General features: G+C 72.9%; 202 protein-coding genes, 1 rRNA gene, 2 pseudogenes and 2 riboswitches (1 of these 207 cut by a window edge). Of the genes and pseudogenes, 109 read left to right on the top strand and 96 right to left on the bottom strand.

Annotation, left to right across the window (positions count from 1 at the left end; translation table 11 throughout):
- The 3 genes in view from ACGFT2_RS01025 to ACGFT2_RS01015 are tightly spaced (at most 13 nt apart) and all read left to right on the top strand, a layout consistent with a single transcriptional unit that may run on beyond the window.
- Positions 1–637, top strand: the 3' portion of a protein-coding gene (locus tag ACGFT2_RS01025; protein WP_393272143.1) for an argininosuccinate lyase. 827 nt of this gene lie to the left of the window's left edge; only the last 637 of its 1,464 coding nucleotides appear in the window; the start codon falls outside the window, past its left edge; it ends in the stop codon at positions 635–637.
- Between the two features lie 13 nt (positions 638–650).
- The gene (locus tag ACGFT2_RS01020) at positions 651–1,568 is read left to right on the top strand and encodes a kinase (protein WP_393272141.1); all 918 of its coding nucleotides are present in this window, start codon (positions 651–653) and stop codon (positions 1,566–1,568) included.
- 2 nt (positions 1,569–1,570) lie between these two features.
- Positions 1,571–3,868, top strand: coding sequence for a pyridoxal-phosphate dependent enzyme (locus tag ACGFT2_RS01015; protein WP_393272140.1), 2,298 nt, complete (start codon positions 1,571–1,573; stop codon positions 3,866–3,868).
- Between the two features lie 308 nt (positions 3,869–4,176).
- Here ACGFT2_RS01015 and ACGFT2_RS01010 read toward each other — a convergent pair whose 3' ends face one another.
- Positions 4,177–5,406 carry an MFS transporter gene (locus ACGFT2_RS01010; protein ID WP_393272138.1) on the bottom strand — a complete coding sequence of 410 codons (1,230 nt, stop codon included), beginning with the start codon at positions 5,404–5,406 and terminating at the stop codon, positions 4,177–4,179.
- Between the two features lie 583 nt (positions 5,407–5,989).
- Positions 5,990–6,637 carry a superoxide dismutase gene (locus tag ACGFT2_RS01005; RefSeq protein WP_393272136.1) on the bottom strand — a complete coding sequence of 216 codons (648 nt, stop codon included), beginning with the start codon at positions 6,635–6,637 and terminating at the stop codon, positions 5,990–5,992.
- A 177-nt stretch (positions 6,638–6,814) separates the two neighbouring features.
- Between ACGFT2_RS01005 and ACGFT2_RS01000 the strand changes: the two are divergent.
- Positions 6,815–7,140: pseudogene (locus tag ACGFT2_RS01000) on the top strand (tRNA (adenosine(37)-N6)-threonylcarbamoyltransferase complex transferase subunit TsaD); the annotation flags it as partial.
- Positions 7,141–7,291: 151 nt separating this feature from the next.
- Here the strand turns inward: ACGFT2_RS01000 and ACGFT2_RS00995 are convergent.
- Positions 7,292–8,578, bottom strand: coding sequence for a M20 family metallopeptidase (locus ACGFT2_RS00995; protein WP_393272134.1), 1,287 nt, complete (start codon positions 8,576–8,578; stop codon positions 7,292–7,294).
- Between the two features lie 230 nt (positions 8,579–8,808).
- On the opposite strand from ACGFT2_RS00995, the gene ACGFT2_RS00990 reads away from it, so the two are divergent.
- The 3 genes from ACGFT2_RS00990 to ACGFT2_RS00980 all read left to right on the top strand — a co-directional run bounded on the left by ACGFT2_RS00990 (position 8,809) and on the right by ACGFT2_RS00980 (position 10,318).
- Entirely contained in the window at positions 8,809–9,222 is a 414-nt protein-coding gene (locus tag ACGFT2_RS00990; protein WP_393272898.1) for a beta-ketoacyl synthase N-terminal-like domain-containing protein, read from the top strand.
- A 188-nt stretch (positions 9,223–9,410) separates the two neighbouring features.
- Positions 9,411–9,959, top strand: a complete 549-nt coding sequence (locus ACGFT2_RS00985; protein WP_393272132.1) for a DUF4232 domain-containing protein — start codon at positions 9,411–9,413, stop codon at positions 9,957–9,959.
- Positions 9,960–10,093: 134 nt separating this feature from the next.
- On the top strand, positions 10,094–10,318 hold the full coding sequence (locus tag ACGFT2_RS00980; protein ID WP_393272131.1) for a MerR family transcriptional regulator: 225 nt from the start codon (positions 10,094–10,096) through the stop codon (positions 10,316–10,318).
- Positions 10,319–10,499: 181 nt separating this feature from the next.
- Here ACGFT2_RS00980 and ACGFT2_RS00975 read toward each other — a convergent pair whose 3' ends face one another.
- A complete protein-coding gene (locus tag ACGFT2_RS00975; RefSeq protein WP_393272129.1) occupies positions 10,500–13,472 on the bottom strand; it encodes an AAA family ATPase in 2,973 nt (990 codons plus the stop codon).
- Between the two features lie 130 nt (positions 13,473–13,602).
- On the bottom strand, positions 13,603–14,262 hold the full coding sequence (locus ACGFT2_RS00970; RefSeq protein WP_393272127.1) for a TetR/AcrR family transcriptional regulator: 660 nt from the start codon (positions 14,260–14,262) through the stop codon (positions 13,603–13,605).
- Positions 14,263–14,325: 63 nt separating this feature from the next.
- Between ACGFT2_RS00970 and ACGFT2_RS00965 the strand changes: the two genes are divergently transcribed.
- A complete protein-coding gene (locus ACGFT2_RS00965) occupies positions 14,326–15,780 on the top strand; it encodes an MFS transporter (protein WP_393272125.1) in 1,455 nt (484 codons plus the stop codon).
- A 529-nt stretch (positions 15,781–16,309) separates the two neighbouring features.
- Here the strand turns inward: ACGFT2_RS00965 and ACGFT2_RS00960 are convergent.
- The 8 genes from ACGFT2_RS00960 to ribA form a co-directional block, all read right to left on the bottom strand.
- Positions 16,310–17,047, bottom strand: coding sequence for a class I SAM-dependent methyltransferase (locus tag ACGFT2_RS00960; protein WP_393272123.1), 738 nt, complete (start codon positions 17,045–17,047; stop codon positions 16,310–16,312).
- The gene (locus ACGFT2_RS00955) at positions 17,044–18,795 is read right to left on the bottom strand and encodes an NAD(P)H-dependent oxidoreductase (protein ID WP_393272121.1); all 1,752 of its coding nucleotides are present in this window, start codon (positions 18,793–18,795) and stop codon (positions 17,044–17,046) included. Before ACGFT2_RS00955 ends, ACGFT2_RS00960 begins: the two co-directional genes overlap by 4 nt.
- The gene (gene ribD / locus ACGFT2_RS00950; RefSeq protein ID WP_393272119.1) at positions 18,792–19,913 is read right to left on the bottom strand and encodes a bifunctional diaminohydroxyphosphoribosylaminopyrimidine deaminase/5-amino-6-(5-phosphoribosylamino)uracil reductase RibD; all 1,122 of its coding nucleotides are present in this window, start codon (positions 19,911–19,913) and stop codon (positions 18,792–18,794) included. The genes ACGFT2_RS00955 and ribD overlap by 4 nt, the downstream gene beginning before the upstream one ends.
- Positions 19,914–20,248: 335 nt before the next feature.
- A complete protein-coding gene (locus tag ACGFT2_RS00945) occupies positions 20,249–21,214 on the bottom strand; it encodes a formylglycine-generating enzyme family protein (RefSeq protein ID WP_393272896.1) in 966 nt (321 codons plus the stop codon).
- A 14-nt stretch (positions 21,215–21,228) separates the two neighbouring features.
- Positions 21,229–21,924 (bottom strand): SGNH/GDSL hydrolase family protein, encoded by a 696-nt coding sequence (locus tag ACGFT2_RS00940; RefSeq protein ID WP_393272894.1) that lies wholly within the window; start codon positions 21,922–21,924, stop codon positions 21,229–21,231.
- A 1,016-nt stretch (positions 21,925–22,940) separates the two neighbouring features.
- Entirely contained in the window at positions 22,941–23,774 is an 834-nt protein-coding gene (locus ACGFT2_RS00935; protein ID WP_393272118.1) for an SAM-dependent methyltransferase, read from the bottom strand.
- Between the two features lie 275 nt (positions 23,775–24,049).
- The gene (locus tag ACGFT2_RS00930) at positions 24,050–25,735 is read right to left on the bottom strand and encodes a WD40 repeat domain-containing protein (RefSeq protein WP_393272117.1); all 1,686 of its coding nucleotides are present in this window, start codon (positions 25,733–25,735) and stop codon (positions 24,050–24,052) included.
- Positions 25,732–26,400 carry a GTP cyclohydrolase II gene (gene ribA / locus ACGFT2_RS00925; protein ID WP_393272116.1) on the bottom strand — a complete coding sequence of 223 codons (669 nt, stop codon included), beginning with the start codon at positions 26,398–26,400 and terminating at the stop codon, positions 25,732–25,734. Before ribA ends, ACGFT2_RS00930 begins: the two co-directional genes overlap by 4 nt.
- A 742-nt stretch (positions 26,401–27,142) precedes the next feature.
- Between ribA and ACGFT2_RS00920 the strand changes: the two genes are divergently transcribed.
- The 8 genes from ACGFT2_RS00920 to ACGFT2_RS00885 all read left to right on the top strand — a co-directional run bounded on the left by ACGFT2_RS00920 (position 27,143) and on the right by ACGFT2_RS00885 (position 38,844).
- Positions 27,143–29,731: a Pls/PosA family non-ribosomal peptide synthetase gene (locus ACGFT2_RS00920; RefSeq protein ID WP_393272115.1), complete on the top strand. Its 2,589-nt coding sequence runs from the start codon at positions 27,143–27,145 to the stop codon at positions 29,729–29,731.
- Positions 29,732–29,744: 13 nt separating this feature from the next.
- Positions 29,745–33,005 carry an amino acid adenylation domain-containing protein gene (locus tag ACGFT2_RS00915; RefSeq protein WP_393272113.1) on the top strand — a complete coding sequence of 1,087 codons (3,261 nt, stop codon included), beginning with the start codon at positions 29,745–29,747 and terminating at the stop codon, positions 33,003–33,005.
- Positions 33,006–33,046: 41 nt separating this feature from the next.
- Entirely contained in the window at positions 33,047–34,045 is a 999-nt protein-coding gene (locus tag ACGFT2_RS00910) for a TauD/TfdA family dioxygenase (protein ID WP_393272111.1), read from the top strand.
- On the top strand, positions 34,042–35,112 hold the full coding sequence (sbnB, locus tag ACGFT2_RS00905; RefSeq protein ID WP_393272109.1) for a 2,3-diaminopropionate biosynthesis protein SbnB: 1,071 nt from the start codon (positions 34,042–34,044) through the stop codon (positions 35,110–35,112). The genes ACGFT2_RS00910 and sbnB overlap by 4 nt, the downstream gene beginning before the upstream one ends.
- A gap of 36 nt (positions 35,113–35,148) precedes the next feature.
- Positions 35,149–36,174, top strand: coding sequence for a 2,3-diaminopropionate biosynthesis protein SbnA (sbnA, locus tag ACGFT2_RS00900; RefSeq protein WP_393272107.1), 1,026 nt, complete (start codon positions 35,149–35,151; stop codon positions 36,172–36,174).
- A gap of 169 nt (positions 36,175–36,343) precedes the next feature.
- Complete coding sequence (locus tag ACGFT2_RS00895) at positions 36,344–36,976, top strand: DedA family protein (RefSeq protein ID WP_393272105.1); 633 nt, start codon at positions 36,344–36,346, stop codon at positions 36,974–36,976.
- Positions 36,977–37,171: 195 nt separating this feature from the next.
- Positions 37,172–37,531 carry a DUF779 domain-containing protein gene (locus ACGFT2_RS00890; protein WP_393272103.1) on the top strand — a complete coding sequence of 120 codons (360 nt, stop codon included), beginning with the start codon at positions 37,172–37,174 and terminating at the stop codon, positions 37,529–37,531.
- A gap of 74 nt (positions 37,532–37,605) precedes the next feature.
- Positions 37,606–38,844, top strand: coding sequence for a phosphodiester glycosidase family protein (locus tag ACGFT2_RS00885; RefSeq protein WP_393272101.1), 1,239 nt, complete (start codon positions 37,606–37,608; stop codon positions 38,842–38,844).
- A gap of 15 nt (positions 38,845–38,859) precedes the next feature.
- Here the strand turns inward: ACGFT2_RS00885 and ACGFT2_RS00880 are convergent, their stop codons facing one another.
- The 9 genes from ACGFT2_RS00880 to ACGFT2_RS00840 form a co-directional block, all read right to left on the bottom strand.
- Complete coding sequence (locus ACGFT2_RS00880) at positions 38,860–39,054, bottom strand: hypothetical protein (protein ID WP_393272099.1); 195 nt, start codon at positions 39,052–39,054, stop codon at positions 38,860–38,862.
- Positions 39,055–39,155: 101 nt separating this feature from the next.
- The gene (locus ACGFT2_RS00875; RefSeq protein ID WP_393272098.1) at positions 39,156–40,025 is read right to left on the bottom strand and encodes a phosphatidylinositol-specific phospholipase C/glycerophosphodiester phosphodiesterase family protein; all 870 of its coding nucleotides are present in this window, start codon (positions 40,023–40,025) and stop codon (positions 39,156–39,158) included.
- 174 nt (positions 40,026–40,199) lie between these two features.
- The gene (locus ACGFT2_RS00870; protein ID WP_393272096.1) at positions 40,200–41,282 is read right to left on the bottom strand and encodes an acyl-CoA dehydrogenase family protein; all 1,083 of its coding nucleotides are present in this window, start codon (positions 41,280–41,282) and stop codon (positions 40,200–40,202) included.
- Complete coding sequence (locus tag ACGFT2_RS00865) at positions 41,279–42,460, bottom strand: acyl-CoA dehydrogenase family protein (protein WP_393272095.1); 1,182 nt, start codon at positions 42,458–42,460, stop codon at positions 41,279–41,281. The genes ACGFT2_RS00870 and ACGFT2_RS00865 overlap by 4 nt, the downstream gene beginning before the upstream one ends.
- Positions 42,457–43,428 carry an NADPH:quinone oxidoreductase family protein gene (locus ACGFT2_RS00860; protein WP_393272093.1) on the bottom strand — a complete coding sequence of 324 codons (972 nt, stop codon included), beginning with the start codon at positions 43,426–43,428 and terminating at the stop codon, positions 42,457–42,459. Before ACGFT2_RS00860 ends, ACGFT2_RS00865 begins: the two co-directional genes overlap by 4 nt.
- A 498-nt stretch (positions 43,429–43,926) precedes the next feature.
- Positions 43,927–44,694 carry an SDR family oxidoreductase gene (locus tag ACGFT2_RS00855; RefSeq protein ID WP_393272091.1) on the bottom strand — a complete coding sequence of 256 codons (768 nt, stop codon included), beginning with the start codon at positions 44,692–44,694 and terminating at the stop codon, positions 43,927–43,929.
- 38 nt (positions 44,695–44,732) lie between these two features.
- Positions 44,733–45,065, bottom strand: a complete 333-nt coding sequence (locus ACGFT2_RS00850) for a hypothetical protein (RefSeq protein ID WP_393272089.1) — start codon at positions 45,063–45,065, stop codon at positions 44,733–44,735.
- 81 nt (positions 45,066–45,146) lie between these two features.
- Complete coding sequence (locus tag ACGFT2_RS00845; protein WP_393272087.1) at positions 45,147–45,557, bottom strand: cupin domain-containing protein; 411 nt, start codon at positions 45,555–45,557, stop codon at positions 45,147–45,149.
- A 31-nt stretch (positions 45,558–45,588) separates the two neighbouring features.
- Positions 45,589–46,605 (bottom strand): zinc-dependent alcohol dehydrogenase family protein, encoded by a 1,017-nt coding sequence (locus ACGFT2_RS00840; protein ID WP_393272086.1) that lies wholly within the window; start codon positions 46,603–46,605, stop codon positions 45,589–45,591.
- 214 nt (positions 46,606–46,819) lie between these two features.
- Here ACGFT2_RS00840 and ACGFT2_RS00835 point away from each other — a divergent pair, with 214 nt between their 5' ends.
- Positions 46,820–47,707 (top strand): helix-turn-helix transcriptional regulator, encoded by an 888-nt coding sequence (locus tag ACGFT2_RS00835; protein WP_393272085.1) that lies wholly within the window; start codon positions 46,820–46,822, stop codon positions 47,705–47,707.
- A 132-nt stretch (positions 47,708–47,839) separates the two neighbouring features.
- Here the strand turns inward: ACGFT2_RS00835 and ACGFT2_RS00830 are convergent, their stop codons facing one another.
- Entirely contained in the window at positions 47,840–48,424 is a 585-nt protein-coding gene (locus ACGFT2_RS00830) for a helix-turn-helix domain-containing protein (protein ID WP_393272083.1), read from the bottom strand.
- A gap of 164 nt (positions 48,425–48,588) precedes the next feature.
- Between ACGFT2_RS00830 and ACGFT2_RS00825 the strand changes: the two genes are divergently transcribed.
- From ACGFT2_RS00825 to ACGFT2_RS00795, 7 genes are all read left to right on the top strand, one after another.
- Positions 48,589–50,127, top strand: coding sequence for an ATP-dependent DNA ligase (locus tag ACGFT2_RS00825; protein ID WP_393272081.1), 1,539 nt, complete (start codon positions 48,589–48,591; stop codon positions 50,125–50,127).
- On the top strand, positions 50,124–50,597 hold the full coding sequence (locus ACGFT2_RS00820; RefSeq protein ID WP_393272079.1) for an NUDIX domain-containing protein: 474 nt from the start codon (positions 50,124–50,126) through the stop codon (positions 50,595–50,597). The genes ACGFT2_RS00825 and ACGFT2_RS00820 overlap by 4 nt, the downstream gene beginning before the upstream one ends.
- A 131-nt stretch (positions 50,598–50,728) precedes the next feature.
- On the top strand, positions 50,729–52,114 hold the full coding sequence (locus ACGFT2_RS00815) for an NADP-dependent succinic semialdehyde dehydrogenase (protein ID WP_393272077.1): 1,386 nt from the start codon (positions 50,729–50,731) through the stop codon (positions 52,112–52,114).
- A gap of 26 nt (positions 52,115–52,140) precedes the next feature.
- Entirely contained in the window at positions 52,141–52,374 is a 234-nt protein-coding gene (locus ACGFT2_RS00810) for a DUF6213 family protein (RefSeq protein ID WP_217783217.1), read from the top strand.
- 581 nt (positions 52,375–52,955) lie between these two features.
- Positions 52,956–54,020, top strand: a complete 1,065-nt coding sequence (locus ACGFT2_RS00805) for a type III polyketide synthase (RefSeq protein ID WP_393272075.1) — start codon at positions 52,956–52,958, stop codon at positions 54,018–54,020.
- The gene (locus tag ACGFT2_RS00800; RefSeq protein WP_393272073.1) at positions 54,017–55,225 is read left to right on the top strand and encodes a cytochrome P450; all 1,209 of its coding nucleotides are present in this window, start codon (positions 54,017–54,019) and stop codon (positions 55,223–55,225) included. Before ACGFT2_RS00805 ends, ACGFT2_RS00800 begins: the two co-directional genes overlap by 4 nt.
- Before the next feature lie 6 nt (positions 55,226–55,231).
- The gene (locus tag ACGFT2_RS00795) at positions 55,232–55,750 is read left to right on the top strand and encodes a cupin domain-containing protein (protein WP_393272071.1); all 519 of its coding nucleotides are present in this window, start codon (positions 55,232–55,234) and stop codon (positions 55,748–55,750) included.
- A gap of 89 nt (positions 55,751–55,839) precedes the next feature.
- Here the strand turns inward: ACGFT2_RS00795 and ACGFT2_RS00790 are convergent, their stop codons facing one another.
- Positions 55,840–57,069: an acyl-CoA dehydrogenase family protein gene (locus ACGFT2_RS00790; protein ID WP_393272069.1), complete on the bottom strand. Its 1,230-nt coding sequence runs from the start codon at positions 57,067–57,069 to the stop codon at positions 55,840–55,842.
- A gap of 170 nt (positions 57,070–57,239) precedes the next feature.
- Between ACGFT2_RS00790 and ACGFT2_RS00785 the strand changes: the two genes are divergently transcribed.
- A complete protein-coding gene (locus ACGFT2_RS00785; RefSeq protein ID WP_393272067.1) occupies positions 57,240–57,884 on the top strand; it encodes a TetR family transcriptional regulator in 645 nt (214 codons plus the stop codon).
- Positions 57,885–57,919: 35 nt separating this feature from the next.
- Here ACGFT2_RS00785 and def read toward each other — a convergent pair whose 3' ends face one another.
- Positions 57,920–58,474, bottom strand: a complete 555-nt coding sequence (gene def, locus ACGFT2_RS00780) for a peptide deformylase (protein ID WP_393272065.1) — start codon at positions 58,472–58,474, stop codon at positions 57,920–57,922.
- Between the two features lie 151 nt (positions 58,475–58,625).
- On the opposite strand from def, the gene ACGFT2_RS00775 reads away from it, so the two are divergent.
- From ACGFT2_RS00775 to rocD, 8 genes are all read left to right on the top strand, one after another.
- A complete protein-coding gene (locus tag ACGFT2_RS00775; protein ID WP_393272062.1) occupies positions 58,626–59,864 on the top strand; it encodes a MurT ligase domain-containing protein in 1,239 nt (412 codons plus the stop codon).
- 21 nt (positions 59,865–59,885) lie between these two features.
- Positions 59,886–60,614, top strand: coding sequence for a type 1 glutamine amidotransferase (locus ACGFT2_RS00770; protein WP_393272060.1), 729 nt, complete (start codon positions 59,886–59,888; stop codon positions 60,612–60,614).
- 199 nt (positions 60,615–60,813) lie between these two features.
- The gene (locus tag ACGFT2_RS00765; RefSeq protein WP_393272058.1) at positions 60,814–61,839 is read left to right on the top strand and encodes a 6-phosphofructokinase; all 1,026 of its coding nucleotides are present in this window, start codon (positions 60,814–60,816) and stop codon (positions 61,837–61,839) included.
- Positions 61,840–62,001: 162 nt separating this feature from the next.
- A complete protein-coding gene (locus ACGFT2_RS00760; protein WP_393272056.1) occupies positions 62,002–62,952 on the top strand; it encodes a cytochrome c oxidase assembly protein in 951 nt (316 codons plus the stop codon).
- Between the two features lie 70 nt (positions 62,953–63,022).
- Positions 63,023–63,190 (top strand): hypothetical protein, encoded by a 168-nt coding sequence (locus ACGFT2_RS00755; RefSeq protein WP_393272054.1) that lies wholly within the window; start codon positions 63,023–63,025, stop codon positions 63,188–63,190.
- A gap of 36 nt (positions 63,191–63,226) precedes the next feature.
- A complete protein-coding gene (locus ACGFT2_RS00750) occupies positions 63,227–63,712 on the top strand; it encodes an Lrp/AsnC family transcriptional regulator (protein ID WP_393272053.1) in 486 nt (161 codons plus the stop codon).
- 153 nt (positions 63,713–63,865) lie between these two features.
- Positions 63,866–64,675, top strand: a complete 810-nt coding sequence (gene ddaH / locus ACGFT2_RS00745; RefSeq protein WP_393272052.1) for a dimethylargininase — start codon at positions 63,866–63,868, stop codon at positions 64,673–64,675.
- Positions 64,675–65,892: an ornithine--oxo-acid transaminase gene (rocD, locus tag ACGFT2_RS00740; protein WP_393272050.1), complete on the top strand. Its 1,218-nt coding sequence runs from the start codon at positions 64,675–64,677 to the stop codon at positions 65,890–65,892. The genes ddaH and rocD overlap by 1 nt, the downstream gene beginning before the upstream one ends.
- Before the next feature lie 51 nt (positions 65,893–65,943).
- Here the strand turns inward: rocD and ACGFT2_RS00735 are convergent, their stop codons facing one another.
- Both ACGFT2_RS00735 and ACGFT2_RS00730 read right to left on the bottom strand, forming a co-directional pair.
- The gene (locus tag ACGFT2_RS00735; protein ID WP_393272048.1) at positions 65,944–66,570 is read right to left on the bottom strand and encodes a DUF305 domain-containing protein; all 627 of its coding nucleotides are present in this window, start codon (positions 66,568–66,570) and stop codon (positions 65,944–65,946) included.
- 101 nt (positions 66,571–66,671) lie between these two features.
- Entirely contained in the window at positions 66,672–67,070 is a 399-nt protein-coding gene (locus ACGFT2_RS00730; protein ID WP_393272046.1) for a DUF6153 family protein, read from the bottom strand.
- A gap of 223 nt (positions 67,071–67,293) precedes the next feature.
- Here ACGFT2_RS00730 and ACGFT2_RS00725 point away from each other — a divergent pair, with 223 nt between their 5' ends.
- Together ACGFT2_RS00725 and ACGFT2_RS00720 are read left to right on the top strand one after the other, a co-directional pair.
- Complete coding sequence (locus tag ACGFT2_RS00725) at positions 67,294–68,007, top strand: lysophospholipid acyltransferase family protein (protein WP_393272045.1); 714 nt, start codon at positions 67,294–67,296, stop codon at positions 68,005–68,007.
- A 61-nt stretch (positions 68,008–68,068) separates the two neighbouring features.
- On the top strand, positions 68,069–69,094 hold the full coding sequence (locus tag ACGFT2_RS00720; RefSeq protein WP_393272043.1) for an NAD-dependent epimerase/dehydratase family protein: 1,026 nt from the start codon (positions 68,069–68,071) through the stop codon (positions 69,092–69,094).
- 169 nt (positions 69,095–69,263) lie between these two features.
- Here the strand turns inward: ACGFT2_RS00720 and ACGFT2_RS00715 are convergent, their stop codons facing one another.
- From ACGFT2_RS00715 to ACGFT2_RS00680, 8 genes are all read right to left on the bottom strand, one after another.
- Positions 69,264–70,859 (bottom strand): alpha/beta hydrolase, encoded by a 1,596-nt coding sequence (locus ACGFT2_RS00715; RefSeq protein ID WP_393272041.1) that lies wholly within the window; start codon positions 70,857–70,859, stop codon positions 69,264–69,266.
- 137 nt (positions 70,860–70,996) lie between these two features.
- Positions 70,997–71,758, bottom strand: a complete 762-nt coding sequence (locus ACGFT2_RS00710) for an urease accessory protein UreD (RefSeq protein WP_393272892.1) — start codon at positions 71,756–71,758, stop codon at positions 70,997–70,999.
- The gene (ureG, locus tag ACGFT2_RS00705) at positions 71,755–72,432 is read right to left on the bottom strand and encodes an urease accessory protein UreG (RefSeq protein WP_393272039.1); all 678 of its coding nucleotides are present in this window, start codon (positions 72,430–72,432) and stop codon (positions 71,755–71,757) included. Before ureG ends, ACGFT2_RS00710 begins: the two co-directional genes overlap by 4 nt.
- An 82-nt stretch (positions 72,433–72,514) precedes the next feature.
- Positions 72,515–73,189, bottom strand: coding sequence for an urease accessory protein UreF (locus tag ACGFT2_RS00700; RefSeq protein WP_393272037.1), 675 nt, complete (start codon positions 73,187–73,189; stop codon positions 72,515–72,517).
- Entirely contained in the window at positions 73,189–74,910 is a 1,722-nt protein-coding gene (locus ACGFT2_RS00695; RefSeq protein ID WP_393272035.1) for an urease subunit alpha, read from the bottom strand. The genes ACGFT2_RS00700 and ACGFT2_RS00695 overlap by 1 nt, the downstream gene beginning before the upstream one ends.
- On the bottom strand, positions 74,903–75,214 hold the full coding sequence (locus ACGFT2_RS00690; RefSeq protein WP_393272034.1) for an urease subunit beta: 312 nt from the start codon (positions 75,212–75,214) through the stop codon (positions 74,903–74,905). Before ACGFT2_RS00690 ends, ACGFT2_RS00695 begins: the two co-directional genes overlap by 8 nt.
- 9 nt (positions 75,215–75,223) lie before the next feature.
- Positions 75,224–75,526 carry an urease subunit gamma gene (locus ACGFT2_RS00685; RefSeq protein WP_393272032.1) on the bottom strand — a complete coding sequence of 101 codons (303 nt, stop codon included), beginning with the start codon at positions 75,524–75,526 and terminating at the stop codon, positions 75,224–75,226.
- 226 nt (positions 75,527–75,752) lie between these two features.
- Entirely contained in the window at positions 75,753–76,031 is a 279-nt protein-coding gene (locus ACGFT2_RS00680; protein ID WP_393272030.1) for a type II toxin-antitoxin system Phd/YefM family antitoxin, read from the bottom strand.
- An 87-nt stretch (positions 76,032–76,118) separates the two neighbouring features.
- Here ACGFT2_RS00680 and ACGFT2_RS00675 point away from each other — a divergent pair, with 87 nt between their 5' ends.
- The 3 genes from ACGFT2_RS00675 (at position 76,119) to ACGFT2_RS00665 (ending at position 78,118) form a co-directional block, all read left to right on the top strand.
- A complete protein-coding gene (locus ACGFT2_RS00675) occupies positions 76,119–76,754 on the top strand; it encodes an ATP-dependent Clp protease proteolytic subunit (RefSeq protein WP_393272028.1) in 636 nt (211 codons plus the stop codon).
- A gap of 7 nt (positions 76,755–76,761) precedes the next feature.
- Positions 76,762–77,070, top strand: a complete 309-nt coding sequence (locus ACGFT2_RS00670) for a hypothetical protein (protein WP_393272027.1) — start codon at positions 76,762–76,764, stop codon at positions 77,068–77,070.
- A gap of 339 nt (positions 77,071–77,409) precedes the next feature.
- A riboswitch (cyclic di-AMP (ydaO/yuaA leader) is annotated at positions 77,410–77,641 on the top strand.
- 3 nt (positions 77,642–77,644) lie between these two features.
- On the top strand, positions 77,645–78,118 hold the full coding sequence (locus tag ACGFT2_RS00665) for a C40 family peptidase (RefSeq protein WP_393272025.1): 474 nt from the start codon (positions 77,645–77,647) through the stop codon (positions 78,116–78,118).
- Positions 78,119–78,290: 172 nt separating this feature from the next.
- Here the strand turns inward: ACGFT2_RS00665 and ACGFT2_RS00660 are convergent, their stop codons facing one another.
- Positions 78,291–78,749, bottom strand: a complete 459-nt coding sequence (locus ACGFT2_RS00660) for an ATP-binding protein (RefSeq protein WP_393272024.1) — start codon at positions 78,747–78,749, stop codon at positions 78,291–78,293.
- 212 nt (positions 78,750–78,961) lie between these two features.
- Between ACGFT2_RS00660 and ACGFT2_RS00655 the strand changes: the two genes are divergently transcribed.
- Positions 78,962–79,822, top strand: a complete 861-nt coding sequence (locus ACGFT2_RS00655) for a helix-turn-helix domain-containing protein (protein ID WP_393272023.1) — start codon at positions 78,962–78,964, stop codon at positions 79,820–79,822.
- 9 nt (positions 79,823–79,831) lie between these two features.
- Positions 79,832–80,056 carry a DUF397 domain-containing protein gene (locus ACGFT2_RS00650; protein WP_393272021.1) on the top strand — a complete coding sequence of 75 codons (225 nt, stop codon included), beginning with the start codon at positions 79,832–79,834 and terminating at the stop codon, positions 80,054–80,056.
- A 102-nt stretch (positions 80,057–80,158) separates the two neighbouring features.
- Here ACGFT2_RS00650 and ACGFT2_RS00645 read toward each other — a convergent pair whose 3' ends face one another.
- On the bottom strand, positions 80,159–81,286 hold the full coding sequence (locus tag ACGFT2_RS00645) for an 8-amino-7-oxononanoate synthase (protein ID WP_393272019.1): 1,128 nt from the start codon (positions 81,284–81,286) through the stop codon (positions 80,159–80,161).
- Between the two features lie 147 nt (positions 81,287–81,433).
- On the opposite strand from ACGFT2_RS00645, the gene bioB reads away from it, so the two are divergent.
- From bioB to ACGFT2_RS00625, 4 genes are all read left to right on the top strand, one after another.
- A complete protein-coding gene (gene bioB / locus ACGFT2_RS00640) occupies positions 81,434–82,759 on the top strand; it encodes a biotin synthase BioB (protein ID WP_393272017.1) in 1,326 nt (441 codons plus the stop codon).
- Complete coding sequence (locus ACGFT2_RS00635) at positions 82,752–84,041, top strand: adenosylmethionine--8-amino-7-oxononanoate transaminase (RefSeq protein ID WP_393272016.1); 1,290 nt, start codon at positions 82,752–82,754, stop codon at positions 84,039–84,041. The genes bioB and ACGFT2_RS00635 overlap by 8 nt, the downstream gene beginning before the upstream one ends.
- Before the next feature lies 1 nt (position 84,042).
- Positions 84,043–84,759, top strand: coding sequence for a dethiobiotin synthase (gene bioD, locus ACGFT2_RS00630; RefSeq protein WP_393272014.1), 717 nt, complete (start codon positions 84,043–84,045; stop codon positions 84,757–84,759).
- Between the two features lie 322 nt (positions 84,760–85,081).
- Positions 85,082–85,774 carry a class I SAM-dependent methyltransferase gene (locus tag ACGFT2_RS00625; protein WP_393272012.1) on the top strand — a complete coding sequence of 231 codons (693 nt, stop codon included), beginning with the start codon at positions 85,082–85,084 and terminating at the stop codon, positions 85,772–85,774.
- Here ACGFT2_RS00625 and ACGFT2_RS00620 read toward each other — a convergent pair whose 3' ends face one another.
- Positions 85,775–86,149 carry a fic family toxin-antitoxin system, toxin component gene (locus ACGFT2_RS00620; RefSeq protein WP_393272010.1) on the bottom strand — a complete coding sequence of 125 codons (375 nt, stop codon included), beginning with the start codon at positions 86,147–86,149 and terminating at the stop codon, positions 85,775–85,777.
- Between the two features lie 4 nt (positions 86,150–86,153).
- Entirely contained in the window at positions 86,154–86,396 is a 243-nt protein-coding gene (locus tag ACGFT2_RS00615) for a toxin-antitoxin system HicB family antitoxin (protein WP_393272009.1), read from the bottom strand.
- Positions 86,397–86,573: 177 nt separating this feature from the next.
- Here ACGFT2_RS00615 and ACGFT2_RS00610 point away from each other — a divergent pair, with 177 nt between their 5' ends.
- The 9 genes from ACGFT2_RS00610 (at position 86,574) to mug (ending at position 97,123) form a co-directional block, all read left to right on the top strand.
- Positions 86,574–87,386 (top strand): ABC transporter ATP-binding protein, encoded by an 813-nt coding sequence (locus ACGFT2_RS00610; RefSeq protein WP_393272007.1) that lies wholly within the window; start codon positions 86,574–86,576, stop codon positions 87,384–87,386.
- Positions 87,387–87,390: 4 nt separating this feature from the next.
- Positions 87,391–89,961, top strand: coding sequence for an ABC transporter permease (locus ACGFT2_RS00605; RefSeq protein ID WP_393272005.1), 2,571 nt, complete (start codon positions 87,391–87,393; stop codon positions 89,959–89,961).
- Between the two features lie 239 nt (positions 89,962–90,200).
- Positions 90,201–91,085 (top strand): LLM class F420-dependent oxidoreductase, encoded by an 885-nt coding sequence (locus tag ACGFT2_RS00600; RefSeq protein WP_393272004.1) that lies wholly within the window; start codon positions 90,201–90,203, stop codon positions 91,083–91,085.
- Between the two features lie 45 nt (positions 91,086–91,130).
- Positions 91,131–91,556 (top strand): GNAT family N-acetyltransferase, encoded by a 426-nt coding sequence (locus tag ACGFT2_RS00595; RefSeq protein WP_393272002.1) that lies wholly within the window; start codon positions 91,131–91,133, stop codon positions 91,554–91,556.
- Between the two features lie 150 nt (positions 91,557–91,706).
- Positions 91,707–93,050: a hemolysin family protein gene (locus tag ACGFT2_RS00590; RefSeq protein WP_393272001.1), complete on the top strand. Its 1,344-nt coding sequence runs from the start codon at positions 91,707–91,709 to the stop codon at positions 93,048–93,050.
- A complete protein-coding gene (locus ACGFT2_RS00585; protein WP_393271999.1) occupies positions 93,047–94,066 on the top strand; it encodes a hemolysin family protein in 1,020 nt (339 codons plus the stop codon). The genes ACGFT2_RS00590 and ACGFT2_RS00585 overlap by 4 nt, the downstream gene beginning before the upstream one ends.
- 142 nt (positions 94,067–94,208) lie before the next feature.
- Entirely contained in the window at positions 94,209–94,997 is a 789-nt protein-coding gene (locus ACGFT2_RS00580) for an SGNH/GDSL hydrolase family protein (protein WP_393271997.1), read from the top strand.
- Between the two features lie 123 nt (positions 94,998–95,120).
- Complete coding sequence (gene purB, locus ACGFT2_RS00575; RefSeq protein ID WP_393271995.1) at positions 95,121–96,563, top strand: adenylosuccinate lyase; 1,443 nt, start codon at positions 95,121–95,123, stop codon at positions 96,561–96,563.
- Positions 96,564–96,634: 71 nt separating this feature from the next.
- Positions 96,635–97,123, top strand: coding sequence for a G/U mismatch-specific DNA glycosylase (mug, locus tag ACGFT2_RS00570; protein WP_393271993.1), 489 nt, complete (start codon positions 96,635–96,637; stop codon positions 97,121–97,123).
- A 151-nt stretch (positions 97,124–97,274) separates the two neighbouring features.
- Here mug and ACGFT2_RS00565 read toward each other — a convergent pair whose 3' ends face one another.
- The 3 genes from ACGFT2_RS00565 to ACGFT2_RS00555 are packed head-to-tail and all read right to left on the bottom strand — an operon-like array spanning position 97,275 to position 99,396.
- The gene (locus tag ACGFT2_RS00565) at positions 97,275–97,715 is read right to left on the bottom strand and encodes a hypothetical protein (RefSeq protein ID WP_393271991.1); all 441 of its coding nucleotides are present in this window, start codon (positions 97,713–97,715) and stop codon (positions 97,275–97,277) included.
- Positions 97,716–97,756: 41 nt separating this feature from the next.
- Positions 97,757–98,473: an ABC transporter permease gene (locus ACGFT2_RS00560; protein ID WP_393271989.1), complete on the bottom strand. Its 717-nt coding sequence runs from the start codon at positions 98,471–98,473 to the stop codon at positions 97,757–97,759.
- Positions 98,474–98,475: 2 nt separating this feature from the next.
- Positions 98,476–99,396: an ATP-binding cassette domain-containing protein gene (locus ACGFT2_RS00555; protein WP_393271987.1), complete on the bottom strand. Its 921-nt coding sequence runs from the start codon at positions 99,394–99,396 to the stop codon at positions 98,476–98,478.
- A gap of 109 nt (positions 99,397–99,505) precedes the next feature.
- Between ACGFT2_RS00555 and ACGFT2_RS00550 the strand changes: the two genes are divergently transcribed.
- From ACGFT2_RS00550 to ACGFT2_RS00540, 3 genes are all read left to right on the top strand, one after another.
- On the top strand, positions 99,506–100,660 hold the full coding sequence (locus tag ACGFT2_RS00550) for a sensor histidine kinase (RefSeq protein ID WP_393272890.1): 1,155 nt from the start codon (positions 99,506–99,508) through the stop codon (positions 100,658–100,660).
- A gap of 14 nt (positions 100,661–100,674) precedes the next feature.
- Positions 100,675–101,331, top strand: coding sequence for a response regulator (locus tag ACGFT2_RS00545; protein WP_393271985.1), 657 nt, complete (start codon positions 100,675–100,677; stop codon positions 101,329–101,331).
- Positions 101,332–101,621: 290 nt separating this feature from the next.
- Positions 101,622–102,779 (top strand): ROK family transcriptional regulator, encoded by a 1,158-nt coding sequence (locus tag ACGFT2_RS00540; protein WP_393271984.1) that lies wholly within the window; start codon positions 101,622–101,624, stop codon positions 102,777–102,779.
- Between the two features lie 199 nt (positions 102,780–102,978).
- Here ACGFT2_RS00540 and ACGFT2_RS00535 read toward each other — a convergent pair whose 3' ends face one another.
- Together ACGFT2_RS00535 and sigJ are read right to left on the bottom strand one after the other, a co-directional pair.
- Positions 102,979–103,740 (bottom strand): GntR family transcriptional regulator, encoded by a 762-nt coding sequence (locus tag ACGFT2_RS00535; RefSeq protein ID WP_393271982.1) that lies wholly within the window; start codon positions 103,738–103,740, stop codon positions 102,979–102,981.
- Positions 103,741–103,976: 236 nt separating this feature from the next.
- Positions 103,977–104,858, bottom strand: a complete 882-nt coding sequence (gene sigJ, locus ACGFT2_RS00530) for an RNA polymerase sigma factor SigJ (protein ID WP_393271980.1) — start codon at positions 104,856–104,858, stop codon at positions 103,977–103,979.
- A 244-nt stretch (positions 104,859–105,102) separates the two neighbouring features.
- Between sigJ and ACGFT2_RS00525 the strand changes: the two genes are divergently transcribed.
- From ACGFT2_RS00525 to ACGFT2_RS00515, 3 genes are all read left to right on the top strand, one after another.
- Complete coding sequence (locus ACGFT2_RS00525) at positions 105,103–105,933, top strand: alpha/beta fold hydrolase (RefSeq protein ID WP_393271978.1); 831 nt, start codon at positions 105,103–105,105, stop codon at positions 105,931–105,933.
- Between the two features lie 220 nt (positions 105,934–106,153).
- The gene (locus ACGFT2_RS00520; protein WP_393271977.1) at positions 106,154–107,740 is read left to right on the top strand and encodes an alkaline phosphatase D family protein; all 1,587 of its coding nucleotides are present in this window, start codon (positions 106,154–106,156) and stop codon (positions 107,738–107,740) included.
- Positions 107,741–107,959: 219 nt separating this feature from the next.
- On the top strand, positions 107,960–109,417 hold the full coding sequence (locus tag ACGFT2_RS00515) for a GNAT family N-acetyltransferase (protein WP_393271975.1): 1,458 nt from the start codon (positions 107,960–107,962) through the stop codon (positions 109,415–109,417).
- A gap of 237 nt (positions 109,418–109,654) precedes the next feature.
- Here the strand turns inward: ACGFT2_RS00515 and ACGFT2_RS00510 are convergent, their stop codons facing one another.
- The gene (locus ACGFT2_RS00510; RefSeq protein ID WP_393271973.1) at positions 109,655–110,854 is read right to left on the bottom strand and encodes a trans-sulfuration enzyme family protein; all 1,200 of its coding nucleotides are present in this window, start codon (positions 110,852–110,854) and stop codon (positions 109,655–109,657) included.
- Positions 110,855–110,914: 60 nt separating this feature from the next.
- On the opposite strand from ACGFT2_RS00510, the gene ACGFT2_RS00505 reads away from it, so the two are divergent.
- From ACGFT2_RS00505 to ACGFT2_RS00480, 6 genes are all read left to right on the top strand, one after another.
- Positions 110,915–111,400: an Lrp/AsnC family transcriptional regulator gene (locus tag ACGFT2_RS00505; protein ID WP_393271971.1), complete on the top strand. Its 486-nt coding sequence runs from the start codon at positions 110,915–110,917 to the stop codon at positions 111,398–111,400.
- 53 nt (positions 111,401–111,453) lie between these two features.
- Positions 111,454–113,145: a DUF885 domain-containing protein gene (locus ACGFT2_RS00500; RefSeq protein WP_393271969.1), complete on the top strand. Its 1,692-nt coding sequence runs from the start codon at positions 111,454–111,456 to the stop codon at positions 113,143–113,145.
- Between the two features lie 370 nt (positions 113,146–113,515).
- Positions 113,516–114,193, top strand: a complete 678-nt coding sequence (locus ACGFT2_RS00495; RefSeq protein ID WP_393271967.1) for a hypothetical protein — start codon at positions 113,516–113,518, stop codon at positions 114,191–114,193.
- A 174-nt stretch (positions 114,194–114,367) separates the two neighbouring features.
- Positions 114,368–114,637, top strand: a complete 270-nt coding sequence (locus ACGFT2_RS00490) for a ferredoxin (protein WP_393271965.1) — start codon at positions 114,368–114,370, stop codon at positions 114,635–114,637.
- Positions 114,627–116,018: an NAD(P)/FAD-dependent oxidoreductase gene (locus ACGFT2_RS00485; RefSeq protein WP_393271963.1), complete on the top strand. Its 1,392-nt coding sequence runs from the start codon at positions 114,627–114,629 to the stop codon at positions 116,016–116,018. Before ACGFT2_RS00490 ends, ACGFT2_RS00485 begins: the two co-directional genes overlap by 11 nt.
- A gap of 34 nt (positions 116,019–116,052) precedes the next feature.
- A complete protein-coding gene (locus ACGFT2_RS00480) occupies positions 116,053–117,294 on the top strand; it encodes a cytochrome P450 (RefSeq protein ID WP_393271961.1) in 1,242 nt (413 codons plus the stop codon).
- A 63-nt stretch (positions 117,295–117,357) separates the two neighbouring features.
- Here the strand turns inward: ACGFT2_RS00480 and ACGFT2_RS00475 are convergent, their stop codons facing one another.
- On the bottom strand, positions 117,358–117,930 hold the full coding sequence (locus tag ACGFT2_RS00475) for a rhodanese-like domain-containing protein (protein WP_393271959.1): 573 nt from the start codon (positions 117,928–117,930) through the stop codon (positions 117,358–117,360).
- A gap of 94 nt (positions 117,931–118,024) precedes the next feature.
- Between ACGFT2_RS00475 and ACGFT2_RS00470 the strand changes: the two genes are divergently transcribed.
- Positions 118,025–118,471 (top strand): Lrp/AsnC family transcriptional regulator, encoded by a 447-nt coding sequence (locus tag ACGFT2_RS00470; protein ID WP_393271957.1) that lies wholly within the window; start codon positions 118,025–118,027, stop codon positions 118,469–118,471.
- 34 nt (positions 118,472–118,505) lie between these two features.
- On the opposite strand, the gene ACGFT2_RS00465 is transcribed toward ACGFT2_RS00470, so the two are convergent.
- Together ACGFT2_RS00465 and ACGFT2_RS00460 are read right to left on the bottom strand one after the other, a co-directional pair.
- Positions 118,506–121,499: an AAA family ATPase gene (locus tag ACGFT2_RS00465; protein ID WP_393271955.1), complete on the bottom strand. Its 2,994-nt coding sequence runs from the start codon at positions 121,497–121,499 to the stop codon at positions 118,506–118,508.
- Entirely contained in the window at positions 121,496–122,659 is a 1,164-nt protein-coding gene (locus ACGFT2_RS00460; RefSeq protein ID WP_393271954.1) for an exonuclease SbcCD subunit D, read from the bottom strand. The genes ACGFT2_RS00465 and ACGFT2_RS00460 overlap by 4 nt, the downstream gene beginning before the upstream one ends.
- A gap of 246 nt (positions 122,660–122,905) precedes the next feature.
- Between ACGFT2_RS00460 and ACGFT2_RS00455 the strand changes: the two genes are divergently transcribed.
- The 9 genes from ACGFT2_RS00455 (at position 122,906) to ACGFT2_RS00415 (ending at position 132,610) form a co-directional block, all read left to right on the top strand.
- Entirely contained in the window at positions 122,906–123,304 is a 399-nt protein-coding gene (locus ACGFT2_RS00455) for a hypothetical protein (RefSeq protein ID WP_393271952.1), read from the top strand.
- Between the two features lie 168 nt (positions 123,305–123,472).
- Positions 123,473–125,872, top strand: coding sequence for a hypothetical protein (locus tag ACGFT2_RS00450; protein ID WP_393271951.1), 2,400 nt, complete (start codon positions 123,473–123,475; stop codon positions 125,870–125,872).
- 52 nt (positions 125,873–125,924) lie between these two features.
- The gene (locus ACGFT2_RS00445; RefSeq protein ID WP_393271949.1) at positions 125,925–127,478 is read left to right on the top strand and encodes a hypothetical protein; all 1,554 of its coding nucleotides are present in this window, start codon (positions 125,925–125,927) and stop codon (positions 127,476–127,478) included.
- Positions 127,478–128,839, top strand: coding sequence for a serine/threonine protein phosphatase (locus tag ACGFT2_RS00440; protein WP_393271947.1), 1,362 nt, complete (start codon positions 127,478–127,480; stop codon positions 128,837–128,839). The genes ACGFT2_RS00445 and ACGFT2_RS00440 overlap by 1 nt, the downstream gene beginning before the upstream one ends.
- Positions 128,836–130,131, top strand: coding sequence for a lipopolysaccharide kinase InaA family protein (locus tag ACGFT2_RS00435; protein ID WP_393271945.1), 1,296 nt, complete (start codon positions 128,836–128,838; stop codon positions 130,129–130,131). The genes ACGFT2_RS00440 and ACGFT2_RS00435 overlap by 4 nt, the downstream gene beginning before the upstream one ends.
- Positions 130,132–130,189: 58 nt before the next feature.
- A complete protein-coding gene (locus tag ACGFT2_RS00430; protein ID WP_393271944.1) occupies positions 130,190–130,894 on the top strand; it encodes a vWA domain-containing protein in 705 nt (234 codons plus the stop codon).
- Positions 130,891–131,319 (top strand): hypothetical protein, encoded by a 429-nt coding sequence (locus ACGFT2_RS00425; RefSeq protein WP_393271942.1) that lies wholly within the window; start codon positions 130,891–130,893, stop codon positions 131,317–131,319. The genes ACGFT2_RS00430 and ACGFT2_RS00425 overlap by 4 nt, the downstream gene beginning before the upstream one ends.
- A 105-nt stretch (positions 131,320–131,424) precedes the next feature.
- Entirely contained in the window at positions 131,425–131,724 is a 300-nt protein-coding gene (locus ACGFT2_RS00420; protein ID WP_393271941.1) for a hypothetical protein, read from the top strand.
- 322 nt (positions 131,725–132,046) lie between these two features.
- Entirely contained in the window at positions 132,047–132,610 is a 564-nt protein-coding gene (locus ACGFT2_RS00415; protein WP_393271939.1) for a hypothetical protein, read from the top strand.
- A gap of 18 nt (positions 132,611–132,628) precedes the next feature.
- Here ACGFT2_RS00415 and ACGFT2_RS00410 read toward each other — a convergent pair whose 3' ends face one another.
- The 3 genes from ACGFT2_RS00410 to ACGFT2_RS00400 form a co-directional block, all read right to left on the bottom strand.
- A complete protein-coding gene (locus tag ACGFT2_RS00410; protein WP_393271937.1) occupies positions 132,629–133,255 on the bottom strand; it encodes a YigZ family protein in 627 nt (208 codons plus the stop codon).
- Positions 133,256–133,373: 118 nt separating this feature from the next.
- Positions 133,374–133,937 (bottom strand): SixA phosphatase family protein, encoded by a 564-nt coding sequence (locus tag ACGFT2_RS00405; RefSeq protein ID WP_393271935.1) that lies wholly within the window; start codon positions 133,935–133,937, stop codon positions 133,374–133,376.
- The gene (locus ACGFT2_RS00400; protein WP_393271933.1) at positions 133,934–134,764 is read right to left on the bottom strand and encodes a hypothetical protein; all 831 of its coding nucleotides are present in this window, start codon (positions 134,762–134,764) and stop codon (positions 133,934–133,936) included. Before ACGFT2_RS00400 ends, ACGFT2_RS00405 begins: the two co-directional genes overlap by 4 nt.
- Before the next feature lie 167 nt (positions 134,765–134,931).
- Here ACGFT2_RS00400 and ACGFT2_RS00395 point away from each other — a divergent pair, with 167 nt between their 5' ends.
- From ACGFT2_RS00395 to ACGFT2_RS00385, 3 genes are all read left to right on the top strand, one after another.
- Positions 134,932–135,339 carry a CoA-binding protein gene (locus ACGFT2_RS00395; RefSeq protein ID WP_393271931.1) on the top strand — a complete coding sequence of 136 codons (408 nt, stop codon included), beginning with the start codon at positions 134,932–134,934 and terminating at the stop codon, positions 135,337–135,339.
- A gap of 203 nt (positions 135,340–135,542) precedes the next feature.
- The gene (locus ACGFT2_RS00390; protein WP_393271930.1) at positions 135,543–137,177 is read left to right on the top strand and encodes an APC family permease; all 1,635 of its coding nucleotides are present in this window, start codon (positions 135,543–135,545) and stop codon (positions 137,175–137,177) included.
- A 64-nt stretch (positions 137,178–137,241) separates the two neighbouring features.
- Positions 137,242–138,462, top strand: a complete 1,221-nt coding sequence (locus ACGFT2_RS00385; RefSeq protein ID WP_393271928.1) for a 4-hydroxybenzoate 3-monooxygenase — start codon at positions 137,242–137,244, stop codon at positions 138,460–138,462.
- A gap of 44 nt (positions 138,463–138,506) precedes the next feature.
- On the opposite strand, the gene ACGFT2_RS00380 is transcribed toward ACGFT2_RS00385, so the two are convergent.
- Positions 138,507–139,064, bottom strand: a complete 558-nt coding sequence (locus ACGFT2_RS00380) for a YbaK/EbsC family protein (protein WP_393271926.1) — start codon at positions 139,062–139,064, stop codon at positions 138,507–138,509.
- A 43-nt stretch (positions 139,065–139,107) separates the two neighbouring features.
- A complete protein-coding gene (locus ACGFT2_RS00375; protein WP_393271924.1) occupies positions 139,108–139,680 on the bottom strand; it encodes a helix-turn-helix domain-containing protein in 573 nt (190 codons plus the stop codon).
- 108 nt (positions 139,681–139,788) lie between these two features.
- On the opposite strand from ACGFT2_RS00375, the gene ACGFT2_RS00370 reads away from it, so the two are divergent.
- Entirely contained in the window at positions 139,789–140,646 is an 858-nt protein-coding gene (locus ACGFT2_RS00370; protein WP_393271922.1) for an EamA family transporter, read from the top strand.
- A gap of 115 nt (positions 140,647–140,761) precedes the next feature.
- Here ACGFT2_RS00370 and ACGFT2_RS00365 read toward each other — a convergent pair whose 3' ends face one another.
- Complete coding sequence (locus ACGFT2_RS00365) at positions 140,762–141,526, bottom strand: acyltransferase (RefSeq protein WP_393271920.1); 765 nt, start codon at positions 141,524–141,526, stop codon at positions 140,762–140,764.
- Between the two features lie 119 nt (positions 141,527–141,645).
- Between ACGFT2_RS00365 and ACGFT2_RS00360 the strand changes: the two genes are divergently transcribed.
- Positions 141,646–142,173 carry a gamma carbonic anhydrase family protein gene (locus ACGFT2_RS00360; protein WP_393272888.1) on the top strand — a complete coding sequence of 176 codons (528 nt, stop codon included), beginning with the start codon at positions 141,646–141,648 and terminating at the stop codon, positions 142,171–142,173.
- A 9-nt stretch (positions 142,174–142,182) separates the two neighbouring features.
- Here the strand turns inward: ACGFT2_RS00360 and ACGFT2_RS00355 are convergent, their stop codons facing one another.
- Complete coding sequence (locus ACGFT2_RS00355; RefSeq protein ID WP_393271919.1) at positions 142,183–142,830, bottom strand: DedA family protein; 648 nt, start codon at positions 142,828–142,830, stop codon at positions 142,183–142,185.
- Between the two features lie 251 nt (positions 142,831–143,081).
- Here ACGFT2_RS00355 and ACGFT2_RS00350 point away from each other — a divergent pair, with 251 nt between their 5' ends.
- A complete protein-coding gene (locus tag ACGFT2_RS00350; protein WP_393271918.1) occupies positions 143,082–144,155 on the top strand; it encodes a YbhN family protein in 1,074 nt (357 codons plus the stop codon).
- A gap of 35 nt (positions 144,156–144,190) precedes the next feature.
- On the opposite strand, the gene ACGFT2_RS00345 is transcribed toward ACGFT2_RS00350, so the two are convergent.
- The 8 genes from ACGFT2_RS00345 to ACGFT2_RS00310 form a co-directional block, all read right to left on the bottom strand.
- Positions 144,191–145,258 carry a class I SAM-dependent methyltransferase gene (locus tag ACGFT2_RS00345; RefSeq protein ID WP_393271916.1) on the bottom strand — a complete coding sequence of 356 codons (1,068 nt, stop codon included), beginning with the start codon at positions 145,256–145,258 and terminating at the stop codon, positions 144,191–144,193.
- Positions 145,255–146,436, bottom strand: coding sequence for a glycosyltransferase (locus tag ACGFT2_RS00340; RefSeq protein WP_393271914.1), 1,182 nt, complete (start codon positions 146,434–146,436; stop codon positions 145,255–145,257). The genes ACGFT2_RS00345 and ACGFT2_RS00340 overlap by 4 nt, the downstream gene beginning before the upstream one ends.
- Entirely contained in the window at positions 146,433–147,233 is an 801-nt protein-coding gene (locus ACGFT2_RS00335; RefSeq protein WP_393271912.1) for an alpha/beta fold hydrolase, read from the bottom strand. Before ACGFT2_RS00335 ends, ACGFT2_RS00340 begins: the two co-directional genes overlap by 4 nt.
- Before the next feature lie 3 nt (positions 147,234–147,236).
- Positions 147,237–147,557, bottom strand: a complete 321-nt coding sequence (locus ACGFT2_RS00330) for an acyl carrier protein (RefSeq protein ID WP_393271910.1) — start codon at positions 147,555–147,557, stop codon at positions 147,237–147,239.
- The gene (locus ACGFT2_RS00325) at positions 147,554–152,539 is read right to left on the bottom strand and encodes a beta-ketoacyl synthase N-terminal-like domain-containing protein (protein ID WP_393271908.1); all 4,986 of its coding nucleotides are present in this window, start codon (positions 152,537–152,539) and stop codon (positions 147,554–147,556) included. The genes ACGFT2_RS00330 and ACGFT2_RS00325 overlap by 4 nt, the downstream gene beginning before the upstream one ends.
- Position 152,540: 1 nt before the next feature.
- Positions 152,541–160,022, bottom strand: a complete 7,482-nt coding sequence (locus ACGFT2_RS00320) for an SDR family oxidoreductase (protein WP_393271906.1) — start codon at positions 160,020–160,022, stop codon at positions 152,541–152,543.
- 636 nt (positions 160,023–160,658) lie between these two features.
- On the bottom strand, positions 160,659–162,776 hold the full coding sequence (locus tag ACGFT2_RS00315; RefSeq protein ID WP_393271904.1) for an RICIN domain-containing protein: 2,118 nt from the start codon (positions 162,774–162,776) through the stop codon (positions 160,659–160,661).
- Between the two features lie 514 nt (positions 162,777–163,290).
- The gene (locus ACGFT2_RS00310) at positions 163,291–163,749 is read right to left on the bottom strand and encodes a DUF4442 domain-containing protein (RefSeq protein ID WP_393271902.1); all 459 of its coding nucleotides are present in this window, start codon (positions 163,747–163,749) and stop codon (positions 163,291–163,293) included.
- A 128-nt stretch (positions 163,750–163,877) separates the two neighbouring features.
- Between ACGFT2_RS00310 and ACGFT2_RS00305 the strand changes: the two genes are divergently transcribed.
- Positions 163,878–164,981, top strand: coding sequence for a hypothetical protein (locus tag ACGFT2_RS00305; protein ID WP_393271900.1), 1,104 nt, complete (start codon positions 163,878–163,880; stop codon positions 164,979–164,981).
- Positions 164,982–165,156: 175 nt separating this feature from the next.
- Entirely contained in the window at positions 165,157–165,642 is a 486-nt protein-coding gene (locus ACGFT2_RS00300; protein ID WP_393271898.1) for a MarR family winged helix-turn-helix transcriptional regulator, read from the top strand.
- A 229-nt stretch (positions 165,643–165,871) separates the two neighbouring features.
- On the opposite strand, the gene ACGFT2_RS00295 is transcribed toward ACGFT2_RS00300, so the two are convergent.
- The 3 genes from ACGFT2_RS00295 to ACGFT2_RS00285 all read right to left on the bottom strand — a co-directional run bounded on the left by ACGFT2_RS00295 (position 165,872) and on the right by ACGFT2_RS00285 (position 169,224).
- Positions 165,872–166,717 (bottom strand): spermidine synthase, encoded by an 846-nt coding sequence (locus tag ACGFT2_RS00295; RefSeq protein ID WP_393271896.1) that lies wholly within the window; start codon positions 166,715–166,717, stop codon positions 165,872–165,874.
- Positions 166,718–166,932: 215 nt separating this feature from the next.
- The gene (gene tuf, locus ACGFT2_RS00290; protein WP_393271894.1) at positions 166,933–168,108 is read right to left on the bottom strand and encodes an elongation factor Tu; all 1,176 of its coding nucleotides are present in this window, start codon (positions 168,106–168,108) and stop codon (positions 166,933–166,935) included.
- 393 nt (positions 168,109–168,501) lie between these two features.
- Positions 168,502–169,224 (bottom strand): DNA alkylation repair protein, encoded by a 723-nt coding sequence (locus tag ACGFT2_RS00285; RefSeq protein WP_393271893.1) that lies wholly within the window; start codon positions 169,222–169,224, stop codon positions 168,502–168,504.
- A gap of 196 nt (positions 169,225–169,420) precedes the next feature.
- On the opposite strand from ACGFT2_RS00285, the gene ACGFT2_RS00280 reads away from it, so the two are divergent.
- Positions 169,421–170,572: a glutathione-independent formaldehyde dehydrogenase gene (locus ACGFT2_RS00280; RefSeq protein ID WP_393271891.1), complete on the top strand. Its 1,152-nt coding sequence runs from the start codon at positions 169,421–169,423 to the stop codon at positions 170,570–170,572.
- A gap of 198 nt (positions 170,573–170,770) precedes the next feature.
- Positions 170,771–171,535, top strand: coding sequence for a TVP38/TMEM64 family protein (locus tag ACGFT2_RS00275; protein ID WP_393271890.1), 765 nt, complete (start codon positions 170,771–170,773; stop codon positions 171,533–171,535).
- Positions 171,536–171,692: 157 nt separating this feature from the next.
- Here ACGFT2_RS00275 and ACGFT2_RS00270 read toward each other — a convergent pair whose 3' ends face one another.
- Positions 171,693–172,862, bottom strand: a complete 1,170-nt coding sequence (locus ACGFT2_RS00270) for a thiolase family protein (RefSeq protein ID WP_393271889.1) — start codon at positions 172,860–172,862, stop codon at positions 171,693–171,695.
- Between the two features lie 168 nt (positions 172,863–173,030).
- Here ACGFT2_RS00270 and ACGFT2_RS00265 point away from each other — a divergent pair, with 168 nt between their 5' ends.
- The 5 genes from ACGFT2_RS00265 to lnt all read left to right on the top strand — a co-directional run bounded on the left by ACGFT2_RS00265 (position 173,031) and on the right by lnt (position 177,319).
- Positions 173,031–173,501, top strand: a complete 471-nt coding sequence (locus ACGFT2_RS00265) for a winged helix-turn-helix transcriptional regulator (RefSeq protein ID WP_393271887.1) — start codon at positions 173,031–173,033, stop codon at positions 173,499–173,501.
- A gap of 126 nt (positions 173,502–173,627) precedes the next feature.
- On the top strand, positions 173,628–174,503 hold the full coding sequence (locus tag ACGFT2_RS00260) for an undecaprenyl-diphosphate phosphatase (RefSeq protein WP_393271885.1): 876 nt from the start codon (positions 173,628–173,630) through the stop codon (positions 174,501–174,503).
- A 220-nt stretch (positions 174,504–174,723) separates the two neighbouring features.
- Positions 174,724–174,903 (top strand): hypothetical protein, encoded by a 180-nt coding sequence (locus tag ACGFT2_RS00255; protein ID WP_393271883.1) that lies wholly within the window; start codon positions 174,724–174,726, stop codon positions 174,901–174,903.
- Positions 174,904–175,159: 256 nt separating this feature from the next.
- Positions 175,160–175,642, top strand: coding sequence for a nuclear transport factor 2 family protein (locus ACGFT2_RS00250; protein WP_393271881.1), 483 nt, complete (start codon positions 175,160–175,162; stop codon positions 175,640–175,642).
- 102 nt (positions 175,643–175,744) lie between these two features.
- Positions 175,745–177,319, top strand: coding sequence for an apolipoprotein N-acyltransferase (gene lnt, locus ACGFT2_RS00245; RefSeq protein WP_393271880.1), 1,575 nt, complete (start codon positions 175,745–175,747; stop codon positions 177,317–177,319).
- On the opposite strand, the gene ACGFT2_RS00240 is transcribed toward lnt, so the two are convergent.
- Positions 177,237–178,148 (bottom strand): Gfo/Idh/MocA family protein, encoded by a 912-nt coding sequence (locus tag ACGFT2_RS00240; RefSeq protein WP_393271878.1) that lies wholly within the window; start codon positions 178,146–178,148, stop codon positions 177,237–177,239. The genes lnt and ACGFT2_RS00240 overlap by 83 nt on opposite strands.
- Before the next feature lie 404 nt (positions 178,149–178,552).
- Here ACGFT2_RS00240 and ACGFT2_RS00235 point away from each other — a divergent pair, with 404 nt between their 5' ends.
- Positions 178,553–179,026, top strand: coding sequence for a hypothetical protein (locus ACGFT2_RS00235; RefSeq protein ID WP_393271877.1), 474 nt, complete (start codon positions 178,553–178,555; stop codon positions 179,024–179,026).
- 19 nt (positions 179,027–179,045) lie between these two features.
- Here the strand turns inward: ACGFT2_RS00235 and ACGFT2_RS00230 are convergent, their stop codons facing one another.
- The 7 genes from ACGFT2_RS00230 to ACGFT2_RS00200 form a co-directional block, all read right to left on the bottom strand.
- Positions 179,046–179,561 carry a hypothetical protein gene (locus tag ACGFT2_RS00230; protein WP_393271875.1) on the bottom strand — a complete coding sequence of 172 codons (516 nt, stop codon included), beginning with the start codon at positions 179,559–179,561 and terminating at the stop codon, positions 179,046–179,048.
- A gap of 110 nt (positions 179,562–179,671) precedes the next feature.
- On the bottom strand, positions 179,672–180,355 hold the full coding sequence (gene ung, locus ACGFT2_RS00225) for a uracil-DNA glycosylase (RefSeq protein ID WP_393271873.1): 684 nt from the start codon (positions 180,353–180,355) through the stop codon (positions 179,672–179,674).
- Positions 180,356–180,453: 98 nt separating this feature from the next.
- The gene (locus tag ACGFT2_RS00220) at positions 180,454–182,031 is read right to left on the bottom strand and encodes an ABC transporter substrate-binding protein (RefSeq protein ID WP_393271871.1); all 1,578 of its coding nucleotides are present in this window, start codon (positions 182,029–182,031) and stop codon (positions 180,454–180,456) included.
- A gap of 194 nt (positions 182,032–182,225) precedes the next feature.
- Complete coding sequence (locus tag ACGFT2_RS00215; RefSeq protein WP_393271869.1) at positions 182,226–182,987, bottom strand: SDR family oxidoreductase; 762 nt, start codon at positions 182,985–182,987, stop codon at positions 182,226–182,228.
- A gap of 30 nt (positions 182,988–183,017) precedes the next feature.
- Positions 183,018–183,779: a 3-oxoacyl-ACP reductase FabG gene (gene fabG, locus ACGFT2_RS00210; RefSeq protein WP_393271867.1), complete on the bottom strand. Its 762-nt coding sequence runs from the start codon at positions 183,777–183,779 to the stop codon at positions 183,018–183,020.
- A 149-nt stretch (positions 183,780–183,928) separates the two neighbouring features.
- Positions 183,929–184,357 (bottom strand): DUF3037 domain-containing protein, encoded by a 429-nt coding sequence (locus tag ACGFT2_RS00205; protein WP_393272886.1) that lies wholly within the window; start codon positions 184,355–184,357, stop codon positions 183,929–183,931.
- A 17-nt stretch (positions 184,358–184,374) separates the two neighbouring features.
- Positions 184,375–185,145 (bottom strand): HipA family kinase, encoded by a 771-nt coding sequence (locus ACGFT2_RS00200; protein ID WP_393271865.1) that lies wholly within the window; start codon positions 185,143–185,145, stop codon positions 184,375–184,377.
- Between the two features lie 171 nt (positions 185,146–185,316).
- On the opposite strand from ACGFT2_RS00200, the gene ACGFT2_RS00195 reads away from it, so the two are divergent.
- The gene (locus ACGFT2_RS00195) at positions 185,317–185,787 is read left to right on the top strand and encodes a Rieske (2Fe-2S) protein (protein WP_393271863.1); all 471 of its coding nucleotides are present in this window, start codon (positions 185,317–185,319) and stop codon (positions 185,785–185,787) included.
- Positions 185,788–185,793: 6 nt separating this feature from the next.
- On the opposite strand, the gene ACGFT2_RS00190 is transcribed toward ACGFT2_RS00195, so the two are convergent.
- Positions 185,794–186,438 carry a cysteine hydrolase gene (locus ACGFT2_RS00190; protein ID WP_393271861.1) on the bottom strand — a complete coding sequence of 215 codons (645 nt, stop codon included), beginning with the start codon at positions 186,436–186,438 and terminating at the stop codon, positions 185,794–185,796.
- Between the two features lie 150 nt (positions 186,439–186,588).
- On the opposite strand from ACGFT2_RS00190, the gene ACGFT2_RS00185 reads away from it, so the two are divergent.
- Positions 186,589–187,059: a pyridoxamine 5'-phosphate oxidase family protein gene (locus tag ACGFT2_RS00185; RefSeq protein WP_393271860.1), complete on the top strand. Its 471-nt coding sequence runs from the start codon at positions 186,589–186,591 to the stop codon at positions 187,057–187,059.
- Positions 187,060–187,294: 235 nt separating this feature from the next.
- Here the strand turns inward: ACGFT2_RS00185 and ACGFT2_RS00180 are convergent, their stop codons facing one another.
- Positions 187,295–188,197, bottom strand: coding sequence for a LysR family transcriptional regulator (locus ACGFT2_RS00180; protein WP_393271858.1), 903 nt, complete (start codon positions 188,195–188,197; stop codon positions 187,295–187,297).
- 74 nt (positions 188,198–188,271) lie between these two features.
- Here ACGFT2_RS00180 and ACGFT2_RS00175 point away from each other — a divergent pair, with 74 nt between their 5' ends.
- Positions 188,272–189,204: a DMT family transporter gene (locus ACGFT2_RS00175; RefSeq protein ID WP_393271857.1), complete on the top strand. Its 933-nt coding sequence runs from the start codon at positions 188,272–188,274 to the stop codon at positions 189,202–189,204.
- A gap of 166 nt (positions 189,205–189,370) precedes the next feature.
- Here the strand turns inward: ACGFT2_RS00175 and ACGFT2_RS00170 are convergent, their stop codons facing one another.
- Positions 189,371–190,702, bottom strand: coding sequence for an aminotransferase class I/II-fold pyridoxal phosphate-dependent enzyme (locus tag ACGFT2_RS00170; RefSeq protein ID WP_393271856.1), 1,332 nt, complete (start codon positions 190,700–190,702; stop codon positions 189,371–189,373).
- 60 nt (positions 190,703–190,762) lie between these two features.
- Here ACGFT2_RS00170 and ACGFT2_RS00165 point away from each other — a divergent pair, with 60 nt between their 5' ends.
- A complete protein-coding gene (locus ACGFT2_RS00165; RefSeq protein ID WP_393271855.1) occupies positions 190,763–191,443 on the top strand; it encodes a pyridoxamine 5'-phosphate oxidase family protein in 681 nt (226 codons plus the stop codon).
- A gap of 126 nt (positions 191,444–191,569) precedes the next feature.
- Here ACGFT2_RS00165 and ACGFT2_RS00160 read toward each other — a convergent pair whose 3' ends face one another.
- From ACGFT2_RS00160 to ACGFT2_RS00150, 3 genes are all read right to left on the bottom strand, one after another.
- Positions 191,570–192,514: a DMT family transporter gene (locus ACGFT2_RS00160; RefSeq protein WP_393271853.1), complete on the bottom strand. Its 945-nt coding sequence runs from the start codon at positions 192,512–192,514 to the stop codon at positions 191,570–191,572.
- 191 nt (positions 192,515–192,705) lie between these two features.
- Positions 192,706–193,710, bottom strand: coding sequence for a DMT family transporter (locus ACGFT2_RS00155; protein WP_393271851.1), 1,005 nt, complete (start codon positions 193,708–193,710; stop codon positions 192,706–192,708).
- A gap of 69 nt (positions 193,711–193,779) precedes the next feature.
- On the bottom strand, positions 193,780–194,520 hold the full coding sequence (locus ACGFT2_RS00150; RefSeq protein ID WP_393271849.1) for a Clp protease N-terminal domain-containing protein: 741 nt from the start codon (positions 194,518–194,520) through the stop codon (positions 193,780–193,782).
- Between the two features lie 301 nt (positions 194,521–194,821).
- Between ACGFT2_RS00150 and ACGFT2_RS00145 the strand changes: the two genes are divergently transcribed.
- The gene (locus ACGFT2_RS00145) at positions 194,822–195,250 is read left to right on the top strand and encodes an SRPBCC family protein (protein ID WP_393271848.1); all 429 of its coding nucleotides are present in this window, start codon (positions 194,822–194,824) and stop codon (positions 195,248–195,250) included.
- A 229-nt stretch (positions 195,251–195,479) separates the two neighbouring features.
- Here ACGFT2_RS00145 and ACGFT2_RS00140 read toward each other — a convergent pair whose 3' ends face one another.
- A complete protein-coding gene (locus ACGFT2_RS00140; RefSeq protein WP_393271846.1) occupies positions 195,480–196,136 on the bottom strand; it encodes a PadR family transcriptional regulator in 657 nt (218 codons plus the stop codon).
- A 430-nt stretch (positions 196,137–196,566) separates the two neighbouring features.
- On the opposite strand from ACGFT2_RS00140, the gene ACGFT2_RS00135 reads away from it, so the two are divergent.
- The 3 genes from ACGFT2_RS00135 (at position 196,567) to ACGFT2_RS00125 (ending at position 199,123) form a co-directional block, all read left to right on the top strand.
- On the top strand, positions 196,567–197,304 hold the full coding sequence (locus ACGFT2_RS00135; RefSeq protein ID WP_393271843.1) for a dienelactone hydrolase family protein: 738 nt from the start codon (positions 196,567–196,569) through the stop codon (positions 197,302–197,304).
- Positions 197,305–197,581: 277 nt separating this feature from the next.
- Complete coding sequence (locus ACGFT2_RS00130) at positions 197,582–197,971, top strand: hypothetical protein (RefSeq protein WP_393271841.1); 390 nt, start codon at positions 197,582–197,584, stop codon at positions 197,969–197,971.
- A 339-nt stretch (positions 197,972–198,310) separates the two neighbouring features.
- Positions 198,311–199,123 carry a PhzF family phenazine biosynthesis protein gene (locus ACGFT2_RS00125; protein WP_393271840.1) on the top strand — a complete coding sequence of 271 codons (813 nt, stop codon included), beginning with the start codon at positions 198,311–198,313 and terminating at the stop codon, positions 199,121–199,123.
- Positions 199,124–199,177: 54 nt separating this feature from the next.
- Here the strand turns inward: ACGFT2_RS00125 and ACGFT2_RS00120 are convergent, their stop codons facing one another.
- Together ACGFT2_RS00120 and ACGFT2_RS00115 are read right to left on the bottom strand one after the other, a co-directional pair.
- A complete protein-coding gene (locus tag ACGFT2_RS00120; RefSeq protein WP_393272884.1) occupies positions 199,178–199,978 on the bottom strand; it encodes a CPBP family intramembrane glutamic endopeptidase in 801 nt (266 codons plus the stop codon).
- A gap of 296 nt (positions 199,979–200,274) precedes the next feature.
- Positions 200,275–201,792 carry a glutamate--cysteine ligase gene (locus tag ACGFT2_RS00115; protein WP_393271838.1) on the bottom strand — a complete coding sequence of 506 codons (1,518 nt, stop codon included), beginning with the start codon at positions 201,790–201,792 and terminating at the stop codon, positions 200,275–200,277.
- A 568-nt stretch (positions 201,793–202,360) separates the two neighbouring features.
- Here ACGFT2_RS00115 and ACGFT2_RS00110 point away from each other — a divergent pair.
- From ACGFT2_RS00110 to ACGFT2_RS00070, 9 genes are all read left to right on the top strand, one after another.
- Positions 202,361–202,945 carry a hypothetical protein gene (locus ACGFT2_RS00110; protein ID WP_393271836.1) on the top strand — a complete coding sequence of 195 codons (585 nt, stop codon included), beginning with the start codon at positions 202,361–202,363 and terminating at the stop codon, positions 202,943–202,945.
- A gap of 316 nt (positions 202,946–203,261) precedes the next feature.
- Positions 203,262–203,468 carry a DUF5999 family protein gene (locus ACGFT2_RS00105; RefSeq protein ID WP_067045924.1) on the top strand — a complete coding sequence of 69 codons (207 nt, stop codon included), beginning with the start codon at positions 203,262–203,264 and terminating at the stop codon, positions 203,466–203,468.
- 353 nt (positions 203,469–203,821) lie between these two features.
- Positions 203,822–204,352, top strand: coding sequence for a universal stress protein (locus ACGFT2_RS00100; RefSeq protein WP_393271834.1), 531 nt, complete (start codon positions 203,822–203,824; stop codon positions 204,350–204,352).
- Positions 204,353–204,773: 421 nt separating this feature from the next.
- Complete coding sequence (locus ACGFT2_RS00095; protein WP_393271833.1) at positions 204,774–206,732, top strand: amino acid transporter; 1,959 nt, start codon at positions 204,774–204,776, stop codon at positions 206,730–206,732.
- Between the two features lie 157 nt (positions 206,733–206,889).
- Positions 206,890–207,285 carry a molybdopterin-binding protein gene (locus tag ACGFT2_RS00090; protein WP_393271832.1) on the top strand — a complete coding sequence of 132 codons (396 nt, stop codon included), beginning with the start codon at positions 206,890–206,892 and terminating at the stop codon, positions 207,283–207,285.
- A gap of 439 nt (positions 207,286–207,724) precedes the next feature.
- The gene (gene modA, locus ACGFT2_RS00085) at positions 207,725–208,546 is read left to right on the top strand and encodes a molybdate ABC transporter substrate-binding protein (protein WP_393271831.1); all 822 of its coding nucleotides are present in this window, start codon (positions 207,725–207,727) and stop codon (positions 208,544–208,546) included.
- Positions 208,543–209,403, top strand: coding sequence for a molybdate ABC transporter permease subunit (gene modB, locus ACGFT2_RS00080; RefSeq protein WP_393271829.1), 861 nt, complete (start codon positions 208,543–208,545; stop codon positions 209,401–209,403). Before modA ends, modB begins: the two co-directional genes overlap by 4 nt.
- Before the next feature lie 65 nt (positions 209,404–209,468).
- Positions 209,469–210,554 (top strand): ABC transporter ATP-binding protein, encoded by a 1,086-nt coding sequence (locus tag ACGFT2_RS00075; protein ID WP_393271828.1) that lies wholly within the window; start codon positions 209,469–209,471, stop codon positions 210,552–210,554.
- Positions 210,555–210,582: 28 nt separating this feature from the next.
- Positions 210,583–211,002, top strand: a complete 420-nt coding sequence (locus tag ACGFT2_RS00070) for a molybdopterin-binding protein (protein ID WP_393271826.1) — start codon at positions 210,583–210,585, stop codon at positions 211,000–211,002.
- Between the two features lie 97 nt (positions 211,003–211,099).
- Here ACGFT2_RS00070 and gcvP read toward each other — a convergent pair whose 3' ends face one another.
- On the bottom strand, positions 211,100–213,985 hold the full coding sequence (gene gcvP / locus ACGFT2_RS00065) for an aminomethyl-transferring glycine dehydrogenase (RefSeq protein WP_393271825.1): 2,886 nt from the start codon (positions 213,983–213,985) through the stop codon (positions 211,100–211,102).
- A gap of 171 nt (positions 213,986–214,156) precedes the next feature.
- Positions 214,157–214,250, bottom strand: a riboswitch (glycine riboswitch).
- A gap of 119 nt (positions 214,251–214,369) precedes the next feature.
- Here gcvP and ACGFT2_RS00060 point away from each other — a divergent pair.
- Positions 214,370–214,741: a PRC-barrel domain-containing protein gene (locus ACGFT2_RS00060; protein WP_393271823.1), complete on the top strand. Its 372-nt coding sequence runs from the start codon at positions 214,370–214,372 to the stop codon at positions 214,739–214,741.
- 374 nt (positions 214,742–215,115) lie between these two features.
- Here the strand turns inward: ACGFT2_RS00060 and ACGFT2_RS00055 are convergent.
- The 11 genes and pseudogenes from ACGFT2_RS00055 to rrf all read right to left on the bottom strand — a co-directional run.
- Positions 215,116–216,522: pseudogene (locus ACGFT2_RS00055) on the bottom strand (DNA polymerase IV); the annotation flags it as partial.
- Positions 216,523–216,701: 179 nt separating this feature from the next.
- Positions 216,702–217,385 (bottom strand): MerR family transcriptional regulator, encoded by a 684-nt coding sequence (locus tag ACGFT2_RS00050; RefSeq protein WP_393271821.1) that lies wholly within the window; start codon positions 217,383–217,385, stop codon positions 216,702–216,704.
- Between the two features lie 268 nt (positions 217,386–217,653).
- Entirely contained in the window at positions 217,654–218,127 is a 474-nt protein-coding gene (locus ACGFT2_RS00045) for a bifunctional nuclease family protein (RefSeq protein ID WP_026253112.1), read from the bottom strand.
- Between the two features lie 85 nt (positions 218,128–218,212).
- A complete protein-coding gene (locus tag ACGFT2_RS00040; RefSeq protein WP_393271819.1) occupies positions 218,213–218,950 on the bottom strand; it encodes a MerR family transcriptional regulator in 738 nt (245 codons plus the stop codon).
- Positions 218,951–218,993: 43 nt separating this feature from the next.
- On the bottom strand, positions 218,994–219,824 hold the full coding sequence (locus ACGFT2_RS00035) for an FHA domain-containing protein (protein WP_393271817.1): 831 nt from the start codon (positions 219,822–219,824) through the stop codon (positions 218,994–218,996).
- Positions 219,825–220,014: 190 nt separating this feature from the next.
- Positions 220,015–220,845 carry a DUF881 domain-containing protein gene (locus ACGFT2_RS00030; RefSeq protein WP_393271815.1) on the bottom strand — a complete coding sequence of 277 codons (831 nt, stop codon included), beginning with the start codon at positions 220,843–220,845 and terminating at the stop codon, positions 220,015–220,017.
- A 5-nt stretch (positions 220,846–220,850) separates the two neighbouring features.
- Positions 220,851–221,183, bottom strand: a complete 333-nt coding sequence (locus tag ACGFT2_RS00025) for a small basic family protein (RefSeq protein WP_003988855.1) — start codon at positions 221,181–221,183, stop codon at positions 220,851–220,853.
- Positions 221,180–222,097: a DUF881 domain-containing protein gene (locus ACGFT2_RS00020; RefSeq protein ID WP_393271813.1), complete on the bottom strand. Its 918-nt coding sequence runs from the start codon at positions 222,095–222,097 to the stop codon at positions 221,180–221,182. The genes ACGFT2_RS00025 and ACGFT2_RS00020 overlap by 4 nt, the downstream gene beginning before the upstream one ends.
- Positions 222,098–222,258: 161 nt before the next feature.
- Positions 222,259–224,754: a sugar phosphate nucleotidyltransferase gene (locus ACGFT2_RS00015; RefSeq protein WP_393271811.1), complete on the bottom strand. Its 2,496-nt coding sequence runs from the start codon at positions 224,752–224,754 to the stop codon at positions 222,259–222,261.
- A 110-nt stretch (positions 224,755–224,864) separates the two neighbouring features.
- Entirely contained in the window at positions 224,865–225,473 is a 609-nt protein-coding gene (locus tag ACGFT2_RS00010) for a CDP-alcohol phosphatidyltransferase family protein (protein ID WP_393271809.1), read from the bottom strand.
- A 108-nt stretch (positions 225,474–225,581) separates the two neighbouring features.
- Positions 225,582–225,698 (bottom strand): 5S ribosomal RNA (gene rrf / locus ACGFT2_RS00005).
- Positions 225,699–225,856 lie beyond the last annotated feature (158 nt).

Here is a 225,856-nt window from a genome sequence, read left to right as displayed (position 1 = left end):
GAAGAACTTCCCGATCCTGGAGCGCATTCGGGGACGCCTGGCACATCTGTCTTCGACGCACCTCGACACGGTCCTGGGGCAGCGCAACACCGCGTTCTCCAATTCCGTCGAAGTCTCCAAAGAGGCCGGCGCGGAACTACCGAGAGCCTTCGACTCGTTCGAAAGCGCGCTGCGACTGTTCACGGTGGTGCTGGACAACGCGCGATTCGACGTCGACCGGATGTCTCGCGCATGTGAGAAGGAGTTTCTGGGCGGTTTCGCGCTGGCGAACCGCCTCACCCTCCACGAGGGTGTGCCGTGGCGGCTCGCGCAGGTGATCGCGGGACGGTACATCGTGATGGCTATGGACGCGGGCCTTGAGCCGGCACGTACAGATCCTGATCTTCTGACCAGAGCCGCAGCGGAGAATGGACGCCGTCTGACCGATCCGCACGCATTGCTACGCGACGTATTCGATGTGGCGGGAGCTCTGTGGTCGATGAACTCGGCGGGATCCACTCATCCGCACGCCGTCGGTGAGGTGCTCGCGGAGCAAGAGCGTGAACTCGAACGACTTGCGCGGGAATGGGGCCGTCGGAGGGCGGAGAGCCAAGGGGGAGGCAACGGAGTTGGCCAGTTCGGACACGAGGAGCGTTGAGCGGTCCGTCGGTGTGGCCCAGGGCACCGGCCGGTCGTTCGGGACATTTGGAGAGCTGCTGCAAGGCACTGTCCACTCCGGACAGCATTTCATGGTGACCTGCCCATTGGCGGCGTGGAGCACCGCGACCTTCCGGCACGCGCCCGACACCACGAATGTCGACGTGCACCCCGTCCGCAAATGGAAGGCCGCCCGCATTGCGATGTCGGCGCTGCGTGTCGCGGGCGTGGCCGGCGGCGGTCACCTGACCGTCCACAGTGAATTGCCGGAGGGGAAGGGGCTGGCAAGCTCGTCGGCGGACCTGGTCGCCACGGTCCGCGCCGTGGCGGCTGCGGTCGGAACCCGTTTCCACGCCGAGGACATCGAGTCGCTGATGCGGGAGATCGAGCCGTCCGACGGCGTGATGTACGACGAGATCGTCGACTTCGACCACCGCAACGTGCGCGTGCGGGAAAGGCTGGGCGCGCTGCCGTCCATGATCATCGTCGCGCACGACGAAGGCGGCCAGATCGACACGGTCCACTACAACGAGGCCGCCGGAGCCCACACCGACGAGGAACGCCGCGAGTACGGCCGGCTGCTGACGACGCTTCGTACCGCGGTCCGTGACGGTGATCTGGCGGAGGTCGGGCGAGTCGCCACCCGCAGCGCCGAGCTCAACACCCGCCAGAACCCACGCCGCTTCCTGGACGAGCTGCGGCAACTGTCCCAGGAGATCGACGCACTGGGCGTCGTGTGCGCACACAGCGGAACGGTGCTCGGCATCCTGATCGACCGCACCGATCCCGATGCCGCGGCCAAGACCGAAGCGGCCCTGGCCGGCTGCGCCGCACTGCCTGGTACGACCGCCGTCCACCGATCGCTCGGGCACGAGGACGGCGACTGGAGTCGCCAGGGTGCTCTTCACCTCACCCATCACCAGAGGATGTGACGATGCTCTTTCAGTCCGCTCGCGACATGATCGGGCACACCCCGCTACTGCGCCTCACGCTCGACGTACCCGACGGCACCGAGGTGTACGCGAAGCTGGAACTCGCCAACCCCTTCGCCATGAAGGACCGGGTGGCCAAGAGCGTGGTGGAGGAGGCACGCCGCATCGGGGCGCTCGAGCCGGGGGCGCCGATCGTGGAGAGCTCGTCCGGGACACTGGCCCTCGGCGTGGCCCTGGTGGGGCGCACCCTGGGACATCCGGTCCACATCGTGACCGACCCGAGGATCGATCCCATCACCTTGGCGAAACTACGCTGCCTGGATGCGCACGTCCACGTGGTGCGGTCGATGACCGGGCAGGGCTGGCAGTCCGCCAGGCTGGAGCGTCTCGCCGAGTTGATGCGTGACCTGCCAGGGGCGTTCTGGCCGCGTCAGTACACCAATCCCGACAACCCGCGCGCCTATCGGGCACTCGTGACGGAGTTGATCGACGACCTCGGAACCGTCGACGTCCTGGTGGGCGCGGTGGGTTCCGGCGGCTCCCTGTGCGGTTCGACCCGCGAGTTGCGCAAGACCTTCCCGGGCTTGCGATCCGTCGGTGTCGACTGCGTCGGGAGCGCGCTGTTCGATCAGCCGGACTCTCCCGGCCGGCTGCAGAGCGGCCTGGGCAACAGTCTGTCACCGAACAATCTGGACCGAGACGTCATCGACGAGGTGCACTGGCTCAACGATCACGAGGCATTCGCCGCGACCCGGGCCCTGGCGCGCGAACAGGGCGTCTTCGCGGGCAACACGTCCGGCTCGGTGTATCGCGTGCTCACCGAGGTCGCCGCTCGCGCGACGCCGGGCAGCCGGATCGTCGGGATCTTCCCCGACCGGGGCGATCGCTACATCGACACCGTCTACAGCGACGACTACTGGGACGAGCACCGCGTGACCGACCTCCCTCTGGCCACCGAACCCAGGCTGGTCGAATACGGCACCGCGGTCACCCAATGGTCGCGTGCCGCTCTTCCGCGGGCCGGCACGGAGGGCAAGTTCCTCATCTTCATCGAGTCCAACACGTCCGGCACAGGAATGGAAGCGCTGCGCACCGCGCGCGAACTGGGACTGCGTCCGGTGCTGATCACCGGTAAGCCCGAGCGGTACGCCGGACTCGATGAGACCGGAAGCGAGATCGTCGTCTGCGACACGAACTCGCCCGCTGAGCTGCGCACCGTGATCCAGGAACGCTTCCCCCGCCAGAGCATCGCCGGACTGACCACCACGAGCGACTTCTACGTGCCCGTCACCGCGGAGTTGACCGACTGGCTCGACCTGCCCGGCAACTCGGCCGGCTCCGTCGCCGCCTGCCGGAACAAGGACGTGACCCGTAGTGTCCTCTGGGCAGCGGAAGTCGGCCAGCCCAAGTACGCCGTGGTCACCGACGTCGACGAGGTCGCCAAGGCCGTCGCCGAGATCGGCCTGCCCTGTGTGGTCAAGCCGTCCGACGACTCGGGCTCGAACAATGTCAGACTTTGCGCCGACGTCGACGAGGCCAGGGAAATGGCCGCGCGCATCCTCGCGGTGCGCACGAACGTCCGCGGCCAACCGGCCGCCCGAACCGTCTTGGTGGAAGAGTTCGTCCAGGGCGACGAGTACAGCGTGGAGACCTTCACCCACGACGGCGTCACCACCTGCGTCGGCGTGACCGCCAAGTCCGTCACGGCCGGGCCGTACTTCGTCGAGACCGGTCACGTCTTCCCTGCGCCTCTGCCCGCCCATGCCGCGAACGAGTTGGCCGAGACCGCGATCGCCGCACTCGCGGCCGTGGGCTGGCGCTCGGGCGCCGTCCACACCGAGGTCAAGCTCACCGCGGCCGGCCCACGCGTTCTGGAGATCAACCCGCGCCTGGCGGGGGGCATGATCCCGGAGCTGATCCGGCAGGCGGTCGGTTCCGATCTGCTGGAGCAGCAACTGCGTGCTGCGACGGATCTGCCGGTGGACCTCACGGCCACGCGCGACGGTTACGCCGCGATCCGGTTCCTGTTGCCGGACCGGGCGGGCGTGCTGAGCGGCGTGGAGGGCGTCGAGGCTGCGCTGGCCACGCCCGGCGTCACCAGAGTCGCCGTGACGGCGCGCCCGGGCACCGCGGTGAATCTGGTCGAGAACGCCTACGGGCGCATCGGCTACATCATCGCCGCGGGCGACACCGCCGCGATGGTCGTGCAGGCGCTCGACGCCGCGCTTGACCGTATTCGCATTCGTTTCGACGACGAGTCGGGCCATGGCGAGAGCTGCGGGGATCGAACCGTGCGGTGACACCTTCACTCTGCCCGCGGAGGAGACGCGTCACGGCGATGTGCGAGACGCTGTGACGCGACGCCCGGGCGACACCGTGACGGTCGCGCACCAGGCACTGCGCCGAGCGGTGATGATGCGCTCTCGCACCGGCACGATCTTCGCCGACGACCCAGGTCGGCGGCGTGCCCGAACTTCCGCGCGACGAGCGCTTCGCGCAGGCGCTCCGTCGACGCGTGTCGGTAGCCGTCGGCCTGGGCTACGGTGCCATGGCGGCGCCCGTCGACGTGAGCGCGATGCCCGGCACGGTGAACCGTTCGGGCTTCGTGTCAGTGGACCGGCTGGACCGCGGGAACGTTCTCCACCGAACGCACTGACCGCGAAGCGACCATCGCGGCCGTCACGATCACGTGGATCGCCGCGCAACCGAGCAGGGTCGCGGTGATGCCCGCGGCCTGCGACACCGAGCCGACCACGAGCTGGGCCAGCGGCACCGCCGCGATCGACCCGAGCATGTCGTAGGAGTAGACCCGCGCGAGCCGGTCTTCCGGCACGTGGTGCTGCAGCGACGTCTCCCACGCCACGCCGAACTGCTCGAGGCACAGCCCGGCCACGAAGGCGGCGATCATGAGCAGCCACGGCTTCGGGTGCACGGCGAGTGCCAACGGCAACCCCGCGAACGCAGCCACACACGCCACACCGAGCAACAGCAGCCTGCGCACCCTGATCCGCAGCGCGACGAAGGCACCGACGACCATGCCCGCGGTCTGCGCGGCCAGCACGAAGCCCCACGCCTCACGCCCGATCACGGTGTCCGCTATGACCGGCCCGAGGACCATCGTGCCGCCCGCGTGCGCCGCGTTGACGAAGACGAAAGCCACGACCACGACCCAGGTCCAGGTCCGCGAGACGAACTCCGTCCAGCCGATCCGCAGCTCGGACAGCATCCCCGGCCTGTGCTCGGCGGGAACGGCGGCCGCCGGTACACGCACGAACGAGAAGCACAGGCCCGCCAGCGCGAACGAGAGCGCGTCCACCGCCAGCCCCCAGCCAGGGCCGGCGAACGCGATCAGCAGGCCGCCCAGCGACGCGCCCGCGATCATCGACGAGTTCAGCCCGAGGCGCATCAACGCGTTGGCGCGCTGCCGCTGCTCGGCGGGCACCGTCTGCGGCGCGAGCGCCGAGGAGGCGGGGAACGAGAAGGCGCTCGACATGCCGTTCACGGCGGCCAGCACCACGAACGCCGGCACAGAGACCGTCCCGGTCAGCACCAGGACGGTCAGAAGCCCCTGGCTGACCGCCGACACGGCGGACGACCCCACGAGCACGAACTGGCGAGGCAGGCGGTCCGCCACGACACCGCCCCACAGCAGGAACACCAGGTTCGCGATCGAGCGCGCCGCCACGACGGCACCGAGCGTCGACACCGACTCGGTCACGTCCCGCACGGCGAACACGAGCGCGATCTGCGCCATCGCGTTGCCGGCCATGGTCGTCACGCGGGCACTGAGCAGCCAACGGAAAGCCGGATGCGCCAACGGCGCGAGTGATCCCCCCATGCAGCGCACCGTACCAAGCGGTCCGCTCCGGAAGTCCCTCGGGGGTTTGTCGTGATCAGGGGTCGGCGTCGGTCACGAGGAGGTCGCGGACCAGGACGAAGACTTCTTCCGTGCCACCGGTGAACCAGATCCGGTTTCGCAGCGGTTCGTGCTCGCGGCATACCGGGGTCCCACACCGCGGCGGGTCTGGAGGGCCGCACTGCACGACGAGCAGATCGCCACATTCCAGCGCGAACTGGGCGCGACGGGCTGCCGGTTCCCGTTCATCATCCTGGCGCACACGGTCGCAGGTCAGCGCCGGACCTCCACCGGCTTCGCCTCGTCGCGCGCTGGTGCGGTTGCCGTGCAGCGAGTCAGCGTCACAGGCCAGTCACCGCCTGACTTCGCAATGCGAACACACGTTATCCCAGGAACAGTTGGAGAAGAGCTGTCAGCACGCTCCCGCCCTGCGCGGACTCCGGCCCGGCCGGAACCACGATGAAGGGCTCCCGCGGGCGGCTTGCCCGCGAGAGCCCTTCATCGTGCGCCTGCCGGTGAGCGGTGAGAAGACGATCACGAGCAGGACATCTGCGCGCCTACGGCGTCACGGCTTGAGCAGCAGGCTGTCGCCGCGCTCCTTGGCGGCGGCGTAACGCCTGGCCACGTCCTGCCAGTTGACGACCTGCCACATGGCCTCGATGAAGTCGACCTTCTGGTTCTTGTACTGGAGGTAGAAGGCGTGCTCCCAGGCGTCGAAGACCAGGACCGGGGTCGAGCCCTGGCCCACGTTGCCCTGGTGGTCGTAGACCTGCTCGACGATCAGGCGGCCGCTGAGCGGCTCGTAGGCGAGGACGCCCCAGCCCGAACCCTGCGTGGTGGCCGCGGCCTTGGTCAGCTGGGCCTTGAATCCGGCGAACGAACCGAAGGACTCGGTGATCGCGTCGGCCAGGTCACCGACACCGTCGGCCGCCAGCGGCTCGCCGCCGCCGTCCTTGGGACCGGTCATGTTCTGCCAGTAGATCGAGTGCAGGATGTGCCCGGAGAGGTGGAAGGCCAGGTTCTTCTCCAGGCCGTTGATCGATCCCCACGTCTCCTTGTCGCGCGCCTCGGCGAGCTGCTCCAGGGTGTCGTTCGCGCCCTTCACGTACGCAGCATGGTGCTTGTCGTGGTGCAGCTCGATGATCTCGGGGCTGATCACGGGGGCGAGCGCCGAGTAGTCGTAGGGAAGCTCCGGGAGCGTGTAAAGCGCCATGTCCAACGTCCTCCGACGTTATTGCGATTGATATGCAACTGCACGCTAGCAGCAAGTATCCGGCTTCGCGATCAGGCGTTGGACCTAGGACCCCTCCGTGTCGCCCCCAACGCCCCTCGGTCCGGGCGGTGCGCGGACAGCCACCCCGCCATCCGGGCCGCGCGGGAAGGGGCGGGCGTGGGCTCTCCGATCGGGTTCGGGATCGAGTCGTCGTGCGACGAGACCGGTGCGGGGCTGGTCCGGGACGGGCGGCTGCCGGGGCACGCGGCGGCGTCGAGCATGGACGAGCACGCCCGCTACGAAGGTGTCGTTCCGGAGATCGCCTCCCGCACCCACCTGCACGCCCGGCGTCCGGCGGTCCGGTGGTCCGGCGGGCGCTGGACGAGGCCGGGCCGGGGCTGTCCGGCATCGGCACCATCGCCGTCACCACGGGCCGGGGCCTGTCCGGCGCCCTACGGTTGGGCCTCGCGGGGGCGAAGGGAACCCCCTACGCGCTGGGCGTCCGCCGGCCCCGACGGCCTCGGCCGTGCGCCGCCGGTGCGGCGGGTACCGCCATCGGCCGAGGCCGCCGGCCGGCCGGCGGCTCGCCTCCAGCCGCAGGGCCTCGACCAGTTCCAGTTCGCCGGGGCGGGCCGGGCCGTATGCCGGGGGCGGTCACCGGGCGTCCTCCGGTGCGTGGCCGGAGAGGAAGGCCAGGGCCACGGCGGCCTCGCAGGCGATGCCCGTGGTGATCACGTCCTCGTCGAGGTCGAGGCGGGCCGAGTGCAGTGACGGGGCCTCGTGCGGTGCCTTCCCCGGTGGGCACGCGCCGAGGAAGGCCAGGGCGCCGGGGACGGCCCGCAGCACATAGGAGAAGTCCTCCGCCGTCATCTGGGGGGCCGGCAGCGGGGCCACCGCCTCGGGGCCGAGCGCGTCGGCGGCGGCGCGCAGGACCAGGCCGGTGAAGGCGGCGTCGTTGACGGTGACCGGGTAGCCCGGTTCGACGGTCACTTCCGCCGTCGCGCCGTGCGCCGCGGCCACCCCCTGGGCGACCCGGGCGAGCGCCTCGTGCAGCCGCCCGCGGGTCGGCTCGGTCAACGTCCTGAGGGTGCCGCCCAGTTCCGCGGTGTCCGGGATGACGCCGGTGGCGGTGCCCGCGGCCAGCCGGGTCACGCTGAGGACGGCGCTGTCGTCGGCGGCCAGACTGCGCGTGACCATCGTCTGGAGCGCGAGCACGGTCTCGCAGGCCACGGGCACCGGGTCGCATGTGGTGTGCGGTGCCGAGGCGTGTCCGCCGCGCCCCCGGACGACGATGCGGAACCGGTCCGAGGCCGCCATCTGCGGACCGGCCCGCAGCCGCACCGCCCCGGCCGGCAGGTTCGGGTGCACATGCAGGGCGAAGGCGGCGTCCGCCCGGGTCCCCGAGGCCTCCAGCACCCCCTCCTCGATCATGTGCCGGGCTCCGTGCTCGCCCTCCTCGCCGGGCTGGAACATGAACACCACGTGCCCGGCGAGCGTGTCGCGCCGGCCGGCGAGCAGCCGAGCGGCGCCCACCAGCATCGCCGTATGGGCGTCGTGCCCGCAGGCGTGCATCAGCCCGGAGGTGCGCGAGGCGAACGGCAGCCCGGTGTCCTCGGTGACCGGGAGTGCGTCCATGTCGGCGCGCAGCAGGATCGCCGGGCCGTCGTCCGCCCCGGTGAGGACCGCGGTCACGGAGGACAGGGCGCGGCCGGTACGGATCTCCAGGCCGAGGCCGCCGAGCGCCTCCAGGACCAGGCGCTGGGTGGCCGGCAGGTCCAGGCCCTGCTCCGGGCCGCGGTGCAGGGCGCGGCGCAGTGCGACCGCCTCGGGGGCCAGCCGGCGCGCCTCGTCCAGCAGGGCCCGGCCGGCCGAGGTGGCGCCCGCGGGCCGGGGCGGGACGCCTTCGGGCGCACCCTGGGCGGCCCCGGTCGAAGATGTCATGCGGCCGTTCTCCTTCCCGGGCCCGGTCTTCGTCGGCGCGGCCCGAGGAGGCGGTGCCTCCCACCGCGGGGACCGCGGTGCCGGGCGGACAGACCGCATCGGCTGTGGCGCGCCCGTTCCGGGCAGGACCGGCTGTGGAACAGGATGGCGGATTCCGCCTGCCGCCGGGGGCCGACGCGCTGACATGCCCGGGTACGGACAGCCCCGGGCCCGAGTGAGGGTGAGGGCCGCTGGATGGCGATGTCTGCGTCCGAGGGGGGGCCGGTTGCTGTCCGAAGTGGGTCATCGCCCCGCACTGTGGGGGGGTGTTCTCCCCCGCCGGCCGCTGCCATGTCTTCGACGCGGACGCCGACGGTTGCGTCCGCGGTGAGGGCTGCGGTGTGGTCGGGCTCGAGCGCCCGCCGGACGCGCCGCGGGACGGGGACCGGGTCATGGCGGATCGGTCGTCGTCCCGTGCCCCACGAGGCGGAGCGCAAAGGCGTGTTCGAGGCGGGCCGAAAGGCTCCCGGCATCGGTGGGATCTTCCGCATCGCCTGTTACACGCCTGTGGCACAGCCCGCCCAACCGGCACTGCCCACGGCCACCTCTCCTTGGGTGCACTACACATCCACAGCATGACGACAGCGGAGGAATGCGCCGAATGAACGCCAAGCTCGCCCGGACGACCCGACTCCTCGTCACCCTTGCCGCGACGGGCACGCTCGCTCTGACAGCCACGGCCTGCGGTGGATCCGATGCCAAGGCGAGCGGATCGGCGTCCGCCGGCACGGCAGGCCGCGGATCCGCGTCCGCCGGCACTTCGGGCGACACGTCAGACCGCGCTTCGGGCACCGTGGGTCCCACGCGGGAAGGCCGTGCCGCCGCCGGCGAGAGCGGTGGCACCGCCGTCACGCCCCCGTCGCCGAAGAGCGACGCCCCGGCCGCCGCCAAGTCCGCCTGCACCGGCGCGGAACTGAAGCCGTCGATCGTGCACGGCACCGACGCCGATCCCGACCCCCAGGCGACCTCGACCACCGCCACACTGCTGTTCACCAACGTCGGCAGGCGCACCTGCACGGTCCAGGGGCACCCGGGCGTCGATCTCGTGACCGCCTCCGGCGACACCTGGAGCATCGCGTGGCAGAAGACGACGGCACGGAAGGTCACCCTCCGGCCGGGCGTCGCCACCATGGCCGAGCTGACCTTCCTGCCCGTCGGCCCCACCTCCGGTGCCCCGGACCAGAAGCCGTTCCTGCCCACGAACGTCAAGGTCACCCCGCCCGACACCACCACGACCGCCTCGCTGGCCTGGCCGTGGCAGGACATCGCCGTACTGCGTCAGGACGGCGCCACCCACCCGGGGACGTACATCGGCACGGTCGCCGGCACCGCGAGCGACTGAGCGAAACGGCGGCTGCCTCCGGGCGAGGGGCGCCCCCGGGGCCGCCCGGCGGCGGAAGCGGTGCTCCGCCGGAGCACGGCTCGCGAACGGATCGGCGGCCGAGTCGAAACTCCGCACCGGCCGAGGAGTGACGCATGGTGCCGACTTCGCCGGGCCCCGGCGTCGCCCCGGACCGTCCACAGGCCCGATACACCGTCGAGGAGATCGCCCGATCCGTGGGCGTGTCTCCACGGAACGTGCGGGCGCACCAGTCGCGCAGGCTTCCGCATCCGCCGATCAGGAAGGGCCGGGCCTGCTACTGCGACGACACACATCACCACCGCCTGCGAGCAGGAGTTCCTCGCCGCGGTCACCCGTGACCTCGACGGCTGGGAGGTCTGCCAGCGCCTGTCCCGGGCCCGGGACACCACCGCCGCATGCGGACGGCTGCGGGCGCAGGTCCTCGACCTCCCCACGCCCACCATGCGCCGAGGAGTGTGCGGGCGCGCGTCCATCCCGCCGCGCGCGGCGAGGCGGCGGGGGCGGGGGCTTGTCGGGTGGTCAGGAGGCTGGGCGGAGTGTCAGCGGGCGTGTGGTGCGGTCCGGCGGTTTCCTCGCGCCGTCGACACGGCGCAGGGCGGCCCGGCGGCCCGGGTCGGGGAGTTGGCCGGCGACCGCCGCGGGCAGGTCGGTGCGGCCGGAGACGGAGAGTTTGCGGTAGACGCGGCTGAGGTGGAGTTCGACGGTGCGCCGGGTGACGTAGAGGCGGTCGGCGATCTCCCTGTTCGTCAGGCCCTCGGCGGCCAGCAGGGCGGTGCGGTGCTCGGCCGGGGTGAGAGCGTCGAGGCCGGTCTCGGCGCCGCGCCGGGGGCGGGCACCGGCCGAGGCCAGGTCGTCGCGCAGCGCCTCGACCAAGGCTCCGGCGCCGCACTTCTCGGCGAGGGCCAGGGCCGCGCGCAGCTGTTCGCGGGCCTGGCGGGCCTTGCGCAGCCGCCGCAGTTCATGACCCAGCGAGCGCAGCACACGGGCCTGCTGCAGCCACGCCCCGGAGTCGCGCAGGAGGTCGGCCGCCTCGTACAGCAGGGGAGCGCGCTGACCGCCCCGGGTGACCAGGGCGAGCGTGTGCAGAGCGGTGGCGACGGCGTGCCGGGCGCCCCAGGCGCGGGCCTGCTCCAGTTCCTCGCGGGCCAGCCGCTCGGCGGCGGCGGTGTCGCCCTCGTGGGCGTACAGGGCGGCGGCGGCCGCGCGCCACGGGTGGCGGTCGGGATGGCGCGCTGCGCGCAACTGCCGTCCGCACTCCTCCAGATCGGCGAGCGCGGCGTGGGTGCGGCCGAGCATGGCGTGCAGCCGGCCCCGGTGGAACAGCAGTTCGGGCAGGGCCGCCTCGGGCGGCTCGGTCAGCGCCGGGTCGTCCAGGAGCAGCCCGCGTGCGCCGTCCAGATCGCCGGTGTCCAGCAGGATGCCGCCGAGCCTGCACCGGGCCAGGGCGCTGCCCAGCCAGGTCCCGGCGGGGCCGTCCGCGAGGGCCTGGCGGGCCGCTTGTGCCGCCTCGCGCAGTCGCCCCGCCCGGTGACCGCAGGCGGCGAGGGTGGCCTCGGCCAGGGCCGCCATGGTGCGGGCGCCCTCCTCGCGGGCCGCGGCGGCCAGTGCACGGCAGGCGTCCAGTGCCTCGTCGTGCTCCCCCGCGTCGCACAGCAGCTCGGCGAGGAGCAGTCGCAACGGCGTGGTGGGCACGTCGGCCGGGCCGGCGGGTTCGCTCAGCCCGGCACGGGCGTGGCGGACGACCTCCTCGCGCCGCGCGCCGCGGGCCCGGGCGGCGAGCGCGGCCAGCGTCGCCTGGGCGCAGCGCACCCAGGGGGTCCTGGCGGTGGTGGGCGCCGCCGGGACGGGCAGTGGTGTGCGGCCGCCGCCGGTGAGCAGGGTGAGGACGCCGAGGACGGCGAAGGCTCCGGCTGCCGGTTCCCGGGCGGGGTCGAGTGGCCCGAGGTCCCCGAGCGTGCCGCGAACGATGCGCTGGGCGGCGTCCAGATCGCCGTCGAGGGCGGTGGCCTGGACGAGGTTGACGAGGGTGGCGATCGCGGCGTCGTCGCCGACGTGGCGCGGCCGGGCGAGGGCCCGCAGCCGGCTGACGGCGGCGGCGGGCGCGTCGGCGGCGAGTTCGACGCAGCTGAGCCGCCGCAGCAGTTCGGGCTGGTCGCCGGGGCCGCCTTCGCGGGCGCACCGCTCCAGCAGGGTGCGGGCCTCCTGCATGTCGTGCCGGGACAGGGCGGTGCAGGCGGCGTCGAACAGCAGCCGGTAGGCCCAGCGTTCGCCGGTGGGCGCAGCTCGCCGCAGATGGTGGACCACCTCGTGCGCGGGGGCGCCGGAGGCGTGCAGGGCGCGGGCCGCCGCCGTGTGCAGCCGGGCGTGTTCGCTGGGCGGCAGCGCGGCGAGGAAGGAGACCGGCATCATCGGCTGGGCGAAGGCGACGCCCTCGCCGGTCTCCTGGAGGACGCCGCAGCGTACGAGGGTGTGCAGCATGTCGGCGGCCTCGGCGTACGGGATGCCGACGAGTTCGGCGACCAGGGCGGGGGTGCCGGCGCGGCCGGTGACGGCGACGGAGTCCAGGGCCCGGCCGACGCCGGGGAAGCGCTCCTCGAACCGCGCGACGACTGTCTCCGCGACCTCCACCGAGCCCAGGGAGTCGATCTGTTCGCACGTCGGCTCGGTGGCCGTGCCGCCACGTCTGAGTTCGCGCAGCAGGGCGTGGATGAGCAGCGGGTTGCCGCCGGTGGCCCGGTGGCAGGCGCGCACCAGGGCGTCGGCGACGGGCCGGCCGAAGAAGGAGGCCAGCAGGTAGTCGACGGCGTCCGGGTCCAGGCCGGACAGCACCGTGCGCTGGTGGAAGTCGGAGACGACGCGGGCGAGGGCGGCGGTGCCGGATCCTCGTGTGCCGGTCCGCCGCGCGGCGACACCGCCGTATCGGAGTCCGTCGCCCTCGCCACCGGACCCGGTGCCTCCGCCCTCGCGTCCGGCGCCGGTGCCATGGCCGTGCGCCGGGTCGTCGTGGGCCGGGGAAAGGCCGGGTGCGAGGGTGGCCAGCAGTGCCACCGGCAGCCCCTCCAGCCGGGCCATGAGGTGTTCCAGCCAGCGCAGCGAACGCCGGTCGGCCCAGTGCAGGTCGTCCACCGCGATCAGCAGCGGTGTGCGGGGGGTGAGCGCGCCGATGAGCTGGTCCAGGAGTCCGGCGGCGGTCTCGGGGCTGCCCGGCTCCGCGGCGGGCGGGCCCGCGGTCCCGCAGTCGGGTGCCGGGCCGGGCGGCGGGCAGGAGTGCAGTTGGCGCAGCACGTCGCGGGTCAGGGCGGTGCCGGACGGCCGGGCACGGATGGATATCGTCTCGAATCCGCCTGCGCGCGCGGTTCTGACGGCGGCGCGCAGGAGGTACGACTTGCCGGTCCCGATGCCGCCTTCGAGCAGGAGGCTGGCCCCCGCGCCGGACGCCGCGGAGGCCAAAACCCTTTGTAAGTCGGATACTTCACAGTCGCGGCTGAGCACGCGAACCCCTTCCTCGTCGCGTCGGCCCTGGAATGGTGTGGCTTCCCGCGCCCCGGGTGACGCCGTACGCGGCCCGGTGTGCGCGGCCGGGCGCCCTCCGGTGTCCACCGGTCGGAGGGTGCGCCCGGGTTCAGACGCCGTCCACGGCCCCGTGCTGGCTGCGCCACTGCGGGGTGGCCACGCCGGCCAGGACGACCTCCACCACGTCCTCGGCGAGGGTGGGGGTGAGCGGCAGGTGGTTGAAGAGCACGCGGTAGTAGGCGGTGGCGCCGAGCATGTCCAGCAGCAGGTCGATGTCGGCGTCGGGGCGGATGTCGCCGCGCCGGATGCCCCGGCGCAGGGCGGCCGCCGTGGCCGCGCGGCGTGGGTGGAACAGCTCGTTCAGGAACTCGGACTCCAGCTCCGGGTCGTCGGCGAGGTCCGCGATCAGCGCGGGCAGCGCGCGTCGCCCGATGGTCGTGGTGAACGCGTGGCTCAGGGTGCGGATCCCGGCGATGAGGTCGCAGTGGGTGCAGCCGGTGTCGGGCGTGGGCGAGGCACCCATCGTCTGCACGAGCGCGCTGACCACGAGGTGCTGCCGTGAACGCCACCGGCGGCGCAGGGTCGGCTTGGTGGTGCCGGCCCGGGCGGCGACCGCCTCCAGCGTCAGCCGGCCGTAGCCGACCTCGTTGAGGATCTCCATCACCGCGCGCCGGACCGCACCGTCGATGCGTTCGTCGCGCGGCCGGCCTCTCGAGCGCTGCGCCGTCAGCGGGGTGGTACCCCCGGCGCCCTGTGGCGTGCTCACCATGCCTCCAGTATATTTATGATTCCGTTCCGAATCGGAAAGTAATTCTCTCACACGAGGTGAGTCATGTCTCAACACGTCGGCGAGTTACCGGAGGACCTGGGCCGGCCCGGAACCGCTGCCGGGCCCGCGCGCCCCGCGCGGGCCGAGAGCGTCTTCTCCGGCCCTTACCGGGCGCTCAGCCTCGGCGTGATCCTGTCGGTGAGCATGGTCGCGTTCGAGTCCCTGGGCGTGGCGACGGTGCTGCCGGACATCGCCCGCAGTCTGGACGGCCTGGGCGCCTACGGGTGGGGCCTCTCGGCGCTGATGCTCGCCAACATCATCGGCACCGTGCTCGCGGGGCGGGCCGCCGACCGCCGGGGCCCGTGGGGGCCGGTGGCGGCGGGGACGGCCGTCTTCGCCGTGGGCTGCGCGGCGGCCGGGGCGGCCGGCACCTGGCCGCTCTTCCTGGCCGGGCGCTTCCTCCAGGGCCTGGGTGTGGGCGCCGTGATGGCCATGGCCTACACGGTGATCGGGCTGGCCTATCCCGAGCACCTGCGGGCCCGGATGTTCGCCCTGCTCTCCTCGGCCTGGACCATCCCGTCGCTGGTCGGCCCGGTCGTCGCGGGCACCCTGGCGGACAGCACCAGCTGGCGCGCGGTGTTCCTGCTGATGCTGCCGATCGTGGCGATCGCGGCGCTGTTGACGCTGCCCGGTCTGCGCCGCCTGGAGCGACCGCGGCACGAGGGGCCGGCGGCGCCGGCCGAGCCCTGGTGGAAGGGGCCGCTGGCCAATGCCGTGCTGCTGACGCTGGGCACCGGCGTGCTGCTCCAGGCGCTGCTGCTCAAGAACATGATCCTGCTGGTCGTGCTCGCCGTGGTGGGCATCGCCGTCGCGCTGCCCGCGCTGCGCCGGGTCACCCCGGAGGGGACCCTGACGGCGCGCGCGGGGCTGGGGGCCGGTGTGGTCGTCCGCGGCCTGCTGTGCGGGGTGTACTTCGGCAGCGAGGCGTATCTTCCGCTGGGCCTGCAGGAGTTGCGCGGACAGAGTGCGTGGGCGGCCGGTCTCGGCCTGTCGGCGGGCGCCATCGCCTGGGTCGTGGGCTCGGCCTGGCAGGCCAAGCGGGACGCCGAGGCGGACGGGCGCACCGGCAGCGTCGCCCTCGGTTTCGTCGTCCTGCTGCTGGGCGTGGGCGTGATCGCCCTGTCGATCCTGACCGAGGCGGTCCCGGCGTGGCTCGCGGTCGTGGGCTGGGCCATCGGCGGCATCGGCATGGGTGTGGCGTTCAACGCCGCCACCACCGACACCCTGGAACAGGCACCGGCGGAGCGGCAGGGCGAGATGAGCGGGGCGCTCCAGCTGTCGCAGACCCTGGCCACCGGTGTGGTCGCCGGTCTCGGCGGCGCGGCGCTGGCCATCGCCGAGCACTACGACTCCACCACCCGTACGGCTCTGGCCGGGCTGTTCGCCTTCACGGCGCTGCTCGCCCTGGCCGGTGTCCTGCTCTCCCGGCGCCTGCGGCCCACCGCCCCGGCCGGGTGACGTTCTTCCCGGCCGGGCCTGTGGTCCGGCCGGGAGCGGCCGGTGCCGGCTACTGGGAACGGCCGTCACCGTGCCGAGGGTGCTCCACCGCTTGGGCTGCGGTGGAAGCACCGCGGTTACAAGGCGTCCGGCACGGACGCGGCTCACCGTGCCGGACGCCGAACGGCCCCGCCGTGACCCCGTGGAGACGGGCGGGCGGGCCGTGTTCCTCCCCCGGGACTGCCGTCGGGACGACCGGCGCGGACGATGGGCGCGCTCCATCCCCCGTCGCGCGACACCGGACCCGCGCCGGACACACCCGGCGGCACAGGTAAGTCCTCGTCCGGCCGTACCGACACGGCCGGGCGAGGACTTACGCCTTCTCCCGCTCTGCTCCCGTTATGGTCCCGTTCTGATGCCGTTCTGCTCCCGCTCCGGTTCCACTCCGGTCCCGTTCTGCTCCCGCTCCGGTTCCACTCCGGTCCCGTTCTGCTCCCGCTCCGGTCCCGCTCCGGTCCACTTCCGGTTCCGCTCCGGCGGGCGAGCGGGGTCAGGCCCGGCAATGGAGCATGGTCAGGGGCGGGTTGGCGAGGAAGTCCGCCCAGTAGTCGGCGCCCAGTGCGCGCAGCCCGTCCTCCGGCACGTGCAGGGGCACCCACGTCACGTCGTGGAAGCCCGCCCGCTGCAGACTCCGCTCGTACACTTCGCGCCGCGGATACGACGTCACGAACTCCACCGGCGGGTCGAGCAGGGCGGTGATGCGCACCCGGGGGCCGGTCGGTCCCTCACCCACCCGTTCGTACGTGAAGCCGTACTTGGCCATCGACGGACCGTCGAAGTCGTATCCGGGCGCCTGGGTCAGCACGCAGAGGCGGGCGCCGGGCCTGAGGCTGCGGTGCACCGACCGGCACATGTGCTCCATCCCGGCGGCGTCCTCGGCGTAGTTGAGCAGATAGACGGCGGTGGCCACGTCGAACGGGCGTGCCGGCGCGGGGAGTTCGGCCACGTCGGCGACGGCGTAGCGCACTCCGAGCGGCGCGCGCTCCTCGATGCGGCGGGCGGCGGCGACCATCTCGGTGGAGATGTCAACGCCGAGGACGTCGGCGGCGCCCAGGCGTCTGATCCGCCGGCTGTAGAAGCCGGTACCGCAGGCCAGGTCGAGCACCGATGTGCCGCGTACGTCACCGAGCATCGCCAGGAAGCTGGCGGACTCGGCGTAACGGGCCATCGGCAGCGACTTGAAGCCTTCGTAGGTCTCGCCGATCTCGTCGTACTGCTGCACGCTCATGCCGTGCTCCTTCCGGTGGTGCCGGGTGCGAGCCGCACGGGCTCGGGGTCGGGGCGCGCGCCGTGGCGCCGTGCCGCGCGGCGCGGATGCGGGGTCCGGCGCAGCAGGTCGCCCGCGAGGGCGGTGCGCCGGCCCTGGTGGGCCGCGGCGGCCAGGGCCTCCGGGGTGGGCAGGTCGCCCGCGGAGCGGGGGTGCGAGACGCCGTACGGGTTACCGCCCGCCGCCTCGACGGCCGGGTCGGTGTAACCGGGCGGTACCAGCAGCGCGCCGGCGTGCAGCAGCATGTGGCCGAGGTCGAGGACGGCCGTCTCCGAACCGGCGTGCCGCGCCGGGGTGGTGGCGAAGCCGCTCGCCGGCTTTCCCCACAGCGGACTCCGGCCGCCGTGGGCGGGCTCCAGCGCCTGGACGAAGTCCAGCAGGGGCGCGCCCAGGGCGCCGAGCCGGACGCACGCGCCCAGCAGCACCGCGTCGGCCCAGGCGATGTCCCCGGGCTCGGCGGACGCGGCCCACGGCCCCGGCCACTCGGCGTACGGTGCCCCGCTGGGCCCCGGTATCCGCCGCAACCGCACCCGCGCACCGATGGCCCGCGCCGCAGCGGCGGCCTCCTGCGCGAGGATCCGGGTGGCGGCGTCCGCACCGTGGTACACGACGACGAGCCGCACGGGGCCCGTGACGCACGGAAGGAGACGGGAGCCCGCGCCGGAGCCGACCGCGACGGAATCCGTGCCGGGAGCACCGGCAGCGGGCCGGACACCGGAGGCAGCGTCACCAGGCTCAGCGTCCTCCGACGCGGCACCCGGCTCAGCGTCCCCCGACACGGCACCCGGCTCCGCATCGGAGGACACGGCACCCTGCTCCGCATCGGCGGACACGGCACCCGGCTCCGCGTCGGGGGCGGGTGCCGTCGGCTCCGCGTCGGGGGCGGGTGTGGTCGGGTCCGCGTCGGGGGCGGGTGTGGTCGGGTCCGCGTCGGGGGCGGGTGTCGTCGGCTTCGCTTCGGGGGCGGGTGCCGTCGGCTCCGCGTCGGGGGCGGGTGCCGTCGGCTCCGCGTCGGGGGCGGGTGCCGTCGGCTCCGCGTCGGGGGCGGGTGTGGTCGGGTCCGCGTCGGGGGCGGGTGTGGTGGGGGTGGCCGATTCGCCGGGTGGGGACGGGCGTCGTCCCGGGACGGCGGTCAGTGCCTGCGGGGCGGCGCGGGCGCGGACGCGGGCCGCGACAGTGGACAGACGGTGGCCCAGGGCCCGGGCGGCCGCGCGCTCGTGCGGGGCCGGTTCTCCCCGGCGGTTGCCGGCGGCCAGGCCGTACGCGGTGCCGCCCGCTGCGCGGGTGACCGGGTCGGCCGGATCGGCGCCCGCCACCCAGCAGCCCCAGTGGTACAGGGTGTGCTGGAGCGCCATCAGCGTCGCCTCCCGCCCGCCGTGGCGCTGGGTGGAGACGGTGATGCCGGTGGCCACCCGGTCGGCGAGCAGCCCCTGCCGCCACAGCGGCGCGGTCGACTCCAGGAACCGTTTGAAGGCCGAGGACACATTGCCGTAGTAGGTCGGGGTGGCCAGCACCAGTCCGTCCGCCCACACCACGTCCTCCGGTTCGGCCGGCCGCTCCGGCCACCCGCGTCCGGCTGCCTCGTCGTCGGCGACCCGCAGCAGCCGTACCTCGGCCCCGGCCTCCCGCGCCCCCTCGGCGGCCAGCGCAGCCAGGGCGCGTACGCTGCCGCGACGGCTGTGGTAGACCACCGCGACCCGGTGGCTCATGCCACGTCTCCTTCCGCCGTTCGCCCCGCTCCGCACGCCGGCCCCGGCGGCGCGTCGCCCGGCAGTTCCCGGATGCGCAGCAGCAGCCGTACGTCGTCACCGAGGCGGGTCACCTCGCCCAATTTCAGCCGCAGGCCGGCCAGCAGGGTGGAGGCGCCGAAGTCGCCGAGGACGGGGTGGGCCGCGGCACCCAGCACGACCGGAGCCACGTACGCCACGACCCGGTCCAGCAGGCCCTGGGCGACGCAGGACGCGGCGAGCCGGGCGCCGCCCTCCAGCAGCACCGATCGCACGCCCCGGGCCCACAGCCGGTCGAACAGGACGGCGAGGTCGAGCGCGCCCTCCGTGACCGGTACGCGCAGCACCTCGTGCCGGTGGGGAAGGACCGGCTCCGGCGTGTGCGGCCCGGTGACCAGGAGGGTGGGCGCGGCGTCGTCGAGCACGCGCGCGTGCGGCGCGACGGTTCCGTCGCGGTCCAGGACGACGCGGAGCGGGGGCGAGCCCGTCACGCCGTGGCGCAGGCCCAGGTGCGGATCGTCGGTGCGCAGCGTGCCGGAGCCGACCAGCACCGCGTCGTGCGCGGCGCGCAGGGCGTGCGCGTCCTGCCGGGACTCGGGTCCGGTGATCCACCGGGAGGTGCCGTCCGGGGCCGCCGCGCGGCCGTCCAGGGTGCCGCCGAACTTCCATGTCACGCACGGCCGTCCCCGGCGGACGGCGGTCAGCCACAGTTCGTTGCCGCGCTCGGCCTCGGCGCGCAGCACCCCGCCGGTCACCTCGACCCCGGCGTCCCGCAGCCGCCGCGCGCCGCCTGCCGCGACCGGGTCGGGGTCGGGCACCGCGTACACCACCCGGGCGATCCCGGCCCGCAGCAGGGCGTCGGCGCACGGTCCGGTGCGGCCCTGGTGGGCGCAGGGCTCCAGGGTGACCAGGGCGGTCCCGCCGCGGGCCCGTTCCCCGGCCGCGGCCAGCGCCTCGACCTCGGCGTGCGGCCGGCCGGCACCCCGGTGGAAACCCTCCCCGACGACGGTGCCGTCGGCGCCGAGGATCACGCAGCCGACGACCGGGTTGGGACTGGTCCGCCCCAGCGCGGAAGCGGCCAGCTCGACGGCCCGGCGCATGCCCGCCTCCTCGGCCGGAGCCCCCGGCTTCGATGCCTGCCGCCCGCCGGGAGTACCGGCCGTCGGAGCCGGCTGTTCGCCGGGGACCCCCGCCATGGGCGCCGATTCCTCACCGGGGCCCCCCGACATCGGCGCCCATTCCCCGCCCGAGGTGCTCGACGAGAGTGCCGATTCCCCGCCGGGACCGCCCGACATCGGCGCCCATTCCCCGCCCGAGGTGCTCGACGAGAGTGCCGATTCCCCGCCCGAGCTGCCCGGCGTCGGTGCCGGCTGCTCATCCGAAGTGCCCGGCGTCGGTGGCGGCTGTTCGTCCGTGGTGCTCGCGCGGCCGTCCGTCACGGTGTCTCCGCGAGGCGGAAGCCCATGGCGTAGATCGCGCGGTCGTACCAGCCGTGGCGGCGCCGGGTGCGGGCCAGGTCGCCGAAGCGGGTGAAGCTGCCGCCCCGGGCGATGCGGTAGGTGCCGCGCGTGACGGCCAGGTCGTCGGCGACGGCGCTGCCGCCGGGGTAGGGCCGGTAGTCGTCGGCGGTGTACTCCTCGACGTTGCCCGCCATGTCGTGCACCCCAAACGGTGACCGTCCGGCCGGGTGCACGCCGATCGGCGCGGTGGACAGCGGACCGGCCTCCACCGTGTTGGCCCGGTCCGGCTCGAACGTCTCGCCCCAGGGGAACTCCCGCCGTTCGGGCCCGGCGGCGGCGTACTCCCACTCCGCCTCGGTCGGCAGCCGGAACGCGCGGCCGGTGCGGCCGGCGAGCCAGGCGGCGTAGGCGTCGGCCGCCTCGGGCGGCACGGTCCACACCGGGTGGTTGCCGAGCCCGTCGGGGTACGCGCCGAACCGCCACGAAGTCGGCAGCGCCGAGCTGCGCGTGTCCTCCAGGAAGCGCCGGTACTCGGCGTTGGTGACCGGGTGGAGCGCGATGCGGAACGCCGGCAGGTCCACCTCGTGGACGGGGCACTCCTTCGCGATCCAGTCGTCGATCACCCCGGCGTGCCGCCAGCGCGCGGTGACCCGCCCGACCTGGTCCGGGCCGAGTCCGAGCCGGGCGCGGGCGGCGGGGACGTCGGCCATGGGCGGGTCGTCGGGGCGGATGCGGGGGTCGCCGGTCAGGCCGAGCACCGTTCCCGCCGCGTACCGGCGCTCGAAGGACTGCTCGGGGTCCTCCGCGACGCTGACGAGGGTGTCGGCGGGCGCGCCGAGCAGGTCCCGGTGTTCGCGCAGCGGCAAGGGGCCGGTGCGGGCGACGAAGGAGTCGGGCAGCGCCATCGCCGCCCGGTCGGAGAGGGTGTTGGGGTTGGCCATCACCTTGGTGCCGGTCACGGGTTCCTCCCGTCGGTGCTCGGAACGGGGACGGCCGCATCGCGGGCGGCGAACAGGCCGGTGGGTACGGCGTCGGCCACCGCCCGGTAGCCGGCGTCGTTGAGGTGGATGTGGTCCCCGCCGTCGTAGCCGGCGCGCACCCGCTGCGGGTCGGCGGGGTCACGGACGACCGCGTCGAAGTCGGCGACGGCGTCGAAGTCCGGCGAGGTGCGCAGCGCGGCGTTGAGGGCGACGCGCTGCCGTTCGGCGTCGGCGGTCCACAGCTGGGAGTCCTTGAACGGGGTGAGGGTGCCCACGATCACGGGAACGCCACGCGCGTGCAGCCGCCCGGCGAGGGTGCGCAGCCCGGCCAGGACCTGCTCGGCACTCGCGTAGGGGGCGAGCTGGAGATCGTTGATGCCTTCGTAGAGGACGGCGGCGCGCACCCCGGACTGGTTCAGCACGTCCCGGTCGAGCCGGCCGAGCGCACTGGTGCCGCGCTGTGGGCGCTCCGTCTCGGTGCCGTCGCGCAGCACCCGGTTGCCGCCGATGCCCTTGTTCAGGACGCCGAGGCCGCTGGTGGCGGGGTCGGTGGCGAGCCGGCGTGCGAAGGCGTCGGTCCAGCGGCCGTTTCCGTCGGGGGTGGAACCGGAGCCGTCGGTCTGCGAGTCACCGAGCGCGACGACGGTGCCGCGCGTGCCCGTGCCGCGCACGTCGACGCCGGTCAGGAAGAACCAGGAGGTCTCGGTGCCGGTGAAGGCCGCCGCACCCTGGTCGCCGGTGTGGTCGCCGCTCTCGGAGACGTAGTTGGTCTGCTGGGCCAGCCAGTGCCAGGTGGTAGGGCCGGTCGGGCGGGGCAGGTGCACGCTCACCAGCAGGTCGGCGCCCGCGGGCACGGCGAAGGGCAGCGGGTCGCCGACGGTCTCGGCGCCTGCGGGCACGGTGGTGCCGGACGCCCCGCCGAAGGTGACCGGGCGCAGGGTGCCGGGGACGGCCGTCGCCGAGCGGGACGACCCGGCCCGGCCGACGGTGACCCGGCCCAGCACCAGGTCGCGGCTGCCGTGCACGTTGGACAGCCGCAGCCGCAGTTCGTCACCGCCGACCGAGGTGTGCACGACCATGCGTACGGTGCGGTCGTCGATGCCGGTCCGCGAGATGCCGTCCGGCGCGGCGGGCGCCGGCGCGGTCCCCCAACTGCCCGACCAGGCACCGCCGGAGGGACCGGCGAGGCCCGAGGAGCCTGAGCGACCGGAGAAGCCCGAGGGATCGGACAAGCCCGAGGGATCGGAGAAGCCCGAGGGATCGGAGAGTCGGGCTGGACCGTCGAGGCGGGCTGGACCGGAGAGGCCGGAAGGGCGCACGGCGGGACCGCCTGCGGGGTCCACGGTCGGGCCGCCTTCGGTGCGGCCCGCCGGCCCTGCGAGGCCCACGGCCGGGTGGGCGGCGGCGTCCACGGCGGGACGCGCGGCCGCCGCGGGGGCGCTGCCCAGAAGGGCGCCGCCCAGCAGAGCCGCCGTGGTGGTCGCCGCGAGGACGCCGGACAGCCGGCCGCCGCGGCCCGCTCCCGGTCCGCCGCGGCGGACCGAGCCACCCGGCACCCGTGGCGAGCCACCCCGCACGCGCACCGAGGCACCCTCCCCGCGCACCGGACCAGCCGCCACACGCACCGAACCCTCCCCGTGCGCCGAACCCCGCACGCAATCCGAGCCGTCCTGTGCCCGGACCACGCTCATCGGCCACCGTCCCCGGCCGCACCGACGCCCGCACCCGTGCCTGCGCCCGCGTCCATGCCGGCACCTGCACCTGCACCTGCGCCCGTGCCCACGCCCGCACCCGCACCCGCACCCGCACCCGTGCTCAGACCCGCATCCGGCCCCGAGCCGACGGCCCGGTACGTGCCCACCAGGTAGTGCAGCCCGGCCGTGCCGCGTGGCACCAGCCGTACGTCGACGGGTACGAAGCCGTGTGCGGTGACCAGTTCGGTCAGCTCCTCCTCGGTGAACTCCCGGTACAGGCGCCGCGCCCCGTTGGCGAAGAGCCGGCCCGGCCCGTCCGCCGACCGGAACACGGACACGGTGAACAGTCCACCGGGCACCAGCAGTTCGCGGATCCGGGCGAGGTAGCCGCCGTATCCGTCGGGGTGCTGGTGGTGCAGGCAGCCGTTGTCGAGGACGGCGTCGTGGACTGCCGTGCCGTCCAGGTCGGACAGCGAGCACACCGCGAACCGCGCCCGCCCGTCGCTGCGGGCGGTGAGCTCGGCCCACTCGCCGGACTCGACGAGGTCGATGCCGGTGACCCGGCAGCCCGCGCCGAACAGGATGGCGGCGTCGCGGCCGTGTCCGGTGCCGATGTCGAGGACGTGCGCGCCGGGACGGTCGCCGAGGGCGCGCAGCAGCAGGCGGGGGGCCTCGCGCATGGCGTCCTCGGCGGTCCACACGTCCCGGCCGTTGACGTAGTGGTCCTGGAAGTCGGAGAGCAGTACGTCCGCGTACGCCGACTCGTCGAGGGGCGGGGCGGTGGCGGGAGAGACGGAGTAGCGGTCGGCTATCTGGTGGCTGTGCATGGGTGATGAGTCCTGTCGTCTGGGGGCACGGGGCGGCGGGCGGGAGGGAGCCGTACGCGCCGGCGGTGCCGGAGGGGTCCTGCCGCTCCGGCACCGCTCGCCGCTCCAGCCCCGTCGGCCCGGCCGGTGCGCCCCGCCCGCACGGCCGGCCGCTGTCGCAGGCGCCCGGGGCGCCTCGCGGGGGGGGCGTGTCAGGTGCGCGGCACCGCCGTGGCCCGGGGGCGGCCGGAGCGTCGCCGGGGCCGTGTCGGGTGCGGTCCCGCTCCCGCCGTGGTTCAGCCGGCGACCGTGTAGACCTGCCCGTCGTACGAACCGGCGACGAAGAGCTTGCGCGCCGTGTCGTAGGCCAGGGAGGAGATGCCCGCCGTGGTGGGCCGGTCGGTCACGGCCCAGCGGTCGTCGGACCGGTCGTAGACCGCGATGCGGCCGTTGTAGCTGCCGGTGGCGATCAGCCGGCCGTCGGTGTCCGCGGCGACGCACTTGATGGAGTGGGTGTGCGGCGTGGAGAGCACCCGCACGCTGCGGTCCGGGTTCCACAGGCGCAGCCTGAGATCGCGGCTGATGCTGGCGAACCAGCCGTCGCCGAGGCCCGCGCAGCCGTTGGCGATCCTGTCGTGGGCGTCCTCGACGGTGGCGATCTTCTCCAGCGTCGAGATGCGGTACCAGGTCGCCGAGGCATCTGCGGCTACGGAGAACAGCAGGTCGCCGGAGACCGCGACGCCCTTGACGGCGTTGACGTTCAGCGGCAGGTCCGCCACGTGCTCGACGGTGTCGCCGGCCAGCTTCAGCAGCAGTCCCTCGCCGGTGTACGCGCCGATCACGGCGTAGCTCTCGCCGTCGCGTTCGAAGGTGACACCGCAGTTCAGCGGCGAGCGGTGCTGATGGAGTTCGCGGCCGGTCAGCGCGTCGAAGACCTTGCCGAGCTGGCCACCGGAGAGCACCAGCCCGCCGAGGGGGGTGAGGAAGTTGCACAGGCTGCCGGTCTCGGCAACCGGCTCGCCGTCGCGCCGTACCGTGCCCGCGTCGCCGACGGTGAGCGTCGAGCCGCCACGTTCCGGCAGGACCGCGTTGACTCCGCCGGTGGGCGGCACGACGGCGGTGTCCCAGGTGCGTGCGTGGTAGTCGTAGCCGCGATAGGTGGCACCGAAGGTGGCGAAGACCAGGCGGGTGCCGCCCGCGAAGGCGCAGGAGCGGGGCCAGACGTCGTCGGGCAGGGCCGTGGTGTCGCGAGCCTCGGGGGTCCCGGAGGACACGTCCCACAGCCGCATCGTGCGGTCGTAGGAGAGGCTGACCAGCAGGTGGCGCGCGTCGTCGAGGACGAGGCGCTTGATGCCCGCGTCGTGCGCCGGGACCGTGCTGCGCTCGGTGGGGCCGACGACGATGATCTGCCCCTCGTCGTTCCCGGCGAAGATGGTGCCGGAGGAGGAGATGGCGACGGTGTCGGTCTCGACGCCGTCCATGTCCAGGTCGGCGATCACGCCGCCGGTCGCCAGGGACCAGCGCTTGATGGTGCCGTCGTCGCTGGAGGAGATCAACTCGTCGGCGTCGCGGGCCCATTCGACGGAGATGACGTCGGCGGTGTGGCCTTCTAAGCGGTGCAGCAGCCGGCCGGTGAAGTCGTAGACGCGCACCCGGTGGTCACGGGAGGCGGTGGCCACGAGTTCCCGGGCGGGGTGGAAGACGGACATCTCCACGTCGTCCTCCTGATCCGCGAGGACGGCCACGAGCCGCAGGTCGGGAACGGTCCATAAGCGGGCGGTGTGGTCGCTGGAGGAGGTCAGCAGGTGCTTGCCGTCGGGCGCGAACTGGCACTGGTTGGCCAGGTGGTCGTGGAACGAGCGGGCCACCGCCCGGCCGGTGTGCTGGTCCCAGCAGATGACCTGGTTGTCGTAGCCGGCCGTCGCGACGTACTCGTCCCGCCACGCGGCGATGCCGCTGATGGGTCCATGATGCCGGATCATATGGGCTCTCCCAGAAGCTCGATGGTGTGTCCGCTCTGCTCGACCTTGACCCGCAGATAGTCGTGGTTGCGTTCGGTCCGGTGGATGCCCGTCGGGATGACCTCGTCGACGGTGATGCCGTACTCCCTCAACTGCTGGACCTTGTCGGGGTTGTTGGTGCGCAGCTGGATGCACGCCACGTCCAGGGCGCGCAGCATCTGCGCGGCGACGCGGTAGTCACGCAGGTCGTCGGAGAAGTTCAGCTCCCGGTTGGCGGCGAAGGTGTCGAGGCCCTGGTCGTCCTGGACGCGATAGGCGTCCAGCTTGTTGTACAACCCGATGCCGCGCCCCTCCTGACGGAGGTACAGCAGGATTCCCCCGGTCTCGGCGAACTGGTCGACCACTTCGGAGAGTTGCGGTCCGCAGTCGCAACGGGCGGAGCCGAACACGTCTCCGGTGAGGCATTCCGAATGCACGCGCACCAGGGGTACGGACCGTGAGGACGGGAACACGACGGCGATGTGTTCCCGTCCGTCGGCGAGCCCGGTGAAACTGATCATTTCGGCTGTGCGCCAGGAACCGTCGCTCAGATGCACCGGCACTTCGACCCGGGTGCGGATCGTGGCCCCGTGAGTGAGCGGACCGGTCCTCGGTTGCGGCATCTTGCCGCTGGACGTGCTCAACATGGATCGTCCCTCCGCTGGTAACAGCCCGATCACGTAACCACACGGTCAGTGCGGCGCACAGTACGGAGAGACCGAGACACCCCCCGAAACGTTTTGCGTTCAACACCGATACGGGAACGATCACCGGTGAACGGACCGGGAAGCGCCTGAGACGCCCGGGCGACGGCGAGGTCGACACGTTCGCACCGTCCGGTCACACACGGGCGCGGCCCGCCGGCAGTGGGCGGCACGGGAGACCGGCCGCAGGAGGCCCTGGGAGCCGGCGCGGAAGGCGAGCGGGACAGGCGGCCGCCGCGATCGAGTGGCCGCAGAGGGCCGCGGGCACACGAACGGCCCCACCCGGCGTCGGCGACGCGAAAAAAATAAAGCAGCCCTCGCGCAGCCCTCCGCGCACCGACGGCGCTCTTTCACAAACAGCCAGTCGAAGGAGTCGAGGAAAAGCCACTGAGCGCACGATCAGCGCCCGGCGGACAACGCTTCCCGTATGCCTTCGCAGCCGCCGAGCGGCTCGCCGTCCGTCGGCTCCGACTATACCGGCAAACCGCCGTTCGGGTGATCCGGAAGGCGCCCCCGCCTTCCCCGGAAAGCCGGAAATCCGGACCCGCCGGGAGTTTTCGCGGAAGTCCGGCCGCCCTTCCGGAGTGGCAAGCTGACGTCTGCCTGGCCAGACTGAACATGGCGGTTCGGGATCAGGGAAGAGCCCGTCTCGAACCTCCGCTCGACACGTCTACCGGGAGATCGAATGGTGGAGCAGTCCTCCGAGGTCCATATATCCGGGCCGCACGAACCTGCCGTCACCATGAACGGCATCGGCCCGACCGAGACGGAGACCGAGAGGAAACTCGCAGACGCACTGGCCGGCGTCGTGTCGGCCGAGTGCGTACCGGTCGAAAGTCACTTCTTCGACGACCTCGGTGCCAATTCCCTGGTCATGGCCCAATTCTGTGCGCGGGTACGGAGAATACCGGATCTGCCGTCTCCCTCCATGAGGGACATCTACCGGCACCCCACCATCCGGAGCCTGGCGACGGCTCTCGCGCCGGCCGCTCCCGGACCGCAAGAACATGCCGTCTCCCAGGCGGTGTCGGTGCCCAGGATCCCGCCGGAGCCGGTGGCGCACACGAGCCGGCTGGTCCACTTTCTGTGCGGAACGGCCCAGTTGCTGGCCTTCCTCGTCTACTCCCTCGTCTCCGGTTTCATCACCGCCGCCGGATACGAGTGGATCGCCGACGGGGTGGGAGTCTTCGACACCTACCTGCGGTCACTGGCGTTCGGCGGAGGCGGTTTCATCGCCATGTGCATGTTCCCGGTGGTGGCGAAATGGCTTCTCATAGGCCGCTGGAAGCCGACCGAGTTCCCCGTCTGGGGCCTGTCATACCTGCGCTTCTGGCTCGTCAAGGTGCTGCTCCACGCCAACCCCATGGTGTTCCTCGTCGGGACCCCGCTGTACGTGCTGTATCTGCGCGTCCTCGGCGCACGCATCGGCAAGGGAGTCACGATCCTCTCCCGCTCGGTCCCCGTCTGCACCGACCTGCTGACCATCGGTGCCGGCACCCTGATCCGCAAGGATTCGTTCTTCCTCGGCTACCGCGCCCACGCGGGCCGCATCCAGACCGGCCGGGTCACCCTCGGGCGCGACGTCTTCATCGGCGAGAAGACCGTCCTGGACATCGACACCTCGATGGGCGACGGCGCACAGCTCGGCCACACCTCCGCGCTGCACCGGGGGCAGGCGGTGCCGGACGGCCGGCACTGGCACGGCTCCCCGGCGGAGCCCACGCACATCGACTACCTGCGGGTCGCACCGGCCAAGGTCGGCACCGGACGCCGGACCTGGTACGGCCTGCTCACGATGGCGCAATTGATCTTCCTGTACGTCCCGCTCGCCATCGGCGGGGTGTACATGTTCTTCACCGAGGTGCCGGCGCTCCGCGAGCGGCTCGACCCGGAGACGGTCGTGCTGTCCCGGTCCCAGCTGATCACCGACGCGCTGACCGTGTCCCTCGGCCTGTTCTGCGCCTTCGTCGTCGGGGGGCTCCTCGCCCTGTACGCCGTTCCGCGCCTGCTGGGACTGATCGTCAGGCCCGACCGGACCTATCCGCTCTACGGCGTCCACTACACGCTGCACCGGGTTTCGGCCCGCCTGACGAACATCAAGTTCTTCGCCTGGCTCTTCGGTGACAGCTCCTACATCGTGCACTATCTGCGCGGGGTCGGGTACGACCTGTCCCGGGTCGAGCAGACCGGATCCAATTTCGGCACCGAAATGGCGCACGAAACCCCGTTGCTGGTGACCGTCGGCACCGGAACGATGGTGGCCGACGGTCTTTCCGTGGTGAACGCGGACTACTCCAGCACGTCCTTCCGGCTGTCCCGGGTGACCATCGGGCCGCACAATTTCCTGGGCAACAACATCGCCTATCCCGTGGGTGGCCGGACGGGCGACAACTGCCTTCTGGCGACGAAGGTGATGATTCCCCTCGACGGCGAGATCCGCGAGGGCGTGGGGCTCCTCGGTTCGCCGTCCTTCGAGATTCCCCGCTCGGTGGAGCGCGACTCGCGGTTCGACCACCTCAGATCGGGAGACACGCTGCGCGACCGGCTCGCCGCGAAGAACCGGTACAACCTCCGCTCGATGGCCCTGATGCTGTTCGCACGCTGGCTGCACACCTTCGGGCTCACCCTGCTCGCCCTGGCCACCGTCGATCTGTACGGCGTGCTCGGGGACGTGGTGATCGCCCTCTATCTGGCACTGACGCTGGCGCTGTCCACCGCGTACTACATCCTGCTGGAACGCTGCCTGCTGAGGTTCCGCAGGCTCGGCCCCGAGCTGTGCTCGATCTACGACCGGAAGTTCTGGGAGATCGAGCGTCTGTGGAAGGTTCCGTCGCACTGGCTGAACATCTTCAACGGCACGCCCTTCAAGTGCCTCGTCTGGCGCCTGATGGGTGTGCGCGTCGGCAGCAGGGTGTTCGACGACGGCTGCTACGTGACCGACCGGACCCTCGCGGTGATCGGCGACGAGTGCACCCTCAACGCCGGCACCAAGATCCAGTGCCACTCGCAGGAGGACGGCACCTTCAAGTCCGACAGCAGCACGCTCGGTGCCGGCAGCACGCTGGGCGTCGCCGCCCATGTCCACTACGGCGTGACCCTCGGCGCCGGCTCGGTGCTGGCACCCGACTCCTTCCTGCTGAAGGGCGAGGAAGTCCCCCCGAACACGCACTGGGGCGGCAATCCCGCCGTGGACATGCCGGAGCCCGGCCGCCCCGTCGGCGGCACCGGCCTGACCGTGCCGGCTGCCGACGTCACTGCGGCAACCGTGAGCTGAGGAAGGCCAAGCGATGGGAACACGCGTGGAAGCGGACCGGGAGTTCTGGAGCCGCATGCTGACCGCCGGCAGTGTCACCGCCGTGCCGAGGTGGGCGCCGGAGCCGGTGCCGGGGGCGGCCGAGCACGAGACCCCGGTGCCGGACGACGTCGCGGACGCGGTGCGCACACTGGTGCGTCGGTGGGGCGTACCGGTCAGCGCGCTGCTGCTGGCGGCGCACGCCAAGGTGCTGGCGGCCCTGTCCGGTGAGCGGGAGGTCGTGACGGGCTACACCACCGGAGTGCGCGGCGAGCCGTTGCCGTGCCGCCTGGCCGTACCCCCGGAGTCCTGGCGTGCCCTGGTGACGGCCGCCGAGCGCGCCGAGGCGGACGTGCTGGCGCACCGGGAGTACCCGGTGGCCGGCCTGCGGCGGGAGCTGGGGCTGACCGAGCCGTCGTACGAGGTCGTGTTCGGCCCGATGGGAGCCGACGAGCCGCACGCCGACGACGGTGTGCTGCACGTGCGCTGGTCCGACCGGGGCGGGCGGCTGATGCTGCGGCTGCGGTACCGCACCGACGCACTGGACGCCGCGGCGGCGGCCCGGATCGGCGGCTACCACCTGACGGCGCTGCGCCTGATGGCGGCCGGCATGGACGCCGATCACGGGCGGCAGAGCCTGCTGTCGGCGGACGAGGTGCACGAGCAGCTGGAAGGACTGGCCGGACCGCAGCGCCTGCTGCCGGACGCGCGCGCCCACGAACTGTTCGAGCAGCGGGTGCGGGCGCATCCGGAGGCCGTGGCGGCCGTGCACGGCGAGCGGGTGTGGACGTACGACGAACTCAACCGGCGCGCCAACCGGCTGGCCCGGGCACTGCTGGCGCGCGGCCTGGGCCGGGAGGACGTGGTCGCCGTCGTCACGGAGCGCAATCTGGACTGGCTGGCGGCGACCCTGGCGGTGTTCAAGGCGGGCGGCGCCTACCTGCCGATCGAACCGCACTTCCCGGCCGGCCGTATCGAGGCGACGCTGACCCGCGCGGGGTGCCGCCTGGCCGTGACCGAGGCCGGCAGCACCGGCACCCTGGACGAGGCGCTGGCCACGATGCCCGGCGTCGAGAAGCTCCAGGTCGACGCGGCGTACGCGGAACCGCACGCCGATGACGACCTCGGTGTGCGGGTGGACCCCGGCCAGCTGGCCTACATCTACTTCACGTCCGGCTCCACCGGCGAGCCCAAGGGCGCCATGTGCGAGCACGCGGGCATGCTCAACCATCTCCACGCCAAGATCGACGACCTGGGCATCGGCGAGGGCTGCGTGGTGGCGCAGACTGCGCCGCAGTGCTTCGACATCTCGCTGTGGCAGCTGATCTCCGCGCTCCTGGTCGGTGGGCGGACCCTGCTCGTCGAGCAGGACGTGATCGTGGACGTGGAGCGGTTCGTCGACACCCTGGTGCGCGGCCGGGTCGGCGTGGCGCAGGTCGTGCCCTCCTATCTGGAGGTCGTGGTCTCCTGTCTGGAGAAGCAGCCACGCGGCCTGCCGGACCTGCGGTGCGTGTCGGTCACCGGTGAGGCGCTGAAGCGGGAGCTGACCCAGCGCTGGTTCGCGGTCCAGCCGGACGTCAAGCTGCTCAACGCCTATGGCCTGACGGAGACCTCGGACGACACCAACCACGAGGTCCTGGACCGGGCGCCGGACCGCGTGCTGCTGGGACGAGCGGTCAACAACGTACGCGTCCTCGTCGTGGACGAGAACCTGTCCCTGGTGCCGCTGGGTGCACCCGGGCTGATCGCGTTCTCGGGCGTCTGCGTGGGACGGGGTTACGTCAACGACCCCGAGCGCACCCGCGAGGCCTACCGGACGGACCCGTACCACCCCGGCGAGCGGCTCTATCTGGGCGGTGACTGGGGACGCTGGCACCCGGGCGGCAAGCTGGAGTTCCTCGGCCGCCGGGACAACCAGGTCAAGATCCGTGGTTTCCGGATCGAGATCGGTGAGATCGAGAACTCCCTGCTGCGGGTGGACGGCGTGCGCGACGGCGCGGTGGTCGTCGCCGAACTGGCCGGCGGCAACAAGCATCTGATCGCCTACTACAGCGGCAGACGCCACCGGCCGGAGGTGCTGCGGGAGGCGCTCGGCGCGGTGCTGCCCGCCTACATGGTCCCCTCCGCCTTCCACTGGCAGGACGGGCTGCCGCTGACCGCCAACGGCAAGACCGACCGGAAGGCGCTGACCGCGCTGGCCGAACGGACACCGGCCGCCGATCCGGACGCGCAGGGGGAGGAGGCCCCCGGCTCGCTCACCCCGGCCGAACGGCGGCTGGCCGCTGCCTGGGCCGAGGTACTGGGCGTGCCCGAGCACCGGGTCGGCCGGACGGACCACTTCTTCGACTCCGGGGGCACTTCCCTGACGGCCGTCAAGCTCACCCTCGCGCTCGACCGTGCGGTGTCCCTGAAGGACATCACCCGGCATCCGGTGCTCGCCGACCTGGCGGCCCTGCTCGAGGGTGCCACCCGGCAGCACGTGGAGCTGCTGCAGCCGCTGTCCGGGGCGGGCGGTGCGCCGGAGTGCGCGCTGGTGTGCTTCCCCTACGCGGGCGGCAACGCGGTCAACTACCAGCCCATGGCGAGCGCGCTCGCGGGCAGCGGTGTGGCGGTGCTCGCGGTGGATCTGCCCGGTCACGACCTGGCCGGACACCACGAGCCGCTGGCGTCGGTCGCGCAGGTGGCCGAGCGGGTCGCCGACGAGATCACCGCACGGGGCCTCACCCGGGTCATGCTGTGGGGCCACTCGTCGGGTGCCGCGCCGGCCCTGGAGACGGCGCTGAGGCTGCAGGAGCGGGGCGTGCCCCCGACGCGGGTGTTCCTCGGCGCGCAACTGCTCGGCACCGCGGGCGACCGGCGGGCCGCCGTCGGTGAGCTGACCAGCCTGAGCGACGCCGCGGTCGCGGCCCGGCTGACCTCGGACAGCGGCTACCCGGAGCTCGCGGAGCTGAACGCGCGGCACGCCGAGCAGATCGGCGCCGCCTACCGGCACGACTGCGTGTCCGCGCACCGCTGGTTCTGCGCCGCCCTGGACGGCCCGCCGGCGGTGAGGCTGTCCGCGCCGGTGACGGTGGTGGTCGCCGTCGACGACCCGCACACGGCCGGCTACGCCCAGCACCACCGGGACTGGCTGCTCGTCGCCGACCACGTCGATCTGCACGAGCTGCCCGACGGCGGTCACTACTTCCCGCGCACCCGTCCGGCAGGGGCGGCGCAGGCCGTCCTGAGAGCCGACGTACCCCTGGCCTCCTCCTGAGCCTCGTCCGCCCCCGGACGAGCCACCGAAAGGAAACCGAGATGCCGTTCTCATCCCTGGCACCACCGCTCGACGTGGAGCTGAGGCCGGGCAGACCCGCACTGCTGCGCGTCGATCCCTCCGGCGACGCCCCGGGCTGGGCGGCCGAGTACCGAGAGGCGCTGCGTGCGCAGGTCACCGAGCACGGGGCGCTGGTGGTCCGCGGCCTCGGACCACGCACCGCGGACGAGGCCGGTGCCGTCCTGACCCGGCTGGGCGGTCCCCTCATGACGGAACGGGAGGCGTTCGCCCCCCGTGAGGCTCTCGGGCCGGGTCTCTACTCCTCCACGACCTGGCCGGCCAACCAGCCGATGTGCATGCACCACGAGCTGAGCTACACGGCCGAGGTGCCCGGCCTGATGCTGTTCGCCTGTCTGACCGCGCCCGAGCAGGGCGGGGCGACGGCGGTGGCCGACGCCGAGCAGATCCTGCAGGCGCTGCCCGCCGCACTGACCGAACGGTTCGAGCGCGAGGGCTGGCTGCTGACCCGCAGCTACAACGACGAGATCGGGGCCTCCCTGGAGGAGTCCTTCGGCACGGACGACCGTGCCGAGATCGAGCGGTACTGCCGGGCGAACGCCATCGACCTCACCTGGCAGCCCGACGGGTCACTGCGCACCGAGCAGCGCCGCAGCGCCGTGGTGCGCCACCCGCTCACGGGCCGGCGCTGCTGGTTCAACCAGATCGCGTTCCTCAACGAGTGGACCCTGGCACCGGAGATCCGCGAGTACCTGGTGGACGAGTACGGCGCGGACGGACTGCCGTTCAACACCCGCTACGGCGACGGCAGCCCGATCGGCGAGGACGTCGTGCAGCTGCTCAACACCACCTACGAGGCGCACACTCTGCGTGAGCCCTGGCAGGCCGGTGACGTCCTGCTCGTGGACAACATCCGCACCGCGCACAGCAGGGAGCCCTTCAGCGGGGAACGGCAGGTGGTGGTGGGCATGAGCGAGCCCCGGCGCCTGGCGGACCACCACCCGGAGGCGAGCGAGCGATGACCGATCTGCTGTCGTCCACGGCCGACGCGGCCGTACCCGACCGGCCCTCGGTGCCGACGTTCTCGGTGATCTCCGGTGAGCAGGTGCAAAAGGCGCTGACCGGGTCCGAGAAAGAGGTCGTGGAACTGGTCGAGGCCACCTACCGGCTGCACGGCGCGGGAGACTCGGTCAACCCGCCGTCGTACTTCCTGCGCTTCGCCGACCGCCCCACGGCGCGGATCATCGCGCTGCCGGCCTCCGTCGGCGGATCCGTCCACGTGGACGGACTGAAGTGGATCTCCAGCTTCCCGGAGAACGTGGACGCCGGGCTGCCGCGGGCCTCCGCCGTGCTCATCCTCAACGACCACGACACGGGCTATCCGTTCGCCTGCCTGGAGAGTTCCATCATCAGCGCGACCAGGACCGCGGCGTCCGCAGCGCTGGCGGCCGACTGGCTCAGCCGCAACCGGACCCGCCCCACCCGTGTCGGATTCTGCGGCACCGGCCTGATCGCCCGCTACATCCACACCTTCCTGGCCCGCACGGGCTGGGAGTTCGAGGCGATCGGCGTGCACGACCTCGCGGCGAGCAGCACCGAGGGGTTCTGCGGCTACCTGCGGCAGACCGGCGCCACCGAACCGGTCACCGTCCACGACAGCGCCGAGAGCCTCATCCGCTCCAGCGACCTCGTGGTCTTCGCCACCATCGCCGGCCGGCCGCACGTCACCACCCCGGCCTGGTTCGGCCACAACCCCGTGGTCCTCCACGTGTCCCTGCGCGACCTCGCCCCCGAGGTCCTGCTCGCGTCGGCCAACTTCGTGGACGACGTCGAACACTGCCTGAAGGCCGACACGTCGCCGCATCTGGTCGAACAGCGCACCGGAAACCGCGACTTCCTGAACGGCACCCTCAACGACGTGATGCTCGGACGGGCCGCACCACCGACCGACCAGCCGGTGATCTTCTCCCCCTTCGGGCTCGGCGTCCTCGATCTCGCCGTCGGCAAGTACGTCTACGACCGAGTGGCCCGGGCGAAACAGCTCCGCGTCATCGACGACTTCTTCCACGACCTGCGCCGGTACGGCTGAAGCCGTCATCCTCTTCCTGGCACCAGGAGGCCCGCCGTGCCTGTCATCTCGGCTCCCTACGCCTTCAACGAAGGCCAGCTCTTCGTCGACCTCGAGTCGATCTGCGGACACCCGCTCTATCTGAAGTGCGAAGGCTTCAATTTCGCCGGCTCCATCAAACTGAAGGCCGCGAACGAGATGGTGGAGACGGCCGAGCGCGAGGGAGTCCTGAAGCCGGATTCCGTCCTCGTCGAGTCCTCGTCCGGAAACCTGGGCGTCGCGCTCAGCATGATCGCGGCGAGCAAGGGCTACCGGTTCCTGTGCGTGACGGACTCCCGCTGCAACCTGTCGACCAGGCTCCTCATGGAGGCACTCGGCAGTGAGGTGCACGTCGTGTCCGACCAGGACGCCAACGGCGGCTTCCTGGGCACACGGATCGAGTACGTCCGTGGACTGTGCGCGTCCGACGAGCGCTACGTCTGGCTCAGCCAGTACACCAACCCGGGCAACTGGCGGGCCCACTACCGTACGACGGCCCCGGAGATCGCCGGCGAGTTCCCGGAACTGGACGTCGTCTTCATCGGGGCGGGCACCACCGGAACCCTGATGGGCTGTGCGCGCTATTTCCGCGAGTGGCACCGGCCGGTGCGGATCGTCGCCGTGGACAGCATGGGCTCGGTGGCCTTCGGCGGTGAACCAGGCCGGCGGATGATCCCAGGCCTGGGCATGAGCATGCGCCCACCGCTGCTCGACGAGTCCTACGTGGACGAGGTGGTCCGGGTGGAGGAGGCGGACACCATCCGCACGTGCCACCGCCTGGCCCGGCGTGGCTTCCTGTTCGGCGGCTCCACCGGGACGGTGGTCAGCGGGGCGACGGACTGGCTGACCCGGCACGACGCGCACGACGTCACGGCGGTGGCCATCGCGCCGGATCTCGGCGAGCGCTACCTCGACACCATCTACCAGACCAACTGGCTGCAGGACCTGTACGGCGAGCACATCCTCGACGCCGCACAGGTGGACACCCCGCCTCCCGGGGTCAAGCCCGCGTCACGGGCGCCGGGCCGCCGGCGCAGGCCCTAGCGGCACGGCCCCCGGGGGCCCGGGGGCCCGGGCCGGTACGCTGGGTCGTCCGAGCGGCATCGGCACGGCGGTCTCGCCGCTGGGCACGCGCTGCGGTCGGGCACGCGGTGCCGGCGGGCGAGCGGTGCCGGTGGCGCGAGCAGCTCAGCGAGGCCAGGAGGCTCGGCCGGTGATCGCCGTCAATCCGCTGGACAGCGCTTCGGTACTGGCCGCCTTCGGCGCGCTGGGGGTCCTGGCGGTGATCTTCGCGGAGTCGGGTCTGCTGGTCGTCGGCTTCTTCCTGCCCGGTGACACCCTGCTCTTCCCGGCCGGTGTGCTGTGCGCGAGCAGCGCCCAGCAGGAGGCGCGGCTGTCGCTGTGGCAGGTGCTGGTGTGCGCGGCGGTGGGGGCGGTGGCCGGTGGGCAGGTCGGGTATCTGATCGGGCGGCACGGCGGGCGGGCGGTGCTGGCGCGCACGTCCCGCCGCCGGGTGAAGGGCGCGGCGGCGCGGGCCGAGGAGCTGCTGGCCCGGTACGGCTACGGCAAGGCGCTGGTGATCGGCCGGTTCGTACCGGTGCTGCGGACGGTCCTGCACCCGGTGGCCGGTGCGCTCGGGGTGCCCGCGCGGCCCTTCACGCTCTGGCAGACCCTGGGCGGTGTCCTGTGGTCGCAGACGCTGGTCCTCGCCGGGTACCTCCTCGGCGCCTCCGTCCCGCACGTCGACGACTATCTGCTGCCGCTGGTCGGCGTGGTCGTCGTCGCGTCGCTGCTGCCCCTGCTGATCGAGACCTGGCGGTCCCGCCGCGCCCGGCACCGCTCCTGAGACCGCATGCGCCCGGCCTCTCGGGCGGGCCGGGCAGCGGCCCGGCCCGGCGGCCCCACCCGCCCGTGGCCGACGACCGGATCGGCCGCGTCCCGTCCCGTACGGGGCGGCCGGGCAACGACGCCTTCTGGACGATTTCCTGAGCATCCGTGAGACTGGACCGGGCCCGACGCCCCCGCTCTCCAGGACGGTGCCATGGAAGAGACAGTCCCCCGCGTCGAACTCACCCCGCAGGCCGCCGAGCTGGTGCGCCGACTGCGCGCCGCACACGGCCCGCTGATGTTCCATCAGTCCGGCGGCTGCTGCGACGGCAGCGCGCCCATGTGCTACCCGGACGGTGAGTTCCGCACCGGCGGCTCCGACGTGCTGCTCGCGGAACTGTCGGTGGAAGGCGTCGGGGAGCCCGTCACCTTCTGGATGTCACGCAGTCAGTACGAGGTGTGGAGTCACACCCGGCTGATCGTCGACGTCGTGCCGGGTCGGGGCAGCGGCTTCTCGCTGGAGGCACCCGAGGGGGTGCGTTTCCTCACCCGTTCTCGCGTAGTTGACGCCTAGTCAGCACATCGGTCGCCGTCGTCTGGTGCACTGCCCCTCACACAGGGTCGGTTGACGAGACATCAGGGGGCACGGTGACCAGGCGTCGCAGGCGTTCGGCAGCGGGCGGAGCGGTACTCACGGTTGTCACGGCATGGGGTGTGCTGGCCGGCGCGGCCCCGGCGGAGGCGGCACCGGCCGATGCCGCAACCGCGGGCCGGCGGATCGCGCCGGGAGTCGGCTACCGGCAGTTCGACATCGACGCGGCCGCGGGTACGGCGCACGCCCATCTGCTCACGGTCGACCTGGGCGATTCGCATGTGCGGGTCGACCTGCTCCACCCGGGTGCCGTGGCGGCCCGGGCGACCGTCTCCCGGCTGGCGGACTCGGCAGGGGCGACGGCGGGGGTCAACGGCGACTTCTTCAACATCACCGAGACCCAGCACCCGGGCGTGGAGGCCACCGGGGCGCCCGTCGGGCCGGCCGTCGCGGCCGGGCAGGTGCTCAAGGCGGCGGTACCAGAGGGCCAGCGGTTCGGGCCCTCGCTGCCACCCGGCACGAACACCCGGGACGTCTTCGGCGTGGGCACCGACGGGCGGGCCCGCCTGGACCGCCTCGCCCTCGTCGGCTCCGTGGGCACACCGCAGGGCAAACTGACCCTGAAGGGGCTCAACCAGTACGCGCTCCCGCAGAACTCCGTCGGCGCCTTCACCGCGAAGTGGGGCGGCGCCTCCCGGGAGCGCGCCGTCTGCGGCACCGACACCCAGCGCTCGGCGCCGTGCAGCACCGACACCTACGAGGTGAAGGTGAGCGGCGGCCAGGTGGTCTCCGCGTCCGGCGACCCGGGCAGCGGCCCGATCCCCGCGGACACCACGGTCCTGGTGGGCCGCGAGGAAGGTGCGCGCCAGCTGCGGGCGCTCTCCGTCGGTGACCCGGTGACGGTCACGCACACCCTGGTGGCGGCCACGTCCGGGGTGCCGTACGCGTTCGCGATCGGTGGGTTCCCCGTCCTGCGCGACGGCAGACCGCTGTCCGGTCTGGACGACGCCACCTCGGCGGTGCGCACGGTCGTCGGATTCACGGCGGGCGGACGGCAGCTGCTGATCCTGGCGCTGGACGGAGCGGCGGCCTACCGGACCGGCATGACCGTGGCCGAGGAGGCGGACACCATGCGCATGCTGGGGGCGTCGGACGCGTTCAACCTCGACGGCGGCGGCTCGACGGAGCTGGTCACCCGGGGCGCGGACGCCACGGCCGTGACGGTCCGCAATCATCCGAGCGGCGGCGCCGAGCGCCCGGTGCCGAACGGCATCGGCGTCTTCTCGGCCGGCTGACGCGGCCCCGCGGCCTCAGGGCCGCAGGCCGCTCACGAGGTCGGCGGTCGCCGTGAGGCCGCTGTGGATGGTGGGCGCCATGCTCGTGCTGGCCAGATAGAAGCCGAGCAGCATGCAGACCAGGGCGTGGGAGACCTTCAGCGCGCCGTTGCGCATGAAGACCACCGCCAGGATCAGGAGCAGCAGCACCACAGAGATGGAAATGGCCATCGGAACCTCCTCCGCCGCGCCCCGTGAGCGGCGTTCGGCCGCAAGTGTGGCGTAGCGGAGGGTTCCGCCGGGCGGCTGACATGTCCTCCGATCGTGTGGTGTTACCCGAACGGATGGGCGTCCAGGAAGGCCTCGAGTCCCGCGAGGTCGTCGGTGTTGAGGTGGTCGACGCGCCCGGCGAGCAGCTCGGCCCACAGGGCGTCGCGGGCCGGGCCCGCCGTGTCCGGAGTCGCCCAGAACCGGATCCGCTGTCCGCGTGCGTGGGCGGCGGCGGTGATGCCGCGCAGCTTGCGCCGCTCCGCGTCCGGGAAGGGACCGTCGCCCGCCCAGGTGAAGTTCAGTGTCCAGTTGTCGCTGATCAACGGGACGAAGGAGGCGGGGGCGGGGGCGCCGCCGCCGAGGTCGGTGAGCCGGCCGTCGTAGAAGGCGCGGCGTTCGGTCTGCGCCTCCATCGGCGTACGGGCCGCGCGGTCGCCGGACACGACGGCGGTGACCGGACCGGGGTGGACGCGGCCGTGCGCGTACCGGGTGAACAGGCGCGGGTAGCGCCTGAGGTGCCGGTCGAGTTCGAGGTAGGTCGAGGAGCCCTCCGTCTTGATGTCGATGAGGAGTTGCAGCGGCCGGTGCCGGCCCCGGAACACCGATCCGTGGTTGGCCCGCACGCGGGCGGCGAGCGGGTCCAGGTAGAGGGATTCGAGGGTGCGGGACGGGTCCAGGTCGGTGGCGTCGTGTCCGATGAGGAGCTGGTCGCCGACGAGGAAGATGTCGGCCTCGACGCTTGCGAAGCGGTGGTCGAGCGCGTCGGACAGGGGGCGCGGGTGCTCGTAGTCGTTGTGGGCGTGGGCGTGCCACAGCGGGCGCCCGCCGGGCCGGCCGCCGGCCGCCCGGGCCTGTGCGGCGGGCAGGACGACCGCCCCGGCGAGGGCGGCGCCGAGGGTGGTGAGGGCTCTGCGACGGGTGGTGAGGGCCATGCGCTGCCTCCCTTGGGGTGCCGGATGGGACCGGGGAGAGTATGCGGGTGCCGGACGCCCAACCGGCCTGGTCCTGGACCGAGTTGGCCGGACCGCCGCCCTCTGTTCACTTCACCCGTGCAGGCACGCGGAAAAGCCCGCCCCGGGGGGTGGGGCGGGCTTCACCGTGGTGGGTCAGGGTGCCTGGAGATCGACCAGTTCGGCCAGTGCCGAGCGGTGCGCCCCGGCCGTGCCGTAGGCGATCGAGTCGGCCTTGGCCCGTTTGAGGTACAGGTGCACCGGGTGCTCCCAGGTCATACCGATCCCGCCGTGCAGTTGCAGCGCCTCCTCCGCGGCGTGGACGGCGACGGGCGCCGCATAGGCCTGCGCGACGGCGACCGCGACATCGGTGTCCTCGCCGGTGGCCAGCGCGTCGGCGGCGGCCCGCGCGGCGGCGCGGAGGTTCACGACCTCCAGCCACAGCTGGGCGAGCCGGTGCTTGATGGCCTGGAAGCCACCGACCGGCCGGTTGAACTGCTTGCGCTCCTTCAGGTAGCGCACCGTCTCGGTCAGCGCCCAGTCGGACAGGCCCAGTTGTTCGGACGCCAGCTGTCCGGCGGCGGCCCGCAGGGCCCGGCGGACGGCGGGTCCGGCGTCGCCGACGCGGCGGCCGGCCGCACCGGCGAGGGTGACGGTGGCGAGCGGGCGGGTCAGGTCCAGGGAGACCTGCGCCGTGATCGTCACGGCGTCCGCGGACACGGCGTACAGGCCGCCGTCGTCGGCCGGGACGAGCAGTACGTCGGCGGCGACGGCGTCCGCGATGCCGGTCAACTCGCCGTGCAGCGTGCCGTTCTCGGCGCGCGCGACCTTGACGGCGGCACCCGGGGCCGAGTGCAGGGCGACCGCGAGGGCGCCGATGGTCCGCCCGGCGGCCAGCTGCCCGAGCAGGTCGGCGTCACCGCAGGCGAGCAGCGCCTCGGTGGCCACCACGGCGCTGGTGAGGTACGGCACGGGGGCGACCGCCCGCCCCAGCTCCTCCAGGACCACGGCGACTTCGCGGTGGGACGCGCCCTGGCCGCCCAGCTCCTCCGGCACCAGAAGGCCGGCCAGGCCCATGGTGGCGGCGAGGGTCTTCCACAGGGCGAGGTCGTGCGGGGCGTCCGACTCGGTGCGGGTGATCACGTCGGCCGGGGAGCAGTGGTCCGTGAGCAGGTCGCGGACGGCGGCGCGCAGCGCCTCTTCCTCCTCGGAGTAGAGGAGATCCGGCTGTGTGCTCATCGGGCCAGGTCCTTCCATGCGACGTCCTTGTCGGTGCGCGGCTCCGCGGGCAGGCCCAGGACGCGCTCGGCGACGATGTTCAGCAGGATCTCGCTGGTCCCGCCCTCGATGCTGTTGCCCTTGGAGCGCAGATAGCGGTACCCGGCGTCACGGCCGGTGAAGTCGACCAGCTCGGGGCGGCGCAGGGTCCAGTCGTCGTACGACAGGCCCTCCTCGCCAAGGAGCTCGACCTCCAGGCCGCTGATCTCCTGGTTCAGGCGGGCGAAGGCGAGCTTCGTCCCGGAGCCCTCGTAGCCGGGCTGGCCCGCGACGAGCTGCTGGCGCAGGCGTTCGGCGGTGAGGCGGGAGACCTCGGACTCCACCCAGAGCCCGAGGAGGCGCTGGTGCAGGTCGTGGGTGCGCAGTTCGGGGCGCTCCCGCCAGGTCCTCGCGACCGGGCCGATCATGCCGCCCCCGCGGGGCAGGCGCATGCCCCCGATGGAGACGCGCTCGTTCATCAGCGTGGTCTGGGCGACCCGCCAGCCGTCGCCGGCCTCGCCGAGGCGGCGGGAGTCGGGGATGCGGACGCCGGTCAGGAAGACCTCGTTGAACTCGGCCTCGCCGGTGATCTGCCGCAGCGGCCGTACCTCGACACCCGGGTCGGTCATGTCGCAGATGAAGTAGGTGATGCCCTGGTGCTTGGGCAGGTCCGGGTCGGTGCGGGCGATCAGGATGGCCCAGCGGGCCACGTGCGCGCTCGACGTCCACACCTTCTGCCCGTCGACCACCCAGTCGTCGCCGTCCCGCACGGCACGCGTGCGCAGTGCGGCCAGGTCGGATCCGGCGCCGGGCTCGCTGAAGAGCTGGCACCAGACCTCCTCCCCGGTCCACAGGGGGCGCAGATAGCGCCGCTGCTGCTCCTCGGTGCCGTAGCGCAGGACGGTCGGCGCGGCCATGCCGAGGCCGATGCCGATGCGCCGCGGGTCGTTGTCGGGTGCTCCCGCGGCCTCCAGTTCGGCGTCCACGACGACCTGCAGGGAGCGCGGAGCGCCCAGGCCGCCGAGCCCCTCCGGGTAGTGCACCCAGGCCAGGCCGGCGTCGAAGCGGGCCCGGAGGAATTCCAGGCGGTCCGTGCCGGCGGGCGGGTGCGCCGCCAGCAGCTCCCGGGTGCGGTTCCGCAGTTCCTCGGCGTCGGTCATGCCACGGCTCCCTTCTCCGGGACGACGGCCACCCGGCCGGTGGTCACGCCGTCGGCGACCCGCTGAACGGCCGCGGCGGCGCCGTCCAGCGGCACCCGCTCGCTCACCAGCGGCTTGATCGCGCCCCGTGCGGCCAGCTCGGTGAGCTGCTCGTGGCACCGCAGGACCAGTTTCGGGTTCTTGGTGTTGTACAGGCCCCAGTGCAGGCCGAGGATCGAGTAGTTCTTCACCAGGGCGTGGTTGAGGGCGGGGCTCGGGATGGTGCCGCTCGCGAAGCCGACGACGACGATCCGGCCCTCGAAGGCGACCAGCTTGGCGGACTGGGCGTAGGCGTCGCCGCCGACGGAGTCGTAGATCACGTCGGCGCCGCGGCCGCCGGTGGCCTCCTTCACGGCGGCGACCACGTCCTCGGCGCGGCGGTCGACGACCACGTCACAGCCCAGCTCCCGGGCCACGGCCGCCTTCCGCGCGCCGCCGACCACACCGATCACGGTGGCCCCCGCCGCCTTGCCGAGCTGCACGGCGGCACTGCCGACACCGCCGGCGGCGGCGTGCACGAGCAGGGTCTCCCCCGCCTCCAGGCGTGCCCTGCGGTGCAGCGCGAACCAGCCCGTCTGGTAGCCGACGTGCAGCGCCGCGGCCTCGGCGTCGTCCAGCGAGTCGGGGGCGGGCAGCAGGGCGCGGGCGTCGGCGAGGGCGTACTCGGCGAAACCGCCGTGCGGCAGCGCGGGGTTGGCGATCACCCGGCGGCCGTCCTCGGTCTCGCCGCAGATCTCCACGCCCGGCGTGAAGGGCAGTGGTGGACGCACCTGGTACTGGCCCCGGCACAGCAGCGCGTCCGGGAAGTTGACGTTGGCGGCACGTACGCGCAGCAGTACCTGGCCGTCGCCGGGGGTGGGCCGTTCCACCTCCGCGAGGCGCATCACCTCGCTCGGCTCGCCGTTCTCGTGCACTTGCCATGCCTGCATGCGGGGCCTCCACGGGACTGCTTCGTCTGACCGGGTCCGACGGCATACTAAGCGGTCGCTTGCCCATCAGGGAACAGCAGAACCGAGCCGATCACCACCCGAACCACGCCACGGGTGCGTCGGCACGGCACAGGATGCCCCCATCCCGGGCTCTTCGCCACGGCACAGGACCCCCCGCCACGGGCCCTTCGGCACGGCGCGGGAGCCCCCGTCACGGGCTCTTCGCCACGGCGCACAGGACCCCGCGCCACGGGCCCTTCGGCACAGCGCGCGAGCCCGCCACCCGCCCATTGAGCCCGGCGCACCCCCGCGCCTGCCGCCGGGAGTGCGCTTGGCCGCCGCGGCTCATCCTGGGACGCGGCAGTCCGAGCTCGAAGACGCCGGAATTGGGACGCAGCAGTCCGAGCTCGGAGACGCCGGGGTTCGGGGTCCCTCCTGTATGCGACCGCCGTGCGGCGGTGGAACGCCTCGGGTGGCTGGGGCCGGGCTGGCGTCGGGTCACCGGGCGGTGTAACCGCCGTCGACGGGGAGGGCGACCCCGACGACGAAGCCGGCGCCGGGGCTGCACAGCCACAGGACGGCCTGGGCCATCTCCTCGGCGGTGCCGAGACGGCCGATGGGCTGGTCGCCTTCGGCTTCGGCTCGGTCGAGTTCTCCCTTGGCGATCATGTCTCGGACCATGGGGGTGTCGATGGTGCCGGGGCAGATGGCGTTGACGCGGATGCCGCGCGGGGCGTATTCGAGGGCGGCGCTGGTGGTGAGGCCGATCACGCCGTGCTTGGAGGAGTGGTAAGAGGCCCGTCCGGGGATGCCGACCAGGCCGCCGAGGGAGGAGCAGTTGACGATGGCTCCGCTGCCTTGTGCGCGCATGTGGCGCAGTTCGTGCTTCATCGCGGCCCAGACGCCGCGCAGGTTGATGGCGTGGACCTTCTCGAACTGGTCGAGGGGTTCGTCGGCGGCGTCGGTCGGCGGGATCTGGACGCCGGCGTTGTTGTAGGCCATGTCGAGGCGGCCGAGGACTGCGACCGTGCGGTCGACGGCGGCGGCGACCTGGTCCTCGTCGGAGACGTCGCAGACCAGGGCGAGGGCCTGGTGGCCTGCGTCGGTGAGGTTCTTCACCGCGTCCTGCACCGCGGCCTCGTCGATGTCGGCGAGGGCGACAGCGGCGCCGGAGGCGGCGAAGGCACGGGCCGCGGCCAGGCCCATGCCGGAGCTGGCGCCGGTGATGAAGGCGACCTGGCCGGTGAAGTCGTAGGTCGGGTTCATGAGTTACTCCTTGCGGGTCGTGCGGGGAGGGGGCGGATTCAGGAGCGCAGCGACGTCGCCTCAGCCCTGTCCTGCGGTGCTGGGGCCCCAGTGCCGAAGGTGCCCTGGGCGACGACGCGGGTCGTGCCGCGTTGGGCGGAGACGGCCAGGGCGGTCGGCGGAGGCAGGGTCAGGGCCGCGAAGAGCGCGCCGACGAGAGCCGGTCCGGCGACGCCGAGGGAGGAGGCGAGGGCTTGGCCGGCGAGCGCGGGGCCGCCCAGCGCGCCCGCGCCGAAGGCGACCAGGACGAGCGGCACGGCACTGGCCGGGATGCCGGCCCGGTCGGTCAGGAGGGGGTTGATGTACGTGTAGGTCGCGAGGGCGCCGCCCATGATCAGGACGGCTGCGGCCAGCGCCGGCAACGAGCCGCACGCGTGGAGCCGGGCCTGGGGCGTGGCGGCGTGGCGCGGGGTTCAGTCGGTCGTCGGGGCTCCGGCGTATTCCTCGTCGGTGACGGGGGTCAGCCAGTGCACGACCTCGTGGTCGGCGTCGCCCTCGTTGATGGCCAGGTGGACCATCAGCCGGTTCGGTGCGGCGCCGTGCCAGTGCTCCTCGTCGGCCTCGAACAGGACGCGGTCACCGGGGCGGATGACCTCGATCGGTCCGCTGCGGCGCTGGCACAGGCCGATCCCTTCGGTGACGAAGACGGTCTGGCCCAGCGGGTGGCGGTGCCAGTGGGTGCGGGCGCCGGGCATGAAGTGCACCAGGGAGGCGGTGACCCTGGACGGCGCGGGCGCGGCGGCGACGGGGTCGATGTAGACGTCGCCGGTGAAACAGTCGGCGGTGCCTTTGAGGGTGTCGATCGAGCTGCGGGTGATCTGCACGGTTGCTCCCATGTGTGCGGGCGGAGTGGGGTCAGGGCGTGAGGAGGGTCTTGACGGCGCGGCGCTCGTCCATCGCCTTGTAACCCTCGGCGACCTGGTCCAGGGGCAGGGTGAGATCGAAGACCCTCCCGGGGGCGATCACGCCGGTCAGAACGCGGTCGATCAGGTCGGGCAGGTAGCGGCGGACGGGGGCGGGGCCGCCGCGCAGGCCGACGTGGGAGAAGAACAGCTCCTGCCCGTCCACGGCGACCTCGTGGGGGACGCCGACGAAGCCGACGCTGCCGCCGGGCCGGGCCGCGTGCAGGGCCTGGCTCATGGCCTGGGCGGTGCCGACGCACTCCAGGACGCTGTCGGCGCCGATCCCGTTCGTCATCTCCTTGATCCGGGCGACGCCTTCCTCGCCGCGCTCGGTGACGATGTCGGTGGCGCCGAACGCGAGCGCGAGCTTCTGACGGGGCTCGTGACGCGACATGGCGATGATCCGCTCCGCGCCCATCTCCTTCGCGGCGATCACCGCGCACAGACCGACCGCGCCGTCGCCGACCACCACGGCGGTGGAACCGGGCTCCACCTCGGCGGCGTCCGCGGCCCACCAGCCGGTGCCCATCACGTCCGAGACAGCCAGGAGACCGGGCCAGAACTCCTCCCCCGGCACGTCGTCGGTGGCGACCAGGGTCCCCTGGGCGTTGGGGATGCGCACGTACTCGGCCTGGCAGGTGGACATGAACTCGCGGTGCAGGCAGTTGGACGGGAAGCCGTTTCGGCAGTTGGCGCAGGTGTTGTCCGAGGTGGCGAAGGAGCCCACGACGAACTGGCCGGGCCTGAGCGAGGTGACCTCGGAACCGACCTCCTCGACGAAGCCGACGTACTCGTGGCCCATCGGATGCGGACCGCCGATCGGCTCCGCGCCGCGGTAGGGCCACAGGTCCGAGCCGCACACGCAGGTCACGGCCGTCCGGATGATCGCGTCGGTCGGATGGAGCAGCTGCGGATCGTCCAGGGTCTCGAAGCGGATGTCGCCGGGGGCGTGGATCACTGCGCCGCGCATGAGAGGGCTTCCTTTGCGTGTCGTGGCGGTACGGCCGGGAGATCCGCGGCCGTCGCCGAGTGCAGGGCCAGGTGCACGCCCCGCCGTGAAAAGGCCGGGCGGAAAGCACCACGTCATCCAGGTAACCCGCACCTCACGCGGGTAGCCAGGCACCACGAAGGGGTGTACCGCCAGTACATCCCTGTGGCCGCCGGCGGGACGTACCGTCGAAGGCGTGGACAACCGAGCAGAGGTCCGCGAGTTCCTCACCTCGCGGCGAGCGAAGATCACCCCCGAACAGGCGGGGCTGCCCTCCGGCACCCGCCGGCGCGTACCGGGCCTGCGCCGCAGCGAGGTCGCCGCCCTGGCCGATGTGAGCGTGGAGTACTACGCGAAGCTGGAACGCGGCAATCTCGGCGGCGTCTCCCCGGCCGTCCTCGAAGCCGTCGCCCGCGCCCTCCAGCTCGACGACGCCGAACGCGCCCACCTGCTCAACCTCGCGCAGGCCGCCGACGGCTCCGACACCCTCACCCGGCCCCGCCGCCGCACCGCCCGGCCATGGACCGCGCACCGCAGCCTGCAATGTGTCCTCGACGCCGTCACGGCCGGGCCCGCCTTCGTCCGCAACGGCCGCATGGACCTGCTCGCCGTCAACCGGCTCGCCCTCGCGTTCTACGCCGACGTCTACGCCACGGCCGCGAACCAGGCGAACCTGGCCCGCTTCCAGTTCCTCGACCCCGCCTCCCGACGGTTCTACCCCGACTGGGACCAGGCCGCCGTTGTCGTCGTCGCCATCCTGCGCACCGAGGCCGGACGCAACCCCCACGACAAGGACCTGCACGACCTCGTCGGCGAACTGTCCACCCGCAGCGACGCCTTCCGCACCCTCTGGGGCGCGCACAACGTCCGCCATCACGGCACCGGCACCAAACGCTTCCACCACCCGGCCGTCGGCGACCTCACCCTCGCCTACGAGGGCCTGGAGATGGCCGCCGAACCCGGACTCACCCTCACCATCTACACCGCCGAACCCGGCTCACCCTCCGATGAGGGCCTGCGGCTGCTCGCCTCCTGGGCCGCCACTCAGGAGGCCGGCTCCGCTGTGGGACAAGCCGCCGACTGACCGCAGCCCAACGCGCCGCCCGACGTCGGGAGGAAGAACCCGGGCGGCCCGCGCAGGGCCGTGCCGCCCCTGCTTCGGGAGGCCCGGGCCGTCACCGGCCGTCGGGGCGGCGTCCGGGCCGGACCCGGGGGATCATTCCCCGCGGCCGCGTCGCGCCGGGCGCGCCCGTACGTGCATCCGCTCCCCCTGCGGCCCGAACAGGCTCAGGAACTCCACCGGTCCCTCACCCGTCGACCCGAACCAGTGCGGCACCCGCGTGTCGAACTCGGCCGCCTCCCCGGGCGCCAGCACGACGTCGTGCTCACCGAGGACCAGCCTCAGCCGGCCGGAGAGCACGTACAGCCACTCGTAGCCCTCATGGGTACGCGGCTCCGGCTCCTCCTCGCGCCGGGGCTCGCGGACCTTGAAGGCCTGCAGGCCGCCGGGCTGCCGGGTCAGCGGCCAGAAGGTGCGGCCGTGCCGCTGGACGGGCTCGGTCCGCACCCGGGGGTCGCCGACCGGCGGGGCGCCGACCAGCTCGTCCAACGGCACCTGGTGGGCCTGGGCGATGGGCAGCAGCAGTTCCAGGCTGGGCCTGCGCAGGCCGGACTCCAGCCGGGACAGGGTGCTGACGGAGATGCCGGTCGCCTCGGACAGTCCCGCCAGGGTCACCTCCCGCTCCTTGCGGATCCGCCGCAGCCGCGGACCCACCTCCGCGAGGACGTCGTCGGTAGTCATGGCCCTATTGCAGATTCGGCAAAGACGTTTGTCAATCCGGCAGTGCGCGAGACCCTCGGCGGCGGAGGCGGACCCCATGACCGAGAGCCGCGACCGGTCGCACCCGGGGCGGCTCGCACGGTCCTGGGGGTGTGGACCCCGGGCGGCCGGTGCACCATGACTGCATGCTGCTGACCCGGCTCGCCCAGGTGTCCCGGGAGGTGGCCGCCACGGCGGCCCGGTCCCGCAAGACCGAACTGCTCGCGGAGCTGTTCCGGGAGGCGGAGGCGGACGACGTGCCGATCGTCATCCCCTATCTCGCCGGACGGCTGCCGCAGGGGCGGCTCGGCGTCGGCTGGAAGGTGCTCGGCCGTCCGGTGCCGGCCGCCGCCGAGCCCGGCCTCACCGTCCGGGAGGTCGACGTCCGGCTGACCGAGCTGGGCAAGGCGAGCGGACCCGGCTCCCAGGCCGAGCGGGCACGGCTCGTCGGCGAGCTGATGGGCGCCGCCACCGAGGAGGAGCAGCGCTTCCTGCTCGGCCTGCTCACCGGCGAGGTGCGGCAGGGCGCGCTGGACGCGGTCGCGATGGAGGGACTCGCCCGCGCGACCGGCGCGGACCCGGCGGACGTACGGCGGGCGGTGATGCTCGCCGGGTCGCTGCAGACGGTGGCCCAGGCCCTGCTCGGCGAGGGGCCCGGAGCCCTCGACCGGTTCCGGCTGACGGTCGGCCGGCCCGTGCAGCCGATGCTCGCGCACAGCGCCTCCTCGGTCGCCGAGGCCGTGGACAAGCTGGGCGCCTGCGCCGTGGAGGAGAAGCTGGACGGCATCCGGGTCCAGGTCCACCGGGACGGCGACACGGTCCGCGTGCACACCCGCACACTGGACGACATCACCGACCGGTTGCCCGAAGTGACCGCCGCCGCCCTGGAGTTGCGCGGTGAGCGGTTCATCCTGGACGGCGAGGTGATCTCCTTCGACGCCTCGGGCCGGCCCCGGTCCTTCCAGGAGACGGCGGGCCGGGTCGGCTCCCGGACGGACGTGGCGAAGGCCGCTGGGGCGGTCCCGGTCTCCCCCGTCTTCTTCGACGTCCTCTCCGTCGACGGCCGCGACCTCCTCGACCTGCCCTTCTCCGCACGGCACGCGGAGCTGGCCCGGCTGGTGCCGGAACCGATGCGGGTCCGGCGCGCGGTGGCCGCCGGGCCGCAGGACATCCCGGTGGCGGAACGGTTCCTCGCCGACACCCTGGCCCGCGGTCACGAGGGCGTGGTGGTCAAGGCGCTGGACGCGCCCTACAGCGCGGGCCGGCGCGGTGCCTCCTGGCTGAAGGTCAAGCCCGTCCACACCCTCGACCTGGTGGTGCTGGCCGCCGAGTGGGGCCACGGCCGCCGCACCGGCAAGCTATCCAACCTGCACCTCGGCGCCCGCGGCCCGGACGGCGGCTTCGCCATGCTCGGCAAGACCTTCAAGGGCATGACCGACGCCATGCTGACCTGGCAGACCGAGCGGCTGCGGGAACTGGCGGTCGAGGACGACGGCCAGGTGGTCCGGGTCCGCCCCGAACTCGTCGTGGAGATCGCCTACGACGGTCTGCAGCGCTCCTCCCGCTACCCGGCCGGCGTCACCCTCCGCTTCGCCCGCGTGGTCCGCTACCGCGAGGACAAGCCGCCCGGGGAGGCCGATACCGTGGCGGCCCTGCTGGCGGCCCACCCGGAGGTCAGGCCATGACGGTGCGTGCGGCGAAGCGCAGTGCCGGACTGCTGTTGTTCCGGCACGGCGACAGCGGACTGGAGGTGTTGCTGGGCCATATGGGCGGTCCGCTCTGGGCGAAGAAGGAGGCCGGGGCATGGACCGTGCCCAAGGGCGAGTACGAGCCGGACGAGCCCGCGTGGGAGGCGGCCCGGCGGGAGTTCCGGGAGGAACTGGGGCTCGCGCCGCCCGACGGGAAGGCCGTGCCGCTCGGCGAGGTCGTGCAGCGCAACGGCAAGATCGTCACGGCCTGGGCGGTCGAGGGGGACCTCGACCCGGAGTCGATCGAGCCCGGCACCTTCACCATGGAGTGGCCGCCGAGATCCGGCCGCCGGCAGGAGTTCCCCGAACTGGACCGGGTGGCGTGGTTCGCTCCCGACCGGGCCCGTGAGGTGATCATCACGGCGCAGGCCGCGTTTCTCGACCGGCTGACGGAGCACTCGGTCTGAGCACGAGCCGTGCGGACGCCCCGGACGGAGCGCCCCGAAGGGCGAGTGATCAGGACAGCGGACCACGCGTTGCGGCCGGCCGTGCCGCGCGCGAAGGTCGAAGCACAGCCCGTTTCCAGCGGAGGTCGGCCATGCCCATCGCGACGGTGAACCCGGCGAACGGCGAGACACTCAAGACGTACGAGGCCATGGGCGAGGAGGAGCTGGAGCGCCGGCTCCAGCTCGCCGAGGCCACGTTCCGCACGTACCGGACGACCCCGTTCGCCGAGCGCGCCCGGCTGCTGAACAGGGCCGCCGATCTGCTGGAGGAGGACCAGCAGGAGATCGGCAGGGTCATGACCACCGAGATGGGCAAGCCGGTCAAGCAGGCCCGCGCGGAGGCCGCGAAGTGCGCCAAGGCGATGCGCTGGTACGCCGAGAACGCGGAGCGGCTGCTGGCCGACGAGGAACCGGCCGGGCCGGACGTGCGGGACTCCGGTGCCTCCCGGGTGCGGGTGCGCTGCCGCCCGCTCGGGCCGGTGCTCGCGGTGATGCCCTGGAACTTCCCCCTCTGGCAGGTGATCCGGTTCGCCGCACCCGCGCTGATGGCGGGCAACGTGGGCCTGCTCAAGCACGCCTCCAACGTCCCCCAGACGGCCCTGTACCTGGAGGACCTGTTCCACCGGGCGGGCTTCACGGAGGGCTGCTTCCAGACCCTGCTGATCGGTTCGGGCGCGGTGGACGACATCCTGCGTGACGAGCGGGTGCGGGCGGCCACCCTGACCGGCAGCGAGCCGGCGGGCCGGGCGGTCGCCGCCACGGCGGGCGAGATGATCAAGAAGACGGTGCTGGAGCTGGGCGGGAGCGACCCCTATGTCGTGATGCCCTCCGCCGACCTCGACCGGGCGGCCGACGTCGCGGTGACCGCGCGGGTGCAGAACAACGGGCAGTCGTGCATCGCCGCCAAGCGGTTCATCGTGCACACCGACGTCTACGACGCCTTCGCCGAGAGGTTCGTCGCGGGCATGAAGGCCCTGAAGACGGGCGACCCGCTGGAGGAGGACACCGACGTCGGGCCGCTCGCCAGCGAGCAGGGACGCAGCGACCTGGAGGAGCTGGTCGACGACGCAAGGCGCGCCGGGGCCGAGGTGCTGTGCGGCGGGGAGCGCCCGGACGGCCCGGGCTGGTACTACCCGCCGACCGTGCTCGCCGGCATCACCAGGGAGATGCGCGTCCACCGCGAGGAGGCGTTCGGGCCGGTCGCCACGCTGTACCGGGCCGGCGACCTGGACGAGGCGATCCTGATCGCAAACGACTCGCCGTTCGGTTTGAGTTCGAACGTCTGGACGCGCGACGAGGACGAGGTGGAGCGGTTCGCCCGGGATCTGGAGGCGGGCGGTGTGTTCGTCAACGGGATGACCGCCTCGCACCCGGCGTTCCCGTTCGGCGGTGTGAAACGGTCGGGGTACGGGCGTGAGCTGTCCGGGCACGGAATCCGCGAGTTCTGCAACATCACCACGGTTTGGCAGGGTGCGTGAGCACTGCGCGGCTACCATCCCCTTTTGTGAACCGCGAAGTGACCCTGCCTCTGATCGTCGACGACCGCGGTACCTTGCAGGTGGCCGCGGCCGACGTGAGTAAGTTGTTGCGGACCGTGGGCGGACGGTGGCTGCATCTCGTCGAGGCGGGCGAACAGCGGCTCGACGAGGACACCGTGGCGGCCTTGACGATCGAGCTGGCGAAGCTCGCGGACCGCATCGACGTCGCGTGCATCGCACACAGCAGCGGGGCGCCGTAGGCCGCCCGGCCCGGCCTTCGTGACACCGTTCCGGTCGCGTCCTCGTGACGCCGTTCCGGTCGCGCCCTTGCGGCGCCGTTCCGGTCGGGTCCTCGTGACGCCGCGGTGGGCGCCCGGGCCCGTGGTGATACGGCCGCAACGGCCGTCCCAGGCCACGCAGTTGTACCAGCAGCGCCAGGAGCGCATCCACCGCCCGCCCCTCGGTCCACCCCCGGCAAGGTGACCTTCCGGGGCCTCCGGCCGGCCGGAATCGCCCGCCGCCGCTCCGGGGCCCACGCGCGGCCAGGCCGCTCATGGACGGCCCGCCGCCCTCGATCGACGGCTGCGGAGGGCCTGCGGTGCCGGTGCCAGGGCCGCCGCGACCGTCCCCAGCAGGGGGTTCGCCGTAACGTCGGACATGGCGTTTTCCCTCGTCCGGCCGCAGAAGTCGCCCTTCGGGCCTGGCACGGCGTCCCCGATTCGGAGTAACCCAACGCGAGATCATCGCCCTCTCGGGTGACGGTGTAGGGAGCACCCCCTGAGGTGAACCCACCTTCTGGCCGGTGGACGAAGGCCCCGGAAACGGAAAGCAGGGACGGTTCATGGCGACTTTGTGCAGACCCTCGGTGTCGGTCCCGGAGCACGTGATCACGATGGAGGAGACGCTGGAGCTGGCGCGCTCCCGCCACGAGGACCACCCCCAACTCCCACTCGCGCTGAGGCTGATCGAGAACACGGGCGTGAAGACCCGGCACCTCGTGCAGCCCATCGAGGAGACCCTGAAGCACCCGGGCTTCGAGGAGCGCAACAAGCTCTACGTGGCCGAGGCCAAGGCCCGGGTCCCCGCGGTGATCCAGCGTGCGCTCGACGACGCCGAGCTGCTCACCAGCGACATCGACGTGATCGTCTACGTGTCGTGCACGGGCTTCATGATGCCTTCGCTCACGGCGTGGCTGATCAACGAGATGGACTTCGACAGCACCACCCGCCAGCTCCCGATAGCCCAGCTGGGCTGTGCGGCCGGTGGTGCGGCGATCAACCGGGCGCACGACTTCTGCACGGCGTACCCGAACGCCAACGCGCTCATCGTGGCCTGCGAGTTCTGCTCGCTGTGCTACCAGCCCACCGACCTCGGCATCGGCTCGCTGCTGTCCAACGGCCTGTTCGGTGACGGCATCGCCGCGGCGGTGGTGCGCGGAAACGGCGGCACGGGCGTCCGGCTGGAGCGCAACGGCTCCTACCTGATCCCGAAGACCGAGGACTGGATCGCCTACGACGTCCGGTCGACCGGCTTCCACTTCCTGCTCGACAAGCGGGTGCCGACGACCATGGAGCCGCTCGCGCCGGCGCTGAAGGACCTGGCCGGCATGCACGGCTGGGACGCGACCGACCTGGACTTCTACATCATCCACGCGGGCGGTCCCCGAATACTCGACGACCTCAGCAAGTTCCTGCAGGTCGAGCCGCACGCGTTCCGGTTCAGCCGGTCCACGCTCACCGAGTACGGCAACATCGCCAGCGCCGTCGTCCTGGACGCGCTGCGCCGGCTGTTCGACGAGGGCGGCGCCGAGGACCGGGCCCGTGGACTGCTCGCCGGGTTCGGACCCGGTATCACCGCCGAGATGACGGTGGGCCGCTGGGTCACCGCGGACGGGGACGGGCGATGACCGACGAGACGCTCGCCGAGACCCCGCCCAGGCAGTGGCCGGCGCTCGACCTGACCGGGACGGACTTCGACCCGGTGCTGACCGAGCTGATGCGCGAGGGCCCGGTCAGCCGCATCCAGCTGCCCAACGGCGACGGCTGGGCGTGGCTGGTCACCCGGCACGACGACGTGCGCATGGTGGCCAACGACCCCCGGTTCGGCCGGGAGGCGGTCATGGACAAGCCGGTCACCCGGCTCGCGCCGCACTTCATCCCCGACCGGGGTGCGGTCGGCTTCCTCGACCCGCCCGACCACACCCGGCTGCGCCGTTCGGTCGCCGCCGCCTTCACGGCGAAGGGTGTGGAGCGCGTCCGCGGCAAGGCGCGCCGCGTCCTGGACGAACTCGTCGACGAGCTGCTCGAGGCCGGCCCACCGGCCGACCTCACGGCGGCGATCCTCAGCCCGTTCCCCATCGCGGTGATCTGCGAGCTGATGGGCGTCCCGGCGGCGGACCGGCACGAGATGCACACCTGGACCCAGCTGATCCTGTCCTCCGCGCACGGCAAGGAGGTCAGCGAGCGGGCGAAGCGCGAGATGAGCGCCTACTTCGCGGACCTGATCGGACTGCGCGAGAACAGCACGGGCGAGGATGTCACCTCGCTGCTCGGCGCCGCCGTGGGCCGGGACGAGGTGGCCCTGGAGGAGGCCGTCGGTCTCGCCGTCCTCCTCCAGATCGGCGGCGAGGCGGTCACCAACAACAGCGGGCAGATGTTCTACCTGCTGCTGACCCGCCCGGAGCTGTCCGAGCGGCTGCGCTCCGAACCGGAGATCCGGCCCAGGGCGATCGACGAGCTGCTGCGCTACATCCCGCACCGCAATGCGGTCGGGCTGTCCCGGATCGCCCTGCAGGACGTGGAGATCAGGGGCGTCCGCATCCGTGCCGGCGACGCCGTCTACGTCTCCTACCTGGCCGCCAACCGCGACCCGGAGGTCTTCCCGGACCCGGAGACCATCGACTTCTCCCGCAGCCCGAACCCGCACGTGGCGTTCGGCTTCGGCCCGCACTACTGCCCGGGCGGCCAGCTCGCCCGGCTGGAGTCGGAGCTGCTGGTCGACGCCCTGCTGGACCGGGTGCCCGGGCTGAAGCTCGCCGTCCCGCCGGACGAGGTGCCCTTCCGAAAGGGCGCGCTGATCCGCGGGCCCGAGGCCCTGCCCGTGATGTGGTGAGCGTCGATGACCACCGAAGGACTGCTCGTGCCGCCGGGCCAGGGGCGGGTGGTCGCGACTCCCGCCCAGCGCGTGACGTTCAAGGTCACCGGCGCGCACTCGCGGATGGCCTCCACCTTCGAGGTCGAGGTCCCGCCGGGATTCGACGTCGGCGCCCATGTGCACACGCGCAGTGAGGAGTTGTTCTACGTGCTGGAGGGCGAGCTGGACGTGCTCGCCTTCGAGCCCCGTATCCGTACGCCCGACAACTGGCGGACGTGGGAGTCGAGTTCGGGCAACCGGGTGGTCCGGGCGACGCCCGGCACGGTCATCGTCGTGCCGCCCGGCTGTCCCCACGCGTTCGCGAACCCGACGGACACGCCGGCGAAGATGTTCTTCCAGGCGAGCCCGCCACCGGATCACGAACGCTACTTCGAGGAGCTGCTGGAGATCCTGCGTGACGGTGGTCCACCGGACCAGGAGGCCATCGAGGCGCTGCGGGACAAGTACGACATCCAGCAGCTCACCCCTTTGAGGCACGGGTGAGACGTCCGTGCCGTGCCCGGAGGCGCGGGGACCTGCGTGACCGGCCGCGGCGAACCGGCGGACCGCAGGGGACCCGCGCCTCCCCGGCGCTACCGGATCGGCGCCCCCGACAGCGTGCGCGCGATGACCAGCCGCTGGATCTCGCTCGTACCCTCGAAGATCGTGTAGATCGCGCTGTCGCGGTGCATGCGCTCGACCGGGTACTCGCGGGTGTACCCGTTGCCGCCCAGGATCTGGATCGCCTGGGCGGTCACCTTCTTGGCCGTCTCGCTCGCGAACAGCTTCGACATGGAGCCCTCGGCCGCGGTGAACGGCTTGCCGTTGACCGCCATCCAGGAGGCCCGCCACACCAGCAGACGGGCGGCGTCGATCTGCGTCCGCATGTCCGCCAGCTGGAAGGCCACCCCCTGGTTGTCGATGATCGGCCGGCCGAACTGCTCACGGGTGGTCGCGTAGTCGAGGGCGACCTCGTAGGCGGCGCGGGCGGTGCCGACCGCCATGGCCCCGACGGCGGGCCGGCTCGCCTCGAACGTCGCCATCGCCGCGTTCTTCACCCGCTCACCAGCGCCGGCCCTCGCCTTCTCGCGGGCCCGGGCGAGCCGCTCGTCCAGCTTCTCCTTGCCGCCGAGCAGGCAGGAACCGGGCACGCGGACGTTGTCGAGGATGACCTCGGCCGTGTGCGAGGCGCGGATGCCGTGCTTCTTGAACTTCTGGCCCTGCGCGAGACCCGGGGTACCCGCCGGGACGATGAAGGACGCGTGCCCCTTGGAGCCCAGCTCCGGGTCGACCACGGCGACGACGACGTGGACGTTGGCGATGCCGCCGTTGGTCGCCCAGGTCTTCGTGCCGTTGATCACCCACTCGCCGGTGGCCTCGTCGTACACGGCCCGGGTGCGCATGGAGGCCACGTCGGAGCCGGCGTCGGGCTCGGAGGAGCAGAACGCGGCGACCTTGACGTCGTTCTGGTCGCCGTACATCTGCGGGATCCAGGTGCCGATCTGCTCCTCGGTCCCGTTGGCGAGAACGCCCACGGCGGCCAGGCCCGTGCCCACGATGGACAGGGCGATGCCCGCGTCGCCCCAGAACAGCTCCTCCATGGCCATCGGGATGCCGAGGCCGGTGGGGTCGAAATACTGCTGTGCGTAGAAGTCGAGGGAGTAGATGCCGACCTTCGCGGCCTCCTGGATGACCGGCCAGGGAGTCTCCTCGCGCTCGTCCCACTCGGCGGCCGCGGGACGGATCACGTCGGCGGCGAAGCCATGGAGCCAGTCCCGGACTTCCCTCTGTTCGTCGTTCAGCTCCATGGTGAACTCGGCCATGTCCCCTCCAGCGGCGGCAGTGCGATGTTACTAGCGGTAACGTGAGTCTGTTACCGACGGGTAGGAAAAGTCAACCGCCGACGACCGGTCGGCATCCCGTTCGATGTCACGGGCCCGGTCAGTGTTAGTTTGCGCAGGCGTCACCGAATCAGCACGGGTGGGGAGAGCACATGGACACCACGCAGCGGACCGACCAGCAGCGGACCGCCGACCGCCGACGGCGCGAGTTGCTGGAGGCCGCCGACCGGGTGGTGCTGCGCGACGGCCCGCAGGCGTCGATGAACGCGATCGCGGCCGAGGCCGGGATCACGAAGCCGATCCTCTACCGGCACTTCGGCGACAAGGGCGGGCTGTACGCCGCGCTCGCCATGCGGCACACCGACGCGCTGCTCGCCTCCCTGCGGGCGGCCCTGGACGCTCCCGCGGACCGGCGGGAGCGGGTGGAGTCGACGCTGGACACGTATCTCGCGGCCATCGAGGCGCGCCCCCAGGTGTACCGGTTCCTGATGCATCCCGCGGAGGGGAGCGCGGGGGCCGACCAGGGCTTCGACGTCGGCAAGCACTCGGCACCCCTGCTCCGCAGGATGGGCGAGGAGCTGGCCCAGGTGATCGAGGAGCGGGTGGACCTCGGGCCGGGCAGCCAGCAGCTCGCGCGGGTGTGGGGGCACGGGATCGTCGGGATGATGCACGCGGCCGGGGACTGGTGGCTCGGTGAGCGCCCCTGTTCCAGGGCCGAGTTGGTGCGTTCCCTCGCGGACCTCCTGTGGGGGCGGCTCGCGGCGGCCGGGGACAAAGTGGGCGGCCCCGGCTTCTGAGGGACCAGGCCCCGGGCGCCGAGGGACAGGGCCCCTCAGGCGGGCCCGCCCGCCCGGTTCCAGGAAGCTCGCGTGATCTGCCTCATCAGCCGGCGCCGGCGCCACCCCGTGAGGTGATCCGCGTACACCCGGCCCTCGAGGTGGTCGTACTCGTGCTGCAGGCACCTGGCGAAGAAGCCGGTGCCGTGGACGGTGACCGGCTCCCCCGTCATCGTGAAGCCCTCGACCACCGCGTGGTCGTACCGCTCCGTCCCCGCCTCCAGGCCCGGCAGGGACAGACAGCCCTCGGGTCCCCGGAGCACCACGCCGTCCGCCTCGACCAGCCGCGGGTTCACCACGTGTCCCAGATGACGGACGTCCTCGTCGTCGGGACAGTCGTACACGAACACCCGCAAAGGCGTCCCGATCTGATTCGCGGCCAGACCCACCCCCCGCGCCGCGTACATGGTGGCGAACAAGTCCTCCACCAGGTCGGCCAATTCGGAATCGAAGTCCGTGACCTCCCGGCAGGGCTCACGCAGAACGGGGTCCTGGAGCAGGGAAAGGGGCCGGACGCGCCCGTGGGCGCCCGGGATCGGGCCGTGTCGCATGGCGGCAAGGGTACGGTTCGTTCAGCTCATGACCGCCGCCCAGGCATGGGCCGGGATTCGGGTGTGCGAACGGATCTCGATAGGCTGAGGTCCACACCACGCTGCCGGATGGCACCAGGCGCGGCGCGTACGCAAGGAGGATCGAGAACTGATGGCAGGCAACTCGGACCCGCTCTCGCCGCGGGCCAAGCTGGCCGTGACCGCGGGCAAGGCGGTCGCTGCGGCATCGCGGGCCGCGGGACGCGGCAGCGGTTCGGTGATCGGTGGCCGGGTCGCACTGAGGCTCGACCCCGACCTGCTCGGGCGGCTCGCCCAGAACCTGGACGTCACCCTGGTCTCCGCCACCAACGGCAAGACCACGACCACCCGGCTCATCGCGGAGGCGCTGCGCGCCGCGGGGCCGGTCGTGTCGAACGCGCTCGGCGCGAACATGCCGGCCGGCATCACGTCCGCCCTCGCGGGCGGCTCGGAGGCGAAGTTCGGCGTCATCGAGGTCGACGAGAAGTACCTGGCCGGTGTGGCCCGGGACACCGGCCCGAAGTGCATCGCCCTGCTGAACCTCTCCCGCGACCAGCTGGACCGCGCCGCCGAGACCCGCATGCTCGCCGAGAACTGGCGCGAGGGCCTGGCCGGCTCGAAGGCCGTGATCGTCGCCAACTGCGACGATCCGCTGGTGGTGTGGGCCGCCTCCTCCTCCCCGAATGTGATCTGGGTCGCAGCCGGGCAGATGTGGAAGGACGACGCCTGGTCCTGCCCGTCGTGCGGTGGCGTGATGCAGCGCCCCGGCGACGACTGGTTCTGCGGCGAGTGCGGCTTCCGCCGGCCGACGCCGACCTGGGCGCTGTCCGGGGACCATGTGCTGGACCCGCACGGGTCCGCCTGGCCGATCCACCTGCAGCTGCCGGGGCGCGCCAACAAGGCGAACGCGGCCAGCTCCGCGGCCGTCGCCGCCGTCTTCGGGGTGCCGCCACAGGTCGCGCTGGAGCGGATGTACCAGGTGCAGGCCGTGGCCGGACGGTACGACGTCGTCCAGTTCCAGAACCGCGATCTGCGGCTGCTGCTGGCGAAGAACCCGGCCGGCTGGCTGGAGACGTTCTCGCTGATCGACCCGCCACCGGCTCCGGTGATCCTGTCCGTGAACGCGCGCGGGGCCGACGGCACCGACACCTCCTGGCTGTGGGACGTCGACTACACACGGCTGACCGGTCACCCGATCTTCGTCGTCGGTGACCGCAAGCTGGACCTCGCCGTCCGCCTCGAGGTCGCGAACCAGCACTTCCAGGTCTGCGAGAACCTCGACCAGGCCGTGCAGATGTGCCCGCCCGGCCGGATCGAGGTCATCGCGAACTACACCGCGTTCCAGGACCTGCGCCGCCGCGTCGGCAACTGATCTTCGAAGGGCGATCACCTCATGAGCGACAACCAACTGCGGCTGGTGTGGATCTACCCGGACCTGCTGAGCACCTACGGCGACCAGGGCAACGCCCTGGTCGTGGAGCGCCGGGCGCGGCAGCGCGGCCTGGACGTGGCCCGGCTGGACGTGCGCAGCGACCAGCCGATCCCGACCTCCGGTGACATCTATCTGATCGGCGGCGGCGAAGACCGTCCGCAGCGGCTCGCCGCCGAGCGGCTGCGCCGTGACGGGCATCTGCAGCGGGCGGTGGAGAACGGTGCGATCGTCTTCTCGGTCTGCGCCGGCTACCAGATCCTCGGCCACGAGTTCATCAACGACCTCGGCCAGCGCGAGCCCGGTCTCGGCCTGCTCGACGTGGTGTCGGTGCGCGGTGAGGGCGAGCGGTGCGTCGGTGACGTCCTCGCCGACATCGACCCGCAGCTCGGCCTGCCCCAGCTGACCGGGTTCGAGAACCACCAGGGCGTCACCCACCTCGGCGCCACGGCCCGCCCGTTCGCCCGCACGCACATCGGCCGGGGCAACGGCACCGGGGACGGCACGGAGGGCGCGTACAACGGGACCGTGTTCGGCACGTACATGCACGGGCCGGTCCTCGCCCGCAACCCCCTGATCGCCGACCTGCTGCTGAAGCTCGCGCTCGACGTCAACGCGCTGCCGCCGATCGACGACCGCTGGTACGAGGCGCTCCGCAACGAGCGCATCGCGGCCGCGCAGCAGCCCGCGTAACCGGGGATTCAGCTGGATTTCAGCGTGGCCCGGCAGGATGCCGGGGGCCCGCCTGACGGCCCGTCCGCTCACATGTGCGGGCGCGTCCAGCAGGCGGACGCCCGCTACGGGGCCACCCGGTCACGCCGGTAGGGTGGCCGGGAATCCGCCGGACAACGTGGTCCGGTCCTCCGGCCCACGTTGAGAAGGTATTCGGGCTATGCGCATTGGTGTCCTCACGTCAGGCGGCGACTGCCCCGGCCTGAACGCCGTCATCCGGTCCGTCGTGCACCGTGCCGTCGCCGACCACGGCGACGAGGTCATCGGTTTCCGGGACGGCTGGAAGGGCCTCCTGGAGTGCGACTATCTGAAGCTCGACCTGGACGCCGTGGGCGGCATCCTGGCCCGCGGCGGCACCATCCTCGGCTCGTCCCGGGTCCGCCCCGAGCATCTGCGCGACGGCGTGGAGCGGGCCAGGGGCCATGTCGCGGAGCTGGGTCTGGACGCGATCATCCCGATCGGCGGCGAGGGCACGCTGAAGGCTGCCCGGCTGCTGTCGGACAACGGGCTGCCGATCGTGGGCGTGCCCAAGACCATCGACAACGACATCGCCGTCACCGACGTCACCTTCGGTTTCGACACCGCGGTGACCGTGGCGACGGAGGCCCTCGACCGGCTGAAGACCACCGCCGAGTCGCACCAGCGCGTGCTGATCGTGGAGGTCATGGGCCGCCACACCGGCTGGATCGCCCTGCACTCCGGCATGGCGGCCGGCGCCCACGCCGTCGTCGTACCGGAACGGCCCTTCGACATCGACGAGTTGACGCGGAAGGTCGGAGAGCGGTTCGAGGCGGGCAAGCGGTTCGCCATCGTGGTCGCGGCGGAGGGGGCCAAGCCGCGGCCGGGCTCCATGGAGTTCGACGAGGGCGGCAAGGACATCTACGGCCACGAGCGCTTCGCCGGGATCGCCCGGCAGCTCTCCATCGAGCTGGAGCAGCGGCTCGGCAAGGAGGCGCGGCCGGTGATCCTCGGGCATGTGCAGCGGGGCGGCACCCCGACGGCGTACGACCGCGTGCTCGCCACACGCTTCGGCTGGCATGCGGTGGAGGCCGTGCACCGGGGCGAGTTCGGGCGGATGACGGCGCTGCGTGGGACCGACATCGTGACGGTGTCGCTGGCCGAGGCCGTGGAGACGCTGAAGACGGTGCCGTCCGAGCGGTACGACGAGGCGGAGTGCGTTCTCTGAGGTGCCGGTGATCTGCCGGGCGGCGGCCGTGTGCGGCGTGTCGCCCGGCTCCCCGCGCTTCTGAGCGGGTGCGGCCGCCCCCGGTCACCGAGGTGACCGGGGGCCGCTCTACTCTGGTGGGCGGACAGAATCGCACAACCCCCACGAATCAGGAGCCGGCGGATGGATCACAGCGGGCACGGCATGACCATGGATCTGCCGCCGTTCACGCTGGCACGAGGGCTCGAGTGGTCGACCGAGCCCTTCTTCCTCGTCGCCTGCCTGGCCGGGCTGGCGCTGTACGGCTGGGGCGTGGCGCGGCTGCGGCGGCGCGGTGACGCGTGGCCCGTCAGCCGTACGGTGTCGTACGCCGTCGGTGTGCTCACCATCGCGCTGGTGATGTGCACCAAGCTCAACGACTACGGCATGGTCATGTTCAGCGTGCACATGGTGCAGCACATGGTGATCAGCATGCTGTCGCCGATCCTGATCCTGCTCGGCGCCCCGGTCACCCTGGCGCTGCGCGCGCTGCCGGCCGCCGGCAAGGGCCGCAAGGGGCCGCGCGAGCTGCTGCTGGCCCTGCTGCACAGCCGGTACATGCGGGTCGTCACCCACCCGGCGTTCACCATCCCGCTGTTCATCGCGAGCCTGTACGCCCTGTACTTCACTCCGATCTTCGACTTCCTGATGGGCTCGAAGACCGGGCACATCGGGATGATGGTGCACTTCCTCGCGGTGGGCGTCGTGTTCTTCTGGCCGATCATCGGTGTGGACCCGGGCCCGCACCGGCCGGGGTACCTGATGCGGATGCTGGAGCTGTTCGCGGGCATGCCGTTCCACGCGTTCTTCGGCATCGCGCTGATGATGGCGTCGACGCCGATGGTGGAGACCTTCGAGAACCCGCCCGCCTCGCTCGGCATCGACGCGCTGTCCGACCAGAACGCGGCCGGCGGCATCGCGTGGGCGTTCAGCGAGGTCCCGTCCGTGCTGGTGCTGATCGCCCTGCTGTTCCAGTGGTACGGCTCCGAGCAGCGGCAGGCCAGGCGCAAGGACCGGGCCGCGGACCGGGACGGGGACAAGGAGCTGGAGGCGTACAACGCCTATCTCGCCTCGCTGAACGCACGCCGGGGTTAGGCGGACGTATCCCCTTCGGGCCGGAGTCGGGGCACCATGGTGGAGGACGGACCATGAGGAGGGTGTCGCGATGCCCGGTTCCACGAACGGTTCCACCAGGACGATGGGGGTGCTCACGGTCGGCGGGCTCGTCGTCGTGACCGCCTACACGGTCGCGCTCGGCAGCAACGGCTGGCTGTGGTTCGGATGGGTGGTGCTGGGCCTGCTGACACTCGCCATGGTCGTCACGCAGTCCTGAGGCCCTTCGCGGGGCGCCGCTGGCTACAGTGCCCGCATGAACAGCAGGACGCCCTCGTTCGACGACCTCGACCGCAAGATCATCACCGCGCTGATGACGAACGCCCGGACCAGCTTCGCCGAGATCGGCGCGGGTGTGGGGTTGTCCGCCACCGCGGTCAAGCGGCGCGTGGACCGGCTGCGCGAGACCGGGGTGATCACCGGGTTCACGGCGACGGTCAAGCCGGTGGCACTCGGCTGGCGCACGGAGGCGTACGTCGAGGTGTACTGCGAGGGCGCGGCCCCGCCGCGGCGGCTGGCCGAGGTCGTCCGCAACCATCCGGAGATCACGGCGGCCATGACGGTGACCGGCGGCGCCGACGCCCTGCTGCACGTGCGGGCGCGGGATGTGGAGCACTTCGAGGAGGTGCTGGAGCGCATCCGGGCCGAACCGTTCATCCGGAAGACGATCAGCGTGATGGTGCTGTCCCACCTCCTCCCGGAAAGCCCGGAAGCCGGTGCCACCCATGCCGCGCCGGTGTAGCCCCGATCATGCGCAGTTCTCGTGCGTCCTGCGTCGTGAGGACGCAGCGATGCTGCGCACGCGCGCAGCTCTTCTCGCTTGTCGTCCGTCTCCTTCGGTTCCTACCGTGGTCTCACCCCGTAGTGACGCACAGGAAAACGGAGGAAACCCTCTGTGCCCGAGAGCCGTGTGCCGCGCCTTCGGCGCTTTCTCGTCTGTGAACCCAGACATTTCGCGGTTCAGTACGCGATCAATCCCTGGATGCGGCCCGACCGGCCCATCGACGTGGATCTCGCTCAGGAGCAGTGGCAGACGCTGATCCGTGCCTACCGCGACCACGGTCACACCGTCGAGTCGCTGGAGCCGGTCCCCGGCCTGCCCGACATGGTCTTCTCCGCGAACGCCGCGTTCGTGGTGGGCGGCCGGGTCTTCGGCTCCCTCTTCCACGCGCCGGAGCGGCGTCCGGAGTCGGTGCACTACGACACCTGGTTCAAGGGGGCGGGCTACGACGTGTACCGCCCCGAGTCGGTGTCCGAGGGTGAGGGCGACCTGGTGTGGACGGGCCGGTACGTGCTCGCGGGCACCGGATTCCGCACCACCCGCGAGGCGCACCGGGAGGTGCAGGAGTTCCTCGGCCACCCGGTGATCGGCCTGACCCTGGTGGACCCGTACTTCTACCACCTGGACACGGCGCTGTTCGTGCTGGACGACGACAACGTCTGCTACTACCCGGAGGCGTTCTCGCAGGGCAGCCGGGAGGTGCTGCGGCGCCTGTACCCGGACGCGGTGCTCGCCACCCGGGACGACGCGATGACGTTCGGGCTGAACTCGGTGTCCGACGGCCGCAACGTCTTCATCGCGCCCCGCGCCGAGGCCCTGGCCGAGCGCCTCACCGACCACGGTTATGTCCCCGTCCCCGTCGATCTGTCCGAGCTGCACAAGGCCGGCGGTGGCATCAAGTGCTGCACCCAGGAGATCCGCTGATGACCGCACCCGCGCGCACGCGTACGTCCGCCGACCTGATCCGGGCGGAGGAACCCGTACTCGCGCACAACTACCACCCGCTGCCCGTGGTGGTGGCCCGCGCCGAGGGCACCTGGGTGGAGGACGTCGAGGGCAACCGCTATCTCGACATGCTCGCCGGCTACTCGGCGCTCAACTTCGGCCATCGGCATCCGGCGCTGATCGAGGCCGCGCACCGCCAGCTGGACCGGCTGACGCTCACCTCCCGCGCCTTCCACAACGACCGGCTCGCCGAGTTCGCGGAGCGGCTGGCGGAGCTGACCGGCCTGGACATGGTCCTGCCGATGAACACCGGCGCCGAGGCGGTGGAGAGCGGCGTCAAGGTGGCCCGCAAGTGGGCGTACGACGTGAAGGGCGTACCGGCCGACCGGGCGACGATCGTGGTCGCCGCGGAGAACTTCCACGGCCGGACGACGACCATCGTCAGCTTCTCCACCGACGAGACGGCCCGGGCGGGCTTCGGACCGTTCACGCCGGGCTTCCGGATCGTGCCGTACAACGACCTGGCCGCGCTGGAGGCGGCGGTCGACGACACGACCGCCGCGGTGCTGATCGAGCCCATCCAGGGCGAGGCGGGCGTGGTCGTCCCGGACGACGGCTATCTCGCCGGCGTGCGCGAGCTGACCCGGCGCAAGGGCTGTCTGTTCGTCGCCGACGAGATCCAGTCGGGACTCGGCCGCACCGGCCGCACCCTCGCCGTCGAGCACGAGGACGTCGTCCCGGACGTGCTGCTGCTCGGCAAGGCGCTCGGGGGCGGCATCGTGCCGGTGTCGGCGGTCGTGGCCCGGCGTGAGGTGCTGGGCGTGCTCCACCCGGGTGAGCACGGCTCGACGTTCGGCGGCAACCCGCTCGCCGCCGCGGTCGGCACGGCCGTGGTCGAGCTGCTGGAGACCGGCGAGTTCCAGCGCCGGGCCGCCGAGCTGGGCGTGCTGCTGCGGGACGGGCTGGCCGGGCTGGTCGGCAAGGGTGTGCTCGGTTTCCGCTCGCGCGGGCTGTGGGCGGGGGTCGACGTCGACCCGGCGATCGGCACCGGGCGCGAGGTCAGCCGGCGGCTGATGCGGGAGGGTGTGCTGGTCAAGGACACCCACGGCTCCACGATCCGGCTGGCGCCGCCGCTGACCATCACGGCGGAGGAGCTGGGCTCCGCGCTCGCGGCGCTCGAGAAGGTGCTGACCTGACGGACCGTGGGCGGGGGCCGGTGCCATGGGCGCCGGCCCCCGCGCGCTCGGTCAGCGGGCGCCGAGGAGCTGGTTCATCTCCTTGATCTCGGCGTTCTGCGCGGTGACGATGCCGTCCGCCATGCGCTCGGCGGGCCCGTACGCGCCCTTGGCCCGCTCGGTGCGGGCCATCTCGACGGCGCCCCGGTGGTGTTCGGTCATCAGGGACAGGAACGCCGTGTCGAATTCCTCGCCGGTGGCCTTCTTCAGAGCCGCCATGTCACCGTCGCTCATCATCCCGGTCATCCCGGTCATCCCGGCCGACCCGGCGTGGCCCGAGTGGTCCATGCCGGCCTCGGGGGCCTGCTCACCCCAGGCGTCGAGCCAGCCGGTCAGCGTGCGGATCTCGGGGGCCTGGGCCTTCTCGATGCGGGTGGCGAGGTCCCGCACGCGGGCCGAGGAGGCCCGGTCGGCGGCGAGCCGCGCCATCTCCAGGGCCTGCCGGTGGTGCGGGACCATGCCCTGCGCGAAGGCGACGTCCTGGGCGTTGTGGCCGGTGGCGGACGCGGACGCTCCGTGGTGGGCGGCGGTGCGGCCGTCGCGACCGGCCCGGTCGTCGCCGCAGGCGGAGAGGACGAGGGCGGCCGCCGCGGTGACCGCGATCAGGGTGGCACGGCGCATCGGGGTACGGGTGGTCATGCTGCAACTCCTGCTGGGTGAAGGGATGTGGGGCACGCGCGGGCACGGCCGCCGAACGCGCTCCGCCGGACGGCGGAGAAGATCCGGGGCCGCGGCGGCCTCTAGATCCGCAGGAGTTGGAGTTGGGCCAGCGACGGCGGGCCGCGCGCGCCTTCGGGCGCCTCGGCCGCCCGGGAGCGGGCGAGGTGGGCCGGTACCGGGCCGGTCACGGGGTCCGCGAGCAGCGCGGGCGGCTGCGGGCCGCCGGTCACCGCGCCCGAGGCGCAGGTGGGGTCGGCGTGGTGCGGGTGGTCTCCGCAGTGGCCGTCGCCACCCGGGCAGTCGTCGGGCATGCTCACGACGGCGGCCGGTTTCGGGGAGCGGATGTGCTCCGGGTGTGCCAGGCCTCCGCCGGGCGCCAGCGCGTGCATGCCCAGGAGCCCGGCCAGCACCGCCAGCACGAGCAGCGCGCGGTGCCGCCGCTGGGGCGGGCGCGGAACGTGCGGTCGGCAGCCGGGCATCGAGGACATGGTACGAGGCGGACGGCGGGGCGGACGGGGGGGCGCACCGTGATGCGCGCGGGATGGTGCGCCGCCGGGCGGGAAAGCGTGTACGCCGGCGTCCACACGGCCGGGCCAGGTTCCGCGCGACTGCCGCTGCACCTACACTGACCCCCCATAACACGCTGGTTGACCTGCTAGAACGCGGCGGTTGAGCCGATCCGTCGGAATGAGGAGCGACCCGTTGTTCTACCACCTGCTCAAGTACGTGCTGCTCGGCCCCCTGCTCAGACTGGTCTTCCGGCCCAGGATCGAGGGCCTGGACCATGTGCCCGCCGAGGGCGCCGCGATCGTCGCCGGCAACCATCTGTCGTTCTCGGACCACTTCCTGATGCCGGCCATCCTGAAGCGCCGCATCACCTTCCTCGCCAAGGCGGAGTACTTCACCGGACCGGGGGTCAAGGGCCGGCTCACCGCGTTCTTCTTCCGCAGCGCCGGGCAGATTCCGGTGGACCGCTCCGGGAAGGACGCGGGCCGGGCCGCGATCCGCGAGGGCCTCGGGGTACTGGCCAAGGACGAGCTGCTCGGCATCTACCCGGAGGGCACCCGTTCGCACGACGGCCGGCTGTACAAGGGCAAGGTGGGCGTCGCCGTCATGGCGCTGAGGGCCGGGGTCCCGGTGGTGCCCTGCGCGATGATCGGCACGTTCGAGGCCCAGCCGCCCGGCAGGGTCGTCCCCCGGATCCGCCCGGTCGCCATTCGCTTCGGCGAGGCGCTCGACTTCTCGCGCTATGCCGGGATGGAGAACGAGAAGACGGTCCTGCGGGCCGTCACCGACGAGATCATGTACGCGATCCTGGCCCTGTCCGGGCAGGAGTACGTCGACGAGTACGCGGCGGTCGTCAAGGAGCGGCAGGCGGCGGAGAAGCGCAGGTTCCCCCGGGCGCCGCTCGGCTGACCGCGTCTGCCGTCGGCAGAACGCCGTGGCAGGGGCGGCCCCGTGGCCGTACGGTCGCGTCATGAAGCGTGCTGTGGTGATCGGGGCGAACGGGCAGATCGGGCGTCCGGCGGTGGAAGCGCTGGCGCGGGACGGCTGGGAGGTGACGGCCGCCTCGCACGGCGGGGGCCGGGACGGGGCCTGGCCCGAGGAGGTGCGGGCGGTTCGGCTCGACCGGGAGGACGAGCGGGCGCTGGCGGAGGTGGTCGGCGCCGGCTGTGACGTGCTGGTCGACATCGTCGCCTACGGGGCGGCGCACGCCCGGCAGTTGACCGCACTGGCCGACCGGGTCGGTTCGGCCGTGGTGATCTCCAGCGTGTCGGTGTACGAGGACGGCGAGGGCCGCGGCTTCGACACCCAGGACCAGCCGGACGGCTTCCCCCGGTACCCGGTGCCCACGCCGGAGACGCATGCGACGGTGGCCGCCGGTGAGACCACCTACAGCACCCGCAAGGCCGCTCTGGAGCGTGAACTCCTCGCGGCGGGCGACCGGTTGCCGACGACACTGCTGCGGGCGGGCGCGATCCACGGGCCGCACTGCCGCAGCCCTCGCGAGCTGTACTTCGTCAAGCGGAACCTGGACGGGCGGGGCAGGCGGGTGCTCGCGTACGGCGGACGGAGCCGCTTCCATCCGGCGAGCGCGCGCAACATCGCGGAACTGATCCGTCTTGCGGCGTCGCGGCCGGGCTCGCGGGTGCTGAACGCCTGCGACCCCGAGGCGCCCACCGTCGCCGAGATCGGCGCGGCGATCGACGCGGTGATGGGCGTGGCGAACGAGTCGATCCTGGTGGACGGGCCCGCCCCGGCGCCAGGAGTGGGTGCGACGCCGTGGTCGGTGCCGTACCCCGTCGTCTTCGACATGGCGGCGGCGGAGCGCGAACTGGGGTACCGCCCGGTGGTCGGGTACGCCGGCTCGCTGCCGGAGACCGTGGCCTCGATCGAGCGCCGGCTCGCCGGACAGGACTGGCGGGCGGTGTATCCGAAGGTGGTCCAGGCCTACGGCGACGTGTTCAACTACGCGGCGGAGGACGCCTGGCTCCGGGCATGAGCCCCGGCCGGGACCCGGACCGCCAGTGACGGGCGGGAGCCCCGGCGACGGCCCGGACCGGAGGTGACGGGCGGGAGCCCCGGGGACGGGCCGGACCCGCGGTGACGGGCGGGAGCGGGTGAGGGGCGGCCGGGAGTCCCGGCCGCCCCTCGTCGCCGTACCGGTGTCGTTACGGCTTGGGCGTGGCGTGCGGCGTGCAGGTCACGTCCTCGCCGTCCAGCTTCCCGTCGACCAGGTAGGCGTCGACGCGCTGGTTGATGCAGGGGTTGACCAGGCCGGTCACACCGTGGGAGCCCGCGCCCCGCTCGGTGATCAGGCGGGAGCCCTTGAAGCGCTCGTGCAGTTCGACGGCGCCGGCGTACGGGGTGGCCGCGTCCCGGGTGGACTGCACGATCAGCACCTTGGGCAGGCCCTTGTGGGTGCCGACCTCGACGGGGGTCCGCTGCTTGGCCGGCCAGGTGGCGCAGGGCAGGTTCATCCAGGCGTTGGCCCAGGTCATGAACGGATAGTCCTTGTCGAGCCGGGTGTTGTCCCGGTCCCACTTGCGCCAGCTGGTGGGCCACTTGGCGTCGGTGCACTCGACCGCCGTGTAGACGGCGTTGGAGTTCTCCGAGGCGATGTTGCCCGCGGTGTCCGACAGGTCGGGGGAGGCCGCGTCGACGAGCGCCTGGGTGTCACCGGCGTAGTACTTGCCGAAGACCGACGCGACCGGGACCCACGAGGAGTCGTAGTACGGCGCGCTCTGGAAGAAGGAGATCAGCTCGGCCGGGCCGACGACCCCGCCGAGCGGGTGCTGCTTGGCGGTGGCGCGCAGCTTCAGCCACTTGGCCTGGACCGCGGCGCGCGTGGTGCCGAGGTGGAAGGCGGCGTCGTTCGCGGCGACCCAGTCCTCCCAGTCCTTCCAGCGGCCCTCGAAGGCGATGTCCTGGTTCAGGTTCGCCTCGTACCAGATGTTCTCGCGGGCGGGGTCGACCACGCTGTCGACGACCATGCGGCGCAGGTGGCCGGGGAAGAGGGTGCCGTAGACGGCCCCGAGGTAGGTGCCGTAGGAGACGCCGAGGTAGTTGAGTTTCCTCTCGCCCAGTGCGGCGCGGATGACGTCCAGGTCGCGGGCGGTGTTCGGCGTGGTCATCTGCGGCAGCAGGGCGCCGCTGCGCTCGGCGCAGCCCTCGGCGTACTCGCGGGCCAGCTTGCGCTGTGCCCGCTTGTCCGCCTCGCTGTCCGGCACCGGGTCGGCCTTGGGTGCCTTGACGAACTCCTGGGGATCGATGCAGGAGATGGGCGCCGAGTGCCCGACGCCGCGCGGGTCGAAGCCGACGAAGTCGTAGGCCTTGGCGACGTTCGCCCAGACCGGGTTCTTGCCGGTGACCCGGGTCGGGAAGCGCAGGCCGGATCCGCCCGGCCCGCCCGGGTTGTAGACGAGGGCGCCCTGGCGCTCGTTCTTGGTGCCGGTGTTGCCGATGCGGTCCACGGCGAGCTTGATCTGCTTGCCGTAGGGGTGGGCGTAGTCGACCGGCACGCTGACCCAGCCGCACTGGATGGGCTTGGCCAGCCCCCAGTCGGCCGGGCAGTCCTGCCAGTGGACACCGGCGTGGGCCGCCCGGGCCGCGGCCGTCCTGGCGCCCGCGGCCTCACGGTCATGACCGGCCCGGCTCGCGGCACCGGCCGCGGGGGCCGAGACCGCGCCGGCGATCAGGGTCGCGGTGACCAGTGCACCGGCCGAACTGAGCGCCAGCAGGCGGCTCTTCGGTCTGTTCTCCCTCAAGGGGGCCCTCCCCGTACCTCGCTGCGAGTTGGTCAGGCGGGGATCCTCTCGGCTGTGAGCTGTCTGAGAACAGGGGTTGCCACCCTTCTTTACCATTCCGATAACCGGATGATCGCGTCCCGCTCACCGGGCGGCGCTCAGCCGGCGAGCAGTGCCCGTGCCTCGTCCAGCAGTCGCCGCAGGCGCAGCGCGTCGGGAGCGACCGCGCTCACCAGGGCGGCGGGCCCGGCCAGCGGCACCAGCGCGGCGCACTCCCCCAGCATCCGGGCGGCAACCGGGCGGGTCGCGAACTCGGGTGTCACCACTACGAGTTGACCCACGGCACGATGCCCGGCGAGCACGGCGGGGCCGTCCCAGCCGCCCGGTGCGCCGGGCCCGCAGGACAGCTCCTGATCCAGCACGGTCCGGCCCGCCACGCGTACGGTCAGCCGGCTGGTGAGCCGCCCGGGTTCCTCCCCCGCGCGCCCGAGCACCTGCTCCTCGCGCAGCACGAACCGCGCCCCTGCCGCGAGTTCGGCCCGCGTGGTGACATACAGGTCGCTCCCCCCGGCCGAGATCAACTGCTCGGGCAGCCAGAGCAGTTCGGCGTCGTCGGCCACGTCGAGCCGCACGTCGTAGCGAGCCGCGCCCTTGGTCTGGCCCGGCAGCGCGATGGTGGCGGCGGCCGACCCCACGTGCAGCCGGGCGCCGTCCTCCACCCGCGCGGTCAGGGTGAAGTGGTCGCCGCCGAGCGGGCCGCTCATCGCGCCGACGACCATGACCTTCGCCTCGGCCCCGCCGGCCCGGGTGCGGCGCAGCGCCAGCGGTCCCTCGCCGTCCAGCACGGGCAGCGCCGTACCGCCGCGGCCGTCGGACCGGGCGACGATCCGTGCGCCCGCCCGGACCCCGGCGGCCGTCACGCCGTCCACGCGGCGAGCCGTTCCCGGACCCAGGCGGCCACGTCGGCGACTCCGGAGTCCGCGCGCAACGACTGAAAGACCACCGGGAGTTCGGCCCGCTGCGCCTTCGCGTCGGCGGCCATCCGGGCGAGGTCGGAGCCGACGTGGGGGGCGAGGTCGGTCTTGTTGACGACGAGCAGGTCGGCGGTGGTCACGCCGGGTCCGCCCTTGCGCGGGATGTCGTCGCCGCCGGCCACGTCGATCACGAAGATCTGCGCGTCCACGAGCCCCTTGGAGAAGGTCGCGGTGAGGTTGTCGCCACCGGACTCGACGAGGATCAGGTCCAGCGGGCCGACCGTGTCCTCCAGGTCCTCGACGGCTTCGAGATTGGCGGAGATGTCGTCGCGGATGGCGGTGTGCGGGCAGGCCCCGGTCTCCACGGCGGTGATCCGCTCGGGCGGCAGCACCGCTTCCCTGAGCAGGAATTCGGCGTCCTCACGGGTGTAGATGTCGTTGGTGACGACCGCGAGGGACAGCTGGTCGCGCAGCGTCCGGCAGAGCGCGGCGACGGTGGCGGTCTTGCCCGATCCGACCGGCCCGCCGAGCCCGATGCGCAGCGCGCGCCGGGTTCCGTCGGGCCGGTGGGCGTCCGCGCCGATGGCCGCGGGGCCGGGGTGGGTGTGGTCGAGGTGCATGTTCGGCTCCTTGGGTGAGCGCACCGGTGCCGGCCGGGGCCGCTCGTGGTCCGGGTGAATGGGGTGGGGAGGCCGGGCCGGGTCAGGACGCGAACAGCCGCACCGGCCAGCCGGCGTGCCATTCGGCGCCCATCTCCAGCAGGGGCCCGGAAGCGGCGGGCAGGGCGTCGGCACCCTCGGCGGCGACTCGGCGCGCCGCCGCCACCGCCGAGTCCGCGACGCGATCCAGCTCCGGCGCCAGCCGGGCCAGGACGCCGGTCGCCTCGAACGGGTCGAGGCTCAGCAGGCGCACCGTGGCGGTGGCCGGTCCGCCGACGCTCTCGTAGGCCGCGCAGTACGCGGCGTCCTCGGGGCCGAGACCGGCCGACCGGGCGGCGAGGCCGAGCACGACCGGCTGATGCGCCCCCTTGGGGAAGTGCCGTGCCAAGAGGTCGAGTTCGGCCGAAGGCCAGGTCGCCCGGGCCGCCCGCGTCAGCTGCCGTCCGAGCCGGCGCGCGGCGGCTCGCAGGGCGGGCGAGGGTGTCCGGGCGTCCGCCGCCGCGTCCAGCTCCCGGGGGTCGGCGCCCAGCGCTGCGGCGGCGGCCAGTGCCCCCGCGACCAGCCCGGCGGTGTGCGCCCGGCCCCGGCAGAAGTCCTCCAGGCTCGCGGCGGACGTGATGCGGCCCGCCTTGACGGCGGCCTCCGCCCCGCCGGAGTGCGCGTGCCCTCCGGCGGGGAAGCGGCCGTCGGCCAGGACGAGCAGGGCTGCCCTGCTCATCAGAAGAGGAAGTAACGCTGGGCCATGGGCAGTTCGGCCGCCGGAACGGCCTCGACCAGCTCGCCGTCGATGTGCACGGCGAAGCTGTCGGGGTCGATCCGGACGTCCGGCCGGGCGTCGTTCTCGCGCATGTCGGCCTTGGTGACCGCGCGCGTCGACTCGATCGCCACGAAGCGCTTGCCGAGCCGCAGCCGGTCCGGCAGTCCGTCCTCGATCGCCGCAGGGGCGACGAAGTTGACGGAGTTGGCGGCCGGGGCCCGGCCGATCGCGCCGTACATCGGGCGGGGCAGGATCGGCTGCGGGGTGGGGATGGAGGCGTTGGCGTCTCCCATCTGCGCGTACGCGATCTGGCCGCCCTTGATGACCAGGAGCGGCTTGACCCCGAAGAACGCGGGCTCCCACAGCACCAGGTCGGCCAGTTTGCCGGTCTCGACGGAGCCGATCTCGGCGGCGAGGCCCTGGGCGAGCGCCGGGTTGATCGTGTACTTGGCGACATAACGCCGTACCCGGTGATTGTCCGCCCGTCCGTCGCCCGGGAGCGCTCCGCGGCGGCCCTTCATCACGTGGGCCGTCTGCCAGGTGCGCAGGACGACCTCCCCGACCCGGCCCATGGCCTGGGCGTCGGAGGAGATGATCGAGATCGCGCCGAGGTCGTGGAGGATGTCCTCGGCGCCGATGGTGGACGGCCGGATCCGGGACTCGGCGAACGCCAGGTCCTCCGGCACCGCCGGGTTGAGGTGGTGGCACACCATCAGCATGTCGAGGTGTTCCTCGGCGGTGTTGACGGTGAACGGCCGGGTCGGGTTGGTGGAGCTGGGCAGCACGTTCGGCCGGGAGACCACGGTCATGATGTCCGGCGCGTGCCCGCCGCCGGCGCCTTCGGTGTGGTACGAGTGGATGCCCCGGCCGGCGATCGCGGCGAGGGTGTCGCCGACGAAGCCCGCCTCGTTCAGGGTGTCCGTGTGGATGGCGACCTGGATGCCGGTGCGGTCGGCGACGGTGAGCGCCGCGTCGATGACGGCCGGGGTGGAGCCCCAGTCCTCGTGCAGCTTGAGGCCGACGGCGCCGCCGCGGATCTGGGAGAGCATCGCCTCCTGCGAGACGGTGTTGCCCTTGCCGAGGAAGCCGACGTTGACCGGGTAGGCCTCCATCGCCTCCAGCATCCGGGCCAGGTGCCAGGGGCCGGGCGTCACGGTCGTCGCCTTGGACCCCTCGGCGGGACCGGTGCCGCCGCCGACCAGGGTGGTGATCCCGGAGGACAGCGCCTCGTCGGCGACCTGGGGGCAGATGAAGTGGACGTGCGCGTCGATGGCACCGGCGGTCAGGATCCGCCCGTTGCCGGCGATGATCTCGGTCTCGGGGCCGATGACCAGGTCGGGGTGGACGCCGTCCATGGTGTCGGGGTTGCCGGCCTTGCCGAGGGCGGTGATCCGGCCGTCGCGGATGCCGACGTCGGCCTTGACGACGCCCCAGTGGTCGACGACGACGACACCGGTGATCACGGTGTCCGGGGTGCCCTCGGCCCGGGTGGCCCGGGACTGCCCCATGGACTCGCGGATGACCTTGCCGCCGCCGAAGACGGCCTCGTCCCCGGAGGCGCCGGGGCCACCGGAGCGGTCCTCCTCGATCTCGATCAGCAGGTCCGTGTCGGCGAGCCGGATGCGGTCGCCGGTGGTGGGGCCGAACAGGTCGGCGTAGGCGGCGCGGGAGATCTCAGGCATCGAGGGCGCCTTTCGTCTCGCCGCGCAGACCGGGCACGATCCGGGCGCCGGCCAGGGGGACCAGCTCGACGGCGGCGGGAATGCCGGGCTCGAAGCGCACGGCGGTGCCGGCGGCGATGTTCAGCCGCTTGCCGCGGGCCGCGGCGCGGTCGAACTCCAGGCCGGGGTTGGCCTCGGCGAAGTGGTAGTGGGAGCCCACCTGGACCGGCCGGTCGGCGGCGTTGAGAACCGTCAGACGGGTGACCTCGCGGCCTTCGTTGAAGTTGACGGGCTCGTCCGCGAACAGGATGTCTCCGGGAATCATCGCGGCCCCTCAGATGATCGGCTCGTGCACGGTGACGAGCTTGGTGCCGTCCGGGAAGGTGGCCTCGACCTGGACGTCGTGGATCATCTCCGGGATCCCGTCCATGACGTCGTCCCTGGTGAGGATCTTGCGACCGGAGGACATCAGCTCGGCGACGGTGCGGCCGTCCCGGGCGCCCTCCAGGATGTGCGACGTGATGAGCGCGACCGCTTCCGGGTGGTTGAGCCTGAGCCCGCGGGCCCTGCGCCTCTCGGCCACGTCGGCCGCCACATGGATCAGCAGCCTCTCTTGCTCGTGCGGGGTAAGTTGCACGTCCCACCTCACAGTCCTTGCTCCGGACCGTGCGGGGCCCGGCTGCCGCTGCCACCGCGACGGGATAGATGTAACACACAGACAAATGCCCGGATCGTCGTCAATCCCGGGCAGAAAAACCCCTGGTGGCGTGGATCGGCAGGCTAGAGCGCCGGAGTTTCAGCGACGTTAACCAGACCTTGATCGGCCCATGACCGCGCGATGGGCTGCCGCATACCGGCGTGGCTCAGGACCCGGCCGGCCCGCGATGCTCGGCCGCGATGCCGAACCTCCGCTGTTCGCGAGTGGCGGAACCGGCCTCACGCATCCCCGAGACGGTGCTGACGACCTGCTCCTCGGCCGGCCCGTCGAGCGCGTCCAGCCGCTCCAGATCGGCGGCCGAGACCAGCGCGACCAGCGGCTTGCCGTGCCGGGTCACGACGACCCGCTCGCCGCCGTACACCACCCGGTTGATCAGGTCGGCGAGCTCAGCCCTGGCTTGTGTCACCGGAATCTCGTAGGCCATGCCCCCATCATAACGTCATGTACGTCCTGTACATTTTTTACAGAAGCCGGGGCCCAGGGGGGCCTCGCCGCGAGAAGGGGTGTGTCCATGTCCCGACCGTTCGCCCGTCATGTCCTGCCGGAGTTCACCGAGCGCACCGGGACGGGGGCGCGCACGCTCGATCCGTACGGCAGGCTCTTCGAGGACCGGATCGTCTTCCTCGGGACGCCGGTCGACGAGGCCGCGGCGAACGACCTAGCGGCGCAGTTCATGTACCTCGAACACACGGCCCCGGACCGGGACATCACGCTGTACGTCAATTCCCCCGGCGGCTCCTTCAGCGCCCTGACGGCGGTCTACGACACGATGCGGTACGTCGGCTGCGACGTGGCGACCTACTGCCTGGGACAGGCCGTGTCCGTCGCCGCGGTGCTGCTCGCGGCCGGCACCCCGGGCAAGCGGTTCGCCCTGCCGGGGGCGCGGATGGTGCTCGAACAGCCGGCACTGCCGGAGCCGGTGCGTGGTCAGCCCAGCGACCTGGCGATCCAGGCCGAGGAGCTGGCCCGCACCCGCGACCTGACCGAGCGGATGCTCGTACGGCACACGGGGCGCACGGCGGAGCAGGTCCACCGGGACCTGGAGCGGGTCCTGGTCCTGGACGCGCCCGGCGCGCTGGCCTACGGCCTGGTGGACGGCATCGTGCCCAGCCGCCGGTCGGCGCCCGGCGCTCCGGCTGCGGGGTGAGCGCGGAATGCTGCCGCCGGAGCTGCCGCCCCTGCCCGCGCTGACCCGCGCGGAGGGCGAGTTGATCGACCGTTACCTCGAGGCGGTCGACCTGCTGGGCCGGATCAACCCGGCGCGGCGCGGGGACACCTACCGCGGGCTGCGTGCCGCGCAGGCGCTGGTGCGCAAGGCGGCCGAGTTGCGCGACGCGCTCGCACTGATGCATCAGCGGGGCGAGACGGAGCTGCACGGGGACACGCTGGCACGGGCCTTGCTGGTGCTGGACGGTGAGCGCCGCACCGCGCGCGTCGCGCTCCCGCCCGGCGGCGCCGGCTGAGCGGGACGCAGCTCCGGGCCGACGGGTTCCCCGCGTCGGCGTGTCGTTCGGGCCGAAGTTGAAACGGCCCGAACGACGTACCGCCGACCGGGGTACATCCGAGTGCTTCCACGAGCCTCCCGAGTTGCGCGCGCGACCGGTCCGCGCTTCGCCGGAAGATGCTCCGCCCCAGGTCAGAGGCTACGTACGGGACTTGACGATCCCTCGAACACAGCCCTGTCCACCCGAACGGGTGAGTGGTGAGTAACGCCACAAACACACGGTTCCGTTGGGATTTTCGGACAACTGTGAGCCAAGATCCCTGTCTGACGACAAGCCCCCGCCACCGCGGCGGGGCGGTCCGGGCGGACGCCGAGTCCTGCCGCCGCCCGGATGACCGGTCGACAGGAGTGGATCGGCAGGAGTGGAGGACCCGAGCAAGACGGGTCGCCGGAACAGATGTTCGTCTGCACGTCGCAGACGGCCGGACGTTCCGAGCAGCCCTTGGGGTGAAGCCGTGGCAACGCGGCCGGGCTACTTCGCCAGCCCGAATCCGACAGGTCATCCTTCACAGGCGGCTGACGAAGGGTTGCGCATGACTGCGCTCAATCGTGTCCCGTCGCTGATGGCCCGGGCCGGCACGGCCTCGGCACTCACCCTCGCCGCCGTGGGCGGCTCGATCGTGGTTCCGGGCCTCGCCACAGACGCCTCGGCCGCGACCATGGCGACGAAGGCACTGAGGGTCGCCGCGTCCAAGAAGGGCGCCCCGTACCGGTACGGGGCCACCGGGCCGCGCAGGTTCGACTGCTCGGGGCTGACGCTCTACTCGTTCAAGAAGGCGGGCAAGAAGCTGCCGCGCACCGCCGCACAGCAGTACAACAAGACCCACCACATCTCTTCCAGGAGCCGCAGGGCGGGCGACCTGGTCTTCTTCCATTCGGGATCCAGCGTCTACCACGTCGGCATCTACGCCGGCCACGGCAAGATCTGGCACGCCCCCAGGACCGGTGACGTGGTGCGGTTGCAGAAGATCTGGACCAGGAGCGTCTGGTACGGCCGGGTCAGCTGACCCGGCACCGGGCGGGAGCGGCTCCGGCGGCCGGGCCGCTCCCCGCTGCGCCGCCGGCGCAGCCCCGGTGGCCGCCCTGCGCCCTGGGGCGGCCCGGGGCGGTGTGCGTCACCGGCGTGCGCCGCGGTTGCGCCCGCCGACGCCCGGCCCCGCGGACCGTGCGCGTCGCCGGCTACGGCTTCCGCTGCCCCACCGCCGTGACCGGTGTGAGCGGGATCGTCCAGGGCAGTTCGATGAGGACCGTCTTGCCGCCCTCGCGGGTGGGCCGGATCCGGAGCCTGCCGCCGCACTCCGCCGTGAGACAGCGGATGATGACCATGCCGCGCCCGTTGTCCTGCTGGACGGCGGCGGGCAGTCTCTTGGGGAAGCGGGGATGACTGTCCGTGACACCGATGCGCAGGTTCTCGTCACGGTCGAGCGCGATGTCGACCGTGAAGGTGGGTGACTGCCCGAAGGTGTGCTGTACGGCGTTCGTGGCGAGTTCGGAGACGATGAGCCGCACGGTGTCCGCGGCTTCGGTGTCCGACGGCAGGCCCCACTCCGCGAGGGTCCCCACGACGTAGGTGCGGGCTGCGGAGACCGAGGCGGGATCGCTCGGCAGAGTGACGGATGCTTCCAGATGGTCTGCCATGGCGACGTCGTCCCTTTCCCACGGGACCGCAGTCCGACGAGGAGCGGATGGTTCGAGTACGGTCCCGGACTGGTGCTTCGCCGTCAGACTGCCATCACCGGCCGGTCACGGGGAGCGATCCACCAAGATATGCATATATCTGTCGCTCGAAGCGGTGAACCCTGCGACGCGAGACCCTATTTGGGCGGCCCCGAGCGAGTAAGGAGGAGCCCATGCAGAACGGGCCGGCCGTACGCCGTCGCAAACTGGGCGCCGAACTGCGCACGCTGCGTACCCGCGCCGGGCTCACCAGCGGCGAGGCGGCCCACCTGGTCGGCTGGCACCAGTCGAAGGTGAGCCGCATCGAGACCGGCGCCAGCGGGGTGAAACCGGCCGATCTGCGCTTACTTCTGGACGCCTACGAGGTGCGCGACCGGCACCTGCGCGACTTGCTGCTGATGCTGGCGGGGTCCGAGGACACCGGTGGCCACAACCGCTGGTGGCACGCCTACCGCGGAGTGCTGCCTCCCACCTACCGGGACTACATCAGCCTGGAGTCGCAGGCGAGCGCGATGCGCACCGTGGAGACCACGGTCGTGCCCGGACTGCTGCAGACCGCCGAGTACGCCCGCGCGGTGACCCGGGCTGCGGTGAACGACCTGGCGGAGGACCGCCTCGACGTGCTGGTGGAAGTGCGCCTTGCCAGGCAGGACGTGCTGCGGTCGCAGCAGCCGCTGAGGCTGTGCGCCGTGCTCGACGAGGCGGTGCTGCGGCGCGAGGTCGGCGGTCCCGAGGTGATGGCCCGGCAGCTGGAGCGCCTGTGCGAGGCCGCCCGGCTGCCCCAGGTGCGGCTCCAGATCCTGCCCTTCAGGGCCGGAGCGCACGTCGGCCTGACCGGACCTTTCGTTATCTTCTCGTTTCCGAGCACTTCTGATCTGGACGTAGTTGTTCTCGACCAGTTGACGAGTAGCCTCTACCTGGAGCGGAAAGAAGACCTGATGGCCTACTCGGAGGCCTTCGACACCCTTCAGGCACACGCTCTTTCACCCGAGGACTCGTTGGACTACATCGCCGGGATAGGTGCCGGCGCGTAAGGAGGCACCATGTCAGCTCTGCCTCGGAACGTCCCCGTCAGTACCGACCTGCACGACGTGCCATGGCTGCGCAGCAGTTACAGCACGGGAGCCAACAACTGCGTGGAGACGGGCCGGCCGCACGCCGGGCCCTCGGCCGGACTGCTCGCCGTGCGCGACTCGAAGGACCCGGCCGGACCCGCGCTGCTCTTCTCCCCCGAGAGCTGGGCGGGATTCGTGACCGCGCTGCGGTGACCACGCTCCGCGTCCGGCCGGCCGGTCCCCGCTGATCGGACCGGGACCGATCTCATCTTCCATCCGTCGTTCCCGCGCGATGCACGGCCGTGTCACGCCGACTCATGGTCGCGTCTCGCCGATCACACGTACAGCGCGTTCGATCTCGGCCCCGGAGAGGTCCGCACGGGCGGTCAGCCTCAGTCGTGAGATGCCGTCGGGCACGGAGGGAGGGCGGAAGCAGCCCACGGCCAGCCCTGCCGTTCGGCAGTCGGCCGCCCAGCGCACGGCCTGCTCCGGGGACGGAGCCCGTACGGAGACCACCGCGGCGTCCGGACGTACCGCCTCCAGGCCCGCGGCGGTCAGCCGTGCGTGCAGTTCCGCGGCCACCTCACGGGCCCGCGCCGCCCGCCGCGGTTCACGCTGGAGAAGCCGCAGCGCTGCCAGCGCGGCCCCGGCCGCCGCCGGCGCCAGGCCCGTGTCGAAGATGAACGTCCGGGCGGCGTTGACGAGATGGTCGATCACCCGGGCCGGCCCGAGCACGACCCCGCCCTGGCTGCCCAGCGACTTCGACAGGGTGGCCGTGACGACCACGTCGTCGGCGCCCGCGAGCCCGGCCGCGTACGGCGCGCCCCGGCCGCCGTCGCCCAGCACACCGAGACCGTGGGCGTCGTCCACGACCAGGCCGGCGCCGTGTTCCCGGCACGCCTCGGCCAGGGCGGCCAGCGGCGCCCGGTCGCCGTCGACCGAGAAGACGGTGTCGGAGACGACGATCGCCGCTCCCGCGTGCGTGGCCAGGGCCTTGCGGGCGGCCTCCGGGTCGGCGTGCCCGACGACCTGGGTGGCGCCCCGGGCGAGCCGGCAGCCGTCGATGAGCGAGGCGTGGTTGCCCGCGTCGGAGACGATCAGGGAGCCGTGCGGACCGAGCGTGGTCACCGCCGCCAGGTTGGCGGCGTAGCCGGAGGAGAAGACCAGCGCGGCCTCGAAGCCGCAGAAGGCGGCCAGCTCGCGCTCCAGCCCGCAGTGCAGTTCGGTGGTGCCGGTGACCAGGCGGGAGCCGGTGGAGCCGCCGCCCCAGGTCCGGGCGGCCCTGGCCGCCCCCTCGACGACCTCCGGGTGGTGGGCGAGGCCCAGGTAGTCGTTGCTCGCCAGATCCAGCAGGGGCGAGTCGGCGGGCCGCGGGCGCAGGGTGCGGACAAGTCCGGCGCGGCGGCGCGCCTCGGCCTGCTCGTCGATCCAGCCGAACGCCATGGGTCCTCCGGTGCTTTTGTAGGTAGCGGACAGACCCTAGCGGCACGACCCGCCACCCAGGGTGTGGCGATACCCACACGGCGAACGGTCTCTGTTGTGCGATCTCTCCTTGGCCCAGAGCCGTCCCGTAGGACAGGATCGGGCCTCATGGACCTGCTGAACACGCTGGTGGACAAGGGGCTTCGGCGCGAGCTGCCGACCCGCGAGGAAGCGCTCGCCGTGCTGGCCACCTCCGACGACGACCTGCTCGAAGTGGTGGCCGCGGCCGGAAAGCTGCGCCGGCACTGGTTCGGGCGACGGGTGAAACTCAACTATCTGGTCAACCTCAAGTCCGGCCTGTGCCCCGAGGACTGCTCCTACTGCTCCCAGCGGCTCGGTTCCAAGGCCGACATCCTGAAGTACACCTGGCTCAAGCCGGACCAGGCCTCCGAGGCGGCCGCCGCCGGCCTGGCCGGAGGCGCCAAGCGCGTGTGCCTGGTGGCCAGCGGACGCGGCCCGACCGACCGGGACGTGGACCGGGTCTCGCAGACCATCAAGGCGATCAAGGACCAGAACGAGGGTGTCGAGGTGTGCGCCTGCCTCGGTCTGCTCTCCGACGGGCAGGCCGAGCGGCTGCGCGAGGCCGGCGCGGACGCCTACAACCACAACCTGAACACCTCGGAGTCCACGTACGGGGACATCACCACCACCCACACGTACGCCGATCGGGTGGACACGGTGCACAAGGCGCACGCGGCCGGGCTGTCCGCCTGCTCCGGGCTGATCGCGGGCATGGGCGAGAGCGACGAGGACCTGGTCGACGTCGTCTTCTCGCTGCGCGAGCTGGATCCGGACTCCGTTCCGGTGAACTTCCTCATCCCGTTCGAGGGCACCCCGCTGGCCAAGGAGTGGAACCTCTCCCCGCAGCGCTGCCTGCGCATCCTCGCGATGGTCCGCTTCGTCTGCCCCGACGTCGAGGTCCGCATCGCGGGCGGCCGCGAGGTCCACCTGCGCAGCATGCAGCCGCTTGCCCTGCACCTGGCCAACTCCATCTTCCTCGGCGACTACCTGACCAGCGAGGGCCAGGCCGGCAAGGCGGACCTCGAGATGATCGCGGACGCCGGGTTCGAGGTGGAGGGCGCCGACCAGGTGACGCTGCCGCAGCACCGGGCCGAGGCGCGGGGCGGGTGCGGATCGCACGAGAGCGCAGGCTGCGGGTCGCACGCGGGCGGAGGCTGCGAGTCGCACGAGGACGCGGGCTGCGGGTCGCACGAGGGCGGCGTCTGCGGTACGGCGAGCGTTCCCGTGGCCGCGGACGCGGTGGGCGCCGCCGGCCCGGTGGGCGCTGCCGTGGCGGCCGACGCGGTGAGTGCGGCCACGACCGCCGAGGCGGCCGCCGAGGCCGCGTCCGTGCCGGCGGCCGGTGAGCCGCGCACCGACCTCGTCGCCGTCCGCCGCCGTGGCGCCGGAACGGACCTGGCGCCCAATGCCTGACCTGCCCCACCTGAGCGTGCCCGAGCTGCTGGAGCTGGACCGACGGCACGTCTGGCATCCCTACGGCCCGATGCCCGGACGCGCCGAACCGCTCGTCGTCGAGTCGGCGAGCGGGGTCCGGCTGCGGCTCGCGGACGGCTCGGGCGAGCTGATCGACGGGATGTCGTCGTGGTGGTCGGCCATCCACGGCTACAACCACCCGGTCCTGAACGAGGCCGCGCGCGAGCAGCTGGGCCGGATGAGCCACGTGATGTTCGGCGGTCTCACGCACCAGCCCGCCGTACGGCTCGCGAAGCTCCTTGTCGACATGTCGCCCGAAGGCCTGGAGCATGTCTTCCTTGCCGACTCGGGGTCGGTGTCGGTCGAGGTCGCCGTGAAGATGTGCCTGCAGTACTGGCGTTCGCTCGGCCGGCCGGCCAAGCAGCGGCTGCTGACCTGGCGCGGCGGCTATCACGGCGACACCTGGCAGCCGATGTCGGTGTGCGACCCCGAGGGCGGGATGCACGACCTGTGGTCCGGCGTCCTTCCGCGCCAGGTGTTCGCGGACGCGCCGCCGGCCCGGTACGAGGAGTCGTACGCCGAGCATCTGCGCGAGCTGATCGCGCGGCACGCCGACGAACTGGCCGCGGTGATCGTGGAGCCGGTGGTGCAGGGCGCGGGCGGCATGCGCTTCCACTCCCCCGGCTACCTGCGGGTGCTGCGCGAGGCGTGCGACGCGCACGACGTGCTGTTGGTGTTCGACGAGATCGCCACCGGCTTCGGCCGCACCGGCGCCCTGTTCGCGGCGGACCACGCGGCCGTCACGCCCGACGTCATGTGCGTGGGCAAGGCGCTGACCGGCGGCTACCTCACGATGGCGGCCACCTTGTGCACCGCCCGGGTCGCCGACGGCATCTCGCGGGGCGAGCTGCCGGTGCTCGCGCACGGCCCGACGTTCATGGGCAACCCGCTGGCGGCGGCGGTGGCCTGTGCCTCCCTCGGCCTGCTGCTGGACCAGGACTGGCACTCGCAGGTCAAACGGATCGAGGCCGGCCTGCGCGAGGGGCTGGCACCGGCCGCGGAGCTGCCCGGGGTGCGGGACGTCCGCGTGCTGGGCGCGATCGGGGTCGTCCAGCTCGACCACGAGGTCGACATGACGGCCGCGACCCGGGCGGCCGTGCGGGCGGGCGTGTGGCTGCGCCCCTTCCGCGACCTGATCTACACGATGCCGCCGTACATCACCTCGGACGAGGACGTGACACGGATCGCGGGCGCGGTGTGCGCCGCGGCGCGGGAGGGATGAGATGCCGGTACTGGTGATCACGGGGACGGGCACGGAGGTCGGCAAGACCGTCACCACCGCGGCCGTCGCCGCGGCGGCCCTCGCGGCCGGGCGCTCGGTGGCCGTGCTGAAGGCCGCCCAGACGGGTGTGCGGCCGGACGAGCGCGGGGACGCCGACGAGGTGGCCCGGCTCGCGGGGCCGGTCACGGCCGCCGAACTGGCCCGCTTCCCCGAACCGTTGGCGCCGGGCACGGCGGCCCGGCGGGCGGGGATGGCTCCGGTGCGCCCGCACGAGGTGGCCGACCGGGCCGCCAAGCTGGCCACCGAGCACGATCTGGTGCTGGTGGAGGGGGCGGGCGGGCTGCTCGTCCGGTTCGACGCCGAGGGCGGCACCCTGGCCGACGCGGCCCGGCTGCTGAGCGCGCCGGTGCTCGTCGTGGCTCCGGCCGGCCTTGGCACGCTGAACAGCACCGAACTGACGGCCCGCGAACTGCGCCGACGGGAGCTGGAGTTGGCCGGTGTGGTGATCGGCAGCTGGCCCGGTTCCCCCGACCTCGCGGCCCGTTGCAACGTGGCGGACCTGCCGGAGGTGGCCGGCGCCCCCCTGCTCGGCGCACTGCCTGCCGGAGCGGGCGCCCTCGCCCCGGCGGACTTCCGCACGGCCGCGCCGCAATGGCTGGCACCACGGCTGGACGGCACGTGGGACGCGCCGGCCTTTCACCGCCGAGTGGCCGGCTAGCCCGCTCCTCGCGGCGCCGGGCCGCCGGTTCGGCAGCCCGGCGGCCCGCTTCACCCGTTCGCGGGCGTACGGCGAGACATCCGCCGGACGGTGCCCGTGCGGGTGGACGACCGGTGCGCACCGATCGACGACCGGTGCGCACCGGCGACGCAGCGGTGCGGCACCGCGGTTTCGGGGAGACCGGCCGGCGTACGGGTGACCGCCGGCAGCCGGGCGGGGGGCGGGGTCCGAGGGCTCTCGGTGCGGGAGCCGTCCGGTGGGGGGTGCGCCGGGGCCTGCCGGGGGACACTCTTTCCAGGACCGTCCCGCTCCGGAGGTTGCCATGCGGCTGTCGTCCACGGGTTCCGGCAAGGTGGCACGGGGTCCCGTGTACCACCCGCTGTTCGCCCGCTACTACGCCCGGCTGAGCGTCGGCGCGGAGACCCGGCTGGGCATGGCCGGGATGCGCGAGCGGCTGCTCGCCGGGCTGTCCGGGCGGGTGATCGAGATCGGCGCGGGCAACGGCCTCAACTTCGGGCACTATCCGGGCACCGTCGCGGAAGTGGTCGCGATCGAACCGGAGTCGCACCTGAGGCGGCTGGCGCTGGAGTCCGCGCTGCGTGCCCAAGTGCCCGTGGACGTGGTGCCGGGTGCTGCGGAGGCGCTGCCCGTCAAGAGCGAGGCCTTCGACGCGGCCGTGTTGTCGCTGGTGCTGTGCAGCGTGCGGGACGTGGGGCGGGCGCTGGGCGAGGTGCGGCGGGTGCTCCGGCCGGGCGGCGAGGTGCGGTTCTTCGAGCACGGGCGGGGCGGCGGCCGGATGATGACGCTGACCCAGCTCACTTTGGACCGCACCGTGTGGCCCGTGCTGAACGGCGGCTGTCATCTGTCCCGGGAGCCGGTCGCCGCCCTGCGCCGGGCCGGGTTCCGCCTCGGCCCGCACCGGCGGGTGTCGCTGCCGGAGAAGGGCCCGGCGCTGCCGACGTCGTACTGCGCGCTCGGTGTCGCCTGGCGACCGGACGAGCCGGACGCCCACTGATCACGCGCTCCAGCGGCGCAGTTCCCGCGCGATGTCGTCCACGCTCGCCGCGCCGTCCTTGACCAGCCGGGCGAGGTCGCGGACCTGCTCGGGGGTGGTGGCCACCTTCTCGCCGCCGGCGACCAGGTAGCCGTAGGCGACCGCCGAGGCGAACAGCGCGTTGGCGCGCTCCAGCGCCGGCACGTGGATGAGCAGCTGGAGCAGCGCGGCGGCTCGGGCGTGCGGGCTGTCGTAGACGGGCACGCCGAATATCTCCGCCCGGTGCCGGGCGACGGCGGCGACCAGCGCGCCCCAGTCGGTGACCTGCGGGTCCCCGGGCGTCTGCTGTTCGGCGAGCATGAGCAGCCAGGCGAGGTCGATGCCGAGTTCGTCCAACGGATCAGCGGTGGCCGTCGCCGGTATCGGCGCCCCGGGATTCGGCGAACTCCTCGGCGAACACCGACTCGTACTGCTTCATGAAGTCCGCGGCCGCCTCGACGAACGTACGGCCGGTCTCCCCGGTGTCCTGTCTGACCAGTTCCTCGATGTAGCGGTTGACGCTCATCCCGCGGGCCACGGCGCGTTCGCGGGCCGCGCGGGCGGTGCCCTCGTCCACGCGCACGTTCAGCTGGGTCTTCGCCATGTTTCGACGCTAGCGCCGGGACGCTAGCGACGGCAAGGGCTCCGGGCCGGCCGCCTGCGACGGCCAGGGGACGGGAAACCGACACCCCGGCCCCGCGGGATTCCGGCTGTGGCACCGGTCACACTAGGCTCGGCCCGGACCAAGGAGTCGGGATCTCTAGGCGACCTGGAGGCGGTCTTGTCCACACCAGCTCCGGAACACTTCCCGGGCCGTGCGCCGGACGCCGGTGCCGCGGCCCGCGCCCGCGCGCTGACCAAGGCCTACGGATCCGGCGAGACGGCCGTCCTCGCCCTGGACTCGGTGGACGTGGACATCGCGCGGGGCCGGTTCACCGCCGTGATGGGCCCCTCGGGATCCGGCAAGTCCACGCTGATGCACTGCCTGGCGGGCCTGGACAGCGTGTCGGCCGGTCAGGTGTGGCTGGGCGGGACCGAGATCACGGGTCTGCGGGAGCGGGAGCTGACGCGGCTGCGGCGGGACCGGATCGGGTTCATGTTCCAGTCGTTCAACCTCATCCCGACACTGACCGCCGCCGAGAACATCACCCTGCCGATGGACATCGCGGGCCGCGGAGCCGATGCCGAGTGGCTGGACCGGGTCATCGACCGCCTCGGACTGCGCGGGCGACTGTCGCACCGGCCCGCGCAGCTCTCCGGCGGTCAGCAGCAGCGCGTCGCCTGCGCGCGGGCGCTGGCCTCCCGGCCCGAACTGATCTTCGCCGACGAGCCGACCGGCAACCTCGATTCACGGGCCGGACTGGAGGTGCTCGGCTTCCTGCGCGACGCCGTGGACGAACTCGGCCAGACCGTCGTCATGGTCACCCACGACCCGGGCGCCGCCGCCCACTCCGACCTGGTGCTGTTCCTCGCCGACGGGCGGATCGTGGACGAGATGGAACGGCCGACGGCGGATGCCGTGCTGGAACGCATGAAACGTTTCGACGTGGTCCGCGGCCGGCTCGGCGACGACGTCACCGTCCGAGGGGACTGATCCGGTGCTCAAGGCGACCCTGCGGAGTTTCCTCGCGCACAAGGGCCGACTGGCCCTGTCCGCGCTGGCCGTGATCCTGTCCGTGGCGTTCGTCTCGGGCAGCCTGATCTTCTCCGACACCGTCACCAGGACCTTCGACCGGCTCTTCGCCTCCACGGCCGCCGATGTGACGGTGCAGCCGAAACAGCAGGACCTGCGGTCGGCCCGGCTGAGCGGTTCGGTGCCGACCCTGCCCGCCGCGCTGCGGGAGCGCGTGGCGAAGGTCGACGGGGTCGCGGCGGCCAGGGCCGAGGTGTCCGTGCAGAACGCCGTCGTGGTCGACGCCGGCCACAGGTCCGTCGGCCCGACCACCGGCGCCCCGACCATCGCGACGGCCTGGCACGTCACGCGCCGGAGCCCGGTCGAGCTCACCTCGGGCCATGCGCCGCGCGGGGCCGGTGAGGCGCTGCTCGACGCCGACACGGCCCGTAGGAAGCACGTCCGGATCGGCGACACGCTGACCGTGCAGGCGCAGCCGGGCACCTTCGAGGTCCGGGTCGTCGGCGTCGCCACGTTCACCACGACCAACCCGGGCTCCGCCCTGCTCTACCTGGACCCGGCGGTGGCCGGCCGGGAACTGCTCGGCTCCGCCGCCGAGGCGACCTCCGTCTCGGTGGACGCGGTGAAGGGCGTGAGCGACGCGGAACTCGAGCGCCGCGTCCGCGCGGCGCTCGGCACCCGTGCCTACGATCTGAAGACCGCCGACGAGAAGGCCAAGTCGGCCGCGGCCGGTCTCGGCACGTTCCTCGACGTGGTCAAGTACGTGATGCTGGGCTTCGCCGGCGTCGCGTTGCTCGTGGGGGTGTTCCTCATCGTCAACACCTTCTCCATGCTCATCGCGCAGCGCACCCGGGAGCTGGGCCTGCTGCGGGCGCTCGGCGCGGACCGGCGGCAGGTACGGCGCTCGGTGCTCACGGAGGCGCTGCTGCTGGGGCTGGTCGGCGCCACGCTCGGCCTCGCGGCCGGGATCGGGCTGGCCCTCGGGCTGATCCGGCTGATGAGCGCGTTCGGGATGAATCTGAAGGCGACGGAGATGGTCATCGGCTGGGGTACGCCCGTCGCGGCCTACGTCGTCGGCCTCGGCGTCACGTTCGTGGCCGCCTATCTGCCCGCTCGGCGCGCGGCGGCCGTGTCGCCGATGGCCGCGCTCGCCGACGCCGAAGTGGTGGGCGTGGGCAAGCCGCTGAGGACGCGGGCCGTCGCGGGGACGGTGGTCGGGGCGGTGGGTGCGGCCGCGCTGGCCGGGTGCGCCGCGGCCACGAGGACCGCCCAGGCGGCCGCGCTGCTGGGGCTCGGCGTGGTGCTGACCCTGATCGCGGCGGTGGTCGCCGGCCCGCTGCTGGTACGGCCGGTGATCCGGGTGCTCGGTGCCGCCTTTCCCGCGCTGTTCGGCCCGGTCGGCCGGATGAGCCGGCGCAACGCCCTGCGCAATCCCCGCCGTACGGGCGCCACGGCCGCCGCGCTGATGGTGGGTCTCGCCCTGGTCGGTGGGATGTCGGTGGCGAGCGCCTCGATGTCCGCGTCGTTCGACCGGCAGATCGACGAGAACCTCGGCGCCGACTTCCTCGTCCAGAACGCGAACTTCGCCCCGTACACCCGGGAGGTGCACAAGGTGGTGGCCGGGGTGCCCGGTGTGGGGCTCGTCGTACGGCAGCGGCTCACCCAGGTCGTCGTCGGGCTGCCGGACGGCGACCGGGTCCGGACGTCCGCCACCGCGTACGGGCCGGGGCTCGACGACGTCGTGCACCTCACCTACGCGCAGGGCGGTTCGGCCGCCGCGCTGGCCGGTGACCGCCTGGCCATGGACGCCGGTTTCGCCAGGAACCACGGCGTACACGTCGGCAGCGTCCTCCCGGTCGAGTTCCCGGGCGGCCGGCGCGCCGAGCTGACCCTCGCGGCGCTGACCGACCAGGACACGGCGGAGGGGTTCGGCACCCAGGGCGGTCTCTTCGTCGGTCTCACCACCCTGGAGAGGTACGTGCCCCGTGCACAGGACTCGGTGCTCTACGTCAACGCGGCGGCGGGCACGGAGCCGCGGGACCTGCGGCCCCGGCTGGAGCGGGCGCTGAAGCCGTTCCCGCAGGTGCAGGTGCGCAACCAGACCGACTACAAGCGGCTGGTCCACGACCAGATCGCCGTGCTCCTCTACCTCGTGTACGCGCTGCTCGGGCTGGCGATCGTGATCGCCGTGCTCGGCGTGGTCAACACCCTCGCGCTGTCGGTGGTGGAGCGCACCCGGGAGATCGGCCTGCTGCGCGCGATCGGGCTGGGACGACGGCAGTTGCGCCGGATGATCCGGCTGGAGTCGGTGGTGATCGCGGTCTTCGGCGCGGTCCTGGGGCTGGCGCTGGGCCTCGTGTGGGGTGTCTGCATGCAGCAGGTGCTGGCCCTGCGCGGCCTGCGGGCGCTCGCGATCCCCTGGGGCACGATCGTCGCGGTGGTGATCGGCTCGGCGGTGGTGGGCATCGTGGCGGCCCTGCTCCCGGCCCTGCGGGCGTCCCGGATGAACGTGCTGGCCGCGATCGCCCACGAGTGACGGCACCCTCCGACCCGGACCACCCGGACCACCCGGACTACCCGGACTACCCGGACCACCCGGACCACCCGGGTCACGCGGGACACGCGGACGACCTGGACGACCTGGATGATTTGGACGACCTGGACGAAGGGAATCGCGGCCATCGCCCACGAGTGACGGCGCCGTCCGCCGGGCGTACGGCGGACGTGATGGAATCTCGGGACGAGGCTCAAGTCACGTACTGCCGAGGAGACTTCATGTCGCGTCCGTTCCGCTTCGGGGTCAACCTGCTCACGCCCGCGCCCGCCGGCGAGTGGCGCGCGAAGTGCCGTCGGGCCGAGGAGCTGGGCTACGACGTGATCCTGGTGCCCGATCACCTCGGGATGGTCGCCCCGTTCCCGGCCCTGGTCGCGGCGGCCGGGGCGACGCAGCGGCCGCGGCTCGGCACGTTCGTGCTCAACACGGGCTTCTGGAATCCGGCGCTGCTGGCGCGTGAGGTGGCGACCACGGACGCTCTGACGGCAGGGCGCCTCGAACTCGGCCTCGGCACCGGATACGTCGAGGCCGAGCACGTGGCGGCCGGGCTGCCCTTCGGCTCACCGGGTGAGCGCGTGGACCGGCTGCGCCGCACGGTCGGCGAGCTGGACCGGCTGCTGGGCCCGGCCGGCCCCGAGCCCCGGCCCGCCCAGCCGCGGGTGCCGCTGCTGATCGGGGCCAACGGCGACCGGATGCTGCGCCTGACCGCCGAGCACGCGGACATCGCGGCCTTCACGGGGGCCCGGCCGGGGCGCACGCCCGGCGCGCTGGAGCCGCTGACCGCCGAGGAGCTGGACGAGCGGGTGGCCCGCTACCGGCACCTTGCGGCGGACCGCGCGACGGACGCCGAGCTGAACCTGCTGATCCAGCTCGTGGCCGTCACCGACGACCCCGAGCCTGTGCTCGAACCGCTGCTGAAGCGGCAGTCGCTGACCCTGGCGCAGGCGCTGTCCCTGCCCATCGTGCTGGTCGGGCCGCTGGAGGACGTCGTCGCGAAGGTGCGGGCGCAGCGCGAGCGGTTCGGGTTCTCCTACCTGACCGTGCTGGAGCCCGCCATGGAGGCGTTCGCGCCGGTGATGCAGCGACTGCGCGAGGAGTCCGCATGATGGAATTCCGCCGTCCGGCCACCCCGCCCGTGGTCCGATGATCACATGACCGATGTGCGTATTCGCCCTGCCACCGCCGAGGACCTCGATGCCGTGCTCGCCTTCTGGCGGACGGCCGCCGAGGGCACGAGCATCAGCGACGACCGGGCCGGCGTGGAGCGGCTCGTCGCGCGCGACCCGGAGGCGCTGCTCCTCGCGGAGTCGGAGGGTGAACCGGTCGGCACGGTGATCGCGGGCTTCGACGGCTGGCGGTGTCATCTGTACCGGCTCGCGGTACATCCGCGGCGGCGGCGCCAGGGCATCGGTTCGGCACTGCTGGCCGCGGCCGAGGAGCGGTTCGCGCGGCTGGGCGGCCGGCGTGCGGACGCGATGGTGCTGGTGCGCAACGAGACCGCGCACCACGCCTGGCACGCCGCCGGATACGGGCCGCAGGAGCGGTGGCGGCGCTGGGTGAAGCCGCTCACCGACTGAGCCGACTCCAGCTTTGCTTATCCTTTACCATTGAGCGAGCACTCGGCCCTCTGTGAAAGGTTGTGAGCGTCCGCCGATGGGCGAGCCTCCTGGTCCACGACACCGCGCGTTTCCCCGCCCCCTGTCCGATCATGGGACGGGGGTGACCCGATGACCGAAGTGCTGCTCCTTCTCGTGGCGATCCTGCTCTCGCTCGCCTGCGGCGCCTTCGTGGCGGCGGAATTCTCGCTGACCACGGTCGAGCGCGGCGAGCTGGAGCGCGCCGCGCAGCGCGGCGAGCGCGGCGCGGCCGGGGCCCTGAAGGCCGTACGGAACCTGACCTTCCAGCTCTCCGGCGCCCAGCTGGGCATCACCGTCACCAACCTGGTGGTCGGCATGCTCGCCGAGCCGTCGATCGCCAAGCTGCTGTCCGCTCCCTTCACGGCGATGGGGCTGTCCCGGTCCACGGCCGGCTCGGTCGCCCTGGTGCTGGGTACGGCGCTGTCCACGGTGTTCCTGATGGTCGTCGGCGAGCTGGTGCCCAAGAACTGGGCGATCTCCTCGCCACTGGCCGTGGCGAAACGGGTGGGCAGCGCGCAGCGCTGGTTCAGCGCCGCCTTCCGGCCCTTCATCACGCACCTGAACAACACGGCCAACCACTTCGTGCGCCGGCTCGGCGTCGAACCGGCCGAGGAGCTGGCCTCCGCGCGTGGTCCGCAGGAGCTGGCCGCCCTCGCCCGGCACTCGGCGAAGCAGGGCGCACTGGAGGCGGACACCGCCGAGCTGTTCGTCCGGACGCTGAACCTGGCCGACCTCACGGCGGAGAACGTGATGACCCCGCGGGTCCAGGTCGTCGCCCTCGACGCCCAGGCCACCTGTGCGGACGTGGCCAACGCGACCCGGGCCACCGGGCTGTCGAGGTTCCCGGTCTACCAGGGCAGCCTGGACGCGGTGGTCGGCGTCGCCCACATCAAGGACGTGCTGGCGGTGCCCACCGATCAGCGGCGCCACCGCCGCGTCTCCCAGGTGATGCGCGAGCCGCTGCTGGTCCCCGAGTCGCTGACCGTCGACCGGCTGCTGGACCGGCTGGCCGGCAGGCGCACCATGGCCGTCGTCATCGACGAGTACGGCGGCACGGCCGGTGTGGCGACGCTGGAGGACATCGTCGAGGAGGTCGTCGGCGAGGTGCGGGACGAGCACGATCCGCACGAGACGCCCGATCTCGCCCCCGCCGGTGCGGACACCGAGGGCCGGGCCCTGTACTCGGCGGACGGCGCGGCCCGCACCGACCAGCTCGCGCGCGTGGGCCTGCGCGTGCCCGAGGGACCGTACGAGACGCTGGCCGGTCTGATCGCCACGGCGCTGGGCCGGATACCCGAGAACGGCGACACCGTCGAGGTCGCCGGCTGGCGGCTGGACGTGGTGGACGACTCCGGCCGCCGGGCGGCCCGGGTTCTGCTGCACGCGCCGCTCGACGACGACCAGGCCGACCGGACGTGGAAGGGGACGCGGTGACCGCCGTACAGCTCTTGATCGGACTGTCGACCCTCGTCGTCAACGCCTTCTTCGTGGGGGCCGAGTTCGCGTTGATCTCCGTGCGCCGGTCCCAGATCGAACCGCTCGCCCAGGAGGGTGACCGGCGCGCCAGGAGCGTGCTGTGGGGCCTGGAACACGTGTCGGCGCTGCTGGCCGCCGCGCAGCTCGGCATCACGCTGTGCACCCTGGTCCTCGGCGTGGTCGCCGAACCGGCGATCGCACACCTGCTGGAGCCCGTGTTCCACGCCGTCGGCGTGCCCGTGGGCGCCGGCCACGCCGTGTCCTTCGTCATCGCGCTGACCCTGGCGACCTATCTGCACATGCTGCTGGGGGAGATGGTCCCCAAGAACATCGCGCTCGCCGAGCCGGTGCGCAGCGCGCTGGTGCTCGGGCCGCCGCTGGTCGCCCTGTCGCGGACGCTGCGGCCGGTGATCTTCACGATCAACGCCTTCGCCAACGGGCTGCTGAAGCTGCTGCGCGTGGAGGCGAAGGGCGAGGTCGCGGCGACCTTCACGGACACCCAGCTCGCCGAGATCGTCAAGGACGCCAGCGAGGCGGGCCTGATCGACGACCGGGCCCAGGAGCGGCTGCACGACGCCCTGGAGCTGGGCAGCCGGCCGGTGCTGGACGTGGTGGTGCCCCTGGAGCGCGTCGTCTACGCGCGCGTGGGCGTCACCCCGGAGCAACTGGAGCGGCTGTCGGCCGACTCCGGCTTCTCCCGCTTCCCCGTGGTCGACGAGGGCCGGCGGATCGTGGGCTACCTGCACGTCAAGGACGCGCTGGACGCCTCACCGCGCGACGTGCCCTTCCAGCTGCGGGACATGCGGTCCATCCCGCGGGTGCGCGAGCGGACGCCGCTGGACGACGTGCTCACCGCCATGCGGCGCAGCCGTACCCACCTCGCGGCGGTCATCGGCGACGACGGACGGCTGGCCGGCCTCGTGACCATGGAGGACGTGCTGCGGGAGCTGTTCGGCCAGCCGGCACCGGGGTGATGCCGGGGCGGTTGCGGGCGGCTCCGGGGCGACCGAGCGAAGCCGCTGCGGGCGATTCCGGGGCGACCGGGCGAGGCGGTGGCGGGCGGTTCCCAGGGCGACCGACCGACGGGTATGGAGCCGGGATACCATCGCTGTCGCCATGCAGACGAACCCCATATCCCCCACCCACACCAGCCTGGTCGCGGTCGGCGACTCCTTCACCGAGGGCATGTCGGACCTGCTGCCCGACGGCACCTACCGGGGCTGGGCCGACCTGCTCGCCGCGCGGATGGCGGCCCGCGCCCCCGGCTTCCGGTACGCGAACCTCGCCGTGCGCGGAAAGCTGATCGGGCAGATCGTCGACGAGCAGGTGGACGTCGCGGCGGCCATGAACGCCGACGTCGTCACGCTGGTCGGCGGGCTGAACGACACGCTGCGCCCCAAGTGCGACATGGTCCGGGTACGGGATCTGCTGACCGAGGCCGTGGAGCGGCTGGCCCCCTCCTGCAAGCAGCTCGTGCTCATGCGCAGCCCGGGCCGGCAGGGACCGGTGCTGGAGCGGTTCCGGCCCCGCATGGAGGAGCTGTTCGTCTGCGTGGAGGAGCTGGCCGGCAAGCACGGCGCCCTCGTGGTGGACCTGTACGGGGCGCCCGCGCTGGCCGACCCGCGGCTGTGGGACGTGGACCGGCTGCACCTGACGGCGGACGGACACCGCCGGGTCGCCGAGGCGGTGTGGCAGGCGCTCGGGTACGAGGCCGAGGACACCGAGTGGCACGTGCCGATGGCGGCCACGCTCCCGCCGGGCTGGATGAGCCGGCGGGTGGCCGACGCGCGTTTCGCCCGGCAGTACCTGCTGCCGTGGATAGGCCGCCGGCTGACGGGCCGCTCCTCGGGCGACGGCCTGCCGGCCAAGCGGCCGGAGCTGCTGGCCTACGAGGATCCGGCGTAGCCTCTCGGGCACCCCGGCTGCCGGCCGACCCGGACGACGTCACGAGGTGACCGGGGTCTCGTAGCTTCCGCCGAACAACCCCATGGCGCCGGCCTGCACGAACCGCCAGTAGAATCTGGTCACGTGACTTCTGCGCCCGCCAAGCCCCGCATCCCGAACGTCCTCGCCGGACGCTACGCCTCCGCCGAGCTCGCCACGCTCTGGTCCCCCGAGCAGAAGGTGAAGCTCGAGCGGCAGCTCTGGCTCGCCGTGCTGAGGGCCCAGAAGGACCTCGGCATCGACGTGCCGCAGGAGGCGATCGCCGACTACGAGCGGGTCCTCGACACCGTGGACCTCGCCTCGATCGCCGAGCGCGAGAAGGTCACCCGGCACGACGTGAAGGCGCGGATCGAGGAGTTCAACGACCTCGCCGGGCACGAGCACGTGCACAAGGGCATGACCTCCCGTGACCTCACCGAGAACGTCGAGCAGCTGCAGATCCGGCTGTCGCTGGAGCTGGTGCGCGACCGTACGGTGGCCGTCCTGGCGCGCCTGGGCAAGCTGGCCGGCGAGTACGCCGAGCTGGTCATGGCCGGCCGCTCCCACAACGTGGCCGCCCAGGCCACCACCCTCGGCAAGCGTTTCGCGACCGCCGCCGACGAGCTGCTCGTCGCCCACGGACGCGTCGAGGAGCTGCTGAACCGCTACCCGCTGCGCGGCATCAAGGGCCCGGTCGGCACCGCGCAGGACATGCTCGACCTGCTGGGCGGTGACGCGGCCAAGCTCGCCGAGCTGGAGCACCGGATCGCCGGGCACCTGGGCTTCGCGCAGGCCTTCACCTCGGTCGGCCAGGTCTACCCCCGCTCGCTGGACTACGAGGTCGTCACCTCGCTGGTGCAGCTGGCGGCGGCACCGTCCTCGCTGGCCAAGACGATCCGGCTGATGGCCGGGCACGAGCTGGTCACCGAGGGCTTCAAGCCGGGCCAGGTCGGCTCCTCCGCGATGCCGCACAAGATGAACACCCGCTCCTGCGAGCGCGTCAACGGCCTCATGGTGATCCTGCGCGGCTACGCCTCGATGACCGGCGAGCTGGCCGGCGACCAGTGGAACGAGGGCGACGTGTCCTGCTCGGTGGTGCGCCGGGTCGCGCTGCCGGACGCGTTCTTCGCGCTGGACGGTCTGCTGGAGACGTTCCTGACGGTTCTCGACGAGTTCGGCGCCTTCCCGGCCGTCGTCGCCCGTGAGCTGGACCGCTACCTGCCGTTCCTGGCCACCACCAAGGTGCTGATGGGCGCCGTGCGAGCCGGGGTCGGCCGCGAGGTCGCGCACGAGGCGATCAAGGAGAACGCCGTCGCCACCGCGCTCGCCATGCGCGAGCAGGGTGCCGAGCGCAACGACCTGCTCGACAAGCTCGCCGCGGACGCGCGCCTGCCGCTCGACCGGGAGCAGCTGGCCGCGCTCATGGCGGACAAGCTGTCCTTCACCGGCGCCGCCGCCGACCAGGTCGCCCTCGTCGTCGGCCGGATCGAGGAGATCGCCAAGCAGCACCCTGAGGCCGCCGGCTACACCCCCGGGGCGATCCTCTGACCGGCGCACCCCGCGCTCCCCGCCTCACCAGGGCGGACCTGGAGGCCGCCCGCGACCGTCTCGTCCCAGACGTGGTCGCGGACGGTCTCCAGGTGCTCTTCTGCGGTATCAACCCCGGACTGATGTCAGCGGCGACGGGCCACCACTTCGCCCGCCCCGGCAACCGGTTCTGGCCGGTGCTGCACCTGTCCGGCTTCACGCCGCGGCTGCTGCGACCGGCCGAGCAGGCGGAGCTGCCGTCGTACGGGCTGGGCATCACGAACGTCGTGGCGCGGGCGTCCGCCCGGGCGGACGAGCTGAGTGCCGAGGAGTACGTCGAGGGCGGGCGGCTGCTGGCCGAGAAGGTGACGCGGCTGGGCCCGCGGTGGCTGGCCGTGGTCGGTGTGACCGCGTACCGGGCCGCCTTCGGTGACCGCGACGCCCGGGTCGGGCCGCAGCAGCGGACCTTCGGGGACACCCGGGTGTGGGTGCTGCCCAACCCCAGCGGCCTGAACGCCCACTGGACTACGGCGACGATGGCGGAGGAGTTCGCCCGCCTGCGGGTGGCGGCACAGGCCTGAGGCCGCGCCCGGCCGCGAGTGGCGGGGCTGGGCCGCGCCCGGCCGCGAGTGGCGTGGGCTGGGGCCCTGTACGGCCGCGAGTGGTGTGGCCTGGGCCGCGCCCGGCCGCGAGTGGCGTGGGCTGGGGTCCTGCACGGCTGTGGTCGGCCGGTCAGATCGGGTCCGTCTCCGTGATCACCGCCAGCAGCTGGAGCGGCACTTCCTCGCCCCACCGGGACACGCCGAGGGCGACCCAGCGCTCCGTCTCCGGCGCCCGCCACAGGTGGACGTCCGGAACATGACCGCTCAGCCCGGCCCACGGCTCCGCCCCCTGCTCGCCCCCGACCGTCCGCTCCAGGACGCTGTACAGGCTGAAGTACCGGGGTGGGCCCCAGCGCTCGGTGAGCCGCTCCACCAGCGCGTCCCGCTCGGCCTCGTACTGCGCCTCGGCCTCCTCCCGCCCGGCGCCGTCGGCCTCCGGGTGGTCGCCGCTCTGCAACGCGGCTATCAGATATCCCGGCCCGCCGGAGCCGACGTCCGTCCTGCCGTGCTCGGCCGGGAAACCCCGGGCGCACAGCCGGTCGATGACAGCGAGGTGGTCGGCGATGTCCATGGGATCCAGTAAAGCGGGCCCCACTGACAATTGGCGGTCCGTCAGGCGTCCCTGCGATGCACGGCCCACGCTCCGGTGAGCAGGGCCGCCGCGGTCCACACCGCGGTCACCGCGAGTCCGCTCCAGGGGCCCAGAGAGCCGTCCGGGCTGCTGTGCAGGGCCACTTGGCCGGCCCGGTCGGGCAGCAGGTCGGCGACCCCGCCGGACACGTCGCCGATCACGAAGGACGCGATGAGCAGGAACGGGATCAGAACGGACAGGGTGGCCACCCCGCTGCGCAGCACGGCCGTGAGCCCCGCGGCGAACAGGGCCATCAGCGTCAGATGCAGCCCGCAGCCGACCACACCGCGCAGCCCCTCGGCCCAGGCCGGCCCGGAGGTCCCGAGGGCCGCCTCACCGACCAGCAGCGTCAGCAGGCCGGTGAGCAGGCCCACCGCCAGCGCGGGCAGGGCGATCGCCGTCAGCTTCGCCGCGAACCAGCGTCCGCGGTCGGGTACGGCCGCCAAGGTCAGCCGCAGCGCGCCGCCCCGGAACTCGGACGACACGGCCGCCGTACCGAAGGCGACGGCGGCCACCTGCCCGAAGCTGATGCCGGAGAACACCGCGAACAGCGGGTCGGACGCGTCGTTCTCCGCCATGGAGGGGGCGAGCGTGGCGAAGGCGGCGGTGGCCGACGCCATCGCGGCCAGGGCGCCCAGCAGCGAGCGCAGGGTACGGATCTTGATCCACTCCGCGTGGAGCACGGGTGCGAAGGACATGGTCAGGCCTCCTGGTGCCGGGCGGTGAACTCGGTCTCGGCCGCGGTCAGGTCGAGGTAGGCCTCCTCCAAGGTGGCCTCCTGGGCTACGAGTTCCAGGACCGGAACGCCCGCCTCGGACATCAGACGCCCGAGGTCGTCCACGCGCGCGTGCCGCACGGTCCACGTCCCGTCGTCCGCGCACACGGCCTCGTGTCCGTGCCGGGCGAGCAGGTCGCCGAGTGCCCCGGGCTCGGTGGTGCGCACTCTGACCCGGGGTCGTACCCGCGCGTGGATGAAGTCTTCGACGGCCGTGTCGGCGAGCAGACGCCCGCGGCCGAGGATGACCAGGTGGTCGGCGAACGCGGCGGTCTCGTTCATCAGATGGCTGGAGACGAGCACCGTACGGCCCTGCGCGGCGAGCCGGCGCAGCAGCTTCCGGATCCAGACGATGCCTTCGGGGTCCAGGCCGTTGGCCGGCTCGTCGAGCAGGATCACCTCGGGGTCGCCGAGCAGCGCGGCGGCGATCCCGAGCCGCTGGCGCATGCCGAGCGAGAACGTCTTCACCCGGCGCCGCGCCACCGTGGCGAGTCCGGTCTCCGCCAGGACGGCGTCGACCCTGCGCGAGGAGATGCGGTTGCTCGCCGCCAGGGCGCGCAGATGGTCGTGGGCGGTGCGCGAGCCGTGCGCGGCCCGCGCGTCCAGCAGGGCCCCCACGTGACGCAGGGGTTCACGGAGTTCGGCGTAGGGGCGACCGCCGAGGGTGGCGGTTCCGGAGGTGGGCCGGTCGAGGCCGAGGACGAGCCTCATGGTGGAGGATTTTCCGGCGCCGTTGGGGCCGAGGAAGCCGGTCACGCGGCCGGGCCGGACGCTGAAGGTGAGCCCGTCCACGGCCCGCCGGGTGCCGTACTCCTTGGTGAGTTCTCGTACATCGATGCTGGTCATGGCAATCAGCCTGACCGAGGCGCGCACGACCGTGCCTCCCCCGTCGGTGGAGATCGTCTCCCCCGCACGGGGGAGGTCCGTCGTCGGTGCCGGCTGCCAGGATGACGTCATGGCCCGCCTTCTGCGCCCGCTGCTGCGCGGCACGACGTACACGCGCCTGCTGCATCTGTGGGTGCCGATGCTGCTGCAGAGCCTGTGGATGTTCATCGACATGTCGAAGCCCTGGGTGCCCGCGCTCGTCCTCGTGCCGGTCGGCCTGCTGCCCGCCGTGCGCGTGGGCGAGGGCGTCCAGGCCAGGATGCTGCTGGCACCCGGTCAGGAGGATCCGGGTATCTCCGTGACAGCGTCGGCGAACTGGCGGGACCGGATGCGCACGGTGCTGTGGCTGGAGCTGCGGATGGCCCTCGGCTGGGCGACGGTCGCCGCATCGGTGTGGTTTCCCGTCACCGCCGTCGAGCTGGTGAAGTGCGGCTGGGGGCACACGCCTTCCGGTGTCCTCTGGCCGGGCCGGCTGGAGCCGCATCCGGCGTACGTCCTGCTGACCCCGCTGCCGCTGCTCGCTCTGTACGGAGCCGTGGTCGGACTCGGTGAGCTGGCCACGGTGGGCGCGCGCCGGCTCCTCGGCACGTCCGCTGCCGAGCGGCTGGCCGCCCTGGAGGAGCGCACCGAGCAGCTGCTCGAACGCACCCGCATCGCCCGGGAGCTGCACGACTCCATCGGGCACGCCCTGACGGTGGCGGTGGTGCAGGCGGGTGCGGCACGGGCGGCGGGCGATCCGGAGTTCACCGACCGGGCGCTGGACGCCATCGAGGAGACCGGACGGGCGGCCCTCAAGGATCTGGAGCGGGTCCTCGGGGTGCTGCGCGAGTCGGAGCGGCCGGCGAGCGCCCGGCCCACGCTGGCCGAGGCCGACCGGCTCCTGGAGTCGGCGCGCGCCTCGGGCGCCGAGGTCGACGCCGAGGTGACCGGAGCCGTGGACGCCCTGTCCGGGCCCGTGTCGCGGGAGGGGTACCGCATCCTGCAGGAGGCGCTCACCAATGTGCTGCGGCACGCCGGTGCCGTTCCCGTACGGGTCCGGCTGGCCGTCGTCGCCGGCGGGCTCACCCTGGAGGTGCGCAACCCGCTGCCGGACAGGGTGCCCGGGGCCGGGCGGGGCAGCGGACTGCGCGGCATACGGGAGCGTGCCGCCCTGCTCGGGGGCAGCGCGTGTACCGGACCCGCGGAGGGCGACTGGCAGGTGCGGGTGGAGCTGCCGCTGGGCTGATCTACGCTGGCCGGATGCCTGTGAGCGTGCTTCTGGTCGACGACGAACCCCTGGTCCGCGCGGGCCTGCGTGCCGTGCTGGAGGCGCAGCCCGACATCGAGGTGGTGGGCGAGGCGGCGGACGGGGCGGCCGTCATTCCGCTGGTGCGCAGGCTGCGCCCGGACGTGGTCGCGATGGACGTCCGCATGCCGCTGATGGACGGGATCGAGGCCACGCGCGCGGTGCTGCGCACCGTCGAGGCGCCGCCGAAGATCCTGGTGGTGACGACCTTCGAGGACGACGAGTTCGTGTACGAGGCGCTGCGCGCGGGTGCCGACGGTTTCCTGCTGAAGCGGGCGCGGCCGGCCGAGATCGTGCATGCGGTCCGGCTGGTGGCCGAGGGCGAGTCGCTGCTGTTCCCCGCCTCCGTGCGTCGCCTCGCCGCGCGGTACGGCGACGGCGACCGGCCGGCGCGCGCCGCGCTGGACAGGGCCCGGCTGACGGAACGTGAGGCGGAGGTGCTGCGGCTGATGGCGGGCGGACTGTCGAACGGGGAGATCGCCGAGCGGCTGGTCGTCGGGACCGAGACGGTGAAGTCGCACGTGAGCGGCGTACTGGCCAAGCTCGGCGCGCGCGACCGCACCCAGGCGGTGATCGCGGCGTACGAGTCGGGTTTCGTCGAGCCACGCTGACGGGCTGCGTCGAACCCCTGTGGCGGGCTTCGTCGAGCCACGCCGAGGGGGTTGATCGACCCGCGGCGAGCGGGCCGTTCGAGCCGCGGCGCCCGGGCCGATCGAGCCGTTCGGGCGGACGGCGACGGGTTGCGGCGGCCCGCGCCGGCGGACGTCGCGCGCCGGTTCGCGGCCGTGCGCCGGTGCCCGCTCCGGCGGCCGGCGCGGCACGGGGGGACCCGGCACTCGCCGGGGGCGCGCCGGGCCGAGTACGATCCGCCCAACACGCCCGCGAGCTGGAAGGACGGACGGTGGGGCAGCTGACCGGCGGCGATCCGTCGCTGCTGCGAAGGATAAACTCCGCGGTGGTGCTGCACGCGCTGCGTGCCACGGACTGCGCGACTCTCACCGAGGTCACCCGTGTCACGGGCCTGTCCCGGCCGACCGTCGAGGGCGTCGTCGAAGGACTCATCGAGGCCGGGCTCGTCGTGGAGACGCCGGCCGACGAGGGCACCGCGCGCCGTCAGGGGCGGCCTGCCCGCCGGTTCCGGTTCCGGGCCGAGGCGGGGCATCTGCTCGGCCTGGAGATCGGTCCGCACCGGGTCGCCGCGCTGCTGTCCGACCTGGACGGCCGGGTACTGGGCGCGCAGGCCAAGCAGGTCGAGGAGACCGCGTCGGCGGACGAACGGCTCGACCGGCTGCGCGGTGCGGTCGCCGAACTCCTGCGCAGGGCCGGGGTCGCACGCAGCTCGCTGCGGGCGGTGGGCGTGGGCACACCGGGCATCGTGGAGGCCGGCGGCACGGTGCGGCTGAGCACGGCGCTGCCGCAGTGGACGGGCCTGAACCTGGGTGAGCGGCTCAGCCGCTCCTTCAGCTGTCCCGTGCTCGTGGAGAACGACGCCAACGCGGCGGCCGTCGCCGAGCACTGGAAGGGCGCGGCGACGGAGACCGGCGACGTCGTGTTCGTGCTGGCGGGGCTGAGCCCCGGTGCCGGTTCGCTGATCGGCGGACGGCTGCACCGCGGTTACGGCGGTGCCGCCGGGGAGATCGGGGCGCTGCATCTGCTGGGGCGTGAGGCCACCCCGGAGACGCTGCTGTCCACCACCGACGAACCGCTGCACCCACTGGACGAGCAGGCCGTCGCCGAGGTGTTCGCGCTGGCTCGCGAGGGCGACCAGCGGGCCCGGGCGGCCGTCGAGCGGTTCATCCAGCGGCTCGTGCACGATGTCGCCGCGCTCGTGCTGGCGCTCGATCCGGAGCTGGTCGTGGTCGGCGGCTGGGCGGCGGGTCTGGACGGCGTACTGGAACCGCTGCGCGGTGAGCTGGCCCGCTACTGCCTGCGGCCGCCCCGGGTGACACTGTCCCTGCTGGGCGAGGCGGCCGTGGCCACGGGCGCGCTGCGGCTCGCCCTGGACCACGTCGAGGAGCAACTCTTCGCGGTCGAGGGCGCGGCGACGGCCCGCCGCTGACGCAGCGGGGCCGGCCCGGGTCGGGAATCCCGTCGGTCGCGGGTCGATAAACCTACCGGTCCCGGGGGTGAGCCTGCCGGTCGCGCGGGTCGGGAACCCTGCCGGTCGCGGGTCGGGAAGCCTGCCGGTCGCGGGTTCGGCCTGCCGGTCGCGGGTCGGGAAACCTGCCGGTCCCGGGGGTGAGCCTGCCGGTCGCGGGTCAGGAGGCCTGCCGGTCGGGGGTGTGGTGTATCTCCACACCGGCCGAGTCGCCGAAGGTCAGCCGGCAGGTGTCGGCCCGGTAGGTCGCCGTGGAGAGGGCCGCGGTGCGGCCCTGGGCGAAGAAACGCGTGGTGACGACGAGGACGGGCGAGCCGGGGAGCCGGTCGAGTTCCTTGGCGTCGTCCGCGCGCGCGGAGCCCAGCTCGACGGCGCGGTCCTGGCCCTCCAGTTCGAGGCGCTGCAGCTCGCGCAGCACCGCACGCGCGCGGGCCGCCCCGGACGGCGTGTCGATCGCGGAGAGGTCGGGCACCGAGGCCGTCGTGACGTACAGCAGCTCGGTGGCGACGCGCTGACCGTGGGACATGCGGGAGCGGCGGACGATGTGGACGGCCTCGTCCGGGCCGGTCTCCAGGGCACCGGCGACGGCCGGGGGCGGAGTGTCCAAGGCACTGTCGAGGGGCTGCCAGGCGTCCGAGGCGTCCCCCGGCCAGGTGTGCCGCTCGGTGCCGACGGCCACGCCCACGCGCGGGGGCGCGACGGTGGTGCCGACGCCGCGGCGGCGCTGCAGCCGGCCCTCCAGCTCCAGCTGTTCGAGGGCCTGGCGGAGCGTGGCGCGGGCCACGCCGAAGCGGGCGGCCAGGTCACGCTCGTTGGGCAGGATCTCGCCGACCGAGAACTCGGAGTCGAGTGCCTCACTGAGCACGGTCTTGAGATGCCAGTACTTCGGTTCCGGCACCGATTCGAGCTGCGTGGTCCCCACCCTGTCCTCCGCAAGAGCCGTGGTCCGGCGGTTTTTAGCGCCCTTGTTTATTAAAGGTTGTTGCACTTCTCTGCGACCATAGGGCTGCCGTCACCCTTGGTCAAGACCAATCCTCGGTCCTTGGGCAGCTCACAGAACGGCCGGCCGTGGAGCGTTCACGAGGCGTTCGCACGGAACGGTGCGCGTGACGTCGCGGCGAAGCCCCCGTCGTACGACGGGGGCTTCGCGGGCGCGGCTCAGCGGCGCGCGAGGTGCCGCAGCTTGTCGGGGTTGCGCACGATGTACACGGTGGCGACGCGGCCGTCGGCGATGTCGAGCTGGAACAGGGTGTCGGGTGTGCCGCCGAACCGCCCCAGCACGGCGGGTCCGCCGTTGACCTCCACGAACTCGTAGGTGAGCGCCGGGCCGGTGCGGGCGACGCCGACGAGGAAACGGCCGACCTTGTCGGCGGTGTGCAGGGTCCGCAGCGGCGCCTTGGCCTTGCCGCCGCTGTCGCCGACCAGGCGGACGTCCGGGGCCAGCAGGGACATCAGCCCCTCGATGTCCCCGTCGCCGGCGGCGGCGAGGAAGCGGGCGGTCAGGTCGCGGCGCTCGGCCGGGTCGACCTCGAAGCGCGGCCGCCGTTCGGCCACGTGCCGGCGGGCCCGCCCGGCGAGTTGCCGTACCGCCGGCTCGCCGCGGTCGAGCAGGGTGGCGATCTCGGCGTACGGATAGCCGAAGGCCTCCCGGAGCACGAAGACCGCCCGCTCCAGCGGCGAGAGGGACTCCAGCACGACCAGGACGGCGAAGGAGACCGTCTCGGCGAGCAGGGCCAGGTCCGCGGTGTCGGGGACGGTGTCGCCGAACTCGGTGAGGTACGGCTCCGGCAGCCACGGCCCGGGGTAGGCCTCGCCGCGCGCCTGTACCTGGCGCAGCCGGTCGATGGCCAGCCGCGTGACGGTCCGCACGAGGTAGGCGCGCGGTTCGCGGACGGCCGCGCGATCCGCTCCGGACCAGCGCAGCCAGCTGTCCTGAACCACGTCCTCGGCGTCGGCGACCCGGCCCAGCATCCGGTAGGCAACGCCCATGAGCAGGGGCCGGTGCTCTTCGAAGACGTCGGTCCCGAGGTCGGCGGTCATGCCTCCATCCCATCCGACACGCCCGCCGGGTGTCCAACCGGAATGATCCATTCCGAAGCCGGTCCGGACCGCGAAGTCCTGTACCGGAGTGGGTCACGGCGGCGGCGGGCCGGGGCCCGCCCCGCCATCTTCGCGGAGGCCGCGACAGGGCTGGACGGCGCGCGCCCCGCCGAGGGCTACCCGCCGGTAGTAATCGCTGACAAGCTGTCTACGGCGTCCGTCAGCATCCAGACGAGGAGCACCCATGTCCGCCACCGTCTCCTTCAAGGTCCCCAGCGCACACGGCCCGAAGGACGTGACCGTGTCCTACGCGCGCGTGGGACACGGCGAACCGCTGGTCCTGCTGCACGGCATAGGCCATCACCGGCAGGCCTGGGACCCGGTCGTGGACATCCTCGCCGGCGAACGCGATGTGATCACCGTCGACCTCCCGGGTTTCGGCGCCTCCCCCGCCCTGCCGGCCGGCCTCGCCTACGACCTGCCGACGACCTACTCCGTGCTCGGCGCCCTGTTCGGGGCACTGGGCCTGGACCGGCCGCACGTCGCGGGCAATTCGCTGGGCGGCCTGCTCGCCCTGGAACTGGCCCGGGAGAAGCTCGTGCGGTCCGTCACGACGTTCTCGCCGGCCGGTTTCTGGACGGAGGCCGAACGCCGGTACGCCTTCGGGGTGCTGCTCGCGATGCGGGGCATCGCCCAGCGGCTCCCGCTGCCGCTGGTGGAACGGCTGAGCCGTAGCGCGGCCGGCCGCACCGCACTGACGAGCACGATCTACGGCCGCCCCGCGCGCCGGGCCCCGCAGGCCGTGGTCGCCGAGACGCTCGCCCTCGCGGGGGCGACCGGCTTCGACGCGACCCTGCGGGCCGGCACCACCGTCCGGTTCACCGACGATCTGCCGGGCCTGCCGGTCACGGTGGCCTGGGGCACCAGGGACCGGCTCCTCGTCCGCCGTCAGGGCGTGCGCGCCAAGCGGCTCATCCCGCACGCCCGGCTGGTGCGGCTGCCCGGCTGCGGACACTGCCCGATGAACGACGACCCGGCGCTGGTCGCCCGGGTCATCCTGGACGGCAGCCGCTGAGCGGCCGGGTAGGACACGTCGCGGCGAGGAGTGCGGGCCCGTACCCGCCGCCCGCGCGTAACGGCGGCCTCCTCGCCCCCGGCTGACGGGCCGTCGCCGTGCGGTGCCGGCGGAGCCGGCGCGGCGGGCGGTTGTTCACCTTCGGTTTCCGTGCGCGCCGCGGCGCACCAGTAGGTGTGGCTCTGCACATCGGCCGGATCCCGATCCTGGAGGCGCAGCCATGTCCCACCGTCCGTTCCCCGGCCGCCGCAGCCTGCTGCGCGGCTCGCTCGCCGCGTCGGCCGCCCTGACCCTGCCCGTGGGGCTCGGTGCCGCCCCGGCGTTCGCCCGCTCCGGGCGTCCCCGGGTGGGCTGGGGCGTGCAGACGGGCGACGTGACAGCCGACTCCGGACTGGTGTGGGTGCGGTCCGACCGGCCGGCCCGGATGATCGTGGAGACCGCGGCGACCGAGTCGTTCCGCAACCCGCGCAGATGGCACGGCCCGCTGCTGGGCGCCGGCACGGACTTCACCGGCACCACCCGGCTGCACGGTCTGCCGTCCGGAGAGCAGATCCACTACCGCGTGCTGCTGGCCGATCCGGACGATCCACGCCGTGCCGGCGAGCCGGTCACCGGAACCTTCCGCACCGTCTCCCGGCACCGCCGCGACGGCGTGCGCTTCCTGTGGTCGGGGGATCTGGCCGGCCAGGGCTGGGGCATCAACCCCGACCGCGGCGGCTACCGCATCTACGACGCCATGGCCCGGCTCGACCCCGACTTCTTCCTGTGCAGCGGCGACACCATCTACGCCGACGGCCCCGTCAGCGCCACCCAGGCACTGCCCGACGGCAGCACCTGGCGCAACGTCACCACCGAGGAGAAGTCGAAGGTCGCCGAGACCCTCGCCGAGTACCGGGGCAACTTCCGCTACAACCTGCTGGACGAGAACCTGCGCCGGTTCAACGCCCAGGTGCCCTCGATCGTCCAGTGGGACGACCACGAGGTGCGCAACAACTGGTATCCGGGCGAGGTGATCGCCGCCTCCGACACCCGGTACACCGAGAAGAGCGTCGACGTCCTCGCCGCGCGTGCCCGGCGGGCGTTCGGTGAGTACTTCCCGGTCTCCACGCTGCGTCCGGGCGCACGGGAGGGCCGCGTCCACCGGGTGCTTCGCCATGGCCCGCTGCTGGACGTGTTCGTGCTGGACATGCGGACCTACCGCAACGCCAACTCCCCCGACGACCAGAGCGCCGACCCGCAGGGCATCATGGGCCGGGAGCAGCTGGAGTGGCTCGAGCGGGAGCTGACACGCTCGCGTGCGGTGTGGAAGGTGATCGCCGCCGACATGCCGCTCGGCCTCGTCGTGCCCGACGCCACCGAGGGCAGCCCGAACATCGAGGCCGTGGCGCAGGGCGACCCGGGCGCCCCGCTCGGCCGTGAGCTGCAGATCGCCGAGCTGCTGCGGTTCGTCAAGCACCGGCGGATCACCGGCACGGTGTGGCTGACGGCGGACGTGCACCACACCTCCGCCCAGCACTACCAGCCGTCGCGGGCCGCGTTCACCGACTTCGAGCCGTTCTGGGAGTTCGTCTCCGGCCCGCTCAACGCCGGTGCGTTCCCGGCCAGCGCCCTGGACGGCACCTTCGGCCCGGAGCGGGTGTTCGTGAAGGCGCCGGCCGCGTCCAACGTCTCCCCCGCGGGCGGCTACCAGTTCTTCGGCGAGGTCGACATCGACGGCGGCAGCGGAGAGCTGACGGTCCGGCTGCGGGAGCAGGACGGCACCGTACTGTTCACCCGGCGGCTGCAGCCCGGCCGGGTCGGCCAGTAGGCGGCTGCGGCTCCCGTACCCTTGACACGGAGCCGCGCACCGGCGTCATCCCCCGGAGCGCGGCCCGGCAATCCCCCCTCCCGGTCGGCGTCTCCACGGGTCGGGCGGGCTCCGGCGGACGTCCGGCACGGGAAAGCCGATAAAAGGGGCGGAGCACGCTTTACCCATCGGTCACAAGCAGTTCGTGATCACGCAACACCCTTCCTCCACAGTGGGTGCATGACTCCAGAGATGTCTGATGTGACCCGGACGAAGCACGGACGACCCGTGCACCACTGGCGGCGGGACCTCGTCGAACTCGCCGCGCTCTTCACCGCCGTCGCCGTGGCGGACGCGGTGGCGAACCTGATCGGCCACGGACCCGACGGCCCGGCCCTGCTGGTGATCTCGGCGATCGTGCTTGCGGCCACGGCGGGCTTCCACGTGTGGTGGGCCAGGCGCCACGGGCACGCACCGCCGGCCGGCGATACCGGTGCCCGGCAGGCCGCCGAAACGCGGTCGGCCGGGCAGTCCGGCGCCCAGCGGCCCGACGGCGGCGCGGACGCCGTGACCGGCGCCGGCGTGCTGTGGCGGATGCGGACGACGGTGCAGGACGAGCCGGGCTCGCTGGCCGTGCTGTGCACGGCGCTGGCCGAGCGGCGGGTCGACATCCTGAGCCTGCAGACGCATCCGCTGGCCGACGGGACCGTGGACGAGTTCCTGCTGCGGGGACCGGGCGAGCTGCCGGCGGCCGAGATCACCCGGGCGGTCGCGCTGGCCGGGGGCGGCTCCACCTGGATCGAGCGTGCCGACGCGCACGACCTGGTCGACGCCCCCACCCGGGTCCTCGGCCTGGCGGCCCGCACCGCGCTGGACGCCGCCGAACTTCCGCTGGCACTGCGTCAGTTGCTGGGCCGGTGCACGATCCGCTCGCTGCCCGGGGCGCCGGTCGGCGGGGGGCGCGGTCCCGAGCCGGTACCGGTGGAGGGCGTGCTGGAGGACACGGTCCTGCGGCTGCGCGCTCCGGAGGGCGGGGTGATCACCGTGGAGCGGCCGTACCTCCCCTTCACGCCGACCGAGTTCGCCCGGGCGCGGGCGCTGGTGGAGCTGGACGGCCGGCTCGGCCCGCGGATCCCGCGCGGCCACGACATGCTGACGCTGCCCGAGGGGAAGGACATCGCCGTACGCCGGGTCGACACCGGGGATCTGACGGCGGCGAGGGAGATGCACGAGCGGTGCTCGGCACGCACCCTCGACATGCGGTACCACGGACCGGCCCGCGACGCCGACCGGTACCTGAACCATCTGCTCAGCCCCCGCTTCGGGCGGACGCTGGCGGCGCAGACGGCCTCGGGCCGCATCGTCGGCCTCGGGCATCTGCTCTGGGACGGTGACGAGACGGAGGTCGCGCTGCTGGTCGAGGACGACTGGCAGCGGCGTGGCATCGGCACCGAACTCCTCCGCCGGCTGGTGGCGTTGGCGGTGGAGGCCGGCTGCGAGAGCGTGTACGCCGTGACGCGGGCGTCCAACACGGGCATGGTCGCCGCGATGCGCGGCCTCGGCCTGCCGCTGGACTACCAGGTCGAGGAGGGCACCCTGGTCATCACGGCCCGGCTCGTCGCCACGCCGGCCATGACCGGCCACCGCACGGCCCGGACCGCGAACGCCTCGGCCCCTCGCCCCGGCACCCCGGACTGACCACCGCGCACCGTGCACCGGCGGCCCGGCACCGACCTCGGTGCCGGGCCGCCGGACCGCGCACCGCCGGGCCTCCCGGCCGACCGTGACCGTGCCGGGCGGCCGGCGGGGTGCGGCGGCGGTGCGCGGCCCCCGGGGCGACCGGATCGAGGGGCTGCGCCGGCACGCCGGTACGGACAACGGCGGAGCCGGCCGGCCGGTCCGTGGGCCGCGCAGCACCGGACGGCCGGGGTCCGTTCAGCGCACGGCTTCCTGGAGCGGTCGCGGGGCGCGGGTGGGCCGGCCCAGTGCCTGGTCGAGATCGGCCCACAGGTCCTCCACGTCCTCCAGGCCGACGGAGAGCCGCAGGAGGCGGTCGCTCACCCCGGACCCGCGCCGGTCGTCGGCGTCGACGATGCGGTGGCTGATGGAGGCGGGGTGCTGGATGAGGGTGTCGACGCTGCCGAGGCTCACCGCGGGGGTGACGAGCCGGACCCGGGAGATGACCTCGTGCGGATCGCCGTGCACCTCGAAGGCGATCATGGCGCCCCCGAGCCGCGGATAGCGGACGCGCGCCACGCGCGGGTCGGCGCCGAGCCGGTGGACCAGCTCGGCGGCGTTGGCCGAGGCGGCCCGGACCCGTATCGGCAGCGTGGACAGGCCGCGCAGGAGCAGATAGCCCGCCAGCGGATGCAGGACACCGCCCGTGGCGAAACGTATCTGCCGCAGCCGGCCCGCGAACTCCTCGTCGCAGGCGACGACCCCCGCCAGCACGTCGCCGTGGCCGCCCAGGTACTTGGTCGCGCTGTGCAGCACGAGCCGGGCACCGTGCTCGGCCGGCCGTTGCAGCACGGGCGTGGCGAAGGTGTTGTCGGCGAGCAGGGGCACGGAACCGCAGGCGTGCGCGATGGCCCGCAGGTCGAGTTCGGCCAGGGTCGGGTTGGCCGGCGACTCGACCGTCACCAGCCCGGTGTCGGCGCGCAGCGCGTCGCCGATGCCGGCCGGGTCGGTCCAGGTGACCTCCGTACCGAGGAGCCCGGCGGTCATCAGGTGGTCGCTGCAGCCGTACAGCGGCCGTACGGCGACGACGTGGCGCAGGCCCACGGCGGAGCGGGCGAGGAGGACCGCGCTGAGCGCGGCCATGCCGCTGGCGAAGGCGACCGCGGACTCGGTGCCCTCCAGCCGGGCCAGGGCCGTCTCGAAGCGGGCGACGGTCGGGTTGCCTAGGCGGCCGTAGACGGGCGGCCCCACGGGGTCGGCGCCGTCGGTGGCGAAGGCGTCGATGCGAGCGGCCTCGGCGCGGCTGTCGTAGGAGGGGTAGGTGGTGGACAGGTCGATCGGCGGGGCGTGCAGGCCCTGGCGGGCCAGATCGTCGCGTCCGGCGTGCACGGCCTCGGTGGCCAGGGCTCTGGATGGGGTGCGTACGTCGTCGTAGGCACGGGTGCTCGCTGTGTCCATGGGCGGAAGGGTGAACATCGAGCGGCTGGCAGGCATCAGAGGCCGTGCTACGTTCGGCCAATGACCGAATCCGTCGTACTGGACCCGGTGGATCTCCATCTGCTGCGCCTGCTGCAGAACGACGCCCGGACCACCTACCGTGACCTCGCCGCCCAGGTGGGCGTGGCGCCCTCGACCTGTCTGGACCGCGTGGCGCGGCTGCGCCGCTCGGGCGTGATCCTCGGTCACCGGCTGCGGCTCGATCCGGCCAAACTCGGGCGCGGGCTCCAGGCGCTGCTGTCGGTGCAGGTACGGCCGCACCGGCGGGAGCTGGTGGGACCGTTCGTGGAGCGGATCCGGGCCATGCCGGAGGCGCGGACGGTGTTCCATCTGACCGGGCCGGACGACTACCTGGTGCATGTGGCCGTGGCCGACATGGCCGATCTGCAGCGGCTGGTGCTCGACGAGTTCACCTCGCGGCGTGAGGTGGCCCGGGTGGAGACCCGGCTGATCTTCCAGCAGTGGGAGTGCGGGCCACTGCTGCCTCCCGGCCACGCCGAGAGCTGAATACCCCCGTACGTGGGTGACGCGGTGATCCTCGTCGTACGAGGATGGGCCGCATGTCTGAGACCAAGAGCCCGCTGCCCCGTCAGGTCGCCGACGCTTACGTGGACGACCTCATCGCCCTGGACCCGGTCACCGGTACCTACCTCGGTGTGAGGGAGAGTTCGAGCAGACTGCCCGACTACTCGCCGGCGGGCCAGGAGGCTCTCGCGGAGCTGACGCGGGCCACCCTCGCGCGGCTGGACGAGGCGGAGCGGCAGCCCGGGGCGGACAGCGACGCGGAGCGGCGCTGCGGGCGGCTGCTGCGGGAGCGGCTGACCGCCGAACTCGCCGTCCACGAGGCGGACGAGCACCTGAGGGCGGTCGGCAACATGCACACGCCCGGTCACTCGGTGCGGGACATCTTCACGATCATGCCGGTGCAGACGGACGAGGACTGGGCGGCGATCGCCGAGCGGCTGCGCGCGGTCCCGGGCGCGCTCGCGGGCTACCGCGAATCCCTCCGGCTCGGCCTGGACCGCAAGCTGCTCGCGGGGCCCCGGCCGACCGCCACTTTCATCGAGCAGCTCACCGAGTGGGCCGACACGGACGGTTCGGGCCGCGGCTGGTACGAGGACTTCGCCGCCGCCGGTCCCGCGGCGCTGCGCACGGAGCTGGACGAGGCGGCGCGGGCGGCGACCGGGGCCCTGGCGGAGCTGCGGGACTGGCTGCGGGAGGTGTACGCGCCGGCCGTGGAGGGCGCGCCGAACACGGTGGGGCGCGAGCGGTACGCACGCTGGTCCCGTTACTTCAACGGCACCGACCTGGACCTGGACGAGGCGTACGCCTACGGCTGGTCGGAGTTCCACCGGCTCCTCGGCGAGATGGAGCGCGAGGCGGAGAAGATCCTGCCCGGCGCCGAGACGCCGTGGGTGGCGCTCGCGCACCTCGACGAGCACGGCCGGCACATCGAGGGCGTGGAAGAGGTCCGCGCCTGGCTGCAGGGCCTGATGGACAAGGCGATCGAGGACCTGGACGGCACCCACTTCGAACTCGCCGAGCGGGTGCGGAAGGTGGAGTCGCGCATCGCACCGCCCGGTGGCGCGGCGGCGCCCTACTACACGGCTCCGACGGAGGACTTCTCCCGGCCCGGCCGTACCTGGCTGCCGACGATGGGCCAGACCCGGTTCCCCGTCTACGACCTGGTGTCCACGTGGTACCACGAGGGCGTGCCCGGGCACCATCTGCAGCTCGCGCAGTGGGCGCACGTGGCCGAGGACCTCTCGCGCTACCAGGCGACGGTCGGCGGGGTCAGCGCCAACGCCGAGGGCTGGGCGCTGTACGCGGAGCGGCTGATGGACGAGCTGGGCTACCTGGCGGACCCGGAGGAGCGGCTCGGCTACCTGGACGCGCAGATGATGCGGGCGGTCCGGGTGATCGTGGACATCGGCATGCACCTGGAGCTGGAGATCCCGGCGGACTCGCCGTTCCGTCCCGGTGAGCGGTGGACGCCGGAGCTGGCGCAGGAGTTCTTCGGCGCCCACACCAGCCGGCCGGCGGACTTCGTGGAGAGCGAGCTGACCCGGTACCTGACGATTCCGGGGCAGGCGATCGGCTACAAGCTCGGCGAGCGGGCCTGGCTGCTGGGCCGGGAGAAGGCGCGCGAGCGGCACGGCGACGCGTTCGACCTGAAGGCCTGGCACATGGCGGCGCTCTCGCAGGGTTCGCTGGGCCTGGACGACCTGGTGGACGAGCTGTCCCGGCTCTGAGCATCCCTGTCCGGGCCTCCCGGAGCCTCCCTCTTCCAGCCTGCCTCCGGCGGGAGGCCGTACGGCACCGACCGTACGGGCCTCGCCGGCGGCCCGGGCCACCGGGGTGAACCGACCGGTGCGCCCCACCCGACCAGGCCGACTCGCCGACGGCCCGGCCGCCGGGTGAACCGACCGGCGCGTCCGCCCGACCGGGCGGACGGCGTCGACCTCGCCGCTGAGCCGGCCGGTGCGGCCACGCTCGCGCGGATCCCGGCCGTGCGCTGACCGGCGTGTCCACGCTCGGCCGTACGGCCGCCTCCCGCTGGCGCGAGTGGTGGGGAGGTCGCTAGCTGGTGCCGGGGGCCGATGCGGAGGAGGCGGGCCGGGTATGCAGCACAAGGGGCCGGGGCAGCAGGCACTGGAGACGCCGCGGGCGGCCGGGCTGGCCGGTGTGGTGTTCGCACTGCTGCTGGCGGCGGTGATCGTCCTGGTCCGGCTGGGAATTCCGCAGGGAGCCGACGCGGTCACCGTCCAGTGGTTCACCGAGTCCGGGCGGCGCAAGGCGCTGCGCACGGCCCTGGCCCTCGTGCCGTTCGCCGGAATCTTCTTCCTGTGGTTCATCGGCGCGGTGCGCGCGCACGTCGGTGCGGTCGAGGACAAGTTCCTCGCGACGGTCCTCCTCGGCAGCGGGCTGGTCTTCACCGCCACGTTGTTCGGTGCCGCGGCGGCGGCCGGTGCCGTGCTCGCGGTCGGCCACCCCGCCGGCACGGTGCCCGGGCTGTCCGCCTGGGACTTCGGCCGCCACTTCGCGTACACGCTGATGACGGGGTACGCCATGCGGATGGCGGCCGTCTTCGTGAGCTCCATGTCGGTGATCGGCCACCGTCTCGGTGTCCTGCCGCGCTGGCTCACGACCGTGGGCTTCCTGACCGCCCTGGCGCTGCTCGTCCTGTCGTCGAACGTGCCCTGGGCGGAACTGGTCTTCCCGGCCTGGTCGCTGCTGCTCAGCGTCCACATCCTCGTGACGGGCCCCCGCACCGGGGCCCGTACCGCCGCCTCCGCGTGATCCGGCCGGCCCGGCCCCACCCCCACTCCCGGCCTCACCCGAACGGCCCGCCCGGCGCGCGGGCGGACCGGCGCGGCTCCCATGCTGGCGTGCGGGACATGACCGCCGTCCGGAGATGACCGCACGCAACGCGTGGTGCGCACCGGACCTGGCCACCGGAAGGGCGGACCGTCGATGAGGCTCGTCGTCGATCTCAACAAGTGTCAGGGTTACGCGCAGTGCGCGTTCCTCGCGCCCGATGTCTTCGCCATGCACGGCGAGGAGTCGCTGCTGTACAACCCGCGGGCGGAGCAGGACCAGCGGGAGCGGGTGGCGCGTGCCGTCGCCGCCTGCCCGGTGCAGGCGATCACCGCCGACGGGCTGGACGGAGCCGGCGGGTCCCCGGACGGGCCGGCACAGGGGTCGGTGGCCGGATCCGCGTGGGGGGCGTCCGATGTGCGCTGATCACCTCGACCGGTTCAAGCGTGAGGGCCGGATCGTGATCGTCGGCGCCTCGCTGGCCGGTCTGCGCGCCGCTGAGACGCTGCGCGCAGAGGGTTTCACCGGTTCGCTCACCATGATCGGTGACGAGCCGTACGAGCCGTACGACCGGCCGCCGCTGTCGAAGGGGGTGCTGCTGGGCAAGGCCTCCCCGCGCCACACCGAGCTGCCGCACCGCCGGGAGGTCGACGCCAAGTGGCGGCTGGGGGTCGCGGCGGCGGGTCTCGACCTGACCGCCAGGCGGGTGCGGCTGGCCGACGGGGACGAGGTGGAGTACGACCGGCTGCTGATCGCGACCGGCGTCCGTGCCCGGCCCTGGCCGAAGGAGGAGGAGGCGCGGCTGGACGGCGTCTGCCTGCTGCGCACACGTGACGACGCGGTGGGGCTCTACCAGCGGCTGAAGGCGGGGCCGCGCAGGGTGTTCATCATCGGTGCCGGGTTCGCCGGTTCGGAGGTCGCCTCGGCCTGCCGGGAGATGGGCATCCCCGTCACCGTGGCGGAGCGCGCGGGCGCCCCGCTGGTGGGCGCGCTCGGCGGGGTGATCGGTGCGGTCGCCGCCGATCTGCAGATCGAGAACGGCGTGGACCTGCGCACCCGGGTCACGGTGACCTCGCTGGAGGGCGACCCGGCGGGCAGGGTGCGGGCCGTGCATCTGTCCGACGAGAGCACCGTCGAGGCGGATGTCGTGGTCGTCTCGCTGGGGTCGATGCGCAACACCGAGTGGCTGGCCGGGTCCGGTCTCGGTGCCGGGCCCCGGGGCATCGCCTGCGACGCGGGCTGCCGGGCCTTCGACTTCCGGGGCATCGTGACCGACGACGTCTTCGTCGCGGGTGACGTGGCGCGTTCCCCGCACGCGCTGTTCGGCTACCAGTTCCTCTCGCTCGAACACTGGGGCAACGCCGTCGCGCAGGCGGAGACGGCCGCGCACAACATGATCAGCGAGGGCGAGGACCGGCGGCCGCACCTGTGGGTGCCGGCCTTCTGGTCCTCGATGTTCGGTGTGAACATCAAGTCGGTCGGTGTGCCGCCCATGGGCGAGCAGCTCATGATCACGCAGGGCTCGCTGGCCGAACGCCGGTTCGTCGGCGTGTACGGCTACAAGGGGCGTGTCATCGCCGCCGTGAGCTTCGACAACACGCGTTGGCTGGAGTTCTACGAGCGGCAGATCGAGCAGGGCGCGCCGTTCCCGGTGGACTACCCGACGATGGACCGGCGCCCCGAGGGCCGGAATCCGGTGGACGCCGACTTCCCGGACCCGTCCCTGCCGACGCACGGCCCCATGGTGACCCTCAGCGGTTACTCGCCGGCCGACCAGCAGCTGGTCTTCCATCCCGCCCGCCACTGACCGCCGCCCGGCGCCGACGCTCCAAGGACCTGTCATGCCGCACGACTCGCTTCTGCGTCAGATCACCGACTTCGCGAACCGCGCCAACCCCTACCCGGTGTACGAGGAACTCCGCAGGACACCGGTCCTCCACGAGGAGGAGAACGGCCCGTACATCATCAGCTCGTACTACGACATCAAGGCGCTGCTCCACGATCCGCGGATCAGCTCCGACGCCAAGAACCTGGCCGCCGCCGGGGACGAGGACTCGCTGAACCAGGGGGACGAGACGGGCGGGCTGCCGCCGTCGTTCCTGCGCCTCGACCCGCCCGAGCACGACCGGCTGCGGCGGATCGCCAACAGCGCCTTCGGCCCGCCGCACCGGCCCCGGCGGATCGAGAACATGCGGGGGGAGATGCGGGAGATCGTCGCGGGGCTGATCGACGGCTTCGGAGACGCGCGTCAGATCGACCTGGTCGACCAGTTCGCCTATCCCTTCCCGGTGACGGTGATCTGCCGGCTGCTCGGGGTCCCCCGGGAGGACGAGCCGCGGTTCCGTGCGTGGGTCGATCCGCTGGTCGCGACCCTCGACCCCGAGACGCGCCATGCCGGAGACCCCGACTTCCACAAGGCCGCGCAGGAGGCCCGCATGCAGCTCGGCATGTACCTGGCCGGGCTGGTCGAGCAGCGCTCCAAGGATCCGCAGGACGACCTCCTGTCCGACCTGGTCGACAGCCGCGGCCCGGAAGGCTCCATGACGATGATGGAGGTGCTCAGCACCTCCGTCCTGCTGCTGATCGCCGGTCACGAGACGACCGTCAACCTGATCACCAACGGCATGCTGACCCTGCTGCGCCACCCGGAGATCCTGCAGCGCCTGCGCGAGGACCCCGGCCTCTCGATCAGGATCGTGGAAGAGCTGCTGCGCTACGAGCCGCCGGTCCAGCTCGTGCCGCAGCGTGCGTCCATCGCCGACATCGAGGTGCGCGGGGTCAGGATCCCCAAGGGCTCCCGCATCTGGCTCGTCCTCGCCGCCGGCAACCGGGACCCGGAGCGGTTCAAGAACCCCGGGCGCTTCGACCCCGACCGCGAGGACATCCAGCACCTCGGGTTCGGCAGCGGCATCCACAGCTGCTTCGGCGCACCGCTGGCCCGCCTGGAGACGCAGATCGCCCTGTCCGAGCTGGCCCGGCGGCTGGAGGACCCTCGTCTGGTCGAGGACCCGCCGCCCTACCGGCCGAACGCCGTGCTGCGCGGCCCCCGGCACCTGAACATCGCCTTCGAGGGGTTGCGTTGAGCACCTGACGCGAGCGTGCCGGCCGGTTCGGTCCGGTGCGCTGTGTGCGGAGGCGCCGACGCCTCAGCAGCCGCACTCGCCTTCCAGGGGGGCCGTCAGCGGGTCGGCGTCCCGGCGTGCCGGGCCCTGCCAGGTCTCGTAGCCGAAGCCCTCGCGGGCCCAGTACTCGAAGCCGCCGAGCATCTCCTTCACCCGGTAGCCGAGTTCGGCGAGGGCGAGGGCGGCGCGGGTGGCGCCGTTGCAGCCGGGGCCCCAGCAGTACGTCACGACGGGCACCGACCTGTCCAGGAGCCCCTCGGCCTGCTCGGGGACGAGTGCGGTCGGCAGATGGATCGCGCCGGGGAGGTGGCCCTGGTCCCAGGACTCGGTGGAGCGGGTGTCGACGACGGTGAAGCCGGGGTCGGTACCGGACGCGAGCGCGGCCGCCACGTCGGAGACGTCGGCGTGGAAGGCGAGGCTCGCCCGGAAGTAGGCGGCCGCCTCGGCGGGGGCGGCGGGGGCGACGCGCAGAACCGGGTTCCCGGAAACGGCGCCGGTGGAAGCCGGCGCGGTCGTCGGCGGTGCGGTCGTCGGCGGTGCGGTCGTCGTGACTGTTGCGCCGGCGGTCGTGGTCGTCATGGCCGTCGTGGTCGTCATGGCTGAGAATCTATGGTCCGGGGCCGGGGCGTTGAAGGGCCGATCCACGGCCTTCCTCTTGCCCGGCCGGGGATTGCCCTGCTATTCATCCGGGATGACCGTGTATTCCCCGGACGCCACCGACTGGCGCATCCTCGAGGTCCTTCAGCGCGCGGGACGGGCCAGCTACGCCGAGCTGGCCCGCGAGGTCTCCATGTCGGCGAGCGCCGTCACCGAACGGGTCCGCCGGCTGGAGGAGGCCGGCGTGATCCAGGGGTACGCGGCGGTCGTCGACCCCGAGCGGCTCGGCCTGCCGATCCTGGCGTTCGTGCGGCTGAGGTATCCCAACGGCAACTACAAGCCGTTCCACGACCTGGTCGCGGTGACCCCCGAGATCCTCGAGGCGCACCACGTCACGGGCGACGACTGCTTCGTCATCAAGGTCGCCGCGCGCTCCATGTCCCACCTGGAGAAGATCTCGGGGAAGATAGGCGCGCTCGGCTCGGTGACCACCAGCGTGGTGTACTCCTCACCGCTGCCCCGGCGGCCGCTGGGGCACTGACGTCACGCGTCACGCGGCCGTCCCCGCGCCTGTCTCATCCGACACCGCGCAGCCTGAGCACCGACCCCGATCTGCCCTTGACGACCTCCAGTTGGGCGTGGATCCGGCGGCGCAGGTCGGCGACGTGGCTGACGATGCCGACGCTGCGGTCGCGTTCGCGCAGGGAGTCCAGGACGTCGAGGACCTCGTCCAGGGTCTGGTCGTCGAGGCTGCCGAAGCCCTCGTCGATGAAGAGGGTGTCCAGGCGGACGCCTCCCGTCTCGTCGGTGACGACGTCGGCGAGGCCGAGGGCGAGCGCGAGGGAGGCGAAGAAGGTCTCGCCGCCGGAGAGGGTGGCGGTGTCCCGTTCCCGTCCGGTCCAGGCGTCGACCACGTGCAGGCCGAGACCGCTGCGGCCGCGCCCGGTGCGGTCGTCGGAGTGGACGAGGGTGTACCGGCCCGACGACATGCGCTGCAGGCGGACGGTCGCCGCGGCGGCCACCTGTTCCAGCCGGGCCGCCAGCACGTACGACTCCAGGCGCATCCTGCGTTCGTTGTCGGCGGAGGTGCCGGCGGTGAGGGCGGCGAGCCGGGCGACCCGGTCGTACTCGTCGCGCAGCGGTGCGAGGGTGCGCACGGCAGCGGCGGCCCGCGCGGAGAGACGGTCCAGCTCGGCGCAGCAGCGGGCGGCGGCGTCCCGTGCGGAGGCGGCCTCGCGCAGCCGGCGTTCCGCGGTGTCCGCCGTCCGCTCGGCGGTGGCCGGGTCGGCCGGGGCCTGCCGGGCGGCCGCCGCGGTGTCGGCCTCGGCCAGTACCGCGCGTACGGCGGCCTCCTCGTTCTGCCAGGCGTCGAGGCGGTGCTGCAGTTCGCGGTGGGCGGCGGCGTCCAGGAGTGCGGCGGCCGCGGCCCGGGGGGTTTCGAAACCGGCCCGGTAGGCGGCGTCGGCGAGCCGGGCGTCGGCCTCCTTCAGACGCTGCGCGGTGTCCGCCGCGGCGCGCACCGCGTCGGCGGCCCGGGTGAGCAGCGCCGCCTCCCGCTCCAGTTGCGCGGCCCGCGCGGCCACGCTCTCGGCCGCACCGCGCGCCTGCGCCAACTCCTCTTCAAGAAGCGCCTGTTCGCGCTCCAGGCTCTCGCGCCGGGTGAGCCGGGCGGCGGCGCGCACGGCGGCCTGCTGACGATCGGCGAGCCGCTGATCGCGCTCCTGCTCGGTGCGCCGCAGCTCCTCGTGGGCGGCGTGCAGGGCGGAGGCGTCGCGACGAGCGCGGGCGTAGTGCCGTTCGAGTTCGTCGGCCTCGGTGGCGAGCCGGGCGGTGGGTGTGTCGCCGGCCTCGGCGGTGGCGGCGGCGAGGGCCTCGCGCAGGACACCGAGGCGCCGCTCGTCCTCGCCGTGCCGGTCCTCGGCGCGTTGGTGGGCGGCGAGGGCGTCGTCCTCGGTCGCGCGGTCGACGTGCCCGGCGTCCTTGCGGGCCGGGGCCGGGTGTTCGGTGGCTCCGCAGACCGCGCAGGGTTCGCCGTCGGTGAGGTGGGCGGCCAGTTCGGCGGCGATGCCGGTCAGGCGCTGTTCCTTGAGGTCGAGCCAGTGGGCGCGGGCGTCGAGGGCGCGCTGCTCGGAGGCGAGTGCCCGGCGCTGCGCCTCCGCCAGGTCCGCGGCGAGTTCGTCCCGGGTGCGGGCGGCGGTGAGGCGGCGCCGCATCGGGTCCCGCTGGACGGCGAGCTGTTCGGCGCGGGTGGCGGCCTCCTGCGCCGAGTCGACGCGGGCCTGCAGCGCCGCTCGTGTGGTGTCCCAGTCGGCGAGCCAGGCGTCGGCCTCGCGCAGGGCGTCCTCGTCGGCGCGCTCCTGGCGGCCGAGCCCGGCCCGTTCCTCCCTCAGGTCGGCGAGCCGCTGCTCGGCACGCCGGGCGGTGTCAAGGCCGCCCAGTTCCTCGGTGGCCCGGCGGGCGGCGGCGGCCAGTCCGCTCGCTCCGGCGTCTGCGCGGGAGCCGGGCAGCGCCGCACGTGCCTGTGCCTCGGCCCGGCCGGCCCGGTGGTGCTCCGCCTCGGCGGCCTCACGCAGTTCCAGTGCGGGCGCGACGGCCTCCGCCTTGCGGGCCCGCTCCATGCGCTGCTGTGCCTCGCGGTGGTCGCCGGCCCGCTCTTCGAGACGCTCCGCGCGCTGCCGGGCCTCGGCCAACCTGCCCTGCAGTCGCGCGAGTTCGCGGGCCTCCCGCAGGGCGTGCTGCGCCGTGGCGTGGGCGGATTCGGCGGAGCCGAGGCGGCAGTGGGCCACGGTGAGGCGTTCGCGTGCGGTGCTGCGGGCGACGGCGGCGGCACCGAGGACCTCCGCGGCCAGGCCCGGGTCGCCGGGGGCCAGTTCGGGCAGCTCCATGGCGTCGCCGGCCTCCTGCTGCATGCGGTGGGCGTCGGCGAGGAGGGCCGCGTCCCCCTCCCGCACGCGCGCCTCGGTGGCGCGCCGGCGTTCGGCGAGGCGCTTCTCGACGTCGGCGAAGCGCTGGGTGTCGAAGAGGCGGCCGAGCAGCCGGCCGCGGGCCTCGGCGTCGGCGCGCAGGAAGCGGGCGAAGTCGCCCTGAGGCAGCAGGACGACCTGGCAGAACTGCTCCCGGCTCATGCCGAGGAGCCGGGTGATCTCCTCGCCGATCTCCTGGTGGGAGCGGCTGCGGTCCTTCCAGGCGCCGGCCGCGCCGTCGTACTCGCGCAGCCAGGTCTGGGCCTTGTCGACGGTCGTGCCCTTGCCGCGCAGCTTGGGCCGCTCCCAGGGCGGCTGCCGGGTGATCTCCAGCCGGCGTCCGGCCACGGTCAGTTCCAGGCGGGCCTCGGTGCGGGTGCGCGCCTCGGCGTGGTCGCTGCGCAGGTTCATGCCCTGGCCGCTCTGCCGGGCGCCGGGGACGGCGCCGTAGAGGGCGTAGCACACGGCGTCCAGGACGGAGGTCTTGCCGGCGCCGGTGGGGCCGTGCAGCAGGAAGAGGCCGGCGGCGGACAGGGCGTCGAAGTCGACGCTCTGCGAACCGCCGAAGGGACCGAAGGCGGTCAGGTCCAGCCGGTGCAGCCTCACCGGGCCACCTCCCGTACGGCGGCGTCGGCGCGCACCGTGTCGAAGGCGTCCCGCAGTACGGCCGTCTCCCGCTCGTCGGGGCGGGCGCCGCGCACGTGGGTGACGAAGTCCCGGGCGATCTGCTGGTCGCTGCGGCCCGCGAGGCGCGTGGCGTAGGACACCTGCGGATCGTCCGGGGCCCGCTCGGGGGCGAAGACCAGGCTGAGCGTGTGCGGGAAGCGCTCGGCGAGCCGGGCCATCGGATCGGCAGGGCGGACGGCGTCGGTGAGGGTGGCCTCGACCCACGCCTCCTCGTGCCGGTCCAGTCCGGGGTCGGCGAGGAGGCCGTCCAGGGTGCCGCGGACGCGGGCGAGCGGGCGCGGCACCGGGCAGTCGACGCGTTCGGCGGTGACCGAGCCGTCGGCGCCGAGGTCGATCAGCCACATGCTCTTGCGGTGGCCGGCCTCGGAGAACGAGTAGGCGAGCGGGGAGCCGGAGTAGCGCACGCGCTCGGTGATGGTCTGGCAGCCGTGCAGATGCCCGAGCGCGGCGTAGTCCACGCCGTCGAAGACGCCGGCCGGTACGGCGGCCACTCCCCCGACGGTGATGTCGCGTTCGCTGTCGCTGGCCTGCCCGCCGGTGACGAAGGCGTGGGCGAGGACGACGGAACGGGTGCCGGGGGCGCGCGTGGCGAGGTCGGCACGGACCCGGTCCATGGCGGCGCCGAGCACCGCCTCGTGGCCCGCCCCGTCCACCCCGAACTCGTCCCTCACCAGGGCGGGTTCGAGGTACGGCAGGCCGTAGAAGGCGACGTCGCCGTGGGAGTCCCGCAGGATCACCGGGGTGCCGACGGCGGACGGCTCGGTGCGCAGGTGGATGCCCGCGCGGTCGATGAGTCCGGCGCCGACGCCCAGGCGGCGGGCCGAGTCGTGATTGCCGGAGATCATCACCGTGGGCACGCCCAGGTCCGCGAGGCGGTGCAGGGCGTCGTCGAACAGTTCGACCGCGGCGAGCGGCGGCACCGCACGGTCGTACACGTCGCCCGACACGACCACCGCGTCCACCTCGCGCTCGCGCACGGTGGTGACGAGGTGACCGATGAACCCGGCCTGGGCCCCGAGCATGTTCACCCGGTGGAAGGCCCGGCCGAGATGCCAGTCGGACGTGTGCAGGAGTCTCATGATTCCCGAGACTATCGGCCGGGTCCGACATCACGGCCGGGCCCCGGCCGCCGCCCGACCGCTCCGCGCCCACGCCCACGCCCACGCCCACGCCCACGCCCCGGGCACGCTGCGCCCAGCTCGCTCACCGGGCATCGGCGGCCGCGAGGCGGCGACTTTCGGCCAATGTGAGAAGAAGCACTCCGGGGTTTGTCCACGTCCCCTAGATTGACTGCCCTGTTCAGGCGGTATTTCGGGGGGAACGGCATGGATCCGGTGACGGCCGTGGCGGCGGCGGGCGTGGCGCTCGTGGCCAAGGGGGCGCTGGAGACGGCGGGTCAGGAGGCCGGCCGCTCGGGCTGGGCCGGTGGCGCCCGTCTGGTCGAACGGATCCGCGCCCGGTTCCGGGGCAACGCGGACGCGGAGGGCGCGCTGGACCGGGTCACCGGCTCCCCCGACGACGAGGACGCCCAGCAGGCCCTCGAACGGCAGCTCGCCGCGCAGATGCTGCTCGACCCGGAATTCGAGGCGGAGGTCCGGCGGCTGGTCGACGAGGCCGTCGCCGCTCAGGGCCGGTCCGGGGCCCAGATCACCGCCGCGCTCATCAAGAACGCACAGGTGTTCAACGGGAAGGTCGACGTGCAGGGGAACTGGACGACCTCGTAGGGACCTGGCTGCCGCCGGGCGGGCCGTCCCGCCGTTCGGCGGCGCGCGCTCCGCGCCCCGCACTCGGCACCTGGCCCGAGCGCACGCGCGCGTGCGCCGCGTGCCGGCATGCGCCCGACGGGCACCGCACCGACCGCACCGCAGATCGAAGGCCGAAGAGACCAGATCATGAGCGACGACAGTGCTTCGGAGAGCCCCCGGTCCAGAGCCGGTGCCGTGGACCGCCCGCACGATCCGCCACGGCGCGGGGACACGGAACCCGCCAAGCGGGACCCGGGAGTCGCCGGGCGGGACCCGGGAGCTGACAAGCGGGACCCGGGAGTCGACAAGGACAGGGCCGAGGCCGGGAAGGACGATCCGGCGCGCGACCTCGCATCCCCACGCACGGACGCGGAGGAGCACGACGGGCCGGTCAGCGAGCGGGACGCGCTGCGTTCACTGGCCGAGGGCAGCGGCCGGGACGACGCCGAGCGGTCCGAGGCGCTGCGCGCCGGAGCCCTCGCCGACGAGATCGCCCGGCGGCTGAACGCCGACGCCTCCGGGACCCGCATCGGCACCCTGGCACTGTTCAACGCGGACGTGAGTTTCGGCGGCGGCTTCCATCCGGGCGGCGCCCACGGCGGTGGCGCCCCCGCCGGCGGCGCACGGCCCGGCGGGGTGTCCGTGCTCGCCATGGACGTGACCGACATCGCCGATCACACCGAACTGTTCGTCGCGCCGGAGGGCTACGGCGATGCCCTGGACGCCCTGTGCGAGCGGCGGGTGCTGGTGCTCACCGCAGCGCCGGGCAGCGGCCGGGAGGCCGTCGCCGTGAACCTGCTGGGCGAAGCGCTCGCCATGGACGGCGGCGGTGCGGGCTGCCACCGGCTGCTGACGCCCGCCGCGGTGCTCGACGCGGGCTGGGAACCGCCCGTGAAGAACTCCGGCTACCTGGCCGCGCTGGACGACGGGCCGGCCCTCGACGAGACGTTCACCTCCGCCTTCCTCGGCGGGCACGCCCACGGCTCGGCCCGCTGGGCCGCGGTCGTCGCCGCCCTGCGCGCCTCCGGCAGTTTCCTGATCCTGACCGGCGGCCACGACCTGGACGTGCTCGCGGCCGGCCCGGGCGGCGACCAGGTGGCCCGGCAGCCGCTCCTCCCGGTCGACCCGTCGGCCATCGTGGAGCGGCGGGTGCTGGGCCACAGCGGCAGCGCGGACGCCCACGCCGATCTGCGCGCCCTGCTGGAACGCACCGGCGCCGCGGCGGCGCTGCGCGAGCAGCCCGCGGCCAGGAACGCCGCCCGGCTGGCCTCCGTGATCCGCGCGGACGGCGATGTGAGCGCCGAGGTGGCGCGGTTGCGCGACCCGAGCGAGCAGGTGCGCGCCTGGTTCCACCGGTACCGCGCCCCGGACGCGGTGGCCTTCGCCCTGGCGGCGGCCGTGCTGGAGGAGTGCGGCTATCTCACCGTCGCGGACGCCGCGGTGCGGCTGCGCACCGCGCTCGTCGCGCCCGAGGCCTCCCCACCCGACCTCCGGTTCGGGGACCGGCTGGGACACGAGCAACAGTGGATCCGGCTCGACCTGCCCGCGGAGGGCGGCTTCGCGCCGCCCCGCGTGCGGTTCCGCAGCGCACTGCTGGGACAGGTCATCCTGTCCTACGCCTGGAATCTGCTGGACGGACGCCGCGAGGCCGTACTGGACTGGCTGCGCGGCCTGCTGCACCACCGGGACCTGGAGGTGCGCGCACGGGCCTCGGTCGCGGCGGGCGTGCTGGCGCTGACCGATCCGCACTATGCGGTGCACCGCTTCCTGACGGCCTGGGCCGGCAGTACCTCCTGGCCGCTGCGGCAGGCCGCCGCGACGGCCCTCGGCGTGGCGGGCAGCCGGCCGGAGACGGCGGACGCGGTGTGGGAGCTGCTCCACGAGTGGGCGCGGGGCAACTCGTCCGCCCACCAGCGCCGTCTGGCCGGCACCGCGGCGAACGCGGTGGGCGGGCTGCTCGGCCGTACGGCGCCGGACCGGGCCGTGGCCGTCCTGCGCAGCGCACTGGACCGGGGGGACGACTGGGGGACGCTGCCGTCGGTGGCCTGGGGCGGCGTCCACCTCCTCCACCAGGGGCAGACGGCCGCGCTGCTGCAGGCCTATCTGGACTGGTCCGAGCCGCAGGACCTGTCCCCCATGGTCGTCAAGTCGCTGTCGGCCTTCGTGTTCGCGGTGTCCCAGCCGTACGAGGAGCCGGTCGTCGACACCGCCGACGGCCGTGGGGACGCGCGCGTGCCGGGTGTGCCCGTCCTGCTCACCGAACTGCCCCGGCATCACGACCGGCTGGCCGAGCTGTGGGCACGCGCCCTGGCCCGCCGGCCGGTGCAGGACTCCGCGCTGGAAGCCCTGCACACGTGGATCGACGAGTACGCCGGCAAGAGTCCCGGTTCCCTCGACGCCGTCGGAGCGCTGCTGTTGTCGGTGGCCCGCCGGCCCGGACGGCACCGCGAGCGCCTCACCTGGTGGCTGGAGAAATGGGCTCGCGACCGCGACAAGCCCTCGGCGGGCGCCGCCCGCCTGCTGCGCACCCTCGACCGCGCCCGGTGAGTCCCATCGCACCGGCGGTATCCCCGACAGCACTGGAAGGAGAGGGGGAGACATGGAGGAACAGACCTACGACCCGGTCCTGAGCAGCGACGACGTGCCCAAGTGGCGGCTGGTGAATCCGCTGCGCCCGCCGGCTCCCGGCCGCGCCCTGGTCCTCGTACGGGACAGCGGGCCGTCGCTGACGATCCGCAGCGGCGAGGAGATCCCGTCGTCGCGGTTCGGGGCGTACCGCAGCGTGTTCACCGTCGACATGACGGAGCACCGGCTGATCCTGGTCATCCCGCTGCTCAGCCGCGACCCCACGTTCTCCTTCCGCAGCCGGGTCGACCTCGTGTGCCGGGTCGCCGACCCCGCCGAGGTGGTCGCCCGCGGCATCCGGGACATGAGCGGCGCGCTCTACGGCTATCTGCGCAAGACGCTCCAGTCGGTCGCCCGGGACTACGACATCGCCGAGTTCCACGAGACGGAGATGGCGCTCAACGCGGCCCTCGCCCGGTTCAGCGGCGACGACGCGATCCGGCTGCGCAACATCCAGACGGAACTCCTCGTCGACGAGGACGAGATCGCCGGCAGCGGGCGTGAGTTCCGGGACGTCGTGCGCGAGACCCGGCTGGAGGGCATGCGCCGCAGACGGCACCTTGACATGATCCGCGAGGAGGGTGTCGACGGGCTCATCGCCGGGATCATGGAGAAGGAGGGCCCGCGCGCCGCGCTCGCCTGGATCGAGAAGGGCGAGGCGGAGAAGCGGGAGGTCCGGCGCGAGGTGATGCGCATGGTCCTGGAGCGCGGCGACGCGGACCGGGAGCCCTTCGAGCAGGCCGAGCTGGAGCGCGCGGTGCTGGAGGAGGTGCTCCGTGACGGCGACGGCCTGTTCGAGACGGCCGGCGGACGCGGACGGCTGCGCGGCAGCCTCGCCCGCGCCCTGGAGCCGGGTGCCGGAGACCGCGACCGCGACCGCGACGGTGACCGCGACGAGGATCCGGGCGGGCGCGGCGGCGTGGAGGATCCGGACGGGCCGGGCGGCGGCGCACGCGAACCGCTCAAGGGCGAGGTGCTGCGGGGCCGTCACGACGGTGACCCGGGCCCTGCCCCGCGTGCGCGCCCACGGGACGCGGGCGGCGCATCCCGCTCGCGGCTCTCCGGCACCGGCACCGGCAGCCGGCGCTCCGGGCCGGCCGGGACCGCGGGACCGCCCGAGGACGAACCGCTGCCCGGTCCCGCGGACGAACGGACCGGCACCCGGGGCAGGGGCCACGGACGGCACGGCGACGGCCGGACCGCCGACGAGGGCCGGAGCGGACACGACACGGGAAGCCGGGCCGACGGTGGGCGGAGCGCATACGGCTCGGGAAGCCGGGCCGACGAGGGCCGGAGCGAACACGACGGGGGTGGCCCGGGCGCCGACGGGCTGGCCCGCGGCCGGGCCGACGACGGGCGGAGCGCATACGGCTCGTACAGCCCGGGCGCCGACGGGCGGGCCGGCCGCCGGGCCGACGACGGCGGAGCCGAGCGGCGTACGGACGGCACCGCCCCGAAGGTGAGCCGGGTGCGCGGGACCGCCAAGAGGCACCGTCCGGACACCTCCGACAGCAGCGGGGAGCGGTGATGACAGCACATCAGGACCCCACGGCACGGCCGCCGGCCCGTACCGGCACGCCGACGGGGTATCCCGCCGTACCGGCCCGTACGCCGGCGGCGTACCCGACCGGTCCGCACGAGCCGTGGCACGGGCCCGCCGGCCGGCCGCCGGCGCCGGCCGGCCGGGCCCTGTCCTCGGCCGTCGCCGTCCCGCCCGACACGGCGACCTCACCGGGCACGTCCACGGCACCGGCCACGCCGATCGCACCGGACACGCCGGACGGCGGCTCGGCCGGCCGGCCCGTGCCGCAGCGGATCTGGTGCGTCGACCACGATCAGATGGGGCTGCTGGCGCTGTCCGTGTGGACCGAGCGGATGCCCGGGCGCGGTGAGGACGCCGACCCGTTCGTCGCGTATCACCTCGGCAGCGACCAGGGCATGCTCGCGGTCTTCGACGGATCGGGCGGTGCGGGCGCCGCACCCGTGTGGCAGGCCTCCGACGGGGAGAGCCGCACCAGCGCATGGGTGGGAGCCCGGGTGGCCCGGCTGGCCACGGACGTCTGGTTCCACGATGTCGCGGCGGACGGCGAACCGGCCACGCCGGAGACCCTGCGGGAGTATCTCCGCTTCTTCCTCGGCTACGCACCGCAACGCCGGAGCAAGATCAGCGGCACCATGCGCCGTCAGCTGCCCACCACGCTCGCCTCGGTGCACTACCGCCTGGTGGGCACGCGGGACCGGCCGGAGCTCGAACTTCGGCCGCTGTGGGCCGGTGACTCGCGCGCGTACGTGCTCCGCTCCCGCAGCGGGCTGCAGGTGCTCACCCGCGACCACACCCGGGAGAGCGACGCCCTGGAACTGCTCCGCACCGACCCGCCGATGACCAACCTGGTGTGCGCGGACCGGGAGTTCGAGATCGACGGCCGGAGCCTGACGCATCCGCTCCCCTGTGTGCTGGTGGCCGCGACCGATGGGTTCTTCGGCTATGTGCACACGCCGGCCGACTTCGAGACACTGCTGCTGCGCACCCTGCACCAGGCGGGGACCGTCGGGGAATGGGCCGACCTCATCCGCCGGGAGGTGCAGGCCTACACCGCGGACGACGCCTCGCTCGCCGTCGTGGCGCTGGGCTACCGGGGATTCAAGGACCTGCGCGAACACTTCGCCGCACGTCTGGACGAGATGACCGAACGCTACGTCCGCACCCGGCCGCGCGGCCTGGACGATCACTCCTCCCCTGCCGGCGGGGCGGGACCCGGCCCGGCGCACGCACCGGACGATCCCGGTGACCTCCCGGCCCGGGTCCGCGCGTGGCAGGACAGCACCTGGCACGCCTACCGCGCCGGTTACGAGACCCATCTGCCCCCGGCACTCGAGGAGCGCGCATGAAGAAGGGCGATGTCATCGGGGGCTACCGCATCAGCAGCGAGCCCACGAACGCGGGCGGCGGCAAATGCATATGGGCGTTCGCCGAGAAGGGCGGCACCCAGTACTTCGTCAAGCGGTTCCTGGAACCCAAGCGGCCCCGTGACGACGCGCCGGACTCGCCGAGCGTCCGGATCCGGCGGCAGCTGGCCCGCGAGTTCGAGCAGCGGCACCGCACGATCATGGAGCGGCTGCGCCCGGACGCCCGGGGCGGCGGCAACCTGGTGCTGGCCACCGACTTCTTCCACGAGGGCAGCACCTACTACAAGGTCACCGAGCGGATCGACACCTCCAGCCTGGAGAAACCGCAGTCCCTGGAGCCCCGCAACAAGATGGTGCTGCTCAAGACCCTGGGCAACAGCCTGAAGCAGCTGCACGACATCGACGTCGTACACGGCGACCTCAAGCCGCTGAACGTACTGGTGCAGAAGCGGGACGGTGCCGCGTTCCACACGGCGAAACTCATCGACTTCGACGACTCCTACGTATCGGGCAAGCCGCCCGAGCCCGACGACATCGCGGGCGACTCGGTGTACGGCGCACCCGAGTGGCGCCGCTACATGCAGCGCGACGAGTCGGTCGGACCCCAGCACCTGACCTGCGCGGTGGACGTCTTCGCGCTCGGGTTGATGACCCACCTGTATCTGACGGGCGAACTGCCGCACCACGACAAGCGGTACGGCTCGCCCGCCGACGCCGTCAACGCGGGTGAGGGCCTCGACCTGGACACCCGGCTGTCGGACGACATGCTGGGTCTGCTGCGGGCCATGACCGGGCGCGCCCCGGGTGGCCGGCCACGGATCGCGACCTTCCTTAAGACACTGTCCGACCCGCGGGTGTGCGCCCTGCAGCACCGGCGTCCGGGGTCGGGCAGAAGCAAGTCCGCCGCGTCGAAGCCGACTTCGCCGCCGAAGCCGGCTTCGTCCGCGGGGGCGGCGAAAGCGTCCGCTCCCGGCCCCCGCACCAGCCGGATCAAGGGCAGGAACCTCACCTCCACGCCCCGCCCCCGGACCGCGACGACCCCTCCGGAGCCGCCGCGCACCACCCCGGAAGCCGACAGACCCGCGGCCCCGGCAACCCCCGCGACACCCACGACGCCTTCGGCACCCTCGGCACCTTCGGCGCCTGCAACCCCCTCGGCGCCCGCCGCTCCCGACGCGCCCGCGACGCCGCCCGCCGCCGGGGCCCCGGCGGAACGCAGCTCCCGGGTCCGCATCAATCTCGGCGGCCGGCGCCCGCGCCCCGGCCCGTCCTGACCCGCCCGGGTCCACCGGCGACCGTCGTATCCCGCCCGCCCCCTCCAGGAGACTCCGTATGAGCGACATCGAGCAGTACCAGGGGAATCTGCAGTACGCCGTCGACATCGTGCTGTGCGTCGACGCGACCGGCAGCATGTTCCCGGTCCTCGACAACGTGAAGTCGAGCGCCTTGCAGTTCCACGACCGGCTCCACGACGTGATGGCGAAGAAGGGCAAGGCGATCAGCCAGCTGCGGCTGAAGGTCATCGCCTTCCGTGACTTCGGCGACGACGCCTCGACCGCCGTCCAGCAGACCGGGTTCCTCCGACTCCCCCAGCAGTCCCGGGACTTCGAGGAGTTCGTGCGCGGCATCGACGCGTCCGGCGGCGGTGACATTCCCGAGTCCGGTCTGGAGGCGCTGGCGCTGGCCATCGACTCGCCGTGGGAGCAGGGGCTCGACCGCAGGCGGCACGTCATCGTGATGTTCACCGATGCGCCGGCCCATCCGCTGGGCGCGCACGCCTCCGTACCGGGGTATCCGGCTTCCATCCCGGGCAGCCTCGACGAGCTGTTCGAGCGGTGGGGATACGCCCGCAGCCAGACCGCGGTGATGGAGCAGTCGGCGAAGCGGCTGGTGCTGTTCGCGCCGGACCAGGCTCCCTGGTCCGATCCGATCGCCGAGGAGTGGGACCTCACGCTCCACTTCGCCTCCAAGGCCGGAGAGGGTCTGGAGGAGTTCGAGATGGACGAGATCATCGAGACGATCGCGAACAGCCTGTGAAGCTGGACTGGCCGGAGTTCGAGCTGGAGTGCGATCACTCCGGCTATCTGACCTTCCACTGGCTCCGCTACGGGCGCATCAGGTCACACGTGCGCCACTGCTCCCGGCTCCGGCTGGTTCCGCAGGGCGCGGACGGGCTGTCCCAGTGGGTCTTCCACCTCCGCTTCCCCGAGGGGCCGACGCCCGGCCTCCTGGTGGTCCGGGTGGACGTACCGGCGGACCGGCACGACGAGGCGGAGCAGTACGGCGACTTGTTGCGGCGGCGCTTCGGGATCCCCGAGGACCTGGACGACGAGGCGGAGGACACCGGGTTGCCGCGGGTGCCCCTCGACAGTCCGCGGGAGTGGGTGGCCGCACCCGCCTCCGACGCGTCCGAGGAACTGTTCGCCGCGGTGGCGGCCCGCGTCGACGGCGACACGGGCTGAGGGCGCGGCGGGACCGACAGGAGAGGGAGGGCGGCACGAGGTGGCGGCATCGGCCAACTGGCGTTGCGCGGACTGCGACACGTTCAACGAGCCCGTGGAATCGTCATGCACGGTCTGCGGCGGGTCTCGGCGCGGCACCACATCGCTCCCGCCCCGGTCGACGCCGAAGGCGTCCGCGAAGCCGGGGTCCCCGGCCGGTGGGAAGCCGGCGACGGCGTCGGGCTCGAAGCCCGGGTCCGCGGCGGGCGCGAGGCCGGCGTCGGCTGGTGGCACGCCGGCGCCGACGCCCGCGAAGACGGCCGGGACGAAAGCGGCCGGTTCCGGCGGGGCCGCCGCGCGGCCGGCCGCCAAGCGGCCCGGTGGCGCCGGTCGCCCGTCCGCCCCCTGGCGCTGCGCGGACTGTGACACGAACAACGCGCGCACCGACCTGACCTGCATCGCGTGCGGCACCCCCTGGAAGGCGGCGCGGAAGACCACCCCGAGAGCGCCGTCCACCGGGGACGCGACCGCGAAGAAGTCCGCACCACGCAAGACCCCGCCCCGCCCGGCCACCGGCCGCAGCGCCCCCGCGTCCTCCTCGACGCCCCGCACGAGCACGCCCCGGAGCACGCCCTCCGCCGCGACGCCCCGGGCCACGCCGCGGACCTCCCGGCCGGGCTCGTCCGCCACGCCGGGCGGGCGGACCGGCGCCACGCCGGGCACGCGCCGTACCGGCACCGAGGAAGGCGTGTTCTTCCCGTCGTCCGCCACCACGGGCTACCGGCCGACCGCGCCGCGCGTCCCCACCTCGCCGCCGCGGCGTCCGGAGCCGGTCCGCACCCCCTCTCCCAGGCGCTACGCCCCGCCCCCGAAGAGGTCCCGCAGCGGCGGCTGCCTTGGCGGCTGCTTCGCTGCCCTCGCGGTGTTCTTCGTGATCGGCGTGCTGGCGCAGGGCTGCGACGACTCGTCGGACGCCGGTGGCCCGGCCCCCACGGGCACCGCGCCCGCCTGTCCGGGCCGGATAGCGGCAGGGCTGCCCGGCGGCGACGGCGCCCGGCTCGTCCAGGCGTTCCGCACGAACAACAAGCAGATCACCTTGTGCCGCACCGGATCCGGAACGCTGTACTACTACGGCGAGTTCAGCGACGGCCGGGAGAAGGGCATCGCCATGAAGGCGGAGGCGACGAGCAAGGGGTACGAGGCCCGCAACGGCGAGTACCGCTACGTGGTGCACGGCGGCTTCGTCACGGTGTACCAGTCGGGCAGCCGGATCGGCCAGGAGAAGCTGACCCCGGAGCCGTCACCGTCCTGACTCAGGCGTCCATCGTCCTCACGCGTCGCCGTACGCCTCCCCGCCCGGCTCGAACCCCGCCGTGCCGGCCGTCACATCGGCGAGCCAGGCGCGGAAGGCGTCGACGTCGGCGTCCGGCAGGCCGATCTCGATGGTCACGGCCTCGCCGTAGCGGACGTCCCGTACCGCGCGTCCGGTGGCCCGCAGGTCGTTCTCGACCTTGCCCGCGCGCTGGTGGTCGACGGTCACCGTGGCCAGCCGGAAGCGGCGCCGGGTGATCGTGCCGAGCGCGTCCAGGGCCTCGCCGACCGATCCGCCGTAGGCGCGGATGAGGCCGCCGGCGCCGAGCTTGACGCCGCCGTAGTAGCGGGTGACGACGGCGACCGCGTACCGCATGTCGCGGCGCAGGAGCATCTGCAGCATGGGGACGCCGGCGGTGCCGCCCGGTTCGCCGTCGTCGCTCGCCTTCTGCACGGAGGCGTCGGCGCCGATGACGTACGCCCAGCAGTTGTGGCTGGCGTCGGCGTGCTTCCTGCGGACGGAGGCGATGAACTCCTGCGCCTCCCGCTCGGTGGCGGCCGGGGCGACGGCGCACAGGAAGCGGGAGCGGTTGATCTCGGTCTCGTGCACGCCGGCGCGGGCGACTGTGCGGTACTCGTCCTGCATCCGGTCAGCCTATGCGAGCGCGCCGGCCCCCTCCCCGGCCCGTCGGTCCAGGCCCCCGCCGCGCCCCCACCACTCCCTGGTACCTGCCGCTCTCTCCCCCGCCACTCCCCGGGCCCCGTCACCCCTTCCGCCTGTTCTCCCCGCCCTTGTGTCCGCGCGGCACGGTGAACGAGGTGAGCAGGGCGGCCGCCGGGGCGAGGGCGGGCCAGCCGGTGCCGCGCCAGGTCAGGACGGCGATGGCGGACGTGGGGAACTTCACCCGCACCCGCTCCAGCGCGTCATCGAGGCCGTCCCCGGCCAGCTCCAGGACCAGGTCCTCCAGCCCCGGGTTGTGCCCGACCAGCAGCAGGGTCTCCACCCGGTCCGGCACCTCGCGCACGACCTCCAGCAGGTCCGGTGCGCCGGCCGCGTACAGCCGCCGGTCGAAGTGGACCGGTGGCGGGGTGCCCCACTGGCCGGCGGCCAGCTCCCAGGTGCGGCGGGCGCGCTCGGCGGTGGAGCACAGGGCGAGGTCGGGCAGAGCACCGGCGTCGGCGAGGGCACGTCCGGCGGCCGGGGCGTCCCTGAGGCCGCGCGGTGCGAGCGGCCTGCGGTGGTCCTCGACACTCTCGGGCCAGGCGGACTTGGCGTGCCGCAGCAGCACCAGGCGGCGCTGCGGGCCGGCGCCCGCCCGGTCGATCACGCCGCACTGCCGATGTCGCGGGGCAGATCGAGGGCGAGCAGCCGGTCGGCGTAGACGTACGTCTCGAAGCGCGCGCCGGCGGGCAGGTCCGGCGCGGTCTCCACGTCCCGGAGGACGGCCAGAACGCCGGGCAGATCGAGATCGTCCTCCCAGGCGGTCCGCAGCCGTGTCCGTACCTCTTCGGGCACCGGCCGCGAGGGCTGCCGCGCCCATTCGGCCACGGCCCGCCGCCATCGGGACAGCTGCCGCGCCGCCCCGTCCAGCACGGCGTCGTCGAGCAGCACGGTCTCACCGCGCGGCACGGAGAGCAGCGCCAGCCGCAGCGCGGCCGGGTCGGAGAGCAGGGCGGACAGCGGGCGGCGCGAGTCGGCGGGCTCCTCGGTACGGTCGGCCGGGCTCGCGTCGGTACGGGTGGCCGGGCTCGCGGGGTCCGGTGCGGGGGTCGGCCGTGGTGTTCCCGTCCACGTGACCGGTGCCACAAGCGCCACCGGCCCATTGCCGTGGACGCGCCCCGTGTCCTCCGCCACGACGTGGATCGCCTGCGCCTCGCCCAGTCCGGCGGCTAGGTCACGGCCGTCCTCCAGCGGGCGGATCCCGAGCGTGGTGGCCGCCGCACGCAGCTCGGCCTGCTGCCGGGGCGCGAAGAGGCTCGTCCAGACCGGGGTGCCGCCCAGTTCCAGGGCGCGGACGAGCAGGTCGGCGGTGACCAGCACCCGCAGCGCCGTCGGGTCGAGACCCGAGGCGTGGGCCTCGATGCGGGTCAGGCCGCGGCGGGCGGGCGTGGCGGTGACGGGCTCGCCGGTACGGGCGTCGAGGATGCGGAGCACGGGGCGAGCGTAGGCGGGCGGGGGGCGCTACGCAGGCACTTGCGCCGATTCCGGGCACCGTGGCGGGGTACGGGGGCGGGAATCAGCGTCCCCCGAGCGCTGTTGCCCGAACCGACGAGGACCCCGGGGATCCGAGGTCCCCCCCCCCGCTGCCCGAGGAGACGGCCGTGTACGGCGACGAAGCGACGATCCGCAGGATTCTGACCGAGCTGGGCGACACCTGGGCGGTGGTGGGCCTGTCCACCAACCGCGACCGGGCCGCGTACGGCGTGGCGCAGGTGCTTCAGCGGTTCGGCAAGCGGATCGTGCCGGTGCACCCCAGGGCCGAGACGGTGCACGGCGAGCCGGGCTACGCCTCACTCGCGGACATCCCGTTCGACGTGGACGTGGTGGACGTCTTCGTCAACGGCGAGCTGGCCGGCGCGGTGGCCGACGGGGCGGTGGCGAAGGGGGCGCGAGCCGTGTGGTTCCAGCTGTCGGTCGTCGACGAGGCCGCGTACGCGCGGACCCGGGAGGCCGGCCTGGAGATGGTCATGGACCGCTGCCCGGCGATCGAAATCCCGCGGCTCCGCTAGCCTGTCTCTCTTTCTTCTCACAATTAGGCGCTGAATATTGACATTCGGAGTTGATGTCTGACCTGTACGAAGACTCTTCCCAATTCGGACAAGATCCAGGGTCAAGTTTTGGGAAACAGTCTTTTGCTGGCGCCGTAACTTTTCCTAGCCTGTGGCCTTCTTGCCCGTTAATTTTGCGTTCATGAACTGAGAGGCCACTTGACATGGCGAAAGTCGACGCCTTGCCACAGGCCCAGACGGAGTCCGGCGGCTTGCGCCGCGATGTCGGACTGATCGGCCTGATGTGGGCCTCCGTGGGGTCCATCATCGGCTCCGGCTGGCTGTACGGCGCCGAGAAGGCGGTCGTCGTGGCCGGTCCCGCGGCGATCATCTCGTGGGTGATCGGCACGGTGGCGATCGTGCTGCTGGCGCTCGTGCACGCCGAACTCGGCGGCATGTTCCCGGTGGCGGGCGGCACCGCCCGCTACCCGCACTACGCCTTCGGCGGCCTGGCGGGCATGTCCTTCGGCTGGTTCGCCTGGCTGCAGGCCGCCACCGTGGCCCCGATCGAGGTCGAGGCCATGATCGGCTACGCCGGTCACTGGAAGTGGGCCCAGGCTCTGCAGCACGCCGACGGAACGCTGACCACCAGCGGTTTCCTCACGGCGGTCGCCCTGATGGCGGTCTTCGTCGGCGTCAACTTCTTCGGTGTGCGGGCCCTGGCGCACACCAACAGCGCGGCCACCTGGTGGAAGATCGCCGTCCCGCTCGCGGCGATCTTCATCATCGCCGTGGGCAACTTCCACGCGAGCAACTTCACCTCGGAGGGCTTCGCCCCGTTCGGCGCCAAGGGCGTCCTCGGCGCCATCAGCTCCAGCGGCATCATCTTCGCGCTGCTCGGCTTCGAGCAGGCGATCCAGCTGGCCGGTGAGAGCCGCAACCCCAAGCGCGACCTGCCGCGGGCGACCCTCGGCTCGGTGGCGATCGGCGCCGTGATCTACATACTCCTGCAGGTCGTGTTCATCGCCGCGCTGCCGCACGCCTCGTTCGCGCACGGCTGGGCCAAGCTGGACTTCGCCGGCATCAGCGGCCCGTGGGCGGGCCTGGCGACCCTGGTGGGCCTCGGCTGGCTGGGCTGGGTGCTGTACATCGACGCGATCATCTCGCCCGGCGGCACCGGCCTGATCTACACCACCGCCACCTCCCGCGTCTCCTTCGGACTGGCCAAGAACGGCTACCTGCCGAAGTCGTTCGCCAAGACCGACAAGCGCGGCGTGCCGTGGTTCGGCCTCATCATGTCGTTCATCACCGGTGTGGTCTGCTTCCTGCCGTTCCCGAGCTGGCAGGAGCTGGTCGGGTTCATCACCTCGGCGAGCGTCCTCATGTACGCGGGCGCGCCGCTGGCCTACGGCGTCTTCGCCGACCGCCTGCCGCACCACGAGCGCCCCTACCGGCTGCCCGGCGGCAGGTTCGTCTCGCCGGCGTCGTTCGTTGTGGCCAACCTGATCATCTACTGGGCCGGCTGGGACACCCTGTGGCGGCTGGGCTTCGCGATCCTGCTCGGTTACGTACTGCTGGGTTCCTACGCCTGGTACGCCACGAAGAAGCGGCTGCCGGACGCGCCCCGCCTGGACTTCAAGGCCGCGCAGTGGCTGCCCGGTTACCTGATCGGGCTGGGCGTGATCTCCTGGCTCGGCGGCTTCGGCGGCCGGGGCACCATCCCGCTGTGGTGGGACATCCTGGTCATCGCGGCCTTCTCCCTGGTCATCTACTACTGGGCCAAGGCGACCGCCTCCACGCCCGAGGCGATCGAGCGCAGCATCGAGGAGGTCGTGGTCACGGACGCGCCCGCGCACTGACCCCCTCCCGCTCCCCCACGGTGTCCCGTCGGCCTGGCTGACGGGACACCGTCATAATGCTCGGGTGACGTCTCCTTCCCCCCACCCCAACTCCCCTGATCCGAACCGTCGTCCGGTCGTCGTCGTGGGCGCCGGGCCGGCCGGCCTGACCGTCGGTAACATCCTGCGGGCCGCCGGTGTCGACTGCCTGGTGCTGGAAACCGAGAGCCGGGAGTTCATCGAACAGCGCCCGCGCGCCGGCGTCATCGAGGAATGGGCCGTACGCGGTCTCGAACGACGCGGCCTCGCCGGCCCTCTGCTGGACCGGGCGGAACGGCACTCCGAGTGCGAGTTCCGCTTCGACGACAGCGGATACCGCTTCGCCTACCACGAGCTGACGGGCCATCACCACTGGGTCTATCCGCAGCCCCTGCTCGTGACCGACCTCGTGCGGGAGTACGCCGACGTGCGCGGCGGGGAGATCCGGTTCGGCGTGCGGGACGTGCGCCTGCACGACCTGGACTCGGACCGGCCCGCCGTCTCGTACACCGACCCGGACAGCGGTGAACGGCGTCTGGTGCACTGCGACTTCGTGGCGGGCTGCGACGGCGCCCGCGGGGCGAGCCGGGCCGCGCTGCCGGAGGGGGCGCGGATCTCCCGGCACGACTACGGCATCGGCTGGCTGGCGCTGCTCGCCGAGGCACCGCCGTCCGCCGACTGCGTGCTGTTCGGCGTGCATCCCGAGGGGTTCGCCGGGCACATGCCGCGCAGCCCCGAGCTGACCCGCTACTACCTCCAGTGCCCGCCGGGCGACGACCCGGACAACTGGCCGCACGACAGGGTCTGGGCCGAGCTCCAGCAGCGGCTGCGCGCGGCGGACCGCCCGCCGCTGAAGGAGGGGCGCCTGCTCGAGAAGCGGGTGCTGGACATGCACAACTACGTGGTCGAGCCGATGGTGTTCGGCCGCCTCTTCCTGGCCGGCGACGCGGCACACCTCGTCGCGCCGATCGCCGCGAAGGGCATGAACCTGGCCCTGAACGACGCGTTCCTGCTCGGGGACGCCCTCGTGGCGTACCTGTCCGAGGGGGACGCCTCGGGCCTGGACGGCTACTCGGAGGCCTGCCTGCGGCGCGTGTGGGACTACGAGGAGTTCTCGGAGTGGCTCTCGGAGATCTACCACGGCACCTCCCACGGCGATCCCTACCGGGCCGGTACCGCGCTCGCCCGGCTCCGCCGGATGTTCACGTCGCCGGCCGCGGCGGCGGCCTTCGCCGAGCAGTACCTCGGCACGGCCCCGGCGTACTGAGCCCGCCCCCCGCCCTCGGCTCGCCGCGCAGGGCCCGGGGCGGGTCAGGCGACCCCGAGGCCCTCCAGCACCAGTGCGCCCGGCAGTTCCGCGAAGGCCTTGCCGGGCACCAGCAGTTTGCCGCGGCGGCGGCCGCTGCCGACCAGGACGTAGGGCAGGTCGACGACGGCCGCGTCCACCAGCACCGGCCATCCGGTGGGCAGTCCGACGGGAGTGATACCGCCGTACTCCATGCCGGTCTCCCCGGTCGCCGTCTCCATCGAGGCGAACGACGCCTTGCGCGCGCCGAGTTGGCGGCGGACCACGCCGTTGACGTCGACCCGGGTGGTGGAGAGCACCACGCACGCCGCGAGGGTGGTCTCGCCGCCCCGCCTGCCCGCGACCACCACGCAGTTCGCCGATCGCTCCAGCAGGTCGCGGCCGTAGTGCTCGACGAAGACGGCGGTGTCGGCCCAGCGCGGGTCGGTGTCGACGTAGAGGATCCGGTCGGCGGGTACGCCGCCCTGCCAGTCGCGTACGGCGTCGGCGACCGGGGCGGTCAGCTCGTCGAGGGTGTCGGGGGCCGGGGTGGCGGTGTCGAAGTCTCCGATGGGTGCGCGCATGGCCGCACGCTAACAAGCCGAGCGCGCCCGCCGTAGCGGTGTCTCACTGCACGGGCGGCACGGAGACGGCCATCACCATCTCCATCGGGGCCGTGCCACGGTTCACGTACACGTGCGGGGTGTTCGCCTCGAAGGAGGCGCTGGCGCCGGCCGGTACGAGGTAGTCCTCGCCGTCCACGGTGAGTGTCAGCTCACCCGCGGTGACATGGACCAGTTCGACGGTGCCGTTCGGGTGCGGTTCGGAGGGGCTGCTCTCGCCCGGCATCAGGCGCCAGTCCCACATCTCCAGCGGGCCGGGGGCCTCCGTGCCCGCCAGGAGCCGGTTGTAGCTGCCGGCCTCGGTGTGCCACAGCCGCACGGCCCGGTCGGCCGGAACCACGCGGACCTGAGGGCCCCGCTCGTAGTCGAGCAGCGTGGTGACGCTGATGCCGAGCGCGTCGCCGATCTTGACGACCGTGCCGATGCTCGGATTGGTGCGCGCCTGCTCGATCTGGATGAGCATCCCGCGGCTGACTCCGGCCCGGGCGGCGAGCACGTCGAGGGTGAAGCCGCGCACCGAGCGCCAGTGCTTCACGTTGCGCGCCAGGGACTGGGTCAGGAGTTCGAGATCCGACACATTCCGTCCAATATCCGAGATAGTTCATTATCCTGCATGACGTAGTTCAGCCGAATGAACTACGGTGAGACGCACGTGCTCGTCCAACGAACTGTACTGCGAGGCATAGTGACCGCCGTCTTCGCCCTGACCACCAGTCTGCTGTGGGGGCTGGCCGACTTCGGTGGCGGGCTGCTGACCCGGCGCACCCCCGCGCTGACCGTCGTGGTCGTCTCGCAGGCCGTCGCGGCGGCGGTGCTGGGGGCGATCGTCCTGGCGACCGGCGGCTGGAGCGAGGCCGGTCCCCGGCTGTGGTTCGCGATCGCGGCGGGCCTGGCCGGCCCCGTGGCACTGCTCTCCTTCTACAAGGCCCTCGCGCTCGGCCCGATGGGCGTCGTCTCACCGCTCGCCACCCTCAGCGTCGCCGTCCCGGTCGGCGTCGGCCTGGTCCTCGGCGAGCGCCCGGGGGCCCTCCAGGTGGCCGGCATCGCCGTGGCCGTCACCGGCGTCGTCCTGGCGGGCGGTCCGCAGCTGCGGGGCGGCGCCGCCGTGCAGCGGACCATCCTGCTCACGCTGGTCGCGGCGCTGGGCTTCGGCGCGGTGTTCGCGCTGATCACGGAGGCCTCGACGAATGTCACCGGGCTGTTCCTCGCCCTGTTCGTGCAGCGGCTGACGAACGTGGCGGTGGGCGGGGCGGCGCTGGCAGCCTCGGTCCGGCGCGGCGGGGCCGCACTGCCGGAGGGCGGCTTCCCCTGGGCCACGCTGCCCGCGCTGGCCTTCGTCGGGCTGGCCGACGTCGCCGCGAACGGCACGTACGCGATGGCCGCCCGCTACGGCCCGGTCACCGTGGCGGCCGTCCTCGCCTCGCTGTACCCGGTGGTGACCGCGCTGGCCGCGCGCGGCCTCCTGCGTGAACGGTTGCGCGCGGTCCAGGCGGCGGGAGCGGGACTGGCCCTGCTGGGCACACTGCTGCTGGCGACCGGCTGACCGGATCGCCGCCGCCCGCGCCGCCCCCGGCGACCGGCTGAGCGCGCCACCGTCCCCGCTGCCCCCGCGACCGGCAGGCCGGATCGCCGCACGTACCGTGCCCGGCCGGCTCGGGTCAGTTCTCCGGCTCCAGTGCGGCCAGCCGCGCCGCTCCGGCCTCGTCCAGACCGGCCAGCGCCCGCAACTGGTCCGGCGTCGTCCCCTCCGGGATCGGCACCGGGGCCGGGGTTCTGAGCGGCGGCTGCCAGCCCTCCTCGGGCGTCCAGTGCCGTACGACCCGGGCGGGCGCGCCGGCCACCACCGCGTGGTCGGGAACCGCGCCGCGTACGACGGCGCCTGCCGCGACGACCACGTTCCGCCCGATCCGCGCGCCCGGCAGGATCACCGCACCGGTCCCGATCCAGCACCCCGGGCCGATCTCGACCGGCTCCATCCGCGGCCACTGCTTGCCGATGGGCTCGTGCGGGTCGTCGTAGGAGTGGTTGGTGGAGGTGACGTAGACATAGGGGCCGAAGTAACAGTCGCTGCCGATGGTGACCGTCGTGTCCGCGATGACATGGCTGCCGCGGCCGAGGACCACACCGTCGCCGAGGCGCAGGATCGGCTCCGGACCGAGGTCCAGGTCCGGCATCAGGCCGGCGGTGAGGGTGACCTGCTCGCCGATGATGCAGTGGGAGCCGAGGTGGATCCAGGGCTCGCCGAAGACCGTGCCGAGCGGGAAGGCCAGCCTGGTACCTGTTCCCATCGCGCCGAAGCGGAAGCCGGCCGGGTGCTCGGCGGTGACGGAGCCGGTGCGCTGGGCCCAGGCCCATGCCGAGTGGACCGCGCGCTGGGCTATGCGGCGGCGCCAGGATGAGAACGTGTTCTTGCGCTTCGGCACGGGCTCACGTTACTCAGCGGTCGCCTCCGGCGAGAGAGCGGCCCGCTGTGATCTTTGCCCCACCCGGTGCCGTACGGTTCGACGGATACGACGGGCACGGCGGACACGAGGAGACGGTGATGGGGCGGAAGGCGCTGATCGTGGGCATCGGCGGCAAGGAGCCGCAGGTCGATCCGGAGGCGTTCGTCGCGCCCACGGCCTCGGTGATCGGTGACGTGACCCTGCGCCCGGGGGCGAGTGTCTGGTACGGGGCGGTGGTGCGCGGTGACGTCGAGAGGATCACCGTGGAGGCGGACGCCAATGTGCAGGACAACGTGACGCTCCACGCCGACCCGGGGTTCCCGGTCAGTGTCGGGGAGCGGGTGTCCATCGGGCACAACGCGGTGGTGCACGGCGCGACCGTCGAGGACGACTGCCTGATCGGGATGGGCGCGACCGTGCTCAACGGGGCGGTGATCGGGGCGGGCTCCCTCGTCGCCGCGCAGGCGCTGGTGCCGCAGGGGATGGTGGTGCCGCCGGGGTCGCTGGTGGCGGGGGTGCCGGCGAAGGTGAGGCGGGAACTGTCCGAGGAGGAGCGCCAGGGGGTGACCCTCAACGGCACCCTCTACGCGGACCTGGCGAAGGCGCACCGCGAGGTGCACGAGTAGACCGGGCACTCACTCCCCGGCGCCGACGGGCTCCGCTTCGGGCTCGGTCTGCGGCCGGGCCTGCTTCGCCTTGCGCCTGATGACCAGCATCGAGGCGAGGCCGATCAGCAGCGCGACCGCCAGGCCGAGGTACGAGAACCTCTTCAGCCAGTCCTCGGCGACGATGCCGACGTAGTAGATGACGGCAGTCGTGCCGCCCGCCCAGCAGATGCCGCCCAGGACGTTGGCGGTCAGGAACTTCCAGTACGGCATGTGCAGGACGCCCGCGAGCGGTCCGGCGAAGATGCGCAGGAGGGCGACGAAGCGGCCGAAGAAGACGGCCCACATGCCCCACTTCTCGAAGGACCGCTCGGCGGTGGCCACATGGCCCTCGCCGAAGTGTCTCGGGAACTTCCCTCCGAGCCAGGCCAGCAGTGGGCGTCCCCCCTTGCGGCCGATCGCGTAGCCGATGGAGTCGCCGATCACGGCACCGGCGGTGGCGCACACGCCGAGGACGACCGGGTTGACGCCCGAGTGCTGCGAGGACATCAGCGCCGCCGAGATCAGGATGATCTCGCCCGGCAGCGGAATGCCCAGGCTCTCCAGTCCGATCACCAGGGCCACCAGCGCGTAGACGGCGGCCGCGGGCACCGAGTCGAGCCATTCCTGCACGTGCACCGCCGGTACCTCCCCTGTCGCTGACCTTTCCCGCGGGGCCCGGCATGCCGGACGCGCCCCATGGGAAGGCTACCTGGTCGGCGGTGAAAGGCGGCTTGCGCACACCCGCCGGCCGGCACCGCCCCGCCCCCGCACCTTCGGTTCCCGGCCGTCCCGGTGTCATGCGGGAGGGGAAGGCTCCCTGCGGTTTCGCCCGACCCGCCTCCCCCAGGTTCCCGCCGTGGGGCCCGCCGCGGAAGGACGACGTCCCCGTGTCCTCACTGTCCCCGCTCCCACCCCTCGTCCCCGCCCCCGCCGCCGTCCCCGCCGCCGCCCTCCCCGGGCCGGAGAACGCCCCCGGGCCCGAGGTTCCCCGCCCCGGCCCCGGCGCCCCGGCCCGCACGGGGTCCCCCCTGTCGGGCCGGCTCGTGAGGCCGGCCCTGTGCCTGGTTCCCGTCCTGCTCGCGGGGGGCTGGGCCGTCGGCAACCGGCCCGTCGTGCACGAGGGTGTCCGGCGGCTGGTCGCCGCCGACCCGCGATGGCTTCTCGCCGCTGCCGGCCTCACCTGTCTGAGCTGGGTGGCCGCCTCGTGCGTGCGGCAGGGCGCCCTGTCCGACCGGCTGCCGCCCGGCCTGCTGCTGGCCTCGCAGTTCGCCGCCGGTGCCGCCAATCACGCGCTGCCCGGCGGGCTCGGCGCCCATGCCGTCACCCTGCGCTTCCTCAGGGCTCGAGGGGTACCGCTGCACCGGGCCACCGCGTCGATCGGCCTGTACTCGCTGGCGAAGTCCGCCGCGAAGACGCTGGTGCTGCTCGTGTTCCTGGCCGTCTCCCCGGCCTGGCGGCGGCTGGGTGAGCTGGTACCCGACGGACGCGTGCTCGTGCCGTTCGCCGCGGTGGCGGGCGGAGCCCTCGCGGTGGTGGGCGTGCTGCTCGGCGTCGTACGGCCGCTGCGGCTGTCGGTGACCGGGCTGCTGCGCTCGGCCCTCGCCGACGCGCGTGAGGTGCACTCGCGGCCCGGCCGGATGTTCGCGCTGTGGGGCGGAGCCGTCGCGATGCCACTCGTACAGGCGGGCACCCTCGCCTGTGTCGGGGCCTCGCTCGGCCTCGGACTGCCGTGGGAACAGGTGACGCTCGCCTACCTCGCCGCGGGCACGGCGGTGGGTGCGGTGCCGGCGCCGGGCGGGCTCGCGGTCGACGCGGCGCTGGTGTGGACGCTGGCCACGTTCGGTGCCGCACCGGCGGTCGCCACGGCGACCGTGATCGGCTACCGGGTGCTGACCGACTGGCTGCCGCTGCTGCCCGGCGCGCTGGTGCTGTCGGCGCTGATCCGCGCCGAGGCGCTGTGAGTGCCGGTCCCGTGCGACGGGCCCCGTGACACCGCTCATTCACGCCGGGCCACCAGGCGGTAGGCGTTGGACAGGCCGAGGCGATGGGACAGCGGGCGGACGGCGAAGCGGTCGAGCAGGGTCGCCGTGACGAGGACGGGCACGCCGGCGAGGAGCAGCGCGGTGCGCAGACCGCGGCGGAGCGCGCCCGGCGGCTCGGGCAGCCAGGGCGCGTCCTCGCGCGGGGCGGTGTGGTCGAGGGCCAGCCAGACGGCGGCGAGCAGGTCGACCGGGTCGTGCGGTTCGGCATGCTGCTCCGCGACCACCGTGAAGCCCCGTTCCGCCAGCCGCCGGCGCAGGTTGGCGACCGGCATGAGATGCAGGTGCTGCGGTTGCAGCCAGGGCAGCCACCAGCGGCCCAGGAGCCGGGCGTAGCGGCTCTGCGGATCCGGGACCTCGACGAGGAGGTGACCGCCGGGGCGCACGACCTCGTGGGCGGCGCGGAGTTCCCGGTCGGGGTCGGTGCTGTGTTCCAGGTAGTGGAACATGCTGACCACGTCGTAGCGACCGGCCAGTTCGGCGGCCAGGGCGGGGAAGGCGCCGCGGTGGGCGTGGTCCACGCGGCCTTCGCGGGCCGCCAGTTCGACGCCGTCGGTGAAGTCGAGTCCGTCGAACGCGGTGCCGGGCAGGAGGGTGCGGGCGGCCGCGCAGAAATGACCGTGGCCGGTGCCGACGTCCAGCCAGGTCTTCGGGGCGGGGTCGTGGGGCAGCAGGGCCTCGGCGCGACCGCGGTACATCGCGGTGCGTCCGCCGAAGGTGCCGCTCATCCGCTCCTCGCCGAGGCCGTCGTAGAAGTCCCGGTAGTGGAACTCCAGCCCTGCCTCGGTCAGTTGGGGGTTCTGGAAGATGTGGCCGCAGTCGGTACACCGGTCGAGGGTGAAGCGGCCGGGCTTGTGCTGGAGCAGATCCGTGGTCCGCAGCCGGGTGGTGAGCCGGCCGGAGGAGCACCAGGGGCAGGTGGTGCGCCGGGGGGCGAGGAAGCGGTCCACCCCCGCGGCCAGATCGGCACGGTAGACGGGGCGCAGGTCCGCGATGCGGGCGGTCTTCTCGGTCCGGTCGCTCATCGGCTCTCCCCTGCGAGTCGTTCGAGGTGGGCCGCCGCGGCCCGGGCGCCGCCCGCCGCACGGAACGCGGTGCGGACCCGGGCGGCGGCGGCCCGGGGGGCGGGGTCGTGCAGGACCGTGTCGAGGGCCTCGCCCAGCCGGGGCGCGGTGACCCGGCCGAACCTGACCCGGACGCCGGCGCCGCAGTCCACGACCTGCCCGGCGACCACGGGCTGGTCGTCCCGGATGGGTGCCACGACGAGCGGGACGCCGTGCCACAGGGCCTCGCACACGGTGTTGTGTCCCGCGTGGCAGACGACGGCGTCGGCCCGTGCCAGCAGCGCGAGCTGGGGCACGGAGGGCAGGGCCAGGACGTCCTTGCCGGCGGGCGGGACGGGCAGCGTGCCGCCCGGGTCGGCGAACACGGCCTGCACCCGGTCGGCGCGTTCCCGCAGCGCGACGAGGCACTCGCCGAGGAAGCGGCCGCCGGCGTCGGCGTTGGCCGTACCGAGCGTCACCAGGACCTTGGCCCGGCCGTGGTCCAGCCACTCCCAGGGGAAGCCGGAGGGCGCCGGGCGGCCGGCGAGCGAGGGGCCGACGTAGTGGATGTGCGGGGCCAGCGGCGCCTGGGGGCCGACGAGTTCGGGGGTGCTGAACACCAGCAGCAGGTGCGGCGAGGCGCGCGGGTCGGCGCCGGCTGACGGATCGCCGATGCGGGCGCGCAGCTCGGCCAGGCGCCGGTGCAGCCACTCGGCGACCTTGGGCAGGCCGTCGTAGGCGCCGGTGAACTCCGCCGAGGTGGTCGCGGCGGTCGCCCACGGCAACCCGCGGCGTTCGGCCACCAGGGCACCGGCGAAGGCCTGTTGGTCGCTGACCACCACGTCCGGCCGGAACTCGGCCACGGCCGCGTGGACGCCCGGGGCCATCGCGTCGGCGAGCGGGAGCAGATACCACTCCCAGAGGAACCGCAGCGCCTCGGCGCCCCGCAGGTCCGGCGGCCGTACGGCACCCGCGGTGCCGGGAACGGCGCCCGCGCACCCGAACACCTCGGTGTCCGCGCCCGCGAGCCGCCGCACCAGCGCCGGGTCGGCACACACCCAGGCCACCCGGTGCCCGTGCGCGGTGAGCCGGGCGGCGACGCCGACGGCCGGGTTGATGTGCCCGGTCAGCGGCGGGACGACGAAGAGGAAGGCGCTCATCCGACGCCCACCTCCGCGTGGATCAGGTCCAGGATGTGACCGCCGACGGCACCGGGCGCCTCGACCAGCACCGAGTGCTCGTGCCCGGGCAGCACGACCGCCCGGAAGCCGGCCAGCAGTCCCCGCTTCAGCGGCACCAGGTCCACCAGGTCCGAGTCGCCGCCGTAGACACCGAGCACCGGGCAGCGTACGGCCCTGATCTCGGCCTCGGTCAGCACCCGGCTCGCGGGGATGTCCCGGCCGAGGGTGGTGTCGCGGGCCAGCCGGGCCGCGCCCCTGGCGAGGCGCGCGGTGTTGTGGCCGCGGTGGGCGGTGATCCAGGCGATGGCGTCGGACTCGTTGTGGGCCAGCTCCGTCGTCACCCGGCGCAGGATGCCGCCCAGTTTCACCGCCCAGGCCGCGGTCGCGGGCTCGGACTCGATCAGCGTCAGGCTGGCCGTACGGCCGGGGTGGCGGGCCGCGTAGCCGAAGGCGACGGTGCCGCCGTAGGAGTTGCCGACCAGGTGCAGGGGCCCGTCGACGCCGAGCCGGTCGAGGAGTGCGCTGAGGTCGTCGATGTTGTGGTCCAGGGTGTAGCCCCGCGGCGGGCGCTCGCTGCGGCCGTGCCCGCGCAGGTCGTACATGACGACGTCGAGTCCGGCCGCCGCGAACCGTGGGGCGACGGTGAAGTAGTAGCTGGCCAGGCTGTCGGTGAGCAGCCCGTGCACCAGGACCACCGTGGCGTGCGGGGCGCGGCCGTCGGCGGGGCCCATGCGCTGGACGTGCAGCCGGATGCCGCCGGCGTCGACCATGGCCATGGCTCAGCCCGCCTGCGTGGACTTCAGGCTCCACACCACGTACTCCACGAGGCGGCCGACGGTCAGTTCGATGATCTCGTCGAACTCCATGCCGGCCAGGAACTCGGCGAGGTTGACGCGCCCCCCGTACCGCTCCTCCAGCAGGCCCGCCAGGGTGACGAGGTCGATGCTCTCCAGTTCCAGGTCCTGGTTGAAGGTGGTGGACATGCCGATCTCCACGTCGTCGTCGCCGTACTCCGCCAGCACCGTGCGGAGCATGCCGGTGACCTCGGTGAGCACGGTGTCGGCGGTGGGCTGTGCCGGGGCCGGCGGGGTGGGGTTCATCGGGTGTTCTCCTCGGCTGCTGGGTCGGATCGTCCGTCGTCGGCTCCGGGCCCGGTCGTCCAGGCCACCACATAGGCGCGCGCCGGCAGGGTGGGCGGGTTCGCCACCGGCGCGCAGTGCACGGTGCGGGCGTGCTCCAGACGGCCGGAGACCAGCAACCGGCTGCCGTCGGGGGCGGCCTCGCGTACCGCGAAGTCGCGGGGGCGGCCGCCGAAGCCGGTTCCCTCGGCCTTGGCGACCGCCTCCTTGGCGGCCCAGAAGCGGGTGAACCACAGGGCCTCCGAGTCGGTGCCGCCCGCCGACAGGGCCGCGAGCAGCCGCAGTTCGGCGGTGGTGAGCGCGGTGGCGTGGGTCGCCGGGTCGCGTTCGGTGACCTCCTCGATGTCGATGCCGGGCCCGTGGCCGGGCCGCGGGGTGTGCGGCCGGACGATCGCGACGGCCGCCTCCGCCCGGTGGGCGAGCGAGACGTCCAGCGGGGGCAGGGCGCGGCCGTGCACGCCGGTGACGCGGGGGCGGCCCGGTTCGTCGTTGCCGACGCGGATCTCGGCCGGGAAGAGGGGGCCCTCGCCGTGCCGCCAGAGCCACTGGCGTACGGCGTCCTTGACCGCGATCCGGCCGAGCAGCCACTGCCGGCGGCCGCGCGGTGGGCGTTCGGCGTACTCGGCGCGTTCCGCGCCACCCAGCGAGTTGCGCATGATCAGTTCGCGCGAGGCGAGGTCGGGCCACCGCTCGTGGACCAGCACCCAGCCGCCGGGCCGGGCGGCGGAGAGGGTGTGGCGCTCGGGGAAGCGTTCGACGGGCCGGGTCGTCGGGTCGTTGTCGAAGCGGCGGTCCTGCCAGCCGGTCAGCACGGCCCACACCCGGCCGCCCACGGTCAGCTCCGCGTCCGCCTCCAGGAGGGTGTCCGTCAGCGAGGTGATCCGCACCAGGCAGCCGACCTCGGTACCGGGTGCCGGGTGCGGGCCGTGGAACCGCAACCGCCTCGTCCGCACCGGGAAGACGACGGTCCGCTCGGTGCGGGTCGCCATGATCCAGTAGCCGAGCAGCTGGCCGACGTTGTCGAGCAGGGCGCCGGGTGCGGCAGGCGCGGTGATCACGCCGCGGATGTGCCGTTCGCCGATCGCGGTCAGCTCGGTGAGCCCCTGGAACGCCGGGCCGTGGAACATCCAGCGGTCGCGGTAGAGCTGGGCCGCGGTGTGCCCGGGTACCTGCTCGCGGCCGTCCGGGCGGGGGCCGGGCGGCGGCGGTACGGGGTGCTGCGGGGCGAGTTCGACCAGGGCGCGGGCCGTCGGTCCGAAGGTGACGGCGACGCGGTCGGGGTGGCCGGGGACCGGAGCGACGGTGACCGGCACGTCGACGGCGGGCGTCGCGGTGAGCCATCGGTCGAACCGGGCCTCGTGCACCGCGACCGCCCGCAGGCCGGGGGCCGCCGCCTCCGCCGCGTCCATCATGTGCCGGACGATCGTCGTGGCGGGCACCACCGGCCACCGGTCCTCCACATCCGGCCAGCCGGGCCGTTGCGGAAAGAAGCAGTGGTCCAGGAGGTGGGGCATGGTCCGCGGCGAGACGTGCAGGGTGGTGGTGGTCTTCGGCGGCCGCAGCAGTGGGGAGTCGCCCTGGGGCACGCCGGGCACCGAAGACCCGCGCGGCCGGGGGGACGGCGTGCGCGTGCCGGGCGTCGCCGCGGGTCCGGTGGGTGCTGCGGCAGACGGGCCCGCGCCGGGCGCCGGAGAACCGGTCGGAGGGGAGACGGGGAGGTGCGTGCCGGGCGTCGCCGCGGGTCCGGTGGGTGCGGGTACGGGGGCAGCGCCGGGTGTCGCGCCGGCTCGTCGTGCCGGGGGTTCGCCGGGGGTCGTGGGGGCGGCTCGGCGGCGGCTTGCGGTGATCAGCTGTGCCGCCGTCTCCGCGGTCTCCCGGAGCAGGGCGGTCAGTTCCGCGGCCGCAGGTACCTGCGCGGCGAGGCCGTCGAGGGCGTTCGGGGGCCCCTGGGGGTGCGCGCTGGGCCGCAGCTGTGTCCGCAGGGCGTCGAGGTCCGGCCCGGCCAGCGACACCAGGGCGCCGCCGAGGTCGAGCCGGACCGGTGGGCGACCGGTGCCCGTCCGGGCCGCCACCGCGCGCGCCGGCACAGCCGGTGCCACGGCGGCCCCCGCCGCCCACAGGGCCGTGACCACGCGCCGCAGCTGGGCCATGCCTTTGTGGTGCGGGGAGTCGGCGGCGACCGCAAGGTGGTCGCGGTCGCCGAGGGTGTCGCCGATCAGAGAGGTCAGCCGGCCGGGGCCGGCCTGGACGAAGACGCGGTGCCCATCGGTGTAAAGGGCCTCGGTCAGCTCGCGGAACCGGACGGGTTCCAGCAGATGCCGGACGAACAGCTCACGCACCGCCGGTTCCGAGGCCGGGAAGGGTGCCGCGGTGGTCCCGGACCAGACCGGCACGGTCGGCGGGTGGATCCGGAAGCGCTGCGCGGCCTCCTCGATGGGGGTGAGGTACGGCTCCAGCATCGGCGTGTGGAAGCCGGAGCGGAAGGGCAGCAGCTGGCAGAGCACGCCTCGGGCGCGGAAGGACCGCACGAACTCCCCGACCGCCGCGTCCGGTCCGCAGACCATGGACTGGTGGGGCGCGTTGTCGTGGGAGAGGACGATCCCGGAGTCCGCCCAGGCCTCGGCGAGCGCGGCGCGCACGTGGCCGGCAGGGCTGCCGACGGCGGCGAAGACGAGGCCGGGGACGGTCACCGAGTCCGGGTCGAACTCGGCCATGAAGGCGTCCACCTGGGCGGCCGGGTACAGTCCCGCCGTCACCATCGCCGTCCACTCGCCGACGCTGTGTCCGGCCACCGCGTCCGGTACGGCACCGATGCGGCGCAGCGCCTGGTCCAGGAGCCGGCCCACACCGACCACGCCGAATCCGTGCCGCCCGACGTCACCGACGTGCACCTGCGCGCCGCCGGGCACCGGAGGCAGGCCGAAGTGAGCGGCGATGTCGTCGGTGCGGGGCGTGAAGTCGCCCTCCAGGCCCGGGAAGACGAACGCCAGACGGCCACCGGCGCGGCCGAGCAGTGGGCCGGGCCGGAACCACACGTCGTTGCGGCCCTGCCAGGGCCGGCCCTTGGCGACCGCGCGGCGGGCCAGGGCGAGCCGCCTGGCGGTCGGGTCCACGACACCGAGCCGGGCGGGGCCGGCGTCCGGATGAGACCGGTCGGGGTCGAGACCCGCGGCCAGTACGGCGGGGTCGGCGGCGTCGAGAAGCGCGGCGAGGCCGTCCGTCCCGTCCGCGGCCAGCAGCAGGATCCGCTCCGGCTCGGTGACACGGACGGAAGGGGCACGCGAGGCGTCCCCCAGGGGCACGCTCGCTCCGGTGGCATCGCCGTCCCCGTGAGGCGCGGAGCCGTCGACACCGCCGGGTCCCGTGGGAGTCGCCTCGGGGGGACCGCCGGATCCCCTGGAAGTCGCCCCGCTGAGGCCGCCGGGTTCGGCCGGCGCAGGCTCGGCGGAAACGCCGTACGCCGGGGACGCGGACCCGGTGCGGTCGCCGGGGGTGGTGGGTGCGGTGGCGGGGCGGGGGCGGGGGGCCTCTTCGAGTACGACGTGCGCGTTGATGCCGCCGAAGCCGAAGGCGTTCACGGCCGCACGCCGGACCGGCTGCCGGGCGTCGGTCCGCCAGGGCCGGGCCCGCTCCAGGGTGCGGAAGCGGGTGCCGGCGAGGGCGGGGTGCGGGTCGTCGCAGTGGAGGGTGGGGAGTTGGACGCCGTGGTGGAGCGCCAGCGCGGCCTTGACCAGGCCCGCCACTCCGGCGGCCGGCATGGTGTGGCCGATCATCGACTTGACCGAGCCGAGCACCGGACGGGCCGCACCCTCGCAGGCCTCCCCCGGCCCGAACACCTCTGTCAGTGTGGTGAGTTCGGCGGCGTCACCGGCTGGCGTGGCGGTTCCGTGGGCCTCCAGCAGGCCGATCGAGTCCGGCGCGGCGGGATCGAGCCCGGCGGCCCGCCAGGCCTGGCGCACGGCGCGGGCCTGTCCGCCCGGGTCGGGGGTGACGAGACCGGCCGTACGGCCGTCGCCGGCCACGCCCGTCCCACGGACCACGGCGTAGACACGGTCGCCGTCGCGTTCGGCGTCCACGAGGCGTTTGAGTACGACGATCCCGGTGCCCTCACCGATCAGGATGCCGTCGGCCTCGCGGTGGAAGGGGCGGATGCGCTGGCTCGGGGACAGGGCGCGCAGTTGGGAGAAGACGCTCCACAGGGTGATGTCGTGGCAGTGGTGCACACCGCCGGCCAGCATCACGTCGCAGCGCCCGGTGGTGAGTTCGGTGACCGCCTGGTCGACGGCGACCAGGGAGGAGGCGCAGGCCGCGTCCAGGGTGTAGACGGGGCCGCGCAGGTCGAGCCGGTTGGCGATGCGTGAGGCGGCGAGGTTGGGGACCAGGCCGATCGCGGAGTCGGGGCTGTCCGGCCCGAGCCGTTCGGTGAACGCCGCCCGCACCCGGTCGAGTTGGCCGGTGGACAGCTCGGGCAGCAACTCGCCCAGGGTGCGCACCAGTTGCCCGGCGGTCCGCACTCGCTGGTCGAGCCGCGCCAGGCCCGGTGTGAGATAGCCGCCGCGGCCCAGCACCACACCGATGCGGTGCCGTTCGGGCAGCCGTTCCTCGCCGCCCGCGTCGGCGAGCGCGGCGGCGGCCACGTCGAGGGCGATCAACTGGTCGGGCTCGGTGCCCGGGACGGATGCGGGCATGATGCCGTAGCGGGTGACCTCCACCTCGGCCAGGCCGTCCACGAATCCACCGCGCCGGCAGTACACCCGGTCGGGGGCGGCGGGGCCGGTGACCGGTCCCGGGTGGTAGTAGTCGGCGTCCCAGCGGTCCGCGGGCACTTCGCGGATCGCGTCGACGCCGTCCCGCAGATTGCGCCAGTAGGCGTCGAGACCGGGGGCGCCGGGCAGCAGCACCGCCATGCCGACGACGGCGACGGGAATCTGGCGGCCCGTCATGTCACCAGCCCGACGCGGTGTAGACGACGGCGCGGGCGGACGGGTCGCCCCAGGCGAGTTCCCGGAGCAGAGCCGCGGTGCCCTCGTCGGGGTCGATCAGCCGCACCCCGCGGCGGGCGTACTCGCGGCCGAGTTCCGCGCCGACCATGCCGGTGTGGATGCCGGACGGCGCCCAGGGACCCCAGTGGACGGTGAGCGCCCGGTGGCCCGTGCGCCCGGCCCAGTCGGCACCGAGCGCCTCCATGGCGTCGTTGGCCGCGGCGTAGTCGGCCTGCCCCCGGCTGCCGAGGACGGCGGCGATGCTGCCGAACAGCACGGTGAACGCGGGCGCCGAGGGCAGGTCGTCCAGGGCGGCGAACAGCGCGGCGGCGCCTGCCGTCTTCGTGCCGTGGACCCGGTGGAAGGACTCGGGGCTCTTCTCGGCGATCAGCCGGTCCTCGATCACTCCGGCGGCGAAGACGACCCCGTCGAGCCGGCCGTGCTCGGCGTGCACCTCCTTGACCACCCGCAGGACGGCGTCCCGCTCCCGGAAGTCCACCGATCGGTAGCGGGCCGCGCTGCCCAGCGCGGTGAGTTCGGCGAGGGTGGCGGTGATCTCGCGCTGGGCGAGGATCAGTTCGGCGGCCCGGTTGACCTCCGCCGGTCTCGGCGCGCCCGGTCCGGTGGCGAGTGCCGTGCGCAGTTCGGCGAGGGTCCGGGCGGTGGCGGTCCGCGGGGCCTCGGGTGCGGTGGGGGCGGGGGTGCGGCCGAGCAGCTCGACGCGGCACCGGGAGGCACCGGCCAGCGTGGCCGCGAACCTCGCCGTGATGCCTCGGGCGCCGCCGGCCAGCAGCACCACGGAGTCCCGGTCGAGCCCGAGCGCGGAGGCCTCGGCCGCGCCTTCCCCGGCGGGCCCGGCACCGGTGGTGCCCAGCGGGCCGAGGGGTGCGGGCCGCAGTTCGAGTCCCTGCCGGGCGCCGGCCGGGCCGCGCAGGACGACGGGGGCCCGGTCCGGTGCTAGCAACTCGGCGAGCACGGCGTCGGCGACGGCCGCCGGGGAGATGTCCGTCAGGGCCACGACGCGGGCGAGGATGTCGGGGTACTCCCGGACGACGGTGCGGAACAGGCCGTCCAGGCCCGCCGAGCGCAGCGTCCCCGCCGGGTCGGCGCCCCGGACGGCCAGCAGCCGGCGCGGCCCGCACGCCAGTGCCGACCGGAACACGGGGAAGGCGTCCGGCAGCACCGGGAAGCCGGGGCCCACCAGCGCGCCGAGGTACACCACCCCGTCGAGTGTCCGAGCAGCCTCGTCCCCGGTCAGGGCCCCGTTCGCACCATTCGCCGCGCCACCGGTGACGCCGTCCGCGGCACCCCCGCCCGCATCACCCGTCGCGCCACCGGTGGCTCCGGCCGCAGCCGCTCCGCCCGTGGCGTCACCGGCCGCACCGCTCGCGGTCCCTGCGACCGCACCACCGGTCGCGCCGTCGCCCACGCCATCGGTCACGCCCTCGGCGCTGCCGGCGAGGTGGTCGCAGCCCGAGAGGTGGTCGCGGCGCAAGAGGTGGTCGCGGCCCAGGATCACGACCTCGGCGCCGCATCCGGCGAGCCGCGCGGCGACCTCCGCCGTCACGCGCCCGGCACCACCGTCGCGGCCGGACTGCCGGCCGTCCTCCCCACCGCTCGCGCTCTCGTCCTCTCCCCTACCGTCGCCGTCGTGGTCACCGAGGAGCACGAACCGGCAACCGGACAGATCGGGGCTTTCATCCGTGGCAGGGTCCGGCGCCGGAAGCGGAACCGGACGCAGCTCGCAACGCTCGGGTGCCGCGGCGTTCATCTCCTCGGACCGCTCGCCGGCACCCCGCCCGCCCCGCTCCCCGGCCCGGTCACCCCCGTGCCGCTCGGCCGCGGCAACGGCGACCCGCTCAACCTGGTCACCGCCCTCCCGTACGGCCGGGGCCGGAGCGCCCCGCTCGGCCCCGTCGGCGAACGGGGCGTCGGCTCCCCCGCCGGTGGCGATCGCATCGGGGGCGGTCGTGTCGGCGGCGGTCGTGTCGGCGGCCCCGATCCGGGCGGTGAGCCAGCCGGTCACCGCTGTCGCCGTGCGGGCCTTGGCCAGCTCTTCCAGTTCGGCGTCGTCCAGCAGGCCCGCCCCGCCCGCGATGCCCAGGCGCTTGGCGAGTTCGCCCGCTATCTCGGCGCGTTTGATCGAGTCGATGCTCAGGTCGGCCTCCAGGTCGAGGCCGGGCTCGATCATGTCGACGGGGTATCCGGTGCGTTCGCTGATGATCTCCAGGACGACCCGCTCGACGTCGTCCACCGGCGCCGCGCCGTACGTGTCGTGCGCGGGCAACTCTGCTTCGGATTGCGCGAGTTCGCCCACGTACGCCGGCTGCCCGAGAGGCCCGGGGGGTACCGGAGGTGCGACGGCTGCCGGTGCCGCCGCGCCGAAGTACGAGAGCAGCACATCACGCTGGGCGGCGATCATCTCCCGGCTGGTGCGCAGGAATTCGGAGATCAGGGCGTCCCGGTCGCCCCGTGCACCGTACGGCTGGTCGGTCGTCACGGTCGTCTCCAGGACTCGTCGGGCCGGTGCGAGGGCACCGGGGAGGGGGGCTCCCGCGGCGGTGCGTACGAGGTGTCCGTCGACCGTCCAGCCGGGCCGCGCGGGCGCCGGGGTGCGCAGCGCGTCCACGGCGTCGCGGCCCCGCAGCAGCCAGGCGGTGCATACCGGGACGCCCGTGACGGCGAGTTCGGCGAGCGCGGTGAGCCAGCCGGGCAGGCCGCTGTCGGCGCGGGGCTCGCAGGCGACCGTGCGGTGCGGGCGGTCCCCGAGGATCTGCCCGACGAGCCGGGTGAGGACCGCGCCCGGGCCCGCCTCTACGAAGATCCGCGCGCCCGCCTCGTACATCGCCTCGATCTGCGCGGCGAACGCGACCGGGGCACCGATCTGCGCGGCGAGTTCGGCCCGCACCCCGCCGGGGTCCGGCGGGTACGGGGCGGCGGTCCGGTTGGCCCACACGGGGAACTCCGGGGCCCGGACGGTCTTGTCCGCGAGGATCTTGGCGAACCGTTCCGCCGCCGGGGCCACCACCGGGCTGTGGAAGGCACAGGCCACCGGGATGCGCCGGGCGCCGAGCCCGGCCGCGCGGAGCAGCCGTACCGCGGTCTCCAGATCCGCCGTTGGCCCCGAAATCACCGTCTGCTGAGGTGAGTTGAGGTTGGCGACGACCACGGTCCCGGGTGCGCCGGCCGCGCGCAGGGCGTGTACGACCTGCTCGGCGGGGGCTCCGACGGCGGCCATCGTGCCGGGTTCGTCGCCCGCCGCCGCCAGGATCGCGCCGGCCCGCTCGGCACTCAGCTCCAGCAGCGTCTCCGGATCGAGCGCGCCGGCCGCGGCGAGCGCCGCCAGCTCGCCGTAGCTGTGCCCGGCGGCCAGGTCGGGGTGGACGCCCGCTGAGGTGAGGAAGGCATGGGCGGCCAGGCCGGTGATGCCGAGGGCGGGCTGCGCGGTCCGGGTGTCGGTCAGGTCCGCGCGGTGCCGCTCGCGAGTGGTCTCCTCGAAGGCGGCCGGCGGGTAGAGCCGGCCCGCCTGGGCGTGGGCGAGGTGCAGGTAGTGGCGCAGCTCGGGCAGGGCGATCAGGAGGTCGCCGAGCATGCCGGTCCGCTGACTGCCCTGACCGGGGAAGAGGAAGGCCACCCGGCCGTGGACCGGGTCGGCGAGGTGGATCCCGTCGGCCGGATCGTGGTCCCCGGCGAGGACCCGCCGGAGCTGCCCGGTCAGCGCCGCCGCGTCCCGGGCCACGATCGCGGCCCGCACCGGTTCGGTCGAGGTGTCGGCGCGGCGGGCCGCGGCCAGCGCGAGGTCGCGCAGGCGCCAGGGGCGGCCGTCGGTCTCGGCGGCCCGGAGCAGCTCGGCGACCTCCCGGTGCGCGGCCGCCGTGTCCCGGCCCCGGAACACGAACAGCTCGGCGGGCCAGGCGTCCAGGGCCTGCCGGGGCGGTGCGCCGGCCTCGTGTGCGGCCAGTACCGCATGGAAGTTGGTGCCGCCGAAGCCGAACGCGCTGACACCTGCGAGACGTTGTGCGGCCGGCGCGGCCCAGGGCCGCGCGTGGGTGTGGAAGGCGAACGGGCTGTCGTCCTGCGTCCAGGCCTCGTTGGGCCGTTCGAGGTGCAGGGTGGGCGGCTTGACGCCGGTGTGGAGGGCGAGGGTGGTCTTGATCAGGCCGGCGAGTCCGGCAGCACACTTGGTGTGCCCGATCTGCGACTTGACCGAGCCGAGCACACAACTCCCGTTCGTGGCACCTGCCTCGCTGAACACAGCGCCCAGTACCGAGAGTTCGGTCCGGTCTCCGACCACGGTCCCGGTGCCGTGCGCCTCGACGAGGCCGACGTCGGCGGGCGAGACACCGGCGTTGCGGTACGCCCGCTCCAGCGCTGCACGCTGGCCTTCCGGGCGGGGGGCGGTCAGGCCGAGGGAGCGGCCGTCACTGGCGGAGCCGAGGCCCTTGACCACGCCGTAGACGCGGTCGCCGTCGCGCTCGGCGTCCGCGAGCCGTTTGAGGACCACGCAGGCCACGCCCTCGCCGAGGGCGATGCCGTCGGCCGAGGCGTCGAAGGCGCGGGAGCGGCCGGTCGGGGACAGCGCGTGGACGGAGGAGAAGAGCACGTAGTCGTTGATGCCGTTGTGCAGGTCGGCGCCGCCGCACAGCACGACGTCACTGGTGCCGGCGACCAGTTCCTTGCAGGCCACGTCGAGCGCGGCGAGGGAGGAGGCACAGGCGGCGTCGACGGTGTAGTTGGCGCCGCCGAGGTCCAGGCGGTTGGCGATCCGGCCGGAGATGACGTTGGCGAGCATGCCGGGGAAGGAGTCCTCGGTCAGCCGGGGCAGCTGTTCCTCCAGCCCGTCGGGGACCTTGCCGTAGTACGACGGGAGGACGGCGCGCAGGGTGACGGCGTTGGACAGGTCGCTGCCCGCCTCGGCGCCGAAGACGACGGAGGTGCGTGAGCGGTCGAACTCCCGCCCCCGCTCACCGTATCCGGCGTCCTCCAGCGCCCTGCGGGCCGCTTCCAGGGACAGCAGCTGGACGGGTTCGATGCTGCCCAGGGAGGTGGGCGGGATGCCGTAGCGCAGCGGGTCGAAGGGGATGGGGGGCAGGAACCCGCCCCACTTCGAGGCCGTACCGCCGGTGGCGTGGTGCACGGCGGGGTCCCAGCGGTCGGGTGGGACCTCGGTGACGGCGTCGTGCCCGAAAACCACGTTCGCCCAGAAGGCGGCGAGGTCGGGAGCCTGCGGGAACATGCAGGCCATGCCGACGATCGCGATGTCGAGCGGCGCGGGCGGCTCGGGTTCCCGGGCGGACCGGGAGCCCGGCCGAAGGGCTCCCACGGTCTGTGCGACCTGCGCTGCGTGTGCCGCGTGTGCGGTCAGGAAGTCGGCGGCGCCGTCGGTGACCGAGTGGTGCAGGGCGGCCACGGTGGTGGTCGCCGTGCGCAGGACGGCCACCTCTCCGGCCATGAACATCCCGTCCTCGAGCTGCCGTTCCTCGCCGACGGCCCGCAACTCGCCGTCGGGTCCCCGCTCCAGTCCCTTGCTGGCGATGCGCAGCCGGCCCACGTTGAGGCGCTCCAGTGACTCCCAGACCTCCCGGTCGGGCGCGCCCTTCGTGCGCAGGGCGGCTTCCCGGTCCCGGTAGCCGTCGGTGAAGGGGCTGGGCACACAGCGGGTCGCGTGTCCGGGAGCGGTCTCCAGCAGCGCGGTCGTGGTGGCGGCGAGGACCTGGCGCTGGAAGAGGGGCCGGACGGCACCCCGGGTGACGGCCTCCTCGGTGAACAGGTAGGCGGTGCCCATGAGTAGGCCGACGGCGGCGCCGCGGGCGGTGAGCGGAGCGGCCAGTGCGGCGACCATCGCCGCCGACCGCTCGTCGTGGACGCCGCCCGCGAAGAACACCTCCAGCCGCCGGGCCGGCTCGTCAGCGGTGCCGGTGCCCGCCGTGGCGCCGGTGTCCGCCAGGAAGTCCTCCAGGACGGCGAGCTGGGCCTCCCACAGCGGGAAGGAGGCCCGGGGCCCGACGTGCCCGCCGCACTCGGACCCCTCGAACACGAACCTGCGCGCCCCGGCGTCCAGGAACTGCCGCAGCAGCCCCGGCGAGGGCACGTGCAGGAAGGTGTGGATCCCGGCCCGTTCCAGCGTCTCGGCCTGGGCGGGCCGGCCGCCGGCGACGATCGCGTGCGTGGGCCGCAGTTGCCGCACGGCTTCGAGCTGGGCTTCTCTGACGTCCTCGGGTGCGAAGCCGAGCACGCCCACCCCCCAGGGCCGCCCGTTCAGCGCGGCACGCGCCTCGGTCAGCATCGCCCGGGTCCGTTCCCCGTCGGCGAGGGCGAGCGCGAGGAACGGCAACGCCCCGTCCTCGGCGACCGCGGCGGCGAAGCCCGCCTGATCGCTGACGCGGGTCATCGGCCCCTGAGCAACGGGCAGTCGCGTGCCGAGCGCCCGGCTCATGGCGGACCCCGGCCGCAGGGCACCGCCGGCCCCTCGGGCGCCGGCGTACGCAGCACCGGCCCCGGAGGCGTCACCGGCCGGTCCGGCCTTCTCCAGCGCCGACTCGGAGAGGGCCGGGCCGGCCGTCTCGACCGCCGACTCGGAGCGAGCCGGGCGGCCCGCTTCCAGCGCCGCCTCGGACAGTGCGCGCACCACTCCCCGCACACCGCCCCACCGTTCGGCGAAGCGGGCGGCGAGGAAACCGTCCTGGCCCACCGGCAGCAGGTGGCCGCGCAGGTCGCGGCCGCTGAGCAGGGCCGCGACCGCGCCGGGGTCGTCGGCGGGCGGCTGCGGGGCGTCGGGTCCGCGCCGGCGCAGTACCCGGTGCCCGCCGAGCACCACGGTCTCCGAGCCGTCCAGGGACCGCAGCGCGGCCCGGACCGACTCGGGCAGCGAGGACTCGGCGAGCAGCGCCAGCTGGGCGTCGAGGACCACCCCGGCCGCCCCGCCCGCCACGGCGGCGGCCGCCGTACGCGGTCCGACGCCACCGCGGGCCCAGACCGGGAGGCCGCTCAACTCCGGTGCAGACAGGATCTGTTGCAACAGTACGAAGGTGCTCAGCGGGCCGACCCGGCCGCCGCCCTCGGCACCGCGGGCGATGAGCCCGTGGACACCGGCGCGGCGGGCCGCACGCGCCTGCTCGAGGTCGGTCACCTCCGCCAGCACCCGGTATGCGGAGGTCAGCCGGTCCACGCGCCAGGGTGCGTCCGAGGCGAGGACCACGGTCCCGGGAGCGCCGTCGAGGTCTCCGGGGGCCAGGGCGCAGCGCCCGGTCACGCGTACCCCGAAGGGTCCGGGCGCGGACCGTGCGAGCCGGGACAGTGCCTCGCGGGATCTTCGGTCGCCGGTGCCCAGATCGAGGACACCGAGGCCGCCGGCGGCGGTGGCGGCTGCGGCGAGGCCCGCGTCGGGCTCGTCGAAGGGAGTGATGCACAGGATCAGGTCGTGGGCGCGCACAGGGGAGGTCATGATGCTCCGGCACAATCGGCGAGACAGCACGGTGGGGGGTTTGTGCGGCGGGACTCTCTGGTGCGAGGGACCGGAAACTAGCGAGGGGCTACTCACGGGTCAATAACGTCGCGCTCTTTTCACGCACGGTGGCCTCGATTCGGCCAGCCCACCGAATTACCCGCAAGAGACCGGAAATCCGAGCAATTGGCTTCACCGGCCGGGACCGGTGGGTGCGGCGGCCGGAGCACCCCACCGCCACAAGTCCGCCAAGAGTGCGGCCCCTTCACCGGGCACTCACCCGGCCGCGACACGCCGTGACACCGGGGCGGCATCTGTAAATTGCGCATGGCCTTCGCCCGGTGGCGAGAACCCGGCCCACCGCATTCCGGCCTCGCCCGACGGCGCCTCGGCGGGAGGGTCCGCACCCCGACACCCGCGGGAAGACGCAGGTCGCGGGCGGCACACCGGGCCGGAAACGACACGGCGCACCGGGACCGGAACAAGGGGGCCGCCTCACGGGCGGCCCCCTTCTCCTCGCGAACCATCTGGAACCGGCGCTGCAGACCGGCTCCTGGCGAACCGACCCCTCGCGACCCGGCTCCTGGCGAACCGGCTCCTTGCGAACCGGCTCCTCGCGACCCGGCTCCTTCCGGGTCAACCGAGCGGTTCCCCCGGGGTCGTCGACGCGGGAGGGGCCCCGGGGGAGACCGGCGCGGCGCCGGCGCCGGCGCCCGGCAAGGTGGGCGCGTGGCGGCCCGGCGAGGTGGGCGCGTGGCGGCCCGGCCCGACGAGCCCGCGCACGGAACCCATCGCATCACCACGCACGGACCCCATCGCCCCGCCCCGGACAGCACCCACCACCACGTCTCCGCGACGCACAGCGCCCGCCACACGGCCTCGCACAGCGCACACCAGGTCGCCGAGCGCCGGGGACGTGCTTCCCCGCCGCGGCTCGGTCTCGGCACGCGCCCGGGCGAAGCGGGGAGTCGCGTCGTACGTCCCGGGGCTCTCATCGTCGCCCCGGGGTGTTCCGCGCGGGATGCCGTCCGGTGTCCCGCGCTCGGGTGCCTCTTCGGCATGTCCGGCAGGCGCGCGCGAGGCCCCCGTACCCCGGCCGCCCGGCGCACCCGGTGCCGCGCCGGGCCGCGGGTGCCCGGCCGGGTCCGGCTCCAGCGCCCACCGCTGCCGCGCGGAGCCGTCCCGGGCCTCGACCGACGGGCCCCCGACGGAATCACCGGAACCCGGGGTCATGGCGAGCCCCTCGTACCGGCGCAGGAGGATCTCACCGCGCACCGTGAAGTCGTACGACACCTCTCCCCCGCGCACGGCACAGCCCTCCAGCGCGACCCTCTTCGCCGCGGGGTCGGCGGTGAGGCACAGGTCCGGGTCGGCGGCGTTGCGCAGCAGACCGTCGTCGCGGTACGACCACTGCTGCGAGGCGGCCGGCGAGCAGGCCGCGAGCCGGAGCCCCGCCCCCGCCCTGATCCTGTTCCCGCGCACGTCCAGGCAGAGCCGGGCGGCAAGGGCGCGCAGCCGGCCGCGCGCGACCTCGACGGGTTCGCCGACCGAGGCGGCAGACGACGCGGCGGAGCCGGAGGCGGCGGGGTCCGAGGCGGCCGGCCGCGCGCCGGTGCCGCTCGGACGGCCGCCGCCGCTCGGGCCGGTGGTGCCGCTCGGGCGGGTCGTCCCGCCCGCGGGGGCGGCCCAGGCGGGGCCGGGCGCGGAGACACCGTTGTCATCGGACCAGCTCCTGGCCGCGAGGACCGTGGCGAGCAGCGCGAGCGAGGTCAGTCCCACGCCCACGGCCAGCGCCGTGCGGCGGCGGCCCTCGGGCGCGGTGCGGTGCCGGCCGGCGGGCACCGGGGGCACCGGCTCCGCCTCCGCCCCGGCGCGGGCCGTCCCTTCCCCGGCGCCGCCGGGGCCGGGCCCGCCGGGACCGCGGCCGGCACCGGGGCGTGAGTCGAGGTAGCGGCGGGCGCCCCAGCCGAGCACCGCCTCGGCGAGCAGGAGCCCCAGTTCCCCGTCGAAGCGGGCGAGTTGTTCGGCGGCGTACCGGCAGTGACGGCAGGTCGTCAGATGCCGGCGCACCTCCGGCAGCAGAACGCCGCCGCGGCGAATGGGGATGTCGAGAAGCCGGTTGTAGAAACGGCATTCCCTGGCCGGCGCGAGTTCCCGGTGGGCGCGCACGCAGCCCGCCCGGAATTGCTCCCTTGCCTGCTCGAGGGCGGTCGCCGCGGTGGCCGCGTCGATCCCCAGCAGACCAGCGGGTATGTTTATGGGTTCCGCTTCGACCTCGGCATGCCAGAGGAGGCATTGCGAGGCGGCGGGAAGGGCATGGAATGCGCTTTCGGCGAGCTGCCGCCTTTCCGGTGTTCCGGGCTTTGTGGCACTGAGCCCGCGCCCCCCGGTGGTTCTGCGCAATTCCGGCAGGGTGTTACAGGTTCCCTCGTCCGTCGCCCAGGCGCGGACGATGTCACGGACGGCGACCAGCAACCGGGGGCGCAGCGCACCGCCGGTCGCGCCACCGGCCAGGCGGCCGAGTACCTGATGGAAGGCGGCGGTGGCGACCAGGTGGGCCGTGGGACCCGCCGAGGTCAGACAGACGACGGCGTAGTCGCGGGCGGCACGCCAGTGCCTGGCCAGCAGCACGGCGACGGCGTGATGGTGAGCGATGTGCGGACCGCCGAGCCGGGCGACGAGATCACGGTCGGACTCCCCGGTCGGACCGGGCAGCGGCGGGTACGGCGGGCGTGGGGGGTAAGGGGACTGCACGGAACCAATTCCTTTCCAGCCGCAGGACGGCATGCCGAACCGCGTCCTGTCGGAAAGCAGTGCTGATCGGTGCGTACCAATAGGGCCGGCTCCGGCGTTCTCTGCGCCTGCCTCAGCCCTCCCGCGGGAAGGCTCACCTTCGCACACGCGCCTCACCTGAAACAAGGAGCTCGAATGACTCGGTCTCAGGCTCGGTGAATACGCGGAAGGTTACCGCCGGTATCCCCTGGAACGCGGTGCGACGGGCGGTCGGCGCTCGGTCAACTCGTGTGCATGGAAAGGCGGATGGCACACGATATCTCCGGCTTCCCGGACCTTCGGCGGACGCCCCCCGCAGGGGGTTTCCATGATTCTCCGGGCCCGTTCTCGTCCGCGCGCTCCAGCATGGGCCGCATGACGACCAGCCCTTCGCGGTCCTCCTCGGCGCAGATCTGATCGACGCGCGCGAGAAACGGGGGGCGAACGGAAAAAGGGGCCCAGGCGGGCCCCTTCTCACGTACCAGGATGTACCGGGTCAGTTCTCGCTGTTGGGACGCAGCGTCCACACGACGGTCATCTCACCGGTCACCGCGCCGTCCGCGCGCCGGATCACGATCGCGACGGGGAACTCCGGGCGCTGTCCGGCGTCCAGTTCGGCGACGACGTCGGCGGCCGGACGGCCCAGGGTCGCGGTCGCGGTGACAGCGCCCATCGCCAGCTTCCGGTAGGCGATCTCGGCGCGCACGGCCAGCGGCACCGCGCGCGAGAGCTGTTCACCGAAGGCGGCCAGCACGATGGCCCCGCTCGCCGACTCCCCGAGCGTGAACATCGCACCGGCGTGCGGTCCGCCGACGTGGTTGTGGAACTCACCCTGGTCCGGCAGGGACACCACGGCCCGGTCGGCGGTGGTCTCCACGAACTCGAGGTTCAGCGTCCGGGCCATGGGCACGGTGGCGGCGAGCATCTCGCCGATCGACATCTGGTCTGCGCTCATGAACAGCATGTTACTCACGGGTAGCCGTCGCTGGCCAGGCCGTGTGCCGGCGCTCACGCCACTTCGCTACCACCCTGACGAGGACCGGTTACCGAACCGTGTCCGCCGCGGCACTAGGGTTACTGGCCATGTGGCCAGATCAGCAGCCGCCAGGGGGCGCGCAGAACCCGCAGCACAACCCGTATCAGCAGCCGGGTTATCAGCAGCCGAATCCGTACCAGCAGCCCGGACCCCAACAGCCCGGCCCTCAGCAGTACCCGCAGCCGGGTCCCTACGCGGAGCAGCAGCCGGGTCCGTACCCGCAGCAGCAGCCTGGCCCGTACCCGCAGCAGCAGCCGGCCGCGCCGTACGGGCAGCAGCCGCAGTGGGGTCAGCCCCCCACCGCACCCCTGCCCGTGCCTCCGCAAGGCGGTGGCGGTCGCACGAAGCTCATCGCGATCGTCGCGGCCGCGGCGGTCGTGGTGACGGCCGCGGTGACCGGCTTCCTGGTCCTCGGCGGCTCGAAGGACGACGAGGCCGAAGGAGGCAAGGACGGTAAGCACACGAGCCAGTCACCTTCGTCCGACCCGACGTCCGCCCCGTCCTCCTCGGCCACGGAGGACGATCCGCGCGGCAACGCGACGGAGAAGCCGACCGTCGCGGGCTGGAAGGTCGTGGTGAACCAGAAGTGGGGCATCGCGTTCGACGTGCCCGGGGACTGGGTGGTGCAGTCTCCTGGCCTCGAGATCGGGTTCGAGGACCAGAAGTCGGACAGCACCAAGCCGCTCATCGCGATGTCGGGCACCGCCGAGGACCGGCCCAAGTGGTGCTCGTCCGACGAAGACAAGGACGGCCGTACCGACGACACCCCGCTCGCGGTCGTGGGCACCAAGGGTGCGGACGGCGCGAAGAACACGGACGAGATCGCCATCAACACCCCGGCCTGGTGGGTGTACGGCGGCTACACCCAGCCGGACAAGAAGAGCGTCACGTTCGACAAGAAGGCCACCGCGTTCACCACCAAGTCGGGCATCAAGGGCAGCATCGGCTGGGCCCAGTCGGCCGGCACGCCGCAGAAGGGCAAGTGCGACTCCGACGGCAAGGCGGTCACGTTCGGCTTCAAGAACGGCGCCCACGATTTCGTGTCGTTCAACTTCTACGGCGCCAAGGGCGTGAAGGACGAGGTCCCGAAGGCGACCGTCCTCAAGATCATGAGCACGGTCCGGCTGCACGGCACGCCGACCCATCAGTAAACGCACGACACGGCCGACCCGCCACCACACGGCGGACCCGCCGCTGCATGGCCGGCCTGCCGCCGCATGGCAGGCCGACCGCCGCATGGCAGGCCGGCCGTGCGGGCGGCGGGTCGGTCACATGTAGTTTCAGGCGATACCGTCTCGAACGAATGAATGGCCTAGGGTCGGCGCCATGACGGACGACATTCCTCCCACGACCACGCCCTCGCGCGTGACCGACCGCCCCGGGGACACCTCGCCTTTCGCTCTCGGCCTGCTGCTGCGCCGGGCGCACTGGCGCGCGGCCGCCGTGATGGAGGAGGCGCTTCGGCCGCTCGGCATCGAGTTGCGGCACTTCGCCGTACTGATCGTGCTTGTCGACCGCGGGCCCACGGTGCAACGGGACCTGGCGGTGGCGACGGGGTCCGACAAGGCGGGCATCATGAGGATCGTCGACGATCTGGAGCGCAGCGGGCTCGCCGTACGCAAGAACGTTCCGGGGGACCGGCGGGTGCGGGCGGTGGAGATCACGCCCCAGGGCGTGGAGATCTTCGATGCGGCCCATGTGGCGGCGGAGCCGCTGGCTGAGCTTCTGGTCGCCGAGCTCGGTCCCGGCGAGCCCGAGAAGCTGACGGAACTGCTGACCCGGATCGTCTATCCCGCGGGCGGCGAGGCGTAAGCGCGCCTGCGCGCTGGTGGGCCGTGACGTGGGCGCGCCTCGCCTCATGCGGTCTCCGCGACGAACCCGGCTCGACGAGACGGTCACCGACGACGACGAGAGCGCCGACCTCGCGCCCACCCGGTACACCGACTGGCTCTCCTGACCCGCTCGCATTCTCCGAGGTGCGCGTACCTCGAAGAGCCGCCCGTTCCGCCGTACTTCCCGGGTACCGTCGAGGCCGGGTCCATCAGCCGATGCTGAACGCCCCGTCGGGGGGCTCGGGTGACGGAACGGCGTCGGCGTCCTCGACCGGGCGGGCCCGTCCGATGAAGTCCCTCAGCCCCGCGCCGTGTTCGACCCGCGCGGGAAAGGCGTCCGCCGCCATCCGGCGGGTCAGCGCGGGAATGTCGAGGGGGCGGTGCGCGGCGACGAGCACCGCGTTTCCGAACCGCCGGCCGCGCAGCACTCCCGGCTCGGCGATCAGCGCGAGTTCCTCGAAGGCCGCGGCGAAGGTGGCCAGTTGGGACCGCAGAAAGCCGAACGGCGCCGCGTCGGCGAGGTTCGCCAGATAGACCCCGTCGGCCCGCAGCACCCGCTCGGCCTCGCGGGCGTAGACCAGCGTGGTCAGGTGCGCCGGCACCCGGGACCCGCCGAACACGTCGGCGATCAGTACATCGGCATGGTCGTCCGGGGCCGCCGCCAGCCAGGCCCGGGCGTCGGCGCCGTGCACCGCGACCCCCGAGGCCTCCGGCAGCGGCAGGTACTCGGCGACCAGCTCCAGCAGTCCCAGGTCGGCCTCGACGACCTCCTGCCGCGAGCCGGGCCGGGTGGCCGCCGTGTACCGGGGCAGCGTCAACGCTCCCCCGCCCAGGTGCACCACGTCCAGCGCCCGGCCGGCCTCGGCCACGAGGTCCAGCACGTGCCCGAGCCGCCGTGTGTACTCGAACTCCAGGTGCGCGGGGTCGTCCAGATCCACATACGACTGCGGGGCCCCGTCGACCGTGAGCAGCCAGGCCCGCTCCCGGTCGACATCGGGCATCAGCTTGGCGGTGCCGTGGTCGACGGTCCTGCTCACCGGTATGGGTTCGGTCACCACGCCATTGTCACCGGTGCGGAAGCATGCCGGGCCCCGGCCTCGACGCGAGGCACGAGGGGAGGGCACCGGAATCCGCACCCCACGCCGGGGGGCGCCGGAACCCGCACCCCACGCCAGGGGGGAGCACCCCGGGTCCCGGTTTCCGCGGGGTGAGGGCGCGGGGAGCCGTGCGAGCAGCCGTGCGGCGCCCGCGGTCCCCACGCCCTCACCGGTCACGAACCGACGGAGACGACGGTTCCGGCACCGACGGTCCGGCCACCCTCACGGACGGCGAACCCGAGTCCGGGCTCCAGCGGCACCTCCCGCCCGAGTTCGACGGTCATCTCGACGGTCTCCCCGGGCCGGGCCACCGACCTGTCCCCGAGGTCGACGTCCCCGACCACATCCGCGGTACGGATGTAGAACTGCGGCCGGTACCCGGTGGCGACCGGTGTCGTACGGCCTCCTTCGCGCCCCGACAGCAGATACACCCTGGCCGAGAACCGCCGGGCGGGCACCACGCTCCCCGGCGCCGCCACGACGTGCCCGCGCCGCACGGCGTCCCGTGGCACGCCCCGCAGCAGCACGGCCACGTTGTCCCCGGCCTGCGCCTCCGACATCGGCTTGCCGAACGTCTCCAGCCCGGTGACGACGGTCTCCACGCCGGCGCCGAGCACGCAGACCCGGTCCCCCAGGCCGAGCGTGCCCCGCTCAACGGCGCCCGTGACGACCGTGCCCCGGCCGGTGATGGTGAGCACGTTCTCCACCGGAAGCAGGAACGGTGCGTCCAGATACCGCTCCGGCATGGGCACATAGGTGTCCACGGCGTCGAGCAGCGCCTCGACGGACGCCGTCCAGCGCGGGTCGCCCTCCAGCGCCTTCAGCCCGGAGACGCGGATCACCGGCACGGCGTCGCCCGGGTACCCCTGCGCGGTGAGCAGGTCGCGGACCTCCAGCTCGACCAGGTCGATCAGTTCCTCGTCCCCCGCGCCGTCGGCCTTGTTCAGCGCGACGACGATGTGGTCGACGCCCACCTGCCGGGCGAGCAGGACGTGCTCGGCGGTCTGCGGCATGATCCCGTCGAGCGCGGAGACGACCAGGATGGCCCCGTCGAGCTGCGCCGCTCCGGTGACCATGTTCTTGATGTAGTCGGCGTGCCCCGGCATGTCGACGTGGGCGTAGTGCCGGGTGTCGGTCTCGTACTCGACGTGCGCGATGTTGATGGTGATGCCGCGGGCGGCCTCCTCCGGGGCGCGGTCGATCCGGTCGAAGGGGACGAACGTGCCGTTGCCGCGCTCGGCGAGCACCTTGGTGATGGCGGCGGTAAGGGTCGTCTTGCCGTGGTCGACGTGACCCATGGTGCCGATGTTCAGGTGCGGCTTGGTGCGCACGTAGGCCGTTTTGGACATGGCTGTACCTCGGCGTCTCTCCGGTGTTACGGGACTGCGGGACCCCGGAAACCGCCGACCCTCCCCCTGCGGGGTCCGCCGGACGATCCGGAGAGGGTCAGCTTCGGGCGCCGTCGGCAGCGGCCACGAGGAAGGGGACGGCAGCCTTCGGCGCACCCGCGACTGCGGATGCTGCGAGGAGGAAGGCGTACCGGAACATGGCGTCGATCATCGCCGACGGCTTGTCCGGCGTCGAATGGTTTTCGGCGCCGGCCGGGTCCCGTGACGGCCTCGGGTACCGGCCGAAGGTCTGGCCAAAGGTATGGCCGAAGGTATGGCCGACGGCCCAGGGGCTCCGTCGCGGGGTACCCGCCGGGGTATGGCCGACGGCCCGGGGTCTCGGTCGCGGGGGGGTCAGGTGCCGATGTTCTTCAGCGCCTCGCGGACGGTCAGCGGGGCGAACCGGCCCCGTTCCCGCGCGAGGAAGTCCCGGACGGCCTCGGGGTCGGTCTTGGCGTACTCGCGCAGGGCCCAGCCGATCGCCTTGCGGATGAAGAAGTCGGGGTGCCCGGACTGGAGCAGGCAGTAGGCGAAAAGCCGCCCGGTGTCGGTGCGTTGCCGGTAGGCGAGCTGGTGGAGCAGGGCCGTGCGTGCCACCCACAGGTCGTCGTCGGTGATCCAGGCGTCCATGTCGGCGGTGAGCTTCGGGTCGGCGGCGACCAGGGGGCCGACGACGTGCACGGCGAGCAGGTCGACGGTGTCCCACCAGGACACGGTGGTGACCAGATGCCGGGCCACCGGGAGGAGACCGGAGGAGCAGCGGCCCGCGTGCCGGCGCAGCTGGTCGACGGCGAAGTAGTGGTACTCGCGCTCGGGCAGCTCCCAGCAGCGCAGGGCGATCGCGGTGCAGTCGGTCTCGTCGGGGCGTGCCGTGCCGGCCAGCACGGTGCGCGACAGGGCGCGGCGGGCCTGCGTGGGGATGCCGAGGAAGGGGGCGATGTCCTTCATGTAGGCGCGCATCGCGGCGGCCCGCTCGGGGTCGGCGGCGGCCCCGTACTCGGCCGTCAGCCGTTCCAGCACGAGGTCGGCGAGGGCGCTGCGCGGCACCTCGGGCGGGGCCGCACCGGTGACGGTCATGCCGGGAACCATACCCCCGGTGGATCTCCCGACCGGGGTTGCGGCCCAGACCGTACGGGCGTTCCCTGGAAGTACCGGCGGTGAAGCGGGCGCACGGGCCACAGGCCCGGTGCGAGGCCCGCGCCTCCACGAGCGTTTCCTCGGCAGCGGCCCTCCTCGCCGCCCTCGTCCAGCGCTCGACGCGGAGGTGACAGAGGTGAAAGCCGTCGTCTACGAGAAGCCCTTCAGTGTGGCGGTGAGGGACGTCGAGGATCCCCGGATCCAGCATCCCAACGATGTGCTCGTACGGGTCACGTCGACCGCCATCTGCGGCTCGGACCTGCACATGTACGAGGGCCGCACGGCGGCCGAGTCGGGCATCGTCTTCGGGCACGAGAACCTCGGCATCGTCGAGGAGGTCGGCAGCGGTGTGACCTCCCTGTCCAAGGGCGACCGCGTCGTGATGCCCTTCAACGTCGCCTGCGGATTCTGCAAGAACTGCCTGGCCGGGAAGACCGGCTTCTGCCTGACGGTCAACCCGGGCTTCGCCGGCGGAGCCTACGGCTATGTGGCGATGGGACCGTACGAGGGCGGCCAGGCCGAGCTGCTGCGGGTGCCGTTCGCCGATTTCAACTGCCTGAAGCTGCCTCCGGGTGAGGAGTTCGAGACGGACTTCGTGCTGCTCGCCGACATCTTCCCGACCGGCTACCACGGCTGCGAACTCGCCCAGGTGACCCCCGGTGAGAGCGTGGCCGTCTTCGGTGCCGGACCGGTGGGGCTGATGGCCGCCTACTCCGCGCTGCTGCGCGGTGCGGCGAAGGTCTTCTCGGTCGACCGGGTGCCCGAGCGGCTCGCCAAGGCGGAGGAGATGGGGGCCATCCCCATCGACTTCACCAAGGGCGACCCGGCCGCACAGATCAAGGAACAGACCGGAGGCGAGGGAACCGACAAGGGTGTCGACGCCGTCGGCTACCAGGCGCAGTCCCACGACGCCAGCCACGAGGAACCCGCCATCGTCCTGAACGCGCTGGTCGAGACGGTGCGTCCGACCGGCATGCTCGGCGTACCGGGTCTGTACGTGCCGTCGGACCCGGGCGGCCCCGACGAGCACGCGAAGCACGGCCAGCTGCTGGTCTCCATCGGCAGGATGTTCGAGAAGGGCCAGCAGATGGGCACCGGCCAGTGCAACGTCAAGCGGTACAACCGCCAGTTGCGCGACATGATCATCGCCGGGCGGGCCAAGCCCAGCTTCGTGGTCTCCCACGAGTTGCCGCTGGATCAGGCGCCACAGGCGTACGAGAAGTTCGACAAGCGGATCGAGGGCTACACCAAGGTGGTACTGCATCCCGGCCATGCTCTCGCCGCGTGAGACACACCGTCTGGGACACCCGGTGTGAGCATCTGTCCGGGACCTGTGCGCACCTGCCGGAGATTCGCGTGTGAGGCACGGATCCGGGGGCCACGGCCCCCGGATCCCTCCGGGCCGATGGGCTTTCGGAGCCGTCCTGTGACGGTCGCGGGGCACACTTGACGGCGATCACACACGTTCGTCGGTTAGTGTCGCCGGATGCTCGATGCCAACCGCTCTGGCACCGCCACGGCCTCCCCGCCGACCGCCACGAACTTCGCCGGCCCCGTCTCCCCACTGCGGCGCGACGGAGTCACCGCCCGCTGCGCGAGAGTGCTGCTGTCCCCGTACGCCCGGCTGTCGCTGCTGCTGGCGCTGCTCGGGGGCGCCGCCGTCTGCGTGCTGTTGTTCGAGCCGCAGCGGCTGCTGACCCACGGGTGGCCGTCCCAGCTCGGCGGAGCCGCGGCGGCCGTCGTGTTCGCGGTGGCGTACGGCCTGTGCACCGCGGCGTTCGTACCGCGCCCACTGCTGAACCTGGCGGCGGGCGCGCTGTTCGGCTCGCAGCTGGGACTGGCGACGGCACTGGCGGGCACGGTGCTCGGGGCGGGGCTGGCCTTCGGCCTGGGACGCGTCCTCGGCCAGGAGGCGCTGCGCCCGCTGCTGCGGGGCCGCTGGCTGAAGGCTGCCGACGGGCAGCTCAGCAGGCACGGATTCCGCTCCATGATGGCGGCCCGGCTCTTCCCGGGAGTGCCGTTCTGGGCGGCGAACTACTGTGCCGCCGTCTCCCGTATGGGCTGGCTGCCTTTCCTGCTGGCCACGGCTCTCGGCTCGATCCCGAACACGGCCGCCTACGCGGTCGCCGGCGCCCGGGCCTCCTCGCCGACGTCCCCCGCCTTCCTGATCGCGATGGCGTGCATCGCCGTGCCGGCGCTCGTGGGCGCGGTGGTGGCCTGGCGCAAACGCCACTACCTCCGGGGACGCTGAGCCGACCCGGCCGACCCGGCCGCCGCACGTCCCCCTCGGGTTCGAGCCGACCGTCCCGTGGGTCTCCGGTCGACCCGACCGTCCCCCAGGTTTCCACCGGCCGCCCGCCGGGTCACTCACCTGCCGTTGCCCGGATCCCGCCCGGCCCCGAGTGCGGTCACACCCCTTCCAGGATCATCGCGTTGGCGAGCCCGCCCGCCTCGCACATGGTCTGCAGGGCGTAGCGGGCGCCGCGCTCGCGCATCGCGTGGACCAGGGTGGTGGTCAGCCGGGTGCCGCTGGCGCCGAGCGGGTGGCCGAGGGCGATGGCGCCCCCGTGCACGTTGACCCTGGCGAGGTCGGCGCCGGTCTCCTGCTGCCAGGCGAGCACCACGGAGGCGAAGGCCTCGTTGATCTCGACCAGGTCGATGTCGTCCAGGGTCAGTCCCGCCCGGCGCAGCACCTTCTCCGTGGCGGGTACGACGCCCGTGAGCATCAGCAGCGGGTCGGAGCCCGTCACGGCGAAGCTGTGCAGGCGGGCCAGCGGGCGCAGGCCGAGACGGGCCGCCGTCTCGCCGGAGGTGATCAGGACGGCGGAGGCGCCGTCGTTGACGGGGCTCGCGTTGCCCGCCGTGACGTTCCACTCGATCTGCGGAAAGCGCTCGGCGAACCCGGGGTCGTAGTAGGCGGGCCTGAGGCCGCCCAGGATCTCCGGGGTGCTGCCGGGCCGCACGCACTCGTCGCGGGCGACGCCGTCCAGCGGGGCGACCTCCGCGTCGAACAGGCCCGCCTGCCACGCGGCGGCGGCCCTGAGGTGCGAGGAGACCGCGAACTCGTCCATCTGCGCGCGCGTGAGGGACCACTTGGCGGCGATCAGCTCGGCGCTGATGCCCTGCGGGACCAGGCCCTCCGGGTGGCGCTCGGCGATTCCGGGCCCGAACGGGTCCGTGCCCTCGGGCACGTTGGACCACATCGGCACCCGGCTCATGGACTCGACACCGCAGGCGACGACCAGGTCGTACGCGCCCGAGATGACGCCCTGCGCGGCGAAGTGCACAGCCTGCTGGGACGAGCCGCACTGGCGGTCGACGGTGGTCGCCGGGACGGTCTCGGGGAGGCCGGCGGCGAGGACGGCGTACCGGGTGGTGTTCATGGCCTGCTCGCCGACCTGGTCGACGGTGCCGCCGATGACGTCGTCGATCAGCGCCGGGTCGACGCCGGAGCGCTCGACCAGGGTGCGCAGGGTGTGCGCGAGGAGCTGGACGGGGTGGACGTGGGCGAGGGAGCCGTTCGGCCTGCCCTTGCCGATGGGGGTGCGTACGGCTTCGACGATGACTGCGTCGCGCATGGTGCGGGCCTCCTTGGCCGCCTGGCCACCCGGCCCGGGCAGGCACGGCGAAAGCGAGCCGAGCGGGTTGCCGGGCGGAGCTGCAGTGGGAGCTACTGGTGAGTAGGAAATCCGAACCCACCATAGCTCGGTAAGTTGGAAAATCAAACCCTCCCCTAGACTGGCCGCATGGCCGCCACGAAGGATCCGCGCCCCTGCTCGATCGCCGACGCCCTCGCGCTGGTCGGCGAGAAGTACTCCCTGCTCGTCCTGCGGGAGGTCTGCCTGGGCAACGGCCGCTTCGACCAGCTCGTGCGCAACACCGGCGCCCCGCGCGACATCCTGGCCACCCGGCTGCGCCGGCTCGTGGACGCCGGGATCCTGGTCAAGCGCGTCTACAGCGAGCGCCCCCAGCGCTTCGAGTACCGGCCCACGCAGGCGGGCCTGGAGCTGGAACCGGTCCTGATGACCCTCAAGGAGTGGGGCGACCGGCACGTCCGCAAGGGCACCGGTCTGCCCATGGCCGTCGAGCACGTCTGCGGCAACGAGTTGGTGCCGGTGGTCACCTGCGGCGCCTGCGGTGACCCCGTCCGCCACGAGGACCTGACGGCCCATCCGCAGGCCCCGGGCTGGACGGTCACGGGACCGGCCACGCCCTGACGACCGGGCCGGCCGCCCGCCCATGGGCGCCCCAACCCCCGTGCCCGCGCCGTCGATCCGGCCCGCTACGCTGCCTTCGTCACATGATCACCACTTCTTCCCTCAGCACTTGGACGCCGCACCTCCATGTCTTGGTTTGAATCCCTCGTCCTCGGACTCGTCCAGGGGCTGACCGAGTTCCTGCCCGTCTCCTCCAGCGCGCATCTGCGTCTGACCGCGGCGTTCTCGGGCTGGAAGGACCCCGGGGCCGCCTTCACGGCGATCACGCAGATCGGTACGGAGACCGCGGTCCTGATCTACTTCCGCAAGGACATCGGCCGGATCGTCTCCGCCTGGTCCCGCTCGCTGTTCGATCGGACGATGCGGCGGAACCATGACGCCCAGATGGGCTGGCTGGTGATCGTGGGCTCGATACCGATCGGGGTGCTGGGCGTCACGCTCAAGGACCAGATCGAGGGCCCGTTCCGCGATCTGCGGGTCACCGCCACCATGCTCGTCGTCGTCGGCGTGGTCATCGGCATCGCCGACCGGCTGGCGGCACGCGACGAGACCGGCGGCCGGCACCGGGCGCCCAAACAGCGCAAGACGCTGGAGAGTCTGGGAGTCAAGGACGGCCTGGTCTTCGGCCTGTGCCAGGCCTGCGCCCTGGTCCCCGGCGTCTCGCGCTCCGGCGCGACCATCAGCGGCGGCCTTTTCATGGGCTACAAGCGCGAGGCCGCGGCCCGCTACTCCTTCCTGCTGGCCATCCCCGCCGTGCTCGCCTCGGGCGCCTTCGAGGTGAAGGACTCGGTGGGCGCGGGCCATGTGGACTGGGGCCCCACCCTGTTCGCGACGGTGATCGCGTTCGCCTCGGGATACGCGGTCATCGCCTGGTTCATGAAGTGGATCTCCCACAAGAGCTTCATGCCGTTCGTCTGGTACCGGGTCGCCCTCGGCATCGTCATCATCGCCCTGGTCAGCGCCGGTGTGCTGAGCCCGCACGCGGCGGAATCGGCGGGCTGACCGCATCCGCACCGGCTCCACGGACGGCGCGGCCCCGCGCCGCGGCACCAAAGCTGTTTCGGACATCTCCCACCCGCACGACGGGCCGGACCGGACCACGTCCCGGCGCGCCCACCGAGGCGATCCGGCGGACGGGACCGGGCACGGTGATGACCGAGCCCCTACCTTCTTGTAGTGACGCGGTAGCGCAGTGTCAGTGCTTGCCCCTAGGCTGGTCCGCATGTCCCGCGATTTCATGCCCCCTGGTTCCGTGCGCTCTGCCGCCGAGGTGAACGAGCAGATCCGGGCGCTTTGGCTGCGTGCGGCCGGCACCCTCTCGGCACAGGAACGCGCGGAGTACGAACTGCTGGTGGTCGAGTGGGCCGAGGCGATCCGCGGCGCGGTGATCGAGGCGGCCTGAGACGGCCGGCACCCCCGGGCGGCCGAGGCCGGACGCCGGACACGCCTGGCGTCCTCGAATCCGGACACGCGCGACACCCCGACTCAGGGCACGCGCGGAACTCCGATTCCGGAGACGTGCAGAACTCCGATTCCGGGCACGCCGCACGCCTTCGCGCCCTCACCCACCGCACGACCTCGACCACGGACACGCCGCGTGTCTTCCAATGTCGGGCGCGCCTCTTGGCTCCGGGCTCCGCATGCCCAACACTGTGCCGATGACGCAGCGTGCGGAGCTCGCGACCGTGTTGGACCGGCTGGCCGTGGACGAACTGATCACCGAGTACGCCGCGGCGGTGGACGACGGTGACTGGACGGCGTACCAGACGCTGTTCACGGCGGACGGGCGGGCCGACTACCGTTCGGCCGGTGGCATCGAGGGTGATGCGGGACAGATCGCCGGCTGGCTCGCCGAGAACCTGTCCCTGTTCGCCATGCGGCAACATCTCATCGTCAACCGCCGCCTGCGGTTCGGCTTCCTGGACCACGACACCGGCGACACGGCCCGGGTCCGGGCCGACTATCTGAACCCCATGCGGTTCACGGGCGACGGCGCCCCCACCGCCCCGGACCTGGTGTGCGGTGGCCGCTACGACTTCGGTCTGCTGCGCACGCCGGACGGCTGGCGGCTGCGCGAGGTCGTCGTACACGAGAAGTGGCGCCGGCAGCCCGACCGCGACCCGGCCGCTCTGTCGGGATGAGCCGGGGGCGCAGCCGGGCTCCGGTGCCGCGCCGGACGCGCCCGGTCGCTGGATCGCCTCCGGCAGGCACACTGGGGGCGGTGCGGGGTAGGGAAGGTCCCTATGAGGACGATCGACCGCTGGCCCACCTCCCCCTGGCGCCGCTCCGGCGCCGCCGCCCTTGCGGGTGCGCTGCCCGTGCTCGCCTTCCCGGCGCCGTCACTGTGGTGGCTCGCCTACGTGGCACTGGTCCCGTGGATCCTGCTGGCCCGCTCCGCGCCGACCGGGCGGCGGGCGGCGTACGACGGCTGGTGCGGCGGATTCGGCTTTCTGGTGGCCGTGCACCACTGGCTGCTGCCGAGCCTGCACGTGTTCATCTTTCTGATAGCCGTGCTGCTGGGTGCGCTCTGGGCGCCCTGGGGCTGGCTGGTGCACCGCTTCCTCGGCGGGACGCCGGGGCCGGCCCGGGGCGCCGCGGCACTGCTGGTGCTGCCGTCGGCCTGGCTGGCGGTGGAGCTGGTGCGCTCCTGGCAGGGACTCGGCGGGCCTTGGGGCATGCTGGGCTCCAGCCAGTGGCAGGTGGGCCCGGCGCTGCGGCTGGCCTCGGTCGGCGGGGTGTGGCTGCTCAGCTTCCTGGTGGTGGCCGTCAACGTGGCCGCGGCCGTGCTGGTGTCCGTGCGTGACTCGCGGGTGCCTGCCGTGGCCTCCCTGGTCGCCACGGCGGCCGCGACCTCGGCCGCGTGGACGTGGGCCCCGCGACCGGACGTCGACGGACGGGTCCGCATCGCGGTGGTGCAGCCCGGCATGGTGGACGGCCAGGACAGCGGCGACAGGCGTTTCGCGCGGGAGGAGCAGCTGACCCGCCGGCTCGCCGGGCAAGGTGCCGACCTGGTCGTCTGGGGCGAGTCCAGCGTCGGCTTCGACCTGGACGACCGGCCCGGCCTGGCCCGGCGGCTCGCCGCTCTGTCCCGCTCGACCGGTGCGGACGTGCTGGTGAACGTGGACGCCCGCCGCTCGGACCGGCCCGGCATCTACAAGAGTTCGGTGCTGGTCGGCCCGAAGGGCCCGACCGGCGACCGGTACGACAAGATGCGGCTGGTCCCGTTCGGGGAGTACATCCCGGCCCGTTCCCTGCTGGGCTGGGTCACCTCGATGGGCAAGGCGGCCGGCGAGGACCGCAGGCGCGGCACCGAGCAGGTCGTGATGAACGTCGGGCACGGGCTGCGGATCGGTCCCCTGGTGTGCTTCGAGACCGCGTTCCCGGACATGAGCCGGCATCTGACGGAGGACGGCGCGGACGTTCTCCTCGGCCAGTCCTCCACCTCGTCCTTCCAGAGCAGCTGGGCACCGCAGCAGCACGCCTCGCTGGCCGCGCTGCGCGCCGCCGAGACCGGCCGCCCGATGGTGCACGCGACGCTCACCGGCGTCTCGGCCGTGTACGGGCCGGAGGGCGAGCCCCTCGGCCCCTGGCTCGGCACCGACGCGAACACCGCCCGCGTCTACGACGTACCACTCGCGCACGGCACCACGCCGTACGTCCGCTACGGCGACTGGCCGGTGCACGGTGCGCTGCTGGTGCTGGCCGCGCTGTGCGCGACCGAGGGGGCGCGGGCGCTCAGGCTGCGCCGGAGCGAACCTGAATCGCTCGTACCACCCGCTCGCACAGCTCATGAGTCGCCAGCGCGTCCCGGGCGCTGAGCACCTGACCGGCCCGGACGGCGTCGAGGAACGTGAGGACGGCCTGCTCGACGCCGCGCTGCCGGGCCACCGGAACCCAGTCGCCGCGCCGGCGCAGCGTCGGCTGTCCCTTGTGGTCGATCACCTCGGCGAGGTTGAGCACCTGCCGCTTGGTGTCCTGCCCGGACACCTCGAGGATCTCCTCCGCCGAACCGCTGAGCCGGTTCATCACCCCGAGCGCGGTGAACCCCTCGCCGCCGAGCTGAAGCACCACGTGGTGCAGCAGCCCGTCCTCGGCACGGGCCCGCACGGTGACGTCGTCGACCGGGCCCGGCACCAGGAACCGCAGGGTGTCGACGACGTGGATGAAGTCGTCCAGGATCATCGAGCGCGGCTCCTCGGGCAGCCCGATCCGGTTCTTCTGCATGAGGATCAGCTCGCGCGGGTGGTCGAGGCACTGCGTGTACCCGGGGGCGTACCGGCGGTTGAAGCCGACGAACAGGCCGACGCCGCGCTGTTCGGCGAGATCCACCAGCCGCTGGGAGTCGGCGAGTTCGTAGGCGAGCGGCTTGTCCACGTACGTCGGTACGCCCGCCTCCAGCAGCCGGGCGACGATCTCGGGGTGGGCGGTGGTGGGCGCGTGCACGAAGGCCGCGTCGAGGCCGGCGCCGATCAGCGCGTCCAGGCCGGTGTGCCGTCGCTCCGCGGGCAGGCGCAGGGTGTCGGCGACCCGGTGGAGCGTCGCGGGCGTGCGGGTCTGCAGGTGCAGCTCGATCCCCGGCTGGGAGCCCAGCACCGGCAGGTACGCCTTCTGCGCGATGTCCCCGAGTCCGATGCAGCCGACCTTCACGTGCTCTCCCCTACCGCTTCGCCTACGCCTTGCCTGCCCGGAAGCATACGGGGGCCGCCGGTCGGCGATGCCGTCGAAGCCGCGCGGGCAGAGCGCCGGTCCGGCCGTCGGCAGGGCGGCGATCGCGGCGTTGCGCACGGCCTCGACGGCTGCGGGTCGCGCCGATCCGGGCGAACCGGACGGAGTGTCCGGCGGGCAGGTACCCGGTCCGCAGGAGATCCGCGTCGGGCCCCGGAAACCGCGGGTGGGCATGCGCCGGGCCGGTGAACCGGCGGGGGCGCAGCGCGCCGCGTCAGCCTCGCTCCTGCGAAATCCCCCGTGCGGGGCTCGAGATCACCCATGCGGGGGCGACAACCTCCGTTCCCTGCTGCCGAGCCGGGGACCGAGCGAGCAGAGTTGCGCGGGTGCATCGATCGACCACCACCGCAGCGCTCCTGGTCACCGTGGCCGTCTCGGCCCTCTCCGGCTGTATGCGGGTCGACGGCCCCGCGACGCCCGCCCTCCCGGCGGACACGGCGGCCTCACAGCCGACGGCGCCCCCGCCGGACGGCAGCGCGCGGCCCCGGGCCGTGCAGGCACCGGCCCGCGAGGCGCTGGAGATGGTCGGGCCGTCCCGGCGTCCGCAGCGCGCCGGGCCGCCGGCCTCCCGCCGGCCCGCGGCCGCATCCGCGGCCGGCCACCGGCCGCCGCCCGCCCCGGCGGCTCCCGCCCCGGCCCGGGCGCATCCGCACCCGCCGCGGCGCCCGCACATCCACGTGCCCGAGGCGCCGCGGCCGGTCCCGAAGCCCCCCGACGTCTGCGCTCTGGGCAGGCAGTACGGCGGCTGGCGCGGTGACAGTCCCGAGGCGGTGATCTGCCGGCAGGCGTACGGGCACTGACGCCTGCGGTCCGCCGCGCCTAGCTCGGCCGCTGCCTGGGCGGCCCCCAGACGTCGCCGCCCGGCGCGCCCTCCTCGCCGAGCCGCAGCTCCAGCCGGCTGATCGCGGCCCGGACGCCGTTGCCGTACTCGTCGTCCGACAGGTCGCCCGCGGCGGTGCGGGCCCGGCGCAGATGCCCGCGGGCGACCTCGGCGCGGCCCAGCTTCACATAGTCGGCGGCCAGGTTCAGGTGCAGGGACGGCAGGAAGCCGCGGATGCTCGGCGGGTCGCCGCCGCGGCCGTCCGCCAGTTCCTCGGCCGCCGACAACGCCCGCAGATCCCAGGCGAGTTCGTCCGCCGGATCGTCTTGCGTGTCGGCCAGGTAGTGGGCCAGGGTGCAGCGGTGCAGCGGGTCGCCGTTCTGGCCGATCTCCGCCCACAGGTCGAGGAAACGGCTGCGGGCCTCCTCACGGTCGCCGCCGTGGAGCAGGATGACGACCTGGCCGATCCGCGTGAGCACGGCGTCCGGCGCCGCCTGTTCCTGTCGCTCCGCCACCGCGTCCTCCGAGCCGTCGTCAGCTGTCTGCTCCCGACGCTAACCGGCGGCGTCGGGATTCCCGCTCAGGCGGCCCCGCACGGCACGGCGCCGAGGCCGCAGACGGCGGGTCAGCCCAGGTTCGGGATGCGCCAGTCGACGGGCTCGTGGCCCTGCAGGGCGATCGCCTCGTTGATCTGGGTGAAGGGGTGCGAGCCGAAGAACCGCTTCGCCGACAGCGGGGAGGGGTGCGCTCCCTTGACCACCACGTGCCGGGTCTCGTCGATCAGCGGCAGCTTCTTCTGCGCGTAGTTGCCCCACAGGACGAAGACCGCCGGGTCGGGCCGGGAGGCCACCGCGCGGATCACCGCGTCCGTGAACCTCTCCCAGCCCTTGCCCTTGTGCGAGTTGGCCTCGCCGGACCGCACCGTGAGCACCGCGTTGAGCAGCAGCACGCCCTGCTCGGCCCAGGGCATCAGATAGCCGTTGTCCGGGATCGGCAGGCCCAGTTCCTGCTGCATCTCCTTGTAGATGTTCCGGAGCGAGGGCGGGGTCTTCACACCGGGGCGGACCGAGAAGCACAGGCCGTGGCCCTGGCCCTCGCCGTGATAGGGATCCTGGCCGAGGACGAGGACCTTGACCTTCTCGTAGGGCGTCGCGTCCAGTGCCGCGAAGACCTCCTCGCGCGGCGGATAGACCGGCCCCTTCGCCCGCTCCTCCTCGACGAACTCGGTCAGCTCCTTGAAGTAGGGCTGCTGCAGCTCGTCACCCAGAACCCCGCGCCAGGACTCGGGCAGCATGGCGATGTCGGTCACGTCAACGTCCTCACGATGTCTGTCGACCACGGCGTGCGGTCACTTCCAGGCTCAAGAACCTACAGGCGACCACTGACAACCGGTGCCGCGAGGGCCGTTCACCAGCTGGTCTTGCGGTGCAGCATCCACATCATCATGATCGTCGAGGGGTCGAGGGCCTGCTCGCCGCCGGAGACGTCGTCGCTGGCCGCCACGAACTGCCGGCCCTGCCACAGCGGGATCAGCCGGGCGTCGTTCACCATGATCTGCTGGGCCTGCTCCACGTCCCTGACGGTCTCGGCGCGGTCGCTCTCCGCGCGCGAGTGGGGCAGCAGCCTGCCGGTGATCTCCTTGGCCGGGTACGGCGTACCGAGCGCGTTGTGCTCGCCGACGAACGGCGCGATGAAGTTGTCCGCGTCCGGGAAGTCCGGGAACCAGCCGCGGCCGAACACCGGGTACTCGCCCTTCTGGTAGCCGACCACATAGGTCTTCCAGGGACGGCTCTTGAGGGTGATGCTGAACAGGCCCGAGTCCTCCAGCTGCCGCTTCAGCTCCCGGAACATCAGCGCCGTCTCGGAGCCGTAGCGGTCGGTGGTGTACCAGAAGGTGAGCGGGACCGGCCGGGTGATCCCCGCTTCGGCGAGCACCTTGCGGGCCTTGGCCACGCTCGGGTCGCCGTAGTCGTCGAAGAAGCCGGTGGCGTGCCCGGTCAGGCCCTTGGGGACCATCGAGTAGAGCGGGTCGACGGTGTCCTTGTAGACCTTGTGAGCGATGGCGCCCCGGTCGACGATCTGGGCGACGGCCTTGCGTACGGCGGGCTGCTTCGCCCAGGGGTCCTTGGGGTTGAACACCAGGTAGCTGATGTCGGTGCCCGCACCGTCGACCAGTTGCAGGTCATTGGTGCCGTGCTGCTGCAGGGCGAGGATGTCGTCGGCACCGAGACCGCGGTAGGTGACGTCGATCTGCTTGTCCCGGAGCGCCTTGACCATGCTGGACGAGTCCTGGAAGTAGCGGATGGTCACCTGGTCGTTCTGCCGCTCGGCGAAGCCCTTGTAGTTCCCGTTGCCGACCAGGACGGCCTGCTTGTCCTCCTCGTACGACTGGAGCTTGTACGGTCCGGAGCCGTGCACGTCGGTGCCCTTGCGCAGGGAGGCCGCGGGGTAGTCGTCCGGGTCGACGATCGACATGGCCGGAGTGGCCAGCACGAACGGGAAGGTCGCGTCGGGCTGGTTGAGGTGGAAGACCACCTCGCGGTCGCCGAGCGCCTGCACCCGGTCCAGGCTGCCGAGCAGTCCGGCGGGGCCGCTGGGGGCGTCGATCCTGCGGATGCGGTCGATGGAGTGCTTGACGGCCCCGGCGTTCAGCGGGTCGCCGTCGGCGAACTTCATGCCCGCGCGCAGCTTGCAGCGGTAGGTCCGGCTGCTGGAGTCGGTGAAGGAGCAGCTCTCGGCCGCGTCCGGCTGGGGGGTGGTGGCACCGTTGGGGTAGGCGAGGAGCGTCTGGAAGATGTTCCGGTACAGCTCCCAGGAGCCGTCCCAGGCACCGGCCGGATCCAGCGTGCTGGGCGCGCTGGTGGTCCCGACGACGATCGGCCCCTGGCTGTCGGCATCGCCGTCCGACAGCAGGCTGCACCCGGCCACCAGGGATATGGACGCGATCGCCGCGACTCTCCGCAGGAATCGGTTCCGGTTGAACACGCGCACGCTCCTCGATCTGCCATACCAAGGGTCGGCAGACCATACCGCAGCGTCCGGAGCCGTGAACCTCCCCCGATACGGCCCTTCTTGATCGTCCGGGCATTGACGACGTTGTCATTCCGGTGTGCGGAGTCCGCAGGGCCTTCCGGGCGCCGATCCGTCCGATTATCGGCGCCCGGAAGAGTTGCCGGGCCTCAGCTCACGCCGGCGTTGAGGAAGAGCCCGCCGTCCACCACGAGCGTCTGACCGGTGACCCAGTCGGACTGCTCCGAGGTGAGGAAGGCGGCGGCGCCACCGATGTCGGAGGGTACGCCGAGCCTGGCCAGCGGGTAGCCGGCGGCCGCCTCCTCCTCGCGTCCCTCGTACAGGGCCTGCGCGAACTTGGTCTTCACGACGGCCGGGGCGATCGCGTTGACCCGCACCCTGGGCGCGAACTCGTGCGCCAGCTGCTGGGTCAGGTTGATCATCGCCGCCTTGCTGACGCCGTAGGCGCCGATGAACGGCGAGGGCGCGAGACCCGCGATCGAGGCGATGTTGACGATCGCGCCCCCGTTGTCCTTCTGCCAGGCGTGCCAGGTCTTCTGGGCGAAGCCGAGCGCGGAGATCACGTTGGTCTCGAAGACCTTGCGGGCGACGTCCAGGTCGAGGTCGGCGATGGGTCCGAAGACCGGGTTGGTGCCGGCGTTGTTGACCAGGTAGTCGACGCGGCCGAAGGCCTCCATGGTGCGCTCGACGGCCTCGCTCTGATGGTCCAGGTCGTGCGCCTTGCCGGCGACGCCGATGACCCGCTCGGCGCCGAGCCTGTCGACGGCCTCCTTCAGGGCGTCCTCGTTGCGGCCGGTGATGCACACGCGGTCGCCCCGGGCGACGAGCGCCTCGGCGACGCCGTGGCCGATGCCCCGGCTGCCGCCGGTGACGAGGGCGACCTTGCCGGAAAGCTCCGGGAGTTCAGTCATGTCCGTGTTCCTCTGCGTTTGCCGGAGTCGCTAGTCGAGCGGTCCGCCGGCGACGTACAGCACCTGGCCGGAGACGAAGCCGGCGGCCTCGCCGGTGAAGAAGGCGATCGCGTTGGCGATGTCCTCGGGCTCGCCGACGCGCTGCACCGGGATCTGGGTGGCGGCGGCCTGCTTGAAGTCGTCGAAGCCCATGCCGACGCGGTCCGCGGTGGCCTTGGTCATCTCGGTGGCGATGAAGCCGGGGGCGACGGCGTTGGCGGTGATGCCGAACTTGCCCAGTTCGATGGCGAGGGTCTTGGTGAACCCCTGGAGACCGGCCTTGGCGGCGGAGTAGTTGGCCTGGCCGCGGTTGCCGAGCGCCGACGAGGAGGAGAGGTTGACGACCCGGCCGAAGCCCGCGTCCACCATGTGCTTCTGGACGGCCTTGGTCATCAGGAAGGAGCCGCGCAGGTGCACGTTCAGGACGGTGTCCCAGTCGGAGACGCTCATCTTGAACAGCAGGTTGTCGCGCAGCACGCCCGCGTTGTTGACGAGGATCGTCGGGGCGCCCAGCTCCGCCGCGATCCGGGCGACGGCGGCCTCGACCTGCGCCTCGTCGGAGACGTCGGCGCCGACCGCGATCGCCTTGCCGCCGGCCGCGACGATCTTCTCGACGGTGTCCTTGCAGGCGGCCTCGTCGAGATCGATCACGGCGACGGCACGACCCTCGGCGGCCAGCCGTACGGCAGTGGCGGCGCCGATGCCGCGCGCCGCGCCGGTGACTACCGCGACCCGCTGTTCAGTGGTGGACATGTGCTGCTTCTCCTCGCCCTCGAGAGAACCTGACGGGGTCCTCGGCGAGGACCCCAGATGCGGTGAGCGACCGCTTAGTACCTTCAGCACCCGTGACGCTAGAAGCCCTGGCACCCGGTGTCAACGGCACATCCGGCCGGTGTGATCCATTACCTCACCAGGAGGTCCAGCAACCGCTCCGCCTCGGCGGCCGGGTCGGCGGTCAGGCCGGTGTGCACCGGACCGGGCTGCACGACGGTGGAGCGGGGCGCGATCAGCCAGCGGAACCGCCGCCCGGCGTCGTCCCCCGCCGCCTGTCCGGCACCGTCGCCGCCCGCGCACACCTGCTCCACGGCCGCGAGCGCGGCGCGGACACCGGTCACGTCGGCCCTCGGGTCCAGCGCGAGCAGCCGGGCCTCGTCCAGGTGGGTACGGGCGCCGACGTAGGCGCGGGCGCGGGAGTAGACGATCACACCCGCGTTGATGCACTCGCCGCGTTCCACGCGCGGTACGACCCGCAGCAGCGCGTACTCGAACACGTCCCGGTCGCCGCCCTGACCGGCCCGGGTGATGTGCCTCTCGGTCACATGGCCGGCCATGTGGATGTGCCGCTCGCTCACTTGCCCTCCTCCGAACCGATGCCGGTGACGCGCCCGGCGATGACGGCCGCCCGCGCGAGCAGCGGTTCGGCGTAGGCCCGGCGCAGGTCGTCCGGGGTGTCGAAGCCGGGCTCGTCGGTGAGCCAGACGTCGGGGATCTCTGCGGTGACCTCGGCGAGGAGGTCGGCGGTGACCCGCGGCGCCAGCTCGGCCGCCGCTGCCGCGACGTCCGGGGCGAAGGGGGCGAGGGCGTGGTCCGAGGCGTCGTAGGGGCGGGCCGCCGAGGCTTCGGCGGAGGGCCAGTTGTGATGCCAGATCATCGTGGCGCCGTGGTCGATGAGCCACAGTTCGCCCCGGTGCACGAGGAGGTTGGGGTTGCGCCAGGACCGGTCGACGTTGTTGATCAGCGCGTCGAACCAGACGATCCTGCCGGCCTCCTCCGGGCTCACCGGGAAGGCCAGCGGGTCGTAGCCGAGGGCGCCGGAGAGGAAGTCCATGCCGAGGTTGGTGCCGCCGCTGGACCGCAGCAGGTCCTGTACCTGCTGTTCGGGCTCGCCGAGCCCGAGGACGGGGTCGAGCACGACGGTGACCAGCCGGGGCATGCGCAGTCCGAGGCGCCGGGCGAGTTCGCCGCACACCACCTCGGCCACCAGTGTCTTGCGGCCCTGTCCGGCACCGGTGAACTTCATGACGTAGGTCCCGAAGTCGTCGGCCTCGACGAGTCCCGGCAGCGAGCCACCCTCGCGCAAGGGCGTGATGTAACGGGTGGCGGTGACTTCCTTGAGCATCGCCCCAGGTTACTGGGGGCGTACACGCGCCGGCGGACGACCGGGGCACAGCCTCGGCCCGCGTCGTCCCGGCCCCCGGCGGCGAGGATCCGGGTGCGCGGCTGAACAGGCGGTGCCCGGGGACCGTACCCCTGGACGGATCACGCAAGCTCCGCGGAAGGGAATCGTCACATGACCAGCGCGCCGCTCCAGCCCTCCCCCAGGTTCTCGGCCCCGCCCGAGGAGGGCGGCGCCCCCACCGGACCGGCCCGCCGTACCGTCATGGCGGCGGCCGGAGCGGCGGGGCTCGCCGCCGCGCTGACCGCCTGCGGCTCGGGCGACGACTCGTCAGGCAGCACGGGCGCCGGGGCCGGCGGGCCGGCACTGGCCAGGACCTCGGACATCCCGGAGGGCGGCGGCAAGATCTTCAAGGACCAGGGCGTGGTGGTCACGCAGCCGGTGGCGGGCACGTACAAGGCGTTCTCGTCCAAGTGCACCCATCAGGGGTGCGCGGTGGGCAGCGTGGCGGACGGCGTGATCGTCTGCCCGTGCCACAACAGCCACTTCTCCGCCGAGGACGGCAGTGTGAAGCGGGGCCCGGCGACCCAGCCGCTGCCCGCGGCGAAGATCACCGTCTCCGGCGAGGAGATCAAGCTCGCCTGAGCCGGCTCAGGCACGCCGGCGCGGCCGCGCCAGGCAGCCGAGCACCTCGTCGGTGGTCGTGACCGTGGCGACCAGGGCGAGGGTGTTGCGGATCATCGCCGGCGTGTAGTCGGCGGGCACCCCCGCGATCGCGTCGGCCGGGACGACGGCGGTGTAGCCGAGGTTCACCGCGTCGAAGACCGCGTTGGGGACGGCCACGTTGGCCGAGACACCGGCGACGATCAGGGTGCGGCAGCCGAGGTTGCGCAGCAGGGGGTCGACGTCGGTGCCGTGGATCGGAGACAGCCCGTGCAGCCGCCGCACGACGAAGTCCGCCTCGGTGACCTCGATCGGGGGTGCGACACGGACCGCGGTGCTACCGCTCAGCTGTTGCACGGGGAGCCGTTCTGCGGCCCGGAACAGGCGGGCGTTGCGGTTGGCGCCCCGGCCGTCCGGCCGGCGTTCGGCGATCGCGTGGATCACCTGCACGCCGGTCTCGTGGGCGGCGGCCACCAGCCGGGCCACCCGGTGCAGGGCGCCGGAGGACCGCGCCTCGCGGGCGAGCTCGGGCAGGGCGCCGGCCGGGCCGACGACACCCTGCTGGCACTCCACGGTGAGCAGCACGGTGTGCGCCGGGTCGAGCAGGTCGCGCAGCTGTTCGTGCGACGGCATCAGGCACCCTTTCGCCTAGGTCCGGGCCGGGTGAGAGTAACCACATCGGGGTGCGAGCGGAAGACGGGCCATTCCCTTTTCTGACGTGATGTCAGAGGATCATCGACACTGGCAAGTTCTCTGGCACGACGTGGGAGAAGAGGGGGCCGCATGACCGTCACTCAGCAACGCCGGGGCCGGAAGATCATGATGACACCGGGCGAGCTGGACGAGTTTCTCACCGCCCAGCGCACCTGCCGGGTCGCGACCGTCTCCGCGGACGGCACACCGCATGTGAGCGCGCTGTGGTTCGCCTGGGACGGCGCCTCGCTGTGGCTGTACTCGGTGGTGCGCAGCAGGCGCTGGACGCAGTTGTGCCGCGATCCGCGGGTGGCGGTCGTGGTCGATTCGGGCGAGGAGTACGACCAGCTGCGCGGGGTCGAGCTGTCGGGACGGGTGGAGTTCGTGGGCGAGGTGCCGCGCACCGGAGAGCTGTGCGCGGAACTCGACACGGCCGAGACGCTGTTCGCCCGCAAGAACTTCGGCCTGGACGAGATGCCGCACGACGGCCGGCACGCCTGGGCACGCCTGTCGCCGGACAAGATCGTCTCCTGGGACTTCCGGAAGCTGGGCGGGGCGTAGGCAGGCTCGCGGGCGTTCCGGACGAGGGAAACGGGAAGGGGCGTCCCGTCGCCGGGCCGCGGCGGGAGCGGTCAGCCCATACGCCGGGCCGCATCGGGACGGGTCAGCCGATTCGCCGGGCCGCAGCGGGACGGGGTCAGCCCATACGCCGGGCCGCAGCGGGACGGGGCCAGCCCATACGCCGGGCCGCAGCGGGACGGGGTCAGCCGATTCGCCGGGCCGCAGCGGGACGGGATCAGCCGATTCGCCGGGCCGTCGCGCGCAGGGCCTCGACCGCCGCGCGGATCGAGGGGCGGCGGTCGGCGTCCGCCCGCCAGACGGCGTACACGTGGCGGCGGACCCGCTGCCTGAGCGGCACCAGGACGACGCCCTCGGGCACCGGGTTGCGGCCCAGCAGCGGCGCGATGCACACGCCCAGCCCGGCCTCGACGAGACCGAGTTGGGTGTGGGACTCGCCGGCCCGGTGGCCGACGATCGGCTCGATGCCCTTGGACCGCAGGGTGAACATCAGCCACTCATGGCAGAACTCGCCCTCCCCCCAGGTGATCCACTCGTCCTCAGCGAACTCGGTGAGGTCCACCTCGTCCCGGTCCGCCAGCCGGTGCCCGGCGGGCAGGGCGACGTCGGCCGGGTCGTCCAGCAGGGGCGCCTTGACCAGACCGTCGGGGACGGGCATCGGCTTGTTGTACCAGTCCAGGACCACGGCGACGTCGAGGTCGCCGCGGACGACACCCGCGATGCCCTGCTCCGGTTCCAGCTCGCTCGAGCGCACGCGCAGGCCGGGGTGCTCGGCGCGCAGGGCGCCGAGGGCCGCGGGGAAGAGCCCCCGGGCGGCGGTCGGGAAGGCCGACAGCCGCAGCTCGCCGACGACCTGGCCACGGTGTGCCTCCAGGTCGGACTGCGCCAGCTCGACCTGCGACAGGATGCGCGACGCGTGCTCGGACAGCAGCCGGCCGGCGTCCGTGAGCCGGACACCGCGGCCGTTCTTGGCGAGGAGCCGCTGGCCGATCTCGCGCTCCAGCTTGGCCAGCTGCTGGGAGACCGCGGAGGTCGTGACGTGCAGCGCGTCGGCCGCGGCACTGACCGAGCCGTGCCGGGCGAGGGCGTCCAGGGTACGCAGGCGCTCCAGGTTCAACATATAAGCGATTCTAAGAGGTACCGGATGGGAAATCTCGATTGTGCTACGAGGTTGCGTCCAGCATCGTTGACGTCATGAGCACGGTCACCGCACCACGCGCCCAGTCCCCCGCACCGGCCCTTCCTGGCGCCCGTCTCGACTGGCGGCTGCGCTTCGGCGCCCTGTCCCTGATCTGGGGCTTCAGCTTCCTGCTGATCAAGGTGGGCACCGAGGGGTACGCCCCCTTCCAGGTCACTCTCGGGCGGCTGGTGTTCGGTACGGCGGTGCTGGTGGCGGCGATGGCGGTGAAGCGGGAACGCCTGCCGCGCGGTGCCCGCCTGTGGGGTCGCATGGCGGTGGCGGCCTTCTTCCTGAACGCCCTGCCGTTCTCCCTCTTCGCCTACTCGGAGCTGACGATCCCGTCCACCCTGGCGGGCATCTGCAACGCCACGTCGCCGCTGTGGGGGATGGCCCTGTCGCTGGTCGCCCTCTCCGAGGACCGCCCGACCAGGGTCCGCGTGGCCGGGCTCGGCCTGGGCTTCCTCGGAGTGCTGACCGTGCTGGGGGCCTGGCAGGGCTTCCACGGGCTGGACGCGACCGGGACGGCGATGGCCCTGCTCGCCTCGCTGAGCTATCCGGTGGGCTGGATCTACGTCCGGCGGACCCTGGCCGGCACGGGCAACTCGCACCTGTCGATGACCGGTGGGCAGTTGCTCCTGGCGACGGTCCAGCTCGCGATCGTGACGCCGCTGTTCACCGGCGTTCCCGACCGTTTCGCGGCCGTGCCGCTGCTGGCGATCGCCGCGCTGGGCGCCCTCGGGACGGGCCTGGCCGTGCTGCTCCAGTACGGGCTGGTCGCCGAGGTCGGGCCCACGACCGCGCAGATGGTCACGTACTTCATTCCGGTCATCGCCACGGCCGCGGGTGTGGCGATCCTCGGCGAGTCGCTTCGGTGGACCACCCCGGTGGGGGCGGTCGTCGTCCTGGCGGGGGCCGCGCTCACGCAGGTACGGCGGAAGGGCGCCTAGCCGAGAACGGCGCGTGGCGAGGAGAGGGCCCTCTCGCCGCGCGCGCCTGGCGAGAGGGCGCGTGTGGCGGGCCGCCTGCGGTCGCCGGCACACGCAGGGCGCGCGTGGCGAGGCGGTGGGGCCGGCGAGGGGACGCGGTCGGCGGGGAGGGGCGTAGTGGGTGCGCCTAGCCGTAGACGCGCGCCGGTGAGGGCCGTACCGCCTCCGCCACCGCCCGTGCCAGCGGGCCGATGTCCTGGGCCGTCAGTTCCGAGACCGTGATGCGGATGCCGGGGGCCGAGGCGAGGCGGAAGCGGGCGCCCGGCGCCACCGCCCACCCGGACTGCAGCAGGCGGGCCACCGCGCCGGTCTCGTCCGGCACCGGGATCCACACGTTCATCCCGCTGCGCCCGTGGGCGGCGACCCCCCGCTCGGCCAGGGCGGCGACCAGAGCGTCCCGGCGCGCGCCGTACGACCGCGCCACCACCGCCCGGTCCACCGCGCCCTGCGTCCACAGGCGGACCACCGCGCGCTGCAGCAGCCGGCTCACCCAGCCCGGCCCCAGACGCTGGCGGCCGCGCACCCGGTCCACGGTGACGCAGTCCCCGGCGAGGACCGCGAGCCGCAGATCGGGGCCGTAGGCCTTGGCGGCGGAGCGGACGAAGGCCCAGTGCCGGGTGACGCCCACCAGCGGGTGCAGCGGCAGATCGACGATGCCGTGGCCGTGGTCGTCCTCGATGAGCAGGGTCTGCGGGTGGTCCCGGAGCACCGCGCGCAGGGCACGGGCGCGCGTGGCCGTCACCGCGGCTCCGGTCGGGTTCTGCGCGCGGCCGGTGACGATCAGGGCGCGGGCCCCGGATTCCAGGGCCCGGCGCAGGTCGTCCACGAGCGGCCCGTCGTCGTCCACGCCGACGGGGACCGTGCGCAGCCCCAGGGCGGGGACCAGGTCGAGCGTGCTGCCCCAGCCCGGGTCCTCCAGAGCGACCGCGTCGCCCGGTTTCAGATGCGCGGCGAGGACGCGTTCGATGGCGTCGAGCGAGCCGGACGTCACGGTCACCGGGCCCTCCGGGACCCCGTCGGCGTCGAGTTCGGCGCGCGCGACGCGGACCAGGTCCGGGTCGACGGGGTCGTCGCCGTAGCGGACGGGCTGCCGGTCCCCCTGCTCCGCCGCGGCGGTGAGGGCCGGGGCCAAGGCGGGCAGCAGGGCCGGGTCGGGGTTGCCGGTGGACAGGTCGCGGCCGCCGGCGGGGACCTCCACCCGCAGTTCCTCCCGGCCGGTGGTGGCCGGCTTGGGACGGACCCGGCTGCCCCGGCGGCCGGCCGTCTCGATCACCCCGCGCTCCCGCAGGATGCGATAGGCGGCCGCCACCGTGTTCGGGTTCACGCCCAGCCGGGCCGCCAACTCGCGCATGGGCGGCAGCGGTTGCCCCGGCACCAGCTCGCCCGCACCGACCGCGCGCTCGACACCGGCCGCGATCTCTGCTGCGCCACGCCCTTCGATCCGATATTCTCCTAGCACAAAGGCAATTATGCACTAGTGCAATCCGAAGTCCAAGAGGAACGCACCGGAGGAACCTTCATGCAGGTCACGACAGAGGAGGCGGGAGCCGCCGCCTACACGCCGACCGCCCGCACCGTACCCACGCGCTCCGCGGAGCAGGCGTCGTACGACAGGGAGGTGGTGCACGCGATACTCGACGAGGGGTACGTCTGCCACCTCGGCTTCGTCCGAGACGGTGCCCCGGTGGTGCTGCCGACGCTGTACGGCCGGGTCGGCGACCGGCTCTACGTCCACGGGTCCACCGGTTCGCGCCCGCTGCGGATGACCGGCCAGGCCGACCCCGGCCTGCCGGTGTGCCTGACGGTCACCCACGTGGACGGACTGGTGCTGGCCCGCTCGGCCTTCCACCACTCGATGAACTACCGCTCGGTCGTGGTGCACGGCGTCGCGCACGAGGTCACCGACCCCGAGGAGCGGCGGCTGGCCCTGGACGCGCTGGTGGACCACGTCGTACCGGGCCGGGCCGCCGACTCCCGGCCCGCGAACAAGAAGGAGCTGGCCGCCACCGCGGTGATCCGTCTGGACCTGGACGAGGTCTCGGCCAAGATCCGCACGGGCGGCGCGAACGACGAGCCGGAGGACCTGTCCCTGCCGCACTGGGCCGGGGTCGTCCCGCTCCGCAAGGGATACGACGCCCCCGTCGCCAACGCCGACCTGGCGCCCGGCATCGAGCTGCCGTGCTATCTGGCGACGCGGTAGCGCGACGCGGCGGGACGGTCGCACGAGGGCCGTCCGTAGCGCGACGCGGCCGGGACCGTCGTACGAGGGCGTCCGCAGCGCGACGCGGCCGGCGGTCGCACGAGGGCCGGCCGCGCCGCCGGCCGGTCACACAGGGGCCGGCTGCCGCCGGGCGGCGCCGCGGGTCTCGCTGACGGCGAGGCCCGCGACCGCGCCGAGCAGCAGCAGTGTGCCGGCCGTCGTGGCCGCCGTGAGCCGCTCGCCGAGGAGGGCGACGGCGAGCACCGCCGCGGTCACCGGCTCCAGCAGCATGATCACGGAGACGGTGGCGGACCGTACGACGGCCGCTCCGGCGAAGTAGAGCGCGTACGCGAGGGCCGTGGGAACGGCGGCGACGTACAGCAGGAGCCACAGCAGCCGCGCCGGATGGGCGGTGTGCGGGAGCAGCCCCTCGTGCAGCGCGAACGGCAGCAGGCACAGCCCGGTCACCGCGAAGGCCCCCACGGTCGTGTCCGAGGCGTCGGCGCCGCCGTCCCGTCCCCACCAGCGGGTGAGCAGCGTCATGGCGCCGTAGCCCGCCGCCGAGGTCAGCGCCAGGAGCACACCCGCCGGACGGACGGTCGCGGCCGAGCCGCCGAAGGTCAGCACGGCCAGCCCGGCGAGCGCACCGGCGACCGCGACGAGACCGCCGGCGCCGAGTCGCTCCCCGAGCAGCAGCCGGGCGCCGAGCGCGAGGAGGACGGGGCCCGCCCCCAGGGTGACGACGGTGGCCACCGCCAGCCCGGTCGACTGCACGGCCGCGAAGTACGCGGTCTGGAACACGGCGAGGGCGAGGCCGGTGGCCACCGCCCGGGAGATCCGGCGCCCGACGGGCCGGGACGCGGCCGGGCGGACGCGCGGGCGGACCCCGCGGCCGGCCAGCAGCAGGAGGAGTCCGAGCGCGCAGCGCCAGAAGGACAGGCCGAAGGCGCCCATGTCACTGGTCCGGTAGACCAGCGAGGCGGCGGCCCCGGCGGTGCCCCAGGCGGCACCGGTGATGATCAGGTAGAGCAGGCCACGCCCGACGGGCAGGCCGGAAACGACGTTCGACAAGGGATTCTCTCCGCAGAAACGCACTCGAGGTGCGGAAGTTCGAGGGCGACCCGCAACTGCGGGGCGCGCGGACTTCGTCTGCGGGCAGCACCGTCCGGCCCGGCGCGTGTGCGCGGGGCAGGGGTTCCGGAGGCCCGCCTCAGGCGGCCGGAGGCGGGAGGACGAGTGCGTTCGACGGCATGAGCGAAACCCTATGCCGCAGTACCGCGGGCGGACAACTCGCGTTCCGCCCCGCCCGAGGCGACCGGCTCCGGAGTTCCCTTGGCGGGGGCCGAGGACTGGGCGATGAACGCGCCGACGAGGACGACCGCGCCGCCGGCGACCTGCGGCACCGACAGACGCTCGCCGAGCAGCACCCAGGCCAGCACGGTCGCGATCACCGCCTCCAGGCAGGCGACCACGCCCGCCACCTGCGGGGACAGCCGCCGCACGGACAGCACACCGGTGATGTACGCGACCACCGTCGCGATCAGCACGATCCAGGCCAGCAGGGCGACGGCCGGCACGGCGGTGCCCTTCAGGTGGGCGGATCCGGCCAGCACCGACCAGTCCATGGTCCAGGGGCGGGCGACGACCGTGAGCACGGCGGCACCGACGAGCAGTCCGTAGGCGATCACGCCGAGCGGGTCCGGGGTCTCGTCACCCGCGCCGGCGCCCGGGTCGGACAGGACGAAGTAGCCGACCTGGCAGCAGGCGGCACCGAGCGCGAGCAGGAGCCCCAGTGCGTCGAAGCTCAGCCCCGACCACACCTCCACCACGCAGGCGAGTCCGCCCGCCGCGAGCACCACGCCGAGCGCGGCGGCGCGGGTCACGGGCCGCCGCTGCACGAACCGCACCCAGCCGAGCACCAGGGCGGGCGCCAGGTACTCGACGAGCAGGGCCACACCCACCGGGATACGGGAGAGCGCGGCGAAGTAGCAGGCCTGCACACCGGCGACCGCGAGCAGCCCGAACCCGGCGAGCAGGGCGGGACGGCGGCGCGGCAGGGCGCGGTGCTTCACCGCGAGCGGCAGCATGACCACCGCGGCACCGGCCACTCGCAGCCACACCACGTGCAGCGGGTCCAGTCCCGCCTCGATCAACGGCTTGGCGGCCACTCCGGACCCGCCGAAGGCCAGCGCCGAGACGAGCGCGAGGCCGAGCCCCATGCCCTTGCCGCGGCTGCCGTGACCGATCTCTGACGTACGCACCGGCACATGATGGCAGGCGGCGACAGGAGCGTCATCCTTCTTGACACCTGTCTCAGCTGGTGGACGGCCGATGCGTCAGCAGGTGGCGCCGTCTCCGGCGTACTCGCCCGCGCCGGCCTCGAGCCGGGCGGGCAGGTCGTGGGCCGGAACGCCGGCGCGCCGGAAAACCTCGACGGCGCGGGACTGCGGGTCCGTGAGGAGTGCGGCGAGCAGGTCGGTGCCGGTGACGCCGCTCGCGCCCCGCCGCCGGGCCCGCTCGCGCGCCTCCACGAGTGCGGCCGCCGCGACCGGCGACCATCCCCCGCCGTCCCGCCGGTCCTGCCGGTCCCGGGGGTCCGGCCGATCCCGCCGGTCCGGCCGGTCCTGCCGGTCCCGGGGGTCTCCGCCGCCCCGTCCGTCGCCGCGGCGAGCGGCGGGTGCGGCCGGGGGCGCCGAGGGACCGGCGGAAACGCCGACGGGAGTGCCGGATGTCGCCGGCGTGCCGGGAGCCGGTACGAGGTCCGGTACGAGGGCCGGTTCGCCGGAGGCCTCGACACTCGTCTGCCAGCGCAGTCCGTACCCGATGCTGCGCTGCACGAGATACCCGAGCAGCCGCGTGAGCTGGGCGGGGCCACCGACGGCGGCGCGCACCTCGGGGTCGTGTTCGAGAAGCGAGTGGAGCAGATGGGCTGTGTCTGTCTGCCGGTCCCCGTCCCGGACGGTCCGGCGGCGGGCACCGGCGACCACCGCTGCCAGCTCGGCACCGAGCCCGGCATCGTCGTCCATGTGCGCGGTCGCCGCGTCGGGGGCGGTCCGGCGGTAGGTACGGGGTTGCACATCCCCTACCTCATCAGCCACTTCGGACCGGGTCATCCACGAGCGGAACCATCTTCGCGTCCCACGGAGAGTGGACGCGGCCCTCCGGAATCTCATCCTCGGGGAGGAGATCCGGCCGATCCCCCGCCGATGACGCGCGCCGCCTTGCCATGCGCCCCGCCTCCACCACCCGCACCGCCGCCGCACGTCACACGCACGTTCCGCGGGTTTCTGACGACTCATCAGTATTGAATGTTCGCGCCCCTGCGGCTACGTTCCGCGACACCGTAGCCCGCTACGCCCGATCCGAAGGGGTGGTCGCATGGCCGAAGTCAGCGCGCAGGCACGCATCCAGGCGCCGGCCGAGAAGGTGTGGGGCCGGCTCACCGACTGGTCGTCGCACGGGGAGTGGAACGCGACCCACACCAGCTTTCCCCAGGGCGGTCCCGAGACCCTGGCCGTGGGCGGGACCTTCCGCGAGAACATGAAGCTGATGGGGTTCCCGGCGGAGGTGGACTGGACCATCGAGGAACTGGAACCGGCCCGGGTCCTGGCCATTAGCGGCAAGGGCCCGATGGCGGTGACCGTCGCGACCCGCTACACGCTCACCCCCGACGGGGACGCCACCATCGTCCGCATCGACGGCGAGTTCACCGGGGCCGCGGTGTCGCTGATGGCGGGCAAGCTCAGGGACTCGGCGACGGCGGCCCTGAACGAGTCGCTGCGCAAGCTGGCCGGCCTGGTGGCCTGAACCGTACGCATGAAGGCGCCCCGCGCGAACGACGCACGGGGCCGACCCGGCAGGCGCCCCGCGCGAACGACGCACGGGGCCGACCCGGCAGGCGCCCCGCGCGAACGACGCGCGCGGCCGACCCGGCAGGCGCCCCGCACGGATGCCGCACGACACCGGGGCCCGGCAGGGCACCCCGCACGATGCTGCACGGGGCGCCTCGGACGCCGTACGAGACGCCCGTCCGGTCTCAGGCCTCGTCGGCGAGGATGAGGTACAGCTTCTTGCGGGCGTCGTTGATGACGGCGAGCGCCTTCTCCCGCTGCTCCTTGCTGCCGGCCTTCCAGACCTGGCCGAAGGCCTCCATCAGTCCGGCGCCGGCCTGCCGGATCTCGTGGAGCGCCTCCCAGTCGACCCCGCGCGAGGCCTCCTCCCAGGGAGCGTCCGGACCTTCCTCGGCGGCACTGCGGCCACTCTCGGTGAGAGTGAAGAGCTTCTTGCCGCCCTCGCTCTCGCTGGCGATCAGGCCCTCGTCCTCCAGCATCTGGAGCGTGGGATAGACCGAGCCGGGGCTGGGCCGCCACGCTCCCCCGCTGCGTTCGGCGATCTCCTGGATCATCTCGTAGCCGTGCATGGGCCGCTCTGTGAGCAGGGCCAGGATCGAGGCCCGTACGTCGCCGCGCCGCGCCCGCCCCCTCGGGCCGCCACGCCCTCGGGGCCCCCAGGGCCCGGGACCGAACCCGGGACCGCCCGGACCGAAACCCGGGCCACCGGGACCGAAACCCGGACCACCCGGACCACCCGGACCGAAGGGCCCGAACGCGGCCCGGCGGCTTTCGAAACCGCCCATGCCGCGCCGTCCATGGCCCTCGTGCCGATGTCCACGCTCGAAACCGTGGGTACGCATCGCGATCACTCCATTCCGCAGTTGATCTGTCACGTATGCATCGCGTATCGTTCGCGATGGCTCAACGATATATCGGAACCGATCGCATGACAAGCCTTTCCCGTCAAGTGCGCGGTCGACCCGTGACAGGGAGTCCTGGCCGATCGCCGGGCAAGGTTGATCAAGGCTGGTTCGTGTCAGCGAAGAGTGACCACTTGGCCGTCTGTGCCAGAAAAGGGTGACCGCCGCGGGGCTGTCGCTCTGCCGAGCCGGCCTGCCGAGCCGTTCGTCGGCGGCGGGTCGTTCTGCCGGGCAAGACCATCGACGAACCGGCTACCGCCATTCCCCTGAGCGCCGGGCCCGTCCCGTACTTCAGACGGACACCCACGCTGTTCTGCCAGCGGCAGAACAGCGGCCGGACCGGGCTCGACGATCACTACATTCCAGTCTCATGACGACGATTACGACGCGTACGGTCGAGTACCCGGCCGACGGTTTGACGATGATCGGGCACCTCGCGCTCCCGGCCGGTGTCGACCGCCGGCCCGCGGTGCTGCTCGGACCAGAGGGCATGGGGCTCAGCGACGTCGAGCGCCGCCGGGCCGATGCTCTCGCCGAGCTGGGATACGTAGCGCTGGCCTTCGACCTGCACGGCGGGCGCTATCTGGGTGACCCCGAGGAGATGCTGGCCCGTTGCATGCCACTGCTCGCCGATCCCGACCGGATGCGGGGCATCGGCCACGCGGCACTCGACGAGTTGCGCGCCGAGCCCCGGACCGACCCCGACCGGATCGCCGCCGTCGGCTACGGCACCGGGGGCGCCATCGCGCTGGAACTCGGGCGCGACGGCGTCAACCTGCGCGCGATCGGGACGGTCAACGCGCTGACCACGGGCCGACCGGGTGAGGCGGCGCGCATCCGCTGCCCGGTGTGGGCCGGGGTCGGATCGGAAGACCCGATCATGCCGCCCGCGCAACGAAACGCGTTCACCGCCGAGATGCAGGCCGCGGGCGTCGACTGGCGCCTCGCGGTCTATGGCGGCGCCCTGCACGCCTTCCACCACCCGCCGGTCGACCACCCCGTGGTCCCCGGCGTCGGCTACCACCCACAGCACGCGCAGCGAGCCTGGCGCGACGTCGTCGACCTGCTCTCCGAGTGCCTGCCCGTGACGGAGGACCTGGGGACCTGACCCGGGCGATCATGCCGGCGCCAGCCGTAGGCGGCGAGCAGGAGCCGAGTATGGCCCGCATCGTGGCGGGGGTGACCAGTTCGGCATCGCTCAGGCGGGACGTGACGCCGACCGGCGGGCGCGTGGCGCCAGGTCGGGACGCCCTCTCAGCATGTCGTCGGTCGTTCCCTGACGCGCTGTCGCGAGGGTGTTCGCGTCGTTCGCCATAAGACGATCCTGGACACCCTCGTCTGCGTCTCCGCCGGCACCCCTTGCACCACACCACCAGGAGGAACCAGTGTCACACCCGCAACCGCTCACCCCCGAGGAGAAACTCGCCGAAGCGAAGAAGCAGCTGAGTCTCCCGCGTATCGTCGTGATCTGCGGCTCCACCCGTTTCATGACCGAGATGACCGAGGCCGATCTACGGGAGACCACAGCCGGAAGGATCGTCGTCAAGCCGGGTTGCGACATGAAGTCGCCGCACGAACTCTGGTCCGATCCTGCCGAGGCCGAGGCGCTGAAGGTTCGACTCGACGATCTGCACCGGGCGAAGATCCGGCTCGCCGACGAGGTGCTCGTAGTCGGCGACTACGTCGGAGACAGCACCCGAGCCGAAATCGCCTACGCCCGGTCGCTGGGCAAGCCCGTGCGGTTCACGCACCCCGAAGTCGACCCCGACGCCTGACCGCCCACGCCACACCCTCCGCAGGTACCCCTCGGAATGATCATCTAGGCCTTCTTCGGCTGCTCAGGCCGGCCTCGGGTTTGGCTGCTCAGGCCGGCCTCGGGGCGACCGGGAGCCCTTGCGCGAGCACCAGCGCCGGGTCCAGCCGTCCTTGCGGCGGTCGATCGCTTTCCGGCACTGGCGCCAGGCCACCGGCTTGAAGAAGCCGGATGGATCAAGAGCCCGCGACGACCATGTGCGGCAACGGCGGCTGCACAGGCGGCGAGGGACGAAAACCAGGTCCGGTAATCGTGAATTGGCCTTGGGCGGGGAGCCGTCCGGACCGTTAGCGTCGGCGCCATGCGCATTCGAATCGTGGACGCTTTCACCGACCGCCCCTTCGCCGGCAACCCCGCAGGCGTCCTGCTCCTGGACGACGCCTTCCCGGACGACGACTGGCTCCAGAACGTCGCCATGGAGGTCAACCACGCCGAGACGGCGTTCGCGCACCGGCTGCCCGCCGACGGCGAGGCGGACTGGGCGCTGCGCTGGTTCACGCCCGTCGCCGAGGTCGCGATGTGCGGGCACGCCACGCTCGCCACGGCCCATGTCCTGCACACCACCGGCGCCCATGAGGGTCCGGTGCGGTTCGCCACCCGCAGCGGCGTGCTCATCGCCACGCCCGCCGCGGACGGTTCGATCACCCTCGACTTCCCGACCGCCCCGCTCACCCCGGTCGAGGTGCCGGCGGGGGTCGCCGAGGCGCTGGGCGCGCAGCCGGCCGCGGTCTTCGACACCGGCCCGAACGTCGGCGACCTGCTGGTGGAGCTGGCCGACGAGAAGACCGTCCTCGGCCTCTCCCCCGACCACAAGGCCCTCGGCGCCTACTCCTCACGCGGCATCATCGCCACGGCCCGTGCCGAGGACCCGGCTCGCGGCTACGACTTCGTCTCCCGCTGCTTCTTCCCGAACGTCGGCATCGACGAGGATCCGGTCACCGGCAGCGCCCACACCGCGCTCGCCCCGCACTGGTCCGCCCGCCTCGGCCGCGACGGCCTCACCGGCCTCCAGGCCTCACGCCGCACCGGCCTGGTGCACACCGGTCTCCGCGGAGAGCGCACCCTGCTCACCGGCCGGGCGGCGACGGTCATCGAGGGCGAACTGCACGCCTGACCGCCGCACCGGTGGTCGCGGAAGGCGCCGCCGGAAGGGGCCGCCTGCGGGCCCTCAGGCCGTCGGCAGCCAGTCCACCTTGCCCGCCAGCAGGGCGTAGCCGACGAACGCGCCGATGTCGAGCAGCGAGTGCGCGACGACCAGCGGGCCGACCCGGCCCCAGCGGCGGTAGAGCAGGACGAACACCACGCCCATGACCATGTTGCCGAGGAAGCCGCCGATGCCCTGGTAGAGGTGGTACGAGCCGCGCAGGACCGCGCTGGCCACCAGCGCGGTCCCCGGTGTCCAGCCCAACTGGCCGAGCCTGCGCAGCAGATAGCCGACGACGATGACCTCTTCGAGGATCGCGTTCTGCAGGGCGGACAGGATCAGCACCGGGAACTTCCACCACACGTCCGGCAGCGCCTCGGGGACGACCGTGAGGTTGAAGCCGAGGCCGCGGGCGGCGAGGTAGAAGGCGATGCCGGTGCTGCCGATCACGGCCGCGACCCCGGCGCCACGGCCCAGGTCGGGCCAGGGGCGGCTGCGGTCGAAGCCCAGGGTGCGCATGCTCCGGCCCTCGCGCAGCAGCAGGTGGGCGACGAGGGCCACGGGAACCAGCGCGGAGGCGATGCCGAAGAGCTGCCAGGCCAGGTCGAGCCACGGGCGGCCGGGTGCGGCCGAGGCGTTGAGGGTGGCCGCCTGGTCCTTCAGGCCGCCGGGCTTGGTGACCGAGCCGATGAAGCTGATCAGCGCGGAGACCCCGCTCGCGCCCAGCGAGAGCCCGAGGACGAGCAGCGTCTCGTCCCGCAGGACGCGTCGCGGATCACGCTCCACGGCCACGGATTCGCCCACCGAGTCAGCCTCCACCTGCACCCCTGCCTCCAGCCGGCTCACGGGCCCACGGCCCGCCTTCGCCCGGCAAGGATCGCAGAAGGACCATCCCGGCCCTCAGCCACCGCCCCGGTCCTCGTCCGGCAGGCCTCTCGGCGAGGAGCGCCGGCCACGGCGCCCCCGGCCCAGGAGCACCGGCTCGGCCCCTCAGCCCGAGAACGCCGGCTCGGCCCCTCAGCCCGAGAACGCCGGCTCGGCCCTCTCAGCCTGAGGACGCCAGCCGGCGCTCAGCCCAGGGACGTCGGCTCGGCGCTCAGCCCAGAGACGCCAGCCGGCGCTCAGCCCAGGGACGCCGGCTCCGGCAGGCCCACCGGCCAGGTATGGACCGGCTCCCCCACATGCATCAACTCGGCGTACCGCCGGGTCGTGGCCGCCAGGGCCGCCTCGCGGGTCAGGCCCTGCTCCAGCGCCCGGTGGAAGGTGGCCGCCTGCCAGGACGCGCCGTTGACCCGCCGCCGGCAGCGCTCCTCGATCACGCCCAGGTAGAGGTCGCGGTCGGCGGCCTCGACACCCCACGCGTCCAGCCCGGCCGAGGCCAGCGGCAGCAGTTCGTCGCGCACCAGGGTCACCGCGTCGACCTCGCCCGTGCCGCCGTAGCGTCCGCGCCGGGGCCACACGAAGCGCGCGTCGATCCCGTACCGGCATGCCGCGTCGAAGTTGGCCTCGGCCGCGGCGAAGGGCAGCCGGGTCCACACCGGGCGGGAGTCCTCGGCGAGGGCACGCACCAGCCCGTAGTAGAAGGCCGCGTTGGCGATCACGTCGATGATGGTCGGCCCGGCGGGCAGCACCCGGTTCTCCACCCTGAGATGCGGGACGCCGTCGGCGATGCCGTACACCGGCCGGTTCCATCGGTAGATCGTGCCGTTGTGCAGGACGAGTTCGGCGAGCTTGGGCGTGCCGCCGGCGTCCAGGACCTCCAGCGGCTCCTCGTCGTCACAGAGGGGCAGGAGCGCCGGGAAGTAGCGCAGGTTCTCCTCGAACAGATCCTGGGCGGAGGAGATCCACCGTTCCCCGAACCAGGTACGCGGCCGCACCCCCTGCGCCTGGAGCTCAGGCGGCCGGGTGTCGGTGGACTGCAGGAACAGCGGCGGACGGGACTCGCGCCACAGTTCGTGACCGAAGAGGAACGGTGAGTTGGCGCCCACGGCGATCTGCGCGGCGGACGCCGCCTGCGCCGCGTTCCACACGTCCGCGAACCGGGCCGGCGTGACCTGGAGATGCAGCTGTACGGAAGTGCACGCGGCCTCCGGCACGATCGACTTGGAGGTGCAGGTCAGGTGCTCCACGCCCTCGATGTCCAGCCGGAAGTCCTCCCCGCGCGCGGCCACGATCTGGTCGTTCAGCAGGGTGTAGCGGTCCACCTCGGAGAGGTTGGACGAGACCAGGTCGTCCCGGTCGAGCGTGGGCAGGATCCCGATCATGACGATTCCCGCGTCCACCTCGCCGGCCTTGCGGTCCGCGTACGCCAGCGAGGTGCGCAGTTCCTCGGCCAGCCGGTCGAACACCCGGCCGCCCAACCGGTGTGGGGCGATGTTCACTTCCAGGTTGAACATGGCGAGTTCTGTTTGGAAATCACGGCTCGCGATGCGCTCCAGCACCTGCCCGTTCAGCATTTTCGGCATGCCGTCCGCGCCCGCGAGATTCAATTCGATCTCCACGCCCATGAGGTTCTTGGCGCGGTCGAATCGCTTCTCGACCAGGAGTCGCTCCAGTCCCGTCAGGCACTTCTGGAGCTTTTCACGGTAGCGCTGGCGATCGGACAGGTCGAACTGCCCTGCCACGACCTTCTCCCCCATCGAAGTGTCCCTCCATCGGATGGGCGGGCCGGCGATCCGGCCGCCGGGCTCCCGGTCAGGGGGGATGATGCCCAGCGGAAGCGATCGATAACGTCCCGCGCGGGCCCGGCGCCCGCTAGTCTGTCGAATGTTCCCCGCGGCACATTCACGAGGCATGCCGCAACGTGCACCTTCGAGTGCCCCGAACGCCTCGTGAAAAACGCCAACGACATTCGGCCGACCGTTACCGGCGCGTAAGGCCAGGTCAGCGGCGGGCCGGTGGTGCGAAAACCGGGATGACTCCCGCAAATCGACGGCCCAATAGCGCCTTGCGGGAACCGCCGAAATCGGATAGACGAAACAACGGCCGAACAAGCGTCATATAAACTTCGTCCACAAGGCAGAAGGTTGACGCCCTCGGTCCTGGTTCCTGCCGCGTTCCTGCCGTCACCATGACGGGCGGCAGGCCGAGCCGCACCTTTGGTCACCGACCCGGGCCCACAACCCCTCCGGCCTTTCCGTGAGCAGACAGCGCCGTCCGCCCCACCCTCCTCGCGCCGCCGCGCCTGTCGAATGAGAGGCGACCCACATGCCGCTGCACGTGCCCCCTGCCCCCGCGCCCGCCCTGCGCTCCGTCCTCACCGCCCTCGGTTCCCCCACCGCGGTCCGTGAGGCTCGCACCCCCTCCCTGCGCGCCGCGCAGGGCCCGGCGACCCCCGAACTCCCGCTGCCCGTCCACGTACTGGACCGGATCACCGCCCAAGGCCTGTCCGCGACGCGACTGGCCGGCTGGCGCTTTCTGATCCGCTGCGGCGAGCGGGCGGTGGCCGCGGCGGAGACCATGCTCACCCCCGACGGCTGGGCCTTCTCGCACTTCTTCGAAGGCCCGTACGTCACCTCCACCGAACGCGCCCTGCAGCAGGCCGAGGCGCTGCAACAGCCCTATCAGGCGCGACTGCTGTCCGTTCCCGGTCTGTACATGCTCACCCTGTGGCTGCACGGCGACTGCGCCGCCGACGGCGCGGACGGTCATCCGGCCGCCACCGATCTGCTGGTGCCGCTGGCCCCGGCACCACCCGGAATATCGGCGCACCGGCCCTTTCGGGTGGCCGAGTTGCTCCCGGTCCTGACCCATCGGGCGACTCCCGTCCCGCTGCTCGGCTCACCCGCCTGAACCCTGGAAGCCTCCCGTACCCCGCATCCCGGAAGGGATGCGGGGTGCTGCCGTGTCCACGGGGTGCCGCCACCCGGCGGCACTGCCGTGTCCACGGGGTGCCGCCACCCGGACTAGCCCGTTCCGGCCACGGTGAACCACCCGAAGGGACCGTGCAGTTGGGCTGAACCGTCCGCGCGGGTGACGCGTCCTCAACCTGTGAGGAGCGGTGCTGCCAAATCCCTGCGGAATGCCGTCCGGAGGGCAACACTGGGTCCCGACCGACTTGTCACCACGGGGGACGGACATGACCACGACACAGCGAAAGATCCCACCCATGTGCCAGCACCAGCCACCGTGCCCGCCAGCAGAGTCCGCCGACCGGGAGTCCGCCCGCCTCGTGGCGCACCACCCGGAGCAGGGGTGGAGCCTGCTGTGCAACGGCGTCCTGCTCTTCGAGGACACCGGCGAGCTGCTGCCCGACGGCCGGATCATCGCTCCGCACCGCCCGCTGGGTGCGGAGCACGTGATGACCGCCGCCTGAACCGGGCGCAAAGGATTCTGAGGGGCCGGCCGCACACGTACGGTGCGCACCGGCCCCGACGCGTGTCATGACCCGGCTACCGTCCGTAGCCGGTCGGCATCACAGCGCCTTCCGTGGCTCCGGTTGCCTCGCCCGTCCCAGACGGAAACGCGTCACGGGCCGTCCTCCTCGATGACCGGCGAGGGTCGAGACCCCCGTCCGGCTGGTCGGATCGCCGGTACAGGAGTGGGATGGAAGGAAAGCAGGGGCCTGCCGGCAGGTGCCCTCGCGGGGGCCGTCCCCGGTCGGCGCCCGCGCGACCCGTACGACCCGTGCGGCCCATGCGACCCGTGCGGAACGGAACGGGGGAAGTGATGTCCGGTCACGACGCCTCGGCGACGGCTCGTGTGGTGGTCGGTGTGAGTGGTTCTCTGGGCAGCGTCAGCGCCCTGCGGCGGGCCACCGCGCTGGCCCGCCTGCTGAGGGCCGAGCTGTGGCCGGTGCTGGCGTGGGAACCACCGGGTGGTGATCCCGCCGCGCGCCGCTCGCCCGCCGCCGATCTCCTGGTCGGGGAGTGGCAACGCCTGGCCAAGCAGCGGCTGGCCGCGGTGCTGGACGAGATCTTCGCGACGGCGGGCCCGGGTGTGCCGATGCACCCGGTCATCGTCCGCGGCGCTCCGGGCCGGGCACTCGTGGCGACCGCGGACCGGGAGGACGACCTGCTGGTGGTGGGCGCCGGTCGGCGCGGACTCCAGCGGGCCTTCTCCGGCCGGGTGTCCCGGCACTGCCTGGCCCACGCCGTCTGCCCGGTCCTGGCGGTCCCCCCGTCGCCGCTGGAGTCCCAGCTGCTGTCCGTCCACCGGCGCAACACCTGGCACCTGCGCATGGACACACGGGGGTTGTGAGCCCCGGCTGCGGTCGCGTCGAGGAGGGCCCTCGGCAGGGCCCTCGGCCGGAATGGGCCGGCCGGCCACCCGCCGCCTGCTGCGCACCCGCCGGGTCCGCACCGATCTGCTCGTCGCGGTGCGCCCGCCGGACGGCGTGGCCTCCCCCGTACACACCATGCTCCGGCGCCGCGGGCCATGACGCTCGGTGGCCGCCGCCCAGGCCGCGACCGCCCCGGGCCGGCGTGCCCTGCCCGCTGCTGCCTACCGCCCCCGGCCTCGACTTCTTGATGCGGCTCCCGCGTTGCCGGGCCATTCTTAACGCAAGATTGACGCCCACGGAGCACGGATCCGTGGGCCCTGGCGTCACTCTCTGCTTACGCTGGTGCCGCCGTCCGCGTGGTGGCCGGTGACAACGAAGCCGTACATCAGGAGCACGCCGATGGCCACGACAGAACACCCTCCCAGTACCAGCCGATTGCGCTCCTGGATGCTGGAGGGCCTGTCCGACATGGGCAAGCACGGCGGTCACACCGGACCGCACGCCGAGCCGGAGCCGCCGCACCGGGGGCAACGCTGGTGGCGGGTGATGTGCCTGACCGGTGTCGACTACTTCTCGACCCTCGGCTACCAGCCCGGCATCGCGGCCCTCGCGGCAGGTCTGCTGTCGCCGATCGCGACGATCGTGCTCGTCGTCGTCACCCTGGCCGGCGCCCTGCCGGTCTATCGACGGGTGTCCGAGGAGAGCCCGCGCGGCGAGGGCTCCATCGCGATGCTGGAGCGGCTGCTGTCGTTCTGGCAGGGCAAGCTGTTCGTCCTCACCCTGCTGGGCTTCGCGGCCACCGACTTCCTGATCACCATCACCCTCTCCGCCGCCGACGCCTCCACCCACCTGGTGGAGAACCCGCACCTCACCGGCGCTCTGCACGGCCACCAGCTGGTGATCACACTCTTCCTGGTGGCACTGCTCGGCGCGGTGTTCCTGAAGGGCTTCCTCGAGGCGATCGGCGTCGCCGTCGCCCTGGTCGGCATCTATCTCGCGCTGAACGTCGTCGTCGTGATCGTCGGCCTGTGGCACGTCGCCGCCGCCGGGCACGTGGTGACCGACTGGACCGGCGCCCTGACCACCGAGCACGGGAACGTGTTCGTGATGATCGGCGTGGCGCTGATCGTCTTCCCGAAACTCGCCCTCGGCCTGTCCGGCTTCGAGACCGGCGTGGCCGTCATGCCACACGTCCGGGGCGACGCGGGCGACACCGAGGAACGGCCGGCGGGCCGGATCCGGGACACCAAGAAGCTGCTGACCACCGCCGCGCTCATCATGAGCTGCTTCCTGATCGCCACCAGCTTCATCACCACGCTGCTGATCCCCGAGAAGGAGTTCAAGCCGGGCGGCGAGGCCAACGGCCGCGCGCTCGCCTACCTCGCGCACGAATACCTCGGCGGCGCCTTCGGCACGGTCTACGACGTGTCGACCATCGCCATCCTGTGGTTCGCGGGCGCCTCCGCCATGGCCGGTCTGCTCAACCTGATGCCGCGCTATCTGCCCCGCTACGGCATGGCGCCGCACTGGGCGCGGGCCGTCCGTCCGATGGTCATCGTCTTCACGCTGGTCGCCTTCCTGGTCACCTGGATCTTCGACGCCAACGTCGACAAGCAGGGCGGCGCCTACGCCACCGGTGTGCTGGTGCTGATCAGCTCGGCCGCGATCGCCGTGACCATCGCCGCGCGCAAGGCGGGTCAGCGCCGCTGGACCATCGGCTTCGGTGCGATAGCCGCGGTGTTCCTCTACACGACCGTGGTGAACGTGATCGAGCGGCCCGACGGTGTGAAGATCGGTGCCTGCTTCATCGCGGGCATCATCCTGGTCTCGCTGCTGTCCCGGCTGGCCCGCGCCTTCGAGCTGCGCGTGACCAGCGTGACGCTCGACCCGCTGGCGGAACGCTTCATCCGCGACATGGCCAGCCGGAAGATGCGGTTCATCGCCAACGAGCCGGGCCACCGCGACAAGGCCGAGTACCGCGACAAGATCGAGCAGATCCGCGCCGACAACGACATGCCCGAGCAGGAGGACTTCGTCTTCGTCGAGGTCACGGTCACCGACCCGTCGGAGTTCGAGGCGGGCCTGACCGTCCGCGGCGAGGTCCTGCACGGCCGCTACCGGGTGCTGACCCTGGAGTCCGCCTCCATCCCGAACGCACTGGCCGCCCTCCTCCTCCACGTCCGCGACGTCACCGGCTGCACCCCGCACATCTACTTCGAATGGACCGAGGGCAGTCCGTTCGCCAACTTCCTGCGCTTCTTCCTCTTCGGCCAGGGCGAGGTCGCCCCGGTCACCCGCGAGGTGCTGCGCGAGGCGGAACCGGAACGGGCACGCCGACCGCGGGTGCACACGGGCTGACACCGAGCCCGTTCCGCGCCGGGTGACCGGCCCCGGCGGCGGCGCCGCGACGTGCCGAACAGCGGCCTCACCCGGGCACACTGACGTCGTATCGCGTCATGCCCGACGGCCAACCCCACGTGCGCGATCCCCCGTACCTGGTCCTATCGTGACCGCCATGCACTCCTACACGATCGGCCAGGCCGCCCGGCTGCTCGGCGTCAGCCCGGACACCGCCCGCCGCTGGGCCGACGCGGGCCGGGTGACCACCCACCGTGACGAGGCCGGCCGGCGTCTCATCGACGGCCGGGACCTCGCCGCGTTCTCGGTGGAACTGGCCAAGGCGGGCGGCGGCGAGGAGGACGCCTCCTACACGTCCGTGCGCAACGCCTTCCCCGGGATCGTCACAGCCATCAAGCTGGGCGACGTCGCCGCCCAGGTGGAGATCCAGGCGGGCCCGCACCGGCTGGTGTCCCTGCTGACCCGGGAAGCGGTCGAGGAACTGGGCCTGGAGGTCGGCATGGAGGCCACCGCCCGCGTGAAGTCCACCAACGTGCACATCGACCGCGTCTGACCCGACCGGCGAACGGCACACCGGACCGCGTCCGACCCGACCGGGGAACGGCACACCGGACCGCGTCCGACCAGAGCGGCGACCCGCGTACCCGTCGATCCGCGTCCGACCCGGCCGGCGACCCGCGGTCCGCCCAGCACAGCACCGCGTGGTGGCCGTCGGTGCCGGTGACCCCGATGGTCAGCCGGGCGGGTCGTGCCAGATCCCCGGTCAGGGCGGATTCCGCGAGGGTCACCGTCGACCACCTCCCGCAGCACCGCACCCGTCCCGGAGCACCGTACGAACGCACATGCAAGCTACAAGCCGCAAGTTCGCAGCTCATGCGATGCGACAGGAGACTTACGCCTGGCAGATGCGGCAGTATCATCGCGGCACGGCCGATTCCCGGCCGTGCCGCGGGCGCGACAGGTGTTCCACTGAACCCGAGGAGTACAACGTGATGACCCGTTCCGTGCGCCGGACCCGGCGGATGCTGCAGCTGGCCGGTGCGGGAGCCGCCGCCCTGATGGCACTCAGCGCCTGCTCCTCCTCCTCCGGCTCCGACAAGTCGGGCGATTCCGCGGACAAGTCGGCTTCCCCGAAGCCGTCCGGCACGGTCACCGTGTTCGCGGCCGCATCCCTGAAGGAGAGCTTCACGAAGCTCGGCGAGCAGTTCGAACGGCAGCACCCGGGCACCAAGGTCAGCTTCAACTTCGGCGGCAGCGACACCCTCGCCGCGAGCATCACCGGCGGTGCCCCCGCTGACGTCTTCGCCGCGGCCAGCCCGAAGACGATGAAGATCGTGACGGACAAGGGCGACGCGGCCGGTGCCCCGGCCACCTTCGTCCGCAACCGGCTGGAGATCGCCACCCTGCCGGGCAACCCGGACAAGGTCGCCTCCCTGAAGGACCTCACCAAGCCGGGTCTGAAGGTCGTCCTGTGCGACAAGACCGTGCCGTGCGGCGCCGCCGCCCGGAAGGCCCTGGACGCCGGCAAGCTGAAGCTCACCCCGGCCTCCTACGAGCAGGACGTCAAGAGCGCCCTGAACAAGGTGCGGCTGAAGGAGGCCGACGCGGCCGTGGTCTATAAGACCGACGTGAAGGCCGCGGGCGACAAGGTGGAGGGCGTGGAGTTCCCCGAGTCCGCCGAGGCCGTCAACGACTACCCGATCACCCTGCTCAAGGACGCCCCCAACGCCCAGGCCGCCAAGGCGTTCATCGCTCTCGTACAGTCCCCCGACGGCCAGAAGGTGCTGACCGAGGCCGGGTTCCTCAAGCCGTGACCTCGCTCCACGAGCCCGGCGCCGCGGCCCGCCCCCGCACGGGTGGACCGCGACGCCGCCGTGTCACCGCGGGCGGCCGCCGCGGAGTGCCGCTGCCCCTGCTGCTGCCGGGCGTGGTGGCCCTGGTGTTCCTGCTGCTGCCGCTGCTCGCGCTGCTCCTGCGGGCGCCCTGGCGCAGCCTGCCGGAGCAGCTGACCAGCACCGAGGTGTGGCAGGCGCTGCAGCTGTCGCTGGTCAGCGCCACCGCGGCGACCGCCGTGAGCCTCGTCCTCGGTGTGCCGCTGGCCTGGCTGCTCGCCCGCACGGAGTTCCCCGGCCGAGGCCTGGTGCGTGCCCTGGTGACGCTGCCCCTGGTCCTGCCGCCGGTGGTCGGCGGCGTGGCCCTGCTCCTCGCGCTCGGCCGCAACGGCGTCGTCGGCAAGTGGCTGGACGCCTGGTTCGGGATCACGCTGCCGTTCACCACGACCGCGGTCGTGATCGCGGAGGCGTTCGTGGCGATGCCCTTCCTGGTCATCAGCGTCGAGGGCACGCTGCGCGCCGCCGACCCGCGCTACGAGGAGGCGGCCACGACCCTCGGCGCGTCCCGCTTCACCGCGTTCCGCCGGGTCACGCTGCCGCTGATCGCACCCGGCATCGCGGCGGGCGCCGTACTGGCGTGGGCCCGCGCGCTCGGCGAGTTCGGCGCGACGATCACCTTCGCGGGCAATTTCCCCGGCCGCACCCAGACCATGCCGCTCGCGGTCTACCTGGCCATGCAGAACGACCCCGAGGCCGCCCTCGCCCTCAGCCTGGTACTGCTGACCGTGTCGATCGCCGTACTGGCGGGTCTGCGCGACCGGTGGATGACGGGAGCGTGAGCGTGCCGGGAGGATGGAAGACGACACCGCCGAAGACGGCACCGACGACGAAGGACCCCGTCCCCGTGACCGACATCGCCGCACGCCGGACCGGCCCCGAGGTCGTCGACGCGCAGGGGCTCGACGCCCGGCTCGTCGTCGAGCGCGGCTCCTTCCGGCTGGACGTCGGACTGACGGCCGCCCCCGGTGACGTGGTCGCCCTGCTGGGACCCAACGGCGCCGGCAAGACCACGGCCCTGCGCGCCCTCTCCGGTCTCGTCCCGCTCACCGAGGGCCATCTGCGGCTCGACGGCGCCTCGCTGGAGCGCACACCGCCCGAGTCCCGGCCGGTCGGCGTGGTCTTCCAGGACTACCTGCTCTTCCCGCACCTCTCCGCGCTGGACAACGTGGCCTTCGGACCGCGCTGCCAGGGGGCGGGCAAGTCGGCGGCCCGCGCCGAGGCCGCGGCCTGGCTGGACCGCATGGGTCTCGCCGACCACGCGGACGCCAAGCCCCGCCGGCTCTCCGGCGGCCAGGCCCAGCGGGTGGCGCTGGCCCGCGCGCTGGCCACGCACCCCCGGCTGCTGCTGCTGGACGAGCCGCTCGCGGCCCTGGACGCCCGTACCCGCCTGGAGGTCCGCGCCCAGCTCCGCCGCCATCTGGCCGCGTTCGAGGCGGTCGCCGTCCTGGTCACGCACGATCCGCTGGACGCGATGGTGCTCGCCGACCGGCTGGTGGTCGTCGAGCACGGCCGGGTCGTGCAGGAGGGCACCCCGTCCGACATCGCGCGGCACCCCCGGACCGACTACATCGCGCAGCTGGTCGGCCTCAACCTCTACCGCGGGCAGGCGCAGGCGCACACGGTACAGCTGGACGCCGGGCCCTCGATCACCACCACGGAGGAACTGACCGGACCGGTGTTCGTCGCGTTCCCACCCTCCGCCGTGACGCTGTTCCGGGACCGGCCCACCAGCGCCAGCGCCCGCAACCTCTGGCGCTGCGAGGTCGCCGGCCTGGAGACGCACGGCGACCAGATCCGCGCCGACCTCACCGGCGACCTCACCCTCGCCGCCGACCTCACCACGGTCGCCGCCGCCGAACTCGATCTGCAGCCCGGTGCGCCGGTCTGGGCGACGGTCAAGGCGACGCAGACGCACGCATACCCGGCCTGACCGTCCTCCCGGACTACGGTGAGGGGCCATGACCCTGAGCATCCGCAACCAGCTGCCCGGCTCCGTCACCGAGGTGCGGCCGGGCGAGGCCATGGCGACCGTGAAAATCCGGTTGGCCGGCGGCCAGGACCTCACGGCGGCCGTCACCCGGGAGGCCGTCCAGGAACTCGGCCTCACCGTGGGTACTCCGGTGAGCGCCCTGGTGAAGTCGACCGAGGTCTCCCTCTCCACCAGCCGGGTCGAGGGCCTGTCGATCCGTAACCAGCTGCCCGGCACGGTCACCCGTCTCACCCTCGGCGAAGCCATGGCCACCGTGCAGGTCACCATGGACGGCGGCGAACTCACCGCCGCGATCACCAAGGACGCGGCCGGCGACCTCGGCCTCTTCGTGGGCTCCGACGTCATCGCCCTCATCAAGTCGACCGAGGTCTCGCTGGCGACGGCGTGACAACGCCCGAGGGGTCCCGTCCGTGCGGACGGGACCCCTCGAACGCTCGCTCGGACCTCGCGGGCGGTCCCGTGCCGGGACGGGCCCCCTCGGCGGCTCAGTCCTCGTAGGCGTCCAGCGGCGGGCAGGAGCACACGAGGTTGCGGTCGCCGTACGCCTGGTCGATGCGGCGCACCGGCGGCCAGTACTTGTCGGCGGCCGAGACGCCGGCCGGGAAGACGGCCTCGTCGCGGCCGTAGGCGTGCGTCCACTCGCCGCCGAGCGCGGCCGCGGTGTGCGGGGCTCCCCGCAGCGGGTTGTCCTCGGCGGGCCAGTGGCCCGAGGCGACCTTCTCGATCTCCGCGCGGATGGCGATCATCGCATCGCAGAAACGGTCCAGCTCGTTGAGGTCCTCCGACTCGGTCGGCTCGATCATCAGCGTGCCGGCCACCGGGAAGGACATGGTCGGCGCGTGGAAGCCGTAGTCGATGAGGCGCTTGGCCACGTCGTCCACGCTCACGCCGGTCGCCTTGGTCAGCGGGCGCAGGTCGATGATGCACTCGTGCGCGACCAGGCCGCCGGGGCCGTTGTAGAGCACCGGGTAGTGGGGCTCCAGGCGCTTGGCGATGTAGTTCGCGGAGAGGACGGCCACCTGCGTGGCCCGCTTCAGGCCCTCGCCACCCATCAGACGGACGTACGCCCACGAGATGGGCAGGATGCCCGCGCTGCCCCACGGCGCCGCCGAGATCGGGCCGACACCCGTCTCGGGGCCGGCGGCCGGCTGCAGCGGGTGGTTGGGCAGGTACGGCGCCAGGTGCCCGCGGACCGCGACCGGACCGACGCCGGGGCCGCCGCCGCCGTGCGGGATGCAGAAGGTCTTGTGCAGGTTCAGGTGGGAGACGTCGCCGCCGAAGTGCCCCGGCTTGGCGAGCCCGACCAGGGCGTTGAGGTTGGCCCCGTCGACGTACACCTGACCGCCCGCCTCGTGCACCTGGGCGCAGATGTCGGCGACGTGCTCCTCGAACACGCCGTGCGTGGACGGATAGGTGATCATCAGCACCGCCAGCTCGTCGCGGTGCCGCTCGATCTTCGCCCGCAGGTCCTCGACGTCGATCTCGCCGTCCTCGGCGGTCTTGACGACGACGACCCTCATGCCGGCCATCACGGCGCTGGCCGCGTTGGTGCCGTGCGCGGAGGACGGGATCAGGCAGACCGTGCGCTGCTCGTCGCCGTTGGCACGGTGGTAGCCGCGCACGGCCAGCAGACCGGCCAGCTCGCCCTGCGAACCGGCGTTCGGCTGCAGCGAGACCTTGTCGTAGCCGGTGACCTCGGCGAGACGGTCCTCCAGCTCACGGATGAGCGTGAGATAGCCCTCGGCCTGCTCTGCGGGCGCGAAGGGGTGCAGCTGGCCGAACTCCGGCCAGGTGACCGGCTCCATCTCCGTGGTCGCGTTGAGCTTCATGGTGCAGGAGCCCAGCGGGATCATGCCGCGGTCGAGCGCGTAGTCGCGGTCGGAGAGCCTGCGCAGGTAGCGCAGCATCGCGGTCTCGGAGCGGTGGTCGTGGAAGACCGGGTGGGTCAGGTAGTCGTCGGTGCGCAGCAGCGCCTCGGGCAGGGTGTCCGCGGCCGTGGCGTCCAGCGCCTCGATGTCGCCGGTGACGCCGAAGGCGGCGAAGACGGCCTCCAGCTGAGCGCGGCCGGTGGTCTCGTCGCACGCCATGGAGACGAGGTCGACGTCGACCAGGCGCAGGTTGACGCCCTTGTCCCGGGCGGCGGCGACCACCTCGGCGGCCCTGCCGGGCACGCGCGCGGTGACGGTGTCGAAGTAGGCGCCGTGGACGATCTCCACACCGCCGGCCCCGAGGCCCCCGGCGAGGATCGTGGCGTAGCGGTGGGTGCGCCGTGCGATGGTCCGCAGGCCTTCCGGCCCGTGGTAGACGGCGTACATGCCGGCCATCACGGCGAGCAGCACCTGCGCGGTGCAGATGTTGCTGGTCGCCTTCTCGCGGCGGATGTGCTGCTCACGCGTCTGCAGCGCCAGGCGGTACGCCCTGTTGCCGTCGACGTCGACCGAGACGCCCACGAGGCGTCCGGGCAGACTGCGCGCGAACTTCTCCTGCACCGCCATGTAGCCCGCGTGCGGTCCGCCGAAGCCCATCGGCACGCCGAAGCGCTGGGTGGTGCCGACGGCGATGTCCGCGCCCAGCTCGCCCGGCGAGGTCAGCAGGGTCAGCGCGAGCAGGTCTGCGGCCACGGTGACGACCGCGCCCAGCTCGTGCGCCCGGTCGATGACCGGCTTGATGTCGCGTACGGCCCCGGAGGCGCCCGGGTACTGGATCAGCACGCCGTTGATCTCGCGCTCGGCGACCTCGGCCGGGATGCCCCCGTCGAGGTCGGCGACGACGACCTCGACGCCGGTCGGCTCGGCGCGGGTCTGGATCACGGCGATGGTCTGCGGCAGCGCGTCCGCGTCGACCAGGAACAGGCCCTTCTTGTTCTTGCCCATGCGCCGGGACAGCGCCATGGCCTCGGCTGCGGCGGTGCCCTCGTCGAGCAGGGAGGCACCCGAGGTGGGCAGCCCGGTCAGCTCGGCGACCACGGTCTGGAAGTTCAGCAGGGCCTCGAGCCGCCCCTGGGAGATCTCCGGCTGGTACGGCGTGTAGGCCGTGTACCAGGCCGGATTCTCCATGACGTTGCGCAGGATGACGGGCGGGGTGAAGGTGCCGTGGTAGCCGAGGCCGATCATGGAACCCAGGACCTGGTTGCGGTCGGCGAGCGAGCGCAGCTCGGCGAGCACCTCGGCCTCGGTGCGGGCGCCCGGCAGGTCCAGGGCGTCGGCGTTCTTGATCACGTCCGGGACCGCGGCGGCGGTCAGCTCGTCGAGGGAGCCGTAGCCGACGTGCGCGAGCATCTTGGCCCGCGCCTCCTGGTCCGGCCCGATGTGGCGCTGCTCGAAGGGGATGCCCTGTTCGAGATCGGAGAGCGGAATGCGATGGGCGGTCATTGCGGAGGCCTCCTGGTCTGACGACCTTCGGGGGGCACCACGGCGCGGGTACCCCGACGGCCTCCCCCTCTGTCATCTCAACCTGAGAGCTTCACCGGCGCCCGTGGGCCCCGGCTTTCCCCGTCGGTGAGAGCGGAGGCCGACGACACCCGCTCTGCTTTCCAGAGTGACCTCGTCCGTGCGGTACGTGAGCCTGAGAGATTCCGGGGAGGAGTTGCTCCTTCGGCGCCTCCGAGTGATCGGAGGACTCTCCCGCACGGGGTCAGCAGCCGCTGTCAGCCTACCAGCGGGGTCAACGCCCGGGCTTTCGAGTGGCCGCCCACTGGAATGTGCTCTTTTGTAGTGCTTACGGATGAGTTGCGACCAAGTGGAGGGAGAGGGACCGTGCAGACCGACATCGATCCGCGCAGCCTGATCGGCCGCAAGGCGTTCGACCGCAATGGCACCAAGATCGGCACCATCGACGAGGTGTACCTCGACGACGCGACCGGCGTGCCCGAGTGGGCGGCCATACGCACCGGCCTGTTCTCCAGGGACGCCTTCGTTCCGCTGGAGCCGAGCGAACTGATCGACGGCACCCTCCGGGTCCCTTTCGAACGCGCCCTCATCAAGGACGCCCCGGACTTCGGCGTGGGCCGCCACCTCTCCCCCGAGCAGGAACTGCAGCTCTACCACCACTACGGGCTCGACATCGCCTCGTCCTCCCCGCTCCCGGACCACGACTTCGGCAGGCTGGCCGGCACGGAAGAGACCTGACCCCCGCCCGGGCCCCGTACTTCTCCCTGTTCAGAGGACCGCCCCTGGACATGGGCCTCCTGCCCGAGGGCCCACGCCTGTCCAGGAGCCACTTGCCCGAGGGCCCACGCCTGTCCGGGAGCCTCCTGCCCGAGGGCCCGCTCCTGTCCAAGGGCCCATTCCTGTCCAGGGGACCGATGCTCCCCAGAGGCCCCGCGCTGTTCAGAAGCCCCACGCTGTTCAGAAGCCCCGCGCTGTTCAGAGCTCCCACGCTGTTCAGAGGCCCCACGCTGTTCAGACGCCCCACGGTGTCCGGGGCCCTGGCCGGGCTCCGCGGACCCGCCCCCTTCGGGCGCCCGACCCTGTTCAGCGGCATGATCGCGCGGTTCTTCGAGCGGGGTCCGGGGCGGAGCCCCAGGTCGGTCACCGCCGGGCGGCCCGAGAGGTCCGGGCGCGTCGGCGGAGCCGGCCCCCAGCACCAACGGCAACGGCTCCGCCGCCGCCAGCGCGGCGTCGTCGACCCGGAACGTCCGCACCCGCCCCCGCTCCGACTGAGGGGTCTCGAAACGCACGGTGACCCGGCCCAGACCACTGCCCTGCACCCATCCATGGCCCCACTCGGCGTGCCGCACGTCCTGCCCGGCACGCCACTGCCGCTCGGTGGGTTCCGGCCGCTCCCCCACTTCCTCCGGTACGCCGTCCTCGGCGAGGTCACCCGCCGCCCGCTCCCCCGCCGCCTGGGCGAAGAGGTCCTCCTGGGTGTAGTCGGCGAGCCCCGTGACGCCCACGCCGAGCAGCCGTACCCCGCCCGTGGTGTCCACGGAGTCCAGCAGCCGCCCGGCCGCCTCCCTGATGACCGCCGGGTCGTCCGAGGGGCCCCTGAGCGTCTCCGAGCGGGTGAGGGTCGAGAAGTCGTACCGTCGCACCTTCAGCACGATGGTCCGCCCGGACAGCCCGGCCTCGCGCAACCGCCGCACACAGCGATCGGCGAGCCGCCGCACCTCCAGAGCGACCCTCAGCCGGTCGTGGATGTCCACGTCGTAGGTGTCCTCCACCGACACCGACTTGGCCTCGCGCTCGGCCACCACGGGCCGCTCGTCGTGCGCCAGCGCCATCGCGTACAGCGCGTGGCCGTGCGCCTTGCCGAGCAGCCGGACCAGCTCGTCCTCACCCGCCTCGGCCAGCTCGCCCACCGTGGTGATACCGGCCCTGCGCAGATGGTCCCCGGTGGCCGGTCCGACGCCCGGCAGGGTCCGCACCGGCATCGGCCCCAGCAGCGCCCGCTCGGTCCCCGGCTCGATCAGCACCAGGCCGTCCGGCTTGGCCTCCTCGGAGGCGATCTTGGCGAGCATCTTGGAGGCGGCGAGGCCCACCGACCCGGTGAGTCCCGTGGCCGCCCGGATGTCGGCGCGCAACCGCACCCCGGCCAGCCGCGCCGAATCCTCGTCCCAGGCCGTCCCCCCGGCCTCCAGATCCACGAACGCCTCGTCCAGGCTGAGCGGCTCGACCAGCGGTGACAGCTGCCGCAGGAGCGCCATCACCTGCTCGCTGATCGACCGGTACAGGGCGAAGCGGGGCACCAGGTACGCCGCGTTGGGAGCGAGCCTGCGCGCCTGGGCCATGGGCATCGCCGAGTGCACCCCGAAGACCCGGGCCTCGTACGAGGCGGTGGCCACCACCCCGCGCGGTCCGAGCCCGCCCACCACGACCGCTTTTCCGCGCAGGCTCGGCTTGGAAGCCTGCTCCACCGAGGCGAAGAAGGCATCCATGTCGAGATGCAGGATCGTGGGCGCGTTTCTCACATGTCCGATGCTGCACCACGGCACTGACAATGCGACCCGCTCGCCGCACCACGACGCCGACACCGCACGGCCGGCTCCCGCACCACGACACCGCGTGGCCCGCTCGCCGCACCACCGCACCGACACCGCGGTGGCGCCTGGGGCGCCGCCCCGTCGGACCGGCGGTGTCGGACCGGCGGTCAGACCGCCCGGTTGCGGCGCCTGGCCAGCTCGTCCGCGGGGTTGTGACCGACGAGCGTCTCACCCGTGTCGATGCGCTCACCGTGCAGCTGGGAGAGCGCGCTTTCCACATCCCGCCACACCACGCCGACGGCGATCCCGAAGACGCCCTGACCGCCCTGGAGCAGGGTGTGGACCTCGTCCGGCGACGTGCACTCGTACACGGTGGCGCCGTCGCTCATCAGCGTCATCCGCTCGAGGTCGCGGAAGCCGCGTTCCCTGAGGTGCTGGACGGTCGTGCGGATGTTCTGCAGCGACACACCGGTGTCCAGAAAGCGCTTGACGATCTTCAGGACGACGACGTCCCGGAAGCTGTACAGGCGCTGGGTGCCCGACCCGTACGCGGGCCGCACGCTCGGTTCGACGAGCCCCGTCCGGGCCCAGTAGTCCAGTTGCCGGTAGGTGATGCCGGCGGCCGCACAGGCCGTCGGCCCGCGGTATCCGACCTCCTCGGACGCCATGGACGCCGCCCCTCCGCCATTCGGCACCGCCGCCGGTCGCTGCGGAGCGTGTTCGACCGCGCTGCCGTGAGGAGGGTATCCCCCGCTCGAACGCAGCTGAGAGCTCGGGGAAGGGTACGGACCGCTCTCCCCGAGACCGCGTCCCGGGGCACCCCCAGTCGTACCGTCGCCGCTCGTTCTCACGCCGACCTCCGTCCTTGACCTGCCTTCTCGACGGTAGGCAGTCACCAGGGGTGCGTCAACGATCGCCACACTCGGCACGCCGAGTGATAATCACCCTAGGAGTGGTTTTCCGTGCCCCACCGCGGGGAAAGGCTAGCCGAATGCGCTCGCGGGAGGCCGTAGGACGCTCTCGGTGGCCGGTGGCAATTGCCCCCGAGCCCGGCGCGCGCCGCCGATCGGTGCCGGCTCCCAGGACCTCGGTCCGACGGGCCGGCCGCTTGGCCGGCGGTCACTGACTGCTGGTGCCGAAGTCCTCGGGCGAGATCTGGTCGAGGAACTCGCGGAACTTCTCCACCTCGTCCTCCTGCTCGTCCGGGATGGCGATACCCGCGTCGTCCAGCACCGTGTCACTGCCGTAGATCGGCGTACCGGTACGCAGGGCCAGCGCTATGGCATCCGAGGGACGGGCACTGACCTCGACCCCGCTGGCGAAGACCAGCTCCGCGTAGAAGACGCCCTCCCGCAGATCGGTGATCCGCACTTCGGTCAGCTCCTGGCCGACGGCCTCCAGCACGTCCTTGAACAGGTCGTGGGTCAGCGGTCGCGCGGGGGCCATGCCCTGCTGGGCGAAGGCGATCGCCGTCGCCTCGCCCGGCCCGATCCAGATGGGGAGGTACCGGTCGCCCCCCACTTCTCGCAGGAGCACGATCGGTTGGTTGGAGGGCATTTCGACCCGGACACCTACGACATCGAGCTCGTTCACACAGCAACCCTAGGCCGTGCCCGGGACGTTTGGGTAGTCGGGCCGGGAACAGGTGCCCGATCCGGCCGCCCGGCGAGCCGGGATTTCAGGGCAGCCGCAGGCCGAGAGCGGTTTTCACCAGAGCCGCGTGCAGTTTCACCGTGAGGGCCGCCAGTTCCTTCGTCCGGGCCTCGGCATGTGCCCTGGTCTGCGGATTGCGGTGACGCTTCAGCGGGGCCACCACCTGGTCGACGAGACCCGCCTCGCGTTCGGCGGCGGCCTTCATCACCCGAAGGTGGCGCGGCTCGATGCCGAACCGGCCCAGCTCGGCGACGAGCGCGGCCACGGTGGCGGCCTCGGCGTCGTACGCCCCGTCCTCCAGAGGAGCGATGAGCCCGTAGGACTCCCACTCCCTCAGCTCGTCCTCGCCGATGTCCGCGGCGGCCAGCAGCTCCCCCTTGCCGACCCGGGCCACCGTGCACCGCTCGGCCGACTCCGGCACGTCGTCCCCGGTGCGCTGGCGCCCCACCAGGGGCAGCTGGACGGCCTCACCGCGCTCCATGGCGTCCAGGTGCTCACGGATGACCTTGAGCGGCAGATAGTGGTCCCGCTGCATCCGCAGGACGTGCCCGAGTCGCTCGACGTCCCCGGCGCTGAACTTGCGGTACCCGGACGGGGTCCGCTGCGGCTCGACGAGGCCCTCCGACTCCAGGAAGCGGATCTTGGAGATGGTGACCTCGGGGAACTCGTCACGCAGCGCGTTCAGCACCGTGCCGATGCTCATCAGCCCACTGTCCCTGGCGGCGGTACCGCTTCCGGCACCGCCGCTCGGTGTTTGAAGCATGGACCTTCCCTCGGATCCCCCCGGACGCCGGTCCGGAGGCGGGTCAGATGCCCTGCCGGCTTGCGTAGAACACCAGCCGGTACTTGCCGATCTGCACCTCGTCACCGTTCGACAGGGGGACCTGGTCGATCCGCTCACGGTTGACGTATGTGCCGTTCAGGCTGCCGACGTCGGCCACGGTGAACGAGCCGTCCGGCGAACGACGGAACTCCACGTGCCGACGCGAGACGGTCACGTCGTCGAGGAAGATGTCACTCTGCGGATGACGGCCGGCCGTGGTCAGGTCGCTGTCCAGGAGGAAGCGGCTGCCCGAGTTCGGCCCGCGGCGCACCACCAGGAGCGCCGAACCCAACGGAAGCGCGTCCACCGCGGCCTGCGCCTCCGGCGACAGCATCGGCAGCGGCGTCTGGCCGGTCACCTCGGCGTCGTAGGCCTCGAGACCGGAGATCGAGATCGTGGACGTCGTCTCGGAAGGGCGCTCGGGAGCCACTCCCGGACGCAGAGGCGCGCCGCAATTGGAACAGAAGCGGGCGTTGTCCGCGTTGCGGTTACCGCACCTCGTACACACCAGGACCGACATCGACGGATCCTCCTGCCGCGGCTGCCCCGCCGGGGCGTTGGACGCGTACGGGCCGGAGGTGAACCCTCCACCCGTACCTGAGGTTGACGGTTGCCCGAAACCTATGCCGCCGGCCTGGGCAGGGTCAACAGACGCCGCGCCCTGACCACCGGAAATGTCACCGCCCGGACCAGCGACCTGGTCCCGGAACAGTGGGCGCTGGCCCTCCGCGTCAGGCTGTGCGCGATGGCGGGCGGTCGCATTGCCGCTGCCCTCTCGCGCGCTCTTGCCGAACAACTTCGCAAACAACTTCACGGGCGATTCCCCTTGACCGAAACAGACCCGCCCGTGGGGCAGGACGAACCCTGATTGCCTACACCGGCCGAGCCGGACATTCTCACAACGTCCGTATCCACCAAACAGTTTCCATCACGCGCCACCCCTTCGGTGCGCCGACCCCCCGCAACCTCATGCCCTTGCCGGACGTCCCGCATGCACCACCGGTTCACTGGGAGGACGACCGAGCGTAGTCAGGCCGCTTCACCTGTCGCAAGGCGTCCACGACGATCTTGTCCGACCGCTCGACCGCCACCGTGGCCTGCTCCTTCTCCAGGGTCTGCACCACGCCTCCAGGAATGTTCAGCGCCGGCTCGAGATCCTGCGGCTTGCCGATGACCTTGAAACGATAGGGAGCGTTGATCTTGTTCCCGTCCACGCTCACCGACTTCCCGGAGTCCGTGAAATACGTGTTCGCGACCACGCGGACGCCGTTGACCTGGATCGCCTCCGCACCGGCCGCGCGCAGTTCCTGGATCGCGTCGAGCAGCATGTCCGCCTGGACCGTCCCCTTCGTGTCCTCCACCGTCATCGTGATGCCGGGACCCTGTGCCGCCACGGTGCCCGCCAGGATGCCCAGTTGCCGCTCCTTCTCAGCGGTCTGCCTGCGGGCCTCCGCCGCCTGGTCGGAGCTGCTCTGCAGCTCCTGACGCTGCTTGTCCAGTCCCTGCTTCTCGTCCTGAAGACGCTGAGTACGCGAATCCAGTTCATCGAGGATGCGGACGAGATCCTCCTGCCGTGCGCCGCGCAGCGCGCTGTCGCTGTCGCTGTTCGACGCCACCTGCACGGCCAGGCCGAAGCCGAGTCCGAACAGCAGAAGGGCGACGATGAGTTGGGCCCGGCTGACGCGCGGCGGCCACAGACCCTTCACCAGCCGCTGCCGCCCGGTCAGCGGACCCTTGGCCTTCGGCTCCGGCGCCGGCTCGGGGGCCGGCGCGCGTACCTCGTCCGGCAGTTCCTTGCGCAGCCCGTTCTCCGGCTGCTCGTTCTCGTCGCTCATGTCCCTCACGCCCGGAACACGTGTCGCCGGATCGCCGCCGCGTTGGAGAAGATCCGGATACCCAGGACCACGACGACACCCGTGGACAGCTGTGCGCCCACGCCCAACTTGTCACCCAGAAACACGATCAGGGCGGCGACGACCACGTTCGACAGGAACGACACGACGAACACCTTGTCGTCGAAGATGCCGTCGAGCATGGCCCGCAGACCGCCGAAGACGGCGTCCAGCGCCGCGACGACGGCGATCGGCAGATACGGCTCGACGACCGCCGGAACCTCGGGCCGGACCAACAGTCCGGCCACGACTCCCACGACGAGGCCCAGTACGGCGATCACGATGTGCCCTTCTCAGTCTTCCCGGCGTTCGGCCGCGCGGTACGTACGATCACACTCGGTGCGGCGGGCAACCGGACATCACCCTGCGTGGAGATGGTGGCGCGGATGCCGAAGTTCTCCTCCAGGGCATGCAGATACAGGCCGTCGGCGCCGTTCTGGAACCTGGTGCTCAGCCGCTCCCCGTCCCCCACCGCGAGCACCGTGTACGGCGGCACGAGCGGTTTGTTGTCGACCAGTATCGCGTCACCCGCAGCCCTGATCGCGGACAGGGCGGTCAGCCGCTGCCCGTTGATGGAGACCGCCTCGGCTCCGGACGCCCACAGTCCGTTGACCACGCGCTGCATGTCCCGGTCGCGTACCCGGCCGGTGTCGGAGAATCCCGCGGTCTCCCGCGGATTGTTCCCGCCACCGCCGCCGCCGGCCTCCTTGGCGTCGTTCACGACGAGCCGGACGCCGGGTCCGTGCACCGCGGTGGCGCCCGACACCATGCCCACCAGGTCGGCCTCGCTGCCGCCACCGCTCGACCTGAGGGCCGCCCGCTGGCGCGCGCCGACCTCGTCGCGCAGCTTGTCGACGTCGCCTTCGAGCTTGTCCGCGGCCTCGGTCTCGGCATCGATGCGGTCGATCAGCTCCTGGCGCTCCTTGGCCACCACGGGAGCAGCCACCCGCGCCTGCGCCGCGCCCACGGTCACCACCAGTGCCGCGAGGACGAGGCCGGCCGCGAGGCCCAGCTTCGCCCTGAGGGTCTTCGGCAGACCGCCCTCACCGGCGGACTTCTTCCGGGCAGCGGCCTCGGCGTACCCGTCGTCGAGGCTGTGGTCCATGACGTTGGTGATCAACGACATGGAGGCGTCCGGGCGCTGCGGCCGCGCTGGGCTGCTCCGAACGGGGGGTTGCTGCGGCATGCCGCACATCGTCGCATGTCGCGACCAGTACCTCCGAATGGCCCCACCGGCGTGCCGGACAGGCCCCCTTGGGGACACTTGTCCGGCACGCACGCGTGCAGCGGTTCCGGCCGCCCCGGGACGCTATGCCGCGGCGTCGTCCGGCCGCCGACCTCCCAGGGCCACCGGCCTCACCGGCCGGCGCTGTCCACGACGGCCGCCCACTCGTCCAGCAGGGCCTGCGCGGAGGCGTCGTCGGGGCCTTCGGCCCACAGGTGGGTGACCGCCTCGGCGGGATCCGGCAGCACCATCACCCAGCGCCCGTCGGCCTCCACGACCCGCACACCGTCGGTCGTGTCGACCGAGCGGTCCCCGGCGGCCTCGACCACCCGCCGCATGACCAGGCCCTTGACCGCCCACGGCGTCGCCAGGTCCCGCTTGAGGACGTGCGCCCGCGGAATCCGGGCGTCGATCTGGCTCAGCGTGAGCTGGGTCCTCGCCACCAGGCCGATCAGCCGCACGAAGGCCGCCGTGCCGTCGTACACGCTGCTGAACTCGGGGACGATGAATCCGCCCTTGCCGTCGCCACCGAAGATCGTGCCTTCCTCACCGCCCACGCGCGTGAGGTCGTCGGGCGAGGTGGTCGTCCACTCGACCTGGGTGCCGTGGTAGGCGGCCACCTGCTCGGCGATCCGGGTGGTGGTGACCGGCAGCGCCACCCGCCCGCTGCGCCGTTCGGCGGCCACCAGGTCCAGCATCACCAGCAGCGCCCGGTCGTCCTCGATGATCCGGCCCTTCTCGTCCACGAGCGACAGGCGCTCGCCGACCGGGTCGAACCGCACACCGAACGCGGCACCCGAGGACGCCACGATCTCACCGAGCCGCACGAGCCCGTTGCGCCGCACCTCGGCGGTCTCCGTGGGCCGGGACTCGTCCAGACCGGGGTTGATGGTCAGCGAGTCCACGCCCAGCTTGCCGAGCAGGCTGGGCAGCACCAGCCCGGCGCTGCCGTTGGACGCGTCCACGACGACCTTGAGACCCGACTCCGCGATGCCCGTGGTGTCGACGTTCCGCAGCAGCGACCCGGTGTAGGAGTCGAAGACGCTCGCCGGGAAGTACAGGTCGCCGATCTCACCGGGGAACGCCCGGCGGTACTCCTGCCGCGCGAACACCCGGTCCAGCTTTCGCTGGCTGCCCTGCGACAGGTCGGCGCCGTTGCCGTCGAAGAACATGATGTCGACCGAGTCCGGCACGCCGGGCGAGGTCCGGATCATGATGCCGCCGGCGCTCCCGCGCGCGGTCTGCTGACGAGCCACCGGCAGCGGCACGTTCTCCAGGTCGCGTACGTCGATGGCGCTGGCCTGGAGGGCGGAGATGACCGCCCGCTTGAGCGCCCGGGCGCCACGGGAGTGGTCTCGGGCGGTGGTGACGGTGGACCCCTTCTTGAGGGTCGTCGCGTACGCGCCGGCCAGCCGGACCGCCAGCTCCGGTGTGATCTCGACGTTCAGGATGCCGGTCACTCCGCGGGCGCCGAAGAGATGGGCCTGTCCCCGGGACTCCCAGATGACCGACGTGTTGACGAAGGCACCGGCCTCGATGGTCTTGAACGGGTAGACCCGGACGTTGCCCTGAACGATCGATTCTTCACCGATCAGGCACTCGTCACCGATGACCGCGCCGTCCTCGATCCGCGCGGCGCGCATGATGTCGGTGTTCTTGCCGACGACGCAGCCCCGCAGATTGCTGTGCTGCCCGACGTACACGTTGTCGTGCACGACGGCCTTGTGCATGAAGGCACCGGTCTTGACGACGACGTTCGAGCCGACGACGGTGTGCTCGCGGATCTCCGCGCCCGCCTCGACCTTCGCGTAGTCGCCGATGTACAGCGGTCCGCGCAGCTCGGCGTCGGGGTGCACCTCCGCGCCCTCGGCCACCCACACGCCGGGGGAGATCTCGAAGCCGTCGATGTCGACGTCGACCTTGCCCTCGAGGACGTCGGCCTGGGCCTTCACGTAGCTCTCGTGGGTGCCGACGTCCTCCCAGTAGCCCTCGGCGACGTAACCGTAGATGTGCTTGCCCTCCTTCATGAGCTGAGGGAAGACATCGCCGGACCAGTCGACCGGAACATCGGGTTCGACGTAGTTGAAGACCTCGGGCTCCATGACGTAGATGCCCGTGTTGACCGTGTCGGAGAAGACCTGCCCCCAGGTCGGCTTCTCCAGGAAGCGTTCGACCTTGCCTTCCTCGTCGACGATGGTGATGCCGAACTCCAGCGGATTTGGCACGCGGGTCAGGCAGACCGTGACCATCCCGCCCTTCTCCTTGTGGAAACGGATCAGGTCGGTCAGGTCGAAGTCGGTCAGGGCATCACCGGAGATGACGACGAAGGCATCGTCCTTCAACGCCTCTTCGGCGTTCTTGACGCTTCCGGCGGTACCGAGTGGCTTCTCCTCATTGGCATACGTGAGCTCCATGCCGAGCTCTTCACCGTCGCCGAAGTAGTTCTTGACGAGCGATGCCAGGAACTGCACGGTGACAACGGTCTCGGTGAGCCCGTGCCTTTTGAGCAGCCGTAGCACATGCTCCATGATCGGGCGGTTGGCCACGGGCAGGAGTGGCTTGGGCATGCTTGAGGTCATAGGGCGCAGGCGCGTGCCTTCGCCACCGGCCATCACGACGGCCTTCATGTCGGAAGCGTCCTCCTCAGAGACGACGGTCTAGCCGACTTCACCCGTCCAAATTGTCCCGCACATTTCCACTGGGGGCCATCGAACCGTGTGTCAGGACAATCGGGAGATCAGTCGGCCATGGCGTCCGCACGAACCAGGCGGCGGACTTGTACCACGTACAGCACTCCTGCCCACCAGTAGAGAGTTGTACCCCATCCGGCGAACGCCCATCCGAAAACTGCAGCGAGTGACGCGAGCCAGCCGGATCCGTCACTGAGGAGCAGCAGCGGGAAGGCGTACATCAGGTTGAAGGTGGCCGCCTTCCCGAGGAAGTTCACCTGCGGCGGCGGATACCCGTGCCGGCGGAGGATGCCCACCATCACCAGGAGGACCAGTTCTCTCGCCAGCAGCAGGGCTGTGAGCCAGAGCGGCAGAATCTCCCGCCAGGTGAGTCCGGCCAGCGTGGAAAGGACGTAGAGCCGGTCTGCCGCGGGATCGAGAAGCCGGCCGAGGCTGCTGATCTGGTTCCAGCGCCGGGCGAGCTTGCCGTCGAGGTAGTCGCTGACCCCGCTGAACGCGAGCACCAGGAGGGCCCAGCCGTCGCTGTTGGGGCCGCCGAACTCCGGCCTGAGGATCAGCCAGAGGAAGAGGGGTACGCCAACGAGCCGCGCCATGCTGAGGATGTTGGGGATGGTGAGGACCCGGTCTGTCTGGACGCGGGTCTCCTGGACCTCCACCCGGGGGCCTCCTGTGCGAAAAGAGCCGATGATGCCCCCTGACCCTACCGCAACGCAAAAAAGCTCCGGCTCTCGGGCATATGCCCAAGAGCCGGAGCTATAAAAGGAGTTCGGCGGTGTCCTACTCTCCCACAGGGTCCCCCCTGCAGTACCATCGGCGCTGTGAGGCTTAGCTTCCGGGTTCGAAATGTAACCGGGCGTTTCCCTCACGCTATGACCACCGAAACACTATGAAACTGAACGCCGCACCACGTGTGGCAACGTGGGGCTGTTCGTGGTTTCAGAACCAACACAGTGGACGCGAGCAACTGAGGACAAGCCCTCGGCCTATTAGTACCAGTCAACTCCACCGGTTACCCGGCTTCCATATCTGGCCTATCAAC

The organism is Streptomyces sp. NPDC048514, from assembly GCF_043199955.1.
Lineage (GTDB): Bacteria > Actinomycetota > Actinomycetes > Streptomycetales > Streptomycetaceae > Streptomyces.
Note: the sequence above shows the minus strand (reverse complement) of the source record. Positions and strands in the feature narration are given on the sequence as shown.

Excerpts from the sequence above, each read along its gene's own strand:
- ACGFT2_RS01015 (WP_393272140.1), top strand. The coding sequence starts at position 1,571 with ATGCTCTTTCAGTCCGCTCGCGACATGATCGGGCACACCCCGCTACTG.
- ACGFT2_RS01010 (WP_393272138.1), bottom strand. The coding sequence starts at position 5,406 with ATGGGGGGATCACTCGCGCCGTTGGCGCATCCGGCTTTCCGTTGGCTG.
- ACGFT2_RS01005 (WP_393272136.1), bottom strand. The coding sequence starts at position 6,637 with ATGGCGCTTTACACGCTCCCGGAGCTTCCCTACGACTACTCGGCGCTC.
- ACGFT2_RS00995 (WP_393272134.1), bottom strand. The coding sequence starts at position 8,578 with ATGACATCTTCGACCGGGGCCGCCCAGGGTGCGCCCGAAGGCGTCCCG.
- ACGFT2_RS00980 (WP_393272131.1), top strand. The coding sequence starts at position 10,094 with ATGGTGCCGACTTCGCCGGGCCCCGGCGTCGCCCCGGACCGTCCACAG.
- ACGFT2_RS00970 (WP_393272127.1), bottom strand. The coding sequence starts at position 14,262 with ATGGTGAGCACGCCACAGGGCGCCGGGGGTACCACCCCGCTGACGGCG.
- ACGFT2_RS00965 (WP_393272125.1), top strand. The coding sequence starts at position 14,326 with ATGTCTCAACACGTCGGCGAGTTACCGGAGGACCTGGGCCGGCCCGGA.
- ACGFT2_RS00960 (WP_393272123.1), bottom strand. The coding sequence starts at position 17,047 with ATGAGCGTGCAGCAGTACGACGAGATCGGCGAGACCTACGAAGGCTTC.
- ACGFT2_RS00955 (WP_393272121.1), bottom strand. The coding sequence starts at position 18,795 with ATGAGCCACCGGGTCGCGGTGGTCTACCACAGCCGTCGCGGCAGCGTA.
- ribD (WP_393272119.1), bottom strand. The coding sequence starts at position 19,913 with ATGCGCCGGGCCGTCGAGCTGGCCGCTTCCGCGCTGGGGCGGACCAGT.
- ACGFT2_RS00945 (WP_393272896.1), bottom strand. The coding sequence starts at position 21,214 with ATGGCCAACCCCAACACCCTCTCCGACCGGGCGGCGATGGCGCTGCCC.
- ACGFT2_RS00935 (WP_393272118.1), bottom strand. The coding sequence starts at position 23,774 with ATGCACAGCCACCAGATAGCCGACCGCTACTCCGTCTCTCCCGCCACC.
- ACGFT2_RS00930 (WP_393272117.1), bottom strand. The coding sequence starts at position 25,735 with ATGATCCGGCATCATGGACCCATCAGCGGCATCGCCGCGTGGCGGGAC.
- ribA (WP_393272116.1), bottom strand. The coding sequence starts at position 26,400 with ATGTTGAGCACGTCCAGCGGCAAGATGCCGCAACCGAGGACCGGTCCG.
- ACGFT2_RS00920 (WP_393272115.1), top strand. The coding sequence starts at position 27,143 with ATGGTGGAGCAGTCCTCCGAGGTCCATATATCCGGGCCGCACGAACCT.
- ACGFT2_RS00915 (WP_393272113.1), top strand. The coding sequence starts at position 29,745 with ATGGGAACACGCGTGGAAGCGGACCGGGAGTTCTGGAGCCGCATGCTG.
- ACGFT2_RS00910 (WP_393272111.1), top strand. The coding sequence starts at position 33,047 with ATGCCGTTCTCATCCCTGGCACCACCGCTCGACGTGGAGCTGAGGCCG.
- sbnB (WP_393272109.1), top strand. The coding sequence starts at position 34,042 with ATGACCGATCTGCTGTCGTCCACGGCCGACGCGGCCGTACCCGACCGG.
- ACGFT2_RS00890 (WP_393272103.1), top strand. The coding sequence starts at position 37,172 with ATGGAAGAGACAGTCCCCCGCGTCGAACTCACCCCGCAGGCCGCCGAG.
- ACGFT2_RS00880 (WP_393272099.1), bottom strand. The coding sequence starts at position 39,054 with ATGGCCATTTCCATCTCTGTGGTGCTGCTGCTCCTGATCCTGGCGGTG.
- ACGFT2_RS00875 (WP_393272098.1), bottom strand. The coding sequence starts at position 40,025 with ATGGCCCTCACCACCCGTCGCAGAGCCCTCACCACCCTCGGCGCCGCC.
- ACGFT2_RS00870 (WP_393272096.1), bottom strand. The coding sequence starts at position 41,282 with ATGAGCACACAGCCGGATCTCCTCTACTCCGAGGAGGAAGAGGCGCTG.
- ACGFT2_RS00865 (WP_393272095.1), bottom strand. The coding sequence starts at position 42,460 with ATGACCGACGCCGAGGAACTGCGGAACCGCACCCGGGAGCTGCTGGCG.
- ACGFT2_RS00860 (WP_393272093.1), bottom strand. The coding sequence starts at position 43,428 with ATGCAGGCATGGCAAGTGCACGAGAACGGCGAGCCGAGCGAGGTGATG.
- ACGFT2_RS00855 (WP_393272091.1), bottom strand. The coding sequence starts at position 44,694 with ATGAACCCGACCTACGACTTCACCGGCCAGGTCGCCTTCATCACCGGC.
- ACGFT2_RS00850 (WP_393272089.1), bottom strand. The coding sequence starts at position 45,065 with ATGGGCGGCGCCCTCGCGACCTACACGTACATCAACCCCCTCCTGACC.
- ACGFT2_RS00840 (WP_393272086.1), bottom strand. The coding sequence starts at position 46,605 with ATGCGCGGCGCAGTGATCCACGCCCCCGGCGACATCCGCTTCGAGACC.
- ACGFT2_RS00830 (WP_393272083.1), bottom strand. The coding sequence starts at position 48,424 with ATGACTACCGACGACGTCCTCGCGGAGGTGGGTCCGCGGCTGCGGCGG.
- ACGFT2_RS00825 (WP_393272081.1), top strand. The coding sequence starts at position 48,589 with ATGCTGCTGACCCGGCTCGCCCAGGTGTCCCGGGAGGTGGCCGCCACG.
- ACGFT2_RS00820 (WP_393272079.1), top strand. The coding sequence starts at position 50,124 with ATGACGGTGCGTGCGGCGAAGCGCAGTGCCGGACTGCTGTTGTTCCGG.
- ACGFT2_RS00815 (WP_393272077.1), top strand. The coding sequence starts at position 50,729 with ATGCCCATCGCGACGGTGAACCCGGCGAACGGCGAGACACTCAAGACG.
- ACGFT2_RS00805 (WP_393272075.1), top strand. The coding sequence starts at position 52,956 with ATGGCGACTTTGTGCAGACCCTCGGTGTCGGTCCCGGAGCACGTGATC.
- ACGFT2_RS00800 (WP_393272073.1), top strand. The coding sequence starts at position 54,017 with ATGACCGACGAGACGCTCGCCGAGACCCCGCCCAGGCAGTGGCCGGCG.
- ACGFT2_RS00795 (WP_393272071.1), top strand. The coding sequence starts at position 55,232 with ATGACCACCGAAGGACTGCTCGTGCCGCCGGGCCAGGGGCGGGTGGTC.
- ACGFT2_RS00790 (WP_393272069.1), bottom strand. The coding sequence starts at position 57,069 with ATGGCCGAGTTCACCATGGAGCTGAACGACGAACAGAGGGAAGTCCGG.
- ACGFT2_RS00785 (WP_393272067.1), top strand. The coding sequence starts at position 57,240 with ATGGACACCACGCAGCGGACCGACCAGCAGCGGACCGCCGACCGCCGA.
- def (WP_393272065.1), bottom strand. The coding sequence starts at position 58,474 with ATGCGACACGGCCCGATCCCGGGCGCCCACGGGCGCGTCCGGCCCCTT.
- ACGFT2_RS00775 (WP_393272062.1), top strand. The coding sequence starts at position 58,626 with ATGGCAGGCAACTCGGACCCGCTCTCGCCGCGGGCCAAGCTGGCCGTG.
- ACGFT2_RS00770 (WP_393272060.1), top strand. The coding sequence starts at position 59,886 with ATGAGCGACAACCAACTGCGGCTGGTGTGGATCTACCCGGACCTGCTG.
- ACGFT2_RS00765 (WP_393272058.1), top strand. The coding sequence starts at position 60,814 with ATGCGCATTGGTGTCCTCACGTCAGGCGGCGACTGCCCCGGCCTGAAC.
- ACGFT2_RS00760 (WP_393272056.1), top strand. The coding sequence starts at position 62,002 with ATGGATCACAGCGGGCACGGCATGACCATGGATCTGCCGCCGTTCACG.
- ACGFT2_RS00755 (WP_393272054.1), top strand. The coding sequence starts at position 63,023 with ATGCCCGGTTCCACGAACGGTTCCACCAGGACGATGGGGGTGCTCACG.
- ACGFT2_RS00750 (WP_393272053.1), top strand. The coding sequence starts at position 63,227 with ATGAACAGCAGGACGCCCTCGTTCGACGACCTCGACCGCAAGATCATC.
- rocD (WP_393272050.1), top strand. The coding sequence starts at position 64,675 with ATGACCGCACCCGCGCGCACGCGTACGTCCGCCGACCTGATCCGGGCG.
- ACGFT2_RS00735 (WP_393272048.1), bottom strand. The coding sequence starts at position 66,570 with ATGACCACCCGTACCCCGATGCGCCGTGCCACCCTGATCGCGGTCACC.
- ACGFT2_RS00730 (WP_393272046.1), bottom strand. The coding sequence starts at position 67,070 with ATGCCCGGCTGCCGACCGCACGTTCCGCGCCCGCCCCAGCGGCGGCAC.
- ACGFT2_RS00720 (WP_393272043.1), top strand. The coding sequence starts at position 68,069 with ATGAAGCGTGCTGTGGTGATCGGGGCGAACGGGCAGATCGGGCGTCCG.
- ureG (WP_393272039.1), bottom strand. The coding sequence starts at position 72,432 with ATGCACCTCGACCACACCCACCCCGGCCCCGCGGCCATCGGCGCGGAC.
- ACGFT2_RS00700 (WP_393272037.1), bottom strand. The coding sequence starts at position 73,189 with ATGAGCAGGGCAGCCCTGCTCGTCCTGGCCGACGGCCGCTTCCCCGCC.
- ACGFT2_RS00695 (WP_393272035.1), bottom strand. The coding sequence starts at position 74,910 with ATGCCTGAGATCTCCCGCGCCGCCTACGCCGACCTGTTCGGCCCCACC.
- ACGFT2_RS00690 (WP_393272034.1), bottom strand. The coding sequence starts at position 75,214 with ATGATTCCCGGAGACATCCTGTTCGCGGACGAGCCCGTCAACTTCAAC.
- ACGFT2_RS00680 (WP_393272030.1), bottom strand. The coding sequence starts at position 76,031 with ATGGCCTACGAGATTCCGGTGACACAAGCCAGGGCTGAGCTCGCCGAC.
- ACGFT2_RS00675 (WP_393272028.1), top strand. The coding sequence starts at position 76,119 with ATGTCCCGACCGTTCGCCCGTCATGTCCTGCCGGAGTTCACCGAGCGC.
- ACGFT2_RS00670 (WP_393272027.1), top strand. The coding sequence starts at position 76,762 with ATGCTGCCGCCGGAGCTGCCGCCCCTGCCCGCGCTGACCCGCGCGGAG.
- ACGFT2_RS00665 (WP_393272025.1), top strand. The coding sequence starts at position 77,645 with ATGACTGCGCTCAATCGTGTCCCGTCGCTGATGGCCCGGGCCGGCACG.
- ACGFT2_RS00660 (WP_393272024.1), bottom strand. The coding sequence starts at position 78,749 with ATGGCAGACCATCTGGAAGCATCCGTCACTCTGCCGAGCGATCCCGCC.
- ACGFT2_RS00655 (WP_393272023.1), top strand. The coding sequence starts at position 78,962 with ATGCAGAACGGGCCGGCCGTACGCCGTCGCAAACTGGGCGCCGAACTG.
- ACGFT2_RS00650 (WP_393272021.1), top strand. The coding sequence starts at position 79,832 with ATGTCAGCTCTGCCTCGGAACGTCCCCGTCAGTACCGACCTGCACGAC.
- ACGFT2_RS00645 (WP_393272019.1), bottom strand. The coding sequence starts at position 81,286 with ATGGCGTTCGGCTGGATCGACGAGCAGGCCGAGGCGCGCCGCCGCGCC.
- bioB (WP_393272017.1), top strand. The coding sequence starts at position 81,434 with ATGGACCTGCTGAACACGCTGGTGGACAAGGGGCTTCGGCGCGAGCTG.
- ACGFT2_RS00635 (WP_393272016.1), top strand. The coding sequence starts at position 82,752 with ATGCCTGACCTGCCCCACCTGAGCGTGCCCGAGCTGCTGGAGCTGGAC.
- bioD (WP_393272014.1), top strand. The coding sequence starts at position 84,043 with ATGCCGGTACTGGTGATCACGGGGACGGGCACGGAGGTCGGCAAGACC.
- ACGFT2_RS00625 (WP_393272012.1), top strand. The coding sequence starts at position 85,082 with ATGCGGCTGTCGTCCACGGGTTCCGGCAAGGTGGCACGGGGTCCCGTG.
- ACGFT2_RS00615 (WP_393272009.1), bottom strand. The coding sequence starts at position 86,396 with ATGGCGAAGACCCAGCTGAACGTGCGCGTGGACGAGGGCACCGCCCGC.
- ACGFT2_RS00600 (WP_393272004.1), top strand. The coding sequence starts at position 90,201 with ATGTCGCGTCCGTTCCGCTTCGGGGTCAACCTGCTCACGCCCGCGCCC.
- ACGFT2_RS00595 (WP_393272002.1), top strand. The coding sequence starts at position 91,131 with ATGACCGATGTGCGTATTCGCCCTGCCACCGCCGAGGACCTCGATGCC.
- ACGFT2_RS00590 (WP_393272001.1), top strand. The coding sequence starts at position 91,707 with ATGACCGAAGTGCTGCTCCTTCTCGTGGCGATCCTGCTCTCGCTCGCC.
- ACGFT2_RS00580 (WP_393271997.1), top strand. The coding sequence starts at position 94,209 with ATGCAGACGAACCCCATATCCCCCACCCACACCAGCCTGGTCGCGGTC.
- ACGFT2_RS00565 (WP_393271991.1), bottom strand. The coding sequence starts at position 97,715 with ATGGACATCGCCGACCACCTCGCTGTCATCGACCGGCTGTGCGCCCGG.
- ACGFT2_RS00560 (WP_393271989.1), bottom strand. The coding sequence starts at position 98,473 with ATGTCCTTCGCACCCGTGCTCCACGCGGAGTGGATCAAGATCCGTACC.
- ACGFT2_RS00555 (WP_393271987.1), bottom strand. The coding sequence starts at position 99,396 with ATGACCAGCATCGATGTACGAGAACTCACCAAGGAGTACGGCACCCGG.
- ACGFT2_RS00550 (WP_393272890.1), top strand. The coding sequence starts at position 99,506 with ATGGCCCGCCTTCTGCGCCCGCTGCTGCGCGGCACGACGTACACGCGC.
- ACGFT2_RS00545 (WP_393271985.1), top strand. The coding sequence starts at position 100,675 with ATGCCTGTGAGCGTGCTTCTGGTCGACGACGAACCCCTGGTCCGCGCG.
- sigJ (WP_393271980.1), bottom strand. The coding sequence starts at position 104,858 with ATGACCGCCGACCTCGGGACCGACGTCTTCGAAGAGCACCGGCCCCTG.
- ACGFT2_RS00525 (WP_393271978.1), top strand. The coding sequence starts at position 105,103 with ATGTCCGCCACCGTCTCCTTCAAGGTCCCCAGCGCACACGGCCCGAAG.
- ACGFT2_RS00520 (WP_393271977.1), top strand. The coding sequence starts at position 106,154 with ATGTCCCACCGTCCGTTCCCCGGCCGCCGCAGCCTGCTGCGCGGCTCG.
- ACGFT2_RS00515 (WP_393271975.1), top strand. The coding sequence starts at position 107,960 with ATGACTCCAGAGATGTCTGATGTGACCCGGACGAAGCACGGACGACCC.
- ACGFT2_RS00510 (WP_393271973.1), bottom strand. The coding sequence starts at position 110,854 with ATGGACACAGCGAGCACCCGTGCCTACGACGACGTACGCACCCCATCC.
- ACGFT2_RS00505 (WP_393271971.1), top strand. The coding sequence starts at position 110,915 with ATGACCGAATCCGTCGTACTGGACCCGGTGGATCTCCATCTGCTGCGC.
- ACGFT2_RS00500 (WP_393271969.1), top strand. The coding sequence starts at position 111,454 with ATGTCTGAGACCAAGAGCCCGCTGCCCCGTCAGGTCGCCGACGCTTAC.
- ACGFT2_RS00495 (WP_393271967.1), top strand. The coding sequence starts at position 113,516 with ATGCAGCACAAGGGGCCGGGGCAGCAGGCACTGGAGACGCCGCGGGCG.
- ACGFT2_RS00490 (WP_393271965.1), top strand. The coding sequence starts at position 114,368 with ATGAGGCTCGTCGTCGATCTCAACAAGTGTCAGGGTTACGCGCAGTGC.
- ACGFT2_RS00485 (WP_393271963.1), top strand. The coding sequence starts at position 114,627 with ATGTGCGCTGATCACCTCGACCGGTTCAAGCGTGAGGGCCGGATCGTG.
- ACGFT2_RS00480 (WP_393271961.1), top strand. The coding sequence starts at position 116,053 with ATGCCGCACGACTCGCTTCTGCGTCAGATCACCGACTTCGCGAACCGC.
- ACGFT2_RS00475 (WP_393271959.1), bottom strand. The coding sequence starts at position 117,930 with ATGACGACCACGACGGCCATGACGACCACGACCGCCGGCGCAACAGTC.
- ACGFT2_RS00470 (WP_393271957.1), top strand. The coding sequence starts at position 118,025 with ATGACCGTGTATTCCCCGGACGCCACCGACTGGCGCATCCTCGAGGTC.
- ACGFT2_RS00460 (WP_393271954.1), bottom strand. The coding sequence starts at position 122,659 with ATGAGACTCCTGCACACGTCCGACTGGCATCTCGGCCGGGCCTTCCAC.
- ACGFT2_RS00455 (WP_393271952.1), top strand. The coding sequence starts at position 122,906 with ATGGATCCGGTGACGGCCGTGGCGGCGGCGGGCGTGGCGCTCGTGGCC.
- ACGFT2_RS00450 (WP_393271951.1), top strand. The coding sequence starts at position 123,473 with ATGAGCGACGACAGTGCTTCGGAGAGCCCCCGGTCCAGAGCCGGTGCC.
- ACGFT2_RS00445 (WP_393271949.1), top strand. The coding sequence starts at position 125,925 with ATGGAGGAACAGACCTACGACCCGGTCCTGAGCAGCGACGACGTGCCC.
- ACGFT2_RS00440 (WP_393271947.1), top strand. The coding sequence starts at position 127,478 with ATGACAGCACATCAGGACCCCACGGCACGGCCGCCGGCCCGTACCGGC.
- ACGFT2_RS00435 (WP_393271945.1), top strand. The coding sequence starts at position 128,836 with ATGAAGAAGGGCGATGTCATCGGGGGCTACCGCATCAGCAGCGAGCCC.
- ACGFT2_RS00430 (WP_393271944.1), top strand. The coding sequence starts at position 130,190 with ATGAGCGACATCGAGCAGTACCAGGGGAATCTGCAGTACGCCGTCGAC.
- ACGFT2_RS00420 (WP_393271941.1), top strand. The coding sequence starts at position 131,425 with ATGCACGGTCTGCGGCGGGTCTCGGCGCGGCACCACATCGCTCCCGCC.
- ACGFT2_RS00410 (WP_393271937.1), bottom strand. The coding sequence starts at position 133,255 with ATGCAGGACGAGTACCGCACAGTCGCCCGCGCCGGCGTGCACGAGACC.
- ACGFT2_RS00390 (WP_393271930.1), top strand. The coding sequence starts at position 135,543 with ATGGCGAAAGTCGACGCCTTGCCACAGGCCCAGACGGAGTCCGGCGGC.
- ACGFT2_RS00380 (WP_393271926.1), bottom strand. The coding sequence starts at position 139,064 with ATGCGCGCACCCATCGGAGACTTCGACACCGCCACCCCGGCCCCCGAC.
- ACGFT2_RS00360 (WP_393272888.1), top strand. The coding sequence starts at position 141,646 with ATGGGGCGGAAGGCGCTGATCGTGGGCATCGGCGGCAAGGAGCCGCAG.
- ACGFT2_RS00345 (WP_393271916.1), bottom strand. The coding sequence starts at position 145,258 with ATGAGCGACCGGACCGAGAAGACCGCCCGCATCGCGGACCTGCGCCCC.
- ACGFT2_RS00340 (WP_393271914.1), bottom strand. The coding sequence starts at position 146,436 with ATGAGCGCCTTCCTCTTCGTCGTCCCGCCGCTGACCGGGCACATCAAC.
- ACGFT2_RS00335 (WP_393271912.1), bottom strand. The coding sequence starts at position 147,233 with ATGGCCATGGTCGACGCCGGCGGCATCCGGCTGCACGTCCAGCGCATG.
- ACGFT2_RS00330 (WP_393271910.1), bottom strand. The coding sequence starts at position 147,557 with ATGAACCCCACCCCGCCGGCCCCGGCACAGCCCACCGCCGACACCGTG.
- ACGFT2_RS00325 (WP_393271908.1), bottom strand. The coding sequence starts at position 152,539 with ATGACGGGCCGCCAGATTCCCGTCGCCGTCGTCGGCATGGCGGTGCTG.
- ACGFT2_RS00320 (WP_393271906.1), bottom strand. The coding sequence starts at position 160,022 with ATGACCTCCCCTGTGCGCGCCCACGACCTGATCCTGTGCATCACTCCC.
- ACGFT2_RS00310 (WP_393271902.1), bottom strand. The coding sequence starts at position 163,749 with ATGAGCGCAGACCAGATGTCGATCGGCGAGATGCTCGCCGCCACCGTG.
- ACGFT2_RS00305 (WP_393271900.1), top strand. The coding sequence starts at position 163,878 with ATGTGGCCAGATCAGCAGCCGCCAGGGGGCGCGCAGAACCCGCAGCAC.
- ACGFT2_RS00300 (WP_393271898.1), top strand. The coding sequence starts at position 165,157 with ATGACGGACGACATTCCTCCCACGACCACGCCCTCGCGCGTGACCGAC.
- tuf (WP_393271894.1), bottom strand. The coding sequence starts at position 168,108 with ATGTCCAAAACGGCCTACGTGCGCACCAAGCCGCACCTGAACATCGGC.
- ACGFT2_RS00285 (WP_393271893.1), bottom strand. The coding sequence starts at position 169,224 with ATGACCGTCACCGGTGCGGCCCCGCCCGAGGTGCCGCGCAGCGCCCTC.
- ACGFT2_RS00275 (WP_393271890.1), top strand. The coding sequence starts at position 170,771 with ATGCTCGATGCCAACCGCTCTGGCACCGCCACGGCCTCCCCGCCGACC.
- ACGFT2_RS00270 (WP_393271889.1), bottom strand. The coding sequence starts at position 172,862 with ATGCGCGACGCAGTCATCGTCGAAGCCGTACGCACCCCCATCGGCAAG.
- ACGFT2_RS00265 (WP_393271887.1), top strand. The coding sequence starts at position 173,031 with ATGGCCGCCACGAAGGATCCGCGCCCCTGCTCGATCGCCGACGCCCTC.
- ACGFT2_RS00260 (WP_393271885.1), top strand. The coding sequence starts at position 173,628 with ATGTCTTGGTTTGAATCCCTCGTCCTCGGACTCGTCCAGGGGCTGACC.
- ACGFT2_RS00255 (WP_393271883.1), top strand. The coding sequence starts at position 174,724 with ATGTCCCGCGATTTCATGCCCCCTGGTTCCGTGCGCTCTGCCGCCGAG.
- ACGFT2_RS00250 (WP_393271881.1), top strand. The coding sequence starts at position 175,160 with ATGACGCAGCGTGCGGAGCTCGCGACCGTGTTGGACCGGCTGGCCGTG.
- lnt (WP_393271880.1), top strand. The coding sequence starts at position 175,745 with ATGAGGACGATCGACCGCTGGCCCACCTCCCCCTGGCGCCGCTCCGGC.
- ACGFT2_RS00215 (WP_393271869.1), bottom strand. The coding sequence starts at position 182,987 with ATGACTGAACTCCCGGAGCTTTCCGGCAAGGTCGCCCTCGTCACCGGC.
- fabG (WP_393271867.1), bottom strand. The coding sequence starts at position 183,779 with ATGTCCACCACTGAACAGCGGGTCGCGGTAGTCACCGGCGCGGCGCGC.
- ACGFT2_RS00205 (WP_393272886.1), bottom strand. The coding sequence starts at position 184,357 with ATGGCCGGCCATGTGACCGAGAGGCACATCACCCGGGCCGGTCAGGGC.
- ACGFT2_RS00200 (WP_393271865.1), bottom strand. The coding sequence starts at position 185,145 with ATGCTCAAGGAAGTCACCGCCACCCGTTACATCACGCCCTTGCGCGAG.
- ACGFT2_RS00195 (WP_393271863.1), top strand. The coding sequence starts at position 185,317 with ATGACCAGCGCGCCGCTCCAGCCCTCCCCCAGGTTCTCGGCCCCGCCC.
- ACGFT2_RS00190 (WP_393271861.1), bottom strand. The coding sequence starts at position 186,438 with ATGCCGTCGCACGAACAGCTGCGCGACCTGCTCGACCCGGCGCACACC.
- ACGFT2_RS00185 (WP_393271860.1), top strand. The coding sequence starts at position 186,589 with ATGACCGTCACTCAGCAACGCCGGGGCCGGAAGATCATGATGACACCG.
- ACGFT2_RS00180 (WP_393271858.1), bottom strand. The coding sequence starts at position 188,197 with ATGTTGAACCTGGAGCGCCTGCGTACCCTGGACGCCCTCGCCCGGCAC.
- ACGFT2_RS00175 (WP_393271857.1), top strand. The coding sequence starts at position 188,272 with ATGAGCACGGTCACCGCACCACGCGCCCAGTCCCCCGCACCGGCCCTT.
- ACGFT2_RS00165 (WP_393271855.1), top strand. The coding sequence starts at position 190,763 with ATGCAGGTCACGACAGAGGAGGCGGGAGCCGCCGCCTACACGCCGACC.
- ACGFT2_RS00145 (WP_393271848.1), top strand. The coding sequence starts at position 194,822 with ATGGCCGAAGTCAGCGCGCAGGCACGCATCCAGGCGCCGGCCGAGAAG.
- ACGFT2_RS00140 (WP_393271846.1), bottom strand. The coding sequence starts at position 196,136 with ATGCGTACCCACGGTTTCGAGCGTGGACATCGGCACGAGGGCCATGGA.
- ACGFT2_RS00135 (WP_393271843.1), top strand. The coding sequence starts at position 196,567 with ATGACGACGATTACGACGCGTACGGTCGAGTACCCGGCCGACGGTTTG.
- ACGFT2_RS00125 (WP_393271840.1), top strand. The coding sequence starts at position 198,311 with ATGCGCATTCGAATCGTGGACGCTTTCACCGACCGCCCCTTCGCCGGC.
- ACGFT2_RS00115 (WP_393271838.1), bottom strand. The coding sequence starts at position 201,792 with ATGGGGGAGAAGGTCGTGGCAGGGCAGTTCGACCTGTCCGATCGCCAG.
- ACGFT2_RS00110 (WP_393271836.1), top strand. The coding sequence starts at position 202,361 with ATGCCGCTGCACGTGCCCCCTGCCCCCGCGCCCGCCCTGCGCTCCGTC.
- ACGFT2_RS00105 (WP_067045924.1), top strand. The coding sequence starts at position 203,262 with ATGTGCCAGCACCAGCCACCGTGCCCGCCAGCAGAGTCCGCCGACCGG.
- ACGFT2_RS00100 (WP_393271834.1), top strand. The coding sequence starts at position 203,822 with ATGTCCGGTCACGACGCCTCGGCGACGGCTCGTGTGGTGGTCGGTGTG.
- ACGFT2_RS00095 (WP_393271833.1), top strand. The coding sequence starts at position 204,774 with ATGGCCACGACAGAACACCCTCCCAGTACCAGCCGATTGCGCTCCTGG.
- ACGFT2_RS00090 (WP_393271832.1), top strand. The coding sequence starts at position 206,890 with ATGCACTCCTACACGATCGGCCAGGCCGCCCGGCTGCTCGGCGTCAGC.
- modA (WP_393271831.1), top strand. The coding sequence starts at position 207,725 with ATGACCCGTTCCGTGCGCCGGACCCGGCGGATGCTGCAGCTGGCCGGT.
- ACGFT2_RS00070 (WP_393271826.1), top strand. The coding sequence starts at position 210,583 with ATGACCCTGAGCATCCGCAACCAGCTGCCCGGCTCCGTCACCGAGGTG.
- gcvP (WP_393271825.1), bottom strand. The coding sequence starts at position 213,985 with ATGACCGCCCATCGCATTCCGCTCTCCGATCTCGAACAGGGCATCCCC.
- ACGFT2_RS00040 (WP_393271819.1), bottom strand. The coding sequence starts at position 218,950 with ATGCTTCAAACACCGAGCGGCGGTGCCGGAAGCGGTACCGCCGCCAGG.
- ACGFT2_RS00030 (WP_393271815.1), bottom strand. The coding sequence starts at position 220,845 with ATGAGCGACGAGAACGAGCAGCCGGAGAACGGGCTGCGCAAGGAACTG.
- ACGFT2_RS00020 (WP_393271813.1), bottom strand. The coding sequence starts at position 222,097 with ATGTGCGGCATGCCGCAGCAACCCCCCGTTCGGAGCAGCCCAGCGCGG.
- ACGFT2_RS00015 (WP_393271811.1), bottom strand. The coding sequence starts at position 224,754 with ATGAAGGCCGTCGTGATGGCCGGTGGCGAAGGCACGCGCCTGCGCCCT.